We start from the raw sequence: 230,686 nt of genomic DNA, 5'->3' as shown, positions 1-230,686 counted from the left end.
CACTCGGGGGAGGTTTCCGGGGCTACCAGCAGTGCTGCCATGAAGGCGGGGTTGTACCACTGGGCGATCGGCCGGCGGCGGTCCTCGGTGAACAGACCGGCGGCGTAGAGGGCGGCGGACTGCTCGCCGCTCTCGGCACACAACCGTTCCCACCACAGTGGCAGTATCCCGGTATCGCACCGTTGCCACGTGGCCGGAAGCGGCGGTTGATTCTGCCGGCGGGGCACGGACACATTTTATCCCGGGACGGGCGCCCAGCGGCAGACGTGGAGGCTGCGGCACGGCCCGGCCGGCGGGAGCGTTACGGGGGCCGTGCGGGAGCGTCGGGGGCCGTGCGGGAATGATCAGGGCCGGTTCCAGGGCCCGGGGTTGACCCGGGACAGCAAAGCGGACCCCGCGAGCATGCCCAGGACAATCCCCATGGCGGGGTTGCCCAGGGCGCGGCCGGCGAAGTAGCCCGCGACGGCGCCCAGCACCGCCCCAAGGAAGAGTCCCCGGCGGTTCCGGTGCGGCTTTCGCTTCTCAGGATGCTTCATGGGCGTCAGTGGATCGACGGGACTCAGTGGATGGAAGGCACGGTGCGCGGCCGCACCACCAGCCAGAGGGCGGCGGTTGCCAGCAGGATGCAGGCGCCCTGGACGGCGCCCATGGGAGCGGCGCTAGTGATTCCCAGCCAGCCCACTACCGGGGAGATGAGCCCTGCCATCATGAAGGTCGCGAAACCCAGCAGCGAAGCTGCTGTACCGGCCTGGGCAGCATGGCTGGCCAGGGCGAGCACCTGCACGCAGGGGAACATAAAGCCCGTGCCCATGATGTAGAACCACAGCGGGACCATCACGCCCCAGAGGCCGAACCCCAGCTGGTCGAACACCACGATCAGCATGGCCATGACGAACATCCAGGCCGTGGCGGCGGCAATGATCCACTGTGGCGGCACGCGGCGGATGAGACGAGAGCTTGTCTGGATTCCCGCGACGATACCCAGGGAATTGATGCCGAAGAGGCAGCCCGTACTCCTGGGCGGAAAAACCGAAAATGTCCTGGAAGAGGAAGGGGGAGGCCGAAAGGTAGGTGAACAGGCCGCCAAAGTTCAGGCCGGCCACCAGCAGCAGCCCAACAAAGACCCTGTCGCTGAAGAGGACCCGGTAGCGCTGGCGGGCCGTCATACCGCTTTGCCGGCGCTTTTCCGGAGGCAGCGTCTCGCGTACCAGGAACAGGGCGGCAACGATGACCAAAGTGCCGTAGGCGGCAAGGAAAACAAAAATCCCCGGCCACGGCATCACCAGGAGCAGCTGGGAGCCGATCACGGGCGCCAGGATCGGTGCCAGCCCGCTGACCAGGGACATCCGGGAAAACATCTTGACCAATGCGTAGCCGGAAAACAGGTCCCGAACCATGGCCATCGCTACGACGCCGCCGCCGGCAGCACCCACACCCATCAGGACGCGGAAAATGCCAAGGCTCGTGATGTCCGTGGACAGGGCCGCGCCCAGCGACGCTGCGATGTGAACAGCCGTGGCTAGGATCAGCGGCGTCCGGCGGCCGAACCTGTCGCTGAAGGGGCCCACCACCAGCTGGCCAATGGCAAACCCCACGGTAGTCCCGGCAAGGGTCAGCTGGACCTGGGCCTCGGTCACGCCGAGGCTCTCCTCCAGGGCGGGGAAGGCGGGAAGGTAAAGGTCGATCGTGAACGGACCCAATGCCGTCAGGGCGCCGAGGAGGAGGATGTACAGGAGTTTCCGGCGGCGGCTCAGAAGATCGCCCGGATTGCTGGGTATGGTCACGGAGATTAATCCTAGGCCCGGGGCGGGAAGTAATTCTGCAGCGTTGTAGGCCGCGCCGTCCGGCAAGCCCCGGGGTCCGTCATTCAGCTGAATGATAGTTTTGGTGCCGGGGACTGTGCAGCTGCACTTTCCCGCAGCACATGGAAGCCGAATCGGCCATGAAACAGTAAGGCGGAACCGATGAGCGGACGTCACAGCGGGCGGACCAGCCCGGGATTGCGCATTGCTGCGCTGCCCAGGACGCTTAAACTCCTTTTCCGGTTGGCGCCCCGCCAGCTCAATGACGAAGTTGCCTTCGCGAAAGTCGAGCTCAAGCGCAAGGGCATCCAGGTCGGAGTTGCCGCCGCCTTCCTCGCAGTGGCCCTCGTCTTCCTCCTTTTCCTGTTGGTCGGCTTGATTGTTGCCGCCATCATGGGCCTCGCCACGATCATGCCGGCCTGGCTGGCTGCCCTGCTGGTCTCCGCGGCTTTCCTGCTGATAGCACTCATCGGCGGCCTGATCGGCATGCGTAAATTCAAGAAGGCCATGCCCCTGCTGCCGGAGGAAACCATCCGCGGGATCAAGCACGATATCGGCATCGCGAAGGAGGGCTCCGCCTTCAACCCCGCGGTCCTCGATCCGCAGAGCCCCGAAGCGAAAGCGGCCAAGGCGGCCAAGGCGGAGGCCGACGCGAAGGCAAAGGCCGAGAAGGAAGCAAAGGCGGCAGAGCACAACAAGGAGTTCCCGCAGGCCTCCGAGCCCGAACTTGTCCGCCGCCTGAACCAGCGCCGCCACCACCTCACCGAGGTCCGGGACGACCTCGGCCAAGAGCTCGACGTCAAAACCCAGGCCCGGTTCCTGTTGGCTGCCGGACAGGGCAAACTTCGGCAGGGCCAGGCTCTGGCCGGGCGGGGCAAAGACCTGGCCGGGCACCGGTTTGCAGCTCTTTCAGAGTCCGCAGGAAGCCTGGGCAGCCGGTGGAAGCCATTGGCCGTCTTTGCGGCTGCCGGTACCGTGTTCGTCGTCCTGGTCCGCAAGCTTCTTCGGAGCTACTAGGACCCGGCCTTAAACGCCGCCGCCGACGGGCAGCGCGTGGCAGGGCCGCAGGCAGAAACCGTTAGGCCGTGCCCGGAGGGCAGCAGGAAGGAAAGGGGTCGGGATGAGGTTCATCGGTGCCGGCTCCCGGCCGGGACGCTCCCAGGTGGACCACGACCGCGTCTTCACCATCCCCAACCTGCTGACTGTGGTCCGGTTCATGGGCGTACCGCTTTTCGTCTGGCTGGTCCTGGCCCAAAAAGAGTACGGCGCCGCTGTGGTGGTCCTGGCCGTGATGGGCTGCACCGACTGGATTGACGGCTACGTGGCGCGCCGCTTCGACCAGGCCTCCAAGCTCGGCCGCGTCCTCGACCCCATTGCCGACAGGTTGGCGCTGATCGCCGTCGCCGTCACGCTGGTGATCGCGGACGTCGTGCACTGGTTGTATCTGGCCGCGCTGGTGATCCCCGACGCCGTACTGCTGGTCCTCACGCTGTCCTTCTTCGGCGGCCACCCGGACCTTCCCGTCAGCGTGGTGGGCAAGGTGCGCACCGGCCTGCTGCTCCTGGGCACGCCGCTGCTGGTCCTGTCCAGGCTGGACACGGCGTTCTCCGGTGAGCTGCTCGTTGCCGCGTGGATAGTCCTGGGCCTTGGCCTCATGGGCCACTGGATCGCCGCCTACAACTACTTCTGGGCCATCCTCCGTAAAGGGAGAATGCAGCAGGATCACGACGGCGGGGCCTCCTGATGGTGTGGATGGCGGTTGCGCTTGCGGTGCTTGGCGCCTTCTGCCTGGCGCTGGGAGCCCAGCGCCAAGGGAGCGCGGTGAAAGCCGATACCGGAGGCCTGGCACTGAGCTCCAACGGGTTCCTCCGACTCCTCAGGAACCCGCGCTGGGTATTCGGGCTCCTGCTGCTGTGCGCCGGAATGGCCCTGAACGCAGTGGCTTTGGTCTCCGCCCCGCTTACGGTCGTGCAGCCCATTGGGGCCATTGCGCTGGTGATCACCACTATCGTCAATGCCAAAGACCAGGACCTCACCATCAACCGCGCCACCATAGTGGCAATCTCCGCCTGCGTTGCCGGCTCGGCGCTTTTTGTTCTCCTCGCCGTCAACGTGACGCAGGAAAACCACCATGTGAGCCTCGAGGCCGAACTCACCATTGTCCTGCTGCTTGCCCTCGCCGTCGGGCTCTTCGGCACTCTTGCCGTGATGTTCAGACACCGGCTGAACGCGTTCGTCTATATCCTGGGCGCCGGCGTCCTCTTCGGTTTTGTGGCCGTGCTGACCAGGATCATCGGCAAGCACCTGCTTGATCCCAACGGCCTGTTCCTGCTGAACGTGCAGTGGTATTCGGTGGTTGCCATCATCGCCGCAGGCGGCCTGGGATCCTGGTTTGTCCAGAGCGCCTATTCCACGGGCCCGCCCGACCTGGTGATCGCGGGCCTTACAGTCATCGACCCCATCGTCGGCATCGCCATCGGGATCGTCATCCTCGGTGAACTCCGCCCCGATGTCCACGCCGTGATGGCCATTGCCATGGGAACGGCTGCATCACTTGCTATCGTGGGGGTAATCGCCCTCTCAAGGCACCATCCCGAGGTCACCAAGCGCAAAAAAGACGCTCGGAAGGCCGCGGGCAGGCCCACCCACTAGTCCGTCCAGCAACCACACGAGGCCCCGGTGCCATGCCGGCGGCCAACCGTGCTGCCAGTGCCAGCTGTCCGCACCGTGACCATCAGGAGCCTTCTACGTGACCACGCCCGCAGCCCAGCAACCCCTGACTGTCCTGATCGCCGCGGACACCTACCCGCCGCACATCAACGGGGCCGCCCAGTTCGGCTACCGGCTGGCCAAGGGAATGACAGGACGGGGCCACAACGTTCACGTGCTGGCCTGCCGGGCGGACAACGGGAAGAGCTTCACCGAGTTCCGTTCAGAAGCAACGGTGCACCGCCTCCGCTCGCACGGCGTCCCCACCCATGAGTACTTCCGGATCTGCTTCCCGTGGGAAATCAAAAGGGAAATAAGCCTGCTTTTTGACCGCGTCAAGCCCGATGTAGTCCACATTCAGAGCCACTACATGATCGGCGAGCACGTCCTGTACGAGGCCGACAAACGGGGCATCCGGATCGTCGCAACCAACCACTTCATGCCGGAAAACCTCAACCCGTTCCTGCCGTTTCCGCAGTGGTTCAAGAACATCATCGGGAAGATCTCCTGGAAGGACATGGGCAAGGTCATGGGGAGGGCAGACGTGGTCACCACGCCAACCCCGCTGGCTGCCAAGGCCATGCACCAGCACGCTTTCCTGCGCAAGGTCCTCCCGCTCTCCAACGGCATCGACTCGGCTGCCTACGAACTCCAGCCGGGCGAGCACATCGAACCGCACGCCCACCCCACCGTGATGTTTGCCGGCCGCCTCGCCGAGGAAAAACATGTGGATGTACTGATCGAAGCCATCAGCAAGACACCACCCGAGCTGAACGTGCACCTGGAAATTGTGGGTGGCGGTGAAGTCCGTTCCTCGCTCGAAAACCTCGTCCAGCGGCTCGGGCTGGGGGACCGGGTGAAGTTCCTGGGCCTGGCCAGCGACGAGGACCTGCGGAATGCCTACATCAAGGCTGATCTCTTCTGCATGCCCGGGACGGCGGAGCTGCAGTCGCTGGTCACCCTGGAGGCGATGTCCGCTTCAACGCCGGTAGTGCTGGCGGATGCCATGGCATTGCCGCACCTGGTCCGCGACGGCGAAAACGGGTACCTGTTCGCGCCGAACGACAGTGACGACCTGGCCAAGAAGATCACCATGATCCTTGAACTGCCGGCAGACCAGCGTGCCGCCATGGGCCAGGTCAGCCGGCAGATGGTGGAACCGCACAGCATCGAAGGCACCCTTCAGACCTTCGAGGACCTGTACCGGGGCGCGCGCTTCGAGGACAAAGTGGTCTGAACGCTTTCCGGGGTTTGCTAGAGTAATTCTGCCCTGCAGGGATATCCCTTTTTGCGGAGACCAGCCAGGGCATCTGGGGCTATAGCTCAGCTGGTTAGAGCGCGGGACTCATAATCCTAAGGTCCTCGGTTCAAGTCCGAGTAGCCCTACCCACGAACGCGGAAACCGCGGCCGGCACATCTGCAGGCCGCGGTTTTCTTTCTTTAGCGCCGTACCTGCGGTATGTTACTGAGCAGTAACTTACCGTGCTCCTTTCCGGCGAGCTCCGGTCACCGCTGATCATCTGCGAGGTAAACATGTCCACTCCTGCTGCCGACCTCACCAACCTGCCTTATGCCGACGGCGACTTCTATTCCTTCGAGCAGTTGCTGAGCGGAAAGGAGCAGGACCGGTTGGCGGAGATCAGGGATTTCCTGGCCCGCGAGGTGCGGCCCATCGCTGTCGACTTCTGGAACCGCGGCGAGTTCCCCATGGACCTGATTCCAAAGCTGGCGGACATCGACTTGGTCAGTCCGGTCCGGCGGCAGGGCCATTCCAACCTCTTTGCCGGCCTGATGCATGCCGAGGTGACGCGCGCTGACGCGTCCATCTCCACGTTTATGGGCGTCCACGACGGACTCTTCACCGGTTCCATCGAAGCGCTGGCGTCCCAGGAGCAAAAGGACGCCTGGCTGCCGGACATCTATGCGCTGAGGAAGATCGGGGCGTTCGGCCTGACCGAGCCCCTGGGCGGATCGGACGTAGCGGGTGGAACACGGACCACTGCGCGCCGCGAGGGTGGTTCATGGATCCTGAACGGGGCCAAGCGCTGGATTGGGAACGCCACCTTCTCTGACTGGGTGGTCATCTATGCGCGGGACCTTGAGGACAACCAGGTCAAGGGCTTCCTGGTGGACACCACGCTGGAGGGTTTCAGAGCGGAGAAGATCGAGAACAAGATCGCACTCCGCACTGTCCAGAACGCCGACATCACGCTGGACAACGTGGTGGTTCCGGACTTCTGCAAGCTCGCCCACGCCAACAGCTTCCGCGACGTCAACAAGGTCCTGAAAGTCACACGCCTCGGTGTGGCCTGGCAGGCCGTGGGCCAGCAGCTGGCCGCGTTCGACGTGGCCCGGCGCTACGCGGTGGAGCGCCACCAGTTCGGCCGGCCACTGGCGTCCTTCCAACTGGTCCAAAGCCAGCTGGTCCAGATCCTGGGCAACACCGTCAGCTCCATGGGAATGATGGTGAGGCTGGCACAGCTGGAGGATGCCGGCGCTGCCAGGGACGAGCAGTCCGCCCTGGCCAAGGCGTTCACCACGGCAAGGATGCGTGAAAGCGTTGCGATCGGCCGGAACCTCCTCGGCGGCAACGGCATCGTGACCGACTTTGAAATGGCCAAGATCTTCGCAGACGCTGAAGCCATCTACTCCTACGAGGGAACGCACGAAATCAACACCCTCGTCACCGGCCGCGCCATCACCGGTATCTCGGCGATCGTCTGACCCGTTGCGGACCGTACCCGCGAGTGCGCCGCCGGGCACTACGGCGGTGCACTTAGGGGCAGCAGGATGGATGGCCGCAGGTCCATCACAAACTGCAGCGGATTCACATAATCCTCGCCGCGCCGGACGCCCCAGTGCACGCAGGAAGCGGCCGGGCAATGGCCCGGGAGAAGAGTGCCGATTACCTGGCCCGCGTCCACCGCACTGCCGGCCGCCAGGCTGCTCTCCACAGGTTCAAAGCTGCTGCGCAGGCCGTTGCCGTGGTCGATGGTGATCACCGGCCGGTCCACCACAACCCCCACGAAGCTGACGGTTCCGGCCGCCGGCGAGGTGACCGGGGCGCCGTCGGGCGCTGTTCCAAGGTCCACGCCCCGATGGCCGCTGAGCCACGGCTTGGGCGGCGGGTCGAAGTTCCGAAGAACCGGCGGGCGGGGGGATACCGGCCATTGCCAGGAGGGCGCGGCCTCCCCGGCGGCGGGTGCCGGACCGAAGGCAAGGGTCTCCCCGGCGGGGGCAAGGGAAGCGGGCAGCAGGAGCAGGGCTGCGAGCAGTACCGGAGGTTTCATATGCCCAGCCTGCACCGCTTGAAAAGGAGCTGGCAGGGGCGGGCCGGCCTATGTGGATAAGGCCGTGCGCCGGCGTCATTCCTGTCCTCCGGGTGCGGGCGCCTGTAGTACACTTGATGGAGCAGTTTGCTGCGCCCTCAACGCTTTCCGTCCGGCGGCTATCCCACTGGTTTTTCCCACGGTATACGCCCCTGTCCGGGTTTGCGTCGGCACGTCTCATTCAGGAGTGTGGGGGAGCGGCAGCTGACTACGCGCATCCAGCCCTCCGCTGGAGGATCATGCTTCTTGCGGTCAGCACCCTGGTGCTGATGAGAAGCGCGATGGATGCCAGGAGCACGGCCCGCCCGGGCCACGCTAATCAACCGTCAACTATTGGCAGGGTAAGAAGCCTTCGGGGTTTCTCATGAATGACCTGCCGGAAGGAGCGTCGGCATGCCCGTCGTAACTATGCGCCAGCTGCTTGACAGCGGCGTCCACTTTGGACACCAGACCCGCCGTTGGAACCCGAAGATGAAGCGCTTCATCTTCACGGAGCGCAACGGCATCTACATCATTGACCTTCAGCAGTCGCTGTCCTACATCGACCGCGCCTACGAGTTCGTGAAGGCCACCGTTGCACACGGCGGCACCGTTCTCTTCGTCGGCACCAAGAAGCAGGCCCAGGAAGCAATTGCCGAGCAGGCAACCCGCGTTGGCCAGCCGTACGTGAACCAGCGTTGGCTCGGTGGTATGCTGACCAACTTCCAGACGGTCGCCAAGCGCATCCAGCGCATGAAGGAACTCGAAGAGATCGACTTCGACGACGTCGCCGGCTCCGCGTACACCAAGAAGGAGCTGCTGCTCCTCAAGCGCGAGCTCACCAAGCTCGAGTCCAACCTCGGCGGTATCCGCAACCTGACCAAGGCACCCTCCGTGCTCTGGATCGTGGACACCAAGAAGGAGCACCTCGCCGTTGACGAGGCCAAGAAGCTGAACATCCCGGTTGTGGCCATCCTGGACACCAACTGCGATCCGGACGAGGTCGACTTCCCGATTCCGGGCAACGACGACGCCATCCGCTCCGTGAACCTCCTGACCCGCGTTGTTGCCGACGCCGTTGCCGAGGGCCTCATCGCCCGCAACAACCGCGCCACCGGCACCACCGAAGCTCCGGAAGAGCCCCTTGCCGAGTGGGAGCGCGAACTCCTCGAAGGCAGCAAGGCTGAAGAAGCTGCTGCTGCCGCTCCTTCTGCTCCGGCAGAGGAAGTTGAAGCTCCGGCTGCTGCCGAGGAAGCTTCTCCGGCAGAAGAAGCTGCTGCTCCGGCTGAAGACGCCAAGTAACAACTAAACCCGGATTCTCCAGCGCCTGCGGCGCCGGAGCTGCTGACAGGATGGCGGCCCACCAGGTGGGCTGCTGTCCTGTCGGTCCGTACACCACACCAAATTTCTAGACAGAGGGGTTCACATGGCGAACTACACTGCCGCGGACATCAAGGCCCTGCGCGAGCGCACCGGCGCCGGCATGATGGACGTCAAGAAGGCTCTTGACGAAGCCAACGGTGACGCCGAAAAGGCCATCGAAATCATCCGCATCAAGGGCCTCAAGGGCGCTACCAAGCGCGAGGGCCGCTCCACCGCTGAAGGCCTGGTGGCTGCCAAGGTCAGCAACGGCGTCGGCGTTATGATCGAGGTCAACTGCGAGACCGACTTCGTAGCCAAGGCTGACAAGTTCATCCAGCTGGCCGACAAGGTCCTGGCCGTTGCCGTCGAGTCCGGCGCAGCCGACCTCGAGACCCTGCTGGCCACCGAAGTTGACGGCAAGCCGCTCTCCGAGGTCGTCGTCGAAGAAGGCGCTGTCCTGGGTGAAAAGGTTGTTGTCCGCCGCGTTTCCCGCGTCGAGGGCGCAACGGTTGACGCTTACCTGCACAAGACCTCCAAGGACCTCCCGGCCCAGGTTGGCGTGCTGTTCGCTGTTGACGGTGAAGGCGAAGCCGCTGCCACCGCCGCCCACGATGTGGCAGTCCACATCGCTGCCATGGCCCCGAACTACCTGACCCGCGAAGACGTTCCGTCTGACCTGGTTGAGTCCGAGCGCCGCATCGCCGAAGAGACCGCAAAGGCAGAGGGCAAGCCCGAAGCCGCGCTCACCAAGATTGTGGAAGGCCGCGTAACCGGCTTCTACAAGGGTGAGGTCCTGGTTGACCAGGCATTCGCGAAGGACGCCAAGAAGTCCGTGGCACAGGTCCTCGAAGAGGCCGGTGTCAAGGGAACCGCGTTCACGCGTTTCCGCGTCGGCTCCTAGTCGAAACAGCAAGGGGGTGGCCACTTCGGTGGCCGCCCCTTTTGCATGCGCGGGGACGCCCCGTATGGGACAGGCCCCGTATGGGACCTTTCGCCGCGCAGCAGGATAACCTTTTTTAGAGTTCACCAACGGGAAGGCATCATGGAAGCCGTCAACACTGTAGTCCAGCCAGAGAAAAGTCGACGCCGGGTCCTCCTGAAGCTTTCCGGCGAGGTCTTCGGCGGCGGGAAGCTGGGCGTTGATCCCGAGACCGTCCGCGATGTCGCCAAGCAGATCGCAGCAGCCGTCCCCGAAGTGGAAGTGGCAATCGTCGTTGGTGGCGGCAACTTCTTCCGCGGTGCGGAACTTTCGCAGAGCGGCATGGACCGCTCAAGGGCCGACTATATGGGCATGCTCGGTACGGTGATGAACTGCCTGGCACTGCAGGATTTCCTGGAGCAGGCCGGAGTCGAGACCAGGGTCCAGAGCGCCATCACCATGGGACAGGTTGCAGAAGCGTACATTCCCCGCCGCGCCATCCGGCACATGGAAAAGGGCCGTGTGGTCATCTTCGGAGCGGGTGCGGGACTGCCGTACTTCTCCACCGACACCGTTGCCGCCCAGCGTGCCCTCGAAGTCCATGCCGACGTCGTCCTGATGGCCAAGAGCGGTGTGGACGCCGTGTACACGGCCGACCCGAAAAAGGACCCCTCTGCCGAACGGCTCGAGACCCTCAGCTATGACGATGCCCTCCGCCGCGACATCCGCGTCATGGACCAGACCGCGATGACCATGTGCAAGGACAACAACCTCTCGATGGTGGTCTTTGGCATGGAGGGCGAAGGCAACGTCACCCGGGCCATCCTGGGCGAGAAGCTGGGCACCCTGGTCACGGCCTAGCTACGGCTAGGATGTCTTCAGGACAGTTCCGGCCCCTGCCTTCGCGGCATGGGGCGGAAGCAATACAGAACGACGTTTTGTGCATGGACCCGGCGCCCCGGACTGCACCAGAACCTTCAGGAGAGACCGTGATCGAAGAAACCTTGCTCGAAGCCGAAGAAAAGATGGACAAGGCCGTTGAGGTAGCCAAGGAAGACTTCGCTTCCATCCGCACCGGACGTGCCAACCCTGGCCTCTACAACAAGGTCCTGGTGGACTACTACGGCTCACCCACGCCGTTGCAGCAGCTCGCCTCGTTCGCCATTCCGGACGCCCGCACCATCCTCATCACCCCCTTCGACAAGACGGCCCTGCGCGACATCGAACGTGCGCTCAGCGATTCCGAGGTCGGTGCCAACCCGTCCAATGACGGCAACGTCATCCGGATCACCATTCCGGAGCTGACCAAGGAACGCCGCAAGGAGTACGTCAAGATCGTCAAGACCAAGGGCGAGGACGCCAAAGTCTCCATCCGTAACATCCGCCGCAAGGCCAAGGAAACCCTCGACAAGCTGGTCAAGGACGGCGAGGCCGGCGAGGACGAGGGCACCCGCGCCGAAAAGGAACTGGACGGCCTCACCAAGGCGCACGTGGACGGCATCGACGAGCTGCTCAAGCGCAAGGAAGCAGAGCTGCTCGAAGTCTGATGGGCCAGGCAGAGCAGGCCCCGGCACAACGGGCGCGCACACGGGGGAAGCAGCCCAGGACCAACCCGACGCCGAAGGCCGGGCGGAACCTGCCGGCCGCGGTGGTGGTGGGCCTGGCAATGCTCTTCGCCGTGCTGGGCGGGCTTCTGTTCCTCCCCCTCGGCTTTGTTGCGGTCACCACCGCCTTCGCGGTCTTTGGGGTGTGGGAAATCTTCCGTGCCCTGGAGGCGAACGGGACAAGGATGCCCATAGTGCCGGTGATGACCGGAACGGTGGCGATGCCCTTTGCCGCCTACTTCGGCGGGATCGAGAGCCTGCTTTTCGCCATGCTGTTGAGCTCCGTTGCCGTACTGCTGTGGCGTTCCATCGAAAGCGCGGCCGGTTCGGCCAACAGCATTTTCGCGGGCGTCTTCACCCTGGGCTGGGTGCCGTTCTTCATCAGCTTCGCAGCGCTCCCGCTGCATGCTTCGGGCGGTGCTACTCCGCTGGGCTTCTGGCCGGGAGGAACAATTCCCGACGGCGCGTGGCAGGTGGCCGTCATGCTGCTGCTGGTGGTGTCCAACGATACCTTTGGCTATCTCGTGGGTGCGTCCCTGGGCAAGCACCCGATGGCGCCCAAGATCAGTCCGAAGAAATCGTGGGAAGGGTTTGCCGGTTCCATCGGCGGCGCGATACTCATCGGCGTACTGGCCAGTCTCTTTCTACTGGACAAACCCTGGTGGGTGGGTGTGGTCCTTGCGGTGGGACTCGTGGCGGCCTCCACAGGCGGTGACCTCGCCGAATCCATGGTCAAGCGCGAACTGGGAGTCAAGGACATGAGCAGCATCCTGCCGGGACACGGCGGCGTCATGGACCGGCTGGACTCCATCGTTTTTGCAGCCCCGGCGGCTTTTGTCTTGTACGGCCTCGTTTCGGGGGCCTGAAACACACACCCCCGGCCGGACCCGGACGCCAATAGACTGGTGCAGGAGCGGTACGGCTTGAAGAGCATCGAAGGAATTGAAAGTGGCATTGGACATTCATCGGCAGATCCCTGCGTCCTTTGAGCGGGTGCAGCGCAGCGATTACGGCTACAACGCCAAGCAGGTGGACCAGTTCCTGCAGCGGGCGCGGGTATCACTTGAAACCCCCGACGCCGCGGCGGAGCCTGTCAACAGTGCTGATGTCAGGGCAGTTTCCTTTGATCCGGTCAAGGGCGGTTACTCCGCCGCCGTCGTGGACGCAGCCCTGGACCGCCTGGAAGACGCCTTCGCTCGCCGGGAGCGCGACGAGCTGATCGCTGCCCGCGGCGAGGATGCCTGGCTGCGCGAAATTGGCAACCTGTCCGGCATCCTCCGGGGCCGGCTTCACCGCCCTGACGGAGACCGCTTCCGCCGTCCCGCAAGGAAGAAGGCACGCAGCTACAACACCGCTGACGTGGACCGGTTGTGCCACGAACTCATCGCCTACCTGGAACAGGACAAGCCGCTCAGCGTCGACAACGTCCGCCGGGCAGTCTTCCGTCCCTCCGTTGGCCGTGACGGGTACGAGGAAACCCAGGTGGACGCTTTCCTGGACCGCGTGGTGGAACTGATGGCAGCCATCGACTGATTCTGAGAGTCAGCGCTCTGTGGCCAGCGGCCGTTCCGGGGTGTGGAGCCGGGTCATGACCCGTGACATCGTCTTGGGGACCCTCCGAACGGTGGCACGCGAAACAACCACCATCACGGCGAAGGCCGCCGGCACCGTCCAGGCCGCGGGCTGCGCAAGCCAGGGCGCCAGGTTGGACGCGCCCGCCACGGCGCCCGCGATCATCGCCCCGCCGCACAGCACCCCGCCCGTCAGCATCCCGGCGATGGCACCGGCGTCGGTGAGCCCACGCCACCAAATGCCCAACAGGAGTACGGGGCAGACTGTGGAGGCGGTGAAGGCGAAGACCAGGCCCACGCTGCCGGCAAGCGCCAGTGAGTCCGTCATGGAGGCGAAACCCAACGGCACCACGATCGAGATCACCGCCGCCAGCCGGAAGCCACCTACGCCGGCGCCCAGGACGTCCTGGCTGATAACGCCGGCAAGGGATACCACCAGCCCCGATGTAGTGGAGAGGAAGGCGGCAAAGGCGCCGGCCACCACAAAAGCCGAGAGCAGGTCGCCGGCGGCACCGCCCACCAGTTCGCCGGGGAGCAGCAGCACCATGGCATCGGCCTGGTTGGCGCGGGCGAGGCTTGGCGCAAACATCCTGGCCACCAGTCCGTAGGCGGTGGGGAACAGGTAGAACACGGACAACAGGCCCAGGACGATCAGCGTGGTCCGCCGGGCGGAATGGCCGTCCGGGTTGGTGTAGAAGCGGACCAGCACGTGCGGCAGCCCGAGGGTGCCGAAGAGGAGGGCCACCAGCAGCGACACGTTCTGGTACACCCCGGCAGGGGCCAGGTCCGTGGGGTTCACAGCAGGCGGAGACAGGGCAGGGGTGCCGTTCCCCGCGAGCATAAAGACGATAAACAGGATAGGAACCGCCAGGGCCGTGAGCTTGAGCCAGTACTGGAAGGCCTGGACAAAAGTGATGGAACGCATCCCGCCGGCAACCACCGTCAGGCACACAACAATCACCACAGCCACCGATCCCACCCAGGAAGGCAGCCCTGTGGTGATCCGGATGGTCAAAGCGGCACCATGGAGCTGAGGCACGATATACAGCCAGCCCACCAGCACCACCACGAGGCTGGTGACCTTCCTGACCGCCCGCGAGTCCAGCCTTGCCTCGGTAAAATCAGGAATCGTGTAGGCGCCGGAGCGCCGCAAAGGCGCAGCAACAAACAGCAGCAGCATCAGGTACCCGGCGGTGTAACCCACCGGGAACCACAAGGCGTCCGTCCCGCTGACAGCAGAATGAGCCCGGCAACCCCAAGGAAACTTGCGGCCGAAAGGTACTCACCGCCAATGGCCGAGGCATTCCACCAGGGCCGGACGGTCCGGGAAGCAACATAGAAGTCGCCCGTGGTCCGCGAGATCCGCAGGCCGTAGAAGCCGATCACCGCAGTGGCTACGGACACTACGGTGAGCGCGGCTATGGCCACGCCTGGATTCATGGCGCCGTCACTGGTCCTTTGCCAGGTCGCGGTAACGCGCCTCGTTGCGCGCGGCGGTCCGGATGTACAGCCAGGCGCTGAGCCCGATCAGGGGGTAGATGCCTGCGCCCAGGAGAAGCCAGTCAAAGGGGATCCCCGCAATGCGGGTCTCTTTCAAGCCGGGCACCACGGCCAGCAGCAGCGGAAAGGCGCCAAGGATCAGCAGGAAACCGCCCGCCACCACCAGGGCCAGCCGGAGCTGGGACCGGATGAGCGACCTGACGAAGACCTGCCCCACTTCGGAGTCCTGCGCCGCTTCCCGGCTGTCGCGGGGAGGAAGCGCTGCCGAGCGCGGTGCAGTGACCCGTACCCTGCTCATGCGTGCGGCCTGATCCGGGTGGCGCCCAGCTTTTCGCGGACTGTTGGCAGGTGGCGCCGGCTGATGGGAAGGCCGGCGCCGGCAACCGTGACGCTGGGACCGTCCGCAGCAAGCTTCATGGATGTCACGTGCTTGAGGGCAACGAGGTAGGAGCGGTGCGTCCGGATGAAGCCCGCGTCCGCCCACTGCTGCTCGAGGTCAGCCAGCGGCACCCGGATCAGGTAACTCGCATCCGCCGTGTGCAGCCTGGCGTAGTCGCCCTGGGCCTGGACATACGTCACGTCGTCGCGCCTGATCATCCTGGTGGTTCCGCCCTGGTCAACGGTGATCATCTCCGGTGCGGTACCGCCGTCGCGCAGTTCACTGATGCGCCCCACCGACCTGGCCAGCCGTTCTGCCCGGACCGGCTTCAGCAGGTAGTCCACGGCGGCGAGTTCGAACGCCTTCAGCGCGTGGTCCTCGTCTGCGGTCACAAAGACCACCGCCGGGGGATTCCTGCTCCCGGCGATGGCGCGTGCGATATCCAGCCCGGAGACCGCCGGCATATGGATGTCAAGGAAGACGGCGTCAACAGGGCTGGCTGCAAGGGCCCGGAGGGCCTCGGTGCCGGAGGTGGCGCGGAGGACGGTGCCGATGCGGTCGTCCCGCCCCAGGAGGAAGGCCAGTTCCTCGACGGCGGGCAGCTCGTCATCGACGACGAGGACGTTAATCATGTTCCTAGGGTACTTTCCGGCGGAAGCAGCAGGTTCACGCGTCGTGCCCCGGCTGCGACTTCGGGACCCGCATGGTGATCAGCGTCCCCTCCCCGGGGGCGGTGTCGATGACCAGGCCGTGGTCATTGCCGTAGACCTGGCGGAGGCGGGCGTCCACGTTCCGCAGGCCCACGTGCTCGCCGTCGGTATGGCCGGCAAGCACGGACTGCAGCTGCGCAGGGTCCATGCCCACGCCGTCGTCCTCAATCCTCACCTCGGCGAAAGCGCCGGCGTCGTTCGCGCTGATGCTGATGTGCCCCGGCCCTTCCTTGGCCTCCAGACCGTGCCGCACCGCGTTTTCCACCAGCGGCTGCAGGCTGAGGAAGGGGATGACGGTGCTGAGGACCTCCGGCGCCACCCGCAGGCTGACCTGGACGCGCTCGCCGAACCGGGCACGTTCCAGGAGGAGGTAGCGGTCAATGCAGCGAAGCTCCTCCGCGAGCGTGGTGAAGTCGCCGTGCCGGCGAAAGGAGTAGCGCGTGAAATCGGCGAACTCCACCACCAACTCACGTGCCCGGGCGGGGTCGGTGTTGATGAAGGACGCTATGGCGTTGAGCGAGTTGTAGATGAAGTGCGGGCTGATCTGGGCGCGCAGCGCGCGTACCTCGGCCTCCATCAGCAGTGTCCGTGACGCGTCCAGCTCCGCAAGTTCCACCTGCACGGCCACCCAGTCGGCCACTTCGCCGGTGGCCCGCACCAGTCCCGCGCTTGTTGACGGTGCGAAGGCGGCGACGGCGCCCACCACCCGGGTCCCGGCCCGCACCGGGGCAATCACCGCGGCGAGCTGACCGCCCGTGCCGCTCTTCTGGGCACCACCCCGCCCTGCCGGCCGGCCGGGCGGAAGAACTGCCGTCCGCCCGCCTGCCAGCACCCCTTCGGCGAGATCCATCAACTGCGGCTTCAGTTCTTCGGCGGCCCCGTCCCACGCAAGCACCCCTGTGGTATCGGTGATGGCCAGCGCCTCGCAGCCCAGCAGCGTGCGCAGCTGCCGGCTGGCTTTCGCCGCACCCGCGGGGTTGAGGCCGCGCCGAAGATGCTGGCCTGCCTGGGATGCCGCGTGCAGCGTGTGGTACGTCGCGCGTTCGGCGTCCGTGCCGAGGTCCCGGAAGGAGCGCAGCACCTTGAGTCCCACGCCGACGACGACGGCGACGGCCATGGCGATCACGGCCACGGCCGCGGCAGTCAGGAGGGGGGAGTCCGGCATGGTGCCCAGCGTAATGGCGGGTGCCGTTTGTCGCAGCATCCCGACCGTTGAGCGACCGCCGGCGAGCCGGATCTTTCATGTGCCGCCATCGCCCAGCAGAGTGATTGCAGTCACACTTGCGGTATTCCTGACAGGATTTGCGGCTGGTGTGTCCAAGGCAAGTCTCAATGAGGAGGAACGATGGGTAACGATGCCCACACTCCGGACGCAGCGGCGTCCGTGGACTTTGAACAGGTCCAGTCGACCGAGCAGTTCCAGGAACTGCGCAAGCGTCACCGCAGCTTTGTCTTCCCCATGGCAATCGCATTCCTGCTGTGGTACTTCGCGTACGTCCTGCTGGCGGACTACGCAGTGGGCTTTATGTCCACCAAGGTCTGGGGCAACATCAACGTTGGCCTGATTCTGGGCCTGCTCCAGTTCGTCTCGACGTTTGCGATCACCAGCTGGTACGTCAGCTACTCCAACCGGAAGCTGGACCCCATCGCCGCAGAAATCCGCGATGAAATCGAAGGGCACGAATTTGATAAGGACGGCAACCGAGTGGGCGGGGTAAACAAATGATCGGGATCGCCACAGCGGTGGACGTGGCCGCCCTCAAGGACACCACCCTGCTGAACATGGGCGTCTTTGCCTTGTTCGTGGCCGTGACCATGGTCATTGTGTTCCGCGCCAGCCGGAACAACAAAACCGCGGCCGACTACTACGCCGCCGGCCGCTCCTTCACCGGCTCGCAGAACGGAACGGCCATCGCAGGGGACTACCTCTCGGCAGCCTCGTTCCTGGGCATCACCGGAGCCATCGCCATCAATGGCTACGACGGTTTTATGTACTCCATCGGCTTCCTGGTCGCATGGCTTGTGGCGCTGCTGCTCGTTGCCGAGCTCCTGCGCAACACGGGCAAGTTCACCATGGCAGACGTGCTGTCCTTCCGCCTCAAGCAGCGGCCCGTCCGCATTGCCGCCGCCATCTCCACCCTGGCTGTCTGCTTCTTCTACCTCCTGGCCCAGATGGCAGGCGCCGGAAGCCTTGTGTCGCTGCTGCTCGGCATCAGCGACTGGGGCGGACAGGCATTGGTGATCATCGTCGTCGGCGGCCTCATGATCATGTACGTGCTCATCGGTGGCATGAAGGGCACCACCTGGGTGCAGATCATCAAGGCAGTCCTGCTCATCGCCGGAGCGGCCGTGATGACCCTCTGGGTCCTGGCGATTTACGGCTTCAACCTCTCCAGCCTGCTGGGTGCGGCAGTGGAGACGGCGAACAACCCCGCCGTCCTTAATCCGGGCCTGCAGTACGGCAAGACCGAGACGTCCAAGCTGGACTTTATGTCCCTGGGCCTCGCGCTGGTCCTCGGAACTGCCGCCCTGCCGCACGTCCTGATGCGCTTCTACACCGTCCCCACGGCCAAGGAAGCCCGCAAGTCCGTGGTGTGGGCCATCTGGCTGATTGGCCTGTTCTACCTCTTCACGTTGGTGCTCGGCTACGGCGCAGCTGCACTCGTGGGTTCGGAAACCATCCGGACGGCACCCGGCGGCGTGAATGCCGCGGCCCCGCTGCTGGCCTTCTACCTGGGCGGACCGCTCCTGCTGGGCTTCATCTCGGCGGTTGCGTTTGCCACCATCCTCGCCGTTGTGGCCGGCCTGACCATCACGGCCGCCGCGTCCTTCGCCCACGACATCTACGCCAGCGTCATCTCCAAGGGCAAGGCCGACGCCGACACTGAAGTTAAAGTGGCCCGGCGCACCGTGGTGGTCATCGGTATCCTGGCCATCCTGGGCGGCATCCTCGCCAACGGGCAGAACGTGGCGTTCCTCGTGGCGTTGGCATTCGCCGTCGCCGCCTCCGCCAACCTGCCCACCATCGTCTACTCCTTGTTCTGGCGGAAGTTCACCACGCAGGGCGCAGTGTGGAGCATGTACGGCGGGCTTGGCGCCGCGATTGTCCTGATCATCTTCTCGCCGGTGGTTTCCGGCGGAGCGACTTCGATGATCAAGGACGCCAACTTCGCGATCTTCCCGCTGAGCAACCCGGGCATCGTGTCCATTCCGCTGGCGTTCTTCCTCGGCTGGCTGGGAACCGTCCTGGACAAGAGGCGCGAAGATCCGGCGAAGCAGGCCGAAATGGAAGTCCGGTCCCTCACCGGTGTCGGGGCAGAAAAGGCAGTCAACCACTAACTGTCGCGGACCGCTTATCTGCCATTGCAGAGAAGAGCCTCGGCGCTGCGGCGCCGAGGCTCTTTCGTGTCTTTCGGTGGAGCTTAGCTGTGTGGGGCTTATCTGTGTGGAGCTTATCGGTGTGGAGGTGTTGTGAGGAGGCAGTTGTGGAGCTGGACCGGTGTGGGCCTAAGCCTTCGGCCGGAGCTTGATATTGGTCATCTTCAGCTCCTCGGTGCCTTCGAAGCGGTAGGCAAGGTCTACTTCCTTGCCATCACAGGTGATGACACCCGCCACGTCCGCCGCCTTGACCCCGTTGTCGGTGCCCACCTTGAAGTCGTTGTAGGACGGCTTGCACGAATCATTCATCTCCAGGGTGTCCACTCCAGCGATAAACGCTTCCATTGACAACTGTTCCTTCAGGGCAGGGTCGAGGTACTCATCGTAGGCCTGCGAGCTCTGGCCGCTGATGACCATCCTGGTGAAACCGTCAGCAAGGCCCCTCGCCTGGTTGGTGGCATTCCCCACCACGTTGACCAGGATGATGATGCCCAGGACCACCAGAAGCAGGACGCCGCCGATGCTCGCCAGAATGATCCAGAGTTTCCGCCGGCTCTTGACCGGGGGCTGCTGGTACGGTTCCTGGGGACTGCTCAAGATGGGGCCTTTCCGGCGTGGTGCATGGCACCGCCTGGTTGCGGGGACCTCCCGGAACCCGTGATTAACTTGCAACAGCCTATAGCCCGGGCTGCCGCCGTCGTACTTTCGTGGCGGTGGCAGTCCGCGGTGCTGTCAGCCGCCTTGCGGGCCCCGCTCCAGCAGGGGCTGCACGCGGAAGGGAATGAGCTCACCCATAGCCAGCGCAGTATCGGTCCGGTCCACGCCGTCGCACGCAAGAATCTTCCCGTTGATGCGGAAGAGGTCCTCGGCGTCCAGTGCCACCACCCGGAGCAGCAGGTCGGCGGAGCCCGTCAGCCCGTAGCCTTCGAGGATTTCCGGGACCTCGGCCAGGGCTGTCGCCAGCTGGGCAAGCTTCTGCTGCTGGACATGGACGGAAATGAACGCCATCAGCGGATACCCGAGCGCCACCGGATTGATCCTGCGTTCGAAGGACAGGAACACGTGCTTTTTCTCCAGCTGGGCCATCCGTGCCTGCACGGTATTCCTGGACAGGCCCAGCTTCTGGGCCAGGGCCACTACCGTCCGCCGCGGATCCTGGGCCAGGGCAGCTAAAAGGCGGGTGTCGGTGCCATCCAAAGCTTGCATAATGCGCAACGTTAGCACCGTCACAAGACGCCTGGCAGAGCATTGTGCTCAACGATGGCGCTGGCGGTTGTACCCAATGAGCATTGTGAGTAGGGTCACAGTATCCGGGGCAACGGCGCCCGGGGGCCGGCGGCCAGCGGGATCACAAGTCCCGGAATCCGCGGGTCAACAACGTGAGAAGGTGCGGCTATCGTGTCTACAGGCGGAACGGGCCAGGACGGCGCAAATACCCCAGGTGCAGGTGCCCCAAGCGCTGAGGCCAGGGCGGATATCCACGGGCAGGGCAAGGGCCTCGTCCAGCTGATTACTCCCTCCGGGGAGCGGGTAAGCCACCCGGAATTCGACCCCTGGGTACAGGACGTTACGGACGAGCAGTTGTGCTCGCTGTTCGAGGACATGACTGTTGTCCGGCGCATCGACGTCGAAGCCACGGCCCTGCAGAGGCAGGGTGAGCTCGCACTGTGGCCGCCCCTCCTGGGGCAGGAAGCGGCGCAGGTGGGCTCCGGCCGGTCCCTCCGGGCGGATGACTTCGTTTTTTCCAGCTACCGCGAAAACGGTGTTGCCTACTGCCGGGGTGTCGACCTGACGGACATCATCCGGGTCTGGCGCGGCAATGCCTCCTCCGGCTGGGATCCGTACTCCATCAACATGGCCACGCCGCAGATCATCATCGGCGCGCAGACCCTGCACGCCACCGGGTACGCCATGGGCATTCAGAACGACGGCGCAGATTCCGCGGCGGTGACGTATTTCGGCGACGGCGCAACCAGCGAGGGCGACGTCAACGAGGCGATGGTTTTCGCCGCGAGTTTCCAGGTGCCTGTGGTTTTTTTCTGCACCAACAACCATTGGGCCATCTCCGAGCCGGTGCGGCTTCAGTCGCATATCCAGCTGGCGGACAGGGCGGCCGGGTTCGGCATCCCCAGCCTTCGGGTGGACGGCAATGACGTCCTGGCCGTGATGGCCGCAACGCGGGTGGCCCTGGACCGTGCCCGGCGCGGCGGCGGTCCCACCTTCATTGAGGCGGTCAGCTACCGGATGGGTCCGCACACCACTGCCGATGACCCCACCCGCTACCGCGACGCGAATGAACTGGAGGATTGGGCAGCGAAGGACCCCATCAGCCGGGTGGAAGCGCTCCTGGACCGCAAGGGCCTGCTGACGGCAGCGCTGAAGCAACAGGTCAAGGACAGGGCCGACGCCGTCGCCCGTGAAATGCGCACAGGCTGCACCACCATGCCGGAGCCGCAGCCGCTGGACGTTTTTAAGCACGTCTACAGCACCCCCAACTCCTGGCTGGACCGGCAGCAGGACCACTACACCCGTTACCTGGCCTCCTTCGGTGATCCCGCAGAAGCCGTCTCAGAAGAAGGTGCACGCTGATGACCCAGATGACCTTTGCCCGCGCCATCAACGCCGGTCTCCGCAAATCCCTTGAGAACGATCCCAAGGTAATCCTCCTCGGCGAGGACATCGGTGCCCTGGGCGGCGTCTTCAGGATCACCGACGGGCTTCAGAAGGACTTCGGCAAGCACCGCGTGGTGGACACGCCCCTGGCAGAGTCCGCCATCGTTGGAACCGCTGTAGGGCTGGCCTACCGCGGCTACCGTCCCGTGGTGGAGATCCAGTTCGACGGCTTTATCTACCCGGCTTTCGACCAGATCGTCAGCCAGGTGGCCAAGCTCCACTACCGGACACGTGGCGCCGTGAAAATGCCCATCACCATCAGGGTCCCCTTCGGCGGCGGCATCGGCTCACCCGAACACCACTCGGAATCCCCGGAAGCCTACTTCACCCACACCTCCGGGCTGCGGGTGGTGACCGTCTCCAACCCGCAGGACGCCCACACCGTCATCCAGCAGGCCATCTCCTGCGACGACCCCGTCCTCTATTTCGAGCCCAAGCGCCGCTATCACGACAAAGGCGAAGTGGATGAGTCAGTTGATCCGAACTCCGCCGTACCCATGGACAGGGCCAGTGTGCTGACGGAAGGTGCCGACCTCACGTTGGTGGCATACGGCCCGCTGGTGAAGACTGCACGGGACGCCGCCCTGGCCGCCGCAGATGAAGGGATCTCCATCGAGGTCATCGACCTGCGCTCGCTGGCCCCCGTGGACTACGACACTGTGGTGGCCTCGGTCCGCAAGACCGGCCGGCTGGTGGTGACCCATGAGGCCGGCCAGTCCGGCGGCATCGGTGCGGAGGTGGCGGCCAGCATTACCGAGCGCTGCTTCTACTACCTCGAAGCCGCGCCTGTGCGGGTTACCGGTTTCGACATCCCGTACCCGTACTCCAAGTTGGAGATGCACCACCTGCCGGGCCTGGACCGCATCCTCGACGGCGTGGACCGCGCCCTGGGCCGGCCGAACTCCCTCAGCGGGCTGGAAGGATGAGCGCCACCATGATCAAGGAATTCCGGCTCCCGGACCTGGGCGAAGGGCTTACTGAATCAGAAATCCTCAGCTGGAAGGTTGGGGTAGGGGATACCGTCAGCCTCAACCAGGTGATCGCGGAGGTCGAAACCGCCAAGGCAGTGGTCGAGCTGCCGTCCCCCTTCGCGGGAGTCATCAGGGAGCTGCACGAACAACCCGGCACCATCGTGGAGGTGGGCAAGCCCATCGTCTCGTTCGAGGTAGCGGACGACGCCGGTAACCCCTCGTCAGGGCCCGGCCCCGCCGCTTCGTCCCCGGCAGCTCCAGCGTCTCCCGCCGTGGGGCAGGAGGGGGAGCCTGCCAGGAGGCAACCCAACCTGGTGGGGTACGGCGCCGTCGTCGAAAGCTCGGCCCGGCCGGCACGCCGCCCCCGCAACGCTCTCCCGGTGGTTGAGTCTTTCCCAGTGACAGCCCCGGGGGTTGAGCCCGTCGAAACCCAGCCCGTCGAAACCCAGCCCGTCAAAACCCAGCCCGTCGAAACCCGCCCCCGGTCTACCCCGCCCGTGCGCAAGTTTGCGAAGGACTTGGGCGTGGACCTTGCACTGGTTGCAGCGACGGGACCTCAGGGCCTGATCACCCGCGAGGACGTCCAGCACTTTCTGGACGGCGGGGCGGCGGGCGCTGCTCCTGCCCGTGAGGCAGGGGCCGCCGTCGCGCTGCAAACCCGTCCAGGGGAGCGGGAAACCCGGACGCCCATCAAGGGCGTGCGGAAGTTCACGGCGGCGGCCATGGTGCAGAGCGCCTTCACCGCGCCGCATGTCACCGAGTTCCTCACGGTGGATGTCACTCCCGCCATGGAGCTGCTGGCCAGGCTAAAGGAAAGCCGCGAGTTCAGCGGCCACAAACTGACTCCACTCACCCTGGCGGCGAAGGCTGTGCTGATCGCGCTGCGCCGGAACCCCGCCCTGAACGCGCGGTGGGACGAGGCGAACCAGGAGATCGTGACGTTCAACTACGTGAACCTCGGCATCGCTGCCGCAACGCCAAGGGGACTGACAGTACCCAACATCAAGGACGCGGACTCGCTGTCACTCCTGCAGCTCGCCGATGCCCTTGCCGAACTCACCGAAAGTGCAAGGGCAGGCAAGACCACACCTGCCGAGCTGTCCGGGGGAACCATCTCGATCACCAACATCGGTGTGTTCGGGATCGACGCCGGCACACCCATCCTCAACCCGGGCGAAGCTGCCATCCTCGCGCTGGGGGCGGTGCGGAACACGCCGTGGGAGTATCAGGGCCAGGTGGCACTGCGCCAGGTCCTCACGCTGAGCCTGTCCTTCGACCACCGCCTGGTGGACGGGGAACAGGGCTCACGCTTCCTGGCAGACGTGGGCGGGATCCTCGCGGAGCCGGGGATGGCCCTCACGATGGTCTGAACTGGAGCTTTGGACAGCAAACACGACTCCGGCGGGCCCCACGTCCCGTCCGCTGTCCAAAAACTCCGGTTTTAGGGGGAGTCCTGCGGGACCTCCACCAGCAGCGCGGCCAGGGCCATGCGCTCCAGCAGGGGCCGGGCGGACCGGGCGGCCATTTTTCGGCCGTGGCTGCGGACGGAATGCGGCGTGGAGTTGATGAGCCCGAACGTGGCATGGGCGCGCATCCGGAGTTCCGCCATCTCGGTGCCCGGATGCAACTTGGCGAGCACGTCCACCCACACCTCGACATAACTGAGCTGGAGCGTGCGTACGGCCGACTGATCCTGTTCGGACAGGTTGCTGAAGTCCCGGTCCTGTACCCGGATGACGTCCGGCTTGCCGAGGGCGAAGTCCACCTGGAACTCCACCAGGCAGCGCAGGGCGGATGCGGGATCGGGATTTTGGGCAACCACCTCCAGTCCGCCGTCGAGCAGCTCCTGGCTGACGGTCACCAGCAGGTCGGCGAGGACCGCCTGTTTGCCGGGGAAGTGACGGTAGACGGCGGGGCCGCTGACCCCTGCAGCTGCCCCGAGGTCCTCAAGCGAAACGCGGTTGAACCCATTGACGGCGAACAGCGAAGCCGCGGCGGACAGCAGCGCCTGCCGGCGGTTCTCCTTCGCCTGGCCGCGCTGGGTAGAAGGCCCGTGCTGGGACGAAGACCCGCTCCCGGTCGAGGACGTGCGTTCGCCGGCCTGGGTGGCGTTGGTGCTGGCCACGTTTCCTCCTCGGACCGCAGATCTAGCCAGGGTGGTGTGTTGGACTTCACAGTTAAGACAGACTAACCTGAATTTCAGTTATTGGCCGCTAACCGAGTTGCCTTCGAGCAGCTTGGATCGGAACAGGAACGGACCGTCAATGGAGACCCTTGCCACCCGGCTCGACTCAACAGCGGAGGCCTATGCGTCGAACCGGGCAGCCCAGCTGGCGCTCGCCGAAGAGCTGCGGAAGAAGCTCGCCGACGCCGCCCTGGGCGGGCCCGAAAAGTCGAGGGAACGCCACGTGGCCAGGGGGAAACTCCTGCCCCGCGAGCGCATCAACCAGCTGCTGGATGACGGCAGCCCTTTCCTTGAGGTCGCCCCGCTGGCCGCCAACGGGATGTACAACGATGAGGCTCCCGGCGCCGGCGTCATTGCGGGAATCGGGCTGGTTCACGGCCGGCACGTGCTGGTGATTTCCAATGACGCCACCGTCAAGGGCGGAACGTACTATCCCATGACTGTGAAGAAGCACCTGCGGGCCCAGGAGATCGCCCTCGAAAACCGGCTGCCCTGTATCTACCTCGTGGATTCCGGCGGAGCTTTCCTGCCCAAGCAGGACGAGGTCTTTCCGGACCGGGACCACTTTGGCCGCATCTTCTACAACCAGGCCAGGCTCTCGGCGGCGAAGATTCCCCAGATCGCTTCGGTCATGGGTTCCTGCACGGCGGGAGGCGCCTACGTCCCTGCCATGAGCGATGAGACCGTTATCGTCCGGAACCAAGGGACCATCTTCCTGGGCGGGCCGCCGCTGGTAAAGGCCGCGATCGGTGAAATCGTCAGCCCGGAGGAACTCGGCGGCGGGGAAGTGCACTCGAGGATCTCCGGCGTGACCGACCACCTCGCCGAAAACGACGAACACGCCCTGCAGATCATCCGGGACATCGTCGCCACCCTGCCACCCCCGGCGCCACCGGCGTGGGAGGTGGCGGACGCCGTCGAACCCGCTGAAGACCCGGCAGGGCTCTACGGGGCTGTTCCCGCTGACGTCAATGCGCCGTACGACGTCCACGAGGTGATTGCCAGGCTGGTGGACGGCGGCCGTTTCCACGAATTCAAGAAGGAGTACGGCGCCACCCTGGTGACCGGCTTCGCCCGGCTACACGGGCACCCGGTGGGCATCGTGGCCAACAATGGTGTGCTGTTCAGTGAGTCTTCGCTGAAAGGCGCCCACTTCATTGAGTTGTGCGACCAGCGCGGGATCCCGCTGGTGTTCCTGCAGAACATCTCCGGTTTTATGGTGGGCAAGGACTCGGAGCAGGGCGGCATCGCCAAGAACGGCGCCAAGATGGTCACGGCCGTGGCCACGGCCCGCGTGCCCAAGTTGACGGTGGTGATCGGCGGCTCTTTCGGTGCGGGCAACTATTCCATGTGCGGCCGCGCCTATTCGCCGCGGTTCCTGTGGATGTGGCCCGCCGCCCGGATCTCCGTAATGGGAGGCAACCAGGCCTCCAGCGTCCTGGCCACCGTGAAGCGTGACCAGTACGAGGCTGCCGGCCAGGAGTGGTCCGCCGAGGACGAGGAAGCATTCAAAGCGCCCATCCGCCGGCAGTACGAGGACCAGGGCAGCCCCTACTACTCCACCGCGCGGCTGTGGGATGACGGCGTGATCGATCCGGCAGACACACGCACCGTCCTGGGCCTGGCGCTGGACGTGGTGTCCCGCACCCCGCTGCCGGAAACCTCCTTTGGCCTCTTCAGGATGTGAGCCACAATGACCATGCCCCTTTCGCCCGCTACCCGGCAGGAAACAGCCGTCACGGCGCCGCCAAACCAGGATGCACTTTTCGGCACAGTCCTGGTGGCCAACCGCGGCGAGATAGCCTGCCGCGTCATCCGCACGCTCCGCGCCCTGGGCATCAGGTCTGTCGCCGTTTACAGTGATGCCGACGCCGGCGCCCGGCACGTGCGCGAAGCAGACACTGCCGTCCGGATCGGTCCCGCCGCTGCCACGGAGAGCTACCTGAAGATCGAAGCCATCATCGAGGCCTGCCGGAAGACCGGCGCCGAAGCAGTGCACCCGGGCTATGGCTTCCTGAGCGAGAACGCGGACTTCGCCCGCGCCCTGGACCAGGCTGGCATCACCTTCATCGGCCCGGGCGTGGAGGCCCTGAACATGATGGGGGACAAGATCTGCTCCAAAAACCATGTGGCCGGATACGGCGTTCCCGTCGTCCCCGGGGTGGCGCAACCGGGAATGACAGACGGGCAACTGGTCCAGGCTGCCGAGGCTGTTGGTTTTCCGCTGCTCATCAAACCCTCCGCCGGTGGAGGCGGCAAGGGCATGCATGTGGTGGAACGCCCGGAGGACCTTAAAGCCGCGCTGTCCACGGCGCGGCGGGTGGCGGCAAGCGCCTTCAACGACGACACCCTGTTCCTGGAGCGGCTGGTGCCAACCCCCCGGCACATCGAGGTGCAGGTGCTCGCGGACAACCACGGCAACGTCATCCACCTCGGCGAGCGTGAATGCTCCCTGCAACGGCGGCACCAGAAGGTTATTGAAGAGGCACCGTCGCCGCTGCTCGAAGGGCTCCCCGAGGGCAGCGCGATCCGTGCCCGCATCGGCGAGGCCGCCTGCAACGCCGCGCGCAGCGTGAATTACAGCGGTGCCGGAACAGTGGAATTCCTCGTCTCCGATGATTCGCCGGAGGAGTTCTACTTCATGGAAATGAACACCCGGCTGCAGGTGGAGCACCCGGTCACCGAGATGGTGACCGGCATCGATCTCGTTGAATGGCAGGTGCGGATCGCCGCCGGCGAGGAACTCACCGTCCGGCAGTCCGATGTCGAACTTAACGGGCACGCAGTGGAAGCCCGCGTGTACGCCGAGGTGCCCGAGAAGAACTTCCTTCCCTCCACGGGCACTTTGCTCCTGCTGGACGAACTGCCCGGCGGGCCAAGGCGGCCCAGCGCCCCTTCCCGGACCCAGGTTACTGCCGGTAACGGCGTCGTGCGGGTGGACTCGTCCCTGGTGGAGGGCCTGGAACTTTCGGCCAGCTACGACCCCATGATGTCCAAGCTCATCGCCTGGGGCGGAAACCGCGCAGCCGCCCTGGCTACCCTCGACGCGGCGCTCGCCGGATATACAGCGCTGGGGCTGGACACCAACGTGGAGTACCTGCGGCTGCTCATCAATGATCCCGACGTCGGCGCGGGCCGGCTCGATACCGGCCTCATAGAGCGCAAACTGCCGGACCTCTCGTTTCGCCGGGTTGCCGATTCCGAACTGGTGGCGGCTGCGCTTCTCGCCGTCGCGGCCGAGGAACAGAACAACACACCCCTGCCGCCCGGCCCCTGGCACGCGCGGAATGGCTGGCGGCTGGGAGCACCGGCACCCCGGCGGGTCAGCTTGGGAACGCCCGACGGCGGCGTCGCAACAGTCCGCATCAGCGGTGCCGCTGCCGGGGGTACTGTCCTTGTGGCAGTGGACAGCGGACCCGCACGCCCGGCGCGGCTGGAGTTCCTTTCCCCGCGCGCGGCCGTGCTGACCCTGGACGGCCGCGCCACAACCTACGCTGTCGCCCAGGTCTTCCGCGGCCCGGCGGCCCCTGCATACGATTCGCCGGTCAGCGGGGTACCCGCGGAACTGTTCTTAGGCAACGGAGGCTGGTCCTGCCGGCTGGAGGTGCTCACCCGCGAGTCCCGGCTTGAGCGGGTGCTCGCTGCCATCCACCGGGAGGAGGGCGCCGCCGATCCCGCCGTTCGCTCACCGATGCCGGGAACGGTGGTGTCCGTTCCGGTCAGCGACGGCGAGGCCGTGGTGGCCGGACAGGTGTTGGTGTCCGTAGAGGCGATGAAGATGGAGCACCAGTTGCTGGCACCCCTGGACGGGACGGTCCACCTCAGCATCCGGCCGGGTGACCTCGTGAAGGCGGACCAGGTCCTGGCCACCATCCACCCGCATGCCGCCACGGATGGCACCCACCCCCTGAACATCGATTCATCCAATGGCGAAGGAGCCTAGACATGGCAGGTTTTGAACTCAGCGAGGAATACCAGGACCTCAGCGACACCGTGCGGGACTTCGCGGACAACGTTGTTGCTCCGGTATCGGCCAAGCACGACGAGGAACACAGCTTCCCGTATGAGGTAGTGAAGCAGATGGCGGAGATGGGGCTGTTCGGTCTGCCCTTCCCGGAGGAGTTCGGCGGCATGGGTGGTGACTACTTCGCCCTGGCCCTCGCACTGGAGCAACTGGGCCGCGTGGACCAGTCCGTCGCCATCACCCTTGAGGCAGGCGTGTCACTGGGCGCCATGCCCGTCTACCGGTTCGGTACCGACGAGCAGAAGGAGGAGTGGCTGCCCATGCTGGCGTCAGGCCAGGCGCTCGCCGGATTCGGCCTGACCGAACCGGAGGCGGGGTCGGACGCGGGCGGCACCAAAACCTCAGCCCGGCGGGAAGTCGTCGGAGACAAGACGAGTTGGGTGATCAACGGCAACAAGGAGTTCATCACCAACTCCGGCACGGACATCACCCGCCTGGTCACCGTCACCGCGGTGACGGGCCAGAAGGAACGGCCGGACGGCAGCCTCCAAAAGGAAATCTCCACCATCCTTGTGCCAACGGACACGCCCGGCTTCAGGGCCGAAAAACCGTACAACAAGGTGGGCTGGAATGCGTCCGATACCCACCCGTTGACGCTCAAGGATGTTCGGGTCCCGGAAGCGAACCTGCTGGGCGTGGAGGGACGCGGCTACGCGAACTTCCTGTCCATCCTCGATGAGGGCCGCATCGCCATCGCAGCCCTCGCCACCGGTGCGGCCCAGGGATGCGTGGACCTTTCGGTCAAATATGCCAAGGAACGCAGTGCCTTCGGTCACCAGATCGGCAAGTACCAGGCGATCTCGTTCAAGATCGCGCGCATGGAGGCAAGGGCCCATACCGCCCGCCTGGCCTATTACGATGCGGCGTTCCGCATGCTGGCCGGAAAGCCGTTCAAGACCCAGGCGGCCATCGCTAAGATGGTCGCAGGCGAGGCGGCCATGGACAACGCGCGGGATGCCACCCAGGTATTCGGCGGCTATGGCTTCATCAACGAGTTCACCGTGGCACGCCATTACCGCGACTCCAAGATCCTTGAAGTGGGGGAGGGCACCACGGAGGTCCAGCTGATGCTGATCGCCCGCGAACTGGGTCTGTAGGACGTGGGCCTGTAGTAACTGGGACTGTAGCCGGCCTGAAAGGATCACTGATGATTAACAAGGTTGTTGCCACCGCCGAGGAGGCCGTGGCGGACATCCCGGACGGCGCCTCGCTGGCCGTGGGCGGTTTCGGTTTGTGCGGCATCCCGGTGTCCCTCATTGACGCGCTGCACCGGGCCGGCACATCGGAGCTCGAAACGGTCAGCAACAACTGCGGTGTGGACGACTGGGGCCTGGGAATCCTGCTGCGCGACGGCCGGATCCGGCGCACCATCAGTTCCTACGTCGGCGAGAACAAGGAGTTCGCCCGGCAGTACCTGGCCGGCGAGCTTGAAGTGGTGCTCACCCCGCAGGGAACGCTGGCTGAGAAACTCCGGGCAGGCGGGGCCGGCATCCCGGCCTTTTACACCAAGGCGGGGGTCGGCACCCAGGTGTCCGAGGGGGGCCTGCCGCAAAAGTACGACGCCGAGGGCGGCATCGCCGTCGCGTCCCCACCGAAGGAGGTGCGTTCCTTCGCGGGGGTCGACTATGTGCTGGAGGAGGCTTTGACCCCGGACTTTGGTCTGGTCCACGCATGGAAGGGGGACCGACACGGAAACCTGGTCTTCCATGCCACCGCCATGAACTTCAACCCGCTCTGCGCCATGGCCGGGCGGATCACCATCGCGGAGGTGGAGGAACTCGTGGAGCCGGGCGAGCTGGACCCGGAACACATCCACACCCCTGGGATCTTCGTCCAGCGGGTGGTGCTGGCCCCCGGCGCCGAGAAACGCATCGAGAAACGGACCGTTGCACTCACCCAACCGGCAGGAGCTTAGCCATGGATCCAAACAGCCCCTACGCACCACGGCCTGAGGGCGTCCGTCCCGAGTACCGCCGCGCAGCTTCCCAGCACGCCGCCCCCGGTGACGGACGTGATACGTCGGAAGCCAAGGGCTGGACCCGTAACGAGCTGGCCGCACGGGTTGCGCAGGAGCTCAGCAACGGCCAGTACGTCAACCTGGGCATCGGCATGCCAACCCTCATTCCCAACTACATTCCGGCCGGCGTGGAAGTGGTGCTCCACTCCGAAAACGGGATCCTGGGCGTGGGCCCCTACCCCGCGGAGGACGCTGTTGACCCGGACCTGATCAATGCCGGCAAGGAAACAGTCACGGTCAACAACGGGGCTGCCTTCTTTGACTCGGCTACTTCCTTCGGAATGATCCGCGGCGGCCACGTGGATGTCGCAGTCCTCGGTGCCATGGAGGTGGCCGCGAACGGCGACCTCGCCAACTGGATGATCCCGGGCAAGATGGTCAAAGGCATGGGCGGCGCCATGGACCTGGTGTTCGGTGCCAAAAAGGTCATCGTAATGATGGAGCACGTGGACCGCAGCGGAAACCCAAAAATCGTCCAGCAGTGCTCCCTGCCGCTGACCGGCAAGGGCTGCGTGGACAGGATCATCACCGACCTGGCAGTCATCGACGTCGTAGCCGACACCTCAGGGTCGCGCCTGGTGCTGCGGGAACTCGCGCCCAACGTTTCCGTGGAAGACGTGGCAGCAGCCACCGGCGCCGAGCTTTTCGAGGAAGACCGGGAACTGACTGTATGACGGGCGACGTGGTTTCGACAGGCTCAACTACCCGGGAGCAACGCGTGATTGAGCAGCGCGGACTGTACTTCGACGAGCTGGAAGAGGGCGTGCTGTACGCACACCGTCCCGGCCGCACCGTCACGGAAGCGGACAACGTCCTGTTCACCACCCTCACCATGAACACCCAGGCCCTGCACCTGGACGCTGCCTGGAGCGCCGGGCAGCCCTTTGGCCGGCGGCTGGTGAACTCGATGTTCACGCTCGCCACGATGGTGGGCCAGTCCGTCTCCCAGCTCACACAGGGCACCATCATCGCCCAACTGGGCCTGACCGACGTCTCCTTCCCGCACCCGCTCTATCACGGCGACACCCTCTATACGGGGACGGTGATCACCGGGAAACGGCTCTCCGCATCCCGTCCCGGCCAGGGAGTCGTGACCATGGAACACACGGGCCGCAACCAGGACGGCACCGTAGTGGCGCTCGCGAAGCGCAGCTGCCTGATGTGGACGAAGGATGCGCACGCCCGGCAACCAGGTGCGGGAGAAGGGACAATACCGGTATGACCTTTGTGATGGGCCCTGCCCTGCTTTTTTGCCCTGCCGACCGGCCGGAGCGCTACCAGAAGGCCGCCACAAGGGCCGACGCCGTCATCCTTGACCTTGAGGATGCGGTGGCCCCTGCCGACAAACAGCGCGCCCGGGGTGCGATTCTCGCCCAGCTTGGCGCCACCGGTGACGAACCCGAGCTGGATCCCAGCCGGACCATTATCAGGGTCAACCCGGCCGGGACTGAGGAATTCGAAAAGGACCTGCACTGCCTGGCCCATACCCCATACAAAACCGTGATGCTCGCGAAGGCCGAGAGTGCGGCGCAGCTGGAGGCCTTGGCCCGCTACCAGGTGGTTGCACTGTGCGAAACGGCAGCGGGCGTCCTCAACGCCCCCGCAATCGCCGCGGCCCCCAACGCAGTGGCCCTGATGTGGGGAGCTGAGGACCTGCTCGCGTCACTGGGTGGAACCTCCAGCAGGAAGGACGACGGCGGCTACCGGGCAGTTGCGCTCCATGCCCGGTCCTCGGTTCTCCTGGCCGCCCGGGCGTTCGGCAAGGAAGCCGTGGACGCCGTCTACACCAACATCCCGGACCTGACGGGTCTTGCTGCCGAAGCTGCCGACGCCGTCGCGTCAGGCTTCGGATCCAAGGCATGCATCCATCCCAGCCAGGCTGCAGTAGTCCGGGGCGCCTTTGCGCCGTCGGAAGCGGAAGTCTCAGCTGCGGCAGCGCTGCTGCAGGCCGCCGCGGCGGCAGGGAAGGGCGTTTTCCAGTACAAGGGCCAGATGATTGACGGACCCATCCTCAAGCACGCCGAGGCCGTCATCCGGCGCGCAGGGGAGCACGCCTAACGTTTCCGGCGCGCAGGGAGCACGCCTAACGTTTCCGCCCGCTGGATCGCGGCAGCGAAACCGGTGGAATCGGCTCGTGGAGCAGCGTGCGCACCCACCGGTCTCCGGTCTCCCGGAACTCCTGGCGCGTCGCGAAACGGTAGTGGTAGCTGCGCACACGCACCCAATGCGGCGGCACGCCGTCGAACGGGTCATGGCGGAGGAGCCGCAGGGTGCGGTGGTCCGCTTCCAGCAGCTTGCCGAGGAAGGCGTAGAACCACTCCTCGTGGACGCTCCGCAACGGCAGGAACCACATCAGCCAGTCCAGCCGCAGGTGGTACGGCGCCCATTGGCGCGGAATCCTGCGGACATCCCCCGGCTTGCCCTTAAAGCCGTACTCCCGCCAGCTGGAGGAATCGTCAGGGTCCTCGTCCAGCGTGCCTTCCACCACGATCTCGATGCGCTTCTTCGTCACGGATCCGAACGCCCCGTAGGTGTTGACCAGCTGCCAGCGGTTGAAGCTGGCGTTCATCAGCTGGCGGCGGGAGAACAGGTTGCGCAGGGGCCAGTAACTGAGCACCACCAGCAGCAGCGTGACTGCCAGGGTAATCACCAGCCACCACAGGGGAGTGTCCCTGTCCGTGGCGGCTTCTCCGTGCCAGTCCAGCGGGATAACCGGCAGGACGGCGTGCGCCACCGGATCGCTGACCGCGGCGAAGGCCAGCACGATGGCGATCCAGTTCAGCCAGGCGAAGTTGCCGGTGGCCACGAGCCACAACTGCGTGAGGATCACCACCGCCGCGGCCACGCTGCCTACCGGCTGGGGCGCGAACAGGAAAAAGGGCACCACCAACTGGGCGAAATGGTTGCCCAGCACTTCGACTTTATGGAGCGGCTTGGGCAGCAGATGTGCCTGCCGGCTCAGGGGCCCAGGCATGGGCTGGGTCTCGTGGTGGTAGTACAGGGCGGTCAGGTCGCGCCACTCCCGGCCGCCGCGGATCTTGATCATGCCCGCGCCGAATTCCAGCCGGAACACCAGCCACACGATCAGGATCAGGATGGTGCGCGGCGGGTCCGTCTGGTTCGACCCCAGGAAGGCGACAGTGAAGCCGGCTTCCAGGAGCAGCATCTCCCAGCCGAATCCATAGAACGTCTGGCCGACGTTCACAATGGACATGTAGAGCAGCCACAGGCCCAAAAACGCAATGAGCGGAACCCAGGGCGGCCCCTGCTGCGGGACGCCGGCCACAAGCAACGCGGACACCAGTAGCCCTGCCGCACAGACCCAGCGCAGCAACCGGTCGGAATACCGCCAGCGGAAAAGGGTTGGCCGGCGTAAACGGCTGAAACCGGAAAGGTACTCCGGTGCGGGCAGGAGGCCCCTTTCACCCAGCAGCGCGGGGAACTGGTTCAGTGAGGACAGGAACGCAACAAAATAAAGTGCCGCCACACCCCGCTGCAGCACCTGCCGGGCGAACTCATATTCCGGCGCGTCAAACCAGGAGAGCCAGTCCACGCAGTCCACGTTACGCCCGGCCACCCCATGGTCAAGGCGCAGCGGGTCAAGGATGGTGCGCGATACTTAAGCAATGCAGCCACGCAAGATCGCCCTCCTCGGATCCACCGGCTCCATCGGCACCCAAGCGATTGACGTCGTCGACGGCGCCCCGCACCTTTTCGAGGTGGTTGCCCTCAGCGCCGGGGGAGGTAACCTGGAGCTCCTCGCCCGCCAGGCGGTGCACACCCGGGCAGCGGCTGTGGGCATTGCCGGCGGCGACCCCCGCCGCCTGGCTGCGTTGATCGACGAAGCTGCGGGCGCGGCGGGAAAGCACGGCTACCGGCCGGAGATCATCGCCGGACCGGATGCCTCCACCCGGATCGCCGAAGTCGAGGCCGACGTTGTGCTCAACGGAATTACGGGATCGATCGGCCTTGCACCCACCCTGGCGGCCCTCAAGTCCGGCGCAACGCTGGCCCTTGCTAACAAGGAATCCCTTATTGTGGGCGGATCGCTGGTGAAGGCGGCAGCACGGGAGGGCCAGATTGTCCCGGTTGACTCGGAGCACTCGGCCATCGCCCAGTGCCTGCGCTCCGGGTCCGCGGCCGAGGTGGACAAACTCATTCTCACCGCCTCCGGCGGCCCTTTCCGCGGCAGGACCCGTGAGGAGCTCCACGCTGTCACCCCGCAGGAAGCATTGGCGCACCCCACGTGGGACATGGGTGTGATGGTGACTACCAACTCGGCCACCCTCGTGAACAAGGGATTGGAAGTCATCGAAGCGCACCTGCTGTTCGACGTGCCGCTGGACCGCATTGACGTGGTGGTCCATCCGCAGTCCGTGGTGCATTCCATGGTCCAGTTCATCGATGGCTCCATCATCGCCCAGGCCTCCCCGCCGGACATGCGCCTCCCCATTGCCTTGGGGCTGGGCTGGCCGGACCGGGTGCCCAGGGCCGCGGCTGCCTGCGACTGGACCCGGGCGGCTGCCTGGACTTTCGAGCCGCTGGACGTGGCTGCGTTCCCCGCCGTTGATCTCGCCAAGGATGCCGCAAAGCAGGGCAGCACCTTCCCCGCCGTGTTCAACGCCGCCAACGAGGAAGCCGTCACGGCTTTCCATGCCGGCCGCATCAGGTTTACGGACATCGTGGACACTGTCGCAGCGGTTCTCAGCGAACATTCAGGCTCCTCGGGGCTGACGGTGGAAACCGTACTGGATGCTGAAAGCTGGGCACGCGCACGCGCCAACGAACGTTTAGCAGTCAGCAGTCTCTAGGAAGCAGCAAGTACCTCCATGACCCCCGTTCTCCTTTTTATCCTCGGTGTCGTCTTTGTGGCCATCGGCATCGCTGCCTCTATCGCGCTCCACGAAGTGGGCCACCTCCTGCCCGCCAAGCTTTTCAAGGTCCGCGTCACCAAGTACATGATCGGTTTCGGTCCCACGCTCTGGTCGCGGCGGAAAGGCGAGACTGAGTACGGGGTGAAGGCCATCCCGCTGGGTGGCTACGTGTCCATGATCGGGATGTACCCGCCCAACCAGGACGACGGATCGGTGCGTCCCTCCAGCACGGGCATGTTCCAGACCCTGGCAACGGAAGCACGCTCCGTGGCCCACGAGGAAGTGGGCCCGGGCGATGAGAACCGGGTGTTCTACCGGCTTCCGGTGTGGAAAAAGATCATTGTGATGCTGGGCGGCCCGGCCATGAACATGGTCCTCGGAGTGGCGCTGACGGCGGTCCTGCTGATGGGCTTTGGCATGGCCACGGCCACCACCACCATTTCCGACGTCTCCAAGTGCCAGGTGGCAGCGGGCGAAACCGTTGACCCCGATTCAGCAGACTGCCAGCTGACGCCCGCTGCCGCCGCCGGCCTCAAACCCAGCGACACGGTCACCTCCTTTGATGGCAAGGCCGTGACCAGCTGGGACCAGCTGACGGAATGGATCAGGGCCTCGGCCGGACGTGAAGTGGCCATTACCGTGGAGCGGGACGGTGCCCCCGTTTCCACCACCGTGACTCCCGTGCTGTCGGCCCGGCCGATCATCGGTCCGGATGGCCGGCAGGCGAAGGACGACGCCGGAACCCTCCTGTATCAGGACGTCGGCTTCCTGGGCATCGGTGCGCAGACAGAACTGGTGGCCCAGCCGGCGTCGTCCGTCCTGCCCATGGCCGGGGAGAATATCCGGCAGGTGGCAGGAGTGGTGTTTAACCTGCCCGCGCGCGTGGTGGGCGTGGCTAAGGCTGCCTTCAGCGAGGAACCACGCGACCCCAATGGCCCCATCAGCGTAGTGGGTGTGGGCCGGGTGGCAGGTGAAGTGGCCGCCATGGAGGAAATTCCGGTCCAGTCGCGGGTGGCAACCCTGGTGGGACTGCTTGCCGGGCTGAACTTCGCCCTGGCGGTCTTCAACCTGATCCCGCTGCTGCCGCTTGATGGCGGCCATGTTGCGGGCGCGCTGTACGAAGGCGCCCGGCGGCAGGTGGCCAAACTGTTCGGCAAACCGGATCCCGGAGCCTTCGACATTGCCAAGCTGCTCCCCGTGACTTACGTGGTGGCGGCCCTGCTCATGGGCATGAGCGCGCTCCTCATCTACGCCGATATCGTGAAGCCGGTGAACCTCTTCGGCTGACCTTCCTGTTCGGTCAAAAGAAAGAGGTGATTTCCACCTATCAGCCTCTGCTGGCTGATATTTAATAATCAGCTATCAGTGATTGATTATCCGGAATCAGCTGCCTAAAGTTATGGCATGTACGTTCTCACCATCGACCAGCAGGGCAGCTCTTCTGACGTGGACCGGGTCCCGGAGCTGATTTCCGCCCTGCGGGATCTCACGCCTGCAGCCTTCGAACGTTCCGTAGGTGATGAGCTCCAAGGGGTCGTTGAGCATGCCGCGGAGGTGGTGGATGTAGCCCTCCGGGCGCTTCGGACTGGTCATTGGTACGTCGGAATCGGAATCGGCAGCGTGCAGCTGGCTCCGGGGGACAGTCCCAGGGAGGGGTCCGGAAGCGGCTTCGTGGCGGCGCGAAAAGCTGTTGAATTAGCGAAGACTGCAGCAGGCCAGGTTCCGTTGTCAGTGGTATCAGGCACCATGGGCCGTGGCAGGGACATCCCGCCCCAGGCCCAGGATGGGGCCATGGCCAGTGCAAATGCCCAGGCGGTGCTTCGCCTGATCGGGAGGGTGGTGCAGCAGCGTACCGAGGCGCAGTGGCGGGTGGTGGACCGTTTGCGCGCATTCCAGGGCGGCGAGGGCAGGCACGGCAGCCAGAAGCACGTTGCCCAGGAGCTGGGAATTACCGAGCAATCGGTGAGCCGGGCCGTCCTTCGATCCGGCTGGCAGGAAGAATGGGCAGCCAGGCCGGCAGCAGCAATGCTCCTGGATTACGCCCACTCCCACCTTGTCCGTTCCCAGAATGAAGGAGCCAGGTGACCGCGCTTTGGATCACTGTTGCACTGCTCGTGGCGGGCTTCGCCGGTTGGCCGGTGACCGCCCTGGTGTTCCGCCTCGCCAGAACCATCGACGACAAGGCCGATGCCGCAAAGGCTGCCGGGGAAGCCAGGAGGGCAGCCGAGGACCCGGCAGCTGACGTAACGGTGGACGTGGCGCACGCCGAAGCGCAGAACGTGGATGGCGAGCTGACAGCCGCAGCCGGCGCGCCGTCGTCGGGCGCTTCCGCTGTGGTAGCCCCTGCTCCCAGCCAGCGCATCCTCCGCGGCGGTGCCATTATCGGAGTGCTGGAGCGGCTCGGCGTGTGCCTGGCGATCCTCACCGGACAGCCTGTGGCCATCGCATACATTGTTGCCATCAAGGGCCTGGGTAGATTCGCGGAGCTGAAGGAAACGCCCGTGGCGGCCGAACGCTTCATCATCGGAACCTTGGCCTCCATGCTGTGGGCCGCCGGAACGGCAGCGGTGGTCAAAGTACTGTTCCTCTCCTAGGAACAGGCGGGTCCGGGCAGGAGCGCCTCCGCAGGCTTCCCGGATGGGTGCAAGGGCAGGCAGGGCGATAGGGTAGCGGTATGACAGTTTTTGCCGTTGAGTATGTTTACGCCGCCGATTCCACCGAAGCCCGCAGCGCCGCCCGTCCGGCCCACCGTGAATGGACGTCGGGCCTGGCGCAGGACGGTGCAATCCTGGCCAGCGGACCGTACGGTGACGGGGCAGGAGCACTGCTGATTTTCAAGACAGCAGACGAGTCCGCCCTGAACTCCATCCTCAAGCAGGACCCCTTCGCCGCTGCCGGGGTGATCGCCGGAACCCGCATCACCGAATGGTCACCCGTTACCGGCATGCTGGCCGGCTTCGCCGCGTAGCCGCCTCAACACCCCTTTCAACTCTAGGAGTCCACGTGACCTCGGTCAGCCTGGGAATGCCCTCAGCACCGCCGCCCGTCCTCGCCCCCCGCCGCAAGACCCGCCAGATCAAGGTTGGTTCAGTAGGGGTTGGCTCGGATTTCCCCATCAGCGTGCAGTCCATGACCACAACCCCCACCACGGACATCAACGCCACCCTGCAGCAGATTGCGGAGCTCACGGCGTCCGGCTGTGACATTGTGCGCGTGGCCTGCCCTTCTGCCGATGACGCCGAAGCGCTGCCCATCATCGCCAAGAAGTCCCAGATTCCGGTGATCGCGGACATCCACTTCCAGCCCAAATACGTCTTTGCGGCCATCGAAGCCGGCTGCGCCGCGGTGCGGGTGAACCCGGGCAATATCCGGAAGTTCGACGACCAGGTCAAGGAAATCGCTGCTGCGGCCCGCGACCACGGCACCTCCATCAGGATCGGCGTCAATGCGGGCTCGCTGGAGCCCGGCATTTTGAAGAAGTACGGCAAAGCGACTCCCGAGGCGCTGGTGGAATCCGCCGTCTGGGAAGCTTCCCTGTTCGAGGAGCACGGTTTCCACGACTTCAAAATTTCCGTCAAGCACAACGACCCCGTGATCATGGTGGCGGCATACGAGATGCTGGCCGAAAAAGGCGACTGGCCGCTGCACCTCGGTGTGACCGAGGCAGGCCCGGCATTCCAGGGAACCATCAAGTCCGCCACGGCCTTCGGCGCCCTGCTGTCCCGGGGCATCGGCGACACCATCCGCGTATCACTCTCGGCTCCGCCGGTGGAGGAAATCAAGGTGGGCAACCAGATCCTCCAGTCCCTCAACCTGCGCCCGCGGAAGCTGGAGATTGTCTCCTGCCCGTCCTGCGGCCGTGCCCAGGTGGACGTGTACACGCTTGCCGAGCAGGTCACTGCCGGCCTTGAAGGCATGGAGATTCCGCTGCGGGTGGCTGTTATGGGCTGCGTGGTGAACGGTCCCGGTGAGGCCCGTGAGGCTGATCTTGGCGTTGCTTCCGGCAACGGCAAGGGCCAAATCTTTGTGAAGGGTGAAGTCATCAAGACTGTGCCCGAGAGCCAGATTGTTGAGACACTGATCGAAGAGGCCATGCGTATCGCGGAAGAGATGGGGGAGGCCGATGGCGAAGATGCTGTCAAGGGTAGCCCCGTGGTTAGCGTCTCGTAAGGACGTCCCCGACCCCCCGGGAATTTCCGTCCGTACGCTGGACGGAACGAATACTGCCGCGCTCCGGCTGCTGGCGCAGCAGGATCCGGTGGCCAATGTATTTATCCTCGCGCACCTGCGTGCTGCCGGTACTGCCGCACCCACCAGCGGCGGCGCCGGCGTCATTGGCGTCTTCGACGATGGCGTCCTGGTGGGTGCGTGCTGGGCAGGGGCCAACCTGGTTCCGGTCCAGCTTGACCCGGAGTTTGCCGGGGCCGTCGCCGGGGCGGCCAATGCGTCCGGACGCCGCTACGCCTCCGCGTTCGGCCCGGCCCAGTCCGTTCTAGCCCTCCATGCTGAACTTGTGGAACTGGGCCACCGGGCGCACGAAGTCCGCGCCGAGCAGCCCCTGATGACCATCGAGGGCCCGCCGTCGATCCAACCGGACCCCGGCCTTGGGCCGGGAAACCTTGCCGACTTCGACCGCATCCTTCCTGCCTGCGCCGCCATGTTCGAAGAAGAAGTGGGATATTCCCCTTTCCTGGGCGGCAGGGAGTTCTACAGCCGGCGGGTGGAAGGACTGATCCGCCAGGGCCATTCCCTGGTTCACCTCAACAATGCCCGCGAGGTGGTGTTCAAAGCCGAACTCGGTGCGGTCACGCCGGAGGTCACCCAGATCCAGGGCGTCTGGATGAATCCGCTCTACCGGGGCCAGGGCCTCAGCTCCGCATACATGGCCGCCGTTGTGGAGCAGGCAAGGAAGATCGCTCCCGTCACCAGCCTGTACGTCAATGGCTTCAACCTGCGCGCCCGTGCCACCTACGAGCGGGTCGGCTTCCGGCAGGTGGGCACGTTCGCTACGGTGCTGTTCTAGTGGCGCCATCGCCGTCTCCGCTGCCGCCGGGTGCTCAGGCCCGGCAGGCCCTAAATTTGATCAGCCGGTGAACTAAAACCAGGCCCGGACATGTCGCTGATCTACGTCCTGATAGAAAGAATAGTTGTCAATTGTGGCCGTCATCACTTAGGTTCGATCTAGCTGCGCTGCAGTGGCGTGGGCGGTCTCACCACTCCTCACCAGTACTTAGGCGATAACGGCGTTGAGCCACGCCCGGATGCAATGACCAGCCCTTTTGGGGGGCCAGGGGCTTTGTATTCCCGGGCGTGGCTCTACTGCGCTTGCCGGTAGATTAGTACGCAGACGAATTGCCCGGCCTGCTGTTGCTCCAGCACCTCCCCAGAAACGGATACCCACCCGTGGTTACAAGACTGTCCCAGCTCTTCCTTCGCACCCTGCGTGAAGACCCCGTCGACGCCGAGGTGGCCAGCCACCGCCTGCTGGTCCGTGCCGGCTACATCCGCCGCGCAGCCCCCGGAATCTACACCTGGCTGCCGCTGGGGCTGAGCGTCCTGCGCAAGGTCGAAGCCATCATCCGGCAGGAAATGGCGAACATCGGTGCCCAGGAGGTCCACTTCCCGGCGCTCCTGCCGCGCGAGCCTTACGAGGCTACCAACCGCTGGACCGAATACGGCGAGGGCTTGTTCCGCCTCCAGGACCGCAAGGGCGCTGACTACCTGCTCGCCCCCACCCACGAGGAAATGTTCACGCTGCTGGTCAAGGACCTCTACTCCTCGTACAAGGACCTGCCGCTCAGCCTTTACCAGATCCAGAACAAGTACCGCGATGAGGCCCGCCCCCGCGCCGGGCTCCTGCGCGGACGCGAGTTCATCATGAAGGATTCCTACTCGTTCGACGTTGACGACGCCGGCCTGGACGCCAGCTACGCCGCGCACCGCGGCGCCTACCTGCGGATCTTTGAACGCCTCGGCCTGGAAGTCATCCCGGTGACCGCAACCGCCGGCGCCATGGGCGGCTCCAAGAGCGAAGAATTCCTGCACCCCACGGAGATCGGCGAGGACACCTTCGTCCGTTCAGCGGGCGGCTACGCCGCAAACGTGGAGGCCGTCACCACGGTGGCGCCGGCAGAGATCGACTTTTCCGCTGCTCCCGCCGCGGAGGTCCTCGACACCCCTGATACGCCCACCATCGAAACGCTGGTGTCAGCCGCCAACCAGCTCGCCCCCCGCTCGGAGGCCGACGGCGGCGCCTGGACTGCCGCGGACACGCTCAAGAACGTGGTGGTGGCCGTTACCCTGCCCACCGGCGAGCGCCAGCTTGTGGTCATCGGCCTCCCGGGCGACCGCGGCGTGGACCTGAAGCGCGTCGAAGCGAACATCGGGTCCTTCCTGCCGATCGCCGGCGAGATCGGCCTCGAAGCAGCAAACGACGACGACCTCAAGAAGCAGCCTCTGATCGTCAAGGGCTACCTCGGGCCCGGGCTTGCGCTGGACCAACCGCTGCTGGGCAGCGAAAGCGAATCGAAGCTCCTCTACCTGGTGGACCCCCGCGTTGTCAGCGGCACCGCCTGGATCACCGGCGCGAACGAAGCCGGCAAGCACGTCTTCGGCCTGGTGGCAGGCAGGGACTTCACCTGGGACGGTGTCATCGAGTGCACCGACGTCCACGAAGGTGACCCGGCTCCTGACGGCTCCGGCCCCCTGGAAATTGCCCGCGGCATCGAGATGGGCCACATCTTCCAGCTCGGCCGGAAGTATGCCGAAGCCCTGGAGCTGAAGGTCCTGGACCAGAACGGCAAGCAGGTCACAGTGACCATGGGCTCCTACGGCGTGGGTGTCACCCGGGCTGTTGCGGCGCTGGCCGAATCCAACAATGACAGCAAGGGCCTGGTGTGGCCGCGTGCCGTAGCGCCCGCAGACGTCCATGTCGTGGCTGTGGGCAAGGGCGAGGACATCTTCGCCACGGCAGAGCAGTTGGCAGCAAGCCTGGAAGCAGCGGGCCTTGATGTTCTGCTCGATGACCGGCCCAAGGTCTCGCCGGGCGTCAAGTTCGGCGACGCCGAGCTGCTGGGCGTGCCCACTATCCTTGCCGTGGGCCGCGGCCTGGTGGACGGCGTAGTGGAGATTAAGGACCGCCGCAGCGGCGAAGCCGAGAACGTTGCCGTAGACAAGGCAGTTGACTACGTAGTCAACGCTGTCCGCGCCGGCTGACCCGCAGAAGTGCTCCCGGGGCTTGAGTCCATCCAGCTCACCACGCTGGTATTGATTGTGCTGGCGGGTTTCGCCGCGGGCTGGGTGGACGCCGTGGTGGGCGGGGGCGGGTTGATCCAGCTCCCCGCCCTGTTGCTGGTCCCGGGCATCTCGCCTGTCCAAGCACTGGCGACAAACAAAATGGGGTCCATCTTCGGAACCGCAACCAGCGCTGTCACGTACTACCGACGGGTGGGGCCGGACCTGAGGACGGCTCTGCCGATGGCTGTCATTGCCCTGGCGGGCAGCTTCGGCGGCGCAGTACTGGCCGCCACGCTGCCGTCCAGCGTGTTCAAGCCCATTATCGTGGCCGCGCTGGTGGCAGTAGCGCTGTTTACCGCCCTTAAGCCGGACGCGGGCCACATCACCGCCCTGCGGCACAACGGCCACAAGCACTATGTGGTGGCGTGCCTGATCGGCGCCGTCATCGGCTTCTACGACGGCCTCATTGGTCCGGGGACCGGTTCCTTCCTGGTGATTGCCCTGGTTTCCGCGATGGGTTATGCGTTCCTCGAAGCCAGTGCCAAAGCCAAGATCGTGAACATGGCAACCAATGCCGGCGCCCTGATGTTCTTCCTGCCGCACGGATCCATCCTGTGGGGGCTGGGCCTGCTGCTGGGTATTGCCAACATGGCCGGCGGGTACCTCGGTGCCAGGACGGCGGTAGCGCAGGGGAGCCGGTTCGTCCGGGTCGTCTTCCTTGTGGTGGTGGCCGCCCTGATCCTCAAACTCGGTTACGACGTCTGGCAGGAAAACTTCGCCCAAACAGGGGTAGAAGAGGACCTCGTGGGCACCGAACGCGGGGCGTAGCATGCAGCTATGCCACACGGTGAAGACGAGTACGCCCGTGCTTTAGCTGCCGCTGCCGGCCATGCCGGGAACTGGCTGCGCAGTATGCCTGAAAGGCCTGTTGGCCCGCGCCTGCCCGCCCCTGACCTCACGGGCGCTTTCGGGGGGCCCTTGCCCGCCTCCGGCATGGCGGCCGAGGACGTCGTTGACCTCCTGGCCCGGACAGCCGAGCCGGGGCTCATGGCCATGCCATCCGGCCGCTTCTTCGGCTGGGTGATCGGCGGAACGCTGCCGGCTGCCCTTGCCTCTGACTGGCTGGTGAGCGCCTGGGACCAGAACGCCGGCCTCCGCTACGCCACCCCCGCCATGGCGGCCATCGAGGAAAGCGCAGGGGCCTGGCTGCTGGAGCTGCTGGCTCTTCCTGCCGCGTCCGACGTCGGGTTCGTCACCGGAGCCACCATGGCCAACTTCACGGGGCTGGCAGCAGGACGGTGGCGGCTTCTCGCCGATGCAGGGTGGGACCTGGACCGGGACGGGCTGAGCGGGGCACCTCGAATTCGCTGCTTCGTGGGCCGGGAACGGCACGACACCGTAGACCTTGCCCTCCGGTATCTGGGGCTGGGAAGACCGGTGGTGGTTGATGCTGACGATCAGGGGCGGTTGATTCCCGCAGCCCTCGAGGCGGCGCTGGCTGGCGGTTCCGGGCCGGCTCTGGTCTGCCTGCAGGCAGGAAACCTGCACTCCGGGGCTTTTGACCCTTTCGCCCAAGCCATCCGCATCGCCCGGAAGCATGGCGCGTGGGTCCACATCGACGGTGCTTTCGGACTCTGGGCGGCGGCGGTGCCCGAACTTCGGGACCTGACAGGCGGCTACGAGGACGCTGACTCGTGGGGGACCGACGCCCACAAGACGCTGAACGTGCCGTACGACTGCGGCATTGCCATTGTCCGCGACGCGGCGGCTCTCAGATCCGCCATGGGCCTGCACACCAGCTACCTCATACAGGACGGCGAGGGCTTGGGTGACCCCTTCGAAAAGGTGCCGGAGTTGTCCCGCCGTGCCCGGGGTGTGCCTGTATGGGCGGCACTGAAAAGCCTGGGCAGCGACGGCGTTGCAGCCCAGGTGCGCGGGCTTGTGGCCGCGGCGTCGGAGATTGCGGCCGGGCTGGCAGGAATCGACGGCGTGGAGGTCCTGAACGACGTCGGCTACACACAGGTCTGCGTGGCGTTCGGCGACGACGCCACGACCCGTGCCGTGACAGCACGCATCATCGCGGACGGCAGGGTATGGATGTCCGGCTCCCGCTGGCAGGACCGGGACATCCTGCGTATTTCCGTCAGTAACTGGCAAACGGGGGAGGACGAAGTGCGCACCGCCGTGGCGGCCGTCGGGTCCGCCCTCGCGGCCGTGCGGGACATCTGACGTCACGGGAAACCTTCAGCGTCAGCGCGCCCTGGGCGCCGCTCCCGGTTCCGGCAGGCGATGTGCGGACGGCAGCCCGTCCAAGGTCTGGCCGGCCAAAGTGCTGGCCACCCATAGGGAACGCTCAAGGTCGCCTCGATGGTCCGGCTTTCCCGCGTAAGCCAAAGCGTTCTCCACTTCCCGGGCGATGCCCCATTGCCGTGCAACGTCCGGGTCCAGCCCGGCAGCGGAACTGAAATCAGAACAGCGTTGCCGCAGCCCTGCTCCGGTGTCCTTGACGGGCAAGTCGGACAAGCGGTTCCACAGCAGCGGCGCCACGGCGAACTCCGGCTCCCCGATCATGGGCTGGGGATCGATGGCGGCGAAGCCTGCCGCCGTCGGAAGTACCGGCGAGGATGGAAGACCTGCCGGTGCGGACGCAGACGGCCTGGCCAGGACATTGAGGAAATGCAGGTCCGTGTGGACCAGGACATCGCGGGCCGAACGCCTGCCCACCGCCCCGCGGGTTTGGCACACCTCGAGGGCTGCCTCGAGCAGCCAGCGCGGGAAGGGACGCCCCAGCTGTTCCCATTCCACGGGCAGGTCGTCACTCCACTGCTCTGCCCGCGCGGCGATGTGTTCGAACTCCTGCCACTGCGGCCGGTCATCGGGCGTGAGGCTCAGCTGCCGCAGCACGCCTGCCCACACCTCCACAGCGTCCTTCATGGGGACAGCGGCGAGGGAGCGTTCGCCGTCGAGCCGTTCCAGGAGCATGGCGCAGGTACCCGCATCGGAGGTCAACAGCGCCACCGCCCCCCGTCCCTGCCATAAGGCGAGGGCATGCCGCTCAACCCGGGCTTCGTCATGCGGGAAAGCGATTTTGAGGGCCGCCGGAGTGCCGTCCACCTGCTGCACCGGGATGACCACCCCGCCATGGCCGTTCCAGGGCAGGGAGCCGCGGGGCAGGTCCGGCGTCAGCTGCCAGTTGTCCAGCCGGCCCTGGATGAGGCCCGGCAGGGATGCAAGCCAGGCCCGCCCTGCGCTGCTGCGGCTGTACCGCGCAGTGAGGTCGGGTGGGATTGGTACTGCCGCCTGTTCGCTCATCAGTTCCAGCGTAGGGGCAGGGGAGCGGCCGGCGTGGCAGGATGCTTCTTCAGACCACGCCCGTGGCCCCCAGCAGGTTGCCAAGGATGAACGTGGCGGCGAGCGCCAGGGCTCCGCCTGCTACGACACGGACTGCTGCCCGGGCTTTGGAGCCGCCGCCGATCCAAGCCCCCAGCGCACCCGTCAGTGCCAGGGCAAGGAGGACTGCGGCGAAGGTGACGGGGACCCGGATCTCCGGCGGCGGGAGCAGGATTGCCAGCATGGGGAGGATTGCGCCGGTGATGAAAGCGACGGCGGAGGCAAAGGCCGCATGCCAAGGGCTGACGATGTCCGTCTCGTCGATGTTGAGCTCGGCGGACAGGTGCGCGGCCAGTGCGTCATGCGCCGTGAGTTCCTCAGCTACTTTGCCGGCTGTTTCCGGGCTGAGGCCCTTGGCCAGGTAGAGGGCAGTCAGCTCTGCAAGTTCCTCTTCCGGTTCCTCCGCCAGTTCACGGCGTTCCTTCTCTATCAGGGCCCGCTGGCTGTCGCTTTGGCTGCTGACGGAGACATATTCGCCCAGCGCCATGGACACGGCCCCGCCCACCAGGCCCGCAGCTCCTGCCGTCAGTATCGGCCCGGTTGCGGCGGTGGCTCCCGCGACGCCCACAACGATGGCGGCCACCGAGACGATGCCGTCGTTGGCACCAAGGACGCCCGCCCGCAGCCAGTTCAGCCGCTGCGCCATGTCGTTGCCGTGCGGTTCGTTGTTATGGAAGGAGGGTGCGGTGGCGGCGTCCATCCCTACAGCAAACCACCCGGCTCGGCGGACCCGCCAGCACCAGCAACTCCAGGCCGCCCGGGGCCGCTCCCTGAGCAGCCGGACGGGGCCAGGCCTAGCAGCCGATCGGGGCCAGGCTGCCCTATCCGGGCAGTGGGGGAAGCTGCGCTTCGTCCAGGACAAGACCCGGAAGCGGGTCTGGACCGGCGCCCCAGTGCTGCGCTCGGCGGGCCCCTCCCTGCAGTGCTGACAGGGCCCAAGCCCGCGTGCTGCCGTCGGTAATTGCCACAATGTCCCCATAAGCCGGCAAGGTGTCGGCCTCCAGCCGGGCAAGTCCTGCCGCCGGAGCATCCAGGAACTCCTGGTCCAGGACGTAGCCGGGCGGCTGCGGGGCTGGAGTCCCGCAGTGCAGCCGGCTGATCGTTGCGGCCTGATCGGCGAGGTCCTGATGCTGTTTCAGGTGGTCCGACGCCGCGCGTACCGCTTCCGGGGGAAGGCGGGTGAGGGCGGCCTGGTACCCGTACACCGTCTCCAGTTCCGCCTCAGCCGCGGCTACAAGAGCGGCCCCCACGCTGACACCGTTGTCATCCACCGTGCCCTCGGCGGCATTGGCGTCGACGTTGGCGTCCGCCTGCCCGGGGGGAGCGGACGGGCAGGCAGACGCCGCTGCGGGCTCCGTCGAGCCCGGCGTAGCTGCCGTGCCTTCCGGCGCTGTCCCGTCCTGCGCCATGCCTTGCTGCCCCTGGTCGCCCCGGGATGGTGAAGCTTTCGCCCCAAGCTGTTCGGCTGCCAGAAGCTGCGCGATGCCGCTGCCGGCCAGCAGCCGCGAGATGCCGCCGTCGGCCGTTTCCGCGTCCTTCAGGCGTTGCTGCCCGCTGGCGGCGAGGGCGGCGGCGAACCCGGCCACAGTCACTTGGGCAGGAGGAGCCGACGACGGGGGAGCAACCGTGGGGGGAGCCCCGGCCGGAAGGGACGCCGTCGCCGTAGCCGTAGCTGACGCCCTAGCTTCAGCGGAAGCCGGACTGTCAGGAAGCAGCAGCGCCCGGGCCTGGAAGGTCAGCAATGTCACAACCTGATCCATTGGGGCTGCCGCAGTCCCGCCGGTGGAAACGTTCCCTCCGGCAGCGCCAAGTTCCAGCCCGGCAGAACGGAGCCGCAGCGCCTCTTCCAAGGCGGCTGCGCGCGCCTGTTCGGAGAACGGCGGTTCCGCAGGTGCAGGCGGTTCAGGCGGGATCAGCGCGAAACCCAGGCTCAGGACGAGGAGGGCTGTGAGCGAAAAAACGGCGTACCGGAAATAGCGCATCCGCGGGCGGTTTTCCTGGTCGTCGTCTTTCACAACAGACCATGGTGTCACGCCGAGGGGGGACTTCGTGCACCAATGAACCGCTAAAATAGCTACGCTAGTACACACAACATCATCTAACGGGAGGCGGCCGGCATCGTGAGCAATGCAGAAGCCACAGCTTCATCAGACCAGACCGCTACGGGTAAGGCTGAGGCCGCACACAATCCGGAAGCTGCACGGCTCAGGGCACTCCTTGAACCCTCGGTCCAGGCCAACCGCCTGTACCTTGAGGACGTCGCCATCGTCCCCGGTTCCCACCGGGTGGTCCACGTGGTGGTGGACCTTCCCCAGGAGGAAACCGGCGGGGTCAGCCTTGACGTCATTGCTGACATCTCCAAGGTGCTGTCCGATGTGCTGGACAACGATCCTGCCGACGACGGCCGCCCCTACGACCTTGAGGTGTCCTCGCCCGGTGTCGGCCGGCCGCTGACGGAGCCGCGGCACTGGCACCGCGCCAAGGGCCGGATGGTGAAAGTCAACGTCGTCCAGGGCGACAACGTTATGGGCCGCGTTCAGTCGGTGGATGACGGCGGTGTGATGATTGTGCCCGAAATCGCCGTTAAAAAGGGGATGAAGCCCAAGCAGGGCGATCCCATCAAGCTTCCTTTCGACAGGATCCGCAACGGAAAAGTCGAGATCGAATTCAGCCACCTCAACGGGAATGGTCTGGAAACTGAACACAATGGACCTTCTGAGGAGGCCTGATGGATATTGACATGAGCGCACTGAGACTTCTGGAGCGTGAGCGTGAAATCCCGCTGGACCTCCTGATCCCCACCATCGAGCAGGCGCTCCTGGTGGCTTACCACAAGTCGCCCGGCGCCTTCGAAAAGGCCCGCGCGGAGCTGGACCGCAAGAGCGGCCACGTCACCATTTGGGCCGTGGAAATTGACGACGACGGCGCCCCCATCGGCGAGTTCGAGGATACCCCGGAAGGTTTTGGCCGCATCGCTGCCAGCACGGCCCGGCAGATCATCCTGCAGCGGCTGCGCGACGTCGAGGACGACAACGTCCTGGGCGAGTTCAAGGGCCGCGAAGGTGAACTCGTGGCCGGCACCATCCAGCAGGGACACAACCCGCACATGGTCCAGGTCAACCTGGGCGCCGTTGAAGCCCTCCTGCCGCCGCCCGAACAGGTCCCAGGGGAAAAGTACATCCACGGCAACCGCCTGCGTGCCCTGGTCATCGACGTCCACCGCGGCTCGAAGGGCCCGTCCGTGACGCTGTCCCGGTCGCACCCGGGACTGGTCCGGAAACTCTTCGAACTGGAAGTACCGGAAATCGCCGACCGCTCCGTCGAGATCGTCGCACTGGCCAGGGAAGCCGGCCACCGCACCAAGATCGCCGTCAAGGCCAACGCCGCCGGTATCAACGCCAAGGGTGCCTGCATCGGCGAAATGGGCTCGCGCGTGCGCGCCGTGATGACCGAACTGAATGACGAAAAGATCGACATCGTCGACTTCAGCGAGAATCCGGCTACGTTCATTGCCAGTGCATTGTCCCCGTCGCGGGTGAATTCGGTCACCATTACCGATGAGGCCACCCGTTCCGCCCGCGTGGTGGTTCCCGATTACCAGCTTTCCCTGGCCATCGGCAAGGAGGGCCAGAACGCCCGCCTGGCGGCCAAGCTCACCGGCTGGCGCATCGACATCGTTTCCGACGCCGCAACCGCGCGCGAAAACTAGCCCCGCCCGGCAGGGCGGGCCACGCCGGAACCGCACTGGGGTTTCGGGCAGAACGGCCCGGAGGGGCTAGAATAGAAAAGGCCGCGCCTAACGGCCGGCAGTTGTGCGCCCTGCGAGTGCCCCTTCCGCTTGAACAAGCGGAGGTAAGGAATTCCAGGGCCAGCAGATATGAACGTCAGGAAGATGACCGTGGCAGTGCTTTCCAACGGGAATCAACCGGAACGTACCTGCATCGGCTGCCGGAAGAAGGGCAAGCGGAATGAATTACTCCGGCTCGTCGCCGAAGGCAGCGGATCAACCGCTGTCCTGGTGGATGAACGACGCCGGATGGCTGGCCGGGGTGCATGGCTGCACCCCAGCGAATCGTGCCTGGCTCTGGCGATTAAACGGCGGGCTTTCGGACGTGCCCTTTCGGGCGCAACCGGAACGGCCGCCGTCGAACACTGGATCAAGTCGGGAGCGAACGTTGCAGCCACGGCAACTGCAACACCAACCGTCCAACCTGAAAGCGGGTCAGAAATCTGATGGAAACCCGATGAGTTCCCAGCGATGAGTGCGCAACGATGACAACTTTGTTGCGCTCTGCAATGGGCCCTTCTGCAGTAATCGCGGCTTGGGCCCGCAGTAAGAAGTAGACGGTTCGTGCCTGGCTCGGTGCGGACCGAGACAGGAGAAATGTGGCCAAGGTCCGCGTACACGAGCTCGCCAAAGAGCTCGGTATAACTTCCAAAGATGCAGTGACAAAACTGCAGGAACTGGGCGAATTCGTTCGCTCCGCCTCTTCCACCATTGAGGCCCCCGTTGTGCGCAAACTGCGCAACGCCTTCCCCGACGCTGCTGCCAAGGCATCAGCACCGGCGGCCGCGCCCAAGGCAGCAGCCCCGGCGGCAGAGGCACGTCCTTCAACCCCCGCTCCCGGTCCGGCGGCGCCCAAGGCTCCGGCCCCCAAGGCGCAGGCACCTGCCCCCGCAGCTCCGGCTGCATCGGCACCCGCCGCGCCGGCAGCACCCGTGGCACCGGCAGCCCCTGCTGCCAGCGCGCCTGCAGCTCCGGCAGCCCCCGCTGCACCGTCCACCGGCGCAAAGCCCGGTGCACGCCCGGCCCCCAAGGCCGAGACTCCGGCAGCACCTCCCCGCTCCGGCGGGCAGGGCGGTTCAGCTCCCCGTCCCGGCGGTCCCCGTCCGGGCAACAACCCCTTCGCCACCTCGCAGGGCATGCCCCGCGGCCGTGGCGGTGACGGTGACCGCGCTCCCCGTCCCGGCAACAACCCGTTTGCCACCTCCCAGGGCATGCCCCGCCCGGGCGGAAGCCGTACCGACGGCGACCGTCCCGGTGGTCCGCGTCCCGCAGCAGGTGCCGGCGGCCCCCGTCCCGGTGGTCCGCGTCCCGCAGCAGGCGCCGGTGGGCCCCGTCCCGCCGCAGGTGCCGGCGGACCCCGTCCGGGTGCACCCCGTCCCGGTGGTGCCGGTGGAAACCGTCCTACTCCGGGCATGATGCCCAACCGCACTGAACGCCCGGCTCCGGCCGGTGCCGGACGTCCGGGTGCCGGTGGCCGTGGCCCGGGACGCCCGGGCGGCGCTCCCGGAACCGGTGGTCCCGGTGGCGGCGGCGGTGCTCCCGCCGGTGGTGGCTTTGGCAAGGGCGGCCGCGGACGCGGTGGCACCCAGGGTGCCTTCGGCAAGGGTGGCGCCGGACGTGGCAAGCAGCGCAAGTCGAAGCGTGCAAAGCGCCAGGAACTTGAGCAGATGAGTGCCCCGTCGCTGGGTGGCGTGAGCGTACCCCGCGGCGACGGCAACACTGTGATCCGCCTCCGCCGCGGCTCGTCCATCACGGACTTCGCCGACAAGATCGAGGCGAACCCCGCCGCACTGGTAACCGTGCTGTTCCACCTCGGTGAAATGGCAACGGCCACGCAGTCGCTGGACGAGGAAACCTTTGCGCTGCTGGGCGAGGAGCTTGGCTACAAGCTTCAGGTTGTGTCGCCGGAGGACGAGGAGCGCGAGCTGCTCTCCACCTTCGACATCGACTTCGAAGCCGAACTCGAAGCCGAAGGCGACGAAGACCTCGAGGCACGTCCTCCGGTTGTCACCGTTATGGGCCACGTGGACCACGGTAAAACCCGCCTCCTTGATGCCATCCGCAAGTCCGACGTTATGGCGGGCGAGCACGGCGGCATCACGCAGCACATCGGTGCCTACCAGGTCACACACAACCACGAAGGCGACGACCGGAAGATCACCTTCATCGATACCCCGGGCCACGAGGCGTTCACCGCCATGCGTGCCCGTGGTGCGAAGGTCACCGACATCGCCATCCTGGTGGTCGCAGCGGACGACGGCGTGATGCCCCAGACCGTTGAAGCCCTCAACCACGCCCAGGCGGCCAACGTGCCCATCGTGGTGGCCGTGAACAAGATCGACAAGGAAGGCGCCAACCCGGACAAGGTCCGCGGCCAGCTGACCGAGTACGGCCTGGTTCCCGAGGAATACGGTGGCGACACCATGTTCGTGGAGGTCTCTGCCCGCCAGAACCTCAACATCGACGAGCTGCTCGAGGCAGTCCTGCTCACCGCAGACGCTGCCCTGGACATGCGCGCCAACCCGAACAAGGACGCCCGCGGTATCGCCATCGAAGCCAACCTGGACAAGGGCCGCGGTTCCGTGGCCACCGTCCTGGTGCAGTCCGGCTCGCTGCGCGTCGGCGACACCATCGTTGCAGGCACCGCCCACGGCCGCGTCCGTGCGATGTTCGACGACGACGGCAGCGCCCTGACCGAGGCCGGCCCGTCCCGCCCCGTCCAGGTGCTGGGTCTGTCCAACGTGCCGCGTGCAGGCGACACCTTCTTCGTGACCGCTGACGAGCGCACCGCCCGCCAGATCGCCGAGAAGCGTGAAGCAGCCGACCGCAATGCCGCCCTGGCCAAGCGCCGCAAGCGCATCAGCCTGGAAGACTTCGACCAGGCCGTCGCCGAAGGCAAGATCGACACCCTCAACCTCATCCTCAAGGGTGACGTATCCGGTGCCGTGGAAGCCCTCGAAGACGCGCTGCTCAAGATCGACGTCGGCGAAGGCGTGCAGCTTCGCGTCATCCACCGCGGTGTTGGTGCCATCACGCAGAACGACGTCAACCTGGCGACGGTCGACAGCGCCGTCATCATCGGCTTCAACGTCAAGCCTGCCGAGCGTGTTGCCGAACTGGCAGACCGCGAAGGCGTGGACATGCGCTTCTACTCCGTCATCTACGCAGCAATTGATGACATCGAGATGGCGCTCAAGGGCATGCTCAAGCCGGAATACGAAGAATTCCAGTTGGGCACCGCCGAGGTCCGCGAAGTCTTCCGTTCCTCCAAGTTCGGAAACATCGCCGGCTCGATCGTCCGCTCCGGCATCATCCGGCGCAACACCAAGGCCCGCATCAGCCGCGACGGCAAGATCATCGGTGACAACCTCACCGTTGAGACGCTCAAGCGCTTCAAGGACGACGCCACCGAGGTCCGCACGGACTTCGAGTGTGGTATCGGTCTTGGCTCTTACAACGACATCACCGAAGGCGACATCATCGAGACCTTCGAGATGCGTGAGAAGCCGCGCGTCTAAGTTGCTCGTTTAGGCAGGGTGCCGTTGGAATTTTTCCGGCGGCCCCGCCCCTACGCTGGGCGGCAATGGATCTGCGATCCTTTGCCGCCCAGCTTCGGCAGGCCCGATGCCACTCCCAGGCCGCCGGAAAAATCCCAACGTGAGTCCGTTACGTGACGCACCTTGGGTGCGTGGCATCCATTGAACGTGGGTACGTCTGTTGCACCACGTCGTCGTACCCCCAAATTTTTTTAGGAGTGGAAATGGCTGATCCGGCACGTGCTGCCAAATTGGCGCAGCGGATTAAGGTTGTTGTTGCTGAGGCCCTTGGCCGGAAGGTTAAGGATCCTCGGCTGGAGGGCATCACCGTTACCGATGCCCGGGTGACGAATGATTTGCAGCATGCCACCCTCTACTACACCGTTTTTGGTGACCAGGCCGTTCAGGCTGATGCTGCCAAGGGCCTGGAGAAAGCCAAGGGTGTACTTCGCCAGGAGGTGGGGCGCAATCTCAGCATTCGCCTTACTCCCACCCTTGAGTTCGTCTCAGATGAGGTTCCCGTTATTGCATCCAACCTGGAGGAACTCCTCCGGGAAGCCAAAAAGCGTGACGCCGAAGTGGCAGCCCTGGCTGCCAGCGCAAGCCACGCGGGGGATGCCGATCCCTATAAGAGCGATGCGTCGGCCGATGTGGACATCGACGAAGACGACTTTGATGAAGAGGACTTTGACGTCACGGACGGCGAGGAACTCGACGAGGACGGCAACAAGCAGTAGCCATCATGGCAGCAGAAACCCCGGGCCGCAGTTGCGGCCCGGGGTTTCTGCTTCCCAGGAAACTATGTCTTGTCCTACCGGATGCCCGCTTTGATTACCTTGCCTTTGCTTGGGTCAGCGAAATTGAATCCTGCCGTGGCATACAGCGACTGTCCGCGGACTTCCACCGCTGCCGGCCCGTCGATGGCGAGGAACTGTGACTTGTCGCAGGTCCAGGCGTCGATCTTGATGATCCCGTTGCCGAACATGGACGCTACGTACGCGTCGCCGTCGTCAGCGATGGCAAGGCCAGTGGGGCTCAGGATGTCCTCAGCCCACACACGGGAAGAGCCGCTCCAGGGGTTCACACGGAAGATGGCTCCGCGGGCTCCGAGTGAAGGATCCTCCGGTCCGCCGGGAAGGGACGTGACGTACAGCCGGCCGTCCGGGCCGAACTCCACGTCCGTCGGTACGGGTTCAAAGGCGTATTCGTGGCCCACCACGCACGCAGGGACCTCCACAGTCGTCCCCGCCATGTCCACCGGGATCTTCGTCCCTGCAGGGATTACGGCAGGCCGGGGCGGCAGGACTGCCAACGTGGAAACGTCGCCTGTCTCTACGTTCACTTCCAGGATGGCGTTTGCTCCTGCGTCAGCGACGTAGGCGGTATCGCCCCGCACGGCCACCCCGTAGGGGTGCGAGTCCAGAGCCCCCTGGTAACGGGCAGGCGGGAAGGCAGGCCAATCGGCCAGGCATGCGGCTGTGACGTCGGCGCCGAAGCCGTAATGCTGATCGCGGTCCGGGTTATTTTCGCGTTCGTAGCCGGCCAGGTTGGCAATAGTGCGCACTTCCCCCTGTGAGTCAATGGACTTCAGGTAGCCCTCGAGAGCCTTCGGATCACCGGCGCCCACGCTTTCCACGAAGTAGATGGTTCCGCGCCGGGTTTCCACACCGGCTACGTCCCAACCCTTCTTGCCCTTGTAGAGGGTGGTGGTGGAGCCATCGTCGTTGACACGGCTGAGGAGCCCGGCGAAATTCTGGGTGACCAGAACAGACTCTTCGGAGTCCACGGCCAGGCTCAGGGGTCCAATGAGGTTCTCCGCCAGGGTCCGCGGCTCCGATTGCTCAGGGGTGGAGCCCGCCAGCGCGGGGCCGGCAGGAATTGCGATCACAGCAGCAGCGAGACAAGCGACGATTGAAAATTTCTTCTTCATGGGGTACTCCGGGTTTGGCGCCCTTGGCGGGCCTGTATAAGGAGCCTCGTAAGAGGCAAAAATGCGGAAACCCCCCGCGCCAGAGTATGCCTGCACAGCAACTGTGTCGCCGGGATCTCCCCCTATTCCGCCCCCTATTTTCGCCCCCTAATGCCAGCCCCTTGGCTAGGATCTAGCTATGACTCAGGCGGACCACGGCAATACCAGCCAGTACCTCGAACGGGCGGTAGCCCTGGCCACCCGAAACGTCGCGGATGGGGGCGGGCCGTTCGGTGCGCTGGTGGTGACGAAGGATGGGCGGGTGCACGAGGGCGTCAACCGCGTCACCCGCGACAACGATCCCACGGCCCACGCCGAAGTGGTTGCCATCCGTACGGCTGCGGCTGCAGTGCGGAACTTCGACCTGCGCGGCGCGGTTCTTTACACCAGCTGCGAGCCGTGCCCGCTGTGCCTGGCTTCTGCCCTCTGGGCGCGGATAGACCGCGTATATTTCGCCGCGGACCGGTACGGTGCTGCTTCCGCAGGCTTTGACGACGCTGTTTTCTACGACTACTTCTCGGGGACCCGCCCGGAACTGTTGCCGGTCACCCGGGGTGACGTGCCGGCGTCGGACGCGCCCTTCCACGCGTGGGGCGCCGCCCACCAAAGCCGGAAAGACTACTAGGTATGGATGCCACCCTCGTTAAATGCCCGCACTGCGGGAAGACCAACCGGGTGCCCGCCAGCGCTGCCGGCAGGCCCCGCTGCGGCAGCTGCCGGGGCGGGCTGCCCTGAATTGTGGACGCTGGCGATGCTGACTTCGGCACCGTAGCCGAGCAGTCGCCCGTTCCGGTGCTGGTGGACTTCTGGGCGGCGTGGTGCGGGCCCTGCCGTATGGTGAGCCCTGTCCTGGACAAGCTGGCGCGTGAACGGGCCGGCGAAATCAAGCTGGTGAAGGTGGACGTCGACAAATCCCCGGGCCTGTCCCGGCGTTTTGACGTGCAGGCCATTCCCACCCTGATGGTTCTGGTGGACGGCACAGTGGCAGCCCGGCAGGCCGGCGCCGCCCCCGCAGAGGTTCTGCGCCAATGGCTGGACGGAGCTCTTTCCGGAACCCGCCGCTGACAAAGGACCGCCATTCGGCCTAGGCGCGTTCCGGCAGCCGGGCCAGGCCGTCCAGCAGCTCCTGCTTTTTGCCGCACAGCGCGATCCGCACCCAGCCCTCACCGATGGAGCCGAAGGCAGTTCCCGGTGCAAGTGCGACGCCCGACTCCGCAAGGAAGCGCCGCACCCACCCGCGCACGTCACCGCCGCTCACATGGGACACGTCGGCCCACAGGTAGAACGCGCCGTCGGCCTTCAAGTAGGGAATTCCCTTGGCGTCCAGCACGGCGGAGGCGGCGTCCCGGTTGGCCCGGTAATGCCCGTGGGCGTGCTGGACGTAATCCTGCGGCCCGGTGAGGGCGGCGAGCGCGGCATACTGCGACGGCGATGCCACGCACGAAACGATCGACTCCATGACGTTGTTCATCTTTTGCTCCAGCCCCGGTGGGCACACCAAGGCACCGATGCGGAGCCCTGTGAGGCCATAGGTCTTGGACAGGGTCAGCGAGGTGAAGACGCGCGCCTCACCCGGCAGCACGCCCTCGAACCTTGCTGGACTCACGTGTGGGACATCGTAGGTAAACGCCTCATAGCATTCGTCAGAGATCACCCACAGGTCGTACCGGCGGGCCAGCTCCACGAGTTCCCGGGTCAGGTCCTCGCTGAGTACCGCGCCCAGCGGGTTGGAGGGCGAGTTCAGGACCAGCACCCGGGTCCGGTCCGTGATGAGGGCCTCGATGTCCGCGGTCCGAGGCTGGAAGCCGTGGTCAGGGTAGAGCGGGTAACCCACCGGCACGGCGTTCAGGAGGCGGCTGGTCATCGCAAACGTGGGGTAGCCGGGGTTTGGAATCAGGATTTCATCCCCGGGGGAGAGCAGCAGGCTCATGGCGAAGTGCAGGCCCTGCTGCGCGCCGTCCACCACGTACACGCGGTCGGCGCCCACATCACAGCCCTGCTGCTCCCGGAACCTCGCCGCGAACGCTTCCCGCAGTGACGGAATACCGGCGTTGGGGGTGTAGTTGGTCTCGTCCCTGTCCAGGCAGGCCATGCCGGCGTCGAGGATATGGCGGGGGAGCGGGAACCCGGGCTCGCCGATGCTGAGGACCAGGGCGCCGGGGGTACGCCACGCGGCCTCGGTGATTTCCCGGATCTGGTTGACGGGGACGTCGCGGACGTGGGCGGCAAGCTCAGGCATGCCTGCCATCCTAACTGGCGGACACTGCAGCACGGGCTGGCCCCGTTAGCGGGGGCGGGCCGGCATTCCGCGGGGCGGCACCGGGTGGGCGGGCGCCGGGACCAGCGCCGATATACTGGGAAGCGTGCTTTCTGGACTGGTGATAGTGGACAAACCGCAGGGATGGACCAGCCATGATGTGGTTGGCCGGATGCGGCGCCTCGCCGGTACCCGGAAAGTGGGGCACGCCGGGACGCTGGATCCCATGGCAACCGGGGTCCTGGTGGTGGGCATCAACAAGGCGACCCGCCTGCTCACGTACATCGTGGGCACCTCCAAGACCTACACCGCCACCATCCGCCTTGGCCAGTCCACCGTCACGGACGACGCCGAAGGTGACGTCACTGCCACGGCAGGCACTTCCGCGGTGGGCGAGCAGGCAATTCACGATGGCGTTGCGGCCTTGACCGGGCAAATTCAGCAGGTGCCGAGCAGCGTAAGCGCCATCAAGGTCAACGGAGAACGCGCCTACGCCCGGGTCCGCTCCGGGGAAGAAGTGAAGCTGGCGGCCCGCCCAGTGACCATCCACCGGTTTGAGGTGCACAGCATCAGCAGGGACGCCGGGGCCGACGTTGTGGACCTGGACGTCACAGTGGAATGCTCCTCCGGGACCTACATCCGTGCCCTTGCCCGCGACCTTGGCAACGCACTTGGCGTCGGTGGACATCTCACCGCCCTCCGGCGGACCCACGTGGGGCCGTACTCATTGGAGCAGGCGCGCACGCTTGAACAGCTTGCGGAAGAGCTCAACGTCCTTGACATGTCCGAGGCCGCCCGGGCGCTGATGCCCAACCGCGAGCTCAGCCCGGAAGAAACCACGGAGATCTCCTTTGGCCGGCGGATTGCTGCCGGTGCTGCCCCTGGCAGCCCGGATGCAGCCACGGCCGAACATCCCGCAGCCGCCTTCGCCCCCGACGGAAACCTGGTGGCGCTGCTCGCTGACGCGGGCAGCTTTGCCAAACCCGTGCTGGTCTTTGCCCCCGGCAACGGAGGCCCCGGCAATGGCGCTCCCGGTACCGGCGCGTCCGGGGTGGCCTGAGGGTGGACGCGTATTTTTACATCATCCTGGTGGTGGGGCTCCTGTCCAGCGGAGTGTGCCTGCTGGCCGGCATCCTGAAAAAAGCACCTAACGACGTCACCATCCTCTCGGTCGCCGCCGTCGAGGTGGCCCTGCTGGTGTACCTGGTGGGATCCATCGTGCGCGTTATCGCGGGTGAGCCCATCGCGGGGGAGGCTTGGGAGTTCTGGGGCTATCTAGCCACGGCGATGCTCCTGCCGCCCGCCGCCGTCTACTGGTCCATTCTGGAACGTACCCGGTGGAGCAACTTTGTCCTGGCCGCCGTCGGGGTTACCGCCCTGGTGATGGCCGCCCGAATGAATCAGATCTGGTACTGAAGTGGAAGAAGCACGTAACGTGAAAGACCAGCACTCCGGAACCGCCCAGGACGCCGCCGCGAGCGGAACCGGGGCCGGGAACACGCGCAACACCGGGCCGGGACGCCTGCTGATCGCCGTTTATGCGGTCTTCGCCATCTCTGCCTCGGCCCGCGCCGGGTACCAGATCCTCACTAAGTTTGCCGAGGCGCCGCTCGCCTATCTGCTGTCCGCGTTCGCCGCGCTGGTGTACGTCATTGCCACGATCTCCCTTGCCCGGGCCGGCAGCACATGGTTCAAAGTGTCCGTCGCAGCCGTCCTGGTGGAACTGGTTGGCGTGCTGGTGGTTGGCGCCCTGAGTGTCTTCGATTCCGTCCAGTTCCCGCATGAGACGGTGTGGTCCCTGTTTGGCCGGGGCTACGGATTCATTCCGTTGCTGCTGCCCATCCTGGGTTTGGGGTGGCTGTACCGGCGGCGGCCGTCCCGCGCGTCCTGACATCGTTCCGCCGGGGCGGTTGGCGTCCCGCGCCGACTGGCAAGGTGCGCTGCGTGAATACAGGTAATCTTTAGAGAGTTCCGCGGCCGTCAGGGTCCGGAGCGTTAATATGTGCACGCAGTAAAAGGCGAGGGTGATGGTCTACATCTGGAACGATCCGTCCGAGGTCCCGGCGGACTTCGGCCCATCTGTTGTCACCTTTGGGAATTTCGACGGAGTTCACCGCGGCCATCAGCAGGTGCTGTCCCAGTTGATCCGCACCGCACGGCTCAACCGGGCCAAGTCCGTGGCCGTCACTTTCGACCCCCACCCCGCCCTGGTCCACCGCCCCGAATCCGCGCCTGAGCTGATCATGGGGCTCCAGGACAAACTGGAGGCGCTGGGGGAGTTGGGCCTGGACGCCATCCTGGTGATGAAGTACTCCCTGGACCTCGCCAGCCTCACTGCAGAAGAGTTCGTGGAGCAGTTCCTGGTGGACCGCCTGCGCGCCAGCCACGTGGTGATCGGCCATGACGCCCGGTTCGGCCGCGGCAACTCCGGCGACCTGGACACCATGAAGGCGCTCGGCGGGAAGTTCGGGTTCGAGGTCCAGGTGATCAGCGAGTTCGGCTCGGAGGGCTACCCCCTGCATGACGCCGACGGCACAGACCGCCGCTGCTCCTCCACCTGGGTGCGTGAGGCCCTGCAGGAAGGGGACGTCGCCACCGCCGCGGCTGTGCTGGGCCGGTCGCACCGGATGCGCGGTGAAGTTGTGCATGGTGCCGCCCGCGGCCGTGCGCTCGGATTCCCCACGGCCAATCTCGCCAGTAACGCCAGCGGACTCATCCCGGCTGACGGCATCTATGCCGGCTGGCTGGTGGACCAGGCCGGGACGCGCTGGCCTGCCGCCATTTCCGTGGGGTCGAATCCCACGTTCGACGGCGTCAGCCGGCAGGTCGAAGCGCATGTCATCGACCGGCCACACGAAGCGGTGGAGGACTTCGATCTGTACGGCCAGACAGTAGTTGTTGAATTCGTGGCCCGGCTGAGGGGGATGGTGGCATACCGTGGGCCTGAGGCGCTGGTGGACCAGATGCGCCTGGATGTGGTCCAGGCGCACCACCTCCTCGCCAGGCGCTGAAACCTCCTACAGGGTAAGCGCGCCCCAGGGAAAGGCAGTTGCGTGTCTGTTGAGAAGAACACCAGAAAACTGGACGAAGGCATTGTCCGCGATTTCAGCTCGAGGATGAGCTACGCCTCGTACCTGCAACTGCCAACACTGCTTAGTGCGCAGCAGCCGGTCAGCCAGCCGCAGCATCACGATGAGATGCTTTTCATCATCCAACACCAGACCACTGAGCTGTGGCTCAAGCTGGTGCTGCACGAGCTGCGGAGCACTGCTGCCTGGCTCCGTGCGGACGACCTCGGTTCCGCGCTCAAAGGCATTGCCCGCGTCAAGCACATCCAGAAAACCCTCACCGAGCAGTGGTCGGTGCTGGCCACGCTGACTCCCACAGAGTATTCGCAGTTCCGCGGCTTCCTGGGCAATTCCTCCGGCTTCCAGTCAAGCCAGTACCGGGCCGTTGAGTTCATTCTGGGCAACAAGAACCACAAGATGCTTCCGGTGTTCAACTCGGATCCGGAAGCCCACGCCATGCTGGATGAGTTGCTTCACGCGCCCAGCATCTATGACGAATTCCTGGCCTACCTCGCCCGCCAGGGGTTTGCTGTGCCCCGGGGTGTGCTCGAGCGGGACGTCACCCAGGCCCACGAGTTCACGCCCGAACTGGTGCCGCTCTTCAAGCACATCTACGAGAACGCCGCGGACAACTGGGGCGCCTACGAGGCCTGCGAGGAGCTGGTGGATCTTGAGGACAACTTCCAGTTATGGCGCTTCCGCCACCTGCGCACTGTGCAGCGGACCATTGGCATGAAGACGGGAACCGGCGGCTCGAGCGGCGCAGCATTCCTGCAGAAAGCCCTCGAATTGACCTTTTTCCCGGAACTGTTCGCCGTCCGGACGGAGATCGGCCAGTGACAACACAGGAGCAACTAACCGTGGGAAACTCCGACGACAAGGAAGCGGCCCTGCAGCAGCGCGCCGCCGAACTGGACCGGCAGGATCCGCTGGCGCGTTACCGCACTCAGTTCATCGGCACCGATACACCCCTGTCCTACCTCGACGGCAACTCACTGGGCCGCCCGCTCCAGCGCACCGCAGAGGACATCGGCGCGTTCATCCGGGACGGCTGGGGCGGACGCCTGATCCGGGGATGGGACGAGGAGTGGCTGGAGCTGCCCCAGTCCATCGGCGACCAGCTGGGCCGCGCCGTGCTCGGCGCCGCACCCGGACAAACAATCATCGCTGACTCCACCACCGTGGTGCTGTACAAGCTGATCCGCGCTGCCCTCGCGGCCGTGGCCGACCCCGACCGCAACGAACTGGTCCTTGATACCGAAAACTTCCCCACGGACCGCTACCTCGTGGAGGGCATCGCCCTCGAGGAAGGCCTGACACTCCGCTGGATCGAAGCGGACCCCAACGCGGGGGTGACCGTGGACCAGGTGCGCGAAACTGCCGGGCCGCGCACCGCCGTCGTACTCCTGAGCCACATCGCCTACCGTTCCGGCCATCTGGCGGATCTGCCGGGCATCACTGCAGCAGTGCACGACGCCGGCGCGCTGGTGGTGTGGGACCTTTGCCATTCTGCCGGTTCAGTCGAGATCGGCCTGGACAGTGCGGGCGTGGACTTTGCTGCCGGCTGCACCTACAAGTACCTCAACGGCGGGCCGGGATCGCCCGCCTTCGCCTACGTCAACCAGCGCCACCTCCCCTCGCTCAACCAGCCGATCTGGGGGTGGATGGGCCGCAAGGACGCTTTCGAGATGGGCCCCGGCTACCAGCCGGCCGCGGGTATCCGGGGATTCCTCAGCGGCACCCCGGCGATCTTCGGGATGCTGGCCATGCGGGGCACGCTCGACCTTATCGAGGAAGCCACTATGGCCGCCATCCGGGAGAAGTCGGTGAAGCTGACCGCCTTTGCCGTCGAGGTCTTCGAAGCCTGGCTGGCACCCCTGGGCGTGGAACTTGCCTCGCCGCGGGAGCCGGGGGAGCGGGGCAGCCACATCACCCTGGACCACCCCGGTTTCACCAAAGAGAACGTCGCGTCGCTCTGGGACGAGGACGTCATCCCGGACTTCCGCGCCCCGCACGGCATCCGGGTGGGACTCTCGCCGCTGAGCACCAGCTTCGCGGAGGTCCTGCAGGGCATGGCGGCAATCCGGGAGCAGCTGGCGCACTAACGGACTAGCTGTATTGACCTGGGAGGTTGGTGACGCGGCTGGCCGGTGGGGTCTGTTTCGACAAGATTGGGCGGGGGCCGGTAAACTGAGGGATGGATCCGGCTGCAGTCCGTGGCGGCTGGTTCCTGTTGTGTGTGGCACTGTCCGGGTTTCCCGGACCAGCCGCGGCGGCAGACCCGGCAGTGATTTACTGACCTGGGCCCTCACGGCACATCCCTAGGAGTTATCGTGGCACTTGAAGCCGCTGTAAAGCAGTCCATCATCAAGGAATACGCAACCGGAGAAGGCGACACCGGTTCACCCGAGGTTCAGGTTGCTGTCCTTACCCAGCGGATCAAGGATCTGACTGAGCACATGAAGGAGCACAAGCACGATTACCACACCCAGCGCGGTCTGCTGGCCATGGTTGGTCGTCGCAAGCGCATGCTGAGCTACCTCAAGAAGACCGACATCGCCCGCTACCGTGCGCTCATCGAGCGCCTCGGCCTGCGCCGCTAGTCGGACTTAGGGGCGGCCCGTTCCCGCACGGGATGGGCCGCCTCCTTCACCTAAAAAATTAAACAGGAGGATCAACCGCATCACGCATTCGCGGTCCTCGGTAGTGATCCCCGGGAACGGCTTCGTTGACTGAAGCCCCGGCCCGTGGGTCTCGATCGACGACCGGGTGCAGGGCCAGTAGACAGATGCTGGCCTGGGTTGATGCGGCTGGACTTCCGTAAGAAAGAAACGGAGGTGACTCTCTTGGAGGGTCCCGAAATCCAGTTCTCAGAAGCAGTCATTGACAATGGCCGTTTTGGCAAGCGTGTAATCCGCTTCGAAACCGGCCGCCTTGCCAAGCAGGCAGCCGGTGCGGCGATGGTGTACATCGACGATGACACCGCCCTGCTGTCCGCCACTACGGCCGGCAAGCACCCGCGTGAAGGCTTTGACTTCTTCCCGCTGACGGTCGACGTCGAAGAGCGTATGTACGCTGCCGGCCGTATCCCGGGCTCGTTCTTCCGCCGCGAAGGACGCCCGTCCACCGAAGCCATCCTGGCCTGCCGCCTGATGGACCGCCCGCTGCGCCCCGCCTTCGTGAAGGGCCTGCGCAACGAGGTCCAGATCGTGGTGACCGTCCTGGCCATCAACCCTGACGAGCTCTACGACGTGGTGGCCATTAACGCCTCCTCCATGTCCACCCAGCTTTCCGGCCTGCCGTTCTCCGGCCCCATCGGCGGTGTTCGCGTTGCCCTGGTTGCTGACGAAAACGGATCACAGTGGGTTGCTTTCCCCAAGCACTCGCAGCTGGAAAACTCCGTCTTCAACATGGTGGTGGCCGGCCGTGTTGCCGGTGACGACGTCGCCATCATGATGGTTGAAGCCGAAGCTACCGACAACTCCTGGAACCTCATCAAGGAACAGGGCGCTACCGCCCCCACTGAAGAGGTTGTCTCCGAGGGCCTTGAGGCTGCCAAGCCGTTTATCAAGGCACTGTGCGACGCCCAGGCCGACCTGGCTGCACGCGCTGCCAAGCCGACTGTGGAGTTCCCGGTATTCCTCGATTACGAGGACGATGTCTACTCAGCCGTCGAGTCTGCTGCCGCTGACAAGCTGGCCGCTATCTTCCAGATCGCGGACAAGACGGAGCGCAACGACGCTTCGGACGCGCTGAAGGACGAAGTTACCGCTTCGCTGTCCCTGAGCGCCCAGTTCGAAGGCCGCGAGAAGGAGCTGTCTGCAGCGTTCCGCTCGGTCACCAAGCAGGTTGTGCGCCAGCGCATCCTCAAGGACCAGATCCGCATCGACGGCCGTGGCCTGACGGACATCCGCCAGCTCACCGCCGAGGTCGAGGTTCTGCCCCGCGTTCACGGTTCGGCCATCTTCGAGCGCGGCGAAACCCAGATCATGGGTGTCACCACGTTGAACATGCTGAAGATGGAACAGCAGATCGACTCGCTGTCCCCGGTGAAGACCAAGCGGTACATGCACAACTACAACTTCCCGCCGTACTCCACCGGTGAGACCGGACGCGTGGGCTCGCCCAAGCGCCGCGAAATTGGCCACGGCGCCCTTGCTGAGCGCGCACTCGTGCCGGTCCTGCCGTCCCGTGAGGAATTCCCGTACGCCATCCGCCAGGTGTCTGAGGCTCTCAGCTCCAACGGTTCGACGTCGATGGGTTCTGTCTGCGCCTCCACCCTGTCGATGCTGAACGCCGGTGTGCCCCTGAAGGCCGCCGTCGCCGGTATCGCCATGGGCCTGGTCTCCGACCAGGTTGACGGCCAGACGCGCTACGCGGCACTGACCGACATTCTCGGCGCCGAAGATGCCTTCGGTGACATGGACTTCAAGGTTGCCGGAACCTCCGAGTTCGTCACGGCCATCCAGCTGGACACCAAGCTTGACGGTATCCCCGCCTCGGTCCTGGCAGCAGCCCTCAAGCAGGCCCGCGAAGCACGCCTGCACATCCTCGAGGTCATCGACTCGGCCATCGACACCCCAGACGAGCTCTCCGAGTTCGCACCGCGCGTCATCGCCGTGAAGATCCCCGTGGACAAGATCGGCGAAGTCATTGGCCCCAAGGGCAAGATGATCAACCAGATCCAGGAAGACACCGGCGCCGACATCTCCATCGAGGACGACGGCACGGTCTACATTGGCGCCACCGACGGCCCGTCTGCAGACGCAGCACGGTCCGCCATCAACGCCATCGCCAACCCGCAGGTCCCGGAAATCGGCGAGCGTTACCTGGGTACGGTCGTCAAGACCACCACCTTCGGTGCGTTCGTGTCGCTGACCCCGGGCAAGGACGGCCTCCTGCACATCTCCGAGCTCCGCAAGCTGGCCAACGGCAAGCGCGTGGACAACGTGGATGACGTGGTCTCGGTGGGCCAGAAGGTCCAGGTGGAAATCACCAAGATCGACGACCGTGGAAAGCTCTCGCTCGCCCCGGTAGTTGCCGAGGAAGAAGGCGCCGAGGTTGAGACCGAGCGCGCCCACACCACGGAACCTGCTGAAGGCGCTGACATCTAGCAGCTCCGGTTTCCGGAACACAAGCATGAATCGGCGGGGCCGGTGGATGATCCACCGGCCCCGCCGCTGTTACGATGGCAGCCAGATCCCGGCTGCCCCTTTTGAAAGGCCTCAATGACTGTTGTACCCCTGCCGCTTGAGCAGAACCACCGCGGCGACACCCTGGTTCCACGGCTCCGACGGCGGCTCCGAGGTCCGGCGTTCGGTGCTGCCCGGGGGAGTACGGGTGCTGACCGAGGCAATGCCGGGACAGCGGTCGGCAACCATTGGTTTCTGGGTTGGCGTCGGCTCCCGCGACGAGGCCCCGGGACAGCACGGTTCCACCCATTTCCTGGAGCACCTCCTGTTCAAGGGAACCAAGCGCCGTACAGCGCTGGAAATCGCTTCGGCCTTCGACGAGGTGGGCGGTGAGTCAAACGCGGCCACGGCCAAGGAAAGCACATGCTACTTTGCACGGGTCCTGGATTCGGACCTGCCGATGGCCATCGACGTCATCGCCGACATGATTACCGGAGCCGTTCTCGACCCGACGGAGATGGAACAGGAACGGGACGTTATCCTCGAGGAAATCGCCATGGACAGCGATGACCCCACCGACGTCGCCCACGAACACTTTGTCTCAGCCGTGCTGGGCAGCCACCCACTGGGCCGGCCCATCGGCGGCACCCCGGACGCCATTAAGGCGGTGGCCCGCGACTCCGTCTGGGAGCACTACCAGCGGTATTACCGGCCCGACGAGCTGGTGATCACGGCAGCAGGCGGCCTGGAGCACGACGTCGTCTGCAACCTTGTGGTGGACGCCCTCGAGACCGCGGGCTGGTCGCTGAAGGCGGATGCAGCGCCGGTGGAAAGGCGTTCCACTGACCGGGCGCTGATTACGGGGACCGCCGGACTTCACGTGGTCAAGCGCGCGGTGGAGCAGGCGAACATTATCATGGGCTGCCCCACCATCGTGGCTACCGACGAACGGCGCTACGTCATGAGCGTCCTGAACGCCGTGCTGGGCGGGGGCATGTCCTCGCGCCTGTTCCAGGAGATTCGCGAGAAGCGCGGCCTGGTGTATTCCACCTACTCGTTCGCCTCCTCCTACGCCGACGCCGGGTACTTCGGCATGTACGCGGGGTGCACGCCGTCCAAGGTTCGGCAGGTCCTGGAATTGCTCGGTGCGGAATTGGACAAGCTCGCGGAGCACGGAATCACCGAGGACGAGCTGCGCAAGGCTGTGGGCCAACTGGGCGGCGGAATCGTTCTGGCGCTGGAGGATACGGGATCGCGGATGTCGCGGCTGGGCCGTGCCGAACTCGTTTCCGGCGAGTACCAGGACATCGACGAGACGCTGCGGCTGATCAAGTCGGTTACGGCGGAGCAGGTTCAGGACCTTGCGGCGGAGCTTGCAGCCGCACCAAGGACTGTGACCGTTGTCGGACCGTTTGAGGAGACCGAAACGTTCGGTCTCTGACGGCTCTCCTCGCCTTGGCCAGGGGGCGTAGGATCAGGCCAACCGACGTCGGATTTCTGTGGGTTTAGCTGGCGTGTGGTTCGTGAGGGGTGGAAGGCGTGGATGGATTCGGAGCGGGCCCTGTGCCTCCCCGCAACGAAGGTCCTGCCCACACCCCTCCTGCCCATGAGGGACTTGCCGACGACGGCCATGCCTTTGACACCCCGTCATCCGACCACCCGGAACAGGACCCGCGGACACAGGGCCCGCGGACACAGGACCAACCGCTGCACGACCATCCAGCACTGGCTGGCCTGCTCGGCCATTGGCGGGGCAGCACCCACCTTGCGGCTGGTCCATGGGGGCCGGAGCGGACCGTTGATGCGGAGGTGACGTACAGGCGCGTGGCGGGCGGCTTCGCCGTGGTGCAGAGCTACCGCCACGTTGAGGCGGACGGGACGCATTTCGAAGGCCACGGGATGTTCACCGTGGATCCCGATCACCAGGACGTTCTGTGGTATTACGTGGACAGCGCGGGCCTGGCGCCGGAGGCACCGGCCCGTTGTCAGTGGCATGAAGGGGTCCTGCGCATGGAACGCCACGGCAACGCCGGATGGACCCGCCACACCTTGCGCGCTGACGGCGGCGTCCTAAGGCATGTGACCGAACTTCGTACCCATGCAGGCGGCGCCGCATGGGAAGGCGGTTTGGGGGAGGGGAATCTGGGGGCGGGCGTCGGCGCCAACGGTACTGGCACGGCGTACACCCCCTTTATGACTTCGGTGTTCAGAAAAGGCTGACGTTCTGATGTCATTCAGGTCGGGAGCAATTCCCAGTTCTTCTCCGGATCAGGTGGCAGGACATGCGGCATTGCGTAGAAGTCCTCCCAGCACGAGTCGCTCGCGGCTATGTCATCAGGGTCCACAAGGTCCTCGTCCGGAGCTTCCCAGACCGGAAATTCCTCATGCAGGGTTTCATGCAGCCGGGAACCTTTGTCCGAAGCTTCCCGGACCTGAAATTCGCCAGGCAGTGTTTCATAAAGCCGGGAATCCTCGCTAAATTCAGGGCTCGACAGCACTGCCGCTGGCCAGTGTGGTGGTTCCCAGTTGTGGTGTTCGCTTTGGTAGTGGCGGCCGGTGGGTGAGGTCCAGCCGGGTGGTTCGTTTCGGGTGGCTGGGGTGGGTGTCCAGCGGCTGTTGTGTTTGAGGCGGTGATGTTTTGGGCAGAGTTGTGCCAGGTTGCTGATTCCGGTGGTTCCGCCGTGCTGCCAGGGTTGGAGGTGGTCGGTTTCGTTGTCGGGGGAGCGGTTGTTGCAGCCGGGGAAGGTGCATTTTCCGTCGCGCAGGCGCAGTGCCTGTTTCATGGCTTCGGGGAGCCGGTATTTTGTGCGTCCGATTTCCAGTGGTGCGCCGTCGCGGGGGTCCACGAGGACGCGGTGGAACGAGGTGGCACCGTCGGTGAGGAGTTTGCGTGCCATGGAGGCGGGGATGGGGCCGTGCCCGTCGAGGACGGCTGGTTCGTCGGTGAGTCCGAGGAGTGCGAACACCGGGACGGTCACGAGCACTGTTGTGTTCGGGACCGGGACTTTGGCGACATCCGCGTACCCGTTGTTGCCTGTGGTGGCGTCGGTGCCCCCGTCCGCGGCGCCGTCCTGGGAGCCGTCCGCGGGGCCCTCGTCGGGGGTGTGCGGGCTGGTGTGTTCGTCGCGGCTGAGTGTGGGTCCTGCGCTGAGGAGGAGGTTGGTGAGGATGTCGGGCCGGAGTTGGGTGAGGTTTCGGGGTTCGTTCGGGCTTTGGGCGCCGCGGGCGAGGGCGGTGATTTTGTTCCAGATCGCGGATGCCTGGTGGGCGGGCAGGTAGGCGGAGAACCATGCCATGCCGTTGCGGTCGGGGCTGTATTCGATGCGGCGGTCGGCCGCGCTTTTGGTGTGCCGCTTTTCGATGGATTCGGGGTGGTGGCGTTCGCGCCAGTTCCTTATCCTGGCCCGGAAGCGGGAGGGCACCAGTTTCCCGGCGGCGGCTCCGCGGGCCGGGTGGGGTGCGTCCGGGTCCAGGAAATGGGCTACCAGGGCGTTGGCGCCGGCGGGGGTGAGGCCTTCTGTTTCGTCGGCGATGATTTTCGCGTGTTGCCAGGAGATGGTTCCGGAGGACAGTGCCGCCAGGGCGAGCGGGAGGGAGCAGAGGTGGCGGGACTGGGTGATGAACGCTCCGGCTGCGGGTCCGCTGATGGTCAGGACGCCGGCGGTTTCCTCGATTGCTGACATCTCGTTGTAGGTGCGTTCGTGCACGGGCGCGTCCGGTGGGGTCATCGCTTGTTGCAGTTCGAAGGCTTCGGCTGCGTCGCGTGCCTTGAGCCCAGCTATCTGCGCTTCGAGCTTGGACAGCAGCCCCAACCGGTCCAAACGGATCTCGTACGCGCGCTGGAGCGCGTCAACCCCGCCACCGGCTGCAGCGGTAGTGGCCAGGGCGGCATCCTTGAGAAACAGGGCCCCCACGCCGGCAACGGAGGCGTGAATGCCCTCCATCGCTGCCACTGCGCCTCCGCCGTTTCCCATACCAACATCATCTATGGAGGCACTGACATTCTGAGTGGGAACGGGGACGGCCCGCTTAACCGGAACCTCGGCTGGATCAGCGGGGGCAGGAACAAGTGCCAGGTCTCTGGTCGCCCCGCCCGCCATCTTCGACTCCATACCCGCATCCTCTACGGAAGCACTGACAATCTGGGTGGGGGGCAGGTGCTGGGCGGTCAGGGACAGCCTGTGCGGCTGGAACGCGCGCCGGCCGCGCTGGTCTCGCCGTCTGCCGAAATCCGCATACCGACATCTTCGGCGAAGGCACTGACATTTGAGGGGGAAGCACGTCTTCAAGGGAGGAACCGGCAACCTGAAGGCCGAATTGAACGCGAGGAAAGGTACTCCTACCCGCCCGCGAACGGGGGCAGGACATCCACCACGTCATCAGCCTTCAGGACGACGGCTCGGTCCCGCACGGCCACCTCATTGAGCAGGAAGCTGCTCCGGGACAGGATGCGCGGGAGCGGGGGAGTTCCGGCGGGAGGCTCGGGGCGCTCCACGGATGAAACGGTCTCGAGAAGGTCAGCAACGGTGGCGCCGGGCGCCAGGTCGAAGCTCTCTTCCTCCATGCCTGCGGCCGCGCGTGCGGCAGCGAAGTAACGTACGTTCAAAAGTTTCAGCCCCCGATGGCGCTCATGCTGCGGTCCGGCTGGACGAAGTCCGGAGCGTCAAGTCCCACGTGGTCCATTCCGTGGGCTTTGGGTTTGAGCCACATCGCGTCCTGCCACCGCTGGGCGAGGGCCTCGTCGGTTGCTCCCGAGCGCAGGAGACCCAACAGGTCGAATTCTTCCCGGGAGAACAGGCAGCTCATGATCTTGCCCTCTGCAGTGATCCGTGTCCTGCGGCAATCCGAGCAGAACGGCTCGGTCACGGAGGCAATGATGCCCACCGTGCCCAACACAGGGCCTGACGCGCCCGCAGCGCCGTCAGCGGACCCGGCTACACGCCGTCGTACTTCAAAACGCTCCGCCGGGGCACCGTCACGGGCGCGGGGATCGGGACTGAGGGCAAAATCAGTGGAGAGAACCTGGCGGATCTCGGCGGCCGTAATCATGTTCCGCCGCGTCCAGCCGTGGTCGGCGTCAAGCGGCATCTGTTCAATGAAACGAAGCTCATACCCGCGCCCCAGGGCCCAGGCGAGCAACGATGGCGCCTCGGCGTCGTTGATGCCGCGCATCAGCACCGCGTTGAGCTTGACCGGGCCCAGACCCGCCGCCCAGGCTGCGTCCACCCCGGCCAGCACTTGGTTCAGGAACGGCCTGCGGGTCAGCTGGGTGAAGGTTTCCTCGTGCAGCGAATCCAGCGACACGTTGATACGCGTCAGGCCGGCAGCCTTCAGCGGCGCCGCCTTTTTCGCGAGTCCCACGCCGTTGGTGGTCATGGAAATGGGCAGGCCGGGGTGGTTGCTGCGAAGGGCCGAAATGATGTCCACCAGATCGTGCCGCACAAGGGGCTCCCCACCGGTAAGCCGCAATTCACGAACTCCCAGCTGCTCTACGCCGATCCGCACAATCCGAATGATTTCCTCCGCAGACATCACCGCCTGTTTCCCCAGCCATTCCAGGCCTTCGGCAGGCATGCAGTAGGTGCAGCGAAGGTTGCATTTGTCCGTCAGGGACAGCCTCATGTCCGTGGCCCGGCGTCCATAGCGGTCCGCGAGTCCAGCCGGAGCATCAGCGGGGCGGGCAACAGGAACCGACGGCAGGGGTGCTGCTTCCTCCCGCGGCTGGGGCATGCCTAGCTGAACACTCATGAATTCAGGCTACGCCACGTTGGGTTGCGCATCACACCCCGTGACACGGGCAAGCGGGCAGCAGAAGACCGGGCAGGGCCCAGGACAGGTCAGGCGCCACAGGTACTCCGCGAACTTATGCTTGAAGGGTGGACACCTCACGGCCAAGGGAGGCAACGCACGACGACGGGTCGGGGCTGCCGGAGCAACCGGCACCTTCGCTGCCGACTCAGGCAGTGCCGCCCCAGGCAGTGCCACACTGGAACGGGCGGTGGGCGGCGGCCGCCGGGGTGGTGGCGGTGGGCAGTGCAGTGGTGCTGGGGGAGCTGGTAGCCGGCGTCGTCAGTCCGTCGTTGTCGCCTCTGACCGCTGTTGGTAGCGCCGTCATCGATGCCATTCCTCCCGGTGTCAAGGACTGGGCCGTTGCACTGTTTGGTACAGCGGACAAAGTGGCTCTCCTGGTCGGAATGGGCCTGGTGATCGCTGCGCTGGCCGCACTGGCGGGCGTGGTGGGGGAACGCCGCCGGCTGAGGGGCGTCGCGGTGGTTGCCGTCTTTGGGCTTGTGGGCCTGGCGGCCGTCCTGACCCGCGCCCAAGCCACGTTCACCGCGATTGCACTGGCGGTCCTCACCTCCGCCGTCGCCGGCGTCCTGCTTCGATTCCTGATCACCAGGCTGCAGGAATGGGGGAGCGATGAACCTCGGACAGGAGTCGATGCCGCGCCTGCCCGCCGTCGTTTTCTGCAGGCTCTGGCCGGCGGAGCCTCGTTCGCCGTCATCGGTGGAGCGCTGGCGGCCAAATGGCGCGGTGCTTCCGTTGCGGTCAGCGAAGCCCGGAGCCGCGTAGCTCTGCCGGTCCCCAACTCGCCGGCGCCGCCAGTCCCGCCAACCGCTGAGGCGAAAATCGACGGCATGCAGCCGCTGGTCACCCCCAATCCGGACTTCTACCGCATCGACACGGCCCTCACGGTCCCCGCCGTCGATCCGGACGCATGGGTCCTGAAAGTCACCGGAATGGTGGACAGGGAGGTGGAGCTGACCTTCGCCGAACTCCTGGCCAAACCCCTGACCGAACGCCATGTGACTATCGCCTGCGTGTCCAACGTCGTGGGCGGAGACCTCATAGGCAACGCACGCTGGCTGGGCTGGCCCGTCCGCAACCTGCTTACCCTTGCCGGGCCGCAAACCGGCGCGGACATGGTGCTCTCGAAAAGTGTGGACGGCTGGACTGCCGGAACCCCGCTGGAAGTGCTCACCGACAACCGTGAGGCCCTGCTCGCCGTCGGCATGAACGGTGAGCCGCTGCCGCTCGAACACGGCTTCCCGGTCCGGCTGGTGGTGCCCGGACTCTACGGCTACGTGTCGGCCACCAAATGGGTCACCGAGCTGAAAGTCACCAGGTTCGCGGATGACACGGCCTATTGGACGCCCCGGGGCTGGTCGGAGCGGGGCCCCATCAAAACCTCTTCACGGATCGATGTGCCACGAAGCGGCCGGCCTGTGAAGGCGGGAACGGTGATGTTCGGCGGCGTCGCCTGGGCCCAGCACACGGGCATCGGCAAGGTGGAGCTCCGGGTGAACCGTGGTTCTTGGCAGCAGGCGGAACTGGCGGAAGGCATCTCGCTGGACACCTGGTACCAGTGGAAGCTGGCGATGGAGTTGACGGAAGGGCAGTACGAGGTCCAGGTCCGGGCCACGGATCTCGCAGGCCAGGCGCAGGACGAGCAGAGCAGGCCCGTGGCGCCTGACGGGGCCACCGGGTTCCACACGATTAGAGTGGACGTGCAACCCTGATGGCTTACTGAAGGCGGAACCATGACCAGCCCGAAACCCCATGGAACGTCCCTGGATGAAACGATTAATGGCCAAGCGCAGCATCAGGGCGGTGGCGACGCGACGCACGAGCCCAACCACCAGGGGCGTCAAGCGCATCACCAGGCGCGGTCCGTGGCTGGGCATGCCGCCGCCGTCGAGCAACTCCTGCGTCCATTGCAGTCCTCGGACCGGACGGAAGTACTGCCCCTGCATGAGGCGCTGGGCCGCGGCCTGGTCAGCGACGTCCGCGCCCCCATCAGCCTGCCGCCCTTCGCTAACTCCCAGATGGACGGCTATGCCATCCGTTCCGCGGACGTGCCCGACGGCGGTGCGGAGTTGCGTGTTATGCCTCCCGTTCCAGCGGGCGCAAGCCCCGCAGCCCTTCGGCCTGGCATGGCCGCCCCGATCATGACCGGGGCTATGCTCCCGGAAGGGGCCGACGCCGTCGTCCCCATTGAGCGGGCCGTTCCGGACCGTTTCCTTCCGCACACGGAGCAGGCAACGGTGACGCTGCCAACGGCCGCGCCCGGCACTTTTGTGCGGGCAGCCGGCAGCGATGTCCGGACCGGTGAAACGGCCCTGGCAGCCGGCACCTTCCTTGGCCCGGCACAGTTGGGCCTGCTCGCGGCCTTGGGCATCCCGGAGGTGACGGTATACAAGGCCGTGACGGTCCTGTTGGTCACTACAGGCGACGAAGTGGTGGAACCCGGCCAGGAGTTGCCCGCCGGCAAGATCTACGACTCCAACGGCACACTCCTCGAAGCAGCCATGAAGCAGTCCGGGCTCCAGGTCCGCCGTGCGGGAATAGCCACTGACAACCCGGAGGCGCTTCGCAGGCTGCTGCGGAGCGAGGGTGGCGGGACGGATCTGATCGTCACCACCGGCGGGGTCAGCAAAGGCGCGTACGAGGTGGTGCGGCAGGCCATGGAGGACCAGCCGGTGGAGTTCCTGCACGTGGGCATGCAGCCGGGCGGCCCGCAGGGGATTGGCACCTTCGAAGGGCGCCCCTTCCTCGGATTCCCCGGAAACCCCGTCAGCTGCCTGGTGTCCTTTGAGATGTTCCTCCGTCCCGTCCTGGCCGGCCTTCTCGGTACCCCTGCACGACGACTGCCCATCCGCGCCAGGCTGAGGCATCCCCTCACGTCGCCCGAGCACAAGCACCAGATCCGCCGCGGCACCCTGCAGCCGGACGGGACAGTGGAGCTCCAGGGCGGGGAAAGTTCACACCTGATGCACGCGCTCGCGGGCTCGAACCTGCTGGTTCACGTCCCCGAAGGAGTGGCCGCGCTCGCGGCAGGGGCGGAGGTGGAAGTATGGATGCTGTGAATGCAGAACAAACCCAGGCCGCGCTGACGCACCTGCGCCAGGACGGCAGCGCCCAGATGGTGGATGTCTCCGCCAAAGCCGAAACCACCCGTGAGGCCACTGCCACCGCCACGGTCCGCACCACCGCAGAGGTCATGGGCCTGCTCGGTTCAGGTGGCCTGCCCAAGGGCGACGCCCTGGCCGTGGCACGGGTTGCCGGCATCATGGCCGCCAAAAAGACACCCGAACTGATTCCGCTGTGCCATCCGCTGCCGCTGTCCAAGGTCACCGTGGACTTCGAGCTTGCACCGGACTCGGTATCCATACTCGCCACGGTCAAGACCCGCGGCGTTACCGGGGTGGAGATGGAAGCACTCACTGCAGCCTCCGTCGCGGCCCTCAGCGTCTACGACATGATCAAGGCTGTGGACAAGCATGCCGTTTTGAACGACATCAAAGTCCTCGCCAAAAGCGGCGGCAAGAGCGGGGACTGGACACTGTGACCAGCACCCTCAACGCGCCCGACCCCCACCGCCACGGCGACGTCCAAGGACGGAAGGCCGGCGTCGTGATCGCCTCCACCCGGGCCGCCGCCGGCATATACAACGACGAAACCGGCCCAGTGATTACGGACTGGCTGACCGAACACGGCTTCGACGTTTTTCCACCCATGGTGGTTCCCGACGGCGAGCCGGTAGGCGCAGCCCTCCGCGCACTCCTGACCCAGCGCCCCGCCGTCGTCATCACCAGCGGGGGCACGGGCCTCAGCCCGGACGACCGCACACCGGATGTCACCCTGCCGCTGCTGGACCGCGAGATACCCGGCATCATGGAAGCGGTCCGCCGCGCAGGGGCCGCCCAGACCCCGCTGGCGGCCCTCAGCCGTGGTCATGCCGGCGCTGCAGGATCTACCTTCATCATCAACCTACCCGGATCACCCAAAGGGGTCATGGACGGACTGACCGTCCTGGCCCCCGTGATCGGGCACCTTTGCGACCAGCTGGAAGGCGGACATGGGCACTGAAACAGCATTCGAGGTGGTCAACGCTGTCCTGAGCGCTGATCCCATCTCCGTCGACCAGGCCATCGCGACGGTGGAAAGCGACACCGCCGGTGCGGTGGTCAGCTTCAGCGGCGTAGTGCGGAATCACGACGGCGGCAAGGCAGTCGAGCGCCTCAGTTACAGTGCGCATCCCACGGCGCACCAGGTGATGGCCGACGTCGTCGCCCGCCTCGTTGCCGAACATTCGGTCAACGCCTCCTCCAGTCAGCCCGTGCGGATCTGGGCGGCACACCGGATCGGCATGCTGGAGATCGGCGACCCCGCGCTGGTGTGTGCCGTGTCCGCAGCCCACCGGGGCCAGGCGTTCGCCGTCTGCTCCGAGCTGGTGGACAGGATCAAGGAGCAGGTTCCCATCTGGAAGGAACAGTTCTTCACCGACGGAACGGTGGAATGGGTGGGCGCGGGCAGCTGATGCTGCCACCTTCTCCATTGCCTGACCGGCCCGGTGCGCCCACCGTCACGCTGCCACATACCAGTTCCTGCGAGGTAACGCACACTCCGCGGTTCCTGTCCGCCGTGAGCCCACCGGTAGGGTTAACGCCATGACCGAACAACTTTCTGCGCCCTTGCCCGTTGCCGTGCTGGGCGCGAACGGGCGCATGGGCGCCGAAGCCGTAAAAGCCATCGAAGCCGCCGCTGACATGAAGCTCGTCGCCGCCTTGGGCAGGGGCGACTCGCTGGACCAGCTCACCGCAGCCGGCGCCAAATTCGTGGTGGACCTGACGGTTCCGGAGAGCACTGAAGCGAACGTCCGCTTCGCCGTCGAACACGGCATGCACGCCGTGGTGGGCACCACCGGCTGGGGCAGCGGCAAACTGTCCGCACTGGGGGACCTGCTGGCCGGCCACCCGGAGGCCGGCGTGCTGATCGCCCCCAACTTCGCCCTCGGCTCGGTGCTGGCCTCGGCCTTCGCTGCCAAGGCCTCCAAGTACTTCGAATCGGTGGAGATCATCGAGCTGCACCACCCGGACAAGGTTGACGCGCCGTCGGGCACCGCAGTCCGGACCGCAGAACTCATCGCCGCCGAACGCAGTGCCGCGCAGGTACCGCCGAGTCCGGATGCCACCACCAGCGAACTTGCCGGCGCCCGCGGTTGCGAGGTGGACGGGGTACGCGTCCACAGCGTGCGGCTCCGCGGCCTTGTGGCCCACCAGGAAGTATTGCTCGGCAGCGCCGGTGAGCAGCTGACCCTGCGCCACGATTCGTTTGACCGCGCCTCGTTCATGCCCGGCGTGCTTCTTGGCCTGCGGAAGGTAGCCGCCCACCCCGGACTGACGGTTGGCCTGGACGGCTACCTGGACCTGGGGCTCTAACCGTGGGCGGAGTGCTGGCTGGTTTCCGGAAGAACCGCACCAAGATCTGGGTGGGGGCGGTAACGCTGCTCCTGGTCTTTTACCTGGTGGTGTCCTTCCAGCGCTCAGTTCTGCTGCTGACAGACAGCAACCCGGCAGCTGTAGCCATCGGGGCGGCCTACCTCGTGCTGCCGGTGATCGGTGCCTGGGCGCTGGTCCGGGAACTGATGTTTGGGGCCCGCACCGAGCAGATGGCGAAAGTCCTTGAAGCCGAAGGCGGGCTCCCGGTAGACGAGCTGCCCAGGACGCCGGCAGGGCGTATTGTCCGTTCCGCAGCCGATGCCGAGTTTGAGAAGTATCGGGCGGAGGCTGAGGCAGCACCGGATGACTGGCGTTCCTGGTTCCGGCTGAGCTGCGCCTACGACGCCGCCGGCGACCGCAAGCGCGCCCGCGCCTCCATGCGGGACGCCGTCAAGCTCTTCCGCGGCAACGTTCCGGCTTAGCCTTCCAGTTCTTAGCGCTCCATGGGGGAGCGGCCCGGGATCGGCTCGCCTAGCTGATAGCCTTGACGCCGCCGCGGCCCACCTGGTTCGCCGCATGCCCCAGCCATTCCAGGGGCCCGCGCCACTTCAGCAGCACAAACACGATGCCCACCATTACTGCACCGGCAGCCTGGGCGAAGTACATGGCGTCCTCAGTCCAGCCGGCGGGGAGGGGCTTCAGGTAGAAGCCCGAAACCACCCACACGTGGACGGAGTACAGGGTCAGGGTCATGGCGCCCGCGCCGCGCAGGGGCAGCAACAGATCCAACGCCACCCATTCAGCCAGCCTGCCCAGGAGAAGGAACGCCCCGATCACCGCCGCTGCCACCGCGGATGTGTGGAGCAGGTCGAGGGGGGTTGCGGAGTGGGGCGCCGCGGACGCCAGCCACCACCAGGATCCCTCCTGCGGGATACCCGTCAGGTTGACCTGCAGAACATTGTGCAGCGGGTAGCCGGGGGAGTCCAGCAGCTTCTCGAGGGCGGCCCGGCCGCCCCAGTTCTCCATGGCCGCGGTGCCCAAGGCCTTGGCCAGGAAGGCAACAATGGTGCCGCCGATCAACAGCACCCAAGGGACCAGTCGCTTGTTGAGCATCAGGCGGCCGACGACGAGCCCCACCAGCAGGTAGGACAGCCACTGGAAGACGGGGTAGTAGCCCGTGAAAAAAACGTCGACCAGGAGGCGGGTGGGCGTGGACAAGTCCTCCCAGGAGGGATTGTGGCCAAGCCTCAGCGGCGGGGCCGCAGCCAGCAGCCAGGGACGCAACAGGTACGCCAGCACCGGCGAGGCCAGGATCCAGCCAGCGGCCCAACTGAGGAGCGGCTTCAGCCGCATGCCCAGGAACGGCAGGACACACAGGAACAGCACTGCGTAATGGACCAAAATGATGGCCACGCCCACTTCCAGGCCACCCAAGGTGAGCCCGACGGCGGCAATTACCAGGGCGCGCAGGGCCACCCCGCGCCTCGCTGCCGAAAGGTCGGAGCCATCCAGCGGCTTGTGCTTTCCAGTGGACAACGCGAGGCCAACCCCTGCCAGTACTGCGAAGAGTGCGGCGGCCCTGCCCGAAAAGGTCAGGCCGATCCAGGTGGGGGTCAGGTCGGCGTTCGATTCAAAAGTGGGAAGCAGGTGCGTGGCCATCATTCCCAGCAGGGCAAGCCCGCGCGCTGCGTCGATGCCGTGAAGCCGGCCCGGGATGGAGCGGCCTGCAGCCATCCGGGAGGAGGCGGCGGCGTTGCGGGAGGTCATGCCCAGATCGTCTCACACCTGGCTGTACCGGAGCTGTCACGAACCGCCCTTGTGTTCGAATATATGTTCGAATAGCATTGGCGGCATGCAAACCCCATCACCTGAAGTCCCCGCCTCGGAGTCCCCACATGCCGGGCCACTGAAGGCCATGAGCCCCGGGGTGGTTGATTACCTCTTTCGCCAGCTGGTGACCGGAAAAACCTCCGAGGACATCCAGTGGGAGCGGGAGGGTGTCAGCCTGTCCGCGCAACCGGAAGGGGCAGAACTCGCACGGCGGCTCGGCGAGACGGATATCGACGCACTGACTCCCGTGGAACTGTTCCACTACGTCAGGGCCGCCCAACGGTTGGCCACCTGGGCCGAAGGGCTGCGGCAGTCGGCGGTGGGCAGGTATTGCCACCCCGGGCCAGGGGAGCCGCCCCGGGCCCATGACGTCCGCCGCTGAGGCGTGCAGGCAGGTGCTTGCCTAGGATGGAGGCGTGACAGACACCCTCCCCGCCGCCGTGATCCAGTATCAGCCGCTGGATGGCGGCATCCCGGCCAACGCCGCCGAGCATGTGCGCCTCATTGAGGACGCAGATGACCACGGCTCCCGCCTGGTGGTCTTCCCGGAGTTGTCCCTCACCGGCTACCGGCTGGACCTGTTAGAGGACCCCGACTCCTGGCTGAAGCCGGATGACGAACGCCTCGGCGATGTCCGGGAGATCTGCCGCCGGACCGGGATTACGGCTGTTGTAGGCGCAGCCTGCCGCGAAAGCGACGGCACGCCCCGGCTGGCATCGGTTGCCCTTCACCCGGACGGCAGTACCGAAACGGCTTTCAAGGCCCACCTGCACGGGCAGGAGCAAGAGCTGTTCACGCCTGGAGAGGGCGTCGCTTTGATGGAAATGGACGGATGGAGGATTGCCCTCGCTCCCTGCTTCGATGCCTCCGTGTTCGATGCCTCCGTGCCTGAGGGCGGTGCGGACGCTGCGGCAGCAAGTGCTGACGTGTACTGCGTGTCCGCCCTCTACACCAAAGACGAGGAGCACCGGCTGGGCCTCCACCTTGGAGCGCGGGCCATGGACAACAGGATGTTTATGCTGCTCGCCAACCTTGGCGGCAGGAGCCCCTTGGGTGAGTCGTGCGGCTTGAGCGGCTTTTGGGGTCCGGACGGCTTCCCGTTGAAGCAGGCGGCGGGAACCCGCACAGAAATTGTTTCCTGCGTCCTGCAGCGAAGCCGCCTCGAGAAATACCGCCGCGAAACCGGCAACGCCGCCGGGTAATCCTATATTTGACGTTCATCACGCCGCTCCTATTGTCCTAACCAGCCGGGGACAGGGTAACGTTTTTTCCATGGCTGACACTTCCGCGCGCATCCCTGCCCTTGGCACCCTCCTGACCGCCATGGTCACGCCGTTCACAAAGGACGGCAGGGTGGATTACCAGCAGGCAGCGGAATTGGCCGGCAAGCTGGTGGACGACGGCTGCGACGGCCTGGTGGTCACCGGAACCACGGGGGAAACCTCCACCCTCACCGACGAAGAGAACCTCGGCATGTTCCGTGCCGTCAAGGAAGCGGTCGGAGACCGGGCGGCAATCATCGCAGGCACCGGCACCAACGACACCGCGCACTCAGTGCACCTCTCCCAGCAGGCAGCAGCGCTCGGCGTCGACGGCATCCTGCTGGTGACCCCCTACTACAACAAGCCCAGCCAGTCAGGCCTCCGCGCACACTTCGAGGCCATCGCCAGTGCCGCCGACGTGCCCGTGATGCTGTACGACATCCCGGGCCGGTCCTCGATCGCGATCGAACCCGAAACCATGATCCGCCTGGCGCAGCACCCGAACATTGTGGCCGTCAAGGATGCCAAGGCCGATTTCGTCGCGGCCACCCGCGTCATGGCAGAAACTGACCTGCTCTTCTACTCCGGCGATGACGGACTGACTCTGCCCTGGATGGCACTGGGCGCCGTAGGCCTCGTCGGTGTCACCACGCACGTGGCAACCCGCCAGTTCCGTGACCTCATCGATGCGGTCAACGCCAACGACCTCGAAACCGCGCGGAAGATCAACTTCGACCTTCTGCCCGTGGTCCGCGCCACCATGACCAGGGTCCAGGGGGCCGTCGCGGCCAAACAGATTCTTAAATGGCAGGGAGTCCTGCCCAACTCGATTGTCCGCTTGCCCCTCGTGGAGCCGGACGAAGCCGAGATCGAAACCATCCGCGGGGATTTGGCGGAAGCGGGGCTGGTCTTTTCCTGAGGGCTGAGACCGGCACCCTTCCGCCTGGAAAGTAGTGCAATATGACTCAAACTGCCCTAACCGGCCTTGTCACCCCTCCCCGCCTGCCGAACGGCACGCTACGGATCGTACCGCTCGGCGGACTCGGGGAGATCGGCCGGAACATGGCCGTGTTCGAAATCGATGGCAAACTGCTGATCGTGGACTGCGGCGTCCTCTTCCCGGAGGAGACCCAGCCCGGCGTCGACCTGATCCTGCCTGACTTCTCTTACATCGAGAACCGGCTGGACGACATCGTAGCTGTGGTCCTCACCCACGGGCATGAGGACCACATCGGTGCTGTTCCCTACCTGCTGCGCCTGCGGGCCGACATTCCGCTGGTGGGCTCGCAGCTGACGCTTGCCTTGATCGAGGCGAAGCTGCAGGAGCACCGCATCCGGCCCTACACCCTCACCGTCGAGGAAGGCCAGGTGGAGAAGTTCGGCCCCTTCGAATGCGAGTTCGTAGCTGTCAACCACTCCATTCCCGACGCCCTCGCAGTGTTCCTCCGCACCGCGGGCGGCACCGTCCTGCACACGGGCGACTTCAAGATGGACCAGCTTCCCCTTGACGGCCGCATCACCGACCTCCGGCACTTCGCCAAGCTCGGCGAGGAGGGCGTGGACCTTTTTATGTCGGATTCCACCAACGCGGACGTACCCGGTTTCACCACCGCGGAAAAGGAAATCGGCCCCACGCTGGAGCGCCTGTTCGGCCAGGCCACCAAGCGGATCATCGTCGCATCCTTCTCATCCCACGTGCACCGGGTCCAGCAGGTACTGGACGCCGCCGCAAAGCACAACCGCAAGGTGGCCTTCGTGGGCCGGTCCATGGTCAGGAACATGGCCATCGCCGAGAAGCTGGGCTACCTGGATGTCCCGCCGGGCCTCATCGTGGACATCAAGAACATCGACAACCTGCCGGACAACCGCGTGGTGCTGATGTCCACCGGTTCCCAGGGTGAGCCGATGGCGGCGCTGTCCCGCATGGCAAACGGTGATCACCGTGTGGTGGTGGGTGACGGGGACACTGTCATCCTCGCGTCCAGCCTGATCCCCGGCAATGAAAACGCCGTCTTCCGGATCATCAACGGACTGCTCAAGCTGGGCGCCGACGTGATCCACAAGGGCAACGCCAAGGTCCACGTTTCCGGGCACGCTGCCGCCGGCGAACTCCTGTACTGCTACAACATCCTGGAACCGCTCAACGCCATGCCGGTGCACGGTGAAACCCGCCACCTGATTGCCAACGGCAAGATCGCCATCGAATCCGGGGTCCCGGAAGCCAGCGTTATCCTCGCCGACAACGGCACCGTGATCGACCTCAAGGACCACCGGGCGGACGTCGTCGGCCAGGTTGAAGTGGGCTTCGTCTACGTGGACGGATCCAGCGTTGGCGAGGTCACCGAGGCCGACCTCAAGGACCGCCAAACCCTGGGCGATGAAGGCTTCATCTCCATCATCACGGTCATCCACCGCGCCACCGGCAAGGTGGTGTCCGGGCCGGAGATCCACGCCCGCGGCGTGGCCGAGGACGATGCCGTGTTCGACGAGATCATCCCCAAGATCAACGCTGCGCTGGAAGAAGCCGTGCTGAACCATTCGGACCACACCACCCACCAGCTCCAGCAGGTGGTCCGCCGCGTGGTGGGCACGTGGGTCAACCGCAAGCTCCGCCGCAAGCCCATGATCATCCCGGTGGTGCTTGAGGCCTAACAGCCCGCCGTCGGCTCCGGCCCGTACTTCCTTCCTCAAGCAGGAGTGCGGGCCGGATGTGCTTAAGCGGCCCGAACCGGAACGGTCTGGCTCCCAAATCCCCGGGATAAAGGCCCAGTTCCGGTACCGTGGCTGATATGGCCACTCGTACTACTTCCGCGCCCAATGGTTCAAGCAGGGCCGGCTCCGGCAGCAAATCCAGCGGTTCCGGTGGCCGCGGTTCCGGCTCCACGGCAGCGAAAACCACAGCAGCCAAGTCCGGGCGGACCGGCAGCTCCGGTACGGCGCGGACCCGCCAGCTCCCCGCCGTCGAACAGCACCAGCCCTGGCTGCTGCGGGTAGTGGGCGGAGCATGGCTGGGCATCGGCCACCTCGTGGGCGGGGGAGTGCGGCGCATTGGCCATGACGTCAGCGACCTTCCGGCTGACGAGCGCCGTGACGGTGCTGCCCTCTTCAACCTGGCCCTGGGCGTGTTTATCGCCACCTTCGCCTGGTGGGGCCTCACGGGTTGGTTCCCGGACGCCGTCTACAGCGTGGTGAACGGTACGTTCGGCTGGATCTCGCTGCTGCTTCCGTTGATGCTTTTTGTGTGTGCTTTCCGGCTCTTCCGCCACCCCTCGGACGGGCGGGGCAATAACAGGGTGGGCATCGGTTTCCTCATCATGACCTTCGCCGGCTGCGGCCTGGCCCATGTCCTGGGCGGACAGCCCACAGTCGCCGAAGGATTTGACGGGTTGCGCCAGGCCGGCGGAATGCTGGGATTCCTGGGCGCCTCGCCTCTGGCCGCCATCCATCCGGCTGTTCCGCTGGTGCTCTACGGTCTGCTGGCCTTCGTCTCCCTGCTCATCATCACCGCCACTCCCTTCGGTGCCATCCCGCGGCGGCTGCGCGGCGCCTATGAGCACCTCATGGGCCTCGACCTTGTGGACCAGGAGCAGGACAGGGACCGCCACGACCGCAGCTACCTGGAGCGCACCCCGCCGGCCGCGCCCAAAAAGAAGAAGCGCCGCCTGTTCGGCAAGGAAGAGGATGCCGACGCCGGCCTGGAAGGCTACGTAGGCGACGAAGCGTTCGAGCATGCCGTCATCGACGACGACGAAGAGCCGCAACCGCAGCCGCCCCGCCCCGCCCCGGGGGTGCGCCGTCCCACCCAGGCGGAGATCGCCGTCGAAAAGATCAAGGCGGCCCAGGGACTGGGCGCCGCTGCTTCCGCTGCGCCGGGGGAGAACGCCACCGAGGCCATCCCAATGATCACCCCGGGCATGTCAGCCCCCGGCGGCCAGGCTGGTTCCCCGGCACCCACCGTGCCGTCCAACCCCGTGGCTCCCGCACCGCCGCCCGTTCCGATTCCCCAGCGGACCGAGCAGTTGTCCCTCGCCGGGGACGTTACCTACACCCTCCCCGCGTCGGACTACCTGACCCCGGGCTCAATCCCCAAGGAGCGCACGGAGGCCAATGACGCCGTCGTCGCAGCCCTGACAGACACCCTTCAGCAGTTCAACGTCGACGCCACCGTGACCGGCTTCAGCCGGGGTCCCACCGTCACCCGGTACGAAATCGAACTCGCCCCGGGAACCAAGGTGGAGCGGGTCACTGCACTCTCCAAGAACATCTCCTACGCCGTGGCCTCCAGCGACGTGCGGATCCTGAGTCCCATCCCGGGCAAGTCCGCAATCGGCATCGAGATCCCCAACACGGACCGCGAGACCGTTTCCCTTGGCGACGTGCTGCGCAGCCAGAACGCCCGCCGCACCGACCACCCGATGGTGATGGGTGTCGGCAAGGACGTTGAGGGCGGCTACGTTGTGGCCAACCTCGCCAAGATGCCCCACCTGCTGGTGGCCGGCGCCACCGGTGCCGGTAAGTCCTCCTTCGTGAACTCGATGATCACGTCCATCCTCATGCGCGCCACCCCCGACGAGGTGCGCATGGTGATGGTGGACCCCAAGCGCGTGGAGCTCACCGCCTATGAAGGCGTCCCGCACCTCATCACGCCAATCATCACCAACCCGAAGAAGGCCGCGGAGGCGCTCCAATGGGTGGTGCGCGAGATGGACGCTCGGTACGACGACCTCGCGAATTACGGTTTCAAGCACATCGACGACTTCAATAAAGCCGTCCGCGCCGGCAAGGTCCAGCCGCCTGTGGACTCAAAAAGGGTTATCCGCCCGTACCCCTACCTGCTGGTGATCGTGGACGAGCTCGCCGACCTCATGATGGTGGCGCCGCGCGACGTTGAAGACTCGATCGTGCGCATCACCCAGCTTGCCCGCGCCGCCGGCATCCACCTGGTCCTTGCCACGCAGCGGCCGTCCGTGGACGTCGTCACCGGCCTGATCAAGGCGAACGTTCCTTCCAGGATGGCTTTTGCCACCTCCTCGGTGACCGACTCCCGGGTGGTCCTGGACCAGCCGGGCGCAGAGAAACTCATCGGCCAGGGTGACGCCCTGTTCCTGCCGATGGGCGCTTCGAAGGCCATGCGCGTCCAGGGCGCCTGGGTCACGGAATCGGAAATCCACAAGGTGGTTGAGCACGTCAAGGGACAGCTCCAGGCCACCTACCGCGATGACGTTGCCGCCGAAGCCCCCAAGAAGCAAATCGACGACGACATCGGGGACGACCTCGAGGTGCTGCTGCAGGCCACCGAACTGGTGGTCACCACCCAGTTCGGCTCCACCTCCATGCTCCAGCGCAAGCTGCGCGTCGGCTTCGCCAAGGCCGGCCGCTTGATGGACCTGCTCGAATCGCGGGGTGTAGTTGGTCCATCCGAAGGTTCGAAAGCCCGCGACGTCCTGGTGAAGCCGGACGACCTCGCCCCGGTCCTCGCTGCCATGAAGGGCCAGGAGGCACCCAAGGCACCGGATGCCCAGACAGCGGCCCTCAGCGACAACGCCAACGCCAACATCGCGCAGGGCGGCTACGCCGAGGACCTGGTGGCGGCGGACCTGGACCAGCGGAAGCAGAACGTCGAATACTACGACGGCTCGGATTCCGCGCCGGGGGGCTATGACGACGAAGAGGGATCGGAAGACGCCTGGTCGCTGACCGGGCGCTAGCCCAAAGAATGTAGCCTAGGAAGGTGACTAGCACTGATGCAACCGCCGCCGGCAAGGGCCGTGCCGAGGTCTGGAACCTTCCCAATGTCCTGACCATGCTCCGCATCGCGCTGGTGCCGTTCTTCGTTTGGTTCCTGCTCCTGGACGCGCCCCGCCTGCAGAGCGAGGCAGGGCCCTGGCGCTGGGCAGCGGCGGCATTGTTCGCCGTCGCGATTTACACGGACAAGCTCGACGGCGACATCGCCAGGAGCCGCAACCTCGTGACCGACTTCGGCAAGATTGCCGATCCCATCGCGGATAAACTGCTTATCGGTTCCGCACTGGTGATGCTGTCCGTACTCGGCGAACTGCCCTGGTGGGTCACCCTGGTAATCCTGGTCCGTGAATGGGGCATCACCGCCCTGCGTTTCTTCGTCATCCGCTACGGCGTCATCCCCGCGTCCCGCGGGGGCAAGCTCAAAACCGTTGTCCAGACCGCCGCCATCTTCCTTTACCTCCTGCCGCTGGCAGCCATTGCACCCTGGCTTGGCTGGGCGGCGTTCGCCGTGATGATGGTGGCCGTGCTGATCACGGTGTGGACCGGCGTCGAGTACGTTGTCGAGGCGCTGCGCCTGCGGTCCAAGGGAAAGCTGCAGGGAACGGCCAACGGGCAGGAGCAGGCATGACCAACATCCAGCACGTGTCCCTTCACCATCTGTCTGAACAGGCTGTGAAACAGGCCCTGGAGCACCGCCTCACCGTGGCCACGGCCGAGTCCCTGACGGCCGGCATGGTGTCCGCCGTCCTCGCCGACACCCCGGGAGCCTCCGGAATGCTGCAGGGAGGCGTGGTGGCCTACCAGAACTCCGTGAAGGAAAACGTCCTCAAGGTATCCCCGGAACTCCTGGCCGACGTCGGGTCGGTTGACAGCGATGTGGCGGCAGCGATGGCGGACGGGGCCAGGGCAGCCCTTGGCGCCGATATCGGCATTTCCACTACCGGGGTAGCGGGACCGGAAGCACACGATGGAAAGCCTGTGGGAACTGTGTACATCGGCATAGCGACGGGTACAAGATCAACAGGGTTCGAGTATGTGTTTTCCGGAAGCCGGGCGGAGATCCGCGGACAGGCCTGTGGGGCTGCCCTGGAACGGCTGCTCGAAGCGCTGGCATCCTGAAGTTACCCGGCTGTAAAGTTGGCGGGAACAAAAGCCGGTACCGATTAGTTATTACATTGTGTCGCTTCCGGAGAGCGGAGGCGCCTAGGATGAAAACACTAATGGTTCGCTCCACGGCGGACCGGACTATGAGGAGCAAGGCGATACAGATGGTAAAGCAGCCCGTATCCGTAAACGGCGTTGTCCGCTGGAAGGATGTGGGCCTCGCCGATCAGGCTAAGAGCGAACAAAAGGAGCGCAAGATGGTTGTACTTCGTCACGAAATTGGTGATGTCCTGCGCGATGTTCGCCAGCGTCAGGGGCGCACGCTCCGTGAAGTCTCGCACAGCGCCCGTGTCTCCTTGGGTTATCTCAGCGAGGTTGAGCGCGGCCAGAAGGAAGCATCCTCCGAGTTGCTGTCCTCGATCTGCTCGGCCCTGGACGTCCCCTTGTCCAGCATGCTTCGTGAGGTCAGCGACCGCGTGGCAGTTGCCGAAGGCGTAGCCGTTCCGGACACCGTACCCCAGGAATTCTCCCAGCGTTACGGACGTGACCTCGATCGCGACCTTAACAATGAACTGAACGACGAACTTTCAACGGGCCTGTTCTCAGGGGCCCGGTAAGGGCTGACCACCTTAAGGTTGCCCTGCAACTCATGAAGCCTCCGGCGGTGTGCCGGGGGCTTCAGTTGTTTCTGGACACTCGCGTCGGAGCGTAGCCGTCCTGCCCTGGCCGGGCGGTGCTGGTTTGCCCTGCCTGCTAGTCCCCGGAAGCGGCGGGGGCCTGCGGGCCGTCGTGCGGGAAACCGTCACGCTCATAGGTGGAGTTGAGCTTGGACATAAACCGGGCCAGCTCCTGCAGGTCCTCCACCGGCCATTCCCCCAGCCGTTCCCGGAAAACCTGCCGACGGGCATCCTGGACCTGGTGCATCTTTTCCTCCCCCTTGGGTGTCAGCCTGATGGCCTGGGCCCGTCCGTCCAGCGGGTCAGCCTCCTTGGACACCAGCCCGATGCTCTCCAGGAAGGCAATCTGCCGGCTCACGGAAGGTTTGCCGACGCCGATGTTCATTGCCAGGTCCGTGAGCCGGATGGGGCCCTCCCGCCGGATGACGGTCAGCAGGCCATAGGCCGCGGGTTCCATGTCCGGGTGCACCTGCCGGGAGAGCTGGTTGGATATGGCCCGTGCGCGCCGCCAAAAAAGGCTGATTTGATGTTCCACGTTCTGCAGCGCGGCGTCCACGGTTGCATCGTCTTTGCGGCCGTCCGCGGGCGGGACGACGGGGGAGTTGCTCATGGCAACAATTCTAGGGTGCGGGATCGTGAGAGACTTTTCTGGTGCGAATCAGCGACTATTGGCGACTTATGGACGACGAATTTGGCGCCGGGTACTCGCGGGTCCTCAGCAATACCCTGGTTCTTGCCGGGGTAGGCGGGCGCACCGCGGACCAGGCACTGGCCGCCGGCGTGGAACCGCGCAAGGTGTGGCTGGCCGTCTGTGATGTGCAGGACGTACCGGCTGAGCGACGCCTGGGCCGGGACATCAAACCCCGCAGCGAGTAGTGGTTTTGTCCTGACACGCCGCGCGGTTGTTCGAATACCTGTTCGGGTAAAGCTATGCTTTTCCTAGCGGGTTTTCCACATAGCCGCCGTCAACCGGCCGGAATGTCAGTGGGTCCCATTAGCGTCAGAGATGACCAATAAACGGCCGCTGAGGCCACTCCAAAGCGAGAAAGCATTAGAGGTGTGAACCATGGCGGCAGCCCCGGATCGTGCAAAAGCGCTCGAAGCAGCGCTTGCCCAGATCGACAAGCAGTTCGGTAAAGGCTCGGTCATGCGGCTCGGGGACGAAGTCCGGGCCCCGATCGAGGTTATCCCTACCGGTTCCATTGCGCTGGACGTAGCTCTGGGAATTGGCGGCCTTCCGCGTGGCCGCGTCGTAGAAATTTACGGGCCGGAATCCTCCGGTAAGACCACCGTGGCCCTTCACGCAGTGGCAAACGCCCAGCGCCAGGGCGGCATCGCGGCCTTCATCGACGCCGAGCACGCCCTTGACCCTGAATACGCCGCCAAGCTCGGCGTGGACACGGATGCGCTCCTGGTTTCCCAGCCGGATACGGGCGAACAGGCCCTGGAGATCATGGACATGCTGGTGGGCTCAGGCTCCCTGGACGTCATTGTCATCGACTCCGTCGCCGCCCTGGTGCCGCGCGCTGAAATCGAAGGCGATATGGGCGACAGCCATGTGGGACTCCAGGCCCGCCTGATGAGCCAGGCCCTGCGTAAGATCACCGGCCGCTTGAGCCAGACCAAAACCACGGCGATCTTCATCAACCAGCTCCGCGAAAAGATCGGCGTCTTCTTCGGTTCCCCCGAAACCACCACCGGTGGCAAGGCGCTGAAGTTCTACGCCTCCATCCGTATTGACGTGCGCCGCATCCAGACCCTCAAGGAAGGCGCCGACTCGGTCGGTAACCGCACCAAGGCCAAGATCGTCAAGAACAAGATGGCCCCGCCCTTCAAGATCGCAGAGTTCGACATCATCTACGGCCAGGGCATTTCGCGCGAGGGCGGCATCATCGACATGGGTGTTGAGCACGGCATCATCAAGAAGTCCGGCTCCTGGTTCACCTATGACGGCGACCAGCTGGGCCAGGGCATGGAGAACTCGCGCAGGTTCCTCCGCGACAACCCCGAACTGGCCGCCGAGCTTGAGCGCCTCATCAAGGAAAAGCTCGGTGTTGGCGTGAAGCCGGCGGAGCCCGAGTCCAAGGACTCCCCGAAGCTGAAAGCCGTTGACGGGTTCTAAACCTTGACCAGTGCTGAAAGTGCGCGTCCCCGCCGGGCCAAAACCGGCGGGCGGCGCGCTGCTTCGTATTCCAACGACTTCCAGGACGGCCCGGGTCCAGGTTCGCCGGTTGCCGGTGACCCTGAACCGGATCCCGTTTCCGTTGCCCAAGCCATCGTGTACCGGCAACTCGCGGCTTCCGCGAAAAGCAGGCTTCAGCTTGCCCGCAAGCTCGCCGAACGGAATGTCCCGGAGGACGTTGCCGAGGCGGTGCTGGACAAGTTCCAGGCGGCGGGGCTTGTCAACGACGCTGAATTTGCGGACATGTGGGTGCGGAGCCGGTCGCAGTCCCGGAAGCTGGCGAAGGGGGCGCTCCGCCGCGAACTTGGGGAGAAGGGCGTCGACCAGGAAACAGCCGCCGCAGCGCTGGAACAGCTCTCCGACGCCGACGAGGAAGCCGCCGCAAGAGGCCTCGTGGAGCGAAAATTGCGTCCCGGGACTAATTTGGGGGACAGGACGGAACGGGACAAATTGACGCGCCGGCTGGCTTCCATGCTGGCCCGCAAGGGGTATCAGCCCTCCCAAGCGTTCCGCATTGTCAGCGAGGTCCTCGATGCCCACGGTGCTCCCGACAACGACGAGCCACTGAACCGGTACCCTTAACAGGTGAGTTTGACCATTCCTTCCCCTCTTTCCGGCACCAACCCGTCTTCAGGATCCAGCGCCGTGGCCCAGCCTGCCCCTGCTCCGGAAGCCGGCCAGGGGAAGGCCCGCACCTATGAGGTGCGCACCTTTGGCTGCCAGATGAACGTGCACGATTCAGAGCGCATGGCCGGCATGCTGGAGGACGCAGGCTACGCGCCGGCAGAGGGTGGTGCGCAGGCGGACGTAGTGGTGTTCAACACCTGCGCGGTCCGCGAGAACGCCGACAACAAGCTCTATGGCAACCTCGGCATTCTTGCCCCGGTGAAGGCAGCCAACCCCGGCATGCAGATCGCCGTCGGCGGCTGCCTGGCGCAAAAGGACCGGGAAACCATCCTGAAGAAGGCGCCCTGGGTGGACGCGGTCTTTGGCACCCACAATGTCGGCGCCTTGCCCGCCCTGCTGGAGAGGGCCCGGCACAACGATGAGGCGCAGCTGGAGATCCTGGAGTCGCTGGACGTCTTCCCGTCCACGCTGCCCACCAAGCGTGATTCCGTGTACTCGGGCTGGGTTTCCATCTCGGTGGGTTGCAACAACACCTGCACGTTCTGCATCGTTCCGGCCCTGCGCGGCAAGGAAAAGGACCGCCGGCCTGCGGACATCCTCGCTGAAATCCAGGCCCTGGTGGATGACGGTGCCATCGAAGTGACCCTCCTGGGCCAGAACGTCAATTCCTACGGCGTGGAGTTCGGCGACCGGCAGGCCTTCTCGAAGCTTCTGCGCGCCTGCGGGGAGATCGAGGGCCTGGAGCGGGTCCGGTTCACCAGCCCGCACCCTGCGGCTTTTACGGACGACGTCATCGATGCCATGGCCGAAACGCCCAACGTGATGCCGCAGTTGCACATGCCGCTGCAGTCGGGCTCGGACAAGGTCCTGCGGGACATGCGGCGGTCCTACCGCTCCACGAGGTTCCTTGGAATCCTGGACAAGGTCCGGGAGAAAATTCCGCATGCCGCCATCTCCACGGACATCATCGTCGGCTTCCCCGGCGAGACTGAGGAAGACTTCCAGGCAACCCTGGACGTGGTGGAACAGTCCCGGTTCGCGACCGCCTTCACCTTCCAGTACTCCAAGCGCCCCGGCACCCCGGCGGCGGACCTGCCGGACCAGCTGCCGAAAGCCGTGGTGCAGGAGCGCTTCGAGCGGCTCACGGCGCTGCAGGACCGGATCGCGGCGGAGGAGAACCGGAAACAGCTCGGCCGCCGGGTGGAGGTTATGGTCACCGCCCAGTCAGGCCGTAAGGCCGGGGAGACCCACCGGCTGTCCGGACGCTCCCAGGACCAGCGCCTCGTGCACTTTTCGGTACCGAACGGTGCCCCTGCGCCGCGCCCGGGCGATCTTGTCACCGTCACCATCACCGAGGCCGCTTCCTTCCACCTGGTCGCCGATCCCGTCATTGAGGATTACAGCCTGCGGCGTTCCCGCGCCGGTGACGCCTGGGACAGGTCCCAGGCCGATTCCTGCGGGGCACCGGTACCGGGGACGGCCAACGGCCGGGCCGGGGTTTCCCTCGGGATGCCTTCGCTGCCTGTCCGCAGCCGGTGACCCGTGGGCTCTCCGCCGGTTATCGCCGTCGTCGGTCCCACGGGTTCCGGTAAGTCAGACCTCGCGGTAGGCCTCGCCCTTGAGCTGGACGGCGAAGTCATTAACGCGGATGCAATGCAGTTCTACCGCGGCATGGATATCGGCACAGCGAAAATCACGGTTGATGAACGCAGGGGAGTTGCGCACCACCTCCTGGACATCCTGGACGTCACGGACGAAGCCAGCGTTTCCCAGTTCCAGCAGCAGGCACGTGAGGCTATCGCTGACATCCACGCGCGCGGCAAGCGGGCCATCCTCGCCGGCGGCTCGGGCCTGTACGTTCGGGCTGCCCTTGACGTCCTCGAATTCCCCGGGACGGACCCGAGGCTGCGGCAGCAGCTGGAGAATGAGCTGGCCGCCCAGGGCAGTGGCGCAATGATGGCCCGGCTCGCAACAGTTGACCCGGATTCGGCCGGCAGGCTCTCGGACGACAGGCGCATCATCCGTGCCCTGGAGGTCCATCAACTCACCGGCCGGCCATTCAGTTCCTTTATGCCCCGGCGCGAGTACTTCCAGCCCGCCGTTCAGATCGGCCTCACCGTGGACCGCGACCAGCTCCGGGAGCGCCTGGCCCGCCGGGTGCATGGCATGGTGGAGAACGGCCTGCTCGCCGAGGTGGAGCGGCTTGAAGCGCAGGGGCTCCGGCAGGGCAAAACCGCGCCCCGCGCCCTCGGTTACTCGCAGTTCCTGCGGGTCGTCGACGGCGCATCAACAATCCCCGAGGCCGTTGAGGAGACCATCGTAGCCACCCGGCAGTTCGCCCGCCGCCAGCTGACCTGGTTCCGTGCCGATTCCCGGATCAAGTGGCTGGACTGGCAGGATCCGCACCTGGTGCCCGCTGCAGCAGCACTCAGCCGGTAGATACGGGTGGTTACAGAGGCACTGCGGCCGGCCGGTACCCTTGAAACCATGAACGCAACCCTTGCCGCGACGACAGAGCACGCCTTCCGGACGCTGGGCGGGCTCCGCTTCTCCAAGGGGCACGGCACCGGCAACGATTTTGTCCTGGTCGCCGACCCCGAGGGCCTGCACACGATAGCTGCGGACCAGGTGGCAGCCCTGTGCGACCGCCACCGCGGCATCGGTGGAGACGGCCTCATCCGCGCCGTTCCGTCCCGCCTCCTGCCCGAGGGCCGGGAACTGCTGGCCGCAACCCCGGACGCTGAATGGTTCATGGACTACCGCAACGGCGACGGATCACTGTCCGAGATGTGCGGCAATGGCGTCCGGGTCTTCGTCCACTTCCTCCGCACCGAGGGCCTGGTGGACCTTCCCGACGGCGGCGCGCTCACCATCGGCACCCGCGGCGGGGCAAAAACGGTCGTACGGACCGGCGAGGATTACGCCGTCGACATGGGCCCATGGGAGTTCATCTTCCCCGGCGAGGCTACCGCCAAGGCCATGGATTCGCTGGTCACGGCGGACGGGCTGGAAGTTCCCCGTCCCGCGCTGTCCGTCAGCATGGGCAACCCCCACACTGTGGTTGCCCTCGCCGAACTCTCGGAACTCGAAGGGACCCGCCTCTTTACGGCACCTGTGGTTGATCCGGTGCCGGTCAACGGCACGAACGTTGAGTTCGTCGTTCCGTCCGAACCACTGGTGCACGACGGCGTCGGTTCCGTCACCATGCGTGTCCACGAACGCGGGGTGGGGGAAACCCAGTCCTGTGGAACGGGAGCCTGCGCCGCAGCCGTGGCCATCCGGCACTGGGCAGGGGCGGAAGCGCCGGACACCTGGCTGGTTCACGTTCCTGGAGGCGTGGTCGGCGTCAAATTCTTTGCCGGCCCCGGAGGACACGAGCACGTGGAGCTCAGCGGTCCCGCCGTTATTGTGGCAGCTGGGACGCTTTCCTGACCTTCAGGATCCGGAAGGACTTGGACGTTGACTCGCGGCTCACGCTGAAGGAATTGTCCAGCTCTGCCGCCAGCCAGCGTTGAAGCGAGTCCGAGCCCAGGTTCTTCTGCACCACCAGCCAAGCCGTTCCGCCTGGCGCCAGGCGCGGCAGCCACAGCTTCAGGAGTGAATGCAGTTCGTCCTTGCCGATCCTGATGGGCGGATTGGACCAGATGGTGTCGAAACGCACCTCCGGGTCCACCGCATCAGGCGTACTGGCGGCCACATTGGACAGTCCCAGCGCAGCCGCATTCTCGTTGGTGAGCGTAATGCACCTTTCATTGACATCCACGGCATAGACCCGGGACTGCGGCGAACGCAGTGCCATGGTGAGTGCAATCGGACCCCAGCCGCAGCCGATGTCCAGCAGGTTTCCGGCAGGCGCGGGCGCGGGAACCTCGGCCAGGAGCACAGCGGTTCCCTTGTCAATCCCGTCCGGGCTGAAGATTCCCGAGGAGGTCTGCAGCCTGCGCGTTTCCCCTGCAAGTTCAACCGTGAGCGGCTTTCGCGTGAACGGGCCGGCGGGGGATGCGCTGAAATAGTGTGCAGACTCCATAACTCGCCAGAGTAGTTCCACTTGCAGCGTAAAGTGAAACTCTGCTCTTTGCTCCTCTGCTAGGGTTGAACCCATGTTCCTGATCTTCGAGTAGCCGGCACGGGCACTGCCCGTTCCGCAGCCATGTCCCACAGCGACGCAGGTATCAATCCTTCCGCACAGTGCACCGGACCACGCGTATGCGTTCAATCCGGCCGCCGGACAATACTCGAAGGCCAGCCTCCCGCTGGCTCTTTCGCCGATTCTCCGGCTCCTTCTACTTCGCCACCTCCCCGCGATGTGGCCGCCACCGCCGTCCGCTTTTCAGGCCGGCGCGACAAACCAGGAGAACCGCATGACCGCAGGCCGTCAGCCCAGCGCGAATACTTCCCCAAGCACCACCAATCGGCACTATTCTGGAATTGCCGAATCTTCAAAGGAGACCATGACCAGCCAGCCCAACACCGGATCCGATCCAGCCGCCCAGGACATGAGCCCTGAGGAAATCCAGGCCGTGATCGACCGGATTCTCTCCAAGGACGTACCGGCCAAATCCGTCAGCACGGCAGGCGATGCAAGCCGCGGCGACGGAAGGGCCGTACTGGGCAAAGCCCAGGCCATATCCCGCCTGGATGAAGAACACACAACGTACGACGGCGACCAGCAGGATCTTGAGGAACGCCGTGCCCTGCGGCGCACGGCAGGCCTTTCCACCGAACTTGAAGACGTCACCGAAGTTGAGTACCGCCAGCTCCGTCTGGAACGCGTAGTCCTCGCCGGCATCTGGTCGGAGGGAACCCTCGCCGACGCGGAAAACTCGCTGCGGGAGCTTGCCGCCTTGGCTGAAACAGCCGGGTCGGAAGTTCTGGACGGACTTGTGCAACGCCGTGACAAGCCGGACCCGGGCACCTTCCTGGGCTCAGGCAAAGCGCTGGAACTGAAGGACATCGTGATGTCCACCGGCGCAGACACCGTTGTGGTGGACGCTGAGCTGGCCCCGTCCCAGCGCCGTGGCCTTGAGGACATCGTCAAGGTCAAGGTCATTGACCGGACAGGGCTGATCCTGGACATCTTCGCCCAGCATGCGAAGAGCCGGGAAGGCAAGGCGCAGGTGGAGCTCGCACAGCTCGAGTACCTCCTGCCACGCCTCCGCGGCTGGGGCGAGTCGATGTCCCGCCAGGCCGGTGGCCAGGTGGGTGGCGCAGCGGCCGGTATGGGCTCGCGTGGTCCCGGTGAGACGAAGATCGAACTGGACCGCCGGAGGATCCGTACCCGCATGGCAAAGCTTCGGCGCGAAATCGCCGCGATGAAGCCTGCACGGGAGACGAAACGCGCCAACCGCCGTCGTAATGAGGTGCCCTCCGTGGCAATCGCCGGGTACACCAACGCCGGCAAATCCTCACTGCTGAACCGCCTCACGGACGCCGGGGTGCTCGTGGAGAACGCACTGTTCGCCACGCTGGATCCCACGGTGCGCAAAGCAGAAACCGCCGACGGGCTGGGATATACGCTGGCCGATACCGTCGGATTTGTCCGCTCCCTGCCCACCCAGCTCGTAGAGGCGTTCCGGTCCACCCTCGAGGAGGTTGCCGACTCCGACTTGATCCTTCACGTCGTGGACGCCTCGCACCCGGACCCTGAGGGCCAGATAACTGCAGTCCGCAAGGTCTTCAGCGAGGTGGACGCACGCAAGGTTCCGGAAATCATTGTCCTCAACAAGGCCGACGCCGCAGATCCCTTTGTGGTGGAACGGTTGAAGCAGCGCGAACCGCGCCACGTTGTGGTTTCGGCCCGCACGGGGGAGGGCATCCCCGAGTTGCTGAAGGCGATCAGCGAGTCCATTCCGCGTCCGTCGGTCAAGCTGGAGCTGCTCATCCCCTACGACCGTGGGGACCTGATGAGCAAGCTGCACGACTCCGACGCCGAGATCATCAGCGTTGACCATGATGAAGCCGGTACCCGGGCAGTTGTTAAAGTCCGGGAAGGCCTCGCGGCTGAACTGGAACCATTCGTCAGCAATGACTGACCTCGTGGCTGACGAAGCCACAGGCACGGCCGGCGAGCAGTTCGTCATCGAGCTGCTCGACCGCGCCGTTGCCGGCATGGGCGGGCAAAGCCGGAGTGGGCAACATGAAATGGCCAGGCAGGTGGCCCGGGCAATCGAGACCGGCGACCACCTGCTGGTCCAGGCCGGGACGGGTACGGGCAAGTCCCTGGCGTACCTGATACCCCTGATAGCCCACGCCCTGGAGAGCGACAAGCCGGCCCTGGTGTCCACCGCAACGCTTGCCCTGCAGACGCAGATTGTAGGCCGGGACATACCCCGGCTCCTGAAAACCATCACTCCGGCGCTGGACCGGCCGGTAAAAGTGGCCCTGGTCAAAGGGCGGTCCAACTACGTCTGCGTGCATAAACTCGAAGGCGGGTTTCCCTCCGAGGAGCCCGCGGAGGGCCAGCTGTTTTCCCTGGGGGAGGACACCAGCGTCCCGCACTTCGCCGCGGCTGTGGGCGGTCCTGCCTCCCAGCTGGGCAAGGAAGTGGTCCGCTTGCGGGAATGGGCGGAGAAGACCACCACCGGCGACCGCGATGAGCTCCTGCCCGGCGTCACCGACCGCGCCTGGCGGCAGGTCTCCATCACGTCCATGGAATGCCTGGGCGCCCAGAAGTGCCCCATGGCCGCAGAGTGCTTCAGCGAGCTCGCACGGCAGGACGCCGCCGAAGCCGATGTTGTGGTCACCAACCACGCCATGCTCGCCGTCAGCGCCTTTGAAGGCCTGGCAGTGCTGCCCGAGTACGACGTCGTTGTGGTTGACGAGGCCCACGAACTCCAGGACCGCGTAACGGGCGCCGTCTCCGGACAGCTCTCGGTGGCCATGGTCCACGCGGCCGCCGCCGGCGCCCGCAAGCACACCGCCATCACGGTGGACGCGCTCAACGCCGCCGCCGCAAACCTTGAGGTGGCCCTCGCGTCAGTACCGAACGGTTTGCTCCCCAATGGCCTCAACGACGAGCAGCTGGACTGCATGGACCAGCTGCGCGATGCCTGCCGGGCAGCACTGTCTGACTCCAAGGGGGACAGCAGCACCACTGCCGACGGCGGGCGGCAACTCGCGCGCTCCCGGCTGATGCTCATCCTGGAACTGTGCGAACGGCTCCTCGCCGCCCGTGAGAACCGGGAAGTGGTCTGGTTTTCCCGCGCCAGTTCCTTTGACCCGCAGCAGGGATACTCGCAGCCCGACGAGACAGCGCCCGCCCTGATCAACATCGCTCCGCTGTCCGTAGCCGGGCGGTTGCGTGAGGGCCTGTTTACAGGTCATACGGTGGTGCTGACCTCCGCCACCCTCGCCATCGGCTCAGCCTTTGAGCCCGCGGCAGGCGGACTCGGGCTGGTGGGAGAAGGCGCCCCCAGCTGGACCGGCATTGATGTTGGATCCCCCTTTGACTACCCCAAGCAGGGAATCCTGTACGTGGCCGGGCACCTGCCCAAGCCGGGCCGGGGGGCGTCCCCCGAATCGCTCGCCGAGTTGGAGGCCCTGATCAGGGCCTCCAACGGCGGCGCACTGTGCCTGTTTTCGTCCCGGCGCGCGGCAGAAGAAGCAGCCGATGCACTGCGGCCCAAGCTGGATATGACCATTTTGTGCCAGGGCGACTCCACCATGACGGCCCTGGTGAAGCAGTTTGCCGACGAGCCCGACACCTGCCTGTTCGGCACAATGTCGCTGTGGCAGGGCGTGGACGTTCCCGGGGGCTCCTGCCGCCTGGTGGTCATCGACCGGATTCCCTTCCCCCGGCCCGACGATCCACTGATGACCGCCCGGTCCCGCGCCGTGGCACAGGCCGGCGGCAACGGCTTTATGTCGGTCTCCGCCACCCACGCTGCAATCCGGCTTGCCCAGGGTGCGGGCCGGTTGATCCGGTCCACCGGGGACAAGGGTGTGGTGGCGGTGCTGGATTCGCGGCTGGCCACCGAGCGTTACGCCGGATTCCTCCGCGGTGCGCTGCCGCCGTTCTGGTCCACAACGGACAGGAAGACCGCGATTGCGGCGCTGGAGAGGCTGGCCAAGGAGAAGGTGTGAGCCGGCGCCGCAGCCCGCGGCTTAGAGCGAGCGGAGCACCGACACAACCTTGCCCATGATGGTGGCGTGGTCGCCAAGGATGGGCTCGTACTGGGTGTTTTGGGGGAGCAGCCAAGTGTGGCCGTCGCGCTGGCGGAAAGTCTTCACAGTGGCTTCGTCGTCCAGGAGCGCCGCGACGATATCTCCGTTGGCGGCGTCTGCCTGACGGCGGACCACCACCCAGTCGCCGTCGCAGATTGCGGCGTCCACCATGGAATCGCCGGCAACCTTGAGCATAAACAGTTCTCCCTGGCCCACGAGCTGGCGGGGGAGCGGCATCACGTCCTCCACCACCTGGTCCGCCAGGATGGGACCGCCGGCAGCGATCCGGCCCACGAGGGGAACCATGGCAGTGTCCATGGCGGTGGGAAGCACGGTAACGGTGCCGCCACCTCCGGGCAGGAGAGGAGCCGGCTCGGCCGCCTGCTTGGGAGAACCGCCGTCCAGGGTGAGGGGCATCAACACCTCCATGGCACGCGGCCGCTTGGGATCGCGCCGGAGGTAGCCAAGCTTTTCGAGCTGCGACAGCTGGTGGGTGACGCTGGACAGGCTCGCCAGGCCAACGGTGTCACCAATCTCCCGCATCGAGGGCGGGTAGCCGTTGTCATTAACAGAGCGCTGGATGGTCTCGAGGATCTTCTTCTGCCGTGGCGTCAGGCCCTTGGCGGTCTTCTTCGGTTGGGAGGTTGCCCTTCCCCCGGCGGCTGCTGCTGCCATATTCGCCAATGCCTTTCGGTTGCCCCGGACTCCTGTGGCCCGGACCTGAAGTTCACGCCGTAGATTGTCAGACCCTGCTGATCAACTTCAGAGTGGTTGTTCTTTCCTTCAAAGCTAGGCCAGCCACATTGCTTTTTCAAACATTTGTTCTAGCGAGTCTCGACATTGTTCGTTGATAAGTGCTAAAACAGTAGAAGCAAAGTTCGAACATTTGTTCTACTTCGAACGCGGACATTCGAAGACTCGGACCAAGAGTCGCGGGGCTGCGGATCCGGAGGGGGAACATCGGGCAGCACAGTACGGTCCAGGAGGGCTAAGTCATGTCAGCTACATCTGCTTCGCAGGATTCATTCTCGGTGCACCACCTTATGTCCGGGCCGGACCAGCGGCCGGCGGAGCGTCCCACGCCCCTCCCGCCCCTGCGCCTGACGCGTCGCGGAAAGATCGTCCTGATCGGAATTCCCCTGGTCCTGCTGGCGGCCCTGCTGCTTTCCCTGGCCGGTTTCTTTAACTCGCCGGCAAGGGCCTCCGAATCGGCGACGGACCTGGCAGTTACCCCAACCGTTACCGTTACCGTGCAGGCGGGGGAATCACTGTGGGCCATTGCGGGAAGCATCGCCCCGCAGCGGGACGCGCGCGACGTCGTGGCTGACATCGTCCAGCTGAACAACCTGACCGGCGGTGCGGTCCTTCCGGGCCAGCAGTTGTACGTCCCCACCCGGTAGTGGCGGCCGTCCCAGGAAGCCGTCACATTTTCCGGCGCCCGGCGCGGGCACTAAACTGTTCAGGTGAATGACCAGCTAGAGCGCCTCAACCGGCTACCCCTCCGCAGCAACCTCCGTGGGCTTACCCCTTATGGTGCGCCCCAGCTGGAAGTCCCCATCCTCCTCAACGTCAACGAGAACACCCATGGTGTCCCGGGGAGCGTACGGGCAGCCATCAGTGCGGCAGTGACGGAAGCCGCTGCCGGTCTCCACCGGTACCCGGACCGCGAGTTCACGGAGCTGCGCAGGGCCCTGGCGGAATACCTGGGGCATGGGCTCGATGAGTCGAATGTGTGGGCCGCCAACGGGTCCAACGAAGTGCTCCAGCAGATTCTCCAGGCTTTTGGTGGCCCCGGCCGCACGGCCCTCGGCTTCCCTCCCACGTACTCCATGTACCCGTTGCTGGCCAGTGGTACGGACACCGAATACATCGTGGGTGAACGCGCTGACGGCTACGGTCTCAGCGCAGAATCCGCAGCGCTCCAGGTGAAGGAACTGCAGCCCAGCATCGTTTTCCTCTGCTCGCCGAACAACCCCACGGGAACCGGCCTGGGGCTCGATGTGGTGGAAGCCGTCTACGAGGCCGGGCATGCCAGCCAGACCATTGTCATCGTGGACGAGGCCTACCACGAGTTCGCGCACGACGGAACGCCCAGCGCCCTGACCCTCCTTCCCGGCAGGGAGCGGTTAATCGTCTCGCGGACCATGAGCAAGGCCTTCGCCCTTGCTGGCGCGCGCCTGGGCTACATGGCCGCGGCTCCGGAAGTGACTGACGCACTGCGGCTGGTGCGGCTGCCGTACCACCTGTCCGCCGTAACGCAGGCAACTGCCCTCGCGGCCCTCCAGCACCGTGAGGCACTGCTGGCCGATGTTGAAGACATCAAAAGGCAGCGCGACCGGATTGTGGCTGAACTGACCCGGATGGGCCTCAATCCGGCGGCCTCCGATTCCAACTTTGTCTTCTTTGGCGGGCTGGAAAATCCCCACGAGGTCTGGCAGGAACTGCTCGACGCCGGTGTCCTGATCCGCGACGTCGGGATCCCGGGCCACCTTCGGGTGACCGCAGGCACTGAGACGGAAACCACTACGTTCCTGACTTCCCTGGAAAGCATCCTGACCGGCCAGCGCAAGCTTCCGGCCTAGACTTGAAGCAGCGGCGCTGGACGCCCTGAACCACTCCTTCTTCCCAAAGGACACTTGACCATGAGTTCCACCGGATCCAACGCGGCCGCGGCCCGGACCGCACGCATGGAGCGTGCCACGAGTGAATCCTCCGTGCTCGTGGAGATCAACCTGGACGGCACCGGCATCTCGGACATCGACACGTCGGTGCCCTTCTACGACCACATGCTGACAGCGCTCTGCAAGCACTCGCTGATCGACCTGACCGTGAAAGCCACCGGAGACATCCACATCGATGTCCACCACACGGTGGAAGACGTTGCCATTACGTTCGGAGAAGTGCTGCGCACGGCCCTGGGAAACAAGGCAGGAATCCGCCGCTTCGGCGAAGCCACCGTACCCTTGGATGAGGCACTGGCCCACGCGGTGGTTGACGTGTCCGGCCGCCCTTACCTGGTTCACGGAGGTGAGCCCGCAGGCCAGGAGTACCACCTGATCGGCGGTCACTTCACAGGCTCCCTCACCCGCCACGTCTTTGAGGCGATAACCCTGCACGCCGGGATTTGCCTCCACATGAACGTCATCGCCGGACGGGACCCGCACCACATCGTCGAGGCCCAGTTCAAGGCGTTCGCCCGCGCCCTTCGCGCCGCCGTCGAATCCGATCCGCGTGTTGAGGGCATTCCCTCCACCAAGGGTGCGCTGTGAGCGGCCAGGTACTGCGGGACGGCGCCATCATCGATCCGTCGGCTTCGCAGAAGCTGCCGTCGCCCGAGGGGAAACCCACGGTAACCGTGTTGGACTACGGATCGGGAAACGTCCGCTCGGCAGTACGCGCCCTCGAGCGGGCAGGTGCAGAGGTAATCCTCAGCTCCAAGCCCGAGGACGTCCTGAACGCCGACGGCCTGGTAGTCCCCGGAGTCGGCGCCTTTGAAACCGTTATGCGTGAACTCAAGGCCGTGGACGGCATCCGCCTCATCGGCCGGCGTGTCGCCGGCGGCCGCCCCGTCCTCGGCATTTGCGTGGGCCTGCAGGTGCTTTTCGAGGCCGGTGTGGAACACGGCACAGAAGCTGAAGGCATCGGCGAATGGCCCGGCAAGGTGGAACTCCTTCCAGCGGACGTTGTCCCGCACATGGGCTGGAACACCGTCAAGGTACCCGTTGGGTCAAAGCTGTTCGCCGGCGTCGAAAACGAGCGGTTCTACTTTGTCCACTCCTACGGCGTGCAGGACTGGAACTTCGACGTCGTCCAGCCGCGGATGGCCGCACCCCTGGTCACCTGGTCCGAGCACGGCGCCCCGTTCATCGCCGCGGTTGAGAACGGGCCGCTGTGCGCCACCCAGTTCCACCCGGAAAAATCCGGCGACGCCGGTGCCCGGCTGCTGCACAACTGGGTGGATGCCCTCCGCAAGCCTTCCATGGCAGGCAAACCGGAGCGCACCAGCGAAAACCCCGCGGGCGGCGACGCCTGAATGTGGTCCGTTATCCTGATGGGCCTCGCCGGCCTGCTGATCGGCGGCGCCCTGTCCTTCCGGCAGCAGCATAAGCCGCTCTGGACGCAGGTCTCGTTCTACGTCCTGGCCGGCATGGCGCTGCTGGCCGCCTATCTGCTCACGCTGCCGGCCGGCTAACTGCCCCCCCCACTAGCTGGCGGTTAGCCGTCCGGCGCACATCCCTGCCCCCTAACACTGAGGATCACGATGAACTCCGCTACCGACCTGCCGGTTCTTGAACTGCTGCCCGCCGTCGACGTCGTCAATGGCCAGGCCGTCCGGCTTGTCCAGGGTGAAGCAGGAAGCGAAACCAGTTACGGGACGCCGCTCGAGGCGGCGCTGAACTGGCAGCAGCAGGGTGCGGAGTGGGTCCACCTGGTTGACCTGGACGCAGCCTTCGGCCGTGGCTCCAACGCCGGGCTGCTCCGGGAAGTTGTTGGCCGCCTGGACATCAATGTTGAGCTCTCCGGCGGTCTCCGGGACGACGCCACACTCGAGGCAGCACTGGACCTGGGCGTGGCCCGGGTGAACCTCGGTACGGCGGCATTGGAGAACCCGGAATGGACCCGCAGCGCCATAGAGCGCTTCGGCGACAAGATCGCCGTCGGGCTCGATGTCCGCGGAACCACCCTTGCCGGCCGAGGCTGGACCAAGGAAGGCGGCGACCTTTGGGACGTCCTGGGCCGGCTCGAAGAGGCAGGCTGCGCGCGGTACGTGGTCACCGACGTGACGAAGGACGGAACCCTGCAGGGACCCAACGTGGAACTCCTCCGCCAAATGGTGGAAAAGACCGGCAAGCCCGTGGTGGCCTCGGGCGGCATTTCCAGCCTGGATGACCTCAAGGTGCTGCGTTCCCTGGTGCCCCTCGGTGTTGAAGGTGCCATCGTGGGCAAGGCTTTGTACGCCGGTGCCTTCACGTTGCCCGAAGCCCTCGACGTCGCCGGCCGCCGCTAGGCAGCGGGCAGCCTACATCCGGCAACGCCATGGCCAGCAACGAACCCGGCACCCCTCCGCAGCGCCACCTCCCCGGCCACATCGCCGCCGCACTGGCGGGGGCCGGTGGTGCCGCTGACTCTGCCGGGCAGCCCTGGGCCGGGCGGAGCCTCGCCGGGGACCACGCAAAGATCCACAACTTCGAGGACGACGACGGAACGGCGGACGCCGGCTACCTCGCCGCCGTAGCCGCCCTGCAGGCCGGTGACGGGGACGAAGCCGGGGTCATCGCCGCGCTGGCCACCGCCCGCGTCTTTATCCCGATTGTTGCCCAGCTTGCCGAGGAAGCGGAAGGGCAGGACGGCCTGCAGGCCGATAAACAGGCGGACATGGCCCTCGTAACCCTGAAGGCGGCCGATGGCAGGACCGCCATGCCCGCATTCACCTCTGCCGCAGCCTTGGCCGCTTGGCATCCGGAGGCGCGGCCGGTGGCCGTCTACGCTGCCCGGGCCGCCCTTTCCGCTGTGTCCGAAGGCGCTGAACTCCTGGTTCTGGACCCGGGGGCGGACGTGACATTTGTGGTGCGCAGGCCGGCCCTGTGGGCGCTGGCCCAGCAGCACGACTGGATCCCGTCCTACGCCGACCACGAACTGGCAAGCGGGATGAGCCAGGCCGCCGGCGGCTTCCCGGCGGTCAGGAGGCTGGAGCTCCTGCCCGGCAGGGGAGTGGCCGCCCAAGCGGCCGACGGATCCCTCCTCCCCGGCGGTGGCGCCGGGCCTGAGCTGCAGGTGGTGTTGTACCTGGCGGACGGACTGGATGCAGAAGGGGTACAGCAGCTGGTGGCCGGACTGCAGGCTGAGTGGTCCCGGAATGTATTGTTTGGTGAGCGGGTCGACTCCATCGAAATCAAACTGCGGCGCGCTGTCCACTAGCTGCTGTCAGGAAGGGGATCCCCGGCGGGCTGCGGCAGACCGAAGGATCCTTTCGTGAATTTCGCTCTCTACCGGGAGTTGCTGGCCGTACAGCCCATCAGGCGGCTGCTTCTGGTCGGCATGATCGCCCGTATCCCGCACTCGGCGGCCGGCGTGCTGCTGACACTGCATATCGTCCTCACCCTCGGACAGGGGTATGCCGCCGCGGGTGCAGCCGCTGCCGTGATGACCATCGGTATCGCCGTGGGGGCTCCGTGGCGCGGCCGGCGGGTGGACACCGTGGGCCTGCGCAAGGCATTGATCCCTTCGGTGGTGTCCGAGACTGTGATCTGGTCGATCGTGCCCCACGTCTCCTACGAGTGGCTCCTTCCCCTGGTGTTTGTGGGCGGACTGCTGACGCTGCCCATTTTCAGCGTGGTGCGCCAGTCCCTCGGCATCCTGGCCGACGGCGAACAGCGCCGCACCGCCTTCGCCCTGGACGCAATCACCACCGAAGTGGTTTTTATGATCGGTCCTGCTGCAGGCGCCATCGTGGCCACCAGCGGCTTCAGCGTGGCGGGCCTGACCATCGTGGGCGTCTGCACCTCCTTGGCCGGCCTGTTCCTGATGTGGTTCAACCCGCCCACGCGCAGCACGGCGTCCTTGGACGACGGCGAGGCGGACCAGCAGCGTGCGGCTGAGGCCGCCGTGGTTTCCACTGCCCCCGCCCACCTGCAGGAAGCTGCCGCGGACCTGGCCCCGGCTGCTGCCCACAATGCCCGCACTGCCGGGCTGAAGGACAAGTTTGCCGGCAGCTTCACGTGGTTCACGGCTACCGTGGCCGCACTCTTCGCTGTTGCCGCCGGAGCGGGAATGGTGCTCAGCGGCACCGACGTCGGAATTGTTGCAGCTCTGGAGACTGGCGGCCACCAGGCCGAAATCGGCATCGTTTTCCTGTTCTGGTGCGCGGCGTCCGTGGTGGGCGGGCTGATCTACGGAGCCATGCACCGGCCGGTCTCGCCCATTGTCCTGCTCCTTGGTATGGCGGCCCTGACCATCCCCATGGGATTCGCCCACGACACCTGGTCGCTTGCCCTGGTTGCCATCCTGCCGGGGCTCCTCTGCGCGCCGGTGCTCTCGTCGGCCTCCGAAAAGGTGGCGGACCTGGTGGATGAGGAGCGGCGCGGCGAGGCGATGGGCTGGTACGGCTCCGCGCTGACCGGTGGGGTTGCGCTCGGAGCGCCGCTGGCGGGAGTTTTCATCGACCAGGTGGGACCGTCGGGGGGCTTTGTCTCAGTGGGCGCTGCAGGCGTGGCGCTGTGCCTCATCGGGATGGTTCTCCAGCAACGCCGCCGAAGCCGCACCGCTGCCTGACTGGGCACTTCTGCCCAAAAACCTGGAAAAGGGGTGCGGGACAACTGCCTAAGTTACGACGACGGCGGGTCCTCCCCTCGCATGGGGTGGCCCGCCGTCGTGAATTGCTCAGTTCTGACTTACCGTGTCAGTTGACCGCGCCGGTGTACTTCTCGCCTGGACCCTTGCCCGGGGCGTCGGGGATAAGCGACTCCTCGCGGAAGGCCAGCTGGAGTGAACGCAGGCCGTCGCGCAAGGGACCTGCATGCTGGGAACCGATCTCCGGGGCGGCGGCGGTGACCAGGCCGGCCAGGGCAGTGATCAGTTTCCGGGCCTCGTCCAGGTCCTTCAGTTCCTCGGCGTTGTCCTCCGCCGCAAGGCCCAGCTTGACCGCAGCGGCACTCATGAGGTGAACGGCTGCAGTGGTGATGACCTCGATGGCCGGCACTTCGGAAATGTCGCGGATCTGCTGGGAGACATCGGAACCGTTGTCCGCAGGCTCGAAAACGTATGAATTACTGTCTGGGGTGCTCATACTGGTAAGCTTGACACAGACCGACTGGATGTCGTTATTTCAGAGATTGTTCCCGAACGATCAAGGTTCCCACCGGCGCCTCACTGCGTTGACGGGAATTTTTTCTGTAAGATGGCATGTAGTTTGCAAGCGGAGTTCTCTCCCACCCGCGTCAGCCGCTGTTCCTTAGGATTATGGAACGCAAGGTTGCCGGGTACTGGTTGGCACTGGAACCGGCATGAGCTGGAACCACCCGTGCAGTCCCGTCAGTGGGATCCGCACAGCCAATCTTCGAGGCCTTCGATTGCTCCGGCAATTGGGGGCCTTCTCTATTTGCCGGGATCCCACAACAACACAGGAGCTTTAACATTAGCGAGCCAAGAATCAATGAGCGTATCCGCGTCCCCGAGGTGCGGCTGGTCGGCCCTGCAGGTGAACAGGTAGGAATCGTCCGTATTGAGGATGCCCTGCGCCTGGCCGCCGAGTCCGACCTTGATCTCGTTGAAGTTGCACCTCAGGCGAAGCCTCCGGTGTGCAAGCTGATGGACTTCGGCAAGTACAAGTACGAGGCCGCGGTCAAGGCACGTGAAGCACGGAAGAACCAGACGAACACCGTTCTGAAGGAAATCCGCTTCCGCCTGAAGATCGACACCCACGACTACGAGACCAAGCGCGGGCATGCACTGCGCTTCCTCGGCGCCGGGGACAAGGTCAAGGCCATGATCCAGTTCCGCGGCCGCGAACAGCAGCGTCCGGAAATGGGTATCCGGCTGCTGCAGCGGTTTGCCGACGACGTCGCTGAAGTTGGCGTGGTTGAATCCAGCCCCCGCATCGATGGCCGCAACATGGTCATGGTGGTTGGACCGCTGAAGAACAAGGCGGAAGCCAAGGCTGAAGCACGGCGCGCCACGCAGCGGGCTGAATCCATAGCGCAGAACGAAGCCAAGGCTTCCGGCCGCATCGACGTCTCCGGCGACGACCAGGCCCCGCTGACGCAGTCCCTCGCGGACCTGCTTCCCGAGGGATTCACGGTCTCGACGGAACCGGAAGCAGTAGCTGTTGCTCCCGTGCAGGAGGCGGCTCCCGCCGTCGAACCTGCCGCAACTGTTGCGCCTGCGGAGAAGACGGTCCAGGAAGCCCCCAAGCAGGAGGTTCCTCAACAGGAAGCCCCCAAGCAGGAATCTCCTAAGGCTCCCGCGCCGAAGGCTGCTGCACCGGCACCCAAGGCTGCTGCACCGGCACCCAAGCCGGCTGCGGAGAAGCCCGAAGCTGCCAAGCCCGCAGCTGCGGCGCCGAAGCCTGCAGCAGTTCCTGCTCCGCCGAAGCCGGTGGCCAGGCCGGCTGCACCAAAGCCCGCCGCACGGCCTGCTCCCAAGGCAGTGCCGAAGCCGGCTGGCAAGAAGACCACTTAGTCCACAGCTGCCGGAGGTCGCCCTCCGGCAGTTAGCAACCAGCACGCCGCCCCTAGGGCAGCTGCGCGATAAAACTGCAGGCCCAGCCTGCGGACACGTAAGGAGATCGGTTCCCATGCCGAAGATGAAAACCCACAGTGGTGCTAAGAAGCGCTTCAAGCTGACCGGCAGCGGCAAGCTGCGCCGCCAGCAGGCAAACCGCCGCCACTACCTCGAGCACAAGTCCTCCAGGCTGACCCGCCGCCTCGCCGGCGACAAGATCGTCTTCAAGGGCGACGCCAAGGTCATCCGGAAGATGCTCGGCATCTAGTTTCCAAGTTTTTTGACTGACCACCACCTGGTGTAAGTCACCTACCAAAAAGCCTTCTCAGGCCGCCGGGAATCCCGGCAGTAGATGCTTGGGAGCAGAATTTTCGAAGGAGTACGCACGTGGCACGTGTGAAGAGGGCGGTCAACGCCCACAAGAAGCGCCGGGTTATCCTTGAACGCGCAAAGGGCTACCGTGGACAGCGTTCACGCCTGTACCGCAAGGCAAAAGAGCAGCTGCTGCACTCGTTTGTGTACAGCTACGGCGACCGCAAGAAGAAGAAGGGCGACTTCCGCCGCCTGTGGATCCAGCGCATCAACGCTGCTTCCCGCGCCAATGGCCTCACCTACAACCGTCTCATCCAGGGCCTGAAGGCCGCTGAGGTTGAGGTTGACCGCCGCATGCTGGCCGAACTGGCCGTCTCCGACGCCAACGCCTTCGCTGCGCTGGTCCAGGTTGCCAAGGACTCGCTGCCTGCCGACACCTCCGCCAAGAAGGTTGTTGCGTAGCAACTGTCGGTTCCCCCGCTAGGGGCAGTTCAGGAACCCGTGGCCCTAGCCACTAAAGTTTCCTATATGAACGACACCGGGCGCCCGCAGGATTTTCCACTCTCCAACCCCCGAGCAGATCGGGTGAGGGATGTGGCGAAACTTGCCGGGCGCCCGGCCCGTTTAAAGCGCGGGCAGTTCCTGGCTGAGGGACCCCAGGCGGTTCGCGAAGCGTTGAAGCTCCACCAGCAGCGCGTTGCTGACGGAGTCCCCGGCCTGGTCACCGAAGTGTTCGCAAGCGCTGCCTGCCTTGACCGGTTTCCCGAATTCGAGGAGCTGTCCGAAGGAACGAACGCCCGGCTTGCCACCGACGAGGTCCTGGCCGCCATGGCCGATACCGTCAACCCCCAAGGCATCATTGCGGTCTGCCGGTTCCTGGACGTCACGCTGGAAGAAGTGCTCGACGCCGGTCCCCGTCTCATCGCCGTTTTGTGCCAGGTCCGCGATCCCGGCAACGCCGGAACGGTACTGCGCGCGGCGGATTCCGCCGGAGCAGACGCGGTGGTCCTCACCGGCTCCAGCGTTGACATCTACAACCCCAAAGCAGTACGTTCCACCGCGGGATCCCTGTTCCACCTCCCCGTGGTGCTGGGGGCCGACGTCGACGATGTCGCGGCGGCATGCCGTGCCCGGGGGATTGGCATCCTGGCAGCGGACGGATACGGCTCCCTCAACCTTGATGCGTTGCAGGACGAGAACGCCCGGCGCCGCCTCACGGGTCACGGAACTCCATCGGAGTACGATCTGGAGAATCCGACGGCCTGGCTGTTTGGCAACGAAGCGCAGGGGCTGTCCCCGGCGGAGCTTGACCTGGCAGACCACCGGGTGGCGGTGCCGGTCTACGGTGCTGCCGAAAGCCTCAACCTGGGCACGGCAGCTACTGTCTGCCTTTACGCGAGTGCCCGTTGCCAGCACCTGCCGGCCGCCCTGACGGCATAGCAGGATCACACGCTGCCCTGAAGGCAGTTGTGGGATGACCGTAAGCCAGGAAGCCGCTGGCCGCCCTCCCCGAACAGGGATCAGGCGGTCAGCGGCTTTTTGCGTTCCAGCAGTCCGCTGGCTATTGCAACGCCGAGTCCCAGGACGGCAAGACAGGCGCCCACCAGGGCGGGGGCAACATAACCCCATCCCCAGGCGATGACCAGGCCGCCGAGGAAAGCCCCCAAGGCGTTGGCCACGTTCAGGGCGGCGTGGTTCAGGGATGACGCCAGGGACGGCGCGTCAGGGGAGGCGTCCAGGAGGCGGGTCTGCAGCGCCGGTACGAGCATGGACCCGGCGGCGCCCACCACAAAGACCATCGCCAGCGCCGACCACGGCCAGTGAGCGGCGATGGCGTACACCACCAGGGCTACTGCGATGGCAGGCAGCACCGTGTACAGGGTGCCCATAACGGACTTGTCAGCGATCCTGCCGCCCACCACGTTGCCGGCCACCATGCCCAGGCCGTAGAGCGCAACCACCAGTGGAATCAGCGAGGACGGGAGGCCGGCCACATGCGTCATCGTGTGGGAGATGTACGTGTACGTCGCAAAGAAGCCGCCGAAGCCCACGATGCCGATCAGGATGGCAAGCCACACCTGGAGCCGTTTCAGCGCCCCGAGCTCGCGGCGGATGCTCGCGTCAGGATGGGCCTCCTGGAAGGGAACAAAGCGCCAAATCAACACCAGGGTCAGGACTCCGAGGAAGCCCACAAGGATAAAGAGCAGCCGCCAGCCGTAGGTTTGTCCCACCCAGGTTGCCGCCGGTACGCCGACAACGTTCGAAATGCTGAGCCCCGCCATCACCATGGAGATAGCCCAGCCGCGGCGGGTGGGCGGCACGAGCGAGGCGGCGATGACCGCTGCAACGCCAAAGAACGCGCCGTGCGGCAGCCCGGCCGCAAACCGCGAAAGCAGCATCGATCCGTAGTCGGGGGCCAGGAAAGACGTGAGGTTGGCGACGGTAAAGAACAGCATGAGGCCGAGCGCCAGATTCTTGCGCGGAAGCTTGGCGCCGACGGCGGCAAGCAGCGGTGCGCCGACCACCACTCCCAGCGCGTAGGCGGAAATGAGGTGCCCGGCTTCGGGTGTGCTGATCCGAAGGCCCTGCTCCACTTCCTTGAGCAGGCCCATCATGGTGAATTCGGTGACCCCAATACCCACCCCGCCCATGGCGAGGGCGAGGATGGCCATGGCGATATTGGGGGCGGAAGTGCTTTTTGCCGTGGGCGACTGTAGGACGCTGCTCATGTGCCTGCTTTTCGAAGTGCTGGAAGTACAAGGTAGGGCTGCAGCCGCGGCAATGGAGCTGGATTAGGCCTGGACCCCGGGGAAAACCCCAGGCGGGACGCAGGTATTCCCGCGACGAAGAAAGAGTGCCCGGGTCCTTCTATTGTCCCCCATAGAATGGGGCGGTGACTGGACTGATACAGGTGGTGGGCGGAGCCGTAGTTGACCGCCTCGAGGAACCTTCCATGCTCCTCGTGGCCCGCCGCAGTGCGCCGGAAAAGCTGGCCGGTCTCTGGGAGTTCCCGGGCGGCAAGGTGGAACCGGACGAGGAGCCGGAGGCGGCGCTCTGCCGCGAGCTTACCGAGGAACTGGGAATCAGTGTTCGGCTGGGTGCGGAGCTGCCGGCGGAAGCCCCCAGTGGCTGGCCATTGAATGACCGGGCCAGCATGCGGGTATGGTTCGCGGAAGTCGCCCAGGGTGAACCGCAGCCCCTCGAGGACCACGATGAACTGCGGTGGGTATCACTGGAAAACCACGATGAGGTCCTTGGCCTGCCGTGGATTCCAGCCGATTTCCCCATCGTCCGGGCTCTGTTGGCGGCCCTGGCTGTACCGGCAGGAGGAGCCCGCTCCTAAAAGAGCGTGGCTTGTCCCGCTGGGCCTGAAGCTGAACTCGCTGAAGGCGACGGTCCCGAAGGCGCCATGGCCGGGATGACGCCGGCCGGGTACTCCGCTTCCTCACCGCGGGGATCGTCGAGGTCCCGGTGGCTGAAGCCGGACGAGTGGGAAAAGCCATGCCTTGCCTTGAAGTAGCGGACTTTTGCGGCGAGCCAGGTGCGGTATTCCTTGGAGGCGTAGGAGCCCGTCCCGTAGAGGCGCCGGTACCTGCCTGCGAGGCCGGGATGGTGTGCGGCGATCCACTTCATGAACCACTCCCTGGTTCCGGGCTTCAGGTACAGCGCACCGGCAGTTACCCCCGTGGCTCCGGCGGATGCGAGGGACGCGAAGAGCGAGTCCAGGGCTTCGTCGCTGTCCGAGAGCCACGGGAGGATCGGCATGGCCATCACGCCGCAGGGCAGGCCGGCCTCACGAAGCCTGGACACAAGCTTCAGCCGTGCCCGGGGCCCTGGCGTGCCCGGCTCAACGGCCTCGGCCAAGGCTTCGTCTGTCATGGCGAGGGAGATGCCCAGGCCCACCGGCACCTGGGTGGCCGCGCTCTTCAGCAGCGGAATGTCCCTGGCCAGCAGCGTTCCCTTGGTGAGGATGGACAGGGGAGTGCCGGACTCAGCCAGGGCGGTGATGATCCCGGGCATAAGCCGGTAGCGACCCTCGGCGCGCTGGTAGGGGTCCGTGTTGGTGCCCAGGGCCACCTGCTGGTGATTCCAGGAAGGTCTGGCCAACTCCTTCCGCAGGACCTCGGCTGCGTTGACTTTCACCACCACCTGGCTGTCGAAATCCAGCCCGGCGTCGAAGTCAAGGTAGGTGTGGGTTTTCCTGGCGAAGCAGTACACACAGGCGTGGCTGCAGCCACGGTACGGGTTAATGGTCCACTCAAAAGGCATCCGTGAACCGGCAGGCACTTTGTTGAGCACCGACTTGGAGTTGACCTCATGGAACGTGATGCCGGCAAAATCAGGTGTGGTCACGGACCTGACCAGGCCGGCAAGGGGAAGCAGCGCAGGCGGTGCGCCGGCCGCATCAGTTTCTGCCGGCGGCGGCAGCAGTGCTTGGGCATCCCATCTCATGACCTCCATTCGAATATACGTTCGAACTTAAGTCAAGCATGCGCAGCAGAACCCGCAAGAGACTGCTGGCCTAAGCGCCGGCGTGAAGTTCCCACACCACGCTGATGGCAGCCATCACCGCGGCATCTCCGGCCTCAACGGCAAGGCTTTCCACGGCGGCAGCCCGCTGCATCCTGACCACGGGCACCGGGCTCTGGACCGGCGCCTGGTCCGCTACCGAAAGCACGCGTCCCAAACGGGCCGAGGCAAGCTGGGCGTACTGCTGTGCGGTAGTTAATGCGTCATGCCATGCGGCCTCCCGTGCGCGGGCCCGCACCGCGGCATCGTCGCTGAAGGTCAGTTCCAGGCCGTTCAGCCGTACGTCGTTGCCGCCCGCGTCAACGGCGTCAGAAATTGCTGCCGAGGCGGAACCCAGGGCCCGCAACCTCACGGTAAGGGTGCTGGCTGCAACGTACCCGGTGACGCGCTGTCCTTCACCTTCCTTCCATACGAGGTCCGCCCGCACGTTGAGGCCTGTGGTGCGGATGTCGGTACCCTCAACGCCCCGCTGGCGGAACGCCGACGTCACGGCTTCGGAGCTCATGCCCGCCCGGGAGTAAGCCGCCTCCACGGAGTCGGCCCGGCACTCCACGCCGATCGACACCACCATCAGGTCAGGAGCGGCTTCCGCCGAGCCCGTCCCGGTGACGCTGACAGTTCCGGCGGCCCCAGTTCCGGCGGCCCCGGTGCCGCCGGAACCAGTGCCAGGGGACCCGATGCCGGCGTGCTGGTAGCCGGCAGGCCCGACGCCGCCACTCGAGTCATCGTGCCTCGGTTCCGTTTCCATGGGTCACGCCTCCACTTCTGATGGGCGCCGAGGCCGGCGGCCTGAGGGCGCAGGGTATCCGCCGGCTGCCAGCCCGGCGCGGCGTTCGAAGACATTGGCCGTACCCGGATTGCCGGTGCGGATCAGGGACCAGCCAGCGGCGAGCAAGTACAGCGGGAGGAAGGGAATACCCAGGCACCACGCGTACTGGGAACAGTGCTTTTCCTCATGTCCCAGCAGCGCCGGCCGGGCCAGCAGCTCAGCGGCAGTGCAGCGGCACAAGACCACGTTCCCGAGCGTGAACGCGGCGGCGAACGGCAGGCGCCACCGGTACCCGGCGGCGATGAGCAGGCCCCGCGGGCCCCTGCTGAGTTCCGTCCGTGCCGCGGCGGCCACAGCGAGGCCCAGGACGGTGCTGCCGTTGACCACGTTGGCGGCAAGCCGCAGCCGCTGGTGGACAGTCAGGGGCAGCCGGGATGCCGAAACCGGCCGTGGTGTCATGAGGACATGGTAGCCGGGGGGTTCAATTAGACTGGAGGCAGTGGCCGCCGGAATTTCCGGTATGCCCTGACCTGGTCATTGAATGAGCTGATATTTCCACGAGAATTCAGGTCATTCATCCATGACCTGCCAGTGACGGACGCGCCGCCGGGAAACCGTGCAGACTGCCCTGTTCACCGGCAGCCACGACTCGTAGCTAAGAACAGTAGATGACTGAAACTTTGCCGGGCGCCGCCATTCCGAACCCCACGGATGAAGCCGCCATCACCGCCGCTGTAGACCAGGCCGTCGCCGCCATCGCCGGCGCTGCCACCCTTGATGAGCTGAAAGCGGTGAGGCTCGCGCACACCGGCGAGAAGTCCCCGCTCAGCCTCGCCAACCGCGAAATCGGAAAGCTGCCCAAGGACCAGAAGGCCATCGCCGGGAAGCTGATGGGTGCGTCCCGCGGACGCGTTAACAAGGCGCTCGCGGACCGCACGGCAGAGCTGGAAGCGGAAAACGACGCCCGGATCCTGCTGGAAGAGACAGTTGACGTCACTGCCGCCCCCCGCCGTCGTCGTGCCGGTGCCCGCCACCCCCTGTCCACCCTCCAGGACCGTGTTGCGGACATCTTTGTGGGCATGGGCTGGGAGATCGCAGAGGGTCCGGAAGTCGAATCGGAATGGTTCAACTTCGACGCCCTGAACTTCAAGCCGGACCACCCGGCCCGCGAGATGCAGGACACCTTCTTTGTGGAGCCGCCCGAGGCCCATCTCCTGATGCGCACCCACACCTCCCCGGTGCAGGTCCGGTCCATGCTGGAACGCGAGCTGCCCATCTACGTACTCTGCCCGGGCAAGGTGTTCCGCACGGACGAGCTGGATGCCACGCACACTCCGGTGTTCCACCAGTTCGAGGGCCTGGCCATCGACAAAAAGCTCAGCATGGCAGACCTGCGCGGCACCCTTGAGCACTTTGCCCGGCAGATGTTCGGCGATGAAGCCCAGATCCGGCTGCGCCCCAACTACTTCCCGTTCACCGAGCCCTCCGCGGAGCTTGACATCTGGCACCCCGGCGCCAAGGGCGGCCCGCGCTGGATCGAATGGGGCGGCTGCGGCATGGTCAACCCCAACGTGCTTCGCGCCGCGGGCATCGACCCGGAGGTCTATTCAGGTTTTGCCTTTGGCATGGGCATAGAGCGCACCCTCATGTTCCGCAATGAGGTGGGGGACATGCGCGACATGATCGAAGGCGATGTACGTTTCAGCGAGCACTTCGGGATGGAGATCTAACAGTGCGTATCCCACTTTCCTGGCTGCGTGAATTCGCAGAGGTACCGGCCGGAGCAACGGCCGAAGACGTTATGGACCAGCTCGTCAAGGTCGGTTTCGAAGAGGAGGATGTCCACCGTCCCACGGACACCCTCCAGGGCCCCATCGTGGTGGGCCAGGTCCTGAGCCTGGTCAAGGAACCGCAGACCAACGGCAAAACCATCAACTGGTGCCAGGTCCGTGTTGTCCCCGAGGGCCAGGAGCAGACCCTTACGGGCAAGGGCATCGACCCGTCCGGCGTGCAGGGCATCATCTGCGGTGCCCACAACTTCGTTGAGGGCGACAAGGTGGTGGTCACGCTTCCGGGCGCAGTACTGCCGGGCGACTTCCACATCTCAGCGCGGAAGACGTACGGCCACCTCTCCGCCGGCATGATCGCCTCAGTCCGCGAACTCGGCATCGGCGAAGACCACGACGGCATCCTGGTGCTGTCCCGCATCGGGCTGGACCCGGAAATCGGCACCGACGCCATGGAGCTCCTGGGCCTTTACGACCAGGCCGCCGAAATCAACGTCACCCCGGACCGCGGCTACGCCTTCTCCATCCGCGGCGTTGCCCGCGAGTACGCGCATGCCACCGGGACCGCCTTCACCGATCCCGCTTCCCGTGTTAATGCTCCCGCTGCGCTCGCGGGCGGCTACGGCGTCAAAATCAACGACGACGCCCCCATCTACGGCAAGCCGGGCTGTGACCGTTTCGTGGCCCGGACCGTCCGCGGTGTGGATGCCACGAAGCCGACTCCGCCGTGGATGACCTCCCGGCTCCGGCTGGCCGGCATCCGCTCCATCTCCCTGCCGGTGGACATTTCCAACTACGTGATGCTGGAACTCGGCCAGCCCACGCACTGCTACGACCTGGACAAACTGACCGGGGACATCGTGGTGCGCCGGGCCCTGGCGGGCGAGAAAATCACCACTCTGGATGACAAGGAACGGGCGCTCGACGCCGAGGACCTCCTGATTACCGACGCTTCCGGTCCCATCGGCATCGCCGGTGTAATGGGCGGGGCCGCCACCGAGGTGGGCGACTCGACGTCGAACATCCTGGTTGAAGCCGCGCACTTCGACGAGGTGTCCATCGCCCGCTCCCGCCGCCGCCACAAGCTGCCGTCCGAGGCTTCCAAGCGCTTCGAGCGCGGCGTGGACTGGCAGGTGGCCGGCATCGCCGCCCAGCGGGTGGTCGACCTCCTGGTGGAGCTGGCGGGCGGCACGGCCGACGAAGCAGGCACCGACGTCGGCACCGCCCCGGACTCGGTCACGATCGAGCTGCCGGCAACTTTTGCTGCCGCACGCATCGGCATCGATTTCACCGAAGAGCAGATTGTTACGTCCCTTGAGGACCTTGGCGCTGCCGTAGTGAAGAACGACGGCGGCTGGAGCGTTACTGCCCCAAGCTGGCGGCATGACCTGGAAACCAAGGAGGACCTCTCCGAGGAGATCGCCCGGCTGGTGGGGTACGACCAGATTCCCGCCACGCTGCCCGTGGCGCCTCCGGGGCGTGGCCTGACGCGCGTGCAGCAGCAGCGCCGCCGCCTGATCCAGGCACTGGCTGACGCGGGGCTTACCGAAGTCCTTTCCTACCCCTTTGTATCCAAAGCGGCCAACGACACCTTCGGCGTGGCAGAAGAGGGAGCAGGCCGGACCGCGGTCAAGCTGGCAAACCCGATCAGCGAGGAGCAGGGCTTCCTGCGCACCTCCATCCTGCCGGGACTCATAGAGGTGGCCAAGCGGAACCACTCACGCGGCTTCCGGGACCTGGCGCTCTTCGAGTCGGGCCTGGTGTTCCTGCCGGCTGAGCGGATGGGCACGGACTCCATCCCGCCGCTTGGGGTCAAGCCAAGCGACGAGGTGCTGGACGGACTGTACGACGGCGTTCCCGCCCAACCGTTCCACCTTGCTGTGGTCCTCACGGGTCATGATTCCCCCGCCGCGGCGGCACATGCCCCGCGGGTGTGGGACTGGGCGGACGCCTTGGACATTGCCCGCCTTGCCGGCGACGTCCTGGGCGTGGACGTCGTTGTCAGCCAGGGCAGCCACCAGGCATTCCATCCCGGCCGCGCGGCGCGGTTGTCCCTGCGGTCAGGGGAGGTGGTCGGTTACGCGGGAGAGCTGCACCCCAAGCTCCTTGCCGCTTCGGATATGCCCGCCCGCTCGGTTGCTTTGGAGCTCAACGCCGACGCGCTGTTCGATGCCGCTGCTGACGTTATCGTGGCGCGCCACATCTCCTCGTTCCCGGTGGCCACCCAGGATGTTGCGCTTGTGGTCCGTGCCGAGGTACCGGCCGATGAGGTACTGGCCGCACTCCGCGAAGGTGCCGGCGAACTGCTGGAGGACGTCGCGCTGTTCGACGTGTACGCGGGCAAGGGAATCGAAGAGGGCAAGAAGTCTTTGGCCTTCGGACTCCGGTTCCGTGCCGCTGACCGTACCCTCACGGCGGACGAGGCATCAGCCGCCCGGGAAGGCGCTGTGGCCCTGGCGGCCGAGCGCTTCGGCGCGGTTCAGCGCTAGGCCTGAAGCGCACTCCCATGGACCCAAGGCTGTTCCTGCGGGCAGTGGATATCTCTCCCGATATTCCCTGCCCGCAGGCTGGCTACAGTCCTGCCGGTGGGCTGGTTCCCTCGCCGGCGGAGGCGCTCCGGGCAGCAGCGATGGAGCCTGGCGCAGCCGCGCGCTTCCTCGCCGGCAGGGCAGCACTCCGCCGCTTTGCGGCCCAACTCCTCGACCTCCCCGCCGCGCAGTTGCAGGCGGCATACTCCTGTCCAGAATGCGGTTCCGGACCTGACCTGTCCCATGGCCGACCGGGCTTCACGCACCACGGCCAGCCGCTGCCCCTGCTCCTGAGCATGGCCAGGGCTGGACGTTGGGTTCTGCTGGCGGGCCTCACATCGCCGCTGGCGGGGGAGCGGTTGGGAACCGACGTCGAAGATCCCGAACGGCTTGGCTTCGATGACTTTGACGACGTGGCCCTGGCGGACGCTGAAAAGCACGCCGTGGCCGGCCTGGAGGGAGCAGCCCTGCTCCGCGAGCGGGCGCGGCTGTGGACCCGCAAGGAAGCCTGGCTCAAGATGACCGGCGATGGACTGCGGACGGATCCTCGGGAAGTGGCCGTCCTGGACAGGCCGGGGCTGACGGACCTGCCGCCTGCCGCGACGGGGCTGCCGGCGTCGCTCGTTGCTGCCTTAGCGCTTGGCCGGTTGGGTTAGCGGGGCCAGGTTCGGCTAAGCAGGAAGCGGCGGAAGCGCCAGCTCAAAGAGCCAGGGGTGGAGCACCGCTTCGGCATCGATGCCCGCCACGCGGTTCGCCAGCAGCACGAAATCTGCCGTTGACACCGATCCGTGGCGGTGGGTCCTGGTCCATTCCTGCAGCAGCGCGAAGAAGGCAAGATCCCCGCAATGCCGGCGGAGCGCGTGCAGTGCCAGCGCGCCGCGCTTGTAGACGCGGTCGTCAAACATCAGGGCCGGCCCTGGATCCCCGACCAGCAGGTCCTGTTCGGCAGCAGACAACCCCCGCCACGCCGACGCCGCCCGCTGGTGGGCGGTTATAAGGCCGGCTTCCTCGGACCAGATCCATTCCGCGTAGCAGGCGAAACCCTCATGCAGCCAGATGTCGTGCCAGGCTGCAACGGTCAGGGAGTTGCCGAACCACTGGTGCGAAAGCTCATGGGCAATCAGCCGCTGGGATTCCCAGTCCGGGCTGAGGTGGTTCCGGCCCAGGATCGACAATGATTGAGCTTCCAGCGGGATCTCCAGGACGTCATCAGTCACCACCACGGTGTAACCTGGGAAAGGGTAGGGGCCGAAGCGCCGGACGAAGGCAGCCATCATGTCGCGCTGCCGGCTCAGCCCGGCCTCCGAGGCATCAGCCAGGGCCGGGGGCACAGCCACGGTCTGCACTACGCCGCCGGCGGAACCGTCGTCGAGGACCAGGACGTCATACCTGCCGATCTGAACCGTGGCCAGATACGTGGCCATCGGCTCGTGCTGCTCGTAGGTCCAGGTCTCCCTGCTGGACCCGCGCGTGTGGCCGGCCAGCACGCCGTTGCAGACGGCGCGGTAGTCCGCGTCCGTGGTGACCGAAATGCGGTAGGCGGCCTTGTCCCGGGGGTGGTCATTGCAGGGAAACCAGGAGGGGGCGCCGTTGGGTTGTCCGGCCACCAGCACGCCGTCGGTCAGTTCTTCCCAGCCCACCTCGCCCCACAGGCCGCGGCGGGGAGCGGGATTGCCCTCGTAACGGATGTCCACGGTGAAACCCTCGCCGGGAACCAGGGCGGTTTCCAGATGCACCACCAATTGCTCGGCCCGCTGCGAAAAGCGGCGCACCCGGCGCCCGTTGAACTGCACTTTGACTGCCCGGAGCCCCACCAGGTCAAGCACAACAGCCGAAGCAGCCCGGTTGGCCACCGCGTGGAGCAGCGCCCTGCCGTTCAGCCGGTTGCTCGCCAGCCTGTAGTCCAGCTCCAGCTCGTAGCGCGTCACACTGTAGGCGTCAGTGCCGTGGTGGGCCACATAGCGGTCGGACCGCAGGTCGGGTCCGGGCTCGCGGGTGGAGGTTCCGCGGACTGATTCTGGCGAGCTCATAAGGGGAACGGCCTTAACTAACTACTGTTGACGGACGGCGGTGGTGTTGCTTCAGGTGTTGCCCGGACGATCATTTCCCCCGCGGCAGGGCCGGCCCGGCCCACGGGCTGACGGGGTTGCCCATCCAGTAGGTGCCAGCCGGTACTGTTTCCCCGCGCATCACCAGCGACGCGGGGCCAACTGTTCCGCCGTGGCCGATCCGTGCCTGCGGGAGGATGACACCATGCGGTCCCATCGTTGCCCCGTCTTCGAGCGTAACAGGGCCAATGCTCATGATGCGGTCGTGGAACAGGTGGGTTTGCACCACGCAGCCCCTGTTGACGGTGGAGTTCGCACCCAGGGAAACGAGATCCGCCTCCGGCAGCCAGTAGCTCTCGCACCACGTCCCGGAACCGATTTTGGCGCCGAGGGCGCGCAGCCACCACACAAGGGCAGGGGTGCCGGTGGCGGCGCGGGCAAACCAGGGCGCGCTGACCATCTCGATAAACGTATCCACCACTTCATTGCGCCAGATAAATGAACTCCACAGGGGGTGCTCACCTGCGTTGATCCGGCCAATGAGCAGCCACTTGGCCGCCACGGCGCTCCCGGCAGCCACTGCTCCTGCCAGCAGCATCACCAAACCGCCGAGCAGGGCAGTTACGGCATAACCGTTGGCCGAGGCCAGCCAATCGAAGGCCAGCAGGACGCCGGCGGCCAGTCCCACCGTCAACACCACGGGAATGAACCGGCAGGCTTCCCACAGCGCCCGGGCCATCTTCAGCCTGCGTGGCGGCTGGTAGGTGAGCGAGTTGTCTGATGCGATGGCGGTGCGGCGCAGCCGGACGGGAGGGCTTCCCAGCCAGGACGTACCGGACTTGGCTTTCGACGGCGTTGCCGAGAGCACGGCCACCAGGGAGTTCTTCGGAACATTGCGGCCCGCCCCGGTCATTCCCGAGTTGCCGAGGAACGACCGCTTGCCGATCTTGGCCGGTGCGATCCGCAGCCAGCCGCCGCCGAGCTCGTATGAGGCCACCATTGTGTCATCGGCCAGGAATGCGCCCTCGCCCACTGTGGTCATCTTGGGAAGCAACAGCACGGTGGAGGCTTCCACGTTCTTGCCGACCTTTGCTCCCAGCAGGCGGAGCCAGACAGGGGTGAACAGGCTGGCATAAATGGGGAACAGGAGGTCCCGGGCCAGGTCAAGAACGCGTTCCGTGGCCCAAACCTGCCAGCCGATCCGGCTGCGGACACGGTAGTAGCCTTCGCGCAGGCCCAGTCCCAGCAGGCGCGTCGTGCCCAGGATCAGGAGCAGGTTCGCGGCGAACCAGGCAAGGGCGGCAAGAGGCAAGGAAGCAAGCAGGGGAAGCCAGGCCTCCGACAGCGAACTGTGGCCCCTGATGAACAGGAGAACCACCAGGCAGGCGGCTCCTGCGGAAAGGTAGGGAATCATGGCCAGCAGGGTGCTGGCGGCAGCGAATGCCGTAAACCAAAGCCGGGCCAGTAACGAGCTGGTGGCGGGCTGAGCCGGCCAATTCTGTTTTGCCCTGCCCCGGCGTTCTGCAGGGGACCCGGCCACAACCTGGCCTGCCTTGACCTTGCCCAGGACTGCCGAACCCGGCTCCACCTGCCCGCCGGCCCCGATGCTGGCGCCGGGCATCAGGGTGCTTCGGGCGCCCACCGTGGCGCCCGCGCCGATGCGGATCGCGCCGATGTGCACGTTGTCGCCGTCGATCCACCAGCCCGAAAGGTCCACCTCAGGCTCCACGTTCGCTCCGGCGCCCAGCGAGAGAAAGCCGGTTACCGGCGGCAGCGAGTGCAGGTGCACGTTGCTGCCGATCGTCGCGCCCAAAGCCCGCGCGTAATAGGGAACCCAGGGTGCGCTGGCCAGGCTCACCGCTCCGGCCAGGTCCTGGATCTGCTCAGCCAACCACAGCCGCAGATGGACTTTGCCCGACCTGGGATAGGTCCCCGGCCCAACCTTCCGGAGCAGGAGACGGGCCGCTGCCACCGACAGGCCCATGCGCCCGGCAGGACTGACGAACACCAGCCAGGACGCACCCACCCACCACCAGGACACTGTTGGCGCCCCGGCGAAGCCGGCCAGCCCGGCAAGCAGGTTATTGCCTGCCATCAGGTAGGTCAGCCAGCGCATACCCACGAGAATGTGCAGCGGCACGCCCATCAGTGTCTGGAAAACCTGGGACTTGCGGGCGGTGGGCCGGACGATGCGGGCCTCGGCGGGACCGGCCACCGTTCCCGCCGGCACCGACTGGCGTGCTGCATCGATGAGGGCCCCGACGCGCGGCGTGGCGTAGATGTCCGCCACCGTGATGGTGGGGTAGCGGACCCGGAGCGCAGAAACGAGTTGGGCTGCCGCAAGGGATCCACCGCCGGCGGCGAAAAAGTCGGCGCCGAGGCTGGTTGCCTTGATGCCGAGGACAGCGCCCCACTGCTCAACGATCCACCGGGCGTCGTCGGGGAGGTTCAGCGGGGCACTGTCTGCATCATCGGCGCCGGAACCGGCAAGCGGCCAAGGCAGGGCGTGCCGGTCCACCTTTCCGCTGGTCTTGGTTGGCAGGGAGTCGACGACGGTCAGCAGCGGAACCAGGGCCGCCGGAAGGCTGGCAGCAAGGAGTTCGCGGGCAGCAGCCAGGTCCGGCGTCGTTGCCCCGGCGGGCGCAAGGTACCCCACCAGGATCTGGTTCCCGGCCGCCGTCGTCCGGACAGCGGCCGCAGCACCCGCGATGCCGGGCAGCGCCTGCAGTGCAGCATCCACCTCGCCGAGTTCGATGCGGCGTCCGCCCAGTTTGACCTGCTCGTCAGCGCGGCCCATAAAGACCAGTCCCGCGGCTTCATAGCGGACAAGGTCGCCCGAGCGGTAGGCGCGGTTCCAGCCGAGCGTTGGGAAGGGCGCGTACTTTTCGGCATCCTTGGCCGCGTCCAGGTAGCGGGCCAGCCCTACACCGCCGATGATGAGTTCGCCAATGGTTCCTTCCGGCACCGGAACGCCCTCCCCGTCCACTACCGCCAGGTCCCAGCCGTCCAGGGGAAGCCCGATCCGCACAGGACCTGGCCCGCCCAGTGGTGCAGCACAGGCCACCACGGTGGCCTCGGTGGGGCCGTAGGTATTCCAGACTTCCCGGCCGTCAACGGCAAGCCGTTCAGCAAGCTCAGGCGGGCACGCCTCCCCGCCGAAAATCAGCAGCCGGACGTTTTCGAGTGCTTCCGCTGGCCAGAGGGCAGCCAGGGTGGGAACTGTTGACACCACAGTGATGCCATGGCTGATGAGCCAGGGACCCAGGTCCATGCCGGTGCGGACCAGGGCCCGCGGTGCGGGGACCAGGCAGGCGCCGTGCCGCCAGGCCAGCCACATCTCCTCGCAGGAGGCATCAAACGCGACTGACAGCCCGGCCAGCACCCGGTCCGACGTGCCGATGGGCTCCGCCGGGAGGAAAATCCGGGCTTCCGCGTCCACGAAGGCAGCCGCGGAACGGTGCTGCACTGCAACGCCCTTGGGGGTTCCCGTGGAGCCGGACGTAAAGATCACCCAGGCGTCGTCATCAGCCTCCGCTGTCCGGGCGGCGGGGAACGGCGAGGGCCTGGAGCCATCGGGAGCCACTCCGCTTTCCGTGACGACGGCGGCCACCTTGGCTTCACCGAAAACCAGCCTTGCGCGTTCCTCGGGATCATCCGCGTCCACGGGAACGTAGGCGGCCCCGATGAGCAGGATGGCAAGGATGGAGATGTACAGCCTGTTGGTGCCGGACGGGATGCGAACGCCGATCTTGTCGCCGGCGCCGAGCCCGGCGAGGTGCATTTCCCGGCCGGCCGCGCGGACGGCTGCCAGTAGCTGGGCATAGCTCAGGGATTCCCGGCCGTCGTCGAGGGCGGAGGCATCCGGGTAGCGTTCCGCCGTGTCCTGCAGTATGTCAACCAGCGTCCTTGCCGGGGGAGTGGCGGCAGACCCGGCCAACTGCGGCTGGTAACGGGGCCTGGGTCCGGGGAAGCCGTCGGTTGCAAGGCTGCTGCTTTGTTGCTCGGTCACCAATGCAGTGTGCCGGGACAACATGAACAGAAAGTGTCCAGGTTTGCCGGCTGTCCACCCGTTGTTGGGAGGTTGTTCAGGGCGTGTTCCTCAACTTGCTCCCTGAATTGCTCCTGCACCCTTGAACTGTCCCTGCATATCCAAAACTGCTCCTACGGAATGAGGACCACCTTGCCGGTGGTGCGGCGCCCCTCGAGGTCGCGGTGCGCCTGGGCGGCCTCCGCCAGCGGATACTCGGCGCCGATCCGGATTTTGAGGCTGCCGTCCGCGGCGGCGGCGAACATCTCATCTGAGCGCCAGCGCCGTTCCGCCGCGTCCTGCAGGTAGTGGGCCATGGTGGGCCTGGTCAGGAAAAGGGAGCCGCCTGCGTTCAGGCGTTGCGGATCCACCGGCGGGACGGGACCCGAGGCCGCGCCGAACAGGGCCAGCGTGCCCCGAACGTGGAGGGCGCTAAGGGAACCGTCGAAGGTGTCCCTGCCGACGCCGTCGTACACAACGTCAACGCCCTTGCCGTCGGTGAGGTCGCGCACGGCTTTGTCGAAGCCGCGGTACCGCAGGACGTGGTCCGCCCCGGCGCCGAGCGCGAGGGCTTCCTTCTCGTCCGTGGATACCGTGGTGATGACCCGTGCGCCTTTGGCCTTGAGGAGCTGGATGAGCAGCAGCCCCACCCCGCCCGCGCCGGCGTGCAGCAGGACATTGTGGCCGGCTTCAACCTTGAAGGTGGAATTGATTAGGTAATGGGCAGTCAGGCCCTGCAGCGGGAGGGCGGCCGCGGTGGCATCGTCCAGTCCATCCGGCACAGGCAAGGCTTTATCCGCGTCCACCAGGGCATAGCCGGCGTAGCAGTCGGCGCCCTCAGCCGTGGCTATCCGGTCGCCCTCGGCGAATCCGGTGACCCCTGCGCCGAGACCTACAACTGTTCCCGCTGCTTCGGAGCCGGGGATGAAGGGATACTGGACCTTGTACACGCCGCTGCGCTTGTAGGTGTCGATGAAGTTCACGCCGGCTGCCGCTACCTGGATCAACAGTTGCCCGGGGCCGGGAATGGGGCGCTCAACGGGCACGTAGGACAGGACTTCGGGACCACCGGCTTGCCCGGCGACAATGGCGTGCGTCATGGTTTTCCTTCCGCGGGCGGGAGTTTCCGGCCCGGTCCACCCATCCTAGGCGTCAGGGATGCAGGGCAGGGCCGTTGCCGCTGTGGCAGGGCGTCAAGCGCAGTAAGCAGGATAGGTGCATAAATATCGGTTGTAGTGAATAGTTTTACTGTAAGGTGGGTACCATGACTATTTCTGTTGCAGTCTCAGGTGCCAGCGGCTACGCCGGCGGGGAGGTGCTGCGCCTCCTTGCGGGCCACCCGGACGTGACAATCGGAGCCATCACGGCGCACAGCAACGCAGGTTCCCGCCTGGGTGAGCTGCAGCCCCACCTTCACGGCCTTGCCAGCCGCATCCTTGAGGACACCACCGTGGAGAACCTCTCGGGCCACGACGTCGTCTTCCTCGCGCTGCCCCACGGGGCCTCTGCCGACATCGCTGCCCAGCTTCCGGAGGGCACAGTGGTGATCGACGCCGGCGCCGACCACCGCCTGCAGGACCCGGCAGCATGGGAGAAGTTCTACGGCTCAGCCCACGCCGGCACGTGGCCTTATGGCCTGCCCGAACTGCCCGGCCAGCGTGAAGTCCTTAAAGGCGCAAGCCGGATCGCCGTGCCTGGCTGCTATCCGACGTCGGCCCTGCTGGCACTGACGCCAGGGTTCGCCGCCCACCTCCTCCAGCCCGACGACGTCGTCATCGTTTCCGCCTCCGGCACCTCCGGCGCGGGCAAGGCAGCGAAAGTCAACCTGATCGGCGCCGAGGTGATGGGCTCGATGAGCCCCTACGGCGTTGGCGGCGGCCACCGGCACACCCCCGAGATCGAGCAGGGCCTGTCCAATGCGGCAGGGGAGCAGGTGACAGTTTCCTTCACGCCCACCCTTGCACCCATGAGCCGCGGGATTCTCACCACCGCGACGGCGAAGGTCAAGCCGGGAACCACTGCGGAACAGCTGCGCCAGGCGTGGACCGACGCCTACGACGACGAGCCGTTTGTGCACGTACTGCCGGAGGGCCAGTGGCCGGCCACAAAATCCGTCCAGGGATCAAACCACGCCGTCATGCAGCTGGCCTTTGACGCGCACACCGGCCGGGTGGTTGTCACCTGCGCCATCGACAACCTCACCAAGGGGACCGCCGGCGGCGCCGTCCAGTCCATGAACATCGCACTCGGCCTGGCGGAAACTGCCGGCCTTGACCTGCAGGGAGTAGCCCCGTGACCATTACCGCACCCCAAGGATTCCGGGCCGCCGGCGTCACCGCGGGACTCAAGGCCTCCGGCAACCCGGACCTTGCCCTGGTGGTCAACGATGGGCCCACGAAATCTGCAGCCGCCGTATTTACCAGCAACCGGGTGGCTGCCGCCCCTGTCCATTGGTCCCGACAGGTGGTTTCGGACGGCCGGGTGGACGCCGTGGTCCTCAACTCCGGCGGAGCGAATGCCTGCACCGGACCCACCGGCTTTCAAAACACCCACAGCACCGCCGAAAAAGTGGCCGAAGTACTCGGCATCTCGGCCACCGATGTTTTTGTCTGCTCCACGGGCCTGATCGGCGAGCAGCTGCCCATGGACAAGATCCTCCCGGGCGTGGAGGCCGCCGCCGCTGCCCTCAGCACTGATGGCGGACCTGCCGCCGGCACCGCCATCATGACCACCGACTCGGTTCCCAAGGCTGCGTTGTTTATCGGCACCGATGCGGACGGCCAGGAATTCACCATCGGCGGCATCGCCAAGGGCGCCGGCATGCTGGCACCGGGCCTCGCCACCATGCTGGTGGTCCTCACCACAGACGCCGTGGTGGAACCGGAATTGCTCGACGTCGTCCTCCGCGATTCCACCCGCGTCACCTTTGACCGGGCGGACTCCGACGGCTGCATGTCCACCAATGACACGGTGGTCCTGCTGGCCTCCGGGGCCTCCGGTGCCGTGCCGTCCGCCGAATCCTTCGGCGCCGGCCTCACCCAGGTGTGCGCCGAGCTGGCCCGGAAGCTGATTGCTGACGCCGAAGGGGCCAGCCACGACATCGCCATCCGGACCTTCAACGCCGCCAGTGAAGCGGACGCCGAAACGGTCAGCCGCTCCGTGGCACGGTCCAACCTCTTCAAAGCCGCCATCTTCGGCAAGGACCCCAACTGGGGCCGGGTGCTCTCCGCCGTCGGCACCACTGACGCGGCGTTCGAACCGGACCAGCTCAACGTGGCCATCAATGGAATCCAGATCTGCCGGAACGGCAGCATCGGCGATGACCGCAGCCTGGTGGACCTGGAACCGCGCGAGGTGCTGGTGGAAATCGACCTGCAGGCCGGCGACGCCGAGGCCACCATCTGGACGAATGACCTCACCCACGACTACGTGCACGAGAACAGCGCCTACTCAAGCTGACCCCACCCCGCAGCCCGGCAACCCTGGAGATACTGCCTTATGAACACCCGCACCCGCGAGAACACCACCATGCTCGATGCCCAAAGCAAGGCCGGCACGCTGATCGAGGCGCTGCCCTGGATCCAGCGCTTTGCCGGTACCACCATGGTGATCAAGTACGGCGGCAATGCCATGGTCAATGACGAACTGCGCCGCGCCTTCGCCGAGGACATTGTTTTCCTGCACCACGTGGGAATCCATCCCGTTGTGGTGCACGGCGGCGGCCCGCAAATCAACGCCATGCTGGCCCGGCTGGGCATCGAGTCCGAGTTCAAGGGCGGCCTGCGGGTCACCACACCTGAGGCCATGGACGTGGTGCGTATGGTTCTGACCGGCCAGGTGGGACGCGAACTCGTGGGGCTCATCAACTCCCACGGCCCCTACGCTGTGGGCATGTCCGGCGAAGACGGCGGGCTGCTGCGGGCCGTCCGCACCGGCACGGTCGTGGACGGCGAAGAGGTGGACCTGGGCCTTGTGGGTGAAGTGGTGGGAGTGAACCCGGAAGGAATCCTGGACATCCTCGCCGCCGGCCGCATCCCGGTGATCTCCACCGTTGCACCGGAAATCGAGGGCGACGCGCTTCCTGCCGACGGCCGCGTCCAGACCACCGGGCAGGTGCTCAACGTCAACGCGGACACCGCAGCGGCAGCCGTTGCCGAAGCCCTCGGAGCGTCCAAGCTGGTGATCCTCACCGACGTCGAAGGCCTCTACGCCAACTGGCCGGACAAGTCCTCGCTGATCTCCTCCCTGAAGGCATCAGACCTGCGCGAGCTCCTGCCCTCCCTGGAATCCGGCATGATCCCCAAGATGGAAGCCTGCCTCAAGGCGATCGACGGCGGGGTGGAACGCGCGCACATCGTGGACGGTCGCCTGGCGCACTCCATGCTGCTGGAAACATTCACGACGGCGGGCATCGGCACGCAGGTCGTCCCCGACGAGGAGATCAACGGATGAACACCACGGAAAAATCGTCACTGACAGAGCTCGTGGAGACCGCCGGCCACGCCGGATCCGAGTGGCTGGCCCGCTACTCCACGTCTTTGATGGGCGTGTTCGGCACCCCGCAGCGGGTCCTGGTGCGCGGTGCCGGCTGCCTGGTCTGGGATGCCGACGGCAAGGAGTACCTCGACCTGCTGGGCGGCATCGCGGTCAACGCCCTGGGCCACGCCAACCCGTTTGTCACGTCAGTCATCTCCAGCCAGCTGGCGACTCTCGGCCATGTCTCCAACTTCTTCACCAGCCCCACCCAGATCGCGCTGGCCGAAAAGCTTCTAAGCCTCACCAACGCGCCGTCCGGTTCCAAGGTGTTCTTCACCAATTCCGGAACCGAAGCCAACGAGGCTGCCTTCAAGCTGGCCCGCCGCAACGCGGGCTCTACCGGCACGGCGCGGACCAAAATCATCGCCCTCGAAGGCGCCTTCCACGGACGGACCATGGGCGCCCTGGCCTTGACTGCCAAGGAGGCGTACCGTGCGCCGTTCGAGCCACTGCCCGGTGGTGTGGTCCACCTTCCCTTCGGCGACGTTAACGCCCTGGAAGCCGCCCTCGACGAGACGGTGGCCGCGGTCTTCCTGGAGCCGATCCAGGGCGAAGCGGGCGTACGGCCCCTGCCTTCCGGCTACCTTCGGGCTGCACGGGAGCTGACCACCAAGGCGGGCGCGCTGCTGATCCTCGACGAGGTGCAGACGGGCATCGGACGAACCGGCAAGTGGCTGGCCAGCGAGGACGCGGGCATCGTGCCGGACGCTGTCACCCTGGCGAAGGGCCTGGGCGGCGGCTTCCCGATCGGTGCGCTGGTCACCTTCGGCGGCGGGACGTCGTCGTTGCTGACCGCTGGCCAGCATGGCACGACGTTTGGCGGCAACCCCGTGGCGACGGCGGCTGCCCTCGCCACCCTGCACGCCATCGAAAGCCAGGATGTCCTGGCGAACGTGGCAAAGGTGGGGGAGCACCTGCGGTCCGCGCTGGCGGCCATTCCGGGCGTCACCGAAGTCCGGGGCGAAGGTTTGCTCATCGGCTTCGACCTGGACGCGGACGTCGCCCCGGCCGTAGTGCAGGCGGGTCTCGAAGCAGGCTTCATCGTCAACAGCCCCGGGCCCCGCACCATCCGCCTGGCGCCGCCGCTGGTGCTCACCACCGCCCAAGCGGACACCTTCCTCGCCGCCTTCCCGGCCATCCTCCAAGCAGCAAAGGACGCCCAGTGACTTTTGTAACCGGTTCTACCCGGCACTTCCTCAAGGACACGGACCTCAGTCCTGCCGAACAGGCGGAGGTCCTGGACCTTGCCGTCCGCATGAAGGCCGCGCCGTACAGCGTCCAGCCCTTTGCCGCGGACGGCAACGGCCGCAAGACCGTGGCAGTCATTTTCGACAAGACCTCCACCCGGACCCGGGTCTCGTTCGCCACGGGCATCGCCGATATGGGCGGCAACGCCCTCATTATCAATCCGGGTGAGGCCCAGATCGGCCACAAGGAATCCGTGGAGGACACCGCCAAGGTCCTGGAGCGCATGGTGTCCACTATCGTGTGGCGCACGGGTCCGCATGCAGGCCTGGTGGCCATGGCCGAAAACTCCAGGGTGCCGGTCATCAACGCGCTGTGCGACGACTACCACCCGTGCCAGCTGCTCGCTGACCTGCTGGCTGTGAAGGAGCACAAGGGCGAGCTCAAGGGCCTCACCATGGCCTACCTCGGGGACGCGGCCAACAACATGGCCAATTCCTACCTGCTGGCAGGCGTGACGGCGGGCATGCACGTCCGTATCGCAGGGCCCGAGGGCTACCTTCCCGCCGGGGACATCGTGGCCGCGGCTCTGGAGCGCGCCGCAGAGACCGGCGGCTCGGTGCTGGTTACCACCGACGCTGCGGCGGCACTGAAGGGTGCCGACGTCGTCGCAACAGACACGTGGGTGTCCATGGGCCAGGAAGCCGAAAAGGAAGCCCGGCTGCAGCTGTTCCGCGAGTATTCCGTGGACGAGGCGGCCATGGCACACGCGGCGGATGACGCCGTCGTGCTTCACTGCCTTCCCGCCTACCGCGGCTACGAAATCTCGGCGGGCGTGATCGACGGGCCGCAGTCCATCGTCTGGGACGAGGCCGAAAACCGGCTGCACGCCCAGAAGGCCCTGATGGCCTGGCTGATGCACCAGTCCGGCCTGGCATTCGTCGATGGCCTTTCTCCGGTCGAGGGCACTGGGGAGAGCACGTTCTAGTGTCCGCCCAACCGGCGTCGCCGGGCTCCAGCCCGGCCACCAAAACGGCCCGCCAGGCACGTATCACCGCCATCCTGACGGGTGAATCGGTGCGCTCCCAGGCGGAGCTGGCAGCCCTGCTGGCGGACGACGGCGTGCAGGTCACCCAGGCGACGCTGTCCCGGGACCTCGTGGAACTCGGCGCGGTCCGGGTCCGCGGCAAGGAGGGCGTGCTGGTGTACGCCGTCCCCGGCGAGGGCGGCGAGCGGGCCGCGAAGAGCGGGGTGAGCCAGGAGATTCTGGACGCCCGGCTGGCTCGGCTGTGCAGCGAGCTGCTGGTCACCGCGGAGGCATCGGCCAACATCGCAGTGCTCCGCACGCCCCCGGGCGCGGCCAACTTCCTTGCGCTGGCGATCGACCATTCGGTGATGCCGTCCATCCTGGGGACCATCGCCGGCGACGACACCGTGCTGCTGGTCTCCCGGGACCCGCAGGGCGGCCAGGACCTCGCGGCCAGGTTCCTGCAACTGGCTGAAGAAGCCGGGCAATAAGCTTGATGACAATATCTACAACCCCAATCACAAGGAGCATTTCAAGTGACTGAACGCATTGTGCTCGCCTACTCCGGCGGCCTGGACACCTCAGTAGCCATCGGCTGGATCGGTGAAGCCACCGGCGCCGAGGTCATCGCCGTGGCGGTTGACGTTGGACAGGGCGGCGAATCCCTGGAAACCATCCGCCAGCGTGCCCTGGGCTGCGGCGCCGTCGAAGCCTACGTGGCCGACGCCTCGGACGAGTTCGCCGACGAGTACTGCATGCCCACTTTGAAGGCCAACGGCCTCTACCAGGGCCACTACCCGCTGGTTTCCGCCATCTCCCGGCCCGTCATCGTCAAGCACCTGGTCAAGGCTGCCCGCGAATTCGGCGCCACCACCGTTGCTCACGGCTGCACCGGCAAGGGCAACGACCAGGTGCGCTTCGAGGTAGGCATCCAGACCCTCGGTCCGGACCTGAAGTGCATCGCCCCCGTCCGCGACCTCGCCCTGACCCGCGACAAGGCCATCGCCTTCGCCGAGGAAAAGGGCCTGCCGATCGAGACCACCAAAAAGAACCCGTACTCCATCGACCAGAACGTCTGGGGCCGCGCGGTGGAAACCGGCTACCTCGAGGACATCTGGAACGCCCCCACCAAGGACATCTACGACTACACCGCCACCCCGGAGTTCCCGCCGGCACCGGACGAGGTCACCATCAGCTTCGAGGCCGGCGTTCCGGTAGCGATCGACGGCGTGAAGGTCACCCCGCTGCAGGCCATCAAGGAACTCAACCGCCGTGCCGGCGCGCAGGGCGTGGGCCGGATCGACGTCGTCGAGGACCGCCTGGTGGGCATCAAGTCCCGCGAAATCTACGAAGCCCCGGGCGCCATGGCCCTGATCACGGCGCACAAGCACCTCGAGGACATCACCGTCGAGCGCGAGCAGGCCCGCTTCAAGGCCACCGTTGGCCAGCGCTGGGCCGAGCTGGTGTACGACGGCCAGTGGTTCTCCCCGCTGAAGCGCTCCCTGGACGCCTTCATCGAGGACACCCAGAAGTACGTCTCCGGCGACATCCGGATGACCCTTCACGGCGGCCAGGCCATCGTCAACGGCCGCCGCTCCGACACCTCGCTTTACGACTTCTCGCTGGCCACCTACGACACCGGCGACACCTTCGACCAGTCGCAGGCCAAGGGCTTCATCGAGCTGTGGGGCATGTCCGCCAAGGTAGCCTCCGGCCGCGACATCCGGGTCGCGGGTCAGTGACTTCCGGTACAAATGAAGGCGCACTGTGGGGCGGCCGGTTCGCCGGCGGTCCCGCGGATGCGCTCGCGGCGCTGAGCAAGTCCACGCATTTCGATTGGCGGCTGGCCCGCTACGACATCGCCGGTTCCAAGGCGCACGCCCGCGTGCTGCACAAGGCGGGCCTGTTGGACGACGCCGAGCTGAAGGGCATGCTTGACGCCCTCAGCCAGCTTGACGAGGACGTTGCTTCCGGCGCCTACGTGCCGGCCGAATCCGACGAGGACGTGCACGGCTCGCTCGAGCGGGGCCTGATCGAGCGCGCCGGAACGCAGCTGGGCGGCAAGCTCCGCGCGGGCCGGTCCCGCAACGACCAGGTGGCCACGCTGGGGCGGATGTTCCTGCGCGACCACGCCCGGATCATCGCCCGCGGCGTGCTCGCCACAGTGGATGCCTTGGTGGAGCAGGCCAAGGCCCACCACGGAGTGGCCATGCCGGGCCGCACCCACCTGCAGCACGCGCAGCCGGTGCTGCTCAGCCACCACCTCCTGGCCCATGCCTGGGCGCTGCTGCGTGATGTGCAGCGGCTGCAGGACTGGGACAAGCGGGCAGGCGTCTCGCCTTATGGGTCGGGTGCCCTCGCCGGCTCCTCCCTGGGCCTGGACCCGGAAGCCGTTGCCGCGGACCTGGGCTTCTTCTCCGCGTCGCACAACTCGATCGACGGCACCGCCTCCCGCGACGTCTTCGCCGAGTTCGCCTGGGTGTGTTCGATGATCGGTGTGGACCTCTCGCGGGTGTCTGAGGAAGTTATCCTCTGGGCCACCAAGGAGTTCTCCTTCGTCACGCTGCACGACTCCTACTCCACGGGCTCGTCCATCATGCCGCAGAAGAAGAACCCGGACGTGGCGGAGCTGGCCCGCGGCAAGGCAGGGCGCCTGATCGGCAACCTGACCGGGCTGCTGGCCACGCTGAAGGGCCTGCCGCTGGCTTACAACCGCGACCTGCAGGAGGACAAGGAACCGGTGTTCGACGCCGCCGACACCCTGGAGCTCCTGCTCCCGGCAGTCTCCGGCATGATCGCCACCCTGACGTTCAACACAGAACGGATGGAGTCGCTGGCACCGCAGGGCTTCGCGCTGGCTACTGACATCGCCGAATGGCTGGTCCGGCAGGGTGTTCCGTTCCGCGAGGCGCACGAACTCTCCGGTGCGGCCGTCAAGCAGGCGGAATCCCGCGGCGTGGAGCTGTGGGACCTGACCGACGAGGAATACGCCGCCATTTCCGGGCACCTCACGCCGGAGGTCCGCACGGTCCTGTCCACGGAGGGGTCGCTCAACAGCCGCAACTCCCAGGGCGGAACCGCACCGGCCGCCGTCGAACGCCAGCTGGTTGCACTGGAAGCCGAGCTGGCGGGCGTGCGGGAGTACGCCCGGTAACCACCAAACGCTCTCTCACTTGATGCCGCCTTTTGACCAACGGTCTCTCACTTTTCTCACGAAAGTGAGAGAGCGTTGCCGATTTTGAGGCAACAACTGATAGAGCGTTGATAGGAGTCGCCACTATCATGGCGCCATGAGCGACTCCTTCCGCAGGCAACTCCGTGCGCTTCCCGATTTCCCGGACATGATGCCCGGCTTCGACCCGGCCACCGCGCCTGCGGATCCCACAGAACTCTTCCACCAATGGCTGGATGAGGCTCTGGCAGCGGGGGAGCGCCAACCGCACGCCTGCAGCCTTGCCACGGTGGACGGCAGCGGCCAGCCGTCGTCGCGAATGCTGATCCTGAAAAACATCGACGACGACGGCTGGCAGTTCGCCACGGCCCGCACCTCGCGCAAAGGCAGGGAGCTCAGCGCCAACCCGCGCGCCGCCCTCAATTTCTACTGGCCATCGCTGGGCAGGCAAGTCCGGGTGGCCGGCCCCGTCGTCGAGCTGTCCGTCGAGGCATCGGCCCGGGACTGGGCGGAGCGCCCGCGGGCTGACGGCAGCGGCAACCCCGACTGGCAGCTTTACGCCATCCAGCCAGCAGAGATCGAGTTCTGGCAGGCGAGCCACGACCGCTCCCACATCCGCCACAAGTTCGGCCCCGACGGCGTTCTTCCCGGCTAGGATGAGCGCCATGACTGCTCCCGCACCAGAAGTCCTGCTCGCCGGGCTCCATAAAGCCGCCGACGACGTTGCCTCCGATGCTGCCAAGCTCGGCGAAGAGGACCTGCGGGCTCCGTCCGCCCTGCCCGGCTGGACGCGGGGCCATGTCCTGGCCCACCTCACCGGGATCTCCAACGCCATGGCCCGGCAGCTCGAGTACGCCGCCCGGGACGAGAGCATCGAGCTGTACGACGGCGGCACGGACGGCCGGAACAGGGCGATCGACATGGCTGCCGGCCACGATGCTGCCACACACCTGGCGCATCTGACGGCAGCCCTGCAACGGGCGATCAAGACGTTCGACGCGCTGCCTGGCATCAAGGATTCGTCTGCCAACCGCACCGGCTGGTACGCACCCATCACCTACCGCGGGGGAGTGGTCCTGGACGGCGGCCTGGCGCTGTGGCGGGAACTCGTTATCCATAACTCGGACCTGTTGACGGGCAGGGGACCGGAAACCTGGAGCCGGGAGTTCTGTGAGCACCTGTTCGATTTTCTCTCAGCCCGCGTCCAGCCCGACGACAGACTGGTACTGCAGCCCCTGGGCCACCCGCCGCTGAGCATCGGCAGCGGCAACAGATCCACCGTAATCAGCGGGATGGTCACGGATATTGCGGCCTGGCTGGCGGGGCGCGAACCCACACTGGGCAGCCTGAGGGCATCCGCGGCAGCCGACGGCGTGGACCTGCCCGCCCTGCTGCCGTGGCCTGCGGGAACGCCAACACCTCAACAGGACTAGCGTTCCCCAACCTGGATCAGGCGGCTTCGCGCGCCAGCAGGCTCTGTTTGATGGGCAGTCCCCAGCGGAATCCACCCAGCGAACCGTCGGTCCGGATGACACGGTGGCAGGGGACGAACAGGGCTGCAGCATTGAAGGCACAGGCGCTGGCGGCCGCCCGTACAGCCTTTGGATTACCGGCCAGCCCGGCGTACTCGGTATATGTCACGGGGGACCCCGGCCGGACCAGCCGCAGCACGTCCCACGCGTGGACCCGGAACGGCCCGGACATTTGCCGCACGGGAACCTTCATCGCCGGGGCCGGATTTCCGGCGTAGAACGCTTCGACCGCCGCCGAAATTTCTCCAAGTTCGCTGACCAATTCCAAGGTGCCGGGCCGCAGGGTCGGATGGATCTGCCCGGTCAAATCACCGGGCTTTTCGGTCCAGCCGCTGGAGAGGACCACGCCGTCCCGGGCGAGGATGGTGAACGGGCCGTCCGGGGTGGACATGTGAAGCAACTGGGCCTTCATTGGTTCGCTTTCTCTGCTGTTCTGCTGCCTGCTGCGGCAACGTCCTTTGTTGTGCCAGGACGTGTACCCGCCGGGAACTCCGCTGCTGCCCGCCACAGGTGCATGGTGGCGTAAGAGCGCCAGGGGCTGACTTCGCGGAAGTCCGGGTTCGCGGTCCAGGACTTCCCCGAGCCGGCCGGGCCTGAATTCTTCGGGCAGTCCAAGGCCTTGATTCCGTTCCGCACCGCCGCGTCATTGGCAAGGAACACGTCCGGGGCGCCCAGGATACGCATGGCGAGGTAGCCCACGGTCCAGGGTCCGACGCCGGCCAGCGGGAGCAACTTTGCACTGAGGCTTGCCACGTCGTCGCCATAGCCGAAGTCGAGCGTACCTTCTGCCAGGGCAGAAGCTGCCGCGCCGAGGGCATCGATGCGTTTCCGGGGGCCGCGCAGGAGGGCGCAGCCGTCGGCAGCAATTTCCGCCGGGGTGGGAAACATCCGGTCGAGGCCCTCACCGGGGCTTCGGCTTGAACTTCCGACGGCGGCCAGCCGGGTGAGGGCGGTCCGCGCCGCAGCCACGGTGATCTGCTGGCCGATCATGGCCCTGATCAGCATCTCGGCAGGGTCAAGCGCCCCCGGCATCCTGATTCCCGGAGTGCGGGCCGCTGCAGCCGCCAGCCTGCTGTCCCCGGCCAGGGCGCCGTCGATCGCCACCGGGTCCGCATCCAGGTCGAACAGCCGCCGGACGCGGCTCAGCAGGGCCGGCAGATCCCGAAGGTCCACCGCGCCGATGGTGAGGGTCAGTGGCCGTCCCGGTGCGCCGGCGTCGTACTCGATGGTGAAGCGCGCATCACCGTGCGGCAGCCTTAGCGTGCGCGCGTAGGAGGTCGCCGTTCCTGCCTCGATCCCGGGGATGGCCCGCACCGCCAGGAAAGTGAAGACGCCGGGGTCGAAGGGGTCGCGGTAGGGGAGGCTGAGGGTCAGTGCGGTAGAGCCCCCGGCGGCCGCCTTGGCATGCCTGGCGGAGCGGAGGGCGGTGGGAGTCATGGCAAAGACTTCCACCATGGTTTCGTTGAACTGGCGGACGCTGCTGAAGCCGGCCGCGAAGGCGACGTCCGCGAGCTTCATCGACGTGGAAACCAGCAGCGTGCGCGCTGTCTGTGCCCGGCCGGCACGTGCGAGCGAGAGGGGACCGGCGCCCAGCTCCTGGCTGAGGATCCGGTTCAGCTGCCGTGAGGAATAGCCCAGTCGGGCGGCAAGGCCATCGACGCCGTCCCGGTTCACTACGCCGTCGTTGATCAGGCGCATGGCACGCCCCGCGATGTCCTGCCGCACGTTCCAGGCAGGCGTTCCCGGAACCGCCTCGGGGAGGCAGCGCTTGCAGGCCCGGTAGCCGGCCTCGTGCGCTGCGGCTGAGGTCTCATAAAACGTGACGTTCGCAGCCTTGGGAGTCCTGGCCGGGCATGACGGGCGGCAATAGATGCCCGTGGTGCGGACGGCAGTGTAGAACTGCCCGTCGAACCGGGTGTCCCGGGCGTCTATCGCCCGGTAGCGCTGCCAAAAGTCCATCACTCCATCCTGCCAGCAGCACAGGAGCGGAGCTAGCGGAAATCGGACATGGCCGTGCGCCCGTTTTGTGGTGTTGCGGCCCGGCTCCGTCGCAGTCTTTGGATAGAGTCTGGCCATGAGCAGAAGTCCCTCTCCGGCCCGGGAACCGCTGCGGGAATTCCTGTCGGGAGATGCCCGCGAACTGGCACCGATGCTGCTGGGGGCTGTCCTGACCCATGATTCACGGGACGGCCGGGTCTCCGTGCGGCTCACGGAAGTGGAGGCCTACCTCGGGCCGGAGGATTCCCTGCACCCTGATCCCGGCTCACATACGTACCGCGGCCCTACGCCCCGGAACGCTCCCATGTTCGGCCCCGCCGGACACCTGTACGTCTACTTCACCTACGGCATGCATCACTGCACAAACATTGTGTGTGGCCCGGCAGGCGTTGCCTCCGCTCTGCTGCTGCGCGCCGGAGAAATCGTGGAGGGCCTCGAACTGGCACAGCACCGCCGGCCTACCTCGAAAAACCCTGCCGATCTTGCCAGCGGCCCGGCCCGGCTCGCCAAAGCCCTCGGCCTGACAACCGCCTACAGCGGCCGTGACGCCTTGGAGCCGCCTTTTGGGCTGAGGCTCGCGGAGCAGCCGGTTCCGGAGGTCAGTTCTGGCCCCAGAGTGGGCGTTTCCGGCGTCGGCGGATCCGGGCAGTACGCCTGGCGGTTTTGGATCACGGGGGATCCCACGGTGTCGAAGTACAAGGCGGCCAAACCAAGAAAGCGCTAGTTTCGCAAGCGTTAGCGGAAATGGTTGTAGAATGGTAGGTCTGTCTTTTGCGATAGGGGAACGTTAAATGCTCGACGCCGATTTGGCCCACGAACGGGACTATGTTGCCGGCCTGTATGCCCGGCTGGAGGAGTTGCGCGAGGAAAAGCGCAAGCAGCTCGCGCAGGTCCGGCGGTCAGGGGCCGTGGGCACCATGCAGAACGTTTCCGAGCGTGACGCCTTCGCCGCACTGTACGAGGACCGCCTGGCGCAGCTGGATGCTGTTGACGACCGGTTGGTCTTCGGCCGGCTGGACCTGGACTCCGGAGAAGCGCAGTACATCGGCCGCATCGGCCTCACCACCGAGGACCTGCAGCGGCTCATGGTTGACTGGCGCGCGCCCGAAGCCGGGCACTTCTACCAGGCCACCGCCTTCGACCGGCAGGGCGTCCGCCGCCGCCGCCACCTGATCCTGCAGGGCCGCGAGGTCAAAGCCATCGAAGACGATGTGCTGGACGCGGACATGCTGGCAGACGACGAATCACTGCAGGGTGAGGGCGCCCTGCTCGCCGCCCTGAACTCCAAGCGCACCGGCCGGATGTCGGACATCGTCAGCACCATCCAGTCGGAACAGGACCGCATCATCAGGTCCTCCATCTCCGGCGCCGTGGTGGTGCAGGGCGGGCCGGGTACCGGCAAGACCGCCGTGGCACTGCACCGCGCCGCCTACCTGCTGTACACCCACCGGGACCGCCTCAAGTCCGCGGGCGTGCTGCTGGTGGGCCCGTCGTCGTCGTTCATGAAGTACATCGAAAGGGTGCTGCCCTCCCTGGGCGAGACCGGCGTCGTGATGGCCAGCGTGGGCCGCCTGATGCCCGGCATCAATGCGGTGCCCGAACCTGATGCGGGCGTTGCCGCCATCAAGGGCCGGCTCGACATGGCCACCGTGGTGGCCAACGCCGTCGCCAACCGCCAGCGGATCCCTGCCGAAGACCGGATCCTGGAAGTGGACGGCCGCAAGCTGGTGCTGACCCCGCGCCAGGTGCGCCGTGCCCGCGAACGCGCACGTTCCACCGGGAAACCGCACAACGAAGCACGGGTGACGTTCGTCAAGATCCTGCTGCGCGAACTGACCGAACAGATGACCGAGCTCGTGGAAGCCGGCAACATCGGCAACAACGCGGACCGCTCCTACCTGGCCGAGGATGTCCGCACGGCGCGTGATGTCCGGATTGCCCTCAACCTGTGCTGGATGCCGATGACGCCCGAAAAGCTGATCTCGGAGCTGTTCAGCAAGCCGGCCGTGCTTGAATTCTGCACTCCGCATCTGACATCGGCTGAGCGCGCCCTGCTCCAGCGCCCGGCTGATGCCCCCTGGACTGAATCCGATGTTCCCCTGCTGGACGAGGCTGCCGAGTTGCTGGGCGAGCTGGATCCGGCTGCCGGGCGTGGACTGGCGCAGCAGGAGCACGACCGTGCCCGCGACCTTGCCAACGCGAAGCAGACCCTGGTCAACATGGAGGCTGCAGGCGTGGATCCGCTGATGTCCGCCGAGGAGCTGGCCGAGCAGAACCAGGAACAGGAAGCACGGCTGACCGCCGCCGAGCGTGCCACGAGCGACCGCACGTGGGCCTTTGGCCACATCGTGGTGGACGAGGCGCAGGAGCTTTCGCCCATGCAGTGGCGCCTGCTGGTCCGCCGTTGCCCCCTGAAGTCCTTCACGATCGTGGGTGATATCGCCCAGACGAGCTCAGTGGCCGGCGCCAACTCCTGGCAGGGCGCGCTGGCCCCGATGTTTGGCGACCGCTGGCAGCTGGAGGAGCTGACGGTCAACTACCGCACTCCGTCCCAAATTGCCGAGGCAGCTGTCCGGATGGCCAACGCCGCGGGACTCGTCGTCTCCGCACCCAAGGCCGTCCGGGAAGGACGCTGGTCTCCGGTTATCGACGAAGTGGACCCCGGCCAGGTGGTCCGCCGTCTGGTGGAAGTCCTGCCGGAGGAACTGGAAGCACTCGACGGCGGCCTGCTGGCTGTCATCGCGGATGGTCCCCTCCTGCCGGAGGCCATGGCCGCCCTGCGCGCCGAGTACGGCCGCCGGATCGGCACCGGCGCCGGCGGTTATGAGCAGGACATTGTGGTGATCAGCCCCCGCGAGGCCAAGGGCCTGGAGTTCGACGGCGTGGTGGTGCTGGAGCCCGGCATGATGCTGAACCATGAGCACGGCAAGGTGGGGGACCTCTACGTCGCCATGACGCGCGCAACGCAGCGGCTCCGGCTGATTGCTGCAGAGCCTGTGCCTGCAGGGATCAGGCGCTGATCTTTCCGGCTCAAGCACCCTGATCCGGTCCAGGCGCCGGTGCCGCCCACTCGGCGCCTGGACTGGGTAATCCTGCTAACTTAGAAGGCGTGCCAGAACTCAACAGCCTCGAATCGCAACACAACGACCCCACTTTTGCCAACGTCTGGCAGGAACTGAAGTGGCGTGGCCTGGTCCACGTCTCAACTGACGAAGCAGAGCTGGAAAAGCTCCTCGCCGGCGGACCGGTCACGTACTATTGCGGCTTCGATCCCACCGCGCCGAGCCTCCACCTGGGCAACCTGGTCCAGCTGCTCGTCATGCGGCGGCTGCAGCTGGCCGGCCACAAGCCCCTCGGGCTGGTAGGCGGTTCCACGGGCATGATCGGTGACCCCCGCCCCACGGCCGAGCGTACCTTGAACACCAAGGACACCGTTGCTGAATGGGTGGGCTACCTCCAGGCGCAGGTACGCCGGTTCCTCAGCTTCGACGGCGACAATGCTGCGCAGATGGTCAACAACCTGGACTGGACTGCCCCGCTGAGCGCCATCGACTTCCTGCGCGAGGTGGGCAAGCACTTCCGTGTGGGCACCATGCTGCGCAAGGACGCTGTCGCATCGCGGCTGAACTCGGACGAGGGCATCAGCTACACCGAGTTCAGCTACCAGATCCTCCAGGGCATGGACTACCTCCAGCTGTACCGTGACTACGGCTGCATGCTCCAGACCGGCGGCTCCGACCAGTGGGGCAACCTCACCAGCGGTACCGAGCTGATCCGGAAGGTGGAAGGCAAGAGTGTCCATGCGCTGGGTACTCCGCTGATCACCAATTCGGACGGCACCAAGTTCGGTAAGAGCGAGGGAAACGCCATTTGGCTCGACGCCGGCATGTGCAGCCCGTACGCCTTCTACCAGTTCTGGCTCAACACCGCCGATGCCGACGTGGTGGACCGGTTGAAGGTGTTCACGTTCCTGACCCGCGCCGAGATCGAAGACGTTGCCAAGGCAGTGGCCGAGCGCCCGTTTGCCCGGGAGGGCCAGCGGAAGCTTGCTTTCGAAGTGACGTCCCTTGTCCACGGGGTGGAAGCCACCGAGAAGGTCATTGCAGCTTCCGCGGCGCTCTTTGGAAACGGCGACCTGTCCGCGCTGGACAAGCCGACGCTCCAGGCGGCTACCTCGGAGCTTCCTTCGGCGACGGTGCAGGTGGGCGCACTGGGAATCGTCGACCTCTTGGTCGCCTCGGGGCTCTCGGAAAGCAAGTCCGCTGCCCGCCGCACTGTTGGCGAGGGTGGCGCTTACGTCAACAACGAGAAGGTATCCGATCCGGAAGCGGTGATTTCGGAGTCCGAACTGCTGCACGGGCAGTACCTGCTCCTGCGCCGCGGAAAGAAGAACCTGGCCACCGTGGAAGTGCTGGTTCCCTAGCCCGTTCCTTACCATTGCACGCTCCTCCGCAGCCGACTTGCAAGGCCGCGGGGGAGCGTGTAATGTCTTTCTAGTCGCCGCCGCTGAAGCGGAAAAATAGCGACCAACCCCCAACAAAAACTGAAGCAGCTTCACCGTGTGCGAAAGCGCCGGAGCGAAGAAATGCTTCGTTTATGGTGGGCGGATTCATCTCTACAGAGTGAATTCCGGGAAAACAACCGGATTTGCAAAGTGAAAATGAATGAAATAACATTGAAACATCGCAGCGAAGAAATACGAAATAGAAAATTCATTCAATGAATTGTTTCGGGAATATTCGAATGTGTCTGTTGTTTGAGAACTCAATAGTGTGCCAAGTTTGTTGATACCAATTGTTTTAGTGATTGGTTGAATTGATCGGGCTGCCCGCCCCTGTGGGTGGTCTGGTTTTTACAGCTGGTTTCAAATTTTTGCTGTCTGGTTGCTGCGTTATTTCCGTGGTTTCCGGGTGGTTTCTGTTTTTGTTTTACTTCAACGGAGAGTTTGATCCTGGCTCAGGATGAACGCTGGCGGCGTGCTTAACACATGCAAGTCGAACGATGATCTCCAGCTTGCTGGGGGGATTAGTGGCGAACGGGTGAGTAACACGTGAGTAACCTGCCCTTGACTCTGGGATAAGCCTGGGAAACTGGGTCTAATACCGGATATGACTCCTCATCGCATGGTGGGGGGTGGAAAGCTTTTTGTGGTTTTGGATGGACTCGCGGCCTATCAGCTTGTTGGTGAGGTAATGGCTCACCAAGGCGACGACGGGTAGCCGGCCTGAGAGGGTGACCGGCCACACTGGGACTGAGACACGGCCCAGACTCCTACGGGAGGCAGCAGTGGGGAATATTGCACAATGGGCGCAAGCCTGATGCAGCGACGCCGCGTGAGGGATGACGGCCTTCGGGTTGTAAACCTCTTTCAGTAGGGAAGAAGCGAAAGTGACGGTACCTGCAGAAGAAGCGCCGGCTAACTACGTGCCAGCAGCCGCGGTAATACGTAGGGCGCAAGCGTTATCCGGAATTATTGGGCGTAAAGAGCTCGTAGGCGGTTTGTCGCGTCTGCCGTGAAAGTCCGGGGCTCAACTCCGGATCTGCGGTGGGTACGGGCAGACTAGAGTGATGTAGGGGAGACTGGAATTCCTGGTGTAGCGGTGAAATGCGCAGATATCAGGAGGAACACCGATGGCGAAGGCAGGTCTCTGGGCATTAACTGACGCTGAGGAGCGAAAGCATGGGGAGCGAACAGGATTAGATACCCTGGTAGTCCATGCCGTAAACGTTGGGCACTAGGTGTGGGGGACATTCCACGTTTTCCGCGCCGTAGCTAACGCATTAAGTGCCCCGCCTGGGGAGTACGGCCGCAAGGCTAAAACTCAAAGGAATTGACGGGGGCCCGCACAAGCGGCGGAGCATGCGGATTAATTCGATGCAACGCGAAGAACCTTACCAAGGCTTGACATGAACCGGAAAGACCTGGAAACAGGTGCCCCGCTTGCGGTCGGTTTACAGGTGGTGCATGGTTGTCGTCAGCTCGTGTCGTGAGATGTTGGGTTAAGTCCCGCAACGAGCGCAACCCTCGTTCTATGTTGCCAGCACGTGATGGTGGGGACTCATAGGAGACTGCCGGGGTCAACTCGGAGGAAGGTGGGGACGACGTCAAATCATCATGCCCCTTATGTCTTGGGCTTCACGCATGCTACAATGGCCGGTACAAAGGGTTGCGATACTGCGAGGTGGAGCTAATCCCAAAAAGCCGGTCTCAGTTCGGATTGGGGTCTGCAACTCGACCCCATGAAGTCGGAGTCGCTAGTAATCGCAGATCAGCAACGCTGCGGTGAATACGTTCCCGGGCCTTGTACACACCGCCCGTCAAGTCACGAAAGTTGGTAACACCCGAAGCCGGTGGCCTAACCCCTTGTGGGAGGGAGCTGTCGAAGGTGGGACTGGCGATTGGGACTAAGTCGTAACAAGGTAGCCGTACCGGAAGGTGCGGCTGGATCACCTCCTTTCTAAGGAGCACCTACAAGCGCCGTCCTCATGTATGTGGGTGGTGGGGTTTGTCAGGAGTATATGCCCGTTGCGCAGACGTTTGTTCTGCGGCGGGTGCTCAAGGGTGGAATATCAATGAATAGGTGCCTGGTGGCGCGGTCTGGTGGTTAGTACGGGTTGATCTCCTTTGGGGGGTTGGTTCAGGAACGCTTGCTGGTCCGGGTTGCTTGGGTGGTGTTTGGCACACTGTTGGGTCCTGAGGCAACAGGACCGGGTTTTTGCCCGGGACTTGTGTTTCTGGTTTTCCTGGCCGTACCGATCATGCACGTTTGTGTGTGGGGTGTGTGGTTTGGGGTTGTTGTTTGAGAACTACATAGTGGACGCGAGCATCTTTTATAAGAAGCAATTTCCAAGAATATGAACCTGGATCTGGCTGCGCGTGATGATGGCTGACCTTTCGGGGTTGGTGGTTGTTGGGTGTGGTTGGTTTTCGTGGTTCTCTCGTGAAGTAGTTTTTTGATCTTTGTGGTCAAGTTTTTAAGAGCACACGGTGGATGCCTTGGCATTAGGAGCCGAAGAAGGACGTAGGAATCTGCGATAAGCCTGGGGGAGTCGATAACCGGACTGTGATCCCAGGGTGTCCGAATGGGGAAACCCCGCCAGGGGCGCGAGTCGCCTGGTGACCCGCATCTGAACACATAGGGTGCGTGGAGGGAACGCGGGGAAGTGAAACATCTCAGTACCCGCAGGAAGAGAAAACAATAGTGATTCCGTTAGTAGTGGCGAGCGAACGCGGATCAGGCTAAACCGTTCCATGTGTGATAGCCGGCGGGCGTTGCATGGTCGGGGTTGTGGGACTTTCCATACCAGTTCTGCCGGGCTGGTGGGGTGTGATGTGCAGGCATAGGTGAACGGTCTTGAAAGGCCGGCCAGAGAGGGTGTGAGCCCCGTAACCGAAATGTTGTGTACCGCCTGGATGAGTATCCCAAGTAGCACGGGGCCCGAGAAATCCCGTGTGAATCTGTCAGGACCACCTGATAAGCCTAAATACTCCCTAATGACCGATAGCGGACCAGTACCGTGAGGGAAAGGTGAAAAGTACCCCGGGAGGGGAGTGAAACAGTACCTGAAACCGTGTGCTTACAATCCGTCGGAGCCAGTCTGATTCTGGTGACGGCGTGCCTTTTGAAGAATGAGCCTGCGAGTTAGTGTTACGTCGCGAGGTTAACCCGTGTGGGGAAGCCGTAGCGAAAGCGAGTCTGAATAGGGCGTTGCAGTGGCGTGATCTAGACCCGAAGCGAAGTGATCTACCCATGGCCAGGTTGAAGCGACGGTAAGACGTCGTGGAGGACCGAACCCACTTCAGTTGAAAATGGAGGGGATGAGCTGTGGGTAGGGGTGAAAGGCCAATCAAACTTCGTGATAGCTGGTTCTCCCCGAAATGCATTTAGGTGCAGCGTTGCGTGTTTCTTACCGGAGGTAGAGCTACTGGATGGCTAATGGGCCCTACAAGGTTACTGACGTCAGCCAAACTCCGAATGCCGGTAAGTGAGAGCGCAGCAGTGAGACTGTGGGGGATAAGCTTCATAGTCGAGAGGGAAACAGCCCAGACCACCAACTAAGGCCCCTAAGCGTGTGCTAAGTGGGAAAGGATGTGGAGTTGCGAAGACAACCAGGAGGTTGGCTTAGAAGCAGCCATCCTTAAAAGAGTGCGTAATAGCTCACTGGTCAAGTGATTCCGCGCCGACAATGTAGCGGGGCTCAAGTACACCGCCGAAGTTGTGGCATTCAGATATTAGCTAAGCCCTTGTGGTTCAGGCGTCTGGATGGGTAGGGGAGCGTCGTGTGGGCAGTGAAGTCGCGGTGTAAACCAGCGGTGGAGCCTACACGAGTGAGAATGCAGGCATGAGTAGCGAAAGACGGGTGAGAAACCCGTCCGCCGAATGATCAAGGGTTCCAGGGTCAAGCTAATCTGCCCTGGGTAAGTCGGGACCTAAGGCGAGGCCGACAGGCGTAGTCGATGGACAACGGGTTGATATTCCCGTACCGGCGAAAAACCGCCCATGCTGAACAGGGGATACTAACTGCCCGAGACCTGCCCGATCACCCTTGTGGTGTGAGGGTTTTGGTGGAGCGCAGGACCTGATCCTGGGAGGCAAGCGTATTAACAGGTGTGACGCAGGAAGGTAGCCAAGCCGGGCGATGGTTGTCCCGGTCTAAGGATGTAGGGCGAACGGTAGGCAAATCCGCTGTTCATGATGCCTGAGATCTGATGGGACCCCCGTTTGGGGGGATTTGGTGATCCTATGCTGCCGAGAAAAGCATCGACGCGAGGTTTTAGCCGCCCGTACCCCAAACCGACACAGGTGATCAGGTAGAGAATACTAAGGCGATCGAGAGAATTATGGTTAAGGAACTCGGCAAAATGCCCCCGTAACTTCGGGAGAAGGGGGGCCCCAACCTTGAACACCACTTGCTGGTGGGAGGGGATCGGGGCCGCAGAGACCAGGGGGAAGCGACTGTTTACTAAAAACACAGGTCCGTGCGAAGTCGCAAGACGATGTATACGGACTGACTCCTGCCCGGTGCTGGAAGGTTAAGAGGACCGGTTAGCCGCAAGGCGAAGCTGAGAATTTAAGCCCCAGTAAACGGCGGTGGTAACTATAACCATCCTAAGGTAGCGAAATTCCTTGTCGGGTAAGTTCCGACCTGCACGAATGGAGTAACGACTTCCCCGCTGTCTCAACCATAAACTCGGCGAAATTGCAGTACGAGTAAAGATGCTCGTTACGCGCAGCAGGACGGAAAGACCCCGAGACCTTTACTATAGTTTGGTATTGGTGTTCGGAGTGGCTTGTGTAGGATAGGTGGGAGACGTTGAAGCCCGGACGCCAGTTCGGGTGGAGTCATCGTTGAAATACCACTCTGGTCACTTTGGACATCTAACTTCGGCCCGTAATCCGGGTCAGGGACAGTGCCTGATGGGTAGTTTAACTGGGGCGGTTGCCTCCTAAAAAGTAACGGAGGCGCCCAAAGGTTCCCTCAGCCTGGTTGGCAATCAGGTGTCGAGTGTAAGTGCACAAGGGAGCTTGACTGTGAGAGAGACATCTCGAGCAGGGACGAAAGTCGGGACTAGTGATCCGGCGGTACATTGTGGAATGGCCGTCGCTCAACGGATAAAAGGTACCTCGGGGATAACAGGCTGATCTTGCCCAAGAGTCCATATCGACGGCATGGTTTGGCACCTCGATGTCGGCTCGTCGCATCCTGGGGCTGGAGTAGGTCCCAAGGGTTGGGCTGTTCGCCCATTAAAGCGGTACGCGAGCTGGGTTTAGAACGTCGTGAGACAGTTCGGTCCCTATCCGCTGCGCGCGCAGGAAATTTGAGAAGGGCTGTCCTTAGTACGAGAGGACCGGGACGGACGAACCTCTGGTGTGTCAGTTGTACTGCCAAGTGCACCGCTGATTAGCTACGTTCGGATGGGATAACCGCTGAAAGCATCTAAGCGGGAAGCTCGCTTCAAGATGAGATTTCCATACACCTTGTGTGTGAGAGGCCCCCAGCCAGACCACTGGGTTGATAGGCCGGATGTGGAAGCGAGGACTAACGACTCGTGAAGCTGACCGGTACTAATAGGCCGATAACTTACACCACACACCACCCCCGCAAACCAATCCTTCAAAAGAGGTTTGCACCCAAGAGGGTGGTAAAAGATAAACAAGACTGCTTGCGTCCACTATGTGGTTCCCGAACAACAAACCCGTTGCTTGAGAACCGATAACTGAATAACAACACCACAGCTCCAACACACGGAGCGATGTTGTAACCAAAAATTTTCCCACCCGCCCGGGCACGCCCCGGTGCCAGGGTGCGGAGCAAGGGTTACGGCGGTCATAGCGTGGGGGAAACGCCCGGTCCCATTCCGAACCCGGAAGCTAAGACCCACAGCGCCGATGGTACTGCACCCGGGAGGGTGTGGGAGAGTAGGTCACCGCCGGACAACCATTCGGTCGAGGCCCCAACCAGTCACTGGTTGGGGCCTCCCACACTTAAAAACACCCCAGGGCCCTGACACACCACGTCAGGGCCCCACCACTTTAACCGGCTCTTCACGGTTCGTGGTGAACGTTCTGCCGTGATGGGTGTTCATGCCGCTGTTCTGGCGGCACTGCGCAACAGGATACGCGTTTTGTAGTTGCGTGCGTTGGTGAATCCCCGGCCTGTCCTTTTGATGTGTTTGATCGCGGTGTTATTGGCTTCCACTTTTGCTGTTGTCGCACCGGTGACGATGAGGACTTCAATCTCTTTCCACCAACGGCAGACCGTGCGCCAGAGCCGGGTCGTTTCCGGTTGCGCGGCACGTTCGACGAGTTCCTTCAGGCGGTCTTTTGCAGCGGCCGCGTCTGCGAGGGATCCGGTGGCTAGCAGTGTCCGGAGCTGCTCTTTGACCAGCCAGGCCGCCTGCATCTTCCCCGTGGCGTCGTCAGTCGTGAACACCGTGTTGAGCCTGTCCCGTGCCCGGTCCGAAAGTGTGTCGCCGGCGCGCAGGAGCAGCCTCCTGTTGGCCCAGACCGGATCGATGGACCGTCCCCGCCGACCATGGACCTGCTGGGTGAGCCGCTGCCGGACCTCGGTGAGCATGTCGTTGCCGAGCTTGAACAGGTGAAACGCGTCGACCGAGACAGCGGTGCGGGGAAGCCACATCCGCAGGGCCTTGCGGAACGCCGCCGAGGGGTCGATGGCGACGACCTGCACGCCCAGGCGCCACTGAAGCGGCCGGGCGAACAGCCAGTCGCCGACGCCCTCACTGTCACGGCCGTCCACGATTCCCAGGACTTGTCCGGTGTCCAGATCGACGATGGTGGTCATCCAGGGTTCGTAGCGTTTCCAAGCCTTGGTGACTGGGTCGCGGAAGAACCGCATCGACCGGTAGCGGTGCTCATCAATGCCGAGCATCCGCGGTGCCAGGGCATCGACGTCAGGCAGCGTCAACGCTGCGGAGTCCAGAGCCCGCTGCACCAGCCACCATGAGACACCGAACGAGGAGGCCGCCTCCGCGGCGGCTCTGCCGGATCCGATCACTGCGGCTACCAGGGCGTCCCGGAGCCGGCGGGTGGACCGTGCCCGGCGCGGAACCTGGGCTGTTTCCTCGGTGAATGTCCTGCGCGGGCACAGGTACTCATCGCAGAAGAATCTCCGCTTGGCCCAGACCACTTCGACCGGGCCGGCGACAGGGATGTCACGCAGGCGTTGGGGTCGGCGAGAATGCACGCGGGTGCCGATCACTCCGCACGACGGGCAGCCGGCCTCGGCGGTGGCATCGACGTGAATCCGTCGCTGACCGAATGCAAGAATCTCGGCACCGGTGACGCGGTAGTCGGGCAGGTTGAAGATGGCGGTGGCAGCATCGGGGCGCGGGGAAGTAGGCTCAATCAAGGCTCGTAGCTCCTGACTTGATGAATGCGTAGAGAACATCCATCACAGCAGGGCTACGAGCCCTTCAGCTTTCAAGACACGGAACCTGTTTCACCATCAACCGTGAAGAGCCCTTTAACCACCACACACCACCCTGACGCGCAGGCATACGCGCCGCGGTTGGCAGCACCGCCGTCGAGCTCCTTTCGGAACTGCGAGAGCGTCGGGCAAAAACCTGCAGGAGCTGATAGAGCGTTTGCCCCAGTACTCCGGGAGGTGCGGCAGCGTGCCGGGAGGAGTGCAGGAGGTGATGGAGCGTGGTGTGAATATTGCCACGATGGGGACTGCTGGCAACGGCTCTGTCCCGCCCGGCGAGGCGACTCCACTAGAATTGATGCAGACGTACGGACTTCGAAGCGCTTGATTTCGGGTTGCGTAGGAAAACGAAACACGGATACGAGCGGCTGCAGTTGCGCCAGTGGTCGGCTCACAACAGGAGGAATCCACATGGCTGAGCACAACGGTGGCAACCGCGGCGGAAATGACCGCGGCGGGTTCCGCGGCAACAACAATTCGGGCGGCGACCCGCGCGGTTTCCGATCCCGTACCAACCGGGACAACAACGACTCCTCGGGCCGGCCGGCCGGTGGCGGTGAGCGTAAGCCGTTCGGTGACCGTGACCGTAAGCCGTTCGGTGATCGTGACAAGAAGCCGTTTGGTGATCGTCCGCGCCGTGATGGCGAGGGAGACCGCCGCGGCTTTGGTGGCGGTGAGCGTAAGCCCTTTGGTGATCGTGACAAGAAGCCGTTTGGTGATCGTCCGCGCGGTGATGGCGAGGGAGACCGCCGCGGCTTTGGTGGCGGTGAGCGTAAGCCGTTCGGTGACCGTGACCGTAAGCCGTTCGGCGATCGTGACAAGAAGCCGTTTGGTGACCGTCCGCGCCGTGACGGCGAGGGAGACCGCCGCAGCTTTGGTGGCGGTGAGCGCAAGCCGTTCGGTGACCGGGACCGCAAGCCGTACGGCGATCGCGACAACAGGTCCTTCGGTGACCGTCCGCGCCGTGACGGCGAGGGTGACCGCCGTGGTTTCGGCGGTGGCGAGAACCGGAAGCCCTTTGGCGACCGGAGTGACCGCCCCAACCGCGGTGACCGCCAGGACCGTGGGCCCCGCAGCTTCGACCGGGGCTCCGATCGCGACTCTAACCGCGACGCCGGACCCCGCACGTTTGGACGGGACCGCCAGGAAGAGCGCCCGGCCCGTGTCCCCAACATGCGTGACCTCCGCAGCGCCAACCGCCCGGACCGCGAACGGTCCCCTCAGATCGACGAGGACGTCACCGGCAAGGAACTGGACCGCGCCACGCAGCACCAGATCAAGACGCTCGAGGCTGCCAGCTCCGAGTGGGTCGCCCGCCACCTCGTAATGGCCGGCCGCTTGATTGACGACGAACCCGAACTGGCCTTCCAGCACGCCCTGGCTGCCAGCCGCCGCGGCGGCAGGCTCGCTGCTGTCCGCGAAGCCGTCGGACTCACGGCCTATGCTGCCGGCCACTACGGCGAGGCGCTTCGGGAATTCCGGACGTACCGCCGGATCAGCGGCTCCAACGTGCACCTGCCGGTGATGGCTGACTGCGAACGCGGCCTCGGCCGTCCCGACCGCGCCCTCGACGTGGTCCGGTCCGAGGAAGCCCAGGATCTGGATGCTCCAGGCAAGGCTGAGCTCGCAATCGTGGCTGCCGGCGCGCGGACCGACCTCGGCCAGCTTGACGCCGCCGTGGCCGAACTGGAGATCGCGCAGTTGGACATCAACCGTGCGTTCTCTTACAGCCCACGCTTGTTCCGGGCCTACGCTGACGCACTCGCCGCCGTCGGCCGTACCGCCGAGGCGGAGAAATGGCACAAGCAGGCAGTAGTGGCGGAGAACGCGCTTGGCCTGGGCGTCGACGAAGAACCGGACATCATTGACCTGGGCTGGGACGAGCAGGAGGAAGCCCGCGAGGAAGCAGAACGCCGCCGCCTGCTGGACCGCGCGTCCTCCGCTTCGGGTTCTGCTGCTGCCGCTGAAACGCCCGCGGCAACCGGCGCAGCTGCGGCGTCTGCGGCTGCCTCGGAAGAGACGCCCGCAGGCGAAGCCGGCCAGGCTGTCGATGCCAGCATCGATGACCAGGAAGCGGACTACTTCGTTTCCGACGACGCCGAGTCCGATGAGGACTCGGTTGAAACCGACGAACTGGACCACGACGGAGAGGGATTGCCCGACGGCAACGCTCCGGAGGACAACCAGGATCGCCGGGAAGACTAAGCGGATGACTGAAGCGACCCTGATTTCCCGGTTCGATGCATTGCTCGCCGATCTGGATGGCGTGGTCTATGCAGGCGCGCACGCCATCCCGGCTGCGGTGGAATCACTCCAGCAGCTGGCGGGCCTGGGCGTGGGCCTCGGCTACGTGACGAACAATGCGTCGCGGAGCCCCGCCGACGTTGCAGCCCACCTCCGGGAACTTGGCGCACCCGCCGATGACAACCAGGTGGTCAGTTCCTCGCAGGCCGCTGCGGAGCTGCTCGCCTCGGAACTGGCCCCAGGATCCAAAGTGCTGATCACCGGAAGTCCGGCGCTTGCCCGGGAGATCGAACTGGTGGGCCTGGCACCCGTGTACGGCCAGGACGAGGAGCCCGTGGCGGTGGTCCAGGGCTTCAACCCGGCCATCGGCTGGAAGGAACTCGCCGAGGCAGCCTACGTGGTGTCGGCCGGAGCAGTGTGGGTGGCCACCAACACGGACATGTCCATCCCGCAGGCCCGCGGCATCGCGCCCGGCAACGGCACCCTTGTCGCCGCAGTCACCGCGGCCACAGGCCAGATGCCGCGTGTCGCCGGTAAACCGGAAGCCCCGCTCTTCCACTCCGCCGCCAAGCGGCTGGCGGCGGAGCGTCCCCTGGTGGTGGGGGACCGGCTGGACACAGACATCCTGGGTGGGAACAACGCAGGCTTCGCCACGGTGGCGGTGCTGACCGGCGTCGACACCCGGCAGACCATCCTGGCTGCCCGGTCCGCCGAGCGCCCCGACTACATCATCAGCTCCCTGGCTGACCTTCACCGCGCGTACCCGGCCGTCACGGAAAATGACGGTACCTACACATGTGGCGAGGCGACGGCCCGCGTGGCCAACGGTGCCGTGGGCATCATTGGCAGCCAGGACAATCTCGATTCCTGGCGGGCGGCGTGTGCCGCGTGGTGGGCAGCCACCCCGGATGCGTCCTCCCCTCAGGCGCCGCAGCTCGTGTGGATGGATCACTAGACTGGTTGAATGACTGAGCTGAGCCACCCTGACGAATCCGCAGCAGCCCAGCCCTCCTTGGACTGGCCGCCCACCAGCCAGGCCGAGGTAACGGACCACTTGGTACAACAGTCCCTGGGACGCCTGGACGCATTGCCCCAGACCCCCGTCTCAGAGCACGAGGCGGCCTACAGCGAACTCCATGATGAGCTGCGCGCCGCCCTGGACGCAGATCCGGCGGCGCATCACCGCGCCCGCATCAAGAGTTCGGACGGCGCCTGATGCCGGTGCGCCTTGACCAGGCATTGGTTGCGCGCGGCCTTGCCCGGTCCCGCACGCACGCCGCCACGCTGATAGCCGAAGGAAAAGTAAGCTCTGCCGGCCAAGTGCTCGGCAAGGCATCACTCCAGGTGACCGAGGACAAGGACCTCGTGGTCCAGCACGACGAGCAGGACACCTACGTGAGCCGCGCCGGGCATAAACTGGCCGGCGCACTGGATGCGTTCCCTGAGGTTTCGCCGACCGGGAAAAGGTGCCTTGATGCCGGTGCCTCCACCGGCGGCTTTACTGATGTCCTGCTCCGGCGCGGCGCCGCGCTCGTGGTGGCGGTCGACGTCGGGCACGGCCAGCTGGTGCCCCGGCTGCGGGAAGATCCCCGCGTGGAAGTCCACGAAGGACTCAACGTGCGGTACATGAACCCCGAAGATATCGGCGGCCCGGCAGCGCTCACCGTGGCTGACCTGTCCTTTATTTCGCTGAGCCTGGTGGTGCAGCCGCTGGCGGAGTGCACCGAACCCGGCGGTGACCTGGTGCTGATGGTGAAGCCGCAATTCGAAATTGGCAAGGACCGGCTGGGGCGCACCGGTGTGGTGACCTCGGAGCGGGAACGCCGGATGGCGGTGGAAAAAGTGGCCCGGGCAGCGCAGGACGCAGGCCTCGAGCTCCACGGCCTTGCGCAGAGCCCGCTGCCGGGCCAGGACGGAAACGTCGAATACTTCCTGTGGATAAAACGCAGGATCAGCCAAGAGTTGCCTAAGATCGAAGAGCGAGACGCAGCCGCCGCTGCCTTGCTCGGACGTATCTGGCACAACCACTAGAAAGCGGAACCTGATGAGCAGGCGTGTACTGGTCCTCGCCCACACCGGCCGCGAGGAATCCTTGAAGGCCGCCTGGGAGGCCTGCGTCCAGCTGCAGGCCTCCGGGATTGTCCCGGTGATGCAGGAGTCCGAGCTGGGTGACATGGAACGGTTCTTCGGGCACCTCGCCCAGCCGGTTGAAGTCCTCCACGACCACGTCCAGCTCCCGGACGTTGAACTGGTGATGGTCCTCGGCGGTGACGGCACCATCCTTCGCGCCGCTGAGCTGGTACGGGAGGTGGACGTGCCGCTGCTGGGTGTGAACCTTGGCCACGTAGGTTTCCTTGCCGAAAGTGAACGGGCGGACCTCGCCCAGACCGTCGAGTGGATCGCCAGCCGCGAGTACACGGTGGAAGAGCGCATGACCATCGACGTGCAGGTGTGGGTCCGCGGCCAGAAGATCTGGCATACCTGGGCGCTCAACGAGGCCGCGATCGAGAAGGCCAACCGGGAACGCATGCTCGAGGTGGTCACCGAGGTGGACCAACGACCACTCACGTCCTTCGGCTGCGACGGCATTGTGGTGGCTACCCCTACGGGGTCCACGGCCTACGCGTTTTCCGCGGGTGGTCCCGTGGTCTGGCCGGAGGTGGAGGCCCTCGTCATTGTTCCCATCAGCGCCCACGCACTCTTCGCCAAGCCGCTGGTGGTGTCGCCCCGCTCCCGCCTCGCCGTCGAAGTCCTCAGCCGCACAGATGCCCAGGGTGTCCTCTGGTGTGATGGCCGGCGCTCCGTGGACCTGCCGCCAGGCGCCAGGGTGGAAGTCACGAAGTCAGCCACTCCTGTGCGGCTGGCCCGCACCCATCAGACCCCGTTCTCGGCCCGGCTGGTGCGGAAGTTCGAACTGCCCATCCACGGCTGGCGGGGGCCTGTCCCCAAGGCAGAAGCCATCCACACCGGCCCCATTCCCATCGTCCGCACTCCGCGGCCCATGCCGCCCCTTCAGCTGCCGCACAGCGGCCAGCCCGACATTGACCCCGATCCCTCAACCGCAAAGTGAACCATGCTTGAAGAACTGAGAATCCGCGATCTGGGCGTCATCACCGACGCAACACTGCCACTTGGCCCCGGGTTGAGCGTGGTGACCGGCGAGACCGGCGCCGGCAAGACCATGGTGGTCACCGCCGTCGGCCTCCTTTTGGGAGCCCGTTCGGATGCCGGTGCCGTCCGCAGTGGCGCCAAGAGCGCAACTGCCGAGGCAGTGCTCAAGCTCGACGCCGGCCACCCCGCCATCGCGCGTGCCCTCGAGGCCGGCGCGGAGGCGGAAGAGTTCGACGGCGGCGCTGAGCTCATTCTCGCCCGCCGGCTGGGTTCGGACGGCCGCAGCCGTGCTTTCCTGGGCGGCCGGGCCGCCCCCGTGGGGGTCCTCGCCGAGATCGGCGAAACGCTGGTTGTGGTCCACGGCCAGTCGGACCAGATCCGCCTCAAGGGCGCCGCGGCGCAGCGCGGCGCACTGGACAAGTTCGCCAGCGAAACGCTGGCGGGCCCGCTGGGCGCCTACCAGGATCTTTACAGCCACTGGAAATCCAGCCAGGCCGAGCTGGACACGCTGCGCAGTGCCGCCCGGGACCGGCTCCGTGAAGCCGAATCGCTGGAGGCGGCACTGGCTGAGATCGACGAAGTGGATCCTCAGCCGGCGGAGGACGAACTCCTTAAGGCAGAGGCAGTGAAGCTGGCCAACGTTGAGGAGCTTCGAATTGCCGCGAGCATTGCACATCAGGCCCTGATTGCCGAGGATTTCGGTGACGCAGGAGATGCCACCACACTGGTGGATGCCGCGAAGCGGACCCTTGAGCACGTGGCTGAGCACGACGCGGAACTCGGCTCCGCAGCGGCACGGCTGGCCGAGGTGGGGTTCCTGCTGAACGATATCGCCACCGAACTGGCCAGCTACCAGGCCGGGCTGGACACCGAAGGCCCGGAACGGCTCGCCGAGATCGAGGACCGCCGCTCTGTCCTGGCCAAGCTGATCCGCAAGTACGCCCCCTCCATCGACGAAGTCCTTCAGTGGGCCGAAAACGCCCGGGTGCGCTTTGACGAGCTGCAGGACGATTCAACCCGCATCGAAAGCCTGGACGCCGAGGTGGTCCGGGCCGAGGCGGACCTGCAGAAGCAGGCGGCTGGGATCACCAGGATCAGGACCAAGGCCGCCAAGGAGCTCTCCTCACGCGTCAGCGCTGAGCTGAAAGCCCTGGCCATGGCCGACGCCACCCTGGTGATCAACCTTGAGGGCACCGGCCAGCTGGGACCGCATGGCGCGGACGAGATCAGCTTCCTGCTGCAGCCGCATTCAGGTGCTCCGGCCAGGCCGCTGGGCAAGGGGGCATCCGGCGGTGAACTGTCCCGCGTGATGCTGGCCATCGAGGTGGTGCTGGCCGCCGTGGACCCTGTTCCCACCTTTGTCTTTGACGAGGTGGACGCGGGAGTGGGCGGACGTGCCGCCGTCGAGATCGGCCGCCGGCTGGCCATGCTGGCACGCCATGTGCAGGTGCTGGTGGTGACGCACCTGCCGCAGGTGGCCGCCTTCGCGGACCAGCACATCACTGTCACGAAGACCTCGGTCAGGGGAGCCGACGGCAAAACTGCCACCGGGTTCACTTCAAGTGATGTCCGCCTCCTCGACGGCCCGGAACGGGTGCGTGAACTGGCCCGGATGCTGGCCGGCCAGGAGGACTCGGAGTCCGCACAGGCACATGCGCAGGAGCTGCTGGACGACGCCAAACTGCTGCCGCAGCGGGCCTGACCCGGCCCCGGGACACTTGTCCCGAAACCCCGCAACCCCTTGCTTACCGGGTGCCCGCACCCCCAGACTGGATCATTTGGGGAAACAGTTCCGGACCCGTGGAAGGCTCATTTGATGATAGGCTCGAATTCCGTGGTGCAGCGATCAAATTCCCGTGTAAATTCCCGGTTCCCGGGCTCCTCCAAGACGACCAAACACATCTTCGTAACCGGTGGTGTGGCGTCCTCGCTCGGTAAGGGACTGACGGCATCAAGCCTCGGTCATCTGCTGCGGGCACGCGGCCTGTCTGTAACTATGCAGAAGCTCGATCCCTACCTGAACGTGGATCCGGGCACGATGAACCCCTTCCAGCACGGCGAAGTCTTCGTCACCGACGACGGTGCGGAGACGGACCTGGACATCGGACACTACGAGCGCTTCCTCGATGAAAACCTCGAGGGCTCGGCCAACGTGACCACCGGCCAGGTGTACTCCACCGTCATCGCCAAGGAACGCCGCGGCGAGTACCTCGGAGACACCGTGCAGGTCATCCCGCACATCACCGATGAGATCAAGCGCCGCATGCGCCTGCCCGCCGAAGGCAAAAACGCCCCGGACGTCATCATCACCGAAATCGGCGGCACCGTCGGCGATATTGAATCCCAGCCATTCCTCGAATCGGCCCGCCAGGTCCGCCAGGACATCGGCCGCACCAACGTCTTTTTCCTGCACGTCTCCCTGGTGCCGTACATCGGACCCTCCCAGGAACTGAAGACCAAGCCCACCCAGCACTCCGTCGCAGCCCTGCGCTCCATCGGCATCCAGCCCGAAGCGATCGTTATCCGCTCGGACCGTGAAGTGCCGGACGCCATGCGCGAAAAGATCGGCCGGATGTGCGACGTCGACATCGACGCCGTAGTCAACGCCGCCGATGCGCCCAGCATCTACGACATCCCCAAGACGCTGCACACCCAGGGCCTGGACTCCTACATCGTGCGTGCCCTGGACCTTCCCTTCAAGGACGTGGACTGGACCAGCTGGGACAAGCTGCTTGAGGCTGTCCACAACCCCAAGCACCACGTCGAAATTGCCCTGGTGGGCAAGTACATCGACCTGCCGGACGCCTACCTGTCCGTCACCGAGGCCCTGCGCGCCGGCGGTTTCGCCAACGACACCAAGGTCAAAATCCGCTGGGTCCCCTCGGACGAGTGCGAAACCCGCGAAGGTGCCATCCAGGCGCTGGACGGGGTCAACGCCATCTGCGTCCCGGGCGGCTTCGGCATCCGCGGACTGGAGGGCAAGCTGGGTGCCCTCAAGTTTGCCCGCGAAACCAAGTTGCCTGTCCTGGGACTCTGCCTCGGCCTGCAGTGCATGGTCATCGAGTACGCCCGCAACGTTGTGGGGCTGGAAGGAGCGTCCTCCAGCGAGTTCGAGCCGGATTCCAAGTACCCCGTCATCGCCACCATGGAAGAGCAGCTGGAGTTCGTCGAGGGCCGCGGCGACCTGGGCGGCACCATGCGCCTGGGCCTGTACGAGGCCAAGCTCGACGCCGGCTCGGTGATCGCCGGGACGTACGGCAAGACCACCGTCAGCGAACGCCACCGCCACCGCTACGAGGTCAACAACAAGTACCGGGACCAGATCGCAGCCGAAGGGCTGGTCTTCTCCGGCACGTCCCCGGACGGCAAGCTGGTGGAGTTCGTCGAGCTTCCCGCCGACGTCCACCCGTACTACGTGGCCACCCAGGCGCACCCTGAGCTGAGCTCGCGCCCCACCCGGCCGCACCCGCTCTTCGCCGGGCTGGTCAAGGCAGCCCTGGACCACCAGGAGGGAGCCGACACGGCCGCCGGCCTGGGTGCTGTTGCCCCGGAGGCCGAGCAGTCCGGTACGGTAGCCGCTAAGTAGTTCCGCACGAATATAAGGACGGCGTGATGCCCGGTACACCTGAAACCACCCCTGTTGTAAAGGTTTCGGATGCACCGAGCCCGCGCCGTCTTTTGTCTACCAAAAAGGTCTACGAGGGCCGGATCTGGGACGTGGTCAGCGACAGTTTCCAGCTTCAGGACACGGGTGAGGCCCTCACCCGGGACTACATTGAACACCCCGGCGCCGTGGCCGTCCTGCCCATGAATGACGACGGCGAGATCCTCCTTCTCAAGCAGTACCGGCACCCCGTGGGCATGAACCTCTGGGAGATTCCGGCCGGATTGCTGGATGTCGAAGGCGAGGACTTCGTGGTGGGCGCGGCCCGTGAACTCGCGGAAGAAGCAGATCTCGCCGCCGGCACCTGGAATGTCCTGGCCGATTTCTTCAACTCACCCGGTTCCTCCAGCGAGGCCATCAGGATCTACCTGGCCCGGAACCTCACCCACGTACCGCACCATGAACGCCATGAGCGGACGGACGAGGAAGCCGAGATCGAGTTCCACTGGATCAACCTTGACGACGCCGTGGAATCGGTACTGACCGGCAGGCTCCACAACCCGTCCGCCGTCGTCGGGATCCTTGCCGCCGCGGCCGCCCGGGCTGGGGGATACGCCAATCTCCGCCCGGCAGACGCGCCCTGGCCCGCGCACCCCAGCCAGCGCTGATGGTGCCTGGTCCTTCTGCTGAACTGGCTCCTGCCGGACTTCTCCAGGACGCCCCCGCGCAGGTCAGCGACCCGCCGCCAGCTTCCCCGCCGACCGCCATCGACCGCGGCATCACGGACTACCTCCAGCACCTGGGCGTGGAACGGGGCGTCGCCGCCAACACGCTGGCGGCCTACCGCCGGGACCTGGCCCGGTACTCCCGTTACCTCGCCGCCGCCGGCTGCGGCCGCCCCGGGGACATCACCCGCCACCACGTGACGGGCTACGTCCGGGCGTTGTCGGACGGGTCCGACGGCGGATCCTCCCTGGGCGTGCGGTCCGCCGCCAGGACAGTGGTCGCCGTCAGGGGGCTGCACAAGTTTTGGGCCCTGGAAGGGTTCACCCCCACGGATCCTGCCAGCGACGTGCATCCACCCATGCCCGGGAAGCGGCTGCCGAAGGCCATCAGCGTGGACGAAGTGACCAGGATCCTGGAAGCGGCCGGAACCGACACCGCTACCGGGCTGCGCGACCGGGCACTCCTGGAATTCCTGTACTCCACCGGGGCGCGTATCAGTGAGGCTGTGGGCCTGGACGTGGACGACATCTCCCTGCAGGAGCCGGAGACCGGGCCCGCCATCGTACGGCTCTTCGGCAAGGGGTCCAAGGAACGGCTGGTACCGCTGGGTTCGTACGGCGCCCGGGCGCTCGATGCCTACCTGGTCCGTGGCCGCCCGCTCCTGGCGGCCAAGGGCAAAGGGACGCCGGCCTTGTTCCTTAATGCCCGCGGCGGACGGATCAGCCGCCAGAGTGCCTGGACCATCCTGAAGGCGGCCGCTGAAAAGGCCAACATCACCAAGGACGTCTCACCACACACCCTCCGGCACTCCTTCGCGACCCACCTGCTCGAGGGCGGGGCCGACGTCCGTGTGGTCCAGGAGTTGCTGGGGCACGCCTCGGTCACCACCACCCAGGTCTACACGCTGGTCACAGCAGACACCCTGCGCGAGATCTACGCGGCAGCGCACCCGCGGGCCTTGGGCTGAGGCCCCGCCGGCCGGGACCGTTGAGCCGTCAGGCCATCACGTTGCGGGTGAGCTCCACGGCCCCCAGGAACAGGGCGAGGATGGATGTCCCAATTGGTCCAGTCACCGTTATCTCCATGCCGTGGCCCAACTAGGCTTGTTCAATGACTGCAGCCAATGTGACCCTCTGCTTCCTGCTCCGGGACAGGCCGGACGGCCCCGAGGTCCTGCTGGGGATGAAGCGCACCGGTTTCGGCAAAGGCAAAATCGTCGGGATCGGCGGCCACGTGGAGCCGGGAGAGAACGACAGCGAAGCGGTCATCCGGGAAGTTTTCGAGGAAACCGGCGTCTCGGTGCACGTGGAGGACCTCGCGGACGCGGGCGTGGTGCACTTTGTGTTCCCGGCCCGGCCTGAGTGGGACATGAAAACCAGGCTTTATACCGCCCGCGCATGGAAGGGCGAGCCGGCCCCCAGCGACGAAATCCTGCCTGAGTGGTTCCGCGTGGACACCCTCCCCGTGGAGAGGATGTGGCAGGACGCCGACCACTGGCTGCCCGTGGTGCTGGAGGGCGGCAGGGTCAACGTCGTCGTGACCATGGACGCCGACAATGAATCAGTCGCCTCGTCGGAAAGCCCGCTGCCATAAGCCGGTAACAGGCAACGGCGGCCTGCCCGCCCAGGGACAGCCCGCCGTCGTACGCTATTGCCGCCAGCCTATGGAACGTGCCGCTCCTCCGGACCCACGTATTCGCTCAGCGGACGGATCAGAGAGTTGGCGTCCAGCTGCTCCATGATGTGCGCGGTCCATCCGGTGATGCGGCTGGCCACAAACAGGGGAGTGAAGGTGCGGGTGTCGAACCCCATCAGGTGGTAGGTGGGGCCGGCTGGATAGTCGAGGTTCGGCTTGATGCCCTTCGCCTCGTCCATCGCCGCTTCCAGCCCGCTGTACAACCCCAGCAGCTCGGGCCGGCCGTAGTGGGCAACCATCTTGTCCAGCGCGGCCTTCATGGTGGGCACCCGGGAGTCGCCGTGCTTGTACACGCGGTGCCCGAACCCCATGACCTTCTTCTTCGAGGCCAGCGCGTCTTCCATCCATGCTTTGGCGCGGGCCGCTGCTTCCTCCAAAGATTCCTGCGGCCGGATCCCGATCTCGTCAAAGGTGTGCATCACAGCCTCGTTGGCGCCGCCGTGCAACGGTCCCTTCAAAGCGCCGATGGCGCCCGTGACGGCAGAGTGCAGGTCCGCCAGCGTGGACGTGATCACCCTGGCCGTGAAGGTTGAGGCGTTAAAGGAGTGCTCGGCGTAGAGGATCATCGAGACGTTAAAGGCCTCCACCACCTCCGGCACCTGTTCCTCGCCAAAGGTCATCCAGAGGAAGTTGGCGGAATAGCCCAGGTCATCGCGCTGCTCTATGAGACCCTGCCCGTGGCGGCGGCGCTGGTCGTAAGCCACAACCGCCGGCATGGCCGAGAACAGGTCGGTGGCTTTGGCCATGTTGGCCTCGCGGGAGGAGTCTTCTGCCAGGGGGTGCCGGGCGCCCATCACCGAGGCAGCAGTCCGGCAGACATCCATCGGATGGGAGCTCTCCGGCAGCGCGTCGATGACCTGCTTGACCACCGGGTCCAGGGCCCGGCCGGCCCGCTCACGCGCGGTGAACTCCGCCAACTGCTGCTGATCCGGCAGCTCACCGTTCCAGAGCAGGTAGGCCACTTCCTCAAAGCTGCACCTGGCGGCGAGCTCCTGGACGGGGTAGCCCCTGTAGAGCAGGGAATTGGTGTCCGGGTTGACCTTCGAGACGGACGTGTAATCCACCACGACGCCGGCAAGACCTTTTTTGATGTCCTCTTCAGCCATGCTGAAACTCCTTCGTTCCTGTCGCCTGTTGTGCCGGCCGGAGCCGGCGCGGTTTTCCCTACTCCCCGGGGATCCGGAAATTGAACACTCCGCTGTCGAAGCGGTTGTAGCCTTCGTAGTCAACCAGATCGTATAACCGTGTGCGGGTCAGCATGCTTCCTACCTGCGCCTCCTGCGTGCCCTCAGCCCTGATCGATTCCAGCGTACGCTCGGCAGCGCCCATGGCACTACGGAGAAGGGTCACCGGATAAATGACCATATTCACGCCGACGCCCTGGAGCTGGTCCACGGTGAACAGGTCGCTTTTACCGAACTCTGTCATGTTGGCCAGGATGGGCACGTCCACGGCTTCCCGGATGGCCTGGAACTCGCTGAGGTCCTTCATTGCCTCCGGGAAGATGGCATCGGCTCCGGCTTCCACGAGCGCCCGGGCGCGGTCCTGCGCGGCCTCCAGCCCGTCCACGGCCCGGATGTCGGTGCGGGCCATGATCAGGAAATTCGGGTCCCGGCGGGCGTCGGCTGCAGCGTGGATCCGCTTGGTTGCAGTTTCCAGGTCCACCACGTTCTTGCCGTCCAGGTGGCCGCAGCGCTTCGGGTTGAACTGGTCCTCGATGTGCAGCCCGGCAAGGCCCGCGTTCTCGATTTCCTGCACGGTGCGGGCCACGTTCATCGGTTCACCGAAGCCGGTATCGGCGTCCACGATGGCGGGCAGGTCAGTCATGCGGGCGATCTGCCCGGCCCGGGTGGCAACTTCGGTGAGGGTGGTCAGGCCGATGTCCGGCAAACCAAGATCATTGGCAAGGACCGCGCCGGAGATGTAGACACCGGCGAAACCCTTTTCCTCGATCAGCCGTGCCGAGAGCGGGTTGAACGCACCCGGGAACTGCGCAATGGTCCCGGCGGCCAGCAGTTCGCGGAACCGAATCCGCTTCTGTTCAGGGGTGACCTTGGAATACAGCATCAGAACAGTCCCTTGGGTGCGGCAGCGAAGTCGATGACGCCAGGCGCTGCGGTGATGTTCAGCTGGTCCAGCTCGCCGGCGGCGAGCTCCGGCAGGCGTTCGACGGCGGCAAGGAACCTTTCGATTTCAGCTTCCTCCACCAGGCCCGCGGCGAGGGTGCGGAACTTGGTGACGTACTGCTCCCGGCCGAAGGGGCGGGCGCCCAGGGGGTGGGCGTCGGCGACGGCAATCTCATCGGTAATGACCGTCCCGTCGGTGAGCGTGATTTCCACGGACCCGCCGAAGGCTTTTTCGCTGATGTCGAGAGAGTGGTAGCGGCGGGTCCACTCAGGGTCTTCTTCGGTGCTGACTTTCTGCCACAGCTCCACCGTGTCCGGCCGGGCGGCGCGGGCGGGGGAGTACGAGTCCACGTGGTGCCAGGCGCCGTCCTGCAGGGCGACAGTGAAGATGTAGGGGATGGAGTGGTCAAGGGTTTCCCGCGAGGCAGTGGGACTGTACTTCTGCGGATCGTTGGCCCCGGAACCGATCACGTTGTGGGTGTGGTGGCTGGTCCTGATCAGCACGGACTTCACGTTCGCCGGATCCGTAGCCCCAGGGTGCTCACGTTTCAGCTTCCGGGCAAGGTCGATCCAGGCCTGCGCCTGGTATTCCGCGGAGTGCTCCTTGGTGTACGTGTCCAGGATGGCGCGCTTGGCTTCGCCGGCTTCGGGAAGGGGTACCTGGTAGGAGGCGTCGGGACCGTCCAGCAGCCACGCGATCACACCGTCCCTCGCCTTCGTAGATGGGAACGGGCGAGGTCTGGCCGCGCATCGCCCGGTCAGCTGCTTCGACGGCCATCTTTCCCGCGAACGCCGGGGCGTGGGCCTTCCAGGTGGAGATCTCACCCTTGCGCGACTGCCGCGTGGCCGTGGTGGTGTGCAGCGCCTGGCCCACGGACTGGAAGATTGTTTCGACGTCGAGCCCCAGCAGGGTGCCGATTCCCGCAGCGGCGGAAGGGCCCAGGTGGGCAACGTGGTCGATCTTGTGCTTGTGCAGGCAGATTGCCTTCACCAGGTTCACCTGGATCTCATACCCGGTGGCAATTGCCCGCACCAGGTCCCGGCCGGTTGACCCCACGTGCTGGCCCACAGCGAGGATCGGCGGAATGTTGTCCCCTGGGTGGGAGTAGTCCGCAGCCAGGAACGTGTCGTGGTAGTCCAGCTCACGCACCGCCACGCCGTTGGCCCACGCAGCCCATTCGGGAGACACGCGCTCGCCGATCCCAAAGACTTTTGCGCCCTTCCCACCGGAGCTGGGGCCATGGGTCAGTGCCTGTGCCCGGGCCGCCACGATCGGGGCCCTGTTCAGCGAAGCAACTGCCACCGACGCGTTGTCGATCACCCGGTTGATCACCATCTCCGTGACGTCGGCGGGCACCTCCACGGGATCGGCGGCAACCTTGGCGATTTTGTGCGCGAGCTGGTCCTCGCGGGGCAGGTTTTCCTCGCTCTTGTAGACGCGGACGTGGTGTTCCTTGACCATGGTGCTCCTTAGCGGGATGGGTGCGTGGCTTTGATGTGGGAGAGGCTGCGGTGCAGGTGGAGGGTGGTGGCGGCCTGCGCCAGGCGCGGGTTCCGGATGGCGATGGCCTCGGCTATGGTGGCATGTTCGTCCGCTGCGGCGGTGAGCCGGGCAGCATCGTCGGCTGCGAGGCGGCGGATGCGGACCAGGTGGACCCGGAGGCTGCGCATGGCCTGGGCAAGGTAGGAATTGGAGATGGCGGCGTCCACGGCAGAGTCCAGCCCGTCCACCAGCAGGTAGTAGTCCTGCAGGGCGGGAGCGGTGCCGGTGATGAGCGACGGCGCTGCCCGGAATTCCGCCTCAAGCTTCCGGAAAACTTCTGCGTCGCCCCGTTCGGCTGCCAGGGCGGCAGCCTTTCCTTCCAGCGTCTCCCTCAGCTCGAAGAGTTCGTCGATGGCCTCCAGCGAGATATCGGTGACGACGACGCCGCGGCCGGCTGCCGCCGTCGTCAGTCCTTCTGCCGTCAGGCGCCCCAGCGCCTCCCGGAGGGGCGTGCGCGAGACGCCCAGGCGTGCGGCCTGCTCAACTTCGGCAAGCAATGCGCCTGGCTGGAGCCGCCACTGCACGATGTCGTCACGGAGTGCGGCGTAGGCACGGTCGCTGGCTCGCACTGGCTGTCCCTTCGCTGGTAATGACCACAGTGTATACAAAAATAACCACTTGTGGCGAGATTCGCCACTTTTTCTTGCGGTCTGCGGTCGCGCTGTATACACAGATTCGAACGGAACCCGGCAGTCTCAGCCACCGGACGTGGGAGTCAGCGGCCGCTCCACCGGTATTCGTTCTCCGGCCGGCCGGGCGTTCCGTAGCGGGCTGTCCTGGACACAGTTCCGGCGTCGGCCAAGTACTCAAGGTAGCGGCGCGCGGTGACCCGTGACATGCCCAGTGCATCCATGACTTCAGTGGCGGAGACAGCACCCTGCTGCAGCTTCATGAACTCCTGGACGGACGCCAGAGTGGACACCGAGAGCCCCTTGGGGAGGGGCAGTTCAGATGGTGCCCGCAGGCTCGCGAACGCCTGGTCCACGTCCGTCTGGGAAGCCCCTGCCTTCCCATGGCCGCCCTGCGGACCGGCCAGCTGCTGCCGGAACTGCTGGTAGCTTGCCAGCTTGTCCGCGAAGGTGGCATAGGTGAAGGGCTTGATCAAATACTGGACAACGCCGATGGCAACTGCGCTGCGCACAATCGCAAGTTCGCGGACCGCCGTGATGGCGATGATGTCCGCCAGGATTCCTGCCGACCTCATCCGCCGGGCGATATCCAAGCCGTGGAGGTCGGGCAGGTTCATGTCCAGCAGGACAAGTTCCACTGGCTTTCCCGCGGCCGTGAACTCGCTGAGCAGCCGCAGGGCGGACTGGCCGTCCGGGGCGGTGCCGGCGAGCTCGAAGCCCGGCAGCCGCCCCACGTATGCTGCATGCGCGGCGGCCGCGATGGCCTCGTCCTCAACAACGAGGACCCGGATGTTGCTCACTGTTTGTGCTCCTTCTGTGCTGGCACCGCTGCGGGGAGGAACACTTCGAACTTGGCGCCGCGCCGTCCATTGATGGTCAGGCTGCCGCCCAGGCGCTGCACCGCCTGCCGCACCAGGGCGAGCCCGACGCCCCGGCCGCCGGGGCCCGCCGGCTTGGTGCTGAACCCGTGCCGGAGGATGTTCTCCGCCGCGGCCTGGTCAATACCGGGCCCGGAATCGTGGACCGTGATGTCCAGTCCTTCCTCATCGGACTCCACCGTGAGCTCCACCCGCCGCGGCGGCGGGCCGTCCGCGGCAGCATCCATGGCGTTGTCCAGCAGGTTACCAAGGATGGTCACCAGGTCCTGGACGGCAATTCCTGCCACACTTGCTGAGCCGAGCGCGGCCACATCCAACTGCACGCCGCGTTCGTGGGCTTCGGCCACCTTGCCCATCACCAGCGCTCCAAGCACGGGTTCGTCCACGGAGCTGACCATGTCATCCGTCAGCTGCTGGCTGAGCTCCAGGTCCTTTGTCGCGAAGGCCAGGGCCTCCTGGGTGCGGCCCAGTTCCAGCAGTGAAAGCATGGTGTGCAGCCGGTTGGCGTGCTCGTGCGTCTGGGCGCGGAGGGCATCGGAGAGCGTGCGCATTGTTTCCAGCTCGCTGCCGAGGGCTTCGATTTCGGTGCGGTCCCGCAGCGTTGCCACGGTGCCGTAAACAGGGGTTTTTGCGCGGCTTCCCGGGGACTCGGGCCCCTTGGCGGGTCCTTGGTTCACCACCAGGATGCGGGAACCGGTCAGGAGGATCTCGTCCTTGGCGCTGCGCCCTGACTCGAACAGGGCCCGCAGTCCCTCCTCGAGCGGCAGGTCGGCCAGCGACGGCGGCCGGGTGGGGTCCTTGCTGCCAGGACGGTCCAGGCCGAGCAGCTCGGCCGCCGGGTCGTTGTACATCACTACGCGGCCTTTTGTGTCGATGAGGATCAGTCCCTCCCGCACGGAATGCAGCACCGATTCGTAGTAGGCGAAAAGTTGGGCCAGCTGCTCCGGCCCCCACCCCCGCGTGACGCCGCGGAGATAACGCCCCAGCAGCCACGATGCCAGCGAGCCTCCCACCAGCAGGGCAAGGCCGATGGCCAGTAGCGCGGGCAGGCGCCCGGCGAAGGCAACATCGACTGTGCGCACGGTGACGCCCACAGACACCATCGCCTTCACCGCCCCCGTTCCATCCTTAGCGGGAACAATGGTGCGCACCGAGGGGCCAAGGGTTCCTGCGACAACCTCGGTGAAGGCCTCGCCCCGAAGCGCGGCGTCGATGGAGCCGATATAGGGCCGGCCGAGTTCCTCGTCGCGGGGATGCGTCCACCGCGTCCGGTCCGGGGCCATGATGGTGATGAAGTCGACGCCGGTCGCCGCCATGACGTCCTTGGCGTAGGGCTGAAGGATGGGGGAAGGGTCGCGGGAAGCGGCGGCTTGCAACACCAGCGGGCTGGCCGCGATGGAAGCCGCAATCCCGGCCATCCGCTGCCCCGCTTCGTTATAGGTGCGGTCGCGGGCGTCCACATAAGTGGCCGTTCCAACGATGGCGATGAACGCAACCACAATCAGCAGGTTAGCCACGAAGAGCCTTCGGGCGATACTCCAGCGGTGGATCATCTGTACCTCCCACGACCAATATGAACGCAACGGTGAGCTGGGTCACCACGTGCCCAATGATGGATATCACACCGGAGGACGTGTCGAGCCCAGAGACTGTGCCGCAGCGTCTATCAGATTATCCAAAGGAGACACATCATGGCTTCTCAACGAGGAGAGTCGCTTGACACCGTGAAGACGCGGCGCAAGGGCATCGACAAATCGCACTACCTCTACATCGCCGTTATCGCCGCCGTCATCCTCGGCGCGGTGGTGGGCCTGATGTTCCCCGAGGTTGGTAAATCCCTCAAGCCGCTCGGCGACGGGTTCATCAAGCTCATCAAGATGATGATCGCACCGATCATTTTCTGCACCATCGTCCTCGGCATCGGCTCCATCGCGAAGGCCGCAACAGTGGGCAAGGTGGGCGGCCTGGCACTGGGATACTTCGTGCTCATGTCTACCTTCGCACTTGGCATCGGCCTGGTGGTGGGCAACCTGATCCACCCGGGCGAAGGTTTGAAGCTGGCCGCCTACGACCCCAATAAGAAGGCGGAAGTAGACAGCACCGTTGCCTTCCTCCTGGGCATCATCCCGGGGGATATTCCGGTCCTGCCCACTCTGTTTGCCGCTATCCTCGTTGGCTTCGCACTGCAGAAGATGGGCCCGCAGGGCGCACCGATCCTCAAGGCTATCGGCCACGGCCAGGTCCTGGTGTTCCGCATCCTGATCATGATCATGTGGCTTGCCCCCGTGGGCGCCTTCGGTGCCATCGCCGCCGTCGTGGGTGCTACCGGCTTCCAGGCTATTGTCAGCATGTTCACCCTGATGGCCGCCTTCTACATCACCTGCGCCCTGTTCATCGTCATCATCCTGGGCGGAATCCTGAAGGTTGTCTCCGGCGTCAACATCTTCAAGCTGATGAAGTACCTGGGCCGCGAATACCTCCTGATCTTCTCCACGTCCTCCTCCGAGGCAGCCCTGCCCCGCCTGATCGCCAAGATGGAACACCTCGGCGTCTCCAAGCCCGTTGTTGGCGTCACGGTACCCACCGGCTACTCCTTCAACCTTGACGGCACGGCCATTTACCTCACCATGGCCTCCCTGTTCGTTGCCAACGCCATGGGGGACCCCGCTGGACCTCGGCGCCCAGGTCTCCCTGCTGGTCTTTATGATCATCGCCTCCAAGGGCGCCGCCGGTGTCACCGGCGCCGGCCTGGCCACCCTCGCCGCGGGCCTGCAGGCACACAAGCCTGAACTGCTGGGCGGTGTGGGCATGATCGTCGGCATCGACCGCTTCATGTCCGAGGCCCGCGCCTTGACCAACTTCACCGGCAACGCCGTGGCCACCATCCTGATCGGCACCTGGGTCAAGGAGATCGACGGCGGCCAGGTGGACCAGGTCCTCTCGGGTGAACTGCCCTTCGATGAGCAGACCATGATTGCCGGCCATGCAGCCCCGGCAGTCGCCGAAACCGAGGCACGGCCGGTTCCGGCGAACGCCTGACCTACAGCGAGGCCCAGCCCCGCAAACGCCCCCGCAGCCCTCGCTGCGGGGGCGTTTGGGTGCCGGGCATAGGCAACCTTCTACTTCAGCTAGAGGGTCAAGGCTCAACATTCGCGGAAAGTCAAGTTGCCTGGAATACCGTGTCGGGCGCTGTAACCTTGGGAAGAAGAAGGAGCGTTGCTGGCCAGCCAGCGGCAGGAAATCAACGTCATCGAAAGTGTGGATAGATACGTGAGCAGCGAACAGGGTTCAGCAACTCTGGAGGGCACGCAATTCGACCTGGAAGACGCGGTAATGGGACCCACGGGGCGGCCCTACCGCGAGTTCCCGGAACCTGCGCCCCTGGCCTCCCACGGTCCGGCACGCGTCATCGCCATGGTCAACCAAAAGGGCGGCGTGGGGAAGACCACATCCACCATCAACCTGGCGGCAGCACTGGCGGAGTACGGCCGCCGCGTGCTCCTGGTCGACTTTGATCCCCAGGGCGCCCTGTCTGCCGGCCTGGGCGTGAATCCGCACGAACTCGACCTCACCGTTTACAACGTCCTGATGGACCGCAAAGTGGATATCCGGGACGCCATTCACCAGACCGGCGTCGAACACGTGGACCTCCTGCCCGCAAACATCGACCTCTCAGCGGCGGAAGTCCAGTTGGTCAACGAGGTGGCCCGCGAGCAGGTCCTTGACCGGGCCCTCAAAAAGGTGGAAGACGATTACGACGTCGTCCTCATCGACTGCCAGCCATCCCTTGGCCTCCTGACTGTTAACGCGCTGACCGCCGCGCACGGTGTGATCATCCCGCTCATCTGCGAGTTCTTTGCCCTCCGCGCTGTGGCGCTGCTGGTGGAGACCATCGACAAGGTCCAGGACAGGCTTAACCCGCGCCTGCAGGTGGATGGTGTGCTGGCCACCATGTACGACGCCCGGACGCTGCACAGTCGCGAGGTCATCACCCGTTTGGTGGAGGCCTTTGGCGACAAAGTCTTCGAGACCGTCATCAAGCGCTCCATCAAGTTCGCCGACGCCACCGTCGCCGCGGAGCCCATCACCAGCTATGCGGGCAACCACGTGGGCGCTGATGCGTACCGCAGGCTGGCCAAAGAACTGATTTCGCGCGGCGGCGCACCCTAGCCACGCCGTGGCCGAATCCAAGCCCGGCTTCGAGGTACGGCTGGCCAATTTCACAGGTCCCTTTGACCTCCTGCTCGGACTGATTGCCAAGCATCAGCTGGACATCACCGAGGTAGCCATAGCTACGGTGACCGACGAATTCATCAAGTACATCCGTAACCTGCAGAAGCTGGGTGAGGAGTGGGCCCTGGATGAGGCCAGCGAGTTCCTGGTCATCGCCGCCACGCTGCTGGACCTCAAAGCCGCCCGCCTCCTTCCCGCCGGGGAGGTCGAGAACGATGAAGACATCGCGCTGCTCGAAGCCAAGGACCTGCTCTTCGCCCGGCTGCTCCAGTACAAGGCCTTCAAACACGTGGCAGGTCTCCTGGGCGAAACCCTGCACCAGGAGGCCATGCGCTTTCCGCGGCAGGTGGCGCTGGAGGGACACTTCGCGGCCATGCTTCCCGAGCTCGTCTGGAAGCACACTCCCGAACAGTTTGCCCGCCTGGCCGAGGCCGCCCTGCAGCCCAAGGCCCCAAAGCCAACCGAGGTGGGCCTTGCGCATCTGCACGGCGGCCATGTCAGCGTAAAGGAGCAGGCAGAAGTAATGGGCCTGCGGCTTCGCATTGAATCGCCGCTGACCTTCCGGGCCCTGATCGCCGATGCTGAATCCACGCTGGTGGTGGTTGCAAGGTTCCTTGCCCTCCTTGAGCTGTTCCGGGACAAGGCTGTTTCATTCGACCAGCTCTTGCCGCTGGGGGACCTGGCAGTGCATTGGATTGCCGGGAACGGGGAATGGTCGGCGGAAAACCTGAGCGAAGAATTCGAGGAGCAGTTGTGACTGAGCAGGCAACCCAAGCTGACACCCAGGGGGAGCCGGGCGTCGAAAGCCTCCCCGGCGGGGCCAAAGCCGCCCTCGAGGCGGTGCTCATGGTCATAGACGAGCCCGCCACGGAGGAAGAACTGGCGGCAGGGCTCGAACTTCCCGTTGCCGCCGTCGCTGCCCTGCTCGCAGAACTCCAGCGGGATTATAGCGGCTATACTGTTAAAGCCCCGGATATGGATCAAGCCAGTGGAACTGGTTTTGGCTCCAGCCCCCGGGGTTTTGAATTGCGGAAGGTCGCCGGTGGCTGGCGGATCTACTCCCGTGCCGAGTTCGCCCACATCGTGGGCAAATATGTGCTGGAGGGCCAAACAGCCAGGCTTACCCAGGCCGCCCTGGAAACGCTCGCGGTCATTGCATACCGCCAGCCGGTCTCCAGGGCCAGGGTGTCCGCAATCAGGGGAGTCAATGTTGATTCCGTCGTACGGACGCTCGCCCAGCGCGGACTGATCGAGGACTCGGGAACGGATCCCGAGTCCGGCGCCATCCTCTACCGGACCACCTCATATTTTCTGGAGCGGATGGGAATCAGCTCGGTGGCTGAGCTGCCGCAGCTGTCCCCGCACCTTCCGGGGCTGGACGGCATCGCGGAGTTCTACGACACCGAAGGAATATAGCCGGGGCACCACTCCGGCTGCACGCAAGAGTACTTACAAGCGCAGATAATTTCTGCACGGCTGGCTAGGGTTGTCCTTGGACACCTTTCCGGTCAATATATCGAAGGACGGGTCATGACACAGGCGGGACGCCAGGGTTCACCACGTAACAGTTCGGGACGTAACGGTTCGGAACGCAACGCATCACAGCGCAACACCTCCCAGGGAGGCAACCCGGGCGGCGGCTTCCGGGGCGGCGCCGCCAAGCGCGGCGGCGGATTCGGCAGCGACCGCCCGCAGCGCGCACCCAAGCCGCGCGAGGAGCGCTTCATCGATCCGGACGAGGCCGCCGCCGGCACCCAGCCAGGCCGCGGAGCCGCGGAACCCAGATCCGCCAAGCCTTCCTCGCGGAAGCCTGCCGCCCGCAAGCCAGGCGCCAAGAAAGCACCCGGAACGCCGGGTGCCCTCAAGCCAAAGCCACGTACCGGCGCCCCGGGAGCCGCAGCTTCCCGTGCTTTCGGCAGCGAACGCTTCGGCCAGAACCTGGGCCCGGTCCGCCGGCCTTCACGTAAAAAGGGCCCGCGCGGCGAGGTTCCCCAGTCGGAACTGCATGATGCCGACGGCGTCCGCCTGCAGAAGGTCATGGCCTCCGCAGGGGTAGCGTCACGGCGCGTCTGCGAGGAGATGATTGCCGAGGGCCGGGTGGAAGTGGACGGCCAGGTCGTCACTGAGCTGGGTGTCCGCATCGACCCGAAAACCGCCGTCATCCACGTTGACGGACTCCGGATCCAGCTGGACGAGAACCTGGTGTACATGGTGTTCAACAAGCCCAAGGGTGTTGTTTCCACCATGGAGGATCCCGAGGGCCGGCCCTGCATCAGCGACTTCCTGCGCAACCAGCAGGGGGAACGCCTGTTCCATGTGGGCCGGCTCGACGTCGCCACCGAGGGGCTGCTGCTGCTGACCAACGACGGCGAACTCGCCAACCGCCTGACGCACCCCTCCTACGAGGTGCCCAAGACGTACCTGGTACAGGTCCGGGGCCCCTTCCCACAAGGCATCGGTGCCAAGCTCAAGGAAGGCGTGGAACTGGAGGACGGCTTCGCTTCGGTGGATTCCTTCCGGCTCGTTGACTCCACTCCGGGCCACGTCCTGATCGAGGTAGTGCTGCACTCCGGCAAGAACCGCATCGTCCGCCGCCTGTTCGATGCCGTCGGATTCCCAGTCCTGCGGCTGGTCCGCGTCAAGGTGGGTCCCATCGGTCTGGGTGACCAGCGCCAGGGAAGCATCCGCAACCTCGGCAAGCAGGAAGTCGGCCACCTGCTGGCATCCGTAGGGCTCTGAGGCATGTCCGCTTTCCACAGCCAGGGCCGCGGGCACCTGGACGGTCCGGTGGTGGTCATCGGTACGGGGCTGCTGGGCACCAGCATTGGGCTGGGTTTGCGCGGCCGGGGCGTGCCGGTTTTCCTCTCTGACCCTTCGCCCACCAACCAGGCTGTAGCGGTGGATATTGGCGCAGGCCAGCCCCTGACCGGGCTTGCCGGCGCTGCACCCCAGCTGGTGGTGGTGGCTGCCCCGCCGGACGTCACGGCAGATGTTGTGGCCAAAGCGCTGGTGGACTACCCGGAGTCCGTGGTGGTTGACATCGCAAGTGTCAAGGCCGGGATCCTCTCGGCGCTGCGCAGCCGCGGTGTGGACCTTTCCCGCTACGTGGGCACACACCCCATGGCCGGGCGGGAAAAGTCCGGGCCGGTCGCAGCCCGCGGGGAGCTCTTCACCTCGATGCCCTGGGTGGTATGCCCCTCAGAGGAATCGTCCGGGGCGGCCCTGCAGACCGCCCGCGCACTGGCCACGGACCTCGGAGCAGTTGTTTCCCAGTTCACTGCAGACGAACACGACGAAGCTGTGGCCCTGGTGTCGCACCTGCCCCAGGTCATGTCATCGCTGTTGGCCAGCCGGCTGCAGGGAACACCGCTGCACGCGTTGTCCCTTGCGGGCAACGGATTGCGGGACGTTACCCGGATAGCAGCCAGCGATCCAGCACTCTGGGTCCAGATCCTGGGCGGCAACGCGGCGAAGGTGGTCGAGATCCTCTACGGCGTGCGGGAGGACCTCAACCGCCTGATCGGCACGCTCGAAGAGCCAACTGCCCCGGGTGCCAGGCTTGACCTCGCACAGCTGATGAGCGAAGGCAACGCCGGCCAGGCCCGGATTCCCGGCAAGCACGGCGGGCCTCCCCAGGCGTATTCGTGGCTTACCGTCCTGGTGGACGATACACCGGGCCAGATAGCCCGGCTCCTCACCGAGATTGGTGAAATCGGCGTCAACCTGGAGGACCTGCGCCTGGACCACTCGTCGGGCCAAAACGTAGGTATGGTGGAAATCTCCGTGTTGCCGAACAAGCATGACCACCTGATCGAAGCACTCAACGACCGCGGATGGCGGGTACTCCAGTAATGACACAAGAACTTCTTGACACCCTGCCCGCCCTGCGCGTCGGCAGGCCGCTGGTGGTTGCCATCGACGGGCCCTCAGGCTCCGGCAAGTCCAGCGTCAGCAAGGAAGTAGCCCGCAGGCTCCGGCTTGCCTACCTGGACACCGGCGCGATGTACCGGGCACTTACCTGGTACTGCGTCACCAAGGGCATTGACCTGGAGGACGGTGCGGCGGTGGAGCAGGCGTCCCGCGACCTGGTCCTGGACATGAGCACCGGCCCGCAGGAGGAATACGTCCGCGTGGACGGGGTTGACGTCACAGACGCCATCCGTGAACCTGCCATCTCCTCAGCAGTCAGTGCCGTGGCCACAACCCTTGGGGCCAGGACCGAGCTCATCCGGCGGCAGCGCGAATTGATTGACAAGCACCACCGCCGGATGGTGGTGGAAGGCAGGGACATCACCACCGTCGTCGCGCCCGGCGCGGAAGTGCGGATGCTGCTCACGGCCAGCGAGGAAGCACGGCTGCGCCGGCGCGGAATCCAGCTCGGCGGCACCCAGAACGCCGAGCAGCTGGCGGCACAGGTGACCCACCGCGACGCCAAGGACTCCACGGTGGTCAACTTCACGCAGGCCGCTTCCGGCGTAGTCACCCTCGATTCCTCCGACCTGGACTTCGACCAGACGGTAGCCGCAGCCCTCGTGATTGTGACCAAGGTCCTGAACCGTGACTGAGCCCACCGTGGTCAAGCCCAGGCTGGAGATCCCGTCCGGCTGGACAGTGGCCTGGAGCAGGCCCGTTGGGTGGGTCCTGGACCATCTGGTCTACCGGACTTCCGTCACCGGCCGCGACAATGTTCCCACCGGCGGCCCGGTGATTTTTGCGGGCAACCACATCAGCTTCCTGGACGGGCCGGTGATGTTCGGGGCGTCACCGCGCCCCATGCACATCCTGGTGAAACAGGAGATGTTCAAGGGCTTCCTGGGCGGGGTGCTCACCGCATCCGGGCAAATGCCCGTGGACCGGGCGGGCGACCGTGCGGCGCTTCAGCGCTGCAAGGACCTGCTCGACGCCGGCCGTTGCGTCGGGATTCTTCCCCGAAGGGACCCGGGGGAGCGGGGCAGCCGCGGACATCAACGGCGGCGTAGCCTGGCTGGCGCTGAACTCCGGAGCTCCGGTAGTGCCCGTGGCCATCCTGGGCACCCGCAAGGGGGACGAGCACGTGGATTCAGTGCCGCGGCCGGGCAGGCGCTTCCACGTCCGCTTCGGAAATGCGCTGACGCTGACCCGCAGGGCAGGGGAAAGCGGCCGTGCTTCAATGGACAGGGCGGCGCTGGAGATCCGGGCCGCGTTGTCAGGGCACGTGCAGGATTCCATTCAGCTCACGGGGCAGCCTCTGCCGGATGCAGATTTTTCCAAAGACTTCACAGCAGTAGCCGGGACGCCGGCAGATGACCACTAAGGACAACGCAATGAGCGACACAACCCAAACTTCCGGCCAGTCCGGCGCCGGCGACGACGAGTACATTCCCTCGGGCACCGACCAGGTGGCGGAGCGGCTGGCGGCAATTGACGACGACGAGGCCGAGCTCCGTGCCGCGTCCCTCCGGGCGGGCCTGGAGGACTACGACCTTGACGAGGACGACGCCGCGCTGCTCAGCGGCGAGTACGACGACGAGGACTATGACGGGCCGGTCAAGCTGGACCCCGTCCTGGCGATCATCGGGCGCCCCAACGTGGGCAAGTCCACCCTGGTCAACCGCATCCTTGGCCGCCGCGAAGCGGTAGTGGAGGACACCCCGGGTGTGACCCGTGACCGCGTGATGTACTCGGCCAGCTGGAACGGCCGCAACTTCACCCTGGTGGACACCGGTGGCTGGGAACACGACGCCCGCGGCATCCACGCCCGCGTGGCTGAGCAGGCCGAGATGGCCGTCGAGCTTGCGGACGCAGTCCTCTTCGTCGTTGACTCCGCGGTGGGTGCCACCGCCACTGACGAAGGCGTGATGAAGATGCTGCGCCGCAGCAAGAAGCCCGTCATCATGGTGGCCAACAAGGTGGACGACTTTGCCCAGGAGGCAGACTCCGCTGCGTTGTGGGGACTCGGCTTCGGCGAGCCCTACCCCGTCTCCGCACTGCACGGCCGGGGCGTGGCCGACCTGCTTGACCACGTGATGGATACGCTTCCAGAGTTTTCCACCATCGAAGGCCTGGAACGTTCCGGCGGGCCACGCCGCATCGCGCTGATCGGCCGCCCCAACGTGGGCAAGTCGTCCCTGCTGAACAAGCTGGCCGGTACCGAACGTGTGGTGGTGGACAACACCGCCGGCACCACCCGTGACCCCGTGGATGAATTCATTGAGCTCGGCGGCCGCACCTGGCGCTTTGTGGACACGGCAGGCATCCGCCGCCGCCAGCACATGGCCCAGGGCGCGGACTACTACGCCTCCCTGCGGACGCAGGCCGCGCTCGAGAAGGCGGAGGTCGCCGTCGTGCTCCTCGCCGTGGACGAGGTCCTCAGCGAGCAGGACGTCCGGATCCTGCAGCTCGCCATTGAATCGGGCCGCGCCATGGTGCTTGCCTTCAACAAGTGGGACCTGCTCGACGACGAACGCCGGCGCTACCTCGAACGCGAAATTGAGCAGGACCTGGCCCACGTGGAGTGGGCGCCCCGCGTCAACATCTCGGCCAAGACCGGGTGGCACAAGGACCGCCTCGTTCCGGCCCTGGACCTGGCACTCGAAAACTGGGACAAGCGCATTGCCACCGGCCGCCTGAACGCCTTCCTCGGAGAGCTCGTGGCCGCACACCCGCACCCCGTCCGGGGCGGAAAGCAGCCGCGCATCCTCTTCGGCACCCAGGCCTCAAGCAGGCCGCCGAAGTTCGTGCTGTTCACTACCGGATTCCTGGACCCTGGATACCGACGCTTCATCACACGCCGGCTGCGGGAAACCTTCGGCTTCGAGGGCACCCCGATCGAGGTCAACATGCGCGTCCGGGAAAAGCGCGGCAAGAAGCGTTAATTCCGACACACAAGGGCCTCGAAACACGGAAAGTGTCACAGGCACCCTCCGGAATCGTGTAAGCTCTTCTAGGTGGTTCGGCCGGACTGCTGGTGGAATTCTGCAGGTTAGCCTGCGAATGAAACGCAGCGGAGAACGGCGGAACTAACGGGCTGTAGCGCAGCTTGGTAGCGCACTTGACTGGGGGTCAAGGGGTCGCAGGTTCAAATCCTGTCAGCCCGACCATAAAGGCCGGAGCCACGCGGAAACGCGTGGCTCCGGCCTTTTTCTTGTTTCCGGTCCATCTGGCCGGGGCGGTGACTAGTGGCAGTAGTTGGGCCTACCTACTTCAGGAACTTCGACGTCCTGCGGTCAGCAAGGATCTTGCCCTTCGTCTGGCACGTGGGGCAGTACTGAAGGGCCGTATCGGCGAAGGAAACTTCCCGCACGGTGTCTCCGCACACCGGGCACGGCTCGCCGGTCCGGGCGTGGACCCGCATGTGGCTGCGTTTGACGTCCTTCAGGTCCTTGGGCGGCTTGCCGCTGGCCTCGGCCAGTGCCGTCCCCAGTACGCCGTGGATGGAATCGTAAAGGACCTGCACTGTTTCGCGGTCCAGTGACCTGGCGGTGGCAAAGGGCGAGATCCGCGCGGCGTGCAGGATCTCGTCACTGTACGCATTGCCGATGCCTGCGATCACGCTCTGGCTCCTCAGGAGGCCCTTGATCTGCTGGGAACTGCCAGCGAGGATCTCGGCCAGCATGTCGGCGTCGAACGCCTCGGTGAAGGGATCCGGCCCGAGCGTGGCGATGCCCGGCACGTCCTGGGGATCCCGCACCACATAGACGGCCAGGCTCTTTTTGGTACCGGCCTCCGTAAGGTCGATGCCGCGCGGCCCGTCCGGGCCGGTGAAAGCAAAGCGCGCCGCGATGTGGCCCTTGCCCATCCGCAGTTGGGCGTCGGTGGGGGAGTCCGTGAAGCGCACCCAGCCCGCCCTTGCCAGATGGAACACCAGCGAAATTCCTCCGGTGTCGATGCTGACGAACTTGCCGAAGCGCCGCACGCCGGTCACCGTCCTGCCTTCCAAGGCGTTGAAGGGCGGATCGGCGGTCTTGAGGACAGCGAAGGAAACGATCTGCACTTTGGTCACCGAGGTTCCCTGCAGATGCTCGTCAAGAAATTCAGCCAGGCCGGCCACCTCGGGAAGTTCGGGCATTGGTTACCCTGCGGCTTCCCGGCGACCCGGAAGGGTGCATACGGTCATGGGTCCCATCTTGTCAGAATCCCCGGCGAACGCCCCGGCAGTTGTGCCTATACTTTCAGCGGCGGCCCTTTTGGCCCCGCTGACACTGGTGTTCGTACCCCATGAAAGGCCCCTGATGAGCAACATTCCCGAAGACCTGTCCTACACCGCCGAACATGAGTGGATTTCTGCTCCCAACGCCGACGGGGTGGTGCGGGTGGGCATCACCGACTTCGCCCAGGACGCACTGGGCGATGTGGTGTACGCCCAGATGCCGGAAGTGGGCACCAGGATTACGGCGAACGAAGTTGTGGGTGAAGTCGAATCCACCAAGAGCGTCAGCGACATCTACGCGCCGGTCACCGGTGAGGTAGTGGCCCGCAATGAGTCCCTCGACACGGATTCTGCGCTGATTAACACTGATCCCTACGGCGACGGCTGGCTCATTGAAGTCAAACTCGCCGAAGCGGACGCCGTTGAGTCGTTGCTCAGTGCATCCGAGTACGAACAACAGGTAGGCTAAAAGCTAACCGGTGAATCCGGTTCGGCCAGCTGTGAGGACAGTACGTCTTCGCACGTCAGCGGCCGGATCGGGCGCCGGTGCAGGACCTGCGAGGCAGGCCTGGACGGCAAATGTTACTTGCAGGCGTGAGAGCTGCAGCGGAAGAGGAGGAATCCATGGCTGGCCACACAAACAACCCTGCCGATGGGGAATACGGCAATGGTGCGGCCAGGGCGTCGGAGACCACCTCAATCCATCTCACCCCGGTGCGCGATGAGCCTACGATTGCACCAAAACTTTCCTCGGACGAGCGCAGCTCGGTGGAGGCACTGCCGGCCGGCTCCGCCCTCCTGGTTGCGCACAGCGGCCCCAACGCCGGTGCCCGCTTCCTGCTTGACTCGGATGTCACCACCGCGGGCCGTCACCCCGATGCCGACATCTTCCTGGACGACGTCACGGTCTCCCGCCGGCACGTGGAATTCCGGCGCACCGCGCGGAGCTTCGAGGTGGTGGACAAAAACAGCCTGAACGGCACCTACGTCAACCACGACCGCGTGGACAGCGTCGAGCTGAAGTCCGGCAGTGAAGTCCAGATCGGCAAGTTCCGCCTCACCTTCTACCTGAGCCCTGCCAGCGCTGCAGGCCGCGGCTGATCCGGGGACCGCTGCCTGTGGCAATGGCACAACCGGAACGCCGGGGACCGCAGGTCCTGAACATCGGCGAAGTCCTCGCTCAGCTCAGCGGCGACTTCCCTGGCATGACAGCGTCAAAAATCAGGTTCCTCGAGGAAAAAGGGCTGATTAATCCCCGCCGCACGCCGGCGGGCTACCGGCAGTATTCCGACGGCGATGTGGAGCGGCTGCGTTTTGTGCTGGCTCTGCAGCGGGACCAGTACCTTCCCTTGAAGGTGATCAAGGACTACCTTGACGCCATCGACAGGGGAGAGCGCCCCGAGAACCTGCCGCCCGGCGTCGTGGTGTCCCCGCGCATCGTCTCGGACGAGCTGGCCGTGGAACTGCAGAACCGGGGACGGAAGCTCACCGAAGAGCAGCTCCGCACGGAGTCCGGCGCCAGCGTTTCCCTGCTCCAGGCCCTTCTGAGCTTCGGTCTCGTCAGCCACTCTAACGGGCAATTCGACGAGCACGCTCTCCAGGTGGCCCGGGCCTGCGTACAGCTGGAAAGCCACGGGCTCGAGCCCAGGCACCTCCGGCCCTTTCAGGCAGCTGCCGAAAGGGAGTTCGGCCTGGTGGAACGCGCCGTGGCGCCGCTTGCTTCGCGCAAGGACGCCGCGTCCCAGGCGCGGGCGGCGGAGGCTGCCCGCGAAATCAGCGACCTCTGCCTCAACCTGCACCGTGCTCTGGTGCAGGACCACATCTCACGCATGGACATCTGATGATTGAAGTCGAGATCGTAGGCGTTCGGATCGAACTGCCTTCCAACCAGCCGCTGGTCCTCCTGCGGGAAATGCACGGGGAACGCCACGTGCCCATCTGGATTGGCACCCCTGAAGCCAGCGCAATCGCCCTTGCCCAGCAGGGAGTGGTTCCGCCCAGGCCCATGACGCACGACCTCCTGGTGGATGTGGTCGAGTCGCTGGGCCACTCCGTGGTCAGCGTGAACATCGTGGCAGTGGAGGACAACATCTTCTACGGCCAGCTCCAGTTCGAAAACGGCACCACTGTCAGTTCGCGTGCCTCCGACGCCCTCGCCGTCGCCCTCCGTGCCAAGTGCCGGATTTGGTGCGCGGATTCCGTCATGGACGAAGCCGGCGTCCGGATCACGGAACACGACGAGGGTGAGGACACGGAGCCCGGTCCCACCGTGGACGAAGAGCGTGAGATGCGCCGGTTCCGCGAGTTCCTGGACGACGTGGAACCCGAGGATTTCGACGGCTAAGGTCACATTAAGGTTAAAGTCGAGGATGAAAGTTTCGACACGCCTCTTCGAAGGGCCCAACGTCTTTGACCTTGGGTCTCCGCGGGCCTAACGTCTAAGTATCGAGTTCCCATTGCTTACGGCAGCCGCGCAAGTCACACTGGAAGGTGCGCCCCGCGGAAATTACAGGCATGATCTTCATTCCTGTTGAGGCTGCTGCAGTTCTTCCCGCGGAGCTTATGACAAGGAGGATCCAGGTGAGTCCCAAAGGCGAAGCAGGAGGGCTGAAACAGCCCACGGCTGGTGTTGCTGTGCCCGCAAGCGGTGCTCAGGGCCTCCTGTTCACCGAAGACCTCCCTGTCCTTGACGAAGACGCCGGATACCGGGGTCCCACCGCGTGCAAGGCAGCGGGCATCACATACCGCCAGTTGGATTACTGGGCACGCACCGGACTTGTGGAACCTGCCGTTCGCGGCGCCGCCGGCTCAGGATCCCAGCGGCTGTACGGCTTCCGCGACATCCTCGTCCTCAAGGTGGTCAAGCGCCTGCTGGACACCGGCGTATCACTGCAGCAGATCCGCACCGCGGTAGAACACCTGCGTGAACGCGGTGTGGAGGACCTCGCCCAGATCACGCTGATGAGCGACGGCGCCAGCGTCTACGAGTGCACATCCGCGGATGAAGTCATTGACCTCGTCCAGGGCGGCCAGGGAGTCTTCGGCATCGCCGTCGGCCGCGTCTGGCGAGAGGTGGAAGGCAGCCTGGCGTCGCTTCCGAGCGAACATGCCGCTGAGCAGTCCTTTCCGGACGACGAACTGAGCAAACGGCGGGCAGCCCGCAAGATCAGCTGACGCCTGCGCCACAGCCTGTTGTCAACAGCAGAGGCCGCTCTCCCTGTGGAGAGCGGCCTCTGCTGTTGATGTTGCTTCTCTAGCGTGCCCGGCTGCGCAAGCCGCTTCCTACCGCCATCAGGTTGGCCAGCAGGTCATCGAACAGTGCGGCGGCCGCTTTGGCTGATTCGCCCGGCCAGTGGTGCACCGGGTGGGCGGCGCCCTGGATCTGCTGCCAGTTTGCCTGCTCAGGGATTCGAGGACTCAGGAGGAGTTCTCCGAACATGGACTCCATCTCGGCCAGCCGGTAGCTGTGCTCGGAGGACCCGGACCGCACACGGTTGGCAACGATGCCGGCGGGCGACAAGTTGGGCGCGAACTCCTGGCGGAAGAGCTGGATGGCCCTCATGGTCCGCTCGGTTCCCGCAACGGAGAACAGTCCCGGCTCGGCAACCAGGGCAACCTTGTCGCTCGCTGACCACGCCATTCGGGTCAGGCCGTTGAGGGATGGCGGGCAGTCGATCAGGACCAGCTCGTAGTTCTCCGCGGTGGCCAGTACCGAGGACAGCCGCCGCAGGTCGCGGCGGCTGAGGTCCGGACGGTCATAGATGCCCGTGTAGGCAGAGCCGACGGCGACATCCAGAACCGCCGGACCCGAGCCGTTGGAGTGGGCCTTCGCCGTCCAACTGCTGCCCACAACGTTCTCCGTGAGCTTGGCACGGCGGGGGCTCTTGAGCATCCTTCCGATGTCCAGCTGGTCGCCGGGCTGTACGCCCAGGGCGGTGGTCGCGTCTGCGTGGGGATCAAGATCCACCACCAGCGTGCGGATGCCTGCGGCAAGGGCTGCAGACGCCAATCCTGTGGTGACCGAAGTCTTGCCGACTCCACCCTTGAGGCTGCTGATGCTGACTACTTGCACTTGAGAGACCAAAACCTAACGCCGGATGCCGTGTTGGGAGTAATGTTTGCTCCGGCAGTGCCGAAGCCGGACGGTCCTGCCGCCCTACTCATCATATGTGGATGCGTCGGCGAATCCTGCTTTATCAGGCGTCGGCACGGCACCGAGTATGCTGCCAGGGCGGTTTCCGCCCGGCCCGGCAGAAGGGCTCGGGACATGACGGGGAAATCTGTGACGGTGGCCACAAAGATTTGTGTTTGTCCTTCCAGGTCCTAGACACTGTGACCACTCACCGATCCACCCGCAATGATGCAGGAGAAGTATGTTTTCCAAAGTTCTGGTGGCCAACCGCGGCGAAATCGCGATCAGGGCCTTCCGCGCCGGCTACGAGCTGGGCGCTAAGACCGTTGCTGTATTTCCAAATGAGGACAGGAACTCGATCCACCGCCAGAAAGCGGACGAGGCCTATTTGATTGGCGAAGAGGGCCACCCCGTAAGGGCGTACCTGGACGTTGCGGAAGTGGTGCGGGTAGCAAAGGAGTCCGGTGCCGACGCCATTTACCCCGGATACGGTTTCCTCTCGGAAAATCCAGATCTGGCGCGCGCGGCGAAGGAAGCCGGCATTACCTTTGTTGGTCCGCCGGCTGAGGTGCTGGAACTGGCGGGCAATAAAGTTGCGGCGCTGAAGGCCGCCCGCGACGCCGGTGTTCCCGTTCTCAAGTCCAGCGCGCCCTCCAAGGACCTGGACGAGCTCATCGCGGCCGCCGATGAGATCGGTTTCCCCATTTTTGCCAAAGCCGTGGCCGGCGGCGGCGGGCGCGGCATGCGCCGGGTGGACACCCGCGAGGCGCTGCCGGATGCCCTGCAGTCTGCCATGCGTGAGGCGGACGCTGCCTTCGGCGACCCCACTATGTTCCTCGAGCAGGCCGTACTGCGGCCGCGGCACATCGAAGTGCAGATCCTGGCCGACGCCGAGGGCAACGTGATGCACCTCTTCGAGCGTGACTGCTCCATCCAGCGCCGGCACCAAAAGGTCATTGAAATCGCCCCGGCCCCCAACCTGGACGAAGGCATCCGCCAGGCCCTGTACCGCGACGCCGTTAAGTTCGCCAAGGCCCTGAACTACGTCAATGCCGGCACCGTTGAATTCCTCGTTGACACCGTGGGTGAGCGTGCCGGCCAGCATGTCTTCATCGAGATGAACCCGCGCATCCAGGTGGAGCATACGGTCACCGAGGAAGTCACCGACGTAGACCTCGTGCAGGCGCAAATGCGGATTGCCGCCGGCGAAACGCTTGCTGACCTCGGGCTCTCCCAAGACACCGTAAGGCTGCGGGGCGCCGCGCTGCAGAGCCGCATCACCACCGAGGACCCGGCCAACGGCTTCCGCCCCGACGTTGGAAAGATCACCGGCTACCGGTCCGCTGGCGGAGCAGGCGTACGGCTCGACGGCGGCACTGTCTACTCGGGTGCCGAGATCAGCCCCCACTTCGACTCCATGTTGGTGAAGCTCACCTGCCGCGGCAGGGACTACCCGGCCGCGGTCGCCCGTGCCCGCCGCGCCCTGGCCGAATTCCGTATCCGTGGTGTCTCCACGAACATCTCCTTCCTCCAGGCCGTGCTTGACGACGCCGACTTCATCGCCGGCGACGTCGCCACGAACTTCATTGACGAGCGCCCGCAGCTTCTCAAGGCACGGGTCTCCGCCGACCGCGGAACCAAGCTCCTGACCTGGCTGGCTGAAGTCACGGTCAATAAGCCGAACGGCGAGCTGACCGTGCACTCAAATCCTGCGGCTAAGCTGCCGTCCGTCAAGGACAAACAGGCAGCACCGGGCTCCCGTCAGCGGCTCCTTGAGCTGGGACCCGAGGGCTTTGCCAGGGCGCTTCGCGAACAGAACGCAGTGGCCGTCACGGACACCACGTTCCGGGACGCCCACCAGTCACTCCTGGCCACCCGCGTCCGTACCCGCGACCTCGTGGCGGCCGGCCCCGCAGTGACCGCCCTGATGCCGGAACTGCTCTCCGTTGAGGCCTGGGGTGGAGCCACGTACGACGTCGCCCTCCGGTTCCTGGGTGAAGACCCCTGGGACCGGCTCGCCGCCCTTCGCCAGGCGCTGCCGAACGTTTGCATCCAGATGCTCCTCCGCGGCCGCAACACCGTTGGCTACACGCCCTACCCTGAAGAGGTCACCGAAGCGTTCGTCAACGAGGCCGCGGCAACCGGCATCGACATCTTCCGCATCTTCGATGCCCTGAATGACGTCAGCCAGATGGCACCCGCCATCCGCGCTGTCCGGGCAACAGGCACCGCCGTCGCCGAAGTGGCACTCTGCTACACCGGGGACATGCTGGACCCCGAAGAGAAGCTCTACACGCTGGACTACTACCTGGAGCTGGCGCAGAAAATCGTGGATGCCGGAGCCCACATCCTGGCAATCAAGGATATGGCGGGCCTCCTCCGTCCCGCCGCCGCGGCCAAACTCGTCTCCGCCCTGCGGGAACGTTTCGACCTGCCGGTGCACCTGCACACGCACGACACCGCAGGCGGGCAGCTGGCCACCCTGCTGGCGGCCGTGGACGCCGGTGTTGACGCCGTGGACGTTGCCTCCGCTTCGCTGGCGGGAACCACCAGCCAGCCGTCGGCTTCCGCCCTGGTGGCAGCGCTGGCACACACCCCGCGGGACACCGGCCTCAGCCTTGCTGCAGTCAGCTCGCTGGAACCGTACTGGGAGGCCGTCCGCCGCGTCTACGCGCCGTTCGAGTCCGGACTTCCGGGCCCCACCGGGCGCGTGTACCAGCACGAGATCCCCGGCGGGCAGCTCTCGAACCTCCGCCAGCAGGCGATGGCACTGGGGCTGGGGGAGCGCTTTGAGGCGATCGAGGACATGTACACCGCCGCTGACCGCATCCTCGGCCACCTGGTCAAGGTCACCCCGTCCTCCAAGGTGGTAGGCGACCTGGCCCTGCACCTCGTGGGCCTGAACGCCGATCCGGCGGACTTCAACGAGAACCCCCAGAACTACGACATCCCGGATTCGGTCATCGGATTCCTGTCGGGCGAACTGGGTGACCCTCCGGGAGGCTGGCCCGAGCCCTTCCGCACCAAAGCCCTCCAGGGCCGGAGCGTGAAGGTCCGCGACGTGGAGCTCAGCGCCGAAGACAGCGCCGCCTTGAAGTCCGACTCCAAGACCCGCCAGCACACGCTGAACCGGCTGCTCTTCGACGGACCCACCAAGGACTACCTGAAGAGCGTGGAGACCTACGGCAACATCTCGGTCCTGGACACCCGGGATTACCTTTACGGACTCCAGCGCGGCCAGGAGCACGAGATCCAGCTGGAGAAGGGTGTCCGGCTGATCGCGTCCCTCGAAGCGGTGTCCGAGCCTGACGAAAAGGGCATGCGCACGGTCATGTGCACCCTCAACGGACAGTCCAGGCCCGTGGTGGTCCGCGACCGTTCCGTGGTCAGCAACGTCAAGGCCGCAGAGAAGGCCGACCCCGCCCAGCCCGGCCACGTGGCAGCCCCGTTCGCCGGCGCCGTCACCGTAACCGTCAAGCCCGGCGACACCGTGAACGCGGGAGACACCGTGGCCACCATTGAAGCCATGAAGATGGAAGCGTCCATCACGACGCCGGCTGCCGGCAAGGTTGCCCGGCTCGCCATCTCCTCGGTGGAGCAGGTCCAGGGCGGAGACCTGCTCCTGGTGATCGAGCAGTAACGGATTAACTGATTGAAAAGGAGAGGGTCCCCGGGCGGGGACCCTCTCTTCTCTTTCCCAACGGCGCGGGGAATAGCATGCACAGGATCGGGGCCTGCCGGCCCAGCACCTAAGAGTTACGAGCGCGGTGACGCGTACATCTCTTCGATGACCGTCTCGAAGTCCTTCATCACCTGGGCCCGCTTGACCTTCATGGAGGGGGTCAGGTGCCCGGATGCCTCGGTGAAGTCGGCGGGCACGATCCGGAAGGACTTGATCGCTTCGGCCTGTGACACTGAGGTGTTCGCTGCGGTGATCAGATCCTGGACTGCTGCCTTGACCACGGAGTTGTTGGCCGCGTCCTCGAGGGAGGTGTTTGCGGGGAGGTTGTGGCGCTGCAGCCAGCCGGGCAGGGCCTCCTGGTCCAGGGTAACAAGTGCCCCGATGAAGGGCCTGTTGTCGCCAACCACCAGCACCTGGGAAACCAGGGCATCGGCGCGGATCTGATCCTCAAGGAGCGCCGGGATGACGTTCTTGCCGCCGGCGGTCACGATGATTTCCTTCTTGCGGCCGGTGATCCATACGAAGCCGTCTTCGTCGAGGCGGCCGATGTCGCCGGTGCGGAACCATCCGTCGGCGAACGTCTCCGAGGTAAGGTCCTCCCGCTTGTAGTAGCCGTGCATCACGCAGACGCCCTTGGCTAGGATTTCACCGTCCTCGGCGATTCTGACGGCATTCCCCGGCAGCGGTTTACCGACAGATCCGATCTTGATCAGCGACGGAGTGTTCACGGAGATGGGGGCCGTGGTTTCGGTCAGGCCGTAGCCTTCGAGGACCTGCAGGCCGATGCCCTGGAAGAAGTGGCCCAGGCGTTCACCCAGCGGGCCCCCTCCGGAGACCGCATGGGCAACGTGGCCGCCCATGGCAGCCCGCAGCTTGCTGTACACGAGCTTGTCGAAGAGGGCGTGGCGGAGCTTGAGGCCGAGACCCACCCGCCCGTTCTGGCGCGCCTTTGAGAAGGCGATTGCGGTGTCCGCGGCTTTGTGGAATATGGCGCCCTTGCCGCCGTCCTCTGCCTTGGTCAGCGCCGAGTTGTAGACCTTTTCGAAAACGCGGGGTACGGCGAGGATAAACGTAGGCTCGTAGCTCTGCAGGTCAGCAAGCAGGTTCTTGATGTCCGGGGTGTGGGCCACGGTGGTTCCGGCGGCCATGGCCAGGACGGAGATGAAGCGCGCGAAAACGTGGGCCAGCGGCAGGAACATGATGGTCTTCGCGTTCTCGTGGACGATCTCGCCGATGATGGCCAGGGCGTTGTCCGAGAGTTCCACGAAGTTTCCGTGCGTGAGTTCGCAGCCCTTGGGGCGGCCCGTAGTGCCGGAGGTGTAGATGATGGTGGCGACGTCGTCCAGGTTGGCGGTCGCGCGCCGCGCCTCGAGGTCTGCGTCGCTGACCCCGCGGCCGGCTTCACGGAGGGCATCCAGGCCCTGGCCCTCCAGCTGCCACACGTGCTGGAGCGCTGTGAGGCCCTCAGCATTCACTGCCTGGCGGATCACGTCCTCATGGTGCGCTGCCTCGCCGAAGGCTGCCACCGCCCCCGAGTCACCGAGGTTCCAGGCCACCTGCGAGGGAGAGGAGGTTTCGTAAATCGGAACCGATACTGCTCCCGCAAACCAGATGGCAAAGTCCACCAGGGCCCATTCGTAGCGCGTGCGGGACATGATGCCTACGCGGTCGCCCGCAGCAACGCCGCTTGCCATCAGTCCCTTGGCCAGGACCGAGACATCGGCCAGGAAGTCCGTGGCTCGAATGTCCTGCCAGGCACCGGCGGAATCGAGCCGCGAAAACAGTGCCGGGTTGCTGGGCTTTGCAGCCTGCCGCAAAACCAGATCAGTGATGTTGGTTTCCGGTGGGACAACAACAAGAGGCGGAACACTGAATTCGCGCACTATAGCTCCTTTGATATCCGAAGACCCGCGCAGGGTATGCCTAAAGACTAGTACGGCTGTACCGGGCCGTGCAGTATCTAAAGCTACTGATCAGTAACTTAGCCGTCAATGGTGCCGGGCGGGACATGCGGGGGCGCCCTCCGCTGGCGCCGCAACCGCCCGCCTAGAATGGTTGACTATGTATGCACCGCCCCCCGGCGAACAGGCCGGCCCCTTGCGACGACCAGCTCCGTGGAGGCGGCGCCCGACTACCGGCCGGACCAGGTTGCGTCACGGTGAAGGCTTCCGCGAACACCTGCGCCTCGGGCGCAAGGGCCTCGCCATCGGCATCGACATCGGGGGTACTAAGGTGGCGGCCGGCGTCGTGGACGCCGAAGGCAGGATCCTCAATGAGGCGCGCCGCTCAACGCCGGGCACGGACCCGCGGGCAGTGGAACAGGTCATCGTGGAACTCGTGGAGGAGCTTGGCCGGGGGCACCGGATCTGGTCGGTGGGGATCGGCGCCGCAGGGTGGATGGATCTCGACGGCGGCACGGTGCTTTTCAGCCCGCATCTGGCCTGGCGGAACGAACCGCTCCGGGAAAACCTGCAGCACCTCTTGCGCCGTCCCGTACTGCTTGCGAACGACGCCGATGCCGCAGCGTGGGCCGAATGGCGCTTTGGTGCCGGCCAGGGTGAGGACCGCCTGGTGTGCATCACCCTGGGTACGGGAATCGGCGGGGCCATGGTGATGGACGGGCGGGTCGAGCGCGGCAGGTTTGGCGTAGCCGGCGAGTTCGGCCACCAGATCATCATGCCGGGCGGGCACCGGTGCGAGTGCGGCAACCGGGGGTGCTGGGAGCAGTATGCGTCCGGGAATGCCCTGGGCCGTGAAGCCCGGATCCTGGCGCGGGCCAACTCCCCGGTGGCCCAGGACCTGCTGGCCGCCGTGGGCGGCAACACCGATACCATCACGGGCGCAATCGTCACCGACCTGGCGCTGGCAGGTGACGCCGCTTCCCGTGAACTTATTGATGAAGTAGGCGACTGGCTGGGTTTGGGCCTGGCCAACCTGGCGGCCGCGCTGGATCCCGGCCTGTTCGTTATCGGCGGCGGCCTCTGTTCCGCCGGGGACCTGCTGGTGGAACCTGCCCGAAAGGCATTTTCACGGAACCTCACCGGCCGCGGGTTCCGGCCTGCCGCCGGCATTCAATTGGCGGCCCTGGGCCCGAACGCCGGGCTGATCGGGGCGGCGGATCTCTCCCGGGTGAGCAGCAGGGTACGCGCCTGAGCTACTAACCGGGGGCGGGCGCTAAACGCGTGCGCCGTCGTCGTTCTCGTCTTTTTCCTTCGGAAGCTTCATGATCAGGTAGACCGTTCCCAGCACAAACACGCCCACGATGCCCACCACAGCGAGCAATGGTGCCGAGCGCCAGAACATGGCCGACAGCAACAGCGCTATGGGCCCGCCCACTGCTGCCAGCCAGGCCAGCATGGTCAGCGGATCTGTTCCCGCGAGGCTCGGCGGTTCCTCGGGAATGAAGTCGCCATCGTCCCCGTCCACGTCATAATCGCGTGGCCCGGCAGCTGCGTTGCCGTTCCCGGCGGCGCCGCCTGGGGCTGAATCCTGCCGCTCGGCGGCGGACAGTTCGGTGGGGGCAGCCGCGGCCAGTCCCAGGGGGTCGAAGTCCCGGAACGTGGCGGACCTGCCGGCGGCAGCGGTGGTGCCTTCCGGCGCCTGCGTGCCATCGGCGGTACCGGTACCCGCAGGCCCTGTGGGGGAGCCTGATTCGAGGCGGGCCACGAGATCCAGCCAAACGGCGTCGTCGTGGTTGGCTCCCTGGTCCGATGAGCCCGCGTCAGGCCTGTTCATGGGAAGCCTCCTGGCCGGGCAGTGCTGCTGTTGCGGACACAGGGCCGGCAGCGGAAACCACACTGCGGATAAAGTCCACTGAACCCGCAAAGATTTGTTCGGCGTCGTTGTCCAGAGTGGCAACGTGGTAACTGTTTTCCAGCCTGACCAGCTCCAGGGGAGCATGCGTGAGGCCGCGGCGCAGGGCCGCGATGCTCGAATCGGACACGACATGGTCGACGGTGGAACGGTAGACCTGTACGGGAGCGGTGACCCTGGGCAGGATCCTGATGGTGTCCTTGAACATCTTGTTGAGTTCGTGGGCGGCCGCTACCGGGGTGCGGTTATAGGCACCCTCGTCCATGCCTTCCTTAAGGATGTCGTTCGCGATGGCCGGCGTGCTTTTCATGACCAGCTTCAGGATTCCCGCGAGCGGCGCGCGGGGGTCATCAATGACAAGCCCCGGGTTCACGAGCACCACCCCTGCCACGGGACGCGTGGCGGCGATGCGCAGCGCCAGCGCTCCACCCATGCTGAGGCCGGCTGAAAAGACGTAGTCGCAGTCGGCGTCGAGTTCCAGGTAGGCGTCGTCAAGCGCCCCATGCCACTGCTGCCACGTGGTCCGGGCAAGTTCCTGCCAGCTGGTGCCGTGGCCTGGCAACAGGGGCATGCGGACAGCAAAGCCCGCGGCGGCAAAAGCCTGCGCCCACGTGCGCAGGCCGTGGGGGCTTCCCGTGAACCCGTGCGAGAGGACCACACCGATCCGGGGCCCCCCCACCGTTGAATGCACTGCTGAAGGGGCTGTGGTCCGGACTGGAGGTCATGGGGTCTCCACTGAAGTGTTCTGGCGGGCGATGGCGTAGAAAAAGGCGCCGGACTTGGCAAAGATTTCCGGCGCATCCACGTCCAGCGTAGCCACATGGCCGCTGCTGGCAAGGCTGACCACCTCCGCAAGGTGCATGCCAAGGCGTTTTCTCAGTACCGCAAGCGAGGTGGGCGGGACTACTGCGTCGGTGCGGGACTTGAACACCTGCACGGGAGCGGTGACGAGGGGCAGGCCCCGGACTGCGGCTCCGAACAGCTTCTTCAATTCGTGGACGGCAGCGAGGGGAGTGCGCGAATAGTCGCCGTCTTCAGTGACAACCGCCGTGGGCTGCTCCTCCTGGATGGGGAGGGTGGTCTTCTGAAAGTACTTCAGCACGCCAATGACGCGTACCCGGCGGTCGTAGAAACTCAGGCCGGGGTTGACCACCGAAACGCCCGCCACCTGGTGCCTGGACGCAGTCAGCAGCGCGATGGCTCCGCCCATGGACAAACCCGCGACGAAGCACGTTTCAGTCCGCTCCGAAAGCTCAAGGTAGGCGGTTTCGAAGCTGCCGTACCAGTCGCTCCAGCGTGTCCGGGCGAGCTCGCGCCAGTCCGTCCCGTGCCCGGGCAGCAGCGGCACCGTAACCGCGTATCCCTGGGCAGCGAGGTGTTCCGCCCACGGCAACACACTCAGCGGGCTGCCGGTGAAACCGTGGCAGATTGCCACTCCGATCCGGGCGTTGGCACCATGGCCCGGATAGCTGAAAGCGGCAGGACGGGACGGGATGCTGCTTTCGCTCATGACTCCATCGTGTCACTGTTCCGGGCAAATCTCACTAGAGTAGGGTTGCATTGAACTGCTGGCCAGGCCCGATGCGGGGCTTGGAAGCTGCCTTCCGGAGAGGTTTTGCACGTGTTTTATTGGGTGATGAAAAGGATCTTCCTGGGTCCGGTGCTGAAGCTGCTTTTCCGCCCCTGGGTGAAGGGCCTGGACAACATCCCGGCGGACGGTGCCGCGATCATCGCCTCCAACCACCTCTCATTTTCCGACTCTATTTTTATGCCGTTGATGGTCCGCCGTCCGGTGGTATTCCTGGCCAAGTCGGAGTACTTCACCGGCACCGGGATCAAGGGGAGGCTAACGGCCATGTTCTTCCGGCTCACTAACCAGCTCCCCATGGACCGGTCCGGTGGCGCTGCCTCCGAGGCATCGCTGAGTGCCGGAATGGATGTCCTCTCGCATGGCGGGCTGCTCGGCATCTACCCGGAGGGTACGCGCAGCCCGGATTCCCGCCTTTATCGGGGCAAAGTCGGGGTGGCCAGGCTGGCGCTCAAGGCCGGTGTACCAGTTGTTCCCGTTGCAATGATCGGCACGGACAAGGTACAGCCCATCGGCAAGCGCCTGCCGAACATCCGCCGGATCGGCATGATTTTCGGGGAACCACTGGACTTCAGCAGGTACCACGACCAGGCCGAGGACCGGCTGGTCCAGAGGCAGGTCACAGACGAGATCATGTTCGAGCTGATGCGTCTCTCAGGCCAGGAATACGTGGATGAGTACGCGGCCGTGGTGAAGCTCCGGCTCGCAGGCAAGCCTGTGGATCCGGCAGCAGCCGCAGAACCCCTTGCCACGCCGGCGCCGACTGACGTCAGCCCGGATGCTGATGCAGGTGCCCCAAACGTCCGCGCCGGCCACCAGGCGGCCGACCACGGAGAAGGGCAGGACGACGGCGGGGCTGCCGCCACGGCCTGAGCCGGGCTGGCGGAGGTACGGCAGCCACCCAAAGCGGCCGGCGGCCCGGCGCATGTCTGTGACGCCGTGCCCGGGATGCGTGACGCCGCGGTGTTCCAGGCGCCTGCACGACCGTTAGGCTTAGAAGGTGACTGAGCTATCTGCAAAACCTGCCTTTTCGCTGTCCAGCACCGCCCAGAGCGGAGCGGCCAATTATCCCGGGCTCGATGACTGGCGGGACATGCCCATCTCCCAGCAGCCCAGCTGGCAGGACAGGGACGTGTTCGATGCCTCGGTCAAGGAACTCTCCGTCCTTCCTCCGCTGGTGTTCGCCGGCGAGGTGGATATCCTCCGCGAGCGGCTGGCAGCTGCCGCCCAGGGCAAAGCGTTCCTGCTTCAGGGCGGCGACTGCGCCGAAACCTTCGAAGCCGCCACTGCGGACAAGATCAGCGCACGAGTCAAGACCATCCTCCAGATGGCGGTGGTCCTGACCTACGGCGCCGCGATGCCCGTCATCAAGATGGGCCGTATGGCCGGCCAGTTCGCCAAGCCCCGCTCGTCCAACGATGAAACCCGCGACGGCATCACACTTCCGGCGTACCGCGGCGACATCGTTAACGGCTACGATTTCACGCCCGAATCGCGCGGCCACGACGCAGCACGCATGCTGCGCGCCTACCACACGTCCGCCTCCACGCTGAACCTCATCCGCGCTTTCACCCAGGGCGGCTTCGCGGACCTGCGCTCGGTGCACCAGTGGAACAAGGGCTTCACTGAAAACCCGGCCCACGCTCGCTACGAATCCCTCGCACGGGACATCGACCGTGCCATCAAGTTCATGGATTCCTGCGGCGCGGACTTCGAGGCGCTTAAGCGCGTTGAGTTCTTCGCCAGCCACGAGGCCCTCCTCCTGGACTACGAGCGTGCACTCACCCGCATCGACTCCCGTACCGGATTCCCGTACGACACCTCCGCGCACTTCCTCTGGATCGGGGAACGGACCCGCGAGCTGGACCACGCACACGTCGACTTCCTGTCCCGGGTGCGCAACCCCATCGGCGTTAAGCTGGGCCCGTCCACCACAGGTGATGACGCCCTGCGCCTGATCGACAAGCTGGACCCGGAGCGGGAGCCTGGCCGGCTGACCTTCATCACCCGCATGGGTGCCGGCAACATCCGCGAAAAGCTGCCCGCCGTCGTCGAGAAGGTCACTGCCTCAGGCGCACAGGTGCTCTGGGTCACCGATCCCATGCACGGGAACACCGTAACGTCCCCGAACGGGTACAAGACCCGCAATTTCGACGACGTCATTGACGAAGTGCGAGGCTTCTTCGAGGTGCACCACGCCTTGGGGACAGTCCCCGGCGGCCTGCACGTGGAAATGACCGGCGACGACGTCGCGGAGTGCCTCGGTGGCGCCGACCCGATTGACCAGGAAGCATTCCTGGACCGCTACGAGTCTGTCTGCGACCCCCGGCTCAACCACATGCAGTCGCTCGAAATGGCCTTCCTGGTGGCAGGGGCACTCGCCAAGCATTAATGCCTGCCGGTACCCCGCACTTGGCAGGCACGGGTGCGTGGTGTGGGCGGCCGGGGCCGCCTACACCACGGTCAGTGTGATGACTGATCCTTCCGGTACTTCGGTGTCCACCGGGTCCTGGTCCCGGACCGTGCCGAAGAAGCCGCCAAGAATGTTGTTTACCCGCACTTGGAAGCCCAGGCCTTCGAGGGCACGCTTCGCTTCCGCAGCCTGCTTGCCGATGTAGCTGGGCACTTCCACCATCCTCGGCCCCTTCGAGATGGTCAGGGTCACCGTGCCGCCACGGGTGAGGGTGCCGTTGGCCGGAGACTGGCTGACAACGGCGCCCTCCGGGATGTTCCGGTCGAACACCTCTTCGCGCGCCACGTCCGCCTGCAGGCCGGCCGCCTCGATGGCGTCCCTGGCATCATCCTCTTCCTGGCCCACCACGTTGGGGACCGGGATCGGCTCGGGGCCCTTCGATACCACCAGGTTGACGGGTGTCCCGTGCCGGGCAAGGGTACCGGCGGCAGGATCCTGCGACAGGACAATGCCCGCCGCTACAGCTTCATCAAACTGCCCGGTGACTTTCCCCAAAGCCATTTCCGCGCCGTTCAGCCCGACCTTCGCTTCCTCCAGGGTGCCCCCGGTCAGTCCGGGCAGCGGGAAAAGCTGCGGGCCCTTCGAAACAAACACCGAGACAGGCTGGAACTTCCGGATTTCCGAGCCGGCCGGGGGTTCGGTGCCCACCACAAGCCCGCTGGGCACGTCGTCGTCGAAAACGTCCCTGCTGGTGGACCGGAACCCTGCCTGGCCGAGCAGTTCCTGGGCCTGTGCCACCGTTTTGTTCGCCACGGCAGGGATGGCTGCGGCCGAGCCCGGTCCCATGCCGAAAAACCAGCCGGCCCCCGTTGCCAGCAAGGCTGCGATGAGCAGGATGACCACCCACAGGGCCCCTCGGCGGCGCGGGCTGCCCTCGCGCAGGTTGCGTGCCGGGGTGGCCGCAGCGCGTGCCCGGGCTTTCTGGTTCTCCTTGTCGGCTTTGCGCTGGGCCCGCTTGCTGATGGCCGCTGGCGCCGCCGCAGCCCACCGCGCGTCATCGTCGGAGCCGGGGGGAGTGAGCTTGTATCGAAGACCGGAAGCCGGAGGGCGTTTGTCCTGGCCGGGGCCATGATTAGCCTGGGGCTGGAGCGGGAGGTGCGTGGGTGCCGCAGGCCGGCCAAAGGGCATAACGCTTGTTGGATTGTTGGTACGGGCTATGACCTCGGTGTGGCCCGGGTTTCCGGCGGGGTCCTGGCCGCTGGCTTCCACGGCTGCGGGCGGCTGGAGGTCCAGTTCGCGGTCGCTGAGGTTGGTCCTGATGTGGCGCAGTTCCTGGAGCAGCGCGTTCCCGTCGATGGGGCGGTTCTCCGGATCATTGGCGGTGCACCACTGCACCAGCTCGTCCACCTCTGCTGCCAGGCCGGGCACCAGGGCCGAGGGCGGGCCCACTGTCCCGTTGACGTGCTGGTAGGCCACCTGGATGGGAACTTCACCCGTGAACGGCTGCTGACCGGTCAGCATCTCGTAAAGCATGATTCCCACGGAGTACACGTCGCTGCGGGCGTCAGCGGATCTGCCGAGGACCAGTTCGGGGGAGAGGTATGCAACGGTCCCGAGCAGTACTCCGGTGCTTGTGGAGGTGGTGACCGCGCGCGCCAGTCCGAAGTCGCCGATCTTGATCCTGCCGTCTTCGGCTATCAGGACGTTTTCCGGTTTCACGTCCCGGTGGATGAAACCGGCCGCGTGTGCGGCGCCCAGGCCTTCCACCACCGGCTCAATCAGCTTGAAGGCACGCCTGGGCGGAAGCGCACCCTCGGCCTTGATGACGTCCCGCAGCGTGTGGCCCTTGATGTATTCCATGACCAGATACGCGGTGTGGGCGTCGGTGCCCTGATCCAGCACTCCCACCACGTGGGGGTGGGACAGCCTGGCGGCAGCCTTGGCCTCCCGGCCCAGCCTGCCGAGGAAGCTCTCATCAGCAGAGAGGTGGGGGTGCAGTACCTTCAGGGCAACATCCCGTTCCAGCCGCTGGTCGGTGGCTACGTAGACGGTGGACATCCCGCCGCGCGCCAGCCTGGACCTCACGGCGTACCGGTTGTCCACCAGGGTTCCTACCAGAGGGTCTGACACGTGTTCCTGCACCCTACGATCGTAATCCAGCAATGAAACGGGTCCGAACCCTTACCGGTCCGGACCCGTGCCGATTTCTCCTGCCCGCCCCCGCCGCCGCGCTGCGGATGCGGCGACAGGTGCTAGCTGAAGTTCTTCTGGTGTGCCTTGATGGCCGCGACGTAGGACTTGGTGTCCTCGTACATGCCGTACTTGCTCACGGAGTACTGGCCCTGGTAGTAACCGGCGATGGCCGAATCCCTGTCCTTGCTGGTGGCGAGGAGCTGGCGGATGATCGCCACGCCGGCCGTTGCATTGTCGTAAGGGTCCAGGAGGTTCAGCTTGCGGCCCACCAGATCCGATGCCCACTGGCCGGAGCTGGGAATGACCTGCATGGTTCCGATGGCATTCGCGGGGGATACCGCTCGCTGGTCGAAGCCGGACTCCTGGTGCGCGAAGGCGAGGGCGAGCGAAGGTTGCACGCCCATTGCCCGTGCCGTGTCCGCCACGATTCGGCGCATCTGCTCGCGGGAGGGGACCGGCGAAGCGTTCAGGAGTGCCTTGTTCTTGTTCGCCGAGCTCACCACTGCTGCCGGGTAGCGGAAGCCCAGGAAGGAACTGGGCACCAGCGGCGTAACCGAGGCTGCGGGCTGCGGTGCCCGCTGGCCGGCACCGGGAATGGCCAGCTTGTTGCCCGGATAGATCACCGTGCGCAGGTTCATCCGGTTGGCGGAGAGGAGATCCGAAAGCCGGACCCCGTGGCGGGAGGCGATGGCGGAGAGTGTGTCGCCGGCCTTGACGGTGTACGAGCCGGATGCCGGGGAAGCAGCCGAGGAGTTTGCCAGGGCCGGGGCGGGGGCAGCCGGGGCGGAAGCGGAACCGCCCCCGACTTTGATCTTCTGCCCGGGGTAGATGATGGAACGGACGTTGAGGTTGTTCCAGGAGAGCACGCTTGACAGTCCCACCTTGTGCTTTGCGGCAATGGCCCCAAGCGTGTCGCCCGGCTTCACGGTGTAGGTGGCGCCGCCACCAGCGGAGGAACGGGCTGCGGGAGCAGGCTTCGCGGGCGCCGCGGCGGCGGAACCCGAAAGCCTGATCTTCTGCCCGGGGTAGATGATGGTTTTCGCCTGCAGGTTGTTGAGCTTCAGTACTTGGCTGGTGCTCAACCCGAACCTGCCGGCAACGGCACTGATGGTGTCCCCCCGGGCAATCGTGTACACTGCCGGTGCTGACGGCCGGGCTGGCTGGAAGGCCGCGGGGATGGCCGTGGAGACGGACGACGCCGGAATGACGGCTGCCGTCGCCTGTGCCGCCTGTGCTTTCATGGCGGCGGCGAGGGTGGCCGGCACAGCGCGGGCGGGCGGTTCGGCAACGGCGGGCTGGGCGAGGGCCAAGGATGACAATACGACCGCTGGCAGCGCTGCCGTGGTGGCAGCGATCATGGGCAGACTCGGCTTGGGGGGCTGCTTGGGCGAGCGGGACGTCGTCATATAAAGAATCCTCTTCTCAACTGCGGGCGCGGGCGGGGATGCCGCTGTTGTTCCGATACTACTGTTACTCATGTTGTTACTGTTACGAATGTTATCCATGTGAATCTCTCACGAAATTGCGGCTAGCACAAGAATTCCCACATTTACGGCAAGCAGGAATTTGTGGAGTGTCCGCAGGTCAGGAACGCCTCCGGGAATTTATCGACTAGGCGCGAGGGTACGCACCGTGGCAACCTTGATCCGTGAGTAATGTAGAAAACCTGGTGGGCGAATGGTTGCCCCTGCCCGACGTCGCCCAATTGTTGGATGTTTCCATCACCAAAGTCCATAGTCTGCTTGATGAGCATGCCTTGGCGGCTCTGCGGGTGGGAGAGCGGAACATCCGGTCGGTCCCGGCTGAATTCATTCAGGACGGCCAGGTGGTGGACAGCCTCAAAGGCACCATTGTTGTGCTCGCTGACGCAGGCTACTCTGACGAGGACCTCATTGTCTGGCTTTTCACGCCCGACGAATCACTGCGCGGCCGTCCCATTGACGCCTTGCGGGAGGGCCGCAAAACAGAGATCAGGCGCAGGGCGCAGACCCTGGCGTGGTAGCTGTCGAACTTAGCCCACCGAATCAGGAGGCGCGGCTGACGGTAGCTTCAGCCAGCCTCCGCAACGCGGTTTTCGGCAGTTCGTCAAGGGGAAGTGCCTCGAGGGCATCGAATGCTGCCGCGCCGAATTCGTTGATGAGGACTTCAGTGGCCTGCAGAGCCCCCGATTCTTCGATAATCCGCCGGATTTCAAGAATGTCTTCATCTGCGAGGTCGGGGCTGCCCAGCCTGGCGTCGATGAAGGCGGATTCGGGCCCGGACGCCTGGTCCAGGGCCAGCGCCACCAGCACCGTCCGCTTGCCTTCGCGGAGGTCGTCCCCGGCAGGCTTGCCCGTGGTGAGCGGATCGCCGAAGACGCCCAGCACGTCGTCACGAAGCTGGAAAGCCTCGCCAAGGGGCAAAGCGAAGGCCGAGTAGCCGCGGAGCAGTTCGTTCGAGGCGCCGGCGAGTGCTCCGCCCAGGGCCAGCGGGTGCTCCGTTGAGTACTTGGCTGACTTGAACCTGATGATCGACTGCGCCCTGCTGACGGCGCCCGCGCGGTCCCGAACAGGACCGGCCACTTCCTCCAGGATGTCCAGATACTGGCCAGCCATCACCTCTGCGCGCATGAGGTTGAAGATCAGCCTTGCCCGGCTGCCCGCAGCAGCCCGCTCGCCGATATCCGTGAAAGCTTCTTCACTGAACGAGAGGCAGAGGTCCCCGGCGAGGATTGCGGCTGCCTGCCCGAACCGCTCGCTGTCCAGCGCCCAGCCGCGGGTGCCGTGCAGCTCGCTGAAGCGGCGGTGAACGCTGGGTCCGCCACGCCGGGTGTCCGAACGGTCGATGATGTCATCGTGGATCAGCGCGGCAGCCTGGAACAATTCCAGCGCCGCACCGGCTGTCACTACCTGCTGAGCGGACGGGTCACCGCCGGCGCCCCGCCATCCCCAGTAGCACATGAGCGCACGGAGGCGCTTTCCGCCGGTCACCAGATTGGAGATGGAACCCATGATGGGTTCGATGTCCGGAGAGATGGCGGACATAATGGACTGCCTGGACGTGAGGAAGTCGTTCAGTTCGCCGGCTACTGCCGCAACGAAAGCGGCCTGTTCATTCCTTAGCTGCTCAGCCGCCGTCACTTGGCTGACTCAGCTGCCACGTTGGCGCCGATGGTGAAGGTGACCACACCGGCCGTTTCCACGGCGGAGAGATTGACCGTCTCATTGTCTCCCCGGACGAAGTCCTTCGAAGCGACCGCCCCCACGGCCTCACCGGGGACTGCCTTGAACCCGCGCGCCTCCAGTTTCTTCGTGTAGAAATCCATGACCTTCGCAGTGGGCGAGGTAATGGTGGCAACCAAGGCGGCGGTGGCCGGCGTCGACGCCTTATCGAAGCTGCTGGACACTACGCTCGCGCCCGGCATGAGCGGCAGGAGCTGCTGGGGGAAACCTGCGACGAAGCCACCTACCGTTGCGGAGGTGTTGGGCGAGGCGGAGGGGCTGGCCGAGGCGGTCATGGTTGATTGGACAGTTTCCGGTGCAGATGCCGAGACGGTGGGATCCGGTGTTCCTGTGGGCGTTGGGCTGCAGGCAGCGAGGGCCAGTGCTGCCCCGGCAGCGAAAGCGGCCAGGGCTGCTGGCTTAGGGTTTCCAATGACCGTCACAGGGACATTCCTCCTGGTGTAGATGCCGGATTCAGCCTCCAGTTTAGTCAGTACAAAGCGATAGGATTGCAGCCGTGGCACCTGTTGGGACGAACGAGCCGGCCGGAGCAAGCCTCCGGCGCCGCAGGCGCAACTGCATCATGCACGTGGACATGGACGCCTTTTTCGTAACCGTGGAACTGCGCACGAGGCCCGAGCTCAGGGGCAGGCCCGTCATCGTTGGCTATCCGGCAGAGCGCTCGGTCGTCCTGTCGGCGTCGTACGAAGCCAGGGCGTTCGGCGTCAAGTCGGCCATGCCAATGGCGGTGGCGATGCGCATGTGCCCCCAGGCAGTCATCATCGAGCCCCGGCACAAGGTGTACTACGAGGTTTCCGCCCAGCTGATGGCAATCTTCGAATCGGTCACGGAGTTGGTGGAGCCGCTCAGCGTGGATGAAGCATTCCTGGATGTGAGTGGCGCAATCCGCCGGCTGGGCCCGCCCCGGGTTATCGGTGAGCTGATCCGGAGCAGGGTAGCGGCTGAATTGGGCATCACCGCGTCGGTGGGGATCGCTGAGACGAAGTTTGTGGCAAAAATCGCTTCCACCCGCTGTAAACCTGACGGCCTGCTCCTGATCACGCCTGATGAAACCGTTCCGTACCTCCACAGCCTGCCCGTCGGTGCCCTCTGGGGCGTGGGCGCGAAAACCACCGATGTCCTGGCGAGGATGGGCATCAAGACCGTAGCGGACCTGGCGGCCACTCCGGCCTCCTCCCTCAAGAAGATGCTCGGCGCCACAGGAGTCCACGTACATCAGCTCGCGTGGGGAATAGACCCGCGTCCCGTGACCCCGGTCCGTCTCGAGAAGAGCATCGGGGCTGAAGAAACCTTCGCCGTGGATACCGCCGACGACGCCCTCCTCCACCGGGAGCTGCTGCGGCTCTCGCACCGTACAGCAGAGCGGCTGCGGGGTTCGGGCATGGTGGCCCGGACCATCGCACTGAAGCTGCGGTTCGCGGATTTCTCCACCATCACGCGCAGCAGGACCGTCCAAACGCCCGTGGACAGTGCGCAGCTCATCTATGCGGTGGCGCTGCAGCTCCTGGACTCCGTGGACAGGACGATGACCGTGCGGCTGGTAGGTGTGCGTGCGGAGCAGCTCGAAGAAACCGCGCGCACCTCACTCCAGCTGAGCATCGACCGGAGGGATGACAACTGGCGCGCCGCAGAGCAGGCTGTGGACCAGGTGGCCCGCAAATTCGGCGGTAAGTCGGTTCTTCCTGCCCGCCTCCTGGAACCAGGGAGCGGGCCCGGATAAACCCGGCAGATAAGCGGCGGGGAGGGCGCCGGGAAAGTCATTGCCGTCTTTCAGAACGGCCTTGAACAAACTATCCTTAGAGATACGAAGTTTTTGAGTGACAGGACTTACTACCGGGCTCTCTTGGACATGCTTTCGCTCCGGATTTGTATGCCCGGGTTGCCGTTTACCGCCACAGCAGGCGGGTACGGGAACCACCAGGGCATACCAGACGTTATCCGAGCAGAAGTAGTGGCTGGGACCAGCCCGGACGTTGGCCTACAAAAGGAGGTCGTGATGCCGCTGTCGGAGCACGAACAGAAGCTGCTGGAGCAGCTGGAGAAGCAGCTTCACGAGGATGATCCAAAGTTCGCGAATTCCATGGGGTCGGACCCCGGGCGTTCGTGGTCGACGAGACACGTCGTGATCGGCGTCCTTGGCGCGCTGGCCGGTGTCTTCCTCTTACTGGTGGGCGTCACCCTCCAAAGTATCTTTGTTGGTGTCCTGGGCTTCATTGTGATGGGCGGCGGCGTCTACTTCGCCACGATGCGGAGCAGCTCGTCGGCAGCGAAAGGAACCAAGACCGGTACAGGCAAGGCCGGCAAGCAGCGGAGCTCCTTCATGAGCAGCCTGGAGGAACGCTGGGACGAGAGGCGCAGGGGCGAGCCCTAACTTTCCGGCGTCCACTGAGCCGGACGCCCCCGGCACACCACTTTGCTCCCCCCGGAATGGGCGAGCGCGACCAAAAGACCCGCTTCGGCGGGTCTTTTCGCGTTTAACCCGCCTGCAGCGCCCAGAGCCGTGACCCCTCGATCCCAAGGGTTGCAATCTTCCCCTCCCCGTGGCCCAGGCCGAGCGAAAGTCCTCCACTTCCCACCACCAGCGTATTTCCGCGTCTTTTTGGGCGCACCTTCCCAAAAATTGCCCCGCCCGGCGCGCTTTTCACGTTGACTGTGGTGGAAAGTGGAGTAATGTGGAGGACATAAGAGGGTGGTTGCAACATAGGGGATGTGCAGTTCCTGACATCGGACAGGCGGTGGGCCAGTGTTTCTGGGCACGCATTCGCCACGTCTGGATGAAAAGGGGCGGATCATTCTCCCCGCTAAGTTCCGGGAGGAACTTGCCAGCGGACTGGTTCTCACGAGGGGCCAGGAACGTTGCATCTACGTCTTCAGCGAGAAGGAATTTGCCCGGGTTCACGAGCAAATGCGGGAGGCGCCAATCTCCTCAAAACAGGCGCGGGACTACATCCGCGTCTTTCTCTCTGGAGCCTCTGACGAGGTACCTGACAAGCAGGGGCGCGTGACTATTCCGCCGGCGCTCCGGGAGTACGCAGGGCTCGGGAGGGAACTGGCCGTCATCGGCGCCGGAACCCGCGCCGAGATCTGGGACGCCCAGGCCTGGAATGAGTACCTCGCGGAGAAGGAGACCGCCTTCTCCGAAACCGATGATCCCATTCCGGGCATTCTCTGACCGGAACAGAACAGCGGGCAGTTTTTCTTGGCTGAGATCTCCAGCCGGCCCGTCGGCCGGCCAACCTGGCTCACTTCCCCGGAGCCAGGCGGGCAGGACGATAGGCGCGGATGGGGATCTGGGCCAAGAACCAATCCAGGTGACAACGACGGCGAGAGAGGACGAGGCATGAATGATCAACCGAAGCCCACGTCTGAACGCCATGTGCCGGTCCTTCGGGACCGGTGCATCAATTTGTTGGCTCCCGGATTCGAGGCTGCCAGGAGCCGCGGTGAAACCCCGGTGGCCATCGACGCCACGCTCGGGATGGGCGGCCACTCCGAAGCAATGCTTCAGCGGTTTCCGGACCTCCACCTGATCGGGATCGACCGGGATGAAGAAGCCCTTGCTCTGGCCGGGGAGCGGCTGGCGCCTTTTGAGGCACGGACAGATCTGGTCCACGCCGTCTATGACGAAATAGAAGAAGTCATCGCTGACCTGGGCGTTCCCGAAGTTCACGGAATCCTCATGGACCTGGGTGTTTCCTCACTCCAGCTGGATGAGCGCGAACGGGGATTCGCGTATTCCTTCGACGCGCCGCTGGACATGCGGATGGACACCAGCCGCGGGCAGACGGCCGCCGACGTCGTCAACAACTACAGCGAAGAGGAACTCGTCCGGATCATCCGGAAGTGGGGCGAGGAGAAGTTCGCCGGACGCATCGCGAACAGGATCGTCGCCTCCCGGGCCACCAGGCCCTTCACCACCACGGGCGAGCTGGTGGAGCAAATCCGGGCCGTCGTTCCGGCGGGCGCGGCCAAGTCCGGCGGCCACCCCGCCAAGAGGACATTCCAGGCCCTGCGGATCGAGGTCAACGAGGAGCTCGACGTACTGGAACGTGCTGTTCCCGCAGCCGTGGAGGCCACAGCACTGGGCGGCCGGATTGTAGTCATGTCCTATCACTCGCTGGAGGACAAGATCGTCAAGGCAGTTTTCCAGGCCCGCTCCAAATCCTCCGCCCCACTCGGCTTTCCAGTTGAGCTGGAAGAGCATAAACCCGAACTGAAGACCCTGACCAAAGGCACCGAGGTGCCGACCGCCGTCGAAATCGCCGAAAACCCCCGCGCTGCCTCAGCAAGGCTTCGTGCTGTGGAACGCATCCGAACCAGGAGAGCTTAATGAGCACCGCTGCCGTGAAGAACTTTCCCGTCGTTTCCGGTTCGGCGGCCAAGCAGCTTCCTGCAGGTTCGCCGGCCGGGCCGCGCCGGGGCCGCACTCCTCTGTCCGTCGTCCGGACCCTTCCCCGCAAGCGCCGTGCCCCCTTCGTGGTGCTGTGCTTTGCCATGCTCGCCGTGGCCCTGATCGCCGTTCTCGTCCTGAACATCTCGGTTTCCACGGCGCAGTACCAGTTGGTGGAACTCCGTGCCAGGCAGAGCACGCTGACGAAGCAGAACCAGGACCTTACCCAGCAGGTCCAGAACTTTGAAGCACCCCAGAACCTCGCGGCGCAGGCGACGAAGCTGGGGATGGTGCCTTCCACCGTTAAGGGCCAGATTGACCTGTCCACCCTCTCCGTTACCGGCAAAGCAACCCCGGCTGTAAAGGACGGCGCTGCCGGAGCCGTCATTCCGGCACCTGCTGTGGTCGGCCAGCTCACCGTGGTTCCGCCACCCAGCAAACGGGATCCGCTGGAAGCCCGGAAACCCGTCGAAGAGGCCCCGGCTGCAGCTCCCGCGGCGGCAAAGACGAAACCGGCTCCTGACGCAACACCAACCCGCACTCCGCCGGCATCCGCTCCGGCTGTGCCGCCCGTGGAGCTCCACGGCGGATCGGTACCCGCGCCCCAGCAGAAGGTCCCCGGACAGTAACAGGCGGGTCTGACAGGCAACAAGGTCGAGCAGCAAGGAATATCACGGTGGCGCAGAGGACCGGCAAAGCAAGAAGCGGCAAGGTACCCAACGCCAAGAAGCGACTCCGCCTGGGTCTTGGCATGATGCTGACGCTCCTCCTGGTGGTGGGCGGCAAACTCTTCCTGGTCCAGGGGCTGGACGTCGGAGGAATGGCCGAAGCTGCCTTGAACAGCCGGATGAAGCGGACCGTCCTGCCTGCCGAGAGGGGCAGCATCCTCGACTCCCGCGGAACGGTGCTGGCCAACAGCGTCATCCGCTACAACGTGGTGGTGGACCAGCGGGTGAACACTAAAACCGAAACCTTTAAGCGCCTGGAGACGGTGGACGGCAAAGAGAAGCTGGTGGACGTCAGCCGGGACCAGGGCCTCACGGAGCTGGCCGCCGCCCTCGGCATGGAGCAGGACGCCCTCCGGGACGCTGTAACGGGCCAACAGCCTTACTACATCGTGGCCAAGGACGTGAAGCCGGACATTGAGGACCGCATCTCCAACCTCCAGATCCCCGGCATCGTCACGGAAGGCGTCAGCAAGCGGGTCTATCCCAATGGTTCCGTGGCCGGCGGAATCATCGGGTTCCTGGCCGACGGCACTACCGGCCAGGCCGGCATAGAACAGACCCAGGACGAACTGCTGAAGGGCGCGGACGGCGAACGCCTATTTGAAATCGGCGCAGACGGCCTGCGCATCCCTGTCGGCGTGGACGAGCTGACGTCGCCCCAGGACGGCAAGGACGTCAAGCTCACCCTCAACTCCGACCTGCAGTATTTTGCCCAGCAGGCCATTCAAAGCCAGTCGGACAAGCTCAGCGCCGAGTGGGGCGTCATCATTGTGATGGACGCAAAGACCGGCGACCTGGTAGCAATGGCCGACACCAATTCCCCCGATCCCAACGATCCCGGACGGGTGGCCGCCAAGGACCGCGGCGTCCGCGCGGTCACGGCGGCATACGAGCCCGGCTCCGTTCAAAAAATGATGACCGCGGCGGCCCTCATCGAAGAGGGCAAGGCCAAGCCCCTCGACTCGTTCACCCTTGGCCCCACCTACACGGTGGACGGGCAGACCTTCAGCGACTCATTCGCCCACGGAACCGAGGAGCGAACCCTGGCGGGCATCCTGGGCTATTCGATGAACACCGGCACCGTCATGGCCGGCCAGCGCCTCAGCAAGGAACAGCGGTACGACTGGCTCAAGAGATTCGGCATCGGCGAGGCGCCGGATATCGGGCTGCCGGCAACGGCGTCCGGCATCCTCACGCCGTGGCAGCAGTGGGACGGGCGCCAAGAGTACACAGTACTGTTCGGGCAGGGCGTGTCCCAGTCCACCCTCCAGACCGTGCGGGCGTTCCAGTCCATCGCCAACAACGGGGTGATGCTGCAGCCCAGGCTCATTGATGCCTACGTGTCTCCGGACGGAACGGAGGAAAAGGTGCCCGCCGCACCGCCGCGGCAAACCGTGTCGGAAGAGACGGCGCAGCAGGTCCAGGACATCCTCGAGAGCGCCGTCACCGAAGGGCAGATCAAGGACGCGGCCATCGATGGCTACCGGGTGGGCGCAAAGACAGGCACCTCTGAATCACCGTGCGACGACGGCAAATCCGGGTTCTGCGGCTATACAGCCTCCATGGTGGGTATGGCACCGATGGATGATCCGCGGTTTATTGTGGAGGTGGTACTCCAGCGGCCGAAGGGCAGCATCTATGGGATTACCAACGGGCCGGTCTTCCGGTCGGTCATGAGCCAGGCACTGCGGACCTACAACGTCCAGCCGTCCAAGGGCGAACCGGCCCGGCTGCCCCAGTTCGCCAAGTAGCATCCCGGCAATAGCCGGCCGCACCAGCAGTACCACCGGTTCATCCATGCCGGGCTCGATCCACTAGCACCATCGGAGATTCCTTGTCTGACCTCAATCCGTCCGATAGCCGCGCCGTCCCGGAGGGACCTGCCGGCCAGGGCCGATTCCGCCCGTCAACTGTTGAAGCGGTCCGGCTGGCAAGCATCGGCGACGCCATTGATGTTGCCGTTCCCGGTCCGGCGGCCGGGGTGGAAGTCACCGGAATTTCCCTGAACTCGCGTGCCGTGGAGCCGGGCGACCTTTACGTCGCCCTTCCGGGCGCAGCCCGTCATGGTGCCGATTTCGTTCCGCAGGCCGTCGAAGCGGGAGCCGTCGCCGTCCTCACGGACGACGCAGGCGCCAGGCTGCTGGCGCTGTCCAACGATGTTCCGGTACCCGTGATCATCGTGGACTCGCCCCGCAACGTGGTGGGCCCATTGTCCGCTTTGATCTATCAAAGCCAGCCGGGCGGCGGCCAGCCGCAGCTGTTCGGCGTGACGGGCACCAACGGAAAGACCACCACCACCTATTTCATCAACTCTCTGCTGCGGGCCTTGGGCCGGAAGACCGGGCTGATCGGCACCATCGAGATCCACGCCGGCGGGGACCCCATCCCGAGCCTTCTCACCACCCCCGAATCCACCGACGTGCATGCGCTGCTGGCGCTCATGCGGGAAAGGGGACTGGCGGCTGCCGCCATGGAGGTCTCGTCCCACGCCATCTCCTTCCAGCGGGTGGACGGAGTGCTCTTCGATGTTGTGGGCTTCACCAACCTGACTCAGGATCACCTGGACCTGCACCTCACCATGGACGATTATTTCGCCACCAAGGCGGAGCTTTTTACTCCAGGCCGCGCCCGTGCGGCGGTGGTAACGGTCGACGACGAGTGGGGGCGCCGTCTTGCCGGCGCCACTCAAGTGCCGGTTACCACCCTCGCCACGTCCGCCGGAACCGCTGCCGACTGGACTGTCACGAAGCCGGCCGCGCGCGGGCTTGGCACGGAATTCACCCTCAGCGGCCCGGACGGGGCCAGGCTCACCGTGCACACCGGCCTCCCCGGCAGCTTTAACGTTGCCAACGCCGCGCTGGCGGCAGTGATGGTCCTGGCGGCAGGCGTGGATGCCGGCACGCTGCAGTCAGCATTGGACGAGCACGACCCCTTCACCGTAGCGGTGCCCGGACGTATGCAGCTGGTTTCCGACGAGCCGGCAGCGATCGTCGATTTTGCCCACAATACGGATGCCCTGGCCCGGGCCCTCGAGGCGGTACGCTCACCGCTACCCGGGTCCCGCCTCATTGTCGTTTTTGGTGCCACCGGCCAGCGTGACCAGGGAAAACGCCCCGCAATGGGCGCCATTGCAGCCCGCCTCGCCGATACCGTCATTATCAGCGATGACGACCCCCACGATGAAGACCCGGCTGCCATCCGCGCCGACGTCCTGGCCGGAGCCCGCGAAGCGAAGGAAAAGGACTCCCTCGAGTGTGAAGTCCTGGAGGTTTTCCCCCGCGCCGAAGCAATCCGCCGTGCCGTGGAGCTGGCGCGGCCGGAGGACACCATCCTCGTGGCCGGCCGGGGCCATGAGGTGTGGCAGGAGGTCAAAGGCGTCAACCTTGCCCTGGACGACAGGGTGGAGCTGCGCAGCGCCTTGACAGCCAGGGGATTCAACGTTCTCCAAGACGACCGGATAGAGTCCTAGACCGAGATGATTGCATTTACTGCGGCGGAGATCGCCGAAATCACTAACGGGCGCCTGGACGCCGATCCCGGGATCACGCCCCTTTCGGTGGTCACGGACTCACGCGAATCCACACCGGGTTCGCTCTATGTCGCAAAGCCGGGTGAGCACGCCGACGGCCACGACTACGTGGCAGCCGCCTTCGCAGCAGGCGCCACCCTGGCCCTGGTGGAGCGCCCGGTGTCCGGGCCGGACGGAACCCCCTATCCCTCTGTCCTGGTTCCCGATGCGGTGCTCGCGATGGGCGCGCTGGCGGCCGAAGCCGTGCGCAGGATCCGGGCAGCACGGGCCCGGGAAGGCAGCGAACTCACGGTAGTGGGGATCACCGGATCGGCCGGAAAGACCACCACCAAAGACCTGCTCGCAGGCATCCTCGCCACACAGGGAAACACCGTGGCCCCGCAGGGGTCCTACAACGGCGAAATCGGCGTGCCGCTCACCGTCTTCAGCGCCGGGACCGCTACGCGCTACCTCGTGATCGAGATGGGCGCCACCGGAATAGGCCACATCCAGTACCTTGCCGACATGGTCAAACCTGACATCGGCGTAGTGCTCGCGGTCGGAACCGCGCACGCCGGGGAGTTCGGGGGAGTGCAGAACATTGCCCGGGCCAAGGGGGAACTGGTAGAGGCCCTCGCACCGACGGGCACCGCCGTGGTCAACCTCGACGACGAGCGGGTGGCGGCCATGCGTTCACGCACCTCGGCGTCGGTGCTGGGTTTCTCAGCGGAAGGCCGCGGGGACGCCGCCGTGCAGGCACTGAACGCCGACACCAATGCCGCCGGCCATCCTGAATTCGACCTCCGGCTGCCGGACGGCGAAACCGGGCTGCACGTGAGCAGCCGCCTCATCGGCGCGCACCATGTGGGCAATCTGCTGGCGGCCGCCGCCGCGGCCTGGGCCGCGGGCGTACCCGGACAGGACATAGCGTCCTCCCTCAGCATGCAAACTGCCGCAAGCCGGTGGCGCATGGAGCGCACCGAGCGGCCGGACGGCGTCACCATCATCAACGACGCCTACAACGCCAACCCCGAGTCCATGCGCGCCGCGCTGCGGACGCTCGCGGACCTTGGCCGCGGCAGGCGCACCTGGGCAGTGCTGGGAGCAATGCTCGAACTCGGCGAGGACTCCATTAGGGAACATACCGCGGTCGGCACCCAGGTGGTCCGGCTCAATATCTCCAGACTGCTGGTAGTAGGCCGGGAAGCCCGCGCCCTCTACGTGTCGGCAGTGCAGGAGGGGTCCTGGGGCGACGAGTGCCTTTTCGCCGAAACAGTGGAAGAGGCCCACGAACTGCTGGATGCCGAGCTCCAGCCGGGCGACCTGGTGCTGTTCAAGTCCTCGAACAGCGTAGGGCTTCGCCATCTGGGCGATCGGATAGCATTACCCCCACAAACCCCGCAACCTGCCGATGAAAGGAGCACTCTGCCGTGATTGCACTTTTGATCGGCGCCGGCCTGGCACTCCTGTTCGCCCTTGTGGGAACCCCGCTCTTCATCCGGCTGCTGGTACGCCGCGGCTACGGCCAGTTCATCAGGGACGACGGCCCCACCTCGCACCACACCAAACGCGGCACACCCACCATGGGCGGGACAGTGGTGGTGGCGGCGGTACTGCTGAGTTACGGCCTCACCCACCTGATCATGCTGATGGTCAATCCCGGTTCTTCCGGCCCCTCCGCTTCGGCCCTCATCCTGCTGTTCCTGACGGTGGGGATGGGCCTGGTTGGATTCCTTGACGACTTCATCAAGATTTCCCGGCAGCGCAGCCTCGGCCTCAACGCCAAGGCAAAGCTGATCCTGCAGGCAGCCGTTGGCATTATCTTTGCGGTGCTCGCCCTGAATTTCCCCAACCACGCCGGGGTCACGCCCGCCTCCACCAAGATTTCGCTGGTCCGTGATTTACCCTGGCTGGACCTTGCCTTTGGCGGAACCGTCCTCGGGGCCATCCTGTTCGTGATCTGGTCCAACCTGATTGTCACCGCCGCAACCAACGGCGTGAACCTGACCGACGGCCTTGACGGGCTCGCCGCAGGTGCCGCCGTGATGGTTTTCGGCGCGTATACGCTGATGGGAATCTGGCAGAGCAACCAGGCCTGCGGTTCACCCCGCGAGGCCGGCAGCGGGTGCTATTCGGTCCGCGATCCCCTGGACCTGGCCCTGCTGGCAGCCATCATGAGCGCCGCGCTGGTGGGTTTCCTGTGGTGGAACACCTCGCCGGCCAAGATCTTTATGGGCGACACCGGTTCCCTGGCCATTGGCGGCGCCATCGCGGGCTTCGCCATCCTGTCCCGGACCGAACTGCTGCTGGGCATCATCGGCGGCCTGTTCGTCCTGATCACCCTGTCCGTCATCATCCAGGTGGGCTACTTCAAAGCCACCGGCGGTAAGCGGGTCTTCAAGATGGCCCCGCTGCAGCACCACTTCGAGCTGCAGGGCTGGGCAGAAGTAACGGTGGTGGTCCGGTTCTGGATCCTCTGCGGGCTCTTCGTCGCCGCGGGGCTTGGCATTTTCTACGCTGAATGGGTTGTGCTGCTGTGACCGTTTCCTCCCGCCTGGACAACCTCACCAGCTGGGATTCCGACTGGTCCGGGTTGCGCGTAGCCGTTACCGGCATCGGCGTCTCCGGGTTCGCGGCAGCTGACACCCTCATCGAACTCGGTGCCCGGGTGGTAGTGGTGGACGCAGCCACGAGCGATACGGCCAGGGCCCACGCAGAGACCCTCAGGATCGTCGGTGCCGCCGATGTCCTGCTTGGCGAGGACGCAGTAGCGCGCATACCCCGGATCGACGGCGGGCTGCCCGAACTGATCGTCACTTCACCCGGGTGGCGCCCCGACCAGGCCCTCCTGGCGGCCGCCGCGAGGGCGCACATTCCGGTGTGGGGCGACGTCGAACTCGCCTGGCGGCTTCGCGTGCGGGAAGGCCGCAAGACGGCGGACTGGCTTGCCATCACGGGAACTAACGGAAAGACCACCACCGTCGGCCTCACCGAATCCATGCTTCGGGCTGCGGGACTGAAGGCCATCGCCGTCGGCAACGTGGGCACACCCATCCTGGATGCCCTCCGGGATCCGGTGGAATACGACGTCTTCGCCGTCGAGCTTTCCAGCTTCCAGCTCCACTGGGCACAGTCCCTTTCACCTGTTGCCAGTGTCTGCCTGAACGTAGCCGAGGACCACGTGGACTGGCACGGCTCCTACGATTCGTACCTGGCGGACAAGGCCAAGGTCTACGAACAAACGCAAAAAGCCTGCATCTACAACGCCGAGCAGATTGAAACCGAGCGCATGGTGGAAAACGCAGATGTGGTGGAGGGCTGCCGCGCCGTCGGTTTCACCACGGTCACCCCGGCCATCAGCATGCTCGGCGTGGTGGAGGGGCTGCTGGTGGACCGCGCGTTCATTGCCGAACGCCAGGACAGCGCTGCGGAACTCGCTTCCATGAGCGACCTGGGCGCCCTCGCTCCGCGCCATATGGTGGCCAACGCCCTCGCCGCCGCGGGGCTCGTGCGCGCCTACGGGGTTGAGGCAAAGGCGGTGCGGCAGGGCATCCAGGACTACATCCCGGGAGACCACCGCATCCAGCCGGTGGCCCGCCACAACGGGGTGCTGTGGGTCAACGACTCCAAGGCCACCAATCCACACGCCGCGGCCGCCTCACTGGCTACGTTCAGCAACGTCATCTGGATCGCCGGCGGTCTCTCCAAGGGCGTGACCTACGACGACCTGGTCCGGGAGCACGTTCAACGGCTCAAGGCCGTGGTGCTCATTGGAAGCGATACCTCGGCCCTCACCGAGGCCCTCCAGCGACACGCGCCGGATGTCCCGGTGATCATCCCGGCGGCGGGTGAAACTGAAGAGGTGCAGACTGCCGCAGCGGCCGGCGCCGTCCAGTCCGGTTCTTCCGTACCCGGTGAAACGGTGATGGCCAGGGCTGTGGCGTCAGCAGCGCAGCTCGCCGCATCGGGCGACACTGTGCTGATGGCCCCGGCAGCTGCTTCCATGGATCAGTTCTCTTCCTATGCTCACCGTGGCGACACTTTCATCGAAGCTGTCCGCGAGCTGGTGGAAGGGCAGGCCCAGACCGGCGAGGAGTAACAATGGCCAGCACGCCCACCCGGCCACAGGCGGCCAGACAGCAGCCAGTAAAGCAGCATGACGGCAAGCCGCGCCCCGGCTCCTCGGCAACAGCTGCCCGGCGCCCGTCAACGGCGGCCGCCAGGCTCCGGACCATGTACCGCAGATTCTGGTCCGCGCTGGAAGGAACCGGAACCTCCCGGAACGGTTCCACGTACTACCTCATCCTGGGATCAACGCTGGCGCTGACCGCCATCGGCATCATGATGGTGCTCTCAGCCTCCAGTGTTGAGTCCATTGCCGCCGGAAAGTCGCCCTACGGCGACGCCCTTAAGCAAGGCCTGTTCGCCGCCATCGGCATCTTCACCATGTTTGTGCTGTCCCGGATCAACGTGATTTGGCTCAAGCGGCTCGCCTGGCCCGCGATCGGTGCGGCACTGGTGCTCCTGGTCCTCGTCCAGGTGGTGGGTGACGAGGTCAACGGCAACAAGAACTGGATCGACCTGGGCGGCATCACCTTCCAGCCGTCAGAGGCGTCGAAACTTGCCCTCGCACTCTGGATGGCCACCGTCCTGGCCATGAAGGGAAAGCTGCTCAGCCGCTGGCAGCACGTCGCGGTTCCTGCCGTCCCGATGGCCATCATCATCGTTGGCCTGGTCCTGGTGGGAAACGACCTCGGAACGGCCATGATCATCATGATGATCACAGCTGCCGCACTATTCTTTGCCGGGGCACCCCTCTACCTCTTCGGCATCGCCGGACTGTTCGGAGCTGCCCTGGCCGGCCTTATGGCTGTCACCAGCTCAAACCGCATGTGCCGCATCACGTCCTGGTGGACCGGCCAGTCCTGCGCTGACGGCGTCGATGCCAACTACCAGGCCACCAACGGCCTCTACGGCCTCGCCTCCGGCGGTTGGTTCGGGGTGGGCCTGGGCCAAAGCCGGCAGAAGTACAGCTGGATCCCCGAAGCCCACAACGACTTCATCTTCGCCATCATCGGCGAGGAACTCGGGCTGGTGGGCACCGTCGTCGTGCTCATCCTTTTCGCGATCCTCGGCGCAGCCATCTACCGCGTGGTGGTGGCGCAGGAGGGCATGTTCCACCGGGTCCTGGCCGGCACCATCATGGTGTGGCTGCTCGGCCAGGCCACCGTGAACATGTCCGTGGTGACAGGCCTGATGCCCGTGATCGGTGTGCCGCTGCCGTTCATTTCCTATGGCGGGTCCGCCCTGCTGATGTCACTGTGCGCCATCGGCGTGGTGCTCTCGCTGGCGCGGGAGCAGATGGCCCCGGCCATCCGGCCGAAACGGATGCTGAAGTTCAAGTCGAAGCCGTCAAAGGCAACCGCACCCAAGAAAAAGACTGCAAGAAAGCGTGCTTAAGCCCCACATGACGTCCCAGAATCCCTCCATTGTCCTGGCGGGCGGCGGAACTGCCGGCCACATCAGCCCTCTCCTGGCCATCGCAGCTGCCGTCCGTACGGCAGCTCCCGGCGCTGCCATCCTCGCGGTCGGAACACCAGCGGGAATGGAAACCCGCCTGGTGCCCGCCGCCGGCGTTGAGCTCGCCACCATCGACCGTGTGCCCTTCCCGCGGAAGCCATCCGTGGATCTGCTTCGCCTCCCAGGACGGCTCGGCGGCGCCGTGCGGCAGGCAGGGGCCATCCTGGACAAGGCTGGCGCGGATGTCCTGGTGGGCGTCGGCGGCTACGTGTGCACACCGATGTACCTGGCCGCACGGAAACGCGGCATCCCGATTGTGATCCATGAAGCTAACATCCGGCCCGGGCTGGCCAACAGGGTAGGCGCGATGTTCACCAAGCGCGTCGCAGTAGCCTTCGACGCCACCCCGCTGAAGGGCGCCCTGCACGTGGGCATGCCAATGCGCACCGAAATTTCCGGCCTGGACCGGGCCGCCGCGCGAACCGCGGCGCGGGAGGCACTTGGACTGGACGCAACGAAACCCACCCTGATTGTCACCGGCGGATCATCGGGCGCGCAGAGCATCAACCGCACCATCGCCGCCGCCCTCGCGCAGCTGGCCGGCGCCGGCATCCAGACCCTGCACATCACCGGCCGTGGCAAGTCCGTCCTTGATGATGGCGGCAGGCCGCTGGTTGCCGAAGGCTACCGCCAGGTGGAGTACATCGACGGCATGGAACTGGCCTATGCCGCGGCCGACGTGCTGTTGGCCCGATCCGGTGCCGCCACCGTGTCTGAGATTGCGGCTGTCGGCGTGCCGGCCGTCCTGGTTCCGCTGCCCATTGGCAACGGGGAACAGGCCCTCAACGCGGCTGGACTCGTCGCCGCCGGCGGCGCCGTGCTCGTTGCGGACCGCGACTTCACCCCCGAGTGGGTAGGCAGTGAACTGGTTCCCCTCGTCACCGACCAGTCCCGCCTCGCCACCATGGCCGCCAATTCGTACCGGCTTGGTATCCGAAACGCCGACCAGCGCATGGCCGGTCTAGTCCTGGAAGCGGTATCCACATGAGCTCCGACACCATTCCCAGCCTCGCCTCCCTGGGCAAGGTCCACTTCGTCGGCGTCGGCGGCGTGGGCATGTCCGCTGTGGCCCGGATCATGGTGGCCCGGGGCGTGCCGGTCAGCGGTTCAGATGCAACGGACCTTCCCGTGATGGCGGACCTTGCTGCCGCCGGGGCGCGCATCGCCGTCGGATACGACGCAGCCAACCTGGCGGACGCGCAGACCGTGGTGGCAGGGACAGCGATCAGGGCGGACAACCCCGAGGTGATGGCCGCCAGGGAAGCAGGGGTGCCCGTGCTGCACCGCTCCGTTGCCTTGGCGGCAACCATGGGGGAGGACGTAGTGGTGACCGTGGCCGGGACCCATGGCAAGTCCACCACCACGTCAATGGTCGCGGTCCTGCTGCAGGGCGCCGGCCTGGACCCCTCTTTTGCAATCGGCGCCAACGTGCCCGCCCTCGGCGTCAATGCCGCGTCCGGAACGTCCCCGGTCTTTGTGGCCGAGGCAGACGAGTCCGACGGGTCCTTCCTCAACTACCGGCCCAGGATCGCCGTGGTCACCAATGTGGAGCCCGACCACCTGGACTACTACGGCACCGCCGAGGCCGTCTACGAATCCTTCGACCGCTTTACCGCCCTGCTGCCGGCCGACGGCGTGCTGATCGCCTGCGCCGACGATCCAGGAGCGCTGGCCCTTGCAGAGCGTGCCCGGGAACGCGGCAACGCCCGCGTGGTCCTTTACGGGACGGGCGCCGAGGCGGAGCTTTTGCTGCACGACGGCGGCCCCGGGGACGTTGCGGTGTCCACGCCGTCCGGCCGCTTCCAGCTCGACCTGCAGGTGCCGGGCCGGCACAACGCCCTGAACGCGGCGGCTGCTTTTGCCGTAGCACTCGAGCTGGGCGTCGAGCCAGCCGCGGCTGCCGGCGCCCTGGCACAGTTCTCCGGGGCTTCACGGCGCTTTGAGCTGAAGGGCCAGGCTCGGGGTGTGCGGGTCTTCGACGATTACGCCCACCATCCCACCGAAGTTCGGGCAGCCCTTGCCGCCGCCCGCTCGGTGGCCGGCAACCACAAGGTGCATGTGCTTTTCCAACCGCACCTGTTCTCACGGACCCGGGAATTTGCCCGTGAATTCGCTGAGGCACTGAACCTTGCCGATACTGCCTGGGTGCTGGACATTTACCCGGCCCGTGAAGACCCGATTCCCGGGGTCACGAGCCAGCTCATCGCGGACCACCTCGACGACGGCGGGCGGCTAATCCAGGCCGTGGAGGCCGTGCCGGCCCTGGCCGCCGCGGCCGGCGACGGGGACATCGTCCTGACAGCCGGTGCGGGTGATGTAACGGCTTATGGGCCGCAGATCGTAGAGGCCCTCCGTGCCTAGTTCACGCCGCCCTACGTATGCGTCCACCGGAAGGCGCCCTGCCGCCGGGGGTCCGGCCAACCGGACCCGCGGCTCTAACGCAGGCCGGGATACGGACAGCGGCTCCAGCGTGATCTCGGCCTCACGGCCGGTGGTTGACCAGGCTCCGCAGCCACCCGAAGAGGCAAAGGCAACCAGGTTCACGGGCCGAAACAAGGACAAACCAGCGGAATCCTCCACGGCATCGGACAGCCGGGCGGGCAATGTCCTGGCGTTTCCCGAGCCCAAGGGCAAACGGCGGAAGCGGAATGTACTGGTCGTGGCCGCCACCCTGGTTGCTTTGGTGGCCGCGCTGCTGGCCGCCGCTGTGTTCTCCCCGGTCCTTGCGGTGGACACGATCTCGGTTTCCGGGACGCGCCTGCTGACTCCTGCGCAGGTGCAGACCGCGCTTGAACCCCTGCACGGCAAGCCCCTGCCACAGATCACGGACGAGGAGGTAGGGCGCCTCCTTGAGCCCCTGGTCCAGGTCAAGTCCGTCTCGGCCGAGGCACGTCCGCCGTCGGGCCTGGCTGTGGCGGTGCGTGAACGCGTGCCGGTGGCGCTGGTCAAGCAGGGGGAGCGCTACCAGCTGGTGGACGTGGAGGGCATTCAGCTGGCCGCTACGGCGGATCCGGCGTCGGTCTCGTTGCCGGTCATTGACGGCGGCGCCGGTACCATCGGCAAGGAGCTGTTCCGTGCTACCGCGGAGGTGCTGGGTGCGCTGCCGGCGGATGTGCTCGCCAAGCTGTCGAACGCGTCCGCCCAGTCAGTGGACGCGGTGGAACTCAAACTCGTGGACGGCCAGACCATTATCTGGGGCAACGCGGGGGAGAAGGAACTCAAGGCCAAAGTACTCGCCGCGCTCCTCAAGGTTCCGGCGGATCCCCAAAACCCGGTTAAGGTGTACGACGTGAGTGTGCCCCGGCATCCGGTGACCCGCTGACACGCTTTCTTTCCGGTATTAATCCGACACGCGGAGCCGGTCATTGAATGTGTGAACCAGAGGAAATACCGTCACAGACATGAGTTACTTGACATAACTATAACCTTCAAGTCGAAGGTTAGGGTTGCAGGCACTAAGCTCTTCATCAGATTTCGCAAAAAGACACGAACAAGGGACACGTAACGTGGCAGCTCCGCAGAATTACTTGGCCGTCATCAAAGTCGTCGGCATCGGCGGCGGTGGCGTGAACGCAGTCAACCGCATGATCGAGGTCGGCCTCCGGGGTGTTGAATTCATCGCCATCAACACCGACGCCCAGGCCCTGCTGATGAGCGACGCCGACGTCAAGCTTGACGTGGGACGGGAACTGACCCGCGGCCTCGGCGCAGGCGCGAACCCCGAGGTGGGCAAGCAGGCTGCCGAGGACCACGCGGACGAGATCGAGGAGGTGCTTCGCGGCGCCGACATGGTCTTCGTTACCGCCGGCGAAGGCGGCGGTACCGGCACCGGCGGCGCTCCCGTCGTCGCACGCATTGCCCGCTCCCTTGGTGCCCTGACCATCGGCGTGGTGACCCGCCCGTTCACGTTCGAAGGCCGCCGCCGCGCGGGGTCCGCGGAGGCCGGCATCGACGCCCTCCGCGACGAAGTGGACACCCTGATCGTTATCCCCAACGACCGCCTCCTCTCGATCAGCGACCGCAACGTCTCCGTCCTGGACGCCTTCCGCTCCGCTGACCAGGTGCTGCTCTCGGGTGTACAGGGCATCACCGACCTCATCACCACTCCGGGCCTGATCAACCTTGACTTCGCGGACGTCAAGTCCGTCATGCAGGGCGCCGGGTCCGCCCTGATGGGCATCGGCTCGGCCCGGGGCGAAGACCGCGCCGTCAAGGCCGCTGAGCTCGCCATCGCCTCACCGCTGCTGGAAGCTTCCATTGACGGAGCCCATGGTGTGCTCCTGTCCATCCAGGGTGGTTCGGACCTCGGCCTGTTTGAGATCAATGAAGCCGCACGCCTGGTTCAGGAAGTGGCGCACCCGGAAGCGAACATCATCTTCGGCGCCGTTATCGACGACGCACTCGGCGACGAAGCCCGCGTGACGGTCATCGCTGCAGGGTTCGACGACGTCAAGGCCACTTCGCCGTCCATGGACCAGTCCCAGCCGCAGGTTGCTCCGCAGCGGCCGGCCGCGCCTGTTGCCCCGGCACCCGCCCAGGCTCCTTCCGCGGGCAACCACTCCCACAACGTCCAGCCGGTCCATGCCGGTGTGGGTGCAGCCGGGCTCAGCAACTGGGGCCAGCAGCGTCCCTCCGCTGTCCCCGCTGACTCAGGCTTCGACGTCGACCTCCCTTCCGTTGTGGAGCCGGACCTCTCCGGCAGCCACTCGGATGACCTGGATGTCCCCGACTTCCTGAAGTAGGCGCAGGATTGTTCCACTGGGGTGCCGAAATCCGGCCAGGAGTGTCCGTCGCCTTTACTGACGCTGCCGCCGGAAACCTGGCGCTGCACGTGGGCGACGACCCCGTGGAAGTGGGCCGGCGCCGCGCGGATCTGGAACGGACCATCGGCGTCGCTCCGCGGGGCCTGCGGTTCATGAACCAGGTTCACGGCACCACCGTGGCGGTTATGGACCAGGGCACTGCGGCGCCCGAAGCCGATGCCATGGTCTCCCTGGGCTTTCCGCTGGCAGTGATGGTTGCTGACTGCATTCCCGTCCTGCTGGCAGGGGATTCGGCGGAAGGGCCGGTCCTGGCAGCCGTGCACGCTGGCCGGCCCGGCCTTGCCGGCGGCGTCATTCCAGCCGCAGTGGGGACCATGAAGTCCCTCGGGGCCTCTGGCATCCGCGCCTGGCTTGGGCCGTCCATCTGCGGGAACTGCTACGAGGTGCCCGCCGCGATGCAGGCCGAGGTAGCAGCCGCTGTGCCCGCCGCGCGGAGTACCACCACCAGGGGCACCCCCGGGCTGGACCTGCCCGCCGGTGCCCGCAGCCAGCTGGAGCGCCTGGGCATCAGCGTCGAGTACTGCGGACCCTGCACCCTTGAAACTGAGTCGCTCTTTTCATACCGGCGGAACAACAACACCGGGCGATTCGCAGGTGTGGTGTGGTGCCATGACTGACCCCGGAGCAGCCGGCGACCCGCGCTCCGAGGAGCTGAGGGGCCGGCTCGACGCCGTCCAGCGCCGCATCACGGCGGCGGCAGCCGCGGCAGGCCGGGCAGGCGATCTACCGACTTTGATCGTGGTCACCAAGTTCCACCCGGCCGAGGACATCAAACGCCTTGCCGTCCTGGGTGTTACGGACGTTGGCGAAAACCGGGACCAGGAAGCGGCCGCCAAAGCGGAACAACTGGTGGAGTGCGGACTAGCGTGGCACTTCGTGGGCCAGCTGCAGACCAAAAAGGCGAAGTCCGTGGTCCGCTACGCCGCGGCTGTGCATTCGGTTGACCGGCCGCAGCTCGTGGATGCCCTGGCCAAAGCGGCCCAGGCCCAGCAGGACACCACCGGACGGGCGCCGCTGGAGTGCTTCATCCAGGTCAGCCTGGAGGACGACGCCGGAACCCACCGGGGTGGCGCCGACCCCAACGATGTGGGGGTGCTTGCAGAACGGATAGCAACAGCCGGGAGCCTGAAGCTTGCGGGTGTGATGGCAGTGGCCCCCCTTGGCGCCCCGCCCGGGCCGGCCTTCGAAAAACTTGCCGCCGTGTCTGCCGCGCTTGTGGCGCAGCATCCGGCGGCCACCGGCATCTCGGCAGGCATGAGCCAGGACCTCGAAGCGGCCATCCTGTTCGGGGCGACACACCTGCGAATCGGTTCCGATATTCTCGGATCGCGTCCCCCCGTGGGGTAGCGTCGGTGCTATTGGAAGTGATGGGCGGGGGACTCCAGTGCTGTCAAGTCATTGGGCGGCCCGCTTACGGACACGATTAGGAGTCGACCATGGCCGGCGCTCTGCGCAAGACAATGATCTATCTTGGGCTCGCCGACGGCGATGAACACTACGAGTCCGAGCAACAGACCACACGTAAGGATGAGGACGAAACGATGGAAGCTGACCGCGAGGAGCGCCGTGCACCTGCACCCGTCCGCGAGGTCAGCCGCGAAACGTCCTACACCCCCGAAGAGGAATATCGCGCCCCAGTGACACCCATCAAGCGCGCGGCCTCAAGCCGCGAGGAGACCAGCGGTCTCCGCCAGATCACCACTATCCATCCGCGCTCCTACAACGATGCCAAGCTGATCGGCGAAAGCTTCCGTGACGGAATCCCGGTCATCATGAACGTGACGGACATGGGCGAGGCGGATGCCAAGCGCCTCGTGGACTTCTCCGCAGGCCTGGTCTTTGGGCTGCGGGGGAGCATCGAACGGGTGACCAACAAGGTGTTCCTGCTCTCGCCGTCGTATGTCGAAGTCATCGGCGATGACAAAAAAGCCAGCGAGACCCAAGCCAGCTTCTTTAACCAAAGCTGACCGAATATCCTGACGCGATGCCAGGCAGGGACACACCTGCCTGGCATCTGTGCTGAAATAGACGAGAAGCATCGGCCGGACGCCGCGGTAACCACTATGGACATGGAGATATGAATTAAGTCATGGGAATTGTTTTCGGGCTTGTCTATCTCGCGCTTTTGCTGTTTTTTGTGGCACTGATCATCCGCCTGGTTTTCGACTGGGTGCAGATGTTCGCACGGGAGTGGCGCCCCCGGGGAGCGGCCCTGGTAGTGGCTCACGCCGTCTACTCCATCACGGACCCGCCGCTCAACGGACTGCGCCGGCTGATCCCGCCGCTGCGCCTTGGCGGCATTTCCCTGGACCTGGGCTTCCTGGTCCTGTTCATCGCCGTCAGCATTGCCATGGGGATCACCAGGGGCCTCGCCTGATTTACCGGATAGACCCAGCAGTGCACACGGATGGAACCCGCCGGGAACCACCATGCAATATGAAGAAAACTCGCGTTTGACACCGCAGTGTTGAATTAGAGGAACCAGACCAACTTTAGGTACCGTAGTTTTGACGGCCGGAAGGCCTACTGACTAACCAGACCAGTGAGGTGACCAGATGGCTTTGACGCCAGAAGACGTTGTCAACAAGCGCTTTCAGCCGACCAAGTTCCGCGAAGGCTACGACCAGGATGAAGTTGATGACTTCCTGGACGAAATCGTTGTTGAACTCCGCCGCCTGAACCAGGAAAACGACGAACTTCGCAAGAAGCTCTCCGAAGCCGGGTCCAGCGTGCCGGCCAGCTCTGCCGCCGCACCCGTGGTGGAGAAGGTCCCCGCGCCCGTCAAGTCCGACAAGGACGAAGCACGCGAGAAGGCTGAAGCCGAAGCCAAGGCCGCCGAAGAGCGCAAGAAGAAGGACGTCCAGCCGTCCGCTCCGGTAGCTGCCGCTCCCGTTGCCGCCGCTCCGGCCGCCTCCACCGCCTCAGCAGAATCCGCTGCCGGCCTGCTCGCCATGGCCCAGCAGATGCACGACCGCCACGTCGCAGACGGACAGGCGCAGAAGGACAAGATCATCGCCGAAGCGCAGATCGAAGCTAGCAGCCTCGTCAACGACGCCCAGGAAAAGTCCCGCAAGATCCTCGGAGCCCTCGAGCAGCAGCGCTCCGTGCTGGAGCGCAAGGTGGAGCAGCTCCGCGGCTTCGAGCGCGACTACCGTTCACGCCTGAAGGCCTACATCGAAGGCCAGCTCCGCGACCTCGATGCCCGCGGTTCAGTGGCAACGCCGGAAGTCAGCGAAGCCAACTAATCCGGCTAAGCACGTATTCTGAAAGCCGGTGGCTGGGGATTCCTCGGCCACCGGCTTTTGGCATTGAACCAGGTTTTACGAATGAAAGCACCATGACTGACGAACTCGCCGCCGACCCGGCCCGCCCCGTACCGCCTTCGCCGCGCCCCCGGAGAGCCGTGCTGCTGTCCCTCTTCGCAGGGTTCGCAGTTTTCGCCTACGTCCTGGACCAGCTGACCAAGATCTGGGTCACCTCCACCATGGTGGAAGGGGAGCGAATCCCGGTCTTCCCGCCGCTGCTGCATTGGTACTTCATCCGGAACTCGGGGGCTGCGTTCTCCATCGGGGAAAACGTCACCTGGGTGTTCTCCATCATTATGGCCGCCGTTGCGGTGGCCATCCTGTTCCAAGTCCGCAAGCTCGGCTCGAAATGGTGGTCCCTGGCCCTCGGCCTGCTGCTGGGCGGCGCGCTGGGCAACCTCACCGACAGGCTCTTCCGGGAACCATCCTTCGGTATGGGGCATGTGGTGGACTTTATCCAGCTGCCCAATTTCGCAATCTTCAACATCGCTGACTCGGCTGTCGTCTCCGCCGTCGCGATCATCTGCATCCTCACGCTGCGCGGAATCACCCTGGACGGAACACGGCTGACGTCCGGTAACAAGGAAAAGCCCACGGATGCCTGAGCGCGTGGTCGTCGCCGAAGAATACGCCGGAACACGCGCCGACGCGGGCCTCGCCGGGCTGATGGGCATCTCGCGTTCCCTTGCCGCTACCCTTATCGCCGAAGGCAATGTCCTCAGCAAAGGCAAGGCACTGGGAAAGTCGGCAAAGCTCGTAGCCGGAGATGTCCTCCAGGTGAGCCTGCCGGAACGGCGTGACCCCCTTGAAGTCGTGGAGGAAGTTGTGGAAGGCCTGAAGATCCTGCTCGACGACGACGATTTCGTCGTCGTGGACAAACCCGTGGGTGTCGCGGCCCATCCCTCTCCGGGCTGGGTGGGGCCCACCGTGGTGGGCGGACTCGCCGGGGCGGGCTACCGCATTTCCACCTCCGGCTCGCCCGAGCGCGCGGGTATCGTCCACCGGCTCGACGTCGGCACGTCCGGGGCAATGGTGGTCGCCAAGTCCGAACGCGCCTACACCGCCCTGAAGCGGGCCTTCAAGGAACGCACGGTGGACAAGGTCTACCACGCTGTGGTCCAGGGTTTGCCTGATCCGCTGACCGGCACCATCGACGCACCGATCGGCCGCCACCCGGGACATGACTGGCGGTTCGCGGTGATTGAGGACGGCCGGCCGTCCGTCACGCATTACGAAGTGGTGGAAGCGTTCGGCAAGGCAAGCCTTGTGGAGGTGCACCTGGAGACGGGGCGCACCCACCAGATCCGCGTACATTTCTCGGCACTCCGCCATCCCTGCGCAGGCGACCTCACTTACGGCGCCGACCCCCGGCTGGCCGCCACGCTTGGACTGACCCGGCAATGGCTGCATGCCCGCGAGCTCGGCTTTGAGCACCCGGTGACGGGCGAGCAGGTTCGTGTCATCAGCGACTATCCGCAGGACCTTGCGTTTGCCCTCCAAGTGCTGGAGTCCGGGCGGGCCTGACCCTCGGTGCGGGTGCCCAGCGCATAGAATAGTGCGGTGACTTCCAGCAACGACTCGTTTGTCCATCTCCACAACCACACCGAGTATTCAATGCTGGACGGTGCCGCAAGGCTCGGCGAGCTGTTCGACGAAACCGAACGGCTGGGCATGCCCGCCATCGCCACCACCGACCACGGCTACCTCTTCGGCGCTTTCGACTTCTGGAAGAAGGCCACCGACAAGGGAATCAAGCCGATCATCGGCGTCGAAGCCTATGTGACGCCGGGAACGGCCCGCGGTGACAAAAGCCGTGTGCGCTGGGGCGAGGAGCACCAGCGCAAGGACGACATCTCCGGCGGTGGTTCCTACACCCACATGACCTTGCTGAGCTACAACAACGCGGGCATGCGGAACCTGTTCCGGGCGTCCTCCATCGCCTCGCTGGACGCCGTTTTCGGCAAATGGCCCCGCCTGGACCGTGAGCTGCTGAACACCTACTCCGAGGGGCTCATCGCCACTACCGGCTGCCCGTCCGGGGAAGTCCAGACCCGCCTGCGGCTGGGCCAATACCGGGAGGCGCTGGAAGCAGCCGCCGAGTTCCGCGACATCTTCGGGGCAGAAAACTACTTCTGCGAACTCATGGACCATGGGCTGGACATCGAACGGCGCGTCACCGGGGACCTGCTCCGCCTTGCCAAGGACCTGAACCTTCCGCTCGTCGCCACGAACGATCTCCACTACACGCACGAGCACGACGCCAAAGCCCACGAGGCGCTGCTGGCCATCCAGTCCGGCTCCACCCTTTTGGAGCCCACGTACGACAACGGCGGCTCCCGCTTCGCCTTCTCGGGCAGCGGCTACTACCTGAAGTCACCGCAGGAGATGCGGGAGCTGTTCCGGGACCACCCGGACGCGTGCGACAACACCCTCCTGATCGCCGAGCGGTGCGAGGTTTCCTTCAACACCGGCGCCAACTACATGCCCCGGTTCCCCTGCCCGCCGGGGGAGGACGAGACCTCCTGGCTGGTCAAGGAAGTGGCCAAGGGACTCGACTACCGTTACCCGGGCGGCGTTCCGGACGAGGTCCGCGCGCAGGCCGACTACGAGCTCGGAGTCATCACCTCCATGGGCTTCCCCGGCTACTTCCTGGTGGTGGCGGACTTCATCAACTGGGCCAAGAACAACGGCATCCGCGTGGGTCCCGGCCGCGGTTCCGGCGCCGGCTCCATGGTGGCCTACGCCATGCGCATTACCGACCTGGACCCGCTTCGCCACGGCCTCATCTTCGAGCGGTTCTTGAACCCCGACCGCGTCTCCATGCCCGACTTCGACGTCGACTTCGATGACCGGCGCCGCTCGGAAGTCATCGATTACGTGACCCGCAAGTACGGCGATGAGCGCGTAGCCATGATCGTCACCTACGGCACCATCAAAACCAAGCAGGCGCTCAAGGACTCCTCGCGCGTGCTGGGCTATCCCTTCAGCATGGGCGAGCAGCTGACCAAGGCGCTGCCACCTGCCGTGATGGCCAAGGACATCCCGCTGGCGGATATCCAGAACCCGGAGTCCAAGCGCTACGGCGAAGCCGGCGACTTCCGGCAGCTGGTCAGCACGGATCCCGAAGCTGCCAAGGTGTTCGAGACCGCGCTGGGCATTGAGGGGCTGAAGCGCCAGTGGGGCGTCCACGCCGCCGGCGTCATTATGTCCTCGGACCCTATCATCGACGTTATCCCCATCATGCGCCGCATCCAGGACGGCCAGGTGATCACGCAGTTCGATTACCCCACCTGCGAGGGCCTCGGCCTGATCAAGATGGACTTCCTGGGGCTGCGAAACCTCACGATCATTTCCGATGCCCTGGAAAACATCAAGATGAACCGCGGCATCGACCTGGACCTTGAGTCCCTGGAACTCGACGACGCCCCCGTCCTACGAACTGCTGGCCCGTGGCGACACCCTGGGCGTGTTCCAGCTGGACGGCGGACCGATGCGCTCCCTGCTCAAGCTCATGAAGCCTGACAACTTCGAGGACATCTCGGCCGTGCTCGCGCTTTACCGGCCGGGGCCGATGGGCGCCAATGCGCATACCGACTACGCGCTCCGCAAGAACGGGATCCAGGAAGTCATTCCGATCCACCCGGAACTGAAGGAACCGCTCTCCGAGATCCTCGGCGGAACGTATGGCCTGATCGTATACCAGGAGCAGGTAATGGCCGTGGCCCAGAAGCTGGCCGGGTACTCGCTGGGCCAGGCAGACATCCTCCGCCGCGCCATGGGCAAAAAGAAGAAGTCTGAGCTGGACAAGCAGTTTGCGGGCTTCTCCCAGGGCATGCAGGACAACGGTTACTCCATGGAGGCCGTAAAGACCCTGTGGGACATCCTGCTGCCGTTCTCCGATTACGCATTCAACAAGGCCCACTCCGCCGCGTATGGAGTGATCTCCTACTGGACCGCGTACCTGAAGGCCCACTACGCCCCGGAGTACATGGCCGCGCTGCTCACGTCCGTGGGTGACGACAAGGACAAGTCGGCCATCTACCTCAACGAGTGCCGGCGCATGGGCATCACCGTGCTCCCGCCGGACGTCAATGAGTCCGCCCTGAACTTCACTCCTGTGGGCAACGACATCCGCTTCGGCATGGGCGCCATCCGCAACGTGGGCGTCAACGTGGTGGAAGCCATGGTGGCCGCCCGCGAAAGCGAGGGCGCCTACACGTCCTTCAAGGACTACCTAATGAAGGTGCCCGCAGTGGTCTGCAACAAGCGCACCATTGAATCGCTGATCAAGTCCGGCGCCTTCGACTCGCTGGGCCATCACCGCCGTGCCCTGGCGATGATCCATGAGGAGGCCATCGATTCGGTCATCACGCTCAAGCGCAATGAAGCGATCGGCCAGTTTGACCTGTTCGCCGGCTTCGAAGAAGCGGAATCAGAGTCGTCGCTGAGCATAGAGATTCCTGACCTTCCCGAGTGGGAGAAGAAGGACAAACTGTCCTTCGAACGGGACATGCTGGGACTCTATGTCTCGGACCACCCGCTGCAGGGCCTCGAAGGGGTGCTGAGCCAGCACGCCGAGCTGAGCATTACTTCCGTCCTGGGCGAGGACGGTCCGCAGGACGGCGCCATCATCACCATCGCCGGTATGATCACGTCACTGAGCCGGCGCATCGCGAAGGCCAGCGGCAATGCCTACGCCCGGGCTGAGGTGGAAGACCTGGGCGCTTCCATGGAAGTGATGTTCTTCGGCCAGGTTTACGGGCCCATTGCCTCGATACTTGCCGAGGACCTGATCGTGGTGGTCAAGGGGCGCCTGCAGAAGCGTGACGACGGCGCGATCACCCTCAACTGCATGGAACTGTCCGTACCTGACCTGAGCGAAGGGCTGAACGGACCACTGGTGATCACCATGCCCACCCACAAGGCCACTGAGGCTGTGGTCACCGAATTGGGTGACGTGCTCCGGACCCACCGCGGGAACTCCGAAGTCCGCCTGCACCTGCAGGGCGATACCAGGACCGAAATCATGGGCCTGCCGGTCCACCTCCGCGTGAACCCGAGCCCGTCCCTCTTTGGCGACCTGAAAGTACTGCTCGGCCCCGCCTGCCTCGACGCCTGACATACAGGGAGCGGACGACGGCGGGACTCCCCGCCGTCGTTGGCTGCTGTTTCTTGACGCCTGTTTTAGGCGCCATGCCTGGTCGCCTGGCGGGGGCCCTTAGATTTCGTAGTCGAGCGGCACCGGCTGGCTGTACCCGCCGGAGTGGTAGAGGAGTGGCGACCCGTCGCCGCCCACCTGGCCGTCGACCACCTGCACCACCACAACCGCGTTGTTCTCGAACGAGAGGCGCATCTGCACCTCGCCAATCAACCAGCCGGCCACGTCCTTCAGCACCGGTACCCCGTGCGGCCCGACGTCCCAGTGGTCGCCCTCAAAACGGTTGCCGGCGCCGGCAAACCGGTCGGCGAGTTGCTGGTTCTCCAGTCCAAGCATGTGGACGCCGAGGTAGGTGGTGTTGGCCACGGCAGGCCATGACCTGGAACTGCGCGCCATATTGAAGGTAAAGCGCGGGGGCTGCGCCGACAACGACGCTACGGAGGTGGCAGTGAAGCCGAACGGGCTGTCCTGGTAGTTGACCGTGATGATGGCAACTCCCGCGGCGTGGCGCCGAAACATCTCCCTGAACGTCCGCTCGAACGGCACGTCATTTACGGTCACGGGAACTCCTGATGGTGGTGGTTGTGTTCTCCTTCAAGGGTATGGTCCGGTTGGCCAGGCAGGGAATTACTTGAACTCCCACGTCCGGCGGTTAAGCCGGCGGAACATTTGTTAAGGTTTGTTGCATGATGAAACCAACCCGCCGCGCACGCCCGCGGCTGCCCTGGGCCATGCTCGCGGTCCCGGCAGCGGGGGGAGTGCCTGTGGGAATTCTCTGGTGGCTGCTCGCGCCCGGCGGCCTCAACCTCATTACCAGGGAGGCATCCCTCGGGACCGGCACCAACCCCCTGGTCTGGCTCCCCAGGGACCTCACGCTGGCCGGGCTTCTGGTCTTCGCCGGGTGCCTCCTGGCAGTGTTCCTGACGGACAAAAAGCGCCGGGATCCGCAGGCCGACCTGCTCATGGGGCTGGCGGGCGCCCTGTGCGGCGCCGTGCTGGCCTGGCAGGCGGGCCTGCTGTCCGCGCAGCTGTGGGGACCCGCGGTAGACGCCTCGGCCAACGCCAGCATTGCCTTTTCGTTGCGCTCCCTGCCTGTGCTGCTGCTGTGGCCCGCTGCCACTGCCGTGTCCGTCTTTGTGCTGGAGTTGATGCACCTCCTCGGAAGGAAGGAGAACGGCGGTAAGGACGACGGCGGCCTGCACCGGTCGCAGCACGTTGCGCCGGGGCCCGTAAAATAGTGCGGTGACCATTTCTTCCGATCTTCCCGCAACCCCCGCTGATGCCGCCGTGAATTTCCGCACTGTTGACCTCCGCGGCCGGAACCTGACCCTCGCGGAACTCCGCGCCGCTGTGCCCCGCGCCCAGGGCCAGACGGTAGCCGACGCCGAAGAGAAGGTCCTCGACATTATCTCCGCCGTCCGGCAGCGGGGCTTCGACGCACTGGGAAAATTGGCCCTTCGCTTCGACGGCGTGGAGCAGAACCACCCCCTCGTTCCGCAGGAGGCCCTTGCGGCAGCACTGCAGGAGCTGGACCCCGCCGTCCGGATGGCGCTGGAGGAATCAATCAGCCGGGCACGCCGGTTTGCCGATGGCCAGCGTCCGCGCAACGTGGAGGTTCAGCTAGGCGACGGCGCACTGGTCAGCCAGAACTGGCTGCCGGTGGCGCGGGTGGGACTCTACGTGCCCGGCGGCCTTGCCGTCTACCCGTCCTCCGTCATCATGAACGTGGTACCGGCACTCGCCGCCGGAGTAGAGTCCATTGCCCTGGCCTCGCCCCCGCAGAAAGAGTTCGACGGCCTGCCGCACCCCACCATCCTTGCCGCCGCTGCGCTGCTCGGCATCACGGAGGTGTACGCCATCGGCGGCGCCCAGGCCATCGCCGCGTTCGCCTACGGGGTGCCCGCCACGGAGGCCGGTCCATCGCTGGAACCGGTGGACGTGGTGACCGGGCCGGGCAATATTTTCGTGGCGACGGCCAAGCGCCTGGTGAAAGGCGCAGTAGGTATCGATTCCGAGGCCGGCACCACCGAGATTGCAATCCTCGCGGACTCCACGGCCCAACCTGCACTGGTCGCCGCCGACCTGATCAGCCAGGCGGAACACGATCCCAAGGCGGCCTCGGTGCTCATCACGGATTCCGAAGACCTCGCCGCCGCCGTCCGCACCGAACTGGACCGGCAGGCCGCCGCCACCAAGCACTCCGGCCGCGTCATCGAAGCGCTGTCCGGCCCGCAGTCCGGGGCGGTCCTGGTGGACGACCTTGACCAGGGCATCGCCGCCTGTGACGCCTACGCGGCGGAGCACCTTGAAATCATGACCCGCGACGCCGCCGGCGTGGCCGCCAGGATCCGTAATGCCGGGGCCATCTTCGTTGGCGACTTCAGCCCAGTCAGCCTTGGGGACTACTGCGCCGGCTCCAACCACGTGCTGCCCACCAGCGGCACGGCTGCCTTCTCGTCCGGCCTGAACGTCACCACCTTCCTCCGGGCCATCCAGGTAGTGAACTACAGCCGTGAGGCGCTGGCAGAAGTGAGCGGCCACATCGTCAGCCTGTCCGGCGCAGAAGACCTGCCCGCCCACGGCGAGGCGGTCACGGCCCGGTTCTCCTGAGCCCAGGGACTGCCGCGGGCCCGACATCTAGTAGTGCCCACCACAACATGTAGTAATTACAGGGTTGTTATTAGCGGGCTCCGGGACGTAAACTGGAGGCGCCGCGGGCCGGGCTATGTCTTGCCGCGTCCATAAAGCCTGGCAACACCAAGCAAGAATATCAAGCGAAAGAAGGGACGTTATGTACTGTCCGTTCTGCCGCAACCCCGACTCCCGGGTGGTGGACAGCCGAATGGCGGACGATGGCTCGGCCATCCGCCGGCGCCGCCAGTGCCCTGAATGCGGGCGCCGGTTCACTACCGTGGAAACCACCAGTCTGTCCGTCATCAAGCGTTCCGGCGTGGGCGAGCCCTTCAGCCGCAGCAAGGTGATCAACGGTGTGCGCAAGGCTTGCCAGGGACGCCCGGTCAGCGAAGACGACCTCGCTCTGCTCGCCCAGGAAGTCGAGGAGCAGATCCGCTCATCCGGCGCCGCTGAGATCGACGCCCACGAGGTGGGACTCGTTATCCTTGGTCCGCTGCAGAAGCTGGACAAGGTGGCCTACCTTCGCTTCGCGAGCGTTTACCAGGCCTTCGAATCCCTCGAGGATTTCGAAACGGCCATCGCCCTGCTCCGCCAGGAAGCCGAAGAAGACGCGAAGAGCACTCCCGCCAAGGGCGCCAAGAGCTCCGAAAAGAGCCCACTGTAAGCTCCGGTGGTGGCACTGGAGGGGAAGCCGCAGCCACCACCGGCACCACGCCTGCCCCCAGGGGGCACGCGGCTACCTTCCCCCTGAAACAGGCAACACCGCGCCGGTGATGTAGGCCGCCTCCGCGGACATCAGCCACAGGACG

The 230,686-nt window shown here is 65.4% G+C and carries 201 protein-coding genes, 2 tRNA genes, 3 rRNA genes and 9 pseudogenes (2 of these 215 only partly in view); 162 read left to right on the top strand and 53 right to left on the bottom strand.

Annotated features, from left to right (window positions below):
* The 3 genes and pseudogenes from QFZ70_RS11630 to QFZ70_RS11620 all read right to left on the bottom strand — a co-directional run.
* Positions 1-227: the 5' portion of a hypothetical protein gene (locus tag QFZ70_RS11630; RefSeq protein ID WP_307095727.1), read on the bottom strand. Its footprint begins 181 nt before the window's first position; the window shows 227 of its 408 coding nt (coding positions 1-227); it begins with the start codon at positions 225-227; its stop codon lies off the left edge, out of view.
* A gap of 117 nt (positions 228-344) precedes the next feature.
* Positions 345-536 carry a hypothetical protein gene (locus QFZ70_RS11625; RefSeq protein WP_307095725.1) on the bottom strand — a complete coding sequence of 64 codons (192 nt, stop codon included), beginning with the start codon at positions 534-536 and terminating at the stop codon, positions 345-347.
* A 23-nt stretch (positions 537-559) separates the two neighbouring features.
* Positions 560-1,784, bottom strand: a pseudogene (locus QFZ70_RS11620) (multidrug effflux MFS transporter).
* 180 nt (positions 1,785-1,964) lie between these two features.
* Here QFZ70_RS11620 and QFZ70_RS11615 point away from each other — a divergent pair.
* The 6 genes from QFZ70_RS11615 (at position 1,965) to QFZ70_RS11590 (ending at position 7,235) form a co-directional block, all read left to right on the top strand.
* A complete protein-coding gene (locus QFZ70_RS11615) occupies positions 1,965-2,819 on the top strand; it encodes a phage holin family protein (RefSeq protein WP_307095724.1) in 855 nt (284 codons plus the stop codon).
* A gap of 103 nt (positions 2,820-2,922) precedes the next feature.
* Positions 2,923-3,546 (top strand): CDP-alcohol phosphatidyltransferase family protein, encoded by a 624-nt coding sequence (locus QFZ70_RS11610; protein ID WP_307095722.1) that lies wholly within the window; start codon positions 2,923-2,925, stop codon positions 3,544-3,546.
* Positions 3,546-4,454, top strand: coding sequence for a DMT family transporter (locus QFZ70_RS11605; protein ID WP_307095720.1), 909 nt, complete (start codon positions 3,546-3,548; stop codon positions 4,452-4,454). Before QFZ70_RS11610 ends, QFZ70_RS11605 begins: the two co-directional genes overlap by 1 nt.
* 97 nt (positions 4,455-4,551) lie before the next feature.
* On the top strand, positions 4,552-5,748 hold the full coding sequence (locus QFZ70_RS11600; RefSeq protein ID WP_307095718.1) for a glycosyltransferase: 1,197 nt from the start codon (positions 4,552-4,554) through the stop codon (positions 5,746-5,748).
* Positions 5,749-5,823: 75 nt separating this feature from the next.
* Positions 5,824-5,897, top strand: a tRNA-Ile gene (locus QFZ70_RS11595).
* 147 nt (positions 5,898-6,044) lie between these two features.
* Complete coding sequence (locus QFZ70_RS11590) at positions 6,045-7,235, top strand: acyl-CoA dehydrogenase family protein (protein WP_307097867.1); 1,191 nt, start codon at positions 6,045-6,047, stop codon at positions 7,233-7,235.
* Between the two features lie 38 nt (positions 7,236-7,273).
* Here the strand turns inward: QFZ70_RS11590 and QFZ70_RS11585 are convergent, their stop codons facing one another.
* Positions 7,274-7,801, bottom strand: coding sequence for a M23 family metallopeptidase (locus tag QFZ70_RS11585; protein ID WP_307095717.1), 528 nt, complete (start codon positions 7,799-7,801; stop codon positions 7,274-7,276).
* Between the two features lie 432 nt (positions 7,802-8,233).
* On the opposite strand from QFZ70_RS11585, the gene rpsB reads away from it, so the two are divergent.
* From rpsB to QFZ70_RS11555, 6 genes are all read left to right on the top strand, one after another.
* Positions 8,234-9,121 (top strand): 30S ribosomal protein S2, encoded by an 888-nt coding sequence (gene rpsB / locus QFZ70_RS11580; protein ID WP_307095715.1) that lies wholly within the window; start codon positions 8,234-8,236, stop codon positions 9,119-9,121.
* A gap of 124 nt (positions 9,122-9,245) precedes the next feature.
* On the top strand, positions 9,246-10,082 hold the full coding sequence (gene tsf / locus QFZ70_RS11575; protein ID WP_307095712.1) for a translation elongation factor Ts: 837 nt from the start codon (positions 9,246-9,248) through the stop codon (positions 10,080-10,082).
* 141 nt (positions 10,083-10,223) lie between these two features.
* Complete coding sequence (gene pyrH, locus QFZ70_RS11570; RefSeq protein ID WP_307095711.1) at positions 10,224-10,961, top strand: UMP kinase; 738 nt, start codon at positions 10,224-10,226, stop codon at positions 10,959-10,961.
* A 128-nt stretch (positions 10,962-11,089) separates the two neighbouring features.
* Entirely contained in the window at positions 11,090-11,647 is a 558-nt protein-coding gene (gene frr, locus QFZ70_RS11565; RefSeq protein ID WP_104042842.1) for a ribosome recycling factor, read from the top strand.
* Positions 11,647-12,570 (top strand): phosphatidate cytidylyltransferase, encoded by a 924-nt coding sequence (locus tag QFZ70_RS11560; RefSeq protein WP_307095709.1) that lies wholly within the window; start codon positions 11,647-11,649, stop codon positions 12,568-12,570. The genes frr and QFZ70_RS11560 overlap by 1 nt, the downstream gene beginning before the upstream one ends.
* Positions 12,571-12,652: 82 nt before the next feature.
* On the top strand, positions 12,653-13,237 hold the full coding sequence (locus tag QFZ70_RS11555; protein WP_307095707.1) for a DivIVA domain-containing protein: 585 nt from the start codon (positions 12,653-12,655) through the stop codon (positions 13,235-13,237).
* Positions 13,238-13,246: 9 nt separating this feature from the next.
* Here QFZ70_RS11555 and QFZ70_RS11550 read toward each other — a convergent pair.
* The 4 genes and pseudogenes from QFZ70_RS11550 to QFZ70_RS11535 all read right to left on the bottom strand — a co-directional run bounded on the left by QFZ70_RS11550 (position 13,247) and on the right by QFZ70_RS11535 (position 17,029).
* Positions 13,247-14,715 (bottom strand): annotated as a pseudogene (locus QFZ70_RS11550) (cation acetate symporter).
* Between the two features lie 7 nt (positions 14,716-14,722).
* Entirely contained in the window at positions 14,723-15,073 is a 351-nt protein-coding gene (locus QFZ70_RS11545) for a hypothetical protein (protein ID WP_307095705.1), read from the bottom strand.
* On the bottom strand, positions 15,070-15,786 hold the full coding sequence (locus tag QFZ70_RS11540; RefSeq protein ID WP_307095704.1) for a LytTR family DNA-binding domain-containing protein: 717 nt from the start codon (positions 15,784-15,786) through the stop codon (positions 15,070-15,072). The genes QFZ70_RS11545 and QFZ70_RS11540 overlap by 4 nt, the downstream gene beginning before the upstream one ends.
* A gap of 34 nt (positions 15,787-15,820) precedes the next feature.
* Positions 15,821-17,029 carry a sensor histidine kinase gene (locus QFZ70_RS11535; protein WP_307095703.1) on the bottom strand — a complete coding sequence of 403 codons (1,209 nt, stop codon included), beginning with the start codon at positions 17,027-17,029 and terminating at the stop codon, positions 15,821-15,823.
* 180 nt (positions 17,030-17,209) lie between these two features.
* On the opposite strand from QFZ70_RS11535, the gene QFZ70_RS11530 reads away from it, so the two are divergent.
* Positions 17,210-17,590: a DUF485 domain-containing protein gene (locus QFZ70_RS11530; protein WP_307095701.1), complete on the top strand. Its 381-nt coding sequence runs from the start codon at positions 17,210-17,212 to the stop codon at positions 17,588-17,590.
* The gene (locus tag QFZ70_RS11525) at positions 17,587-19,203 is read left to right on the top strand and encodes a cation acetate symporter (RefSeq protein WP_307095699.1); all 1,617 of its coding nucleotides are present in this window, start codon (positions 17,587-17,589) and stop codon (positions 19,201-19,203) included. Before QFZ70_RS11530 ends, QFZ70_RS11525 begins: the two co-directional genes overlap by 4 nt.
* Positions 19,204-19,371: 168 nt before the next feature.
* Here QFZ70_RS11525 and QFZ70_RS11520 read toward each other — a convergent pair whose 3' ends face one another.
* Complete coding sequence (locus QFZ70_RS11520) at positions 19,372-19,839, bottom strand: hypothetical protein (RefSeq protein WP_307095697.1); 468 nt, start codon at positions 19,837-19,839, stop codon at positions 19,372-19,374.
* Between the two features lie 135 nt (positions 19,840-19,974).
* Positions 19,975-20,448, bottom strand: coding sequence for an Lrp/AsnC family transcriptional regulator (locus tag QFZ70_RS11515; protein WP_307095695.1), 474 nt, complete (start codon positions 20,446-20,448; stop codon positions 19,975-19,977).
* Between the two features lie 192 nt (positions 20,449-20,640).
* Here QFZ70_RS11515 and pdhA point away from each other — a divergent pair, with 192 nt between their 5' ends.
* The 3 genes from pdhA to QFZ70_RS11500 are packed head-to-tail and all read left to right on the top strand — an operon-like array spanning position 20,641 to position 24,256.
* A complete protein-coding gene (pdhA, locus tag QFZ70_RS11510) occupies positions 20,641-21,831 on the top strand; it encodes a pyruvate dehydrogenase (acetyl-transferring) E1 component subunit alpha (RefSeq protein ID WP_307095693.1) in 1,191 nt (396 codons plus the stop codon).
* The gene (locus QFZ70_RS11505; RefSeq protein WP_307095691.1) at positions 21,831-22,841 is read left to right on the top strand and encodes an alpha-ketoacid dehydrogenase subunit beta; all 1,011 of its coding nucleotides are present in this window, start codon (positions 21,831-21,833) and stop codon (positions 22,839-22,841) included. Before pdhA ends, QFZ70_RS11505 begins: the two co-directional genes overlap by 1 nt.
* Before the next feature lie 8 nt (positions 22,842-22,849).
* On the top strand, positions 22,850-24,256 hold the full coding sequence (locus QFZ70_RS11500; protein ID WP_307095689.1) for a dihydrolipoamide acetyltransferase family protein: 1,407 nt from the start codon (positions 22,850-22,852) through the stop codon (positions 24,254-24,256).
* Positions 24,257-24,327: 71 nt separating this feature from the next.
* On the opposite strand, the gene QFZ70_RS11495 is transcribed toward QFZ70_RS11500, so the two are convergent.
* On the bottom strand, positions 24,328-25,011 hold the full coding sequence (locus tag QFZ70_RS11495; RefSeq protein WP_307095687.1) for a TetR/AcrR family transcriptional regulator: 684 nt from the start codon (positions 25,009-25,011) through the stop codon (positions 24,328-24,330).
* Between the two features lie 139 nt (positions 25,012-25,150).
* Here QFZ70_RS11495 and QFZ70_RS11490 point away from each other — a divergent pair, with 139 nt between their 5' ends.
* The 7 genes from QFZ70_RS11490 to QFZ70_RS11460 are packed head-to-tail and all read left to right on the top strand — an operon-like array spanning position 25,151 to position 33,170.
* A complete protein-coding gene (locus tag QFZ70_RS11490; protein ID WP_307095685.1) occupies positions 25,151-26,758 on the top strand; it encodes a carboxyl transferase domain-containing protein in 1,608 nt (535 codons plus the stop codon).
* Between the two features lie 12 nt (positions 26,759-26,770).
* Positions 26,771-29,014 carry a biotin carboxylase N-terminal domain-containing protein gene (locus tag QFZ70_RS11485; RefSeq protein WP_307097866.1) on the top strand — a complete coding sequence of 748 codons (2,244 nt, stop codon included), beginning with the start codon at positions 26,771-26,773 and terminating at the stop codon, positions 29,012-29,014.
* A 2-nt stretch (positions 29,015-29,016) separates the two neighbouring features.
* Positions 29,017-30,192, top strand: coding sequence for an acyl-CoA dehydrogenase family protein (locus QFZ70_RS11480; RefSeq protein ID WP_307095683.1), 1,176 nt, complete (start codon positions 29,017-29,019; stop codon positions 30,190-30,192).
* 50 nt (positions 30,193-30,242) lie between these two features.
* The gene (locus QFZ70_RS11475; protein ID WP_307095681.1) at positions 30,243-31,010 is read left to right on the top strand and encodes a CoA transferase subunit A; all 768 of its coding nucleotides are present in this window, start codon (positions 30,243-30,245) and stop codon (positions 31,008-31,010) included.
* Positions 31,011-31,012: 2 nt separating this feature from the next.
* Entirely contained in the window at positions 31,013-31,786 is a 774-nt protein-coding gene (locus QFZ70_RS11470) for a CoA transferase subunit B (protein ID WP_307095679.1), read from the top strand.
* Positions 31,783-32,334: a MaoC family dehydratase gene (locus QFZ70_RS11465; RefSeq protein ID WP_307095677.1), complete on the top strand. Its 552-nt coding sequence runs from the start codon at positions 31,783-31,785 to the stop codon at positions 32,332-32,334. Before QFZ70_RS11470 ends, QFZ70_RS11465 begins: the two co-directional genes overlap by 4 nt.
* Positions 32,331-33,170 (top strand): CoA ester lyase, encoded by an 840-nt coding sequence (locus QFZ70_RS11460; RefSeq protein WP_307095676.1) that lies wholly within the window; start codon positions 32,331-32,333, stop codon positions 33,168-33,170. Before QFZ70_RS11465 ends, QFZ70_RS11460 begins: the two co-directional genes overlap by 4 nt.
* 25 nt (positions 33,171-33,195) lie before the next feature.
* Here the strand turns inward: QFZ70_RS11460 and QFZ70_RS11455 are convergent, their stop codons facing one another.
* Positions 33,196-34,665: a lipase maturation factor family protein gene (locus tag QFZ70_RS11455; RefSeq protein WP_307095675.1), complete on the bottom strand. Its 1,470-nt coding sequence runs from the start codon at positions 34,663-34,665 to the stop codon at positions 33,196-33,198.
* A gap of 73 nt (positions 34,666-34,738) precedes the next feature.
* Here QFZ70_RS11455 and dxr point away from each other — a divergent pair, with 73 nt between their 5' ends.
* The 10 genes from dxr to QFZ70_RS11405 all read left to right on the top strand — a co-directional run bounded on the left by dxr (position 34,739) and on the right by QFZ70_RS11405 (position 45,451).
* Positions 34,739-35,923, top strand: coding sequence for a 1-deoxy-D-xylulose-5-phosphate reductoisomerase (gene dxr / locus QFZ70_RS11450; RefSeq protein WP_307095673.1), 1,185 nt, complete (start codon positions 34,739-34,741; stop codon positions 35,921-35,923).
* 18 nt (positions 35,924-35,941) lie between these two features.
* The gene (locus QFZ70_RS11445) at positions 35,942-37,273 is read left to right on the top strand and encodes an RIP metalloprotease (RefSeq protein ID WP_307095672.1); all 1,332 of its coding nucleotides are present in this window, start codon (positions 35,942-35,944) and stop codon (positions 37,271-37,273) included.
* Positions 37,274-37,390: 117 nt separating this feature from the next.
* Positions 37,391-38,071 carry a MarR family transcriptional regulator gene (locus QFZ70_RS11440; RefSeq protein WP_307095670.1) on the top strand — a complete coding sequence of 227 codons (681 nt, stop codon included), beginning with the start codon at positions 37,391-37,393 and terminating at the stop codon, positions 38,069-38,071.
* Complete coding sequence (locus QFZ70_RS11435) at positions 38,068-38,580, top strand: hypothetical protein (protein WP_307095669.1); 513 nt, start codon at positions 38,068-38,070, stop codon at positions 38,578-38,580. Before QFZ70_RS11440 ends, QFZ70_RS11435 begins: the two co-directional genes overlap by 4 nt.
* Before the next feature lie 80 nt (positions 38,581-38,660).
* Positions 38,661-38,954 (top strand): YciI family protein, encoded by a 294-nt coding sequence (locus QFZ70_RS11430; RefSeq protein ID WP_307095668.1) that lies wholly within the window; start codon positions 38,661-38,663, stop codon positions 38,952-38,954.
* Between the two features lie 35 nt (positions 38,955-38,989).
* The gene (gene ispG, locus QFZ70_RS11425; RefSeq protein ID WP_104042819.1) at positions 38,990-40,156 is read left to right on the top strand and encodes a flavodoxin-dependent (E)-4-hydroxy-3-methylbut-2-enyl-diphosphate synthase; all 1,167 of its coding nucleotides are present in this window, start codon (positions 38,990-38,992) and stop codon (positions 40,154-40,156) included.
* Positions 40,119-41,009 (top strand): DUF4081 domain-containing GNAT family N-acetyltransferase, encoded by an 891-nt coding sequence (locus QFZ70_RS11420; RefSeq protein WP_307097865.1) that lies wholly within the window; start codon positions 40,119-40,121, stop codon positions 41,007-41,009. Before ispG ends, QFZ70_RS11420 begins: the two co-directional genes overlap by 38 nt.
* A 380-nt stretch (positions 41,010-41,389) precedes the next feature.
* A complete protein-coding gene (locus tag QFZ70_RS11415; protein ID WP_307095666.1) occupies positions 41,390-43,201 on the top strand; it encodes a proline--tRNA ligase in 1,812 nt (603 codons plus the stop codon).
* Positions 43,202-43,210: 9 nt separating this feature from the next.
* Complete coding sequence (locus QFZ70_RS11410; protein WP_307095665.1) at positions 43,211-44,050, top strand: TSUP family transporter; 840 nt, start codon at positions 43,211-43,213, stop codon at positions 44,048-44,050.
* Between the two features lie 9 nt (positions 44,051-44,059).
* Positions 44,060-45,451, top strand: a complete 1,392-nt coding sequence (locus tag QFZ70_RS11405; RefSeq protein ID WP_307095664.1) for a pyridoxal-dependent decarboxylase — start codon at positions 44,060-44,062, stop codon at positions 45,449-45,451.
* A 21-nt stretch (positions 45,452-45,472) separates the two neighbouring features.
* On the opposite strand, the gene QFZ70_RS11400 is transcribed toward QFZ70_RS11405, so the two are convergent.
* The 3 genes from QFZ70_RS11400 to QFZ70_RS11390 all read right to left on the bottom strand — a co-directional run bounded on the left by QFZ70_RS11400 (position 45,473) and on the right by QFZ70_RS11390 (position 48,627).
* Positions 45,473-46,534: an aminoglycoside phosphotransferase family protein gene (locus QFZ70_RS11400; protein ID WP_307095663.1), complete on the bottom strand. Its 1,062-nt coding sequence runs from the start codon at positions 46,532-46,534 to the stop codon at positions 45,473-45,475.
* A 49-nt stretch (positions 46,535-46,583) separates the two neighbouring features.
* Entirely contained in the window at positions 46,584-47,312 is a 729-nt protein-coding gene (locus QFZ70_RS11395; RefSeq protein ID WP_307095661.1) for a VIT1/CCC1 transporter family protein, read from the bottom strand.
* A 121-nt stretch (positions 47,313-47,433) separates the two neighbouring features.
* Positions 47,434-48,627 carry a ferritin-like domain-containing protein gene (locus QFZ70_RS11390; protein WP_307095660.1) on the bottom strand — a complete coding sequence of 398 codons (1,194 nt, stop codon included), beginning with the start codon at positions 48,625-48,627 and terminating at the stop codon, positions 47,434-47,436.
* 105 nt (positions 48,628-48,732) lie between these two features.
* Between QFZ70_RS11390 and rimP the strand changes: the two genes are divergently transcribed.
* From rimP to rbfA, 5 genes are all read left to right on the top strand, one after another.
* Entirely contained in the window at positions 48,733-49,341 is a 609-nt protein-coding gene (rimP, locus tag QFZ70_RS11385; RefSeq protein WP_307095659.1) for a ribosome maturation factor RimP, read from the top strand.
* Positions 49,341-50,321 (top strand): transcription termination factor NusA, encoded by a 981-nt coding sequence (gene nusA / locus QFZ70_RS11380; protein WP_307095658.1) that lies wholly within the window; start codon positions 49,341-49,343, stop codon positions 50,319-50,321. The genes rimP and nusA overlap by 1 nt, the downstream gene beginning before the upstream one ends.
* Before the next feature lie 183 nt (positions 50,322-50,504).
* Complete coding sequence (locus QFZ70_RS11375) at positions 50,505-50,846, top strand: YlxR family protein (RefSeq protein WP_307097864.1); 342 nt, start codon at positions 50,505-50,507, stop codon at positions 50,844-50,846.
* Positions 50,847-50,998: 152 nt separating this feature from the next.
* Positions 50,999-53,917 carry a translation initiation factor IF-2 gene (gene infB, locus QFZ70_RS11370; protein WP_307095656.1) on the top strand — a complete coding sequence of 973 codons (2,919 nt, stop codon included), beginning with the start codon at positions 50,999-51,001 and terminating at the stop codon, positions 53,915-53,917.
* Positions 53,918-54,159: 242 nt separating this feature from the next.
* A complete protein-coding gene (rbfA, locus tag QFZ70_RS11365) occupies positions 54,160-54,672 on the top strand; it encodes a 30S ribosome-binding factor RbfA (protein WP_307095654.1) in 513 nt (170 codons plus the stop codon).
* Between the two features lie 74 nt (positions 54,673-54,746).
* Here rbfA and QFZ70_RS11360 read toward each other — a convergent pair whose 3' ends face one another.
* On the bottom strand, positions 54,747-55,865 hold the full coding sequence (locus QFZ70_RS11360; RefSeq protein WP_307095653.1) for a ScyD/ScyE family protein: 1,119 nt from the start codon (positions 55,863-55,865) through the stop codon (positions 54,747-54,749).
* 178 nt (positions 55,866-56,043) lie between these two features.
* Between QFZ70_RS11360 and QFZ70_RS11355 the strand changes: the two genes are divergently transcribed.
* Entirely contained in the window at positions 56,044-56,529 is a 486-nt protein-coding gene (locus QFZ70_RS11355) for a nucleoside deaminase (protein ID WP_307095651.1), read from the top strand.
* Positions 56,530-56,531: 2 nt separating this feature from the next.
* A pseudogene (gene trxA / locus QFZ70_RS11350) lies at positions 56,532-56,969 on the top strand (thioredoxin).
* Positions 56,970-56,988: 19 nt separating this feature from the next.
* On the opposite strand, the gene QFZ70_RS11345 reads toward trxA, so the two are convergent.
* The gene (locus tag QFZ70_RS11345; protein WP_307095649.1) at positions 56,989-58,143 is read right to left on the bottom strand and encodes a pyridoxal phosphate-dependent aminotransferase; all 1,155 of its coding nucleotides are present in this window, start codon (positions 58,141-58,143) and stop codon (positions 56,989-56,991) included.
* 124 nt (positions 58,144-58,267) lie between these two features.
* Between QFZ70_RS11345 and truB the strand changes: the two genes are divergently transcribed.
* The 10 genes from truB (at position 58,268) to QFZ70_RS11295 (ending at position 68,581) form a co-directional block, all read left to right on the top strand.
* A complete protein-coding gene (truB, locus tag QFZ70_RS11340) occupies positions 58,268-59,221 on the top strand; it encodes a tRNA pseudouridine(55) synthase TruB (protein WP_307095648.1) in 954 nt (317 codons plus the stop codon).
* Between the two features lie 2 nt (positions 59,222-59,223).
* Positions 59,224-59,577, top strand: a complete 354-nt coding sequence (locus tag QFZ70_RS11335) for a hypothetical protein (protein WP_307095646.1) — start codon at positions 59,224-59,226, stop codon at positions 59,575-59,577.
* Positions 59,578-59,596: 19 nt separating this feature from the next.
* Complete coding sequence (locus QFZ70_RS11330; RefSeq protein ID WP_307095645.1) at positions 59,597-60,052, top strand: hypothetical protein; 456 nt, start codon at positions 59,597-59,599, stop codon at positions 60,050-60,052.
* Positions 60,053-60,188: 136 nt separating this feature from the next.
* Complete coding sequence (locus QFZ70_RS11325) at positions 60,189-61,172, top strand: bifunctional riboflavin kinase/FAD synthetase (protein ID WP_307095643.1); 984 nt, start codon at positions 60,189-60,191, stop codon at positions 61,170-61,172.
* A gap of 42 nt (positions 61,173-61,214) precedes the next feature.
* The gene (gene kynA / locus QFZ70_RS11320) at positions 61,215-62,069 is read left to right on the top strand and encodes a tryptophan 2,3-dioxygenase (protein ID WP_307095641.1); all 855 of its coding nucleotides are present in this window, start codon (positions 61,215-61,217) and stop codon (positions 62,067-62,069) included.
* A complete protein-coding gene (locus QFZ70_RS11315) occupies positions 62,066-63,334 on the top strand; it encodes a kynureninase (RefSeq protein WP_307095639.1) in 1,269 nt (422 codons plus the stop codon). Before kynA ends, QFZ70_RS11315 begins: the two co-directional genes overlap by 4 nt.
* Before the next feature lie 228 nt (positions 63,335-63,562).
* Positions 63,563-63,832: a 30S ribosomal protein S15 gene (gene rpsO, locus QFZ70_RS11310; RefSeq protein ID WP_307095637.1), complete on the top strand. Its 270-nt coding sequence runs from the start codon at positions 63,563-63,565 to the stop codon at positions 63,830-63,832.
* A 243-nt stretch (positions 63,833-64,075) separates the two neighbouring features.
* A complete protein-coding gene (locus tag QFZ70_RS11305) occupies positions 64,076-66,343 on the top strand; it encodes a polyribonucleotide nucleotidyltransferase (protein WP_307097863.1) in 2,268 nt (755 codons plus the stop codon).
* Positions 66,344-66,479: 136 nt separating this feature from the next.
* Entirely contained in the window at positions 66,480-67,802 is a 1,323-nt protein-coding gene (locus QFZ70_RS11300) for a pitrilysin family protein (RefSeq protein ID WP_307095635.1), read from the top strand.
* A 122-nt stretch (positions 67,803-67,924) separates the two neighbouring features.
* Positions 67,925-68,581: a DUF1579 family protein gene (locus QFZ70_RS11295; protein WP_307095633.1), complete on the top strand. Its 657-nt coding sequence runs from the start codon at positions 67,925-67,927 to the stop codon at positions 68,579-68,581.
* Between the two features lie 14 nt (positions 68,582-68,595).
* Here the strand turns inward: QFZ70_RS11295 and QFZ70_RS11290 are convergent, their stop codons facing one another.
* The 3 genes from QFZ70_RS11290 to moaA form a co-directional block, all read right to left on the bottom strand.
* A complete protein-coding gene (locus QFZ70_RS11290; RefSeq protein WP_307095631.1) occupies positions 68,596-70,473 on the bottom strand; it encodes an HNH endonuclease signature motif containing protein in 1,878 nt (625 codons plus the stop codon).
* A gap of 227 nt (positions 70,474-70,700) precedes the next feature.
* Complete coding sequence (locus QFZ70_RS11285) at positions 70,701-70,967, bottom strand: MoaD/ThiS family protein (protein ID WP_307095629.1); 267 nt, start codon at positions 70,965-70,967, stop codon at positions 70,701-70,703.
* A 5-nt stretch (positions 70,968-70,972) separates the two neighbouring features.
* Complete coding sequence (gene moaA, locus QFZ70_RS11280; protein ID WP_307095627.1) at positions 70,973-72,109, bottom strand: GTP 3',8-cyclase MoaA; 1,137 nt, start codon at positions 72,107-72,109, stop codon at positions 70,973-70,975.
* Positions 72,110-72,339: 230 nt separating this feature from the next.
* Between moaA and QFZ70_RS11275 the strand changes: the two genes are divergently transcribed.
* From QFZ70_RS11275 to QFZ70_RS11245, 7 genes are all read left to right on the top strand, one after another.
* Entirely contained in the window at positions 72,340-73,881 is a 1,542-nt protein-coding gene (locus QFZ70_RS11275) for a molybdopterin-dependent oxidoreductase (RefSeq protein ID WP_373461678.1), read from the top strand.
* Positions 73,882-73,902: 21 nt separating this feature from the next.
* Positions 73,903-75,228 (top strand): gephyrin-like molybdotransferase Glp, encoded by a 1,326-nt coding sequence (gene glp / locus QFZ70_RS11270; protein ID WP_307095625.1) that lies wholly within the window; start codon positions 73,903-73,905, stop codon positions 75,226-75,228.
* The gene (gene moaC, locus QFZ70_RS11265; protein WP_307095623.1) at positions 75,216-75,710 is read left to right on the top strand and encodes a cyclic pyranopterin monophosphate synthase MoaC; all 495 of its coding nucleotides are present in this window, start codon (positions 75,216-75,218) and stop codon (positions 75,708-75,710) included. Before glp ends, moaC begins: the two co-directional genes overlap by 13 nt.
* Positions 75,707-76,231: a MogA/MoaB family molybdenum cofactor biosynthesis protein gene (locus QFZ70_RS11260; protein WP_307095621.1), complete on the top strand. Its 525-nt coding sequence runs from the start codon at positions 75,707-75,709 to the stop codon at positions 76,229-76,231. The genes moaC and QFZ70_RS11260 overlap by 4 nt, the downstream gene beginning before the upstream one ends.
* A complete protein-coding gene (locus tag QFZ70_RS11255) occupies positions 76,221-76,682 on the top strand; it encodes a molybdenum cofactor biosynthesis protein MoaE (protein WP_307095619.1) in 462 nt (153 codons plus the stop codon). The genes QFZ70_RS11260 and QFZ70_RS11255 overlap by 11 nt, the downstream gene beginning before the upstream one ends.
* 130 nt (positions 76,683-76,812) lie before the next feature.
* Complete coding sequence (dapB, locus tag QFZ70_RS11250) at positions 76,813-77,583, top strand: 4-hydroxy-tetrahydrodipicolinate reductase (protein WP_307095617.1); 771 nt, start codon at positions 76,813-76,815, stop codon at positions 77,581-77,583.
* A gap of 2 nt (positions 77,584-77,585) precedes the next feature.
* Positions 77,586-78,065: a hypothetical protein gene (locus tag QFZ70_RS11245; RefSeq protein WP_307095615.1), complete on the top strand. Its 480-nt coding sequence runs from the start codon at positions 77,586-77,588 to the stop codon at positions 78,063-78,065.
* A 49-nt stretch (positions 78,066-78,114) separates the two neighbouring features.
* On the opposite strand, the gene QFZ70_RS11240 is transcribed toward QFZ70_RS11245, so the two are convergent.
* Positions 78,115-79,350, bottom strand: coding sequence for a heparan-alpha-glucosaminide N-acetyltransferase domain-containing protein (locus QFZ70_RS11240; RefSeq protein ID WP_307095613.1), 1,236 nt, complete (start codon positions 79,348-79,350; stop codon positions 78,115-78,117).
* Positions 79,351-79,435: 85 nt separating this feature from the next.
* Here QFZ70_RS11240 and QFZ70_RS11235 point away from each other — a divergent pair, with 85 nt between their 5' ends.
* The 8 genes from QFZ70_RS11235 (at position 79,436) to QFZ70_RS11200 (ending at position 88,141) form a co-directional block, all read left to right on the top strand.
* Positions 79,436-79,795 carry a hypothetical protein gene (locus QFZ70_RS11235; protein ID WP_373461578.1) on the top strand — a complete coding sequence of 120 codons (360 nt, stop codon included), beginning with the start codon at positions 79,436-79,438 and terminating at the stop codon, positions 79,793-79,795.
* Between the two features lie 34 nt (positions 79,796-79,829).
* Positions 79,830-80,615, top strand: coding sequence for a carbon-nitrogen hydrolase family protein (locus QFZ70_RS11230; protein WP_307095611.1), 786 nt, complete (start codon positions 79,830-79,832; stop codon positions 80,613-80,615).
* Between the two features lie 70 nt (positions 80,616-80,685).
* Entirely contained in the window at positions 80,686-81,594 is a 909-nt protein-coding gene (gene dapA, locus QFZ70_RS11225) for a 4-hydroxy-tetrahydrodipicolinate synthase (protein WP_307095609.1), read from the top strand.
* A 41-nt stretch (positions 81,595-81,635) separates the two neighbouring features.
* Positions 81,636-83,327, top strand: coding sequence for a ribonuclease J (locus QFZ70_RS11220; RefSeq protein ID WP_307095608.1), 1,692 nt, complete (start codon positions 81,636-81,638; stop codon positions 83,325-83,327).
* Between the two features lie 137 nt (positions 83,328-83,464).
* Positions 83,465-86,383 carry a DNA translocase FtsK gene (locus tag QFZ70_RS11215; protein WP_307095607.1) on the top strand — a complete coding sequence of 973 codons (2,919 nt, stop codon included), beginning with the start codon at positions 83,465-83,467 and terminating at the stop codon, positions 86,381-86,383.
* Positions 86,384-86,406: 23 nt separating this feature from the next.
* Positions 86,407-87,048 (top strand): CDP-diacylglycerol--glycerol-3-phosphate 3-phosphatidyltransferase, encoded by a 642-nt coding sequence (gene pgsA / locus QFZ70_RS11210; RefSeq protein ID WP_307095605.1) that lies wholly within the window; start codon positions 86,407-86,409, stop codon positions 87,046-87,048.
* A complete protein-coding gene (locus tag QFZ70_RS11205) occupies positions 87,045-87,539 on the top strand; it encodes a CinA family protein (RefSeq protein ID WP_307095604.1) in 495 nt (164 codons plus the stop codon). The genes pgsA and QFZ70_RS11205 overlap by 4 nt, the downstream gene beginning before the upstream one ends.
* Positions 87,540-87,688: 149 nt before the next feature.
* The gene (locus QFZ70_RS11200; protein WP_104042778.1) at positions 87,689-88,141 is read left to right on the top strand and encodes a helix-turn-helix domain-containing protein; all 453 of its coding nucleotides are present in this window, start codon (positions 87,689-87,691) and stop codon (positions 88,139-88,141) included.
* Positions 88,142-88,277: 136 nt separating this feature from the next.
* On the opposite strand, the gene QFZ70_RS11195 is transcribed toward QFZ70_RS11200, so the two are convergent.
* Positions 88,278-88,811, bottom strand: a complete 534-nt coding sequence (locus tag QFZ70_RS11195) for a MarR family winged helix-turn-helix transcriptional regulator (RefSeq protein WP_307095602.1) — start codon at positions 88,809-88,811, stop codon at positions 88,278-88,280.
* Positions 88,812-88,852: 41 nt separating this feature from the next.
* Here QFZ70_RS11195 and QFZ70_RS11190 point away from each other — a divergent pair, with 41 nt between their 5' ends.
* The 6 genes from QFZ70_RS11190 to dapF all read left to right on the top strand — a co-directional run bounded on the left by QFZ70_RS11190 (position 88,853) and on the right by dapF (position 94,442).
* Positions 88,853-89,077 carry a DUF3046 domain-containing protein gene (locus tag QFZ70_RS11190; RefSeq protein ID WP_307095600.1) on the top strand — a complete coding sequence of 75 codons (225 nt, stop codon included), beginning with the start codon at positions 88,853-88,855 and terminating at the stop codon, positions 89,075-89,077.
* A 190-nt stretch (positions 89,078-89,267) separates the two neighbouring features.
* Complete coding sequence (gene recA / locus QFZ70_RS11185) at positions 89,268-90,323, top strand: recombinase RecA (protein ID WP_307095599.1); 1,056 nt, start codon at positions 89,268-89,270, stop codon at positions 90,321-90,323.
* Positions 90,324-90,326: 3 nt separating this feature from the next.
* Positions 90,327-90,965: a regulatory protein RecX gene (locus QFZ70_RS11180; RefSeq protein ID WP_373461577.1), complete on the top strand. Its 639-nt coding sequence runs from the start codon at positions 90,327-90,329 to the stop codon at positions 90,963-90,965.
* A gap of 3 nt (positions 90,966-90,968) precedes the next feature.
* Positions 90,969-92,549, top strand: coding sequence for a tRNA (N6-isopentenyl adenosine(37)-C2)-methylthiotransferase MiaB (miaB, locus tag QFZ70_RS11175; protein WP_373461576.1), 1,581 nt, complete (start codon positions 90,969-90,971; stop codon positions 92,547-92,549).
* 3 nt (positions 92,550-92,552) lie between these two features.
* Positions 92,553-93,449, top strand: a complete 897-nt coding sequence (gene miaA / locus QFZ70_RS11170) for a tRNA (adenosine(37)-N6)-dimethylallyltransferase MiaA (RefSeq protein ID WP_307095597.1) — start codon at positions 92,553-92,555, stop codon at positions 93,447-93,449.
* A gap of 48 nt (positions 93,450-93,497) precedes the next feature.
* The gene (dapF, locus tag QFZ70_RS11165; RefSeq protein WP_307095596.1) at positions 93,498-94,442 is read left to right on the top strand and encodes a diaminopimelate epimerase; all 945 of its coding nucleotides are present in this window, start codon (positions 93,498-93,500) and stop codon (positions 94,440-94,442) included.
* Here dapF and QFZ70_RS11160 read toward each other — a convergent pair.
* Complete coding sequence (locus QFZ70_RS11160) at positions 94,414-95,037, bottom strand: class I SAM-dependent methyltransferase (RefSeq protein ID WP_307095594.1); 624 nt, start codon at positions 95,035-95,037, stop codon at positions 94,414-94,416. The two genes, dapF and QFZ70_RS11160, sit on opposite strands and share 29 nt — an antisense overlap.
* A 424-nt stretch (positions 95,038-95,461) precedes the next feature.
* On the opposite strand from QFZ70_RS11160, the gene hflX reads away from it, so the two are divergent.
* Positions 95,462-97,042, top strand: a complete 1,581-nt coding sequence (hflX, locus tag QFZ70_RS11155) for a GTPase HflX (protein WP_307095592.1) — start codon at positions 95,462-95,464, stop codon at positions 97,040-97,042.
* Entirely contained in the window at positions 97,035-99,092 is a 2,058-nt protein-coding gene (locus QFZ70_RS11150) for an ATP-dependent DNA helicase (RefSeq protein WP_307095591.1), read from the top strand. Before hflX ends, QFZ70_RS11150 begins: the two co-directional genes overlap by 8 nt.
* A gap of 21 nt (positions 99,093-99,113) precedes the next feature.
* On the opposite strand, the gene lexA is transcribed toward QFZ70_RS11150, so the two are convergent.
* Complete coding sequence (gene lexA, locus QFZ70_RS11145; protein WP_307095589.1) at positions 99,114-99,848, bottom strand: transcriptional repressor LexA; 735 nt, start codon at positions 99,846-99,848, stop codon at positions 99,114-99,116.
* Positions 99,849-100,216: 368 nt separating this feature from the next.
* Here lexA and QFZ70_RS11140 point away from each other — a divergent pair, with 368 nt between their 5' ends.
* From QFZ70_RS11140 to QFZ70_RS11105, 8 genes are all read left to right on the top strand, one after another.
* Entirely contained in the window at positions 100,217-100,573 is a 357-nt protein-coding gene (locus QFZ70_RS11140; RefSeq protein ID WP_307097858.1) for a LysM domain-containing protein, read from the top strand.
* 63 nt (positions 100,574-100,636) lie between these two features.
* Positions 100,637-101,755 (top strand): histidinol-phosphate transaminase, encoded by a 1,119-nt coding sequence (locus QFZ70_RS11135; RefSeq protein WP_307095587.1) that lies wholly within the window; start codon positions 100,637-100,639, stop codon positions 101,753-101,755.
* Positions 101,756-101,815: 60 nt separating this feature from the next.
* A complete protein-coding gene (gene hisB / locus QFZ70_RS11130; RefSeq protein ID WP_104042767.1) occupies positions 101,816-102,442 on the top strand; it encodes an imidazoleglycerol-phosphate dehydratase HisB in 627 nt (208 codons plus the stop codon).
* Complete coding sequence (gene hisH / locus QFZ70_RS11125; protein ID WP_307095585.1) at positions 102,439-103,206, top strand: imidazole glycerol phosphate synthase subunit HisH; 768 nt, start codon at positions 102,439-102,441, stop codon at positions 103,204-103,206. Before hisB ends, hisH begins: the two co-directional genes overlap by 4 nt.
* Entirely contained in the window at positions 103,207-103,365 is a 159-nt protein-coding gene (locus tag QFZ70_RS11120; protein ID WP_307095583.1) for a hypothetical protein, read from the top strand.
* Positions 103,366-103,434: 69 nt separating this feature from the next.
* Positions 103,435-104,181, top strand: a complete 747-nt coding sequence (gene priA / locus QFZ70_RS11115; RefSeq protein ID WP_307095581.1) for a bifunctional 1-(5-phosphoribosyl)-5-((5-phosphoribosylamino)methylideneamino)imidazole-4-carboxamide isomerase/phosphoribosylanthranilate isomerase PriA — start codon at positions 103,435-103,437, stop codon at positions 104,179-104,181.
* A gap of 29 nt (positions 104,182-104,210) precedes the next feature.
* Positions 104,211-105,092: an SseB family protein gene (locus QFZ70_RS11110; protein ID WP_307095579.1), complete on the top strand. Its 882-nt coding sequence runs from the start codon at positions 104,211-104,213 to the stop codon at positions 105,090-105,092.
* A gap of 54 nt (positions 105,093-105,146) precedes the next feature.
* The gene (locus tag QFZ70_RS11105; protein WP_307095578.1) at positions 105,147-106,445 is read left to right on the top strand and encodes an MFS transporter; all 1,299 of its coding nucleotides are present in this window, start codon (positions 105,147-105,149) and stop codon (positions 106,443-106,445) included.
* A 127-nt stretch (positions 106,446-106,572) separates the two neighbouring features.
* Here the strand turns inward: QFZ70_RS11105 and QFZ70_RS11100 are convergent, their stop codons facing one another.
* On the bottom strand, positions 106,573-106,959 hold the full coding sequence (locus tag QFZ70_RS11100; RefSeq protein WP_307095577.1) for a DUF1844 domain-containing protein: 387 nt from the start codon (positions 106,957-106,959) through the stop codon (positions 106,573-106,575).
* A 389-nt stretch (positions 106,960-107,348) separates the two neighbouring features.
* Here QFZ70_RS11100 and infC point away from each other — a divergent pair, with 389 nt between their 5' ends.
* The 4 genes from infC to QFZ70_RS11080 all read left to right on the top strand — a co-directional run bounded on the left by infC (position 107,349) and on the right by QFZ70_RS11080 (position 110,144).
* Positions 107,349-108,350 carry a translation initiation factor IF-3 gene (infC, locus tag QFZ70_RS11095; RefSeq protein WP_373461575.1) on the top strand — a complete coding sequence of 334 codons (1,002 nt, stop codon included), beginning with the start codon at positions 107,349-107,351 and terminating at the stop codon, positions 108,348-108,350.
* Between the two features lie 115 nt (positions 108,351-108,465).
* Positions 108,466-108,660, top strand: a complete 195-nt coding sequence (rpmI, locus tag QFZ70_RS11090; protein ID WP_009358635.1) for a 50S ribosomal protein L35 — start codon at positions 108,466-108,468, stop codon at positions 108,658-108,660.
* Between the two features lie 119 nt (positions 108,661-108,779).
* A complete protein-coding gene (rplT, locus tag QFZ70_RS11085) occupies positions 108,780-109,166 on the top strand; it encodes a 50S ribosomal protein L20 (RefSeq protein ID WP_050055645.1) in 387 nt (128 codons plus the stop codon).
* A 66-nt stretch (positions 109,167-109,232) separates the two neighbouring features.
* Positions 109,233-110,144 carry an RNA methyltransferase gene (locus tag QFZ70_RS11080; protein WP_307095575.1) on the top strand — a complete coding sequence of 304 codons (912 nt, stop codon included), beginning with the start codon at positions 109,233-109,235 and terminating at the stop codon, positions 110,142-110,144.
* A gap of 80 nt (positions 110,145-110,224) precedes the next feature.
* Here QFZ70_RS11080 and QFZ70_RS11075 read toward each other — a convergent pair whose 3' ends face one another.
* Positions 110,225-111,433 carry an MFS transporter gene (locus tag QFZ70_RS11075; protein WP_307095573.1) on the bottom strand — a complete coding sequence of 403 codons (1,209 nt, stop codon included), beginning with the start codon at positions 111,431-111,433 and terminating at the stop codon, positions 110,225-110,227.
* Between the two features lie 164 nt (positions 111,434-111,597).
* Between QFZ70_RS11075 and QFZ70_RS11070 the strand changes: the two genes are divergently transcribed.
* Positions 111,598-112,047: a (deoxy)nucleoside triphosphate pyrophosphohydrolase gene (locus QFZ70_RS11070; protein ID WP_307095571.1), complete on the top strand. Its 450-nt coding sequence runs from the start codon at positions 111,598-111,600 to the stop codon at positions 112,045-112,047.
* On the opposite strand, the gene QFZ70_RS11065 is transcribed toward QFZ70_RS11070, so the two are convergent.
* The 3 genes from QFZ70_RS11065 to QFZ70_RS11055 form a co-directional block, all read right to left on the bottom strand.
* Positions 112,044-113,156: an Rv2578c family radical SAM protein gene (locus tag QFZ70_RS11065; protein ID WP_307095570.1), complete on the bottom strand. Its 1,113-nt coding sequence runs from the start codon at positions 113,154-113,156 to the stop codon at positions 112,044-112,046. The two genes, QFZ70_RS11070 and QFZ70_RS11065, sit on opposite strands and share 4 nt — an antisense overlap.
* Positions 113,157-113,226: 70 nt before the next feature.
* Positions 113,227-113,982, bottom strand: a complete 756-nt coding sequence (locus tag QFZ70_RS11060) for an SIMPL domain-containing protein (RefSeq protein WP_307095569.1) — start codon at positions 113,980-113,982, stop codon at positions 113,227-113,229.
* A gap of 3 nt (positions 113,983-113,985) precedes the next feature.
* A complete protein-coding gene (locus QFZ70_RS11055; RefSeq protein ID WP_307095568.1) occupies positions 113,986-114,462 on the bottom strand; it encodes a hypothetical protein in 477 nt (158 codons plus the stop codon).
* Positions 114,463-114,671: 209 nt separating this feature from the next.
* Between QFZ70_RS11055 and pheS the strand changes: the two genes are divergently transcribed.
* Genes pheS through QFZ70_RS11040 form a run of 3 tightly spaced genes read left to right on the top strand, consistent with a single transcriptional unit; the run spans position 114,672 to position 118,974 of the window.
* Positions 114,672-115,733: a phenylalanine--tRNA ligase subunit alpha gene (gene pheS, locus QFZ70_RS11050; RefSeq protein ID WP_307095567.1), complete on the top strand. Its 1,062-nt coding sequence runs from the start codon at positions 114,672-114,674 to the stop codon at positions 115,731-115,733.
* Between the two features lie 2 nt (positions 115,734-115,735).
* On the top strand, positions 115,736-118,279 hold the full coding sequence (gene pheT, locus QFZ70_RS11045) for a phenylalanine--tRNA ligase subunit beta (protein ID WP_307095565.1): 2,544 nt from the start codon (positions 115,736-115,738) through the stop codon (positions 118,277-118,279).
* Positions 118,280-118,296: 17 nt separating this feature from the next.
* Entirely contained in the window at positions 118,297-118,974 is a 678-nt protein-coding gene (locus QFZ70_RS11040; RefSeq protein ID WP_307095564.1) for a 4'-phosphopantetheinyl transferase superfamily protein, read from the top strand.
* A gap of 15 nt (positions 118,975-118,989) precedes the next feature.
* Here the strand turns inward: QFZ70_RS11040 and QFZ70_RS11035 are convergent, their stop codons facing one another.
* The 3 genes from QFZ70_RS11035 to QFZ70_RS11025 form a co-directional block, all read right to left on the bottom strand.
* Positions 118,990-120,348 carry a M1 family metallopeptidase gene (locus QFZ70_RS11035; protein WP_307095562.1) on the bottom strand — a complete coding sequence of 453 codons (1,359 nt, stop codon included), beginning with the start codon at positions 120,346-120,348 and terminating at the stop codon, positions 118,990-118,992.
* A gap of 70 nt (positions 120,349-120,418) precedes the next feature.
* Entirely contained in the window at positions 120,419-124,375 is a 3,957-nt protein-coding gene (locus tag QFZ70_RS11030) for a Pls/PosA family non-ribosomal peptide synthetase (RefSeq protein WP_373461574.1), read from the bottom strand.
* A 152-nt stretch (positions 124,376-124,527) separates the two neighbouring features.
* A complete protein-coding gene (locus QFZ70_RS11025; RefSeq protein WP_307095560.1) occupies positions 124,528-125,493 on the bottom strand; it encodes a quinone oxidoreductase in 966 nt (321 codons plus the stop codon).
* Between the two features lie 164 nt (positions 125,494-125,657).
* On the opposite strand from QFZ70_RS11025, the gene argC reads away from it, so the two are divergent.
* The 10 genes from argC to QFZ70_RS10975 all read left to right on the top strand — a co-directional run bounded on the left by argC (position 125,658) and on the right by QFZ70_RS10975 (position 135,746).
* Positions 125,658-126,689 carry an N-acetyl-gamma-glutamyl-phosphate reductase gene (gene argC, locus QFZ70_RS11020; protein WP_307095559.1) on the top strand — a complete coding sequence of 344 codons (1,032 nt, stop codon included), beginning with the start codon at positions 125,658-125,660 and terminating at the stop codon, positions 126,687-126,689.
* Positions 126,686-127,852, top strand: coding sequence for a bifunctional glutamate N-acetyltransferase/amino-acid acetyltransferase ArgJ (gene argJ / locus QFZ70_RS11015; protein WP_307095557.1), 1,167 nt, complete (start codon positions 126,686-126,688; stop codon positions 127,850-127,852). Before argC ends, argJ begins: the two co-directional genes overlap by 4 nt.
* Before the next feature lie 39 nt (positions 127,853-127,891).
* Positions 127,892-128,845, top strand: a complete 954-nt coding sequence (gene argB, locus QFZ70_RS11010) for an acetylglutamate kinase (RefSeq protein WP_307095556.1) — start codon at positions 127,892-127,894, stop codon at positions 128,843-128,845.
* Positions 128,842-130,095, top strand: coding sequence for an acetylornithine transaminase (locus tag QFZ70_RS11005; RefSeq protein ID WP_307095554.1), 1,254 nt, complete (start codon positions 128,842-128,844; stop codon positions 130,093-130,095). The genes argB and QFZ70_RS11005 overlap by 4 nt, the downstream gene beginning before the upstream one ends.
* A complete protein-coding gene (gene argF / locus QFZ70_RS11000) occupies positions 130,092-131,102 on the top strand; it encodes an ornithine carbamoyltransferase (RefSeq protein WP_307095552.1) in 1,011 nt (336 codons plus the stop codon). The genes QFZ70_RS11005 and argF overlap by 4 nt, the downstream gene beginning before the upstream one ends.
* Positions 131,102-131,632 (top strand): arginine repressor, encoded by a 531-nt coding sequence (locus QFZ70_RS10995; RefSeq protein WP_102976225.1) that lies wholly within the window; start codon positions 131,102-131,104, stop codon positions 131,630-131,632. The genes argF and QFZ70_RS10995 overlap by 1 nt, the downstream gene beginning before the upstream one ends.
* A 45-nt stretch (positions 131,633-131,677) precedes the next feature.
* The gene (locus tag QFZ70_RS10990; protein ID WP_307095550.1) at positions 131,678-132,883 is read left to right on the top strand and encodes an argininosuccinate synthase; all 1,206 of its coding nucleotides are present in this window, start codon (positions 131,678-131,680) and stop codon (positions 132,881-132,883) included.
* The gene (argH, locus tag QFZ70_RS10985) at positions 132,880-134,295 is read left to right on the top strand and encodes an argininosuccinate lyase (RefSeq protein ID WP_307095549.1); all 1,416 of its coding nucleotides are present in this window, start codon (positions 132,880-132,882) and stop codon (positions 134,293-134,295) included. Before QFZ70_RS10990 ends, argH begins: the two co-directional genes overlap by 4 nt.
* 136 nt (positions 134,296-134,431) lie before the next feature.
* Entirely contained in the window at positions 134,432-134,968 is a 537-nt protein-coding gene (locus QFZ70_RS10980; RefSeq protein ID WP_307095548.1) for a pyridoxal 5'-phosphate synthase, read from the top strand.
* Positions 134,969-134,978: 10 nt separating this feature from the next.
* The gene (locus QFZ70_RS10975; RefSeq protein ID WP_307095547.1) at positions 134,979-135,746 is read left to right on the top strand and encodes a maleylpyruvate isomerase family mycothiol-dependent enzyme; all 768 of its coding nucleotides are present in this window, start codon (positions 134,979-134,981) and stop codon (positions 135,744-135,746) included.
* Positions 135,747-135,762: 16 nt separating this feature from the next.
* Here the strand turns inward: QFZ70_RS10975 and QFZ70_RS10970 are convergent, their stop codons facing one another.
* Positions 135,763-136,257 carry a methylated-DNA--[protein]-cysteine S-methyltransferase gene (locus QFZ70_RS10970; RefSeq protein ID WP_307095546.1) on the bottom strand — a complete coding sequence of 165 codons (495 nt, stop codon included), beginning with the start codon at positions 136,255-136,257 and terminating at the stop codon, positions 135,763-135,765.
* Positions 136,254-137,804 (bottom strand): DNA-3-methyladenine glycosylase 2 family protein, encoded by a 1,551-nt coding sequence (locus tag QFZ70_RS10965; protein WP_307095545.1) that lies wholly within the window; start codon positions 137,802-137,804, stop codon positions 136,254-136,256. Before QFZ70_RS10965 ends, QFZ70_RS10970 begins: the two co-directional genes overlap by 4 nt.
* Before the next feature lie 115 nt (positions 137,805-137,919).
* Here QFZ70_RS10965 and QFZ70_RS10960 point away from each other — a divergent pair, with 115 nt between their 5' ends.
* From QFZ70_RS10960 to rrf, 6 genes are all read left to right on the top strand, one after another.
* Complete coding sequence (locus QFZ70_RS10960; protein ID WP_307095544.1) at positions 137,920-138,567, top strand: DNA-3-methyladenine glycosylase; 648 nt, start codon at positions 137,920-137,922, stop codon at positions 138,565-138,567.
* Between the two features lie 67 nt (positions 138,568-138,634).
* On the top strand, positions 138,635-140,863 hold the full coding sequence (locus QFZ70_RS10955) for an AAA family ATPase (RefSeq protein ID WP_307095543.1): 2,229 nt from the start codon (positions 138,635-138,637) through the stop codon (positions 140,861-140,863).
* A gap of 89 nt (positions 140,864-140,952) precedes the next feature.
* The gene (gene tyrS, locus QFZ70_RS10950) at positions 140,953-142,266 is read left to right on the top strand and encodes a tyrosine--tRNA ligase (protein ID WP_307095542.1); all 1,314 of its coding nucleotides are present in this window, start codon (positions 140,953-140,955) and stop codon (positions 142,264-142,266) included.
* Between the two features lie 510 nt (positions 142,267-142,776).
* Positions 142,777-144,301 (top strand): 16S ribosomal RNA (locus tag QFZ70_RS10945).
* Positions 144,302-144,808: 507 nt separating this feature from the next.
* Positions 144,809-147,935 (top strand): 23S ribosomal RNA (locus tag QFZ70_RS10940).
* 229 nt (positions 147,936-148,164) lie between these two features.
* Positions 148,165-148,281 (top strand): 5S ribosomal RNA (rrf, locus tag QFZ70_RS10935).
* The 16S, 23S and 5S rRNA genes sit together here, the layout of an rRNA operon.
* A 146-nt stretch (positions 148,282-148,427) precedes the next feature.
* On the opposite strand, the gene QFZ70_RS10930 is transcribed toward rrf, so the two are convergent.
* Positions 148,428-149,717: an ISL3 family transposase gene (locus tag QFZ70_RS10930; RefSeq protein ID WP_307095541.1), complete on the bottom strand. Its 1,290-nt coding sequence runs from the start codon at positions 149,715-149,717 to the stop codon at positions 148,428-148,430.
* Positions 149,718-150,203: 486 nt separating this feature from the next.
* Here QFZ70_RS10930 and QFZ70_RS10925 point away from each other — a divergent pair, with 486 nt between their 5' ends.
* The 10 genes from QFZ70_RS10925 to QFZ70_RS10880 all read left to right on the top strand — a co-directional run bounded on the left by QFZ70_RS10925 (position 150,204) and on the right by QFZ70_RS10880 (position 161,070).
* On the top strand, positions 150,204-151,997 hold the full coding sequence (locus QFZ70_RS10925) for a hypothetical protein (RefSeq protein WP_307095539.1): 1,794 nt from the start codon (positions 150,204-150,206) through the stop codon (positions 151,995-151,997).
* A 4-nt stretch (positions 151,998-152,001) separates the two neighbouring features.
* Positions 152,002-152,991, top strand: a complete 990-nt coding sequence (locus QFZ70_RS10920; RefSeq protein ID WP_307095538.1) for an HAD-IIA family hydrolase — start codon at positions 152,002-152,004, stop codon at positions 152,989-152,991.
* A gap of 9 nt (positions 152,992-153,000) precedes the next feature.
* Complete coding sequence (locus QFZ70_RS10915; protein ID WP_307095537.1) at positions 153,001-153,252, top strand: hypothetical protein; 252 nt, start codon at positions 153,001-153,003, stop codon at positions 153,250-153,252.
* Complete coding sequence (locus tag QFZ70_RS10910; RefSeq protein WP_307095536.1) at positions 153,252-154,067, top strand: TlyA family RNA methyltransferase; 816 nt, start codon at positions 153,252-153,254, stop codon at positions 154,065-154,067. The genes QFZ70_RS10915 and QFZ70_RS10910 overlap by 1 nt, the downstream gene beginning before the upstream one ends.
* 13 nt (positions 154,068-154,080) lie before the next feature.
* Positions 154,081-155,106, top strand: a complete 1,026-nt coding sequence (locus tag QFZ70_RS10905; protein WP_307095534.1) for an NAD kinase — start codon at positions 154,081-154,083, stop codon at positions 155,104-155,106.
* A 3-nt stretch (positions 155,107-155,109) separates the two neighbouring features.
* Positions 155,110-156,849, top strand: coding sequence for a DNA repair protein RecN (recN, locus tag QFZ70_RS10900; protein WP_307095533.1), 1,740 nt, complete (start codon positions 155,110-155,112; stop codon positions 156,847-156,849).
* Positions 156,850-156,963: 114 nt separating this feature from the next.
* A complete protein-coding gene (locus QFZ70_RS10895) occupies positions 156,964-158,733 on the top strand; it encodes a CTP synthase (protein WP_307095531.1) in 1,770 nt (589 codons plus the stop codon).
* Between the two features lie 26 nt (positions 158,734-158,759).
* The gene (locus QFZ70_RS10890; protein ID WP_307095529.1) at positions 158,760-159,419 is read left to right on the top strand and encodes an NUDIX hydrolase; all 660 of its coding nucleotides are present in this window, start codon (positions 158,760-158,762) and stop codon (positions 159,417-159,419) included.
* The gene (xerD, locus tag QFZ70_RS10885; RefSeq protein WP_307095527.1) at positions 159,419-160,444 is read left to right on the top strand and encodes a site-specific tyrosine recombinase XerD; all 1,026 of its coding nucleotides are present in this window, start codon (positions 159,419-159,421) and stop codon (positions 160,442-160,444) included. The genes QFZ70_RS10890 and xerD overlap by 1 nt, the downstream gene beginning before the upstream one ends.
* Before the next feature lie 143 nt (positions 160,445-160,587).
* A complete protein-coding gene (locus QFZ70_RS10880; RefSeq protein WP_307095525.1) occupies positions 160,588-161,070 on the top strand; it encodes an 8-oxo-dGTP diphosphatase in 483 nt (160 codons plus the stop codon).
* A 68-nt stretch (positions 161,071-161,138) separates the two neighbouring features.
* Here the strand turns inward: QFZ70_RS10880 and QFZ70_RS10875 are convergent, their stop codons facing one another.
* The 6 genes and pseudogenes from QFZ70_RS10875 to QFZ70_RS10850 all read right to left on the bottom strand — a co-directional run bounded on the left by QFZ70_RS10875 (position 161,139) and on the right by QFZ70_RS10850 (position 167,901).
* On the bottom strand, positions 161,139-162,278 hold the full coding sequence (locus tag QFZ70_RS10875) for a bifunctional 2-methylcitrate synthase/citrate synthase (RefSeq protein WP_307095524.1): 1,140 nt from the start codon (positions 162,276-162,278) through the stop codon (positions 161,139-161,141).
* Between the two features lie 58 nt (positions 162,279-162,336).
* Positions 162,337-163,239 (bottom strand): methylisocitrate lyase, encoded by a 903-nt coding sequence (gene prpB / locus QFZ70_RS10870; RefSeq protein ID WP_307095522.1) that lies wholly within the window; start codon positions 163,237-163,239, stop codon positions 162,337-162,339.
* A pseudogene (locus QFZ70_RS10865) lies at positions 163,239-164,760 on the bottom strand (MmgE/PrpD family protein). Before QFZ70_RS10865 ends, prpB begins: the two are co-directional and overlap by 1 nt.
* Positions 164,756-165,410: pseudogene (locus tag QFZ70_RS10860) on the bottom strand (GntR family transcriptional regulator); the annotation flags it as partial. The pseudogenes QFZ70_RS10865 and QFZ70_RS10860, both read right to left, overlap by 5 nt.
* A 146-nt stretch (positions 165,411-165,556) precedes the next feature.
* A complete protein-coding gene (locus tag QFZ70_RS10855) occupies positions 165,557-166,270 on the bottom strand; it encodes a response regulator (RefSeq protein WP_307095519.1) in 714 nt (237 codons plus the stop codon).
* Positions 166,267-167,901 (bottom strand): sensor histidine kinase, encoded by a 1,635-nt coding sequence (locus QFZ70_RS10850; RefSeq protein ID WP_307095518.1) that lies wholly within the window; start codon positions 167,899-167,901, stop codon positions 166,267-166,269. Before QFZ70_RS10850 ends, QFZ70_RS10855 begins: the two co-directional genes overlap by 4 nt.
* Positions 167,902-168,039: 138 nt before the next feature.
* On the opposite strand from QFZ70_RS10850, the pseudogene QFZ70_RS10845 reads away from it, so the two are divergent.
* From QFZ70_RS10845 to QFZ70_RS10800, 10 genes and pseudogenes are all read left to right on the top strand, one after another.
* Positions 168,040-169,387: pseudogene (locus QFZ70_RS10845) on the top strand (cation:dicarboxylate symporter family transporter).
* A 231-nt stretch (positions 169,388-169,618) separates the two neighbouring features.
* Entirely contained in the window at positions 169,619-170,518 is a 900-nt protein-coding gene (locus QFZ70_RS10840) for a ParA family protein (RefSeq protein ID WP_307097856.1), read from the top strand.
* A 7-nt stretch (positions 170,519-170,525) separates the two neighbouring features.
* Complete coding sequence (locus QFZ70_RS10835) at positions 170,526-171,338, top strand: ScpA family protein (RefSeq protein ID WP_307095516.1); 813 nt, start codon at positions 170,526-170,528, stop codon at positions 171,336-171,338.
* Positions 171,335-171,997, top strand: coding sequence for an SMC-Scp complex subunit ScpB (locus QFZ70_RS10830; protein WP_307095515.1), 663 nt, complete (start codon positions 171,335-171,337; stop codon positions 171,995-171,997). The genes QFZ70_RS10835 and QFZ70_RS10830 overlap by 4 nt, the downstream gene beginning before the upstream one ends.
* A 114-nt stretch (positions 171,998-172,111) precedes the next feature.
* On the top strand, positions 172,112-173,320 hold the full coding sequence (locus tag QFZ70_RS10825; RefSeq protein WP_307095513.1) for a pseudouridine synthase: 1,209 nt from the start codon (positions 172,112-172,114) through the stop codon (positions 173,318-173,320).
* Positions 173,321-173,323: 3 nt separating this feature from the next.
* Positions 173,324-174,433 (top strand): prephenate dehydrogenase, encoded by a 1,110-nt coding sequence (locus QFZ70_RS10820; RefSeq protein WP_307095511.1) that lies wholly within the window; start codon positions 173,324-173,326, stop codon positions 174,431-174,433.
* Positions 174,433-175,146 (top strand): (d)CMP kinase, encoded by a 714-nt coding sequence (cmk, locus tag QFZ70_RS10815; protein WP_307095510.1) that lies wholly within the window; start codon positions 174,433-174,435, stop codon positions 175,144-175,146. Before QFZ70_RS10820 ends, cmk begins: the two co-directional genes overlap by 1 nt.
* A 46-nt stretch (positions 175,147-175,192) precedes the next feature.
* Positions 175,193-175,874, top strand: a pseudogene (locus QFZ70_RS10810) (lysophospholipid acyltransferase family protein).
* 10 nt (positions 175,875-175,884) lie between these two features.
* Positions 175,885-177,435, top strand: a complete 1,551-nt coding sequence (gene der, locus QFZ70_RS10805) for a ribosome biogenesis GTPase Der (RefSeq protein WP_307095508.1) — start codon at positions 175,885-175,887, stop codon at positions 177,433-177,435.
* 148 nt (positions 177,436-177,583) lie between these two features.
* A tRNA-Pro gene (locus tag QFZ70_RS10800) sits at positions 177,584-177,660 on the top strand.
* A 98-nt stretch (positions 177,661-177,758) separates the two neighbouring features.
* Here QFZ70_RS10800 and QFZ70_RS10795 read toward each other — a convergent pair.
* Positions 177,759-178,628 (bottom strand): Fpg/Nei family DNA glycosylase, encoded by an 870-nt coding sequence (locus QFZ70_RS10795; RefSeq protein ID WP_307095507.1) that lies wholly within the window; start codon positions 178,626-178,628, stop codon positions 177,759-177,761.
* Between the two features lie 163 nt (positions 178,629-178,791).
* Between QFZ70_RS10795 and gcvH the strand changes: the two genes are divergently transcribed.
* The 5 genes from gcvH to QFZ70_RS10770 all read left to right on the top strand — a co-directional run bounded on the left by gcvH (position 178,792) and on the right by QFZ70_RS10770 (position 181,883).
* On the top strand, positions 178,792-179,178 hold the full coding sequence (gene gcvH, locus QFZ70_RS10790; RefSeq protein WP_307095505.1) for a glycine cleavage system protein GcvH: 387 nt from the start codon (positions 178,792-178,794) through the stop codon (positions 179,176-179,178).
* A gap of 155 nt (positions 179,179-179,333) precedes the next feature.
* Entirely contained in the window at positions 179,334-179,810 is a 477-nt protein-coding gene (locus QFZ70_RS10785; protein ID WP_307095503.1) for an FHA domain-containing protein, read from the top strand.
* A 23-nt stretch (positions 179,811-179,833) separates the two neighbouring features.
* Entirely contained in the window at positions 179,834-180,550 is a 717-nt protein-coding gene (locus QFZ70_RS10780) for a MerR family transcriptional regulator (protein WP_307095501.1), read from the top strand.
* Positions 180,550-181,053: a bifunctional nuclease family protein gene (locus QFZ70_RS10775; protein WP_104045283.1), complete on the top strand. Its 504-nt coding sequence runs from the start codon at positions 180,550-180,552 to the stop codon at positions 181,051-181,053. The genes QFZ70_RS10780 and QFZ70_RS10775 overlap by 1 nt, the downstream gene beginning before the upstream one ends.
* A gap of 236 nt (positions 181,054-181,289) precedes the next feature.
* A complete protein-coding gene (locus QFZ70_RS10770) occupies positions 181,290-181,883 on the top strand; it encodes a MerR family transcriptional regulator (protein ID WP_009358601.1) in 594 nt (197 codons plus the stop codon).
* Between the two features lie 79 nt (positions 181,884-181,962).
* On the opposite strand, the gene QFZ70_RS10765 is transcribed toward QFZ70_RS10770, so the two are convergent.
* Positions 181,963-182,781, bottom strand: a complete 819-nt coding sequence (locus tag QFZ70_RS10765; protein ID WP_307095499.1) for a ParA family protein — start codon at positions 182,779-182,781, stop codon at positions 181,963-181,965.
* 301 nt (positions 182,782-183,082) lie between these two features.
* Between QFZ70_RS10765 and QFZ70_RS10760 the strand changes: the two genes are divergently transcribed.
* A complete protein-coding gene (locus tag QFZ70_RS10760; RefSeq protein WP_307095498.1) occupies positions 183,083-186,481 on the top strand; it encodes a pyruvate carboxylase in 3,399 nt (1,132 codons plus the stop codon).
* A 116-nt stretch (positions 186,482-186,597) separates the two neighbouring features.
* Here QFZ70_RS10760 and QFZ70_RS10755 read toward each other — a convergent pair whose 3' ends face one another.
* Complete coding sequence (locus QFZ70_RS10755) at positions 186,598-188,406, bottom strand: long-chain fatty acid--CoA ligase (RefSeq protein ID WP_307095496.1); 1,809 nt, start codon at positions 188,404-188,406, stop codon at positions 186,598-186,600.
* A 178-nt stretch (positions 188,407-188,584) separates the two neighbouring features.
* Between QFZ70_RS10755 and QFZ70_RS10750 the strand changes: the two genes are divergently transcribed.
* Positions 188,585-189,676 (top strand): ROK family glucokinase, encoded by a 1,092-nt coding sequence (locus QFZ70_RS10750; protein WP_307095495.1) that lies wholly within the window; start codon positions 188,585-188,587, stop codon positions 189,674-189,676.
* A gap of 21 nt (positions 189,677-189,697) precedes the next feature.
* On the opposite strand, the gene QFZ70_RS10745 is transcribed toward QFZ70_RS10750, so the two are convergent.
* The 3 genes and pseudogenes from QFZ70_RS10745 to QFZ70_RS10735 all read right to left on the bottom strand — a co-directional run bounded on the left by QFZ70_RS10745 (position 189,698) and on the right by QFZ70_RS10735 (position 191,846).
* Positions 189,698-190,258, bottom strand: a complete 561-nt coding sequence (locus QFZ70_RS10745; RefSeq protein ID WP_307095493.1) for a hypothetical protein — start codon at positions 190,256-190,258, stop codon at positions 189,698-189,700.
* Positions 190,245-191,061 (bottom strand): annotated as a pseudogene (locus tag QFZ70_RS10740) (alpha/beta hydrolase). Before QFZ70_RS10740 ends, QFZ70_RS10745 begins: the two are co-directional and overlap by 14 nt.
* A complete protein-coding gene (locus QFZ70_RS10735; RefSeq protein WP_307095491.1) occupies positions 191,058-191,846 on the bottom strand; it encodes a carboxylesterase in 789 nt (262 codons plus the stop codon). The pseudogene QFZ70_RS10740 and the gene QFZ70_RS10735 overlap by 4 nt, the downstream one beginning before the upstream one ends.
* Before the next feature lie 111 nt (positions 191,847-191,957).
* Between QFZ70_RS10735 and QFZ70_RS10730 the strand changes: the two genes are divergently transcribed.
* Complete coding sequence (locus QFZ70_RS10730) at positions 191,958-192,797, top strand: 1-acyl-sn-glycerol-3-phosphate acyltransferase (RefSeq protein ID WP_307095489.1); 840 nt, start codon at positions 191,958-191,960, stop codon at positions 192,795-192,797.
* 127 nt (positions 192,798-192,924) lie between these two features.
* A complete protein-coding gene (locus QFZ70_RS10725) occupies positions 192,925-194,316 on the top strand; it encodes a class II 3-deoxy-7-phosphoheptulonate synthase (RefSeq protein ID WP_307095488.1) in 1,392 nt (463 codons plus the stop codon).
* Between the two features lie 60 nt (positions 194,317-194,376).
* Here QFZ70_RS10725 and pknB read toward each other — a convergent pair whose 3' ends face one another.
* Together pknB and QFZ70_RS10715 are read right to left on the bottom strand one after the other, a co-directional pair.
* Entirely contained in the window at positions 194,377-196,479 is a 2,103-nt protein-coding gene (pknB, locus tag QFZ70_RS10720; RefSeq protein ID WP_307095485.1) for a Stk1 family PASTA domain-containing Ser/Thr kinase, read from the bottom strand.
* Positions 196,480-196,589: 110 nt separating this feature from the next.
* Positions 196,590-197,936: a lytic transglycosylase domain-containing protein gene (locus tag QFZ70_RS10715; protein ID WP_307097855.1), complete on the bottom strand. Its 1,347-nt coding sequence runs from the start codon at positions 197,934-197,936 to the stop codon at positions 196,590-196,592.
* A gap of 242 nt (positions 197,937-198,178) precedes the next feature.
* Here QFZ70_RS10715 and QFZ70_RS10710 point away from each other — a divergent pair, with 242 nt between their 5' ends.
* Positions 198,179-198,532 (top strand): Rv2175c family DNA-binding protein, encoded by a 354-nt coding sequence (locus QFZ70_RS10710; RefSeq protein WP_307095483.1) that lies wholly within the window; start codon positions 198,179-198,181, stop codon positions 198,530-198,532.
* Positions 198,533-198,554: 22 nt separating this feature from the next.
* Here QFZ70_RS10710 and QFZ70_RS10705 read toward each other — a convergent pair whose 3' ends face one another.
* The gene (locus tag QFZ70_RS10705) at positions 198,555-199,649 is read right to left on the bottom strand and encodes a polyprenyl synthetase family protein (protein ID WP_307095481.1); all 1,095 of its coding nucleotides are present in this window, start codon (positions 199,647-199,649) and stop codon (positions 198,555-198,557) included.
* Entirely contained in the window at positions 199,646-200,173 is a 528-nt protein-coding gene (locus tag QFZ70_RS10700; RefSeq protein ID WP_307095480.1) for a hypothetical protein, read from the bottom strand. The genes QFZ70_RS10705 and QFZ70_RS10700 overlap by 4 nt, the downstream gene beginning before the upstream one ends.
* Positions 200,174-200,313: 140 nt before the next feature.
* Here QFZ70_RS10700 and dinB point away from each other — a divergent pair, with 140 nt between their 5' ends.
* The 23 genes and pseudogenes from dinB (at position 200,314) to dnaE (ending at position 227,204) form a co-directional block, all read left to right on the top strand.
* Complete coding sequence (gene dinB / locus QFZ70_RS10695; protein WP_307097854.1) at positions 200,314-201,471, top strand: DNA polymerase IV; 1,158 nt, start codon at positions 200,314-200,316, stop codon at positions 201,469-201,471.
* Between the two features lie 276 nt (positions 201,472-201,747).
* Positions 201,748-202,122: a DUF3040 domain-containing protein gene (locus QFZ70_RS10690; RefSeq protein WP_307095479.1), complete on the top strand. Its 375-nt coding sequence runs from the start codon at positions 201,748-201,750 to the stop codon at positions 202,120-202,122.
* 372 nt (positions 202,123-202,494) lie between these two features.
* A complete protein-coding gene (gene mraZ / locus QFZ70_RS10685; RefSeq protein ID WP_018763545.1) occupies positions 202,495-202,923 on the top strand; it encodes a division/cell wall cluster transcriptional repressor MraZ in 429 nt (142 codons plus the stop codon).
* A 168-nt stretch (positions 202,924-203,091) separates the two neighbouring features.
* Positions 203,092-204,081: a 16S rRNA (cytosine(1402)-N(4))-methyltransferase RsmH gene (gene rsmH, locus QFZ70_RS10680; protein WP_307095478.1), complete on the top strand. Its 990-nt coding sequence runs from the start codon at positions 203,092-203,094 to the stop codon at positions 204,079-204,081.
* Complete coding sequence (locus tag QFZ70_RS10675; protein WP_307095475.1) at positions 204,081-204,770, top strand: hypothetical protein; 690 nt, start codon at positions 204,081-204,083, stop codon at positions 204,768-204,770. The genes rsmH and QFZ70_RS10675 overlap by 1 nt, the downstream gene beginning before the upstream one ends.
* A 47-nt stretch (positions 204,771-204,817) precedes the next feature.
* On the top strand, positions 204,818-206,620 hold the full coding sequence (locus QFZ70_RS10670) for a penicillin-binding protein 2 (protein WP_307095474.1): 1,803 nt from the start codon (positions 204,818-204,820) through the stop codon (positions 206,618-206,620).
* Positions 206,621-206,703: 83 nt separating this feature from the next.
* Complete coding sequence (locus QFZ70_RS10665; RefSeq protein WP_307095472.1) at positions 206,704-208,338, top strand: UDP-N-acetylmuramoyl-L-alanyl-D-glutamate--2,6-diaminopimelate ligase; 1,635 nt, start codon at positions 206,704-206,706, stop codon at positions 208,336-208,338.
* A gap of 6 nt (positions 208,339-208,344) precedes the next feature.
* A complete protein-coding gene (gene murF / locus QFZ70_RS10660) occupies positions 208,345-209,811 on the top strand; it encodes a UDP-N-acetylmuramoyl-tripeptide--D-alanyl-D-alanine ligase (RefSeq protein ID WP_307095470.1) in 1,467 nt (488 codons plus the stop codon).
* Entirely contained in the window at positions 209,808-210,917 is a 1,110-nt protein-coding gene (gene mraY, locus QFZ70_RS10655) for a phospho-N-acetylmuramoyl-pentapeptide-transferase (RefSeq protein ID WP_307095467.1), read from the top strand. The genes murF and mraY overlap by 4 nt, the downstream gene beginning before the upstream one ends.
* On the top strand, positions 210,899-212,476 hold the full coding sequence (murD, locus tag QFZ70_RS10650; protein ID WP_307095466.1) for a UDP-N-acetylmuramoyl-L-alanine--D-glutamate ligase: 1,578 nt from the start codon (positions 210,899-210,901) through the stop codon (positions 212,474-212,476). Before mraY ends, murD begins: the two co-directional genes overlap by 19 nt.
* A gap of 2 nt (positions 212,477-212,478) precedes the next feature.
* A complete protein-coding gene (ftsW, locus tag QFZ70_RS10645) occupies positions 212,479-213,837 on the top strand; it encodes a putative lipid II flippase FtsW (protein ID WP_307095464.1) in 1,359 nt (452 codons plus the stop codon).
* 7 nt (positions 213,838-213,844) lie between these two features.
* Positions 213,845-214,945: an undecaprenyldiphospho-muramoylpentapeptide beta-N-acetylglucosaminyltransferase gene (gene murG / locus QFZ70_RS10640; RefSeq protein WP_307095462.1), complete on the top strand. Its 1,101-nt coding sequence runs from the start codon at positions 213,845-213,847 to the stop codon at positions 214,943-214,945.
* Entirely contained in the window at positions 214,942-216,318 is a 1,377-nt protein-coding gene (murC, locus tag QFZ70_RS10635; RefSeq protein WP_307095460.1) for a UDP-N-acetylmuramate--L-alanine ligase, read from the top strand. The genes murG and murC overlap by 4 nt, the downstream gene beginning before the upstream one ends.
* Positions 216,311-217,279 (top strand): cell division protein FtsQ/DivIB, encoded by a 969-nt coding sequence (locus tag QFZ70_RS10630; RefSeq protein WP_307095458.1) that lies wholly within the window; start codon positions 216,311-216,313, stop codon positions 217,277-217,279. The genes murC and QFZ70_RS10630 overlap by 8 nt, the downstream gene beginning before the upstream one ends.
* Before the next feature lie 184 nt (positions 217,280-217,463).
* On the top strand, positions 217,464-218,699 hold the full coding sequence (gene ftsZ, locus QFZ70_RS10625) for a cell division protein FtsZ (protein ID WP_104045309.1): 1,236 nt from the start codon (positions 217,464-217,466) through the stop codon (positions 218,697-218,699).
* 8 nt (positions 218,700-218,707) lie between these two features.
* Positions 218,708-219,397, top strand: coding sequence for a polyphenol oxidase family protein (locus QFZ70_RS10620; protein WP_307095456.1), 690 nt, complete (start codon positions 218,708-218,710; stop codon positions 219,395-219,397).
* Entirely contained in the window at positions 219,390-220,127 is a 738-nt protein-coding gene (locus QFZ70_RS10615) for a YggS family pyridoxal phosphate-dependent enzyme (protein ID WP_307095455.1), read from the top strand. The genes QFZ70_RS10620 and QFZ70_RS10615 overlap by 8 nt, the downstream gene beginning before the upstream one ends.
* A gap of 89 nt (positions 220,128-220,216) precedes the next feature.
* The gene (locus QFZ70_RS10610) at positions 220,217-220,747 is read left to right on the top strand and encodes a cell division protein SepF (RefSeq protein WP_256247445.1); all 531 of its coding nucleotides are present in this window, start codon (positions 220,217-220,219) and stop codon (positions 220,745-220,747) included.
* Positions 220,748-220,869: 122 nt separating this feature from the next.
* Positions 220,870-221,157 (top strand): YggT family protein, encoded by a 288-nt coding sequence (locus QFZ70_RS10605; RefSeq protein WP_104045313.1) that lies wholly within the window; start codon positions 220,870-220,872, stop codon positions 221,155-221,157.
* 178 nt (positions 221,158-221,335) lie between these two features.
* Entirely contained in the window at positions 221,336-222,025 is a 690-nt protein-coding gene (locus QFZ70_RS10600; protein WP_307095452.1) for a DivIVA domain-containing protein, read from the top strand.
* Positions 222,026-222,117: 92 nt separating this feature from the next.
* Complete coding sequence (gene lspA / locus QFZ70_RS10595) at positions 222,118-222,690, top strand: signal peptidase II (RefSeq protein ID WP_307095450.1); 573 nt, start codon at positions 222,118-222,120, stop codon at positions 222,688-222,690.
* A complete protein-coding gene (locus QFZ70_RS10590; RefSeq protein ID WP_307095449.1) occupies positions 222,683-223,609 on the top strand; it encodes an RluA family pseudouridine synthase in 927 nt (308 codons plus the stop codon). The genes lspA and QFZ70_RS10590 overlap by 8 nt, the downstream gene beginning before the upstream one ends.
* A 36-nt stretch (positions 223,610-223,645) precedes the next feature.
* A pseudogene (gene dnaE, locus QFZ70_RS10585) lies at positions 223,646-227,204 on the top strand (DNA polymerase III subunit alpha).
* 99 nt (positions 227,205-227,303) lie between these two features.
* Here dnaE and QFZ70_RS10580 read toward each other — a convergent pair.
* The gene (locus QFZ70_RS10580; RefSeq protein WP_307095448.1) at positions 227,304-227,804 is read right to left on the bottom strand and encodes a flavin reductase family protein; all 501 of its coding nucleotides are present in this window, start codon (positions 227,802-227,804) and stop codon (positions 227,304-227,306) included.
* 125 nt (positions 227,805-227,929) lie between these two features.
* Between QFZ70_RS10580 and QFZ70_RS10575 the strand changes: the two genes are divergently transcribed.
* The 3 genes from QFZ70_RS10575 (at position 227,930) to nrdR (ending at position 230,541) form a co-directional block, all read left to right on the top strand.
* A complete protein-coding gene (locus tag QFZ70_RS10575; RefSeq protein ID WP_307095446.1) occupies positions 227,930-228,481 on the top strand; it encodes a hypothetical protein in 552 nt (183 codons plus the stop codon).
* A gap of 4 nt (positions 228,482-228,485) precedes the next feature.
* Entirely contained in the window at positions 228,486-229,853 is a 1,368-nt protein-coding gene (gene hisD / locus QFZ70_RS10570; protein WP_307095444.1) for a histidinol dehydrogenase, read from the top strand.
* A 181-nt stretch (positions 229,854-230,034) separates the two neighbouring features.
* A complete protein-coding gene (gene nrdR, locus QFZ70_RS10565) occupies positions 230,035-230,541 on the top strand; it encodes a transcriptional regulator NrdR (RefSeq protein WP_104045320.1) in 507 nt (168 codons plus the stop codon).
* A gap of 72 nt (positions 230,542-230,613) precedes the next feature.
* Here the strand turns inward: nrdR and QFZ70_RS10560 are convergent, their stop codons facing one another.
* Positions 230,614-230,686: the 3' end of an SDR family oxidoreductase gene (locus QFZ70_RS10560; protein ID WP_307095443.1), read on the bottom strand. 692 nt of this gene lie beyond the right edge of the window; only the last 73 of its 765 coding nucleotides appear in the window; the start codon falls outside the window, past its right edge — the gene reads right to left on this strand; its stop codon occupies positions 230,614-230,616.

Origin of the sequence: Arthrobacter sp. V1I9, assembly GCF_030817075.1 — a bacterium.
Lineage (GTDB): Bacteria > Actinomycetota > Actinomycetes > Actinomycetales > Micrococcaceae > Arthrobacter.
This window is presented reverse-complemented; position numbering and strand designations above follow the sequence as displayed.

Excerpts from the sequence above, each read along its gene's own strand:
- QFZ70_RS11060 (WP_307095569.1), bottom strand. The coding sequence starts at position 113,982 with ATGGAAACGGAACCGAGGCACGATGACTCGAGTGGCGGCGTCGGGCCT.
- glp (WP_307095625.1), top strand. The coding sequence starts at position 73,903 with ATGACCAGCCCGAAACCCCATGGAACGTCCCTGGATGAAACGATTAAT.
- QFZ70_RS11515 (WP_307095695.1), bottom strand. The coding sequence starts at position 20,448 with ATGCAAGCTTTGGATGGCACCGACACCCGCCTTTTAGCTGCCCTGGCC.
- QFZ70_RS10760 (WP_307095498.1), top strand. The coding sequence starts at position 183,083 with ATGTTTTCCAAAGTTCTGGTGGCCAACCGCGGCGAAATCGCGATCAGG.
- QFZ70_RS11240 (WP_307095613.1), bottom strand. The coding sequence starts at position 79,350 with ATGACCTCCCGCAACGCCGCCGCCTCCTCCCGGATGGCTGCAGGCCGC.
- QFZ70_RS11255 (WP_307095619.1), top strand. The coding sequence starts at position 76,221 with ATGGGCACTGAAACAGCATTCGAGGTGGTCAACGCTGTCCTGAGCGCT.
- rbfA (WP_307095654.1), top strand. The coding sequence starts at position 54,160 with ATGGCTGATCCGGCACGTGCTGCCAAATTGGCGCAGCGGATTAAGGTT.
- QFZ70_RS11430 (WP_307095668.1), top strand. The coding sequence starts at position 38,661 with ATGACAGTTTTTGCCGTTGAGTATGTTTACGCCGCCGATTCCACCGAA.
- lspA (WP_307095450.1), top strand. The coding sequence starts at position 222,118 with ATGACTGACGAACTCGCCGCCGACCCGGCCCGCCCCGTACCGCCTTCG.
- QFZ70_RS11445 (WP_307095672.1), top strand. The coding sequence starts at position 35,942 with ATGACCCCCGTTCTCCTTTTTATCCTCGGTGTCGTCTTTGTGGCCATC.
- xerD (WP_307095527.1), top strand. The coding sequence starts at position 159,419 with ATGGTGCCTGGTCCTTCTGCTGAACTGGCTCCTGCCGGACTTCTCCAG.
- cmk (WP_307095510.1), top strand. The coding sequence starts at position 174,433 with ATGACACAAGAACTTCTTGACACCCTGCCCGCCCTGCGCGTCGGCAGG.
- QFZ70_RS11605 (WP_307095720.1), top strand. The coding sequence starts at position 3,546 with ATGGTGTGGATGGCGGTTGCGCTTGCGGTGCTTGGCGCCTTCTGCCTG.
- dapB (WP_307095617.1), top strand. The coding sequence starts at position 76,813 with ATGACCGAACAACTTTCTGCGCCCTTGCCCGTTGCCGTGCTGGGCGCG.
- QFZ70_RS10600 (WP_307095452.1), top strand. The coding sequence starts at position 221,336 with ATGGCTTTGACGCCAGAAGACGTTGTCAACAAGCGCTTTCAGCCGACC.
- hflX (WP_307095592.1), top strand. The coding sequence starts at position 95,462 with ATGACCAGCCAGCCCAACACCGGATCCGATCCAGCCGCCCAGGACATG.
- QFZ70_RS10910 (WP_307095536.1), top strand. The coding sequence starts at position 153,252 with ATGCCGGTGCGCCTTGACCAGGCATTGGTTGCGCGCGGCCTTGCCCGG.
- rsmH (WP_307095478.1), top strand. The coding sequence starts at position 203,092 with ATGAATGATCAACCGAAGCCCACGTCTGAACGCCATGTGCCGGTCCTT.
- QFZ70_RS10590 (WP_307095449.1), top strand. The coding sequence starts at position 222,683 with ATGCCTGAGCGCGTGGTCGTCGCCGAAGAATACGCCGGAACACGCGCC.
- QFZ70_RS11375 (WP_307097864.1), top strand. The coding sequence starts at position 50,505 with ATGACCGTGGCAGTGCTTTCCAACGGGAATCAACCGGAACGTACCTGC.
- QFZ70_RS11405 (WP_307095664.1), top strand. The coding sequence starts at position 44,060 with ATGCCACACGGTGAAGACGAGTACGCCCGTGCTTTAGCTGCCGCTGCC.
- dapA (WP_307095609.1), top strand. The coding sequence starts at position 80,686 with ATGGCTGACACTTCCGCGCGCATCCCTGCCCTTGGCACCCTCCTGACC.
- QFZ70_RS11235 (WP_373461578.1), top strand. The coding sequence starts at position 79,436 with ATGCAAACCCCATCACCTGAAGTCCCCGCCTCGGAGTCCCCACATGCC.
- tsf (WP_307095712.1), top strand. The coding sequence starts at position 9,246 with ATGGCGAACTACACTGCCGCGGACATCAAGGCCCTGCGCGAGCGCACC.
- QFZ70_RS11005 (WP_307095554.1), top strand. The coding sequence starts at position 128,842 with ATGAACACCACGGAAAAATCGTCACTGACAGAGCTCGTGGAGACCGCC.
- murD (WP_307095466.1), top strand. The coding sequence starts at position 210,899 with ATGGGTTGTGCTGCTGTGACCGTTTCCTCCCGCCTGGACAACCTCACC.
- QFZ70_RS11215 (WP_307095607.1), top strand. The coding sequence starts at position 83,465 with ATGGCCACTCGTACTACTTCCGCGCCCAATGGTTCAAGCAGGGCCGGC.
- QFZ70_RS11200 (WP_104042778.1), top strand. The coding sequence starts at position 87,689 with ATGGTAAAGCAGCCCGTATCCGTAAACGGCGTTGTCCGCTGGAAGGAT.
- QFZ70_RS11535 (WP_307095703.1), bottom strand. The coding sequence starts at position 17,029 with ATGCCGGACTCCCCCCTCCTGACTGCCGCGGCCGTGGCCGTGATCGCC.
- QFZ70_RS11160 (WP_307095594.1), bottom strand. The coding sequence starts at position 95,037 with ATGGAGTCTGCACACTATTTCAGCGCATCCCCCGCCGGCCCGTTCACG.
- QFZ70_RS11040 (WP_307095564.1), top strand. The coding sequence starts at position 118,297 with ATGGACCCAAGGCTGTTCCTGCGGGCAGTGGATATCTCTCCCGATATT.
- QFZ70_RS11290 (WP_307095631.1), bottom strand. The coding sequence starts at position 70,473 with ATGGAGTCGAAGATGGCGGGCGGGGCGACCAGAGACCTGGCACTTGTT.
- QFZ70_RS10795 (WP_307095507.1), bottom strand. The coding sequence starts at position 178,628 with ATGCCCGAACTTCCCGAGGTGGCCGGCCTGGCTGAATTTCTTGACGAG.
- QFZ70_RS11205 (WP_307095604.1), top strand. The coding sequence starts at position 87,045 with ATGACCAACATCCAGCACGTGTCCCTTCACCATCTGTCTGAACAGGCT.
- rpmI (WP_009358635.1), top strand. The coding sequence starts at position 108,466 with ATGCCGAAGATGAAAACCCACAGTGGTGCTAAGAAGCGCTTCAAGCTG.
- QFZ70_RS10920 (WP_307095538.1), top strand. The coding sequence starts at position 152,002 with ATGACTGAAGCGACCCTGATTTCCCGGTTCGATGCATTGCTCGCCGAT.
- ftsW (WP_307095464.1), top strand. The coding sequence starts at position 212,479 with ATGGCCAGCACGCCCACCCGGCCACAGGCGGCCAGACAGCAGCCAGTA.
- QFZ70_RS11080 (WP_307095575.1), top strand. The coding sequence starts at position 109,233 with ATGAACGACACCGGGCGCCCGCAGGATTTTCCACTCTCCAACCCCCGA.
- QFZ70_RS11420 (WP_307097865.1), top strand. The coding sequence starts at position 40,119 with ATGCTGTCAAGGGTAGCCCCGTGGTTAGCGTCTCGTAAGGACGTCCCC.
- QFZ70_RS11110 (WP_307095579.1), top strand. The coding sequence starts at position 104,211 with ATGGCCAGCAACGAACCCGGCACCCCTCCGCAGCGCCACCTCCCCGGC.
- QFZ70_RS11480 (WP_307095683.1), top strand. The coding sequence starts at position 29,017 with ATGGCAGGTTTTGAACTCAGCGAGGAATACCAGGACCTCAGCGACACC.
- murG (WP_307095462.1), top strand. The coding sequence starts at position 213,845 with ATGACGTCCCAGAATCCCTCCATTGTCCTGGCGGGCGGCGGAACTGCC.
- QFZ70_RS10715 (WP_307097855.1), bottom strand. The coding sequence starts at position 197,936 with ATGACGACGTCCCGCTCGCCCAAGCAGCCCCCCAAGCCGAGTCTGCCC.
- der (WP_307095508.1), top strand. The coding sequence starts at position 175,885 with ATGAGCGACACAACCCAAACTTCCGGCCAGTCCGGCGCCGGCGACGAC.
- QFZ70_RS10880 (WP_307095525.1), top strand. The coding sequence starts at position 160,588 with ATGACTGCAGCCAATGTGACCCTCTGCTTCCTGCTCCGGGACAGGCCG.
- QFZ70_RS11610 (WP_307095722.1), top strand. The coding sequence starts at position 2,923 with ATGAGGTTCATCGGTGCCGGCTCCCGGCCGGGACGCTCCCAGGTGGAC.
- QFZ70_RS11460 (WP_307095676.1), top strand. The coding sequence starts at position 32,331 with ATGACCTTTGTGATGGGCCCTGCCCTGCTTTTTTGCCCTGCCGACCGG.
- QFZ70_RS11530 (WP_307095701.1), top strand. The coding sequence starts at position 17,210 with ATGGGTAACGATGCCCACACTCCGGACGCAGCGGCGTCCGTGGACTTT.
- QFZ70_RS11525 (WP_307095699.1), top strand. The coding sequence starts at position 17,587 with ATGATCGGGATCGCCACAGCGGTGGACGTGGCCGCCCTCAAGGACACC.
- moaA (WP_307095627.1), bottom strand. The coding sequence starts at position 72,109 with ATGAGTGTTCAGCTAGGCATGCCCCAGCCGCGGGAGGAAGCAGCACCC.
- QFZ70_RS10615 (WP_307095455.1), top strand. The coding sequence starts at position 219,390 with ATGACTGACCCCGGAGCAGCCGGCGACCCGCGCTCCGAGGAGCTGAGG.
- QFZ70_RS11505 (WP_307095691.1), top strand. The coding sequence starts at position 21,831 with ATGACCCAGATGACCTTTGCCCGCGCCATCAACGCCGGTCTCCGCAAA.
- QFZ70_RS10960 (WP_307095544.1), top strand. The coding sequence starts at position 137,920 with ATGAGCAGAAGTCCCTCTCCGGCCCGGGAACCGCTGCGGGAATTCCTG.
- QFZ70_RS11395 (WP_307095661.1), bottom strand. The coding sequence starts at position 47,312 with ATGGACGCCGCCACCGCACCCTCCTTCCATAACAACGAACCGCACGGC.
- QFZ70_RS10955 (WP_307095543.1), top strand. The coding sequence starts at position 138,635 with ATGCTCGACGCCGATTTGGCCCACGAACGGGACTATGTTGCCGGCCTG.
- QFZ70_RS10875 (WP_307095524.1), bottom strand. The coding sequence starts at position 162,278 with ATGGCTGAAGAGGACATCAAAAAAGGTCTTGCCGGCGTCGTGGTGGAT.
- QFZ70_RS11545 (WP_307095705.1), bottom strand. The coding sequence starts at position 15,073 with ATGAGCAGGGTACGGGTCACTGCACCGCGCTCGGCAGCGCTTCCTCCC.
- moaC (WP_307095623.1), top strand. The coding sequence starts at position 75,216 with ATGGATGCTGTGAATGCAGAACAAACCCAGGCCGCGCTGACGCACCTG.
- QFZ70_RS11055 (WP_307095568.1), bottom strand. The coding sequence starts at position 114,462 with ATGACACCACGGCCGGTTTCGGCATCCCGGCTGCCCCTGACTGTCCAC.
- QFZ70_RS11035 (WP_307095562.1), bottom strand. The coding sequence starts at position 120,348 with ATGAGCTCGCCAGAATCAGTCCGCGGAACCTCCACCCGCGAGCCCGGA.
- argC (WP_307095559.1), top strand. The coding sequence starts at position 125,658 with ATGACTATTTCTGTTGCAGTCTCAGGTGCCAGCGGCTACGCCGGCGGG.
- dapF (WP_307095596.1), top strand. The coding sequence starts at position 93,498 with ATGAACGCAACCCTTGCCGCGACGACAGAGCACGCCTTCCGGACGCTG.
- QFZ70_RS11100 (WP_307095577.1), bottom strand. The coding sequence starts at position 106,959 with ATGAGCACCCCAGACAGTAATTCATACGTTTTCGAGCCTGCGGACAAC.
- QFZ70_RS11325 (WP_307095643.1), top strand. The coding sequence starts at position 60,189 with ATGGTCTACATCTGGAACGATCCGTCCGAGGTCCCGGCGGACTTCGGC.
- nusA (WP_307095658.1), top strand. The coding sequence starts at position 49,341 with ATGGATATTGACATGAGCGCACTGAGACTTCTGGAGCGTGAGCGTGAA.
- QFZ70_RS10825 (WP_307095513.1), top strand. The coding sequence starts at position 172,112 with ATGACACAGGCGGGACGCCAGGGTTCACCACGTAACAGTTCGGGACGT.
- QFZ70_RS11440 (WP_307095670.1), top strand. The coding sequence starts at position 37,391 with ATGTACGTTCTCACCATCGACCAGCAGGGCAGCTCTTCTGACGTGGAC.
- QFZ70_RS10610 (WP_256247445.1), top strand. The coding sequence starts at position 220,217 with ATGGCCGGCGCTCTGCGCAAGACAATGATCTATCTTGGGCTCGCCGAC.
- QFZ70_RS11585 (WP_307095717.1), bottom strand. The coding sequence starts at position 7,801 with ATGAAACCTCCGGTACTGCTCGCAGCCCTGCTCCTGCTGCCCGCTTCC.
- QFZ70_RS11360 (WP_307095653.1), bottom strand. The coding sequence starts at position 55,865 with ATGAAGAAGAAATTTTCAATCGTCGCTTGTCTCGCTGCTGCTGTGATC.
- QFZ70_RS11465 (WP_307095677.1), top strand. The coding sequence starts at position 31,783 with ATGACGGGCGACGTGGTTTCGACAGGCTCAACTACCCGGGAGCAACGC.
- QFZ70_RS10575 (WP_307095446.1), top strand. The coding sequence starts at position 227,930 with ATGATGAAACCAACCCGCCGCGCACGCCCGCGGCTGCCCTGGGCCATG.
- QFZ70_RS10850 (WP_307095518.1), bottom strand. The coding sequence starts at position 167,901 with ATGATCCACCGCTGGAGTATCGCCCGAAGGCTCTTCGTGGCTAACCTG.
- rpsB (WP_307095715.1), top strand. The coding sequence starts at position 8,234 with ATGCCCGTCGTAACTATGCGCCAGCTGCTTGACAGCGGCGTCCACTTT.
- QFZ70_RS11490 (WP_307095685.1), top strand. The coding sequence starts at position 25,151 with ATGGAGACCCTTGCCACCCGGCTCGACTCAACAGCGGAGGCCTATGCG.
- QFZ70_RS10780 (WP_307095501.1), top strand. The coding sequence starts at position 179,834 with ATGGCACAACCGGAACGCCGGGGACCGCAGGTCCTGAACATCGGCGAA.
- QFZ70_RS11025 (WP_307095560.1), bottom strand. The coding sequence starts at position 125,493 with ATGACGCACGCCATTGTCGCCGGGCAAGCCGGTGGTCCCGAAGTCCTG.
- QFZ70_RS11355 (WP_307095651.1), top strand. The coding sequence starts at position 56,044 with ATGACTCAGGCGGACCACGGCAATACCAGCCAGTACCTCGAACGGGCG.
- recA (WP_307095599.1), top strand. The coding sequence starts at position 89,268 with ATGGCGGCAGCCCCGGATCGTGCAAAAGCGCTCGAAGCAGCGCTTGCC.
- QFZ70_RS10980 (WP_307095548.1), top strand. The coding sequence starts at position 134,432 with ATGAGCGACTCCTTCCGCAGGCAACTCCGTGCGCTTCCCGATTTCCCG.
- QFZ70_RS10750 (WP_307095495.1), top strand. The coding sequence starts at position 188,585 with ATGTATGCACCGCCCCCCGGCGAACAGGCCGGCCCCTTGCGACGACCA.
- QFZ70_RS10735 (WP_307095491.1), bottom strand. The coding sequence starts at position 191,846 with ATGAGCGAAAGCAGCATCCCGTCCCGTCCTGCCGCTTTCAGCTATCCG.
- QFZ70_RS10775 (WP_104045283.1), top strand. The coding sequence starts at position 180,550 with ATGATTGAAGTCGAGATCGTAGGCGTTCGGATCGAACTGCCTTCCAAC.
- gcvH (WP_307095505.1), top strand. The coding sequence starts at position 178,792 with ATGAGCAACATTCCCGAAGACCTGTCCTACACCGCCGAACATGAGTGG.
- QFZ70_RS10895 (WP_307095531.1), top strand. The coding sequence starts at position 156,964 with ATGATAGGCTCGAATTCCGTGGTGCAGCGATCAAATTCCCGTGTAAAT.
- murF (WP_307095470.1), top strand. The coding sequence starts at position 208,345 with ATGATTGCATTTACTGCGGCGGAGATCGCCGAAATCACTAACGGGCGC.
- QFZ70_RS11615 (WP_307095724.1), top strand. The coding sequence starts at position 1,965 with ATGAGCGGACGTCACAGCGGGCGGACCAGCCCGGGATTGCGCATTGCT.
- QFZ70_RS11590 (WP_307097867.1), top strand. The coding sequence starts at position 6,045 with ATGTCCACTCCTGCTGCCGACCTCACCAACCTGCCTTATGCCGACGGC.
- pyrH (WP_307095711.1), top strand. The coding sequence starts at position 10,224 with ATGGAAGCCGTCAACACTGTAGTCCAGCCAGAGAAAAGTCGACGCCGG.
- murC (WP_307095460.1), top strand. The coding sequence starts at position 214,942 with ATGAGCTCCGACACCATTCCCAGCCTCGCCTCCCTGGGCAAGGTCCAC.
- QFZ70_RS11140 (WP_307097858.1), top strand. The coding sequence starts at position 100,217 with ATGTCCGGGCCGGACCAGCGGCCGGCGGAGCGTCCCACGCCCCTCCCG.
- QFZ70_RS11475 (WP_307095681.1), top strand. The coding sequence starts at position 30,243 with ATGATTAACAAGGTTGTTGCCACCGCCGAGGAGGCCGTGGCGGACATC.
- dxr (WP_307095673.1), top strand. The coding sequence starts at position 34,739 with ATGCAGCCACGCAAGATCGCCCTCCTCGGATCCACCGGCTCCATCGGC.
- QFZ70_RS11120 (WP_307095583.1), top strand. The coding sequence starts at position 103,207 with ATGTGGTCCGTTATCCTGATGGGCCTCGCCGGCCTGCTGATCGGCGGC.
- QFZ70_RS10745 (WP_307095493.1), bottom strand. The coding sequence starts at position 190,258 with ATGAACAGGCCTGACGCGGGCTCATCGGACCAGGGAGCCAACCACGAC.
- dinB (WP_307097854.1), top strand. The coding sequence starts at position 200,314 with ATGCACGTGGACATGGACGCCTTTTTCGTAACCGTGGAACTGCGCACG.
- QFZ70_RS11400 (WP_307095663.1), bottom strand. The coding sequence starts at position 46,534 with ATGAGCGAACAGGCGGCAGTACCAATCCCACCCGACCTCACTGCGCGG.
- QFZ70_RS10970 (WP_307095546.1), bottom strand. The coding sequence starts at position 136,257 with ATGAAGGCCCAGTTGCTTCACATGTCCACCCCGGACGGCCCGTTCACC.
- QFZ70_RS11150 (WP_307095591.1), top strand. The coding sequence starts at position 97,035 with ATGACTGACCTCGTGGCTGACGAAGCCACAGGCACGGCCGGCGAGCAG.
- recN (WP_307095533.1), top strand. The coding sequence starts at position 155,110 with ATGCTTGAAGAACTGAGAATCCGCGATCTGGGCGTCATCACCGACGCA.
- nrdR (WP_104045320.1), top strand. The coding sequence starts at position 230,035 with ATGTACTGTCCGTTCTGCCGCAACCCCGACTCCCGGGTGGTGGACAGC.
- QFZ70_RS11065 (WP_307095570.1), bottom strand. The coding sequence starts at position 113,156 with ATGAGATGGGATGCCCAAGCACTGCTGCCGCCGCCGGCAGAAACTGAT.
- QFZ70_RS11345 (WP_307095649.1), bottom strand. The coding sequence starts at position 58,143 with ATGCCTGAGCTTGCCGCCCACGTCCGCGACGTCCCCGTCAACCAGATC.
- QFZ70_RS11560 (WP_307095709.1), top strand. The coding sequence starts at position 11,647 with ATGGGCCAGGCAGAGCAGGCCCCGGCACAACGGGCGCGCACACGGGGG.
- QFZ70_RS10915 (WP_307095537.1), top strand. The coding sequence starts at position 153,001 with ATGACTGAGCTGAGCCACCCTGACGAATCCGCAGCAGCCCAGCCCTCC.
- QFZ70_RS10605 (WP_104045313.1), top strand. The coding sequence starts at position 220,870 with ATGGGAATTGTTTTCGGGCTTGTCTATCTCGCGCTTTTGCTGTTTTTT.
- QFZ70_RS10690 (WP_307095479.1), top strand. The coding sequence starts at position 201,748 with ATGCCGCTGTCGGAGCACGAACAGAAGCTGCTGGAGCAGCTGGAGAAG.
- QFZ70_RS11625 (WP_307095725.1), bottom strand. The coding sequence starts at position 536 with ATGAAGCATCCTGAGAAGCGAAAGCCGCACCGGAACCGCCGGGGACTC.
- pheS (WP_307095567.1), top strand. The coding sequence starts at position 114,672 with ATGACTGAAACTTTGCCGGGCGCCGCCATTCCGAACCCCACGGATGAA.
- priA (WP_307095581.1), top strand. The coding sequence starts at position 103,435 with ATGAACTCCGCTACCGACCTGCCGGTTCTTGAACTGCTGCCCGCCGTC.
- QFZ70_RS11500 (WP_307095689.1), top strand. The coding sequence starts at position 22,850 with ATGATCAAGGAATTCCGGCTCCCGGACCTGGGCGAAGGGCTTACTGAA.
- QFZ70_RS10890 (WP_307095529.1), top strand. The coding sequence starts at position 158,760 with ATGCCCGGTACACCTGAAACCACCCCTGTTGTAAAGGTTTCGGATGCA.
- argB (WP_307095556.1), top strand. The coding sequence starts at position 127,892 with ATGAACACCCGCACCCGCGAGAACACCACCATGCTCGATGCCCAAAGC.
- QFZ70_RS10925 (WP_307095539.1), top strand. The coding sequence starts at position 150,204 with ATGGCTGAGCACAACGGTGGCAACCGCGGCGGAAATGACCGCGGCGGG.
- QFZ70_RS11195 (WP_307095602.1), bottom strand. The coding sequence starts at position 88,811 with ATGAGCAACTCCCCCGTCGTCCCGCCCGCGGACGGCCGCAAAGACGAT.
- QFZ70_RS10675 (WP_307095475.1), top strand. The coding sequence starts at position 204,081 with ATGAGCACCGCTGCCGTGAAGAACTTTCCCGTCGTTTCCGGTTCGGCG.
- QFZ70_RS11075 (WP_307095573.1), bottom strand. The coding sequence starts at position 111,433 with ATGAGCAGCGTCCTACAGTCGCCCACGGCAAAAAGCACTTCCGCCCCC.
- QFZ70_RS11470 (WP_307095679.1), top strand. The coding sequence starts at position 31,013 with ATGGATCCAAACAGCCCCTACGCACCACGGCCTGAGGGCGTCCGTCCC.
- QFZ70_RS11485 (WP_307097866.1), top strand. The coding sequence starts at position 26,771 with ATGCCCCTTTCGCCCGCTACCCGGCAGGAAACAGCCGTCACGGCGCCG.
- QFZ70_RS10785 (WP_307095503.1), top strand. The coding sequence starts at position 179,334 with ATGGCTGGCCACACAAACAACCCTGCCGATGGGGAATACGGCAATGGT.
- QFZ70_RS10905 (WP_307095534.1), top strand. The coding sequence starts at position 154,081 with ATGAGCAGGCGTGTACTGGTCCTCGCCCACACCGGCCGCGAGGAATCC.
- QFZ70_RS10975 (WP_307095547.1), top strand. The coding sequence starts at position 134,979 with ATGACTGCTCCCGCACCAGAAGTCCTGCTCGCCGGGCTCCATAAAGCC.
- prpB (WP_307095522.1), bottom strand. The coding sequence starts at position 163,239 with ATGCTGTATTCCAAGGTCACCCCTGAACAGAAGCGGATTCGGTTCCGC.
- lexA (WP_307095589.1), bottom strand. The coding sequence starts at position 99,848 with ATGGCAGCAGCAGCCGCCGGGGGAAGGGCAACCTCCCAACCGAAGAAG.
- QFZ70_RS11220 (WP_307095608.1), top strand. The coding sequence starts at position 81,636 with ATGACTCAAACTGCCCTAACCGGCCTTGTCACCCCTCCCCGCCTGCCG.
- QFZ70_RS10965 (WP_307095545.1), bottom strand. The coding sequence starts at position 137,804 with ATGGACTTTTGGCAGCGCTACCGGGCGATAGACGCCCGGGACACCCGG.
- QFZ70_RS10820 (WP_307095511.1), top strand. The coding sequence starts at position 173,324 with ATGTCCGCTTTCCACAGCCAGGGCCGCGGGCACCTGGACGGTCCGGTG.
- QFZ70_RS11540 (WP_307095704.1), bottom strand. The coding sequence starts at position 15,786 with ATGATTAACGTCCTCGTCGTCGATGACGAGCTGCCCGCCGTCGAGGAA.
- hisB (WP_104042767.1), top strand. The coding sequence starts at position 101,816 with ATGAGTTCCACCGGATCCAACGCGGCCGCGGCCCGGACCGCACGCATG.